General features: G+C 59.4%; 225 protein-coding genes and 2 pseudogenes (2 of these 227 only partly in view). 110 read left to right on the top strand and 117 right to left on the bottom strand.

All coding sequences use genetic code 11. The features are described from left to right. The 5 genes from LUU92_RS08720 to kdpF form a co-directional block, all read right to left on the bottom strand. A protein-coding gene (locus LUU92_RS08720; protein ID WP_257103469.1) for a DUF4118 domain-containing protein crosses the window boundary here: on the bottom strand, positions 1 to 2618 show its 5' portion. The gene continues 34 nt to the left of window position 1, outside the view; 2618 of the gene's 2652 nt are visible here — the first part of the coding sequence; its start codon is at positions 2616 to 2618; its stop codon lies beyond the left edge, outside the window. A 124-nt stretch (positions 2619 to 2742) separates the two neighbouring features. After that, positions 2743 to 3288, bottom strand: a complete 546-nt coding sequence (gene kdpC, locus LUU92_RS08715) for a potassium-transporting ATPase subunit KdpC (protein WP_071490039.1) — start codon at positions 3286 to 3288, stop codon at positions 2743 to 2745. 64 nt (positions 3289 to 3352) lie between these two features. After that, positions 3353 to 5416: a potassium-transporting ATPase subunit KdpB gene (gene kdpB / locus LUU92_RS08710; protein WP_371322036.1), complete on the bottom strand. Its 2064-nt coding sequence runs from the start codon at positions 5414 to 5416 to the stop codon at positions 3353 to 3355. 8 nt (positions 5417 to 5424) lie between these two features. Continuing rightward, entirely contained in the window at positions 5425 to 7119 is a 1695-nt protein-coding gene (kdpA, locus tag LUU92_RS08705) for a potassium-transporting ATPase subunit KdpA (protein ID WP_093126555.1), read from the bottom strand. 9 nt (positions 7120 to 7128) lie between these two features. Next, entirely contained in the window at positions 7129 to 7218 is a 90-nt protein-coding gene (gene kdpF / locus LUU92_RS08700; RefSeq protein ID WP_003218754.1) for a K(+)-transporting ATPase subunit F, read from the bottom strand. A gap of 402 nt (positions 7219 to 7620) precedes the next feature. Here kdpF and eat point away from each other — a divergent pair, with 402 nt between their 5' ends. After that, positions 7621 to 8985, top strand: coding sequence for an ethanolamine permease (gene eat, locus LUU92_RS08695; protein ID WP_058424481.1), 1365 nt, complete (start codon positions 7621 to 7623; stop codon positions 8983 to 8985). A gap of 112 nt (positions 8986 to 9097) precedes the next feature. Further along, the gene (locus tag LUU92_RS08690) at positions 9098 to 9265 is read left to right on the top strand and encodes a DUF2897 family protein (RefSeq protein ID WP_003172675.1); all 168 of its coding nucleotides are present in this window, start codon (positions 9098 to 9100) and stop codon (positions 9263 to 9265) included. 7 nt (positions 9266 to 9272) lie between these two features. Here the strand turns inward: LUU92_RS08690 and LUU92_RS08685 are convergent, their stop codons facing one another. After that, complete coding sequence (locus tag LUU92_RS08685) at positions 9273 to 10121, bottom strand: urea carboxylase-associated family protein (RefSeq protein WP_071489092.1); 849 nt, start codon at positions 10119 to 10121, stop codon at positions 9273 to 9275. 15 nt (positions 10122 to 10136) lie between these two features. After that, a complete protein-coding gene (locus LUU92_RS08680) occupies positions 10137 to 10781 on the bottom strand; it encodes a GntR family transcriptional regulator (protein ID WP_071489110.1) in 645 nt (214 codons plus the stop codon). A gap of 121 nt (positions 10782 to 10902) precedes the next feature. Here LUU92_RS08680 and LUU92_RS08675 point away from each other — a divergent pair. Next, positions 10903 to 11088, top strand: a pseudogene (locus LUU92_RS08675) (TetR/AcrR family transcriptional regulator); the annotation flags it as partial. 129 nt (positions 11089 to 11217) lie between these two features. Here the strand turns inward: LUU92_RS08675 and LUU92_RS08670 are convergent. After that, entirely contained in the window at positions 11218 to 11550 is a 333-nt protein-coding gene (locus LUU92_RS08670) for a ComEA family DNA-binding protein (RefSeq protein WP_257103468.1), read from the bottom strand. Between the two features lie 238 nt (positions 11551 to 11788). Between LUU92_RS08670 and LUU92_RS08665 the strand changes: the two genes are divergently transcribed. The 3 genes from LUU92_RS08665 (at position 11789) to LUU92_RS08655 (ending at position 14077) form a co-directional block, all read left to right on the top strand. Then, on the top strand, positions 11789 to 12271 hold the full coding sequence (locus LUU92_RS08665; RefSeq protein WP_257103467.1) for an acyltransferase: 483 nt from the start codon (positions 11789 to 11791) through the stop codon (positions 12269 to 12271). Between the two features lie 279 nt (positions 12272 to 12550). Beyond that, entirely contained in the window at positions 12551 to 13207 is a 657-nt protein-coding gene (locus LUU92_RS08660) for an acetyltransferase (protein WP_257103466.1), read from the top strand. Between the two features lie 27 nt (positions 13208 to 13234). Then, positions 13235 to 14077, top strand: coding sequence for a 3-hydroxyacyl-CoA dehydrogenase family protein (locus LUU92_RS08655; RefSeq protein WP_257103465.1), 843 nt, complete (start codon positions 13235 to 13237; stop codon positions 14075 to 14077). A 67-nt stretch (positions 14078 to 14144) separates the two neighbouring features. Here the strand turns inward: LUU92_RS08655 and LUU92_RS08650 are convergent, their stop codons facing one another. The 25 genes from LUU92_RS08650 to mtnA form a co-directional block, all read right to left on the bottom strand. After that, positions 14145 to 16139, bottom strand: a complete 1995-nt coding sequence (locus LUU92_RS08650) for a polysaccharide biosynthesis protein (protein ID WP_371322048.1) — start codon at positions 16137 to 16139, stop codon at positions 14145 to 14147. A gap of 72 nt (positions 16140 to 16211) precedes the next feature. Further along, positions 16212 to 17390: a DegT/DnrJ/EryC1/StrS family aminotransferase gene (locus tag LUU92_RS08645; RefSeq protein ID WP_257103463.1), complete on the bottom strand. Its 1179-nt coding sequence runs from the start codon at positions 17388 to 17390 to the stop codon at positions 16212 to 16214. Between the two features lie 85 nt (positions 17391 to 17475). Beyond that, on the bottom strand, positions 17476 to 18069 hold the full coding sequence (locus LUU92_RS08640; RefSeq protein ID WP_257103462.1) for a sugar transferase: 594 nt from the start codon (positions 18067 to 18069) through the stop codon (positions 17476 to 17478). Positions 18070 to 18174: 105 nt separating this feature from the next. Next, positions 18175 to 19302 carry a glycosyltransferase family 4 protein gene (locus LUU92_RS08635; protein WP_257103461.1) on the bottom strand — a complete coding sequence of 376 codons (1128 nt, stop codon included), beginning with the start codon at positions 19300 to 19302 and terminating at the stop codon, positions 18175 to 18177. 1 nt (position 19303) lies between these two features. Further along, entirely contained in the window at positions 19304 to 21256 is a 1953-nt protein-coding gene (gene asnB / locus LUU92_RS08630; protein ID WP_257103460.1) for an asparagine synthase (glutamine-hydrolyzing), read from the bottom strand. Between the two features lie 89 nt (positions 21257 to 21345). Further along, the gene (locus tag LUU92_RS08625; protein ID WP_257103459.1) at positions 21346 to 22323 is read right to left on the bottom strand and encodes a glycosyltransferase family 4 protein; all 978 of its coding nucleotides are present in this window, start codon (positions 22321 to 22323) and stop codon (positions 21346 to 21348) included. 176 nt (positions 22324 to 22499) lie between these two features. Continuing rightward, entirely contained in the window at positions 22500 to 23618 is a 1119-nt protein-coding gene (locus tag LUU92_RS08620; protein WP_257103458.1) for an oligosaccharide repeat unit polymerase, read from the bottom strand. Between the two features lie 62 nt (positions 23619 to 23680). After that, a complete protein-coding gene (locus LUU92_RS08615; RefSeq protein WP_257103457.1) occupies positions 23681 to 24592 on the bottom strand; it encodes a glycosyltransferase family A protein in 912 nt (303 codons plus the stop codon). Positions 24593 to 24610: 18 nt separating this feature from the next. After that, positions 24611 to 25864 carry an O-antigen translocase gene (locus LUU92_RS08610; protein WP_257103456.1) on the bottom strand — a complete coding sequence of 418 codons (1254 nt, stop codon included), beginning with the start codon at positions 25862 to 25864 and terminating at the stop codon, positions 24611 to 24613. Positions 25865 to 25866: 2 nt separating this feature from the next. Continuing rightward, on the bottom strand, positions 25867 to 26991 hold the full coding sequence (locus tag LUU92_RS08605) for a DegT/DnrJ/EryC1/StrS family aminotransferase (RefSeq protein WP_257103455.1): 1125 nt from the start codon (positions 26989 to 26991) through the stop codon (positions 25867 to 25869). 147 nt (positions 26992 to 27138) lie between these two features. Next, the gene (locus LUU92_RS08600; RefSeq protein ID WP_257103454.1) at positions 27139 to 27543 is read right to left on the bottom strand and encodes a sugar 3,4-ketoisomerase; all 405 of its coding nucleotides are present in this window, start codon (positions 27541 to 27543) and stop codon (positions 27139 to 27141) included. Positions 27544 to 27591: 48 nt separating this feature from the next. After that, positions 27592 to 28617: an NAD-dependent epimerase/dehydratase family protein gene (locus tag LUU92_RS08595; protein WP_257103453.1), complete on the bottom strand. Its 1026-nt coding sequence runs from the start codon at positions 28615 to 28617 to the stop codon at positions 27592 to 27594. Positions 28618 to 28681: 64 nt separating this feature from the next. Next, positions 28682 to 29959: a Vi polysaccharide biosynthesis UDP-N-acetylglucosamine C-6 dehydrogenase TviB gene (gene tviB, locus LUU92_RS08590; RefSeq protein ID WP_257103452.1), complete on the bottom strand. Its 1278-nt coding sequence runs from the start codon at positions 29957 to 29959 to the stop codon at positions 28682 to 28684. 1017 nt (positions 29960 to 30976) lie between these two features. Beyond that, positions 30977 to 32335, bottom strand: a complete 1359-nt coding sequence (locus LUU92_RS08585) for a GNVR domain-containing protein (protein WP_257103451.1) — start codon at positions 32333 to 32335, stop codon at positions 30977 to 30979. Positions 32336 to 32761: 426 nt separating this feature from the next. Beyond that, on the bottom strand, positions 32762 to 33004 hold the full coding sequence (locus LUU92_RS08580) for a lipopolysaccharide assembly protein LapA domain-containing protein (RefSeq protein WP_257103450.1): 243 nt from the start codon (positions 33002 to 33004) through the stop codon (positions 32762 to 32764). 24 nt (positions 33005 to 33028) lie between these two features. Beyond that, positions 33029 to 33325: an integration host factor subunit beta gene (gene ihfB / locus LUU92_RS08575; RefSeq protein ID WP_003189779.1), complete on the bottom strand. Its 297-nt coding sequence runs from the start codon at positions 33323 to 33325 to the stop codon at positions 33029 to 33031. Between the two features lie 132 nt (positions 33326 to 33457). Continuing rightward, positions 33458 to 33742 (bottom strand): hypothetical protein, encoded by a 285-nt coding sequence (locus LUU92_RS08570; RefSeq protein ID WP_257103449.1) that lies wholly within the window; start codon positions 33740 to 33742, stop codon positions 33458 to 33460. A 162-nt stretch (positions 33743 to 33904) separates the two neighbouring features. Then, the gene (rpsA, locus tag LUU92_RS08565; protein WP_071489067.1) at positions 33905 to 35596 is read right to left on the bottom strand and encodes a 30S ribosomal protein S1; all 1692 of its coding nucleotides are present in this window, start codon (positions 35594 to 35596) and stop codon (positions 33905 to 33907) included. 119 nt (positions 35597 to 35715) lie between these two features. Then, positions 35716 to 36405: a (d)CMP kinase gene (cmk, locus tag LUU92_RS08560; protein ID WP_003172653.1), complete on the bottom strand. Its 690-nt coding sequence runs from the start codon at positions 36403 to 36405 to the stop codon at positions 35716 to 35718. Next, a complete protein-coding gene (locus LUU92_RS08555; RefSeq protein ID WP_071489066.1) occupies positions 36402 to 38612 on the bottom strand; it encodes a bifunctional prephenate dehydrogenase/3-phosphoshikimate 1-carboxyvinyltransferase in 2211 nt (736 codons plus the stop codon). The genes cmk and LUU92_RS08555 overlap by 4 nt, the downstream gene beginning before the upstream one ends. 28 nt (positions 38613 to 38640) lie before the next feature. After that, on the bottom strand, positions 38641 to 39753 hold the full coding sequence (hisC, locus tag LUU92_RS08550; protein WP_071489065.1) for a histidinol-phosphate transaminase: 1113 nt from the start codon (positions 39751 to 39753) through the stop codon (positions 38641 to 38643). Between the two features lie 9 nt (positions 39754 to 39762). Continuing rightward, positions 39763 to 40857, bottom strand: coding sequence for a prephenate dehydratase (gene pheA, locus LUU92_RS08545; RefSeq protein ID WP_003172650.1), 1095 nt, complete (start codon positions 40855 to 40857; stop codon positions 39763 to 39765). Then, a complete protein-coding gene (serC, locus tag LUU92_RS08540) occupies positions 40857 to 41942 on the bottom strand; it encodes a 3-phosphoserine/phosphohydroxythreonine transaminase (protein WP_071489064.1) in 1086 nt (361 codons plus the stop codon). Before serC ends, pheA begins: the two co-directional genes overlap by 1 nt. 216 nt (positions 41943 to 42158) lie before the next feature. Further along, positions 42159 to 44813: a DNA gyrase subunit A gene (gyrA, locus tag LUU92_RS08535; RefSeq protein ID WP_010211963.1), complete on the bottom strand. Its 2655-nt coding sequence runs from the start codon at positions 44811 to 44813 to the stop codon at positions 42159 to 42161. A 303-nt stretch (positions 44814 to 45116) separates the two neighbouring features. Beyond that, positions 45117 to 46193, bottom strand: coding sequence for an S-methyl-5-thioribose-1-phosphate isomerase (mtnA, locus tag LUU92_RS08530; protein WP_071489063.1), 1077 nt, complete (start codon positions 46191 to 46193; stop codon positions 45117 to 45119). Positions 46194 to 46301: 108 nt separating this feature from the next. Here mtnA and LUU92_RS08525 point away from each other — a divergent pair, with 108 nt between their 5' ends. From LUU92_RS08525 to LUU92_RS08510, 4 genes are all read left to right on the top strand, one after another. Beyond that, a complete protein-coding gene (locus tag LUU92_RS08525) occupies positions 46302 to 47633 on the top strand; it encodes a TRZ/ATZ family hydrolase (protein ID WP_071489062.1) in 1332 nt (443 codons plus the stop codon). Positions 47634 to 47697: 64 nt separating this feature from the next. Further along, on the top strand, positions 47698 to 48396 hold the full coding sequence (gene ubiG, locus LUU92_RS08520; protein WP_071489061.1) for a bifunctional 2-polyprenyl-6-hydroxyphenol methylase/3-demethylubiquinol 3-O-methyltransferase UbiG: 699 nt from the start codon (positions 47698 to 47700) through the stop codon (positions 48394 to 48396). Between the two features lie 4 nt (positions 48397 to 48400). Then, positions 48401 to 49072 (top strand): N-acetylmuramic acid 6-phosphate phosphatase MupP, encoded by a 672-nt coding sequence (gene mupP / locus LUU92_RS08515; RefSeq protein ID WP_071489060.1) that lies wholly within the window; start codon positions 48401 to 48403, stop codon positions 49070 to 49072. A gap of 184 nt (positions 49073 to 49256) precedes the next feature. Continuing rightward, a complete protein-coding gene (locus LUU92_RS08510) occupies positions 49257 to 49997 on the top strand; it encodes a YciK family oxidoreductase (RefSeq protein WP_071489059.1) in 741 nt (246 codons plus the stop codon). A 128-nt stretch (positions 49998 to 50125) separates the two neighbouring features. Here the strand turns inward: LUU92_RS08510 and LUU92_RS08505 are convergent, their stop codons facing one another. From LUU92_RS08505 to LUU92_RS08480, 6 genes are read right to left on the bottom strand one after another with little or no spacing between them, the layout of a single operon-like run. Further along, a complete protein-coding gene (locus LUU92_RS08505) occupies positions 50126 to 51640 on the bottom strand; it encodes an ABC transporter substrate-binding protein (RefSeq protein ID WP_257103448.1) in 1515 nt (504 codons plus the stop codon). Positions 51641 to 51675: 35 nt separating this feature from the next. Beyond that, on the bottom strand, positions 51676 to 52647 hold the full coding sequence (locus tag LUU92_RS08500; protein ID WP_257103447.1) for an ABC transporter ATP-binding protein: 972 nt from the start codon (positions 52645 to 52647) through the stop codon (positions 51676 to 51678). Beyond that, positions 52644 to 53600 (bottom strand): ABC transporter ATP-binding protein, encoded by a 957-nt coding sequence (locus LUU92_RS08495; protein ID WP_257103446.1) that lies wholly within the window; start codon positions 53598 to 53600, stop codon positions 52644 to 52646. Before LUU92_RS08495 ends, LUU92_RS08500 begins: the two co-directional genes overlap by 4 nt. After that, positions 53597 to 54454 carry an ABC transporter permease gene (locus tag LUU92_RS08490; RefSeq protein ID WP_257103445.1) on the bottom strand — a complete coding sequence of 286 codons (858 nt, stop codon included), beginning with the start codon at positions 54452 to 54454 and terminating at the stop codon, positions 53597 to 53599. The genes LUU92_RS08495 and LUU92_RS08490 overlap by 4 nt, the downstream gene beginning before the upstream one ends. Beyond that, entirely contained in the window at positions 54451 to 55398 is a 948-nt protein-coding gene (locus LUU92_RS08485) for an ABC transporter permease (protein WP_092247532.1), read from the bottom strand. The genes LUU92_RS08490 and LUU92_RS08485 overlap by 4 nt, the downstream gene beginning before the upstream one ends. A 3-nt stretch (positions 55399 to 55401) precedes the next feature. After that, complete coding sequence (locus tag LUU92_RS08480) at positions 55402 to 56289, bottom strand: proline iminopeptidase-family hydrolase (protein WP_071489053.1); 888 nt, start codon at positions 56287 to 56289, stop codon at positions 55402 to 55404. 182 nt (positions 56290 to 56471) lie between these two features. Between LUU92_RS08480 and LUU92_RS08475 the strand changes: the two genes are divergently transcribed. After that, positions 56472 to 57236 carry a LuxR family transcriptional regulator gene (locus LUU92_RS08475; RefSeq protein ID WP_071489052.1) on the top strand — a complete coding sequence of 255 codons (765 nt, stop codon included), beginning with the start codon at positions 56472 to 56474 and terminating at the stop codon, positions 57234 to 57236. A 92-nt stretch (positions 57237 to 57328) separates the two neighbouring features. Continuing rightward, positions 57329 to 58261 carry a proline iminopeptidase-family hydrolase gene (locus LUU92_RS08470; protein ID WP_071489051.1) on the top strand — a complete coding sequence of 311 codons (933 nt, stop codon included), beginning with the start codon at positions 57329 to 57331 and terminating at the stop codon, positions 58259 to 58261. Positions 58262 to 58376: 115 nt separating this feature from the next. Here the strand turns inward: LUU92_RS08470 and LUU92_RS08465 are convergent, their stop codons facing one another. After that, positions 58377 to 59879 carry a nucleobase:cation symporter-2 family protein gene (locus LUU92_RS08465; RefSeq protein ID WP_257103444.1) on the bottom strand — a complete coding sequence of 501 codons (1503 nt, stop codon included), beginning with the start codon at positions 59877 to 59879 and terminating at the stop codon, positions 58377 to 58379. A gap of 158 nt (positions 59880 to 60037) precedes the next feature. Between LUU92_RS08465 and LUU92_RS08460 the strand changes: the two genes are divergently transcribed. After that, the gene (locus LUU92_RS08460; protein WP_071489050.1) at positions 60038 to 60871 is read left to right on the top strand and encodes a nucleoside-binding protein; all 834 of its coding nucleotides are present in this window, start codon (positions 60038 to 60040) and stop codon (positions 60869 to 60871) included. On the opposite strand, the gene punC is transcribed toward LUU92_RS08460, so the two are convergent. Further along, complete coding sequence (punC, locus tag LUU92_RS08455) at positions 60868 to 62052, bottom strand: purine nucleoside transporter PunC (protein ID WP_257103443.1); 1185 nt, start codon at positions 62050 to 62052, stop codon at positions 60868 to 60870. The two genes, LUU92_RS08460 and punC, sit on opposite strands and share 4 nt — an antisense overlap. Positions 62053 to 62174: 122 nt before the next feature. Here punC and punR point away from each other — a divergent pair, with 122 nt between their 5' ends. Continuing rightward, positions 62175 to 63098, top strand: coding sequence for a DNA-binding transcriptional activator PunR (gene punR, locus LUU92_RS08450; protein ID WP_071489048.1), 924 nt, complete (start codon positions 62175 to 62177; stop codon positions 63096 to 63098). Here punR and LUU92_RS08445 read toward each other — a convergent pair. Continuing rightward, entirely contained in the window at positions 63070 to 64248 is a 1179-nt protein-coding gene (locus LUU92_RS08445; RefSeq protein ID WP_071489047.1) for an aspartate aminotransferase family protein, read from the bottom strand. The two genes, punR and LUU92_RS08445, sit on opposite strands and share 29 nt — an antisense overlap. A 101-nt stretch (positions 64249 to 64349) precedes the next feature. Between LUU92_RS08445 and LUU92_RS08440 the strand changes: the two genes are divergently transcribed. Continuing rightward, positions 64350 to 65255, top strand: coding sequence for a LysR family transcriptional regulator (locus tag LUU92_RS08440; RefSeq protein WP_071489046.1), 906 nt, complete (start codon positions 64350 to 64352; stop codon positions 65253 to 65255). On the opposite strand, the gene LUU92_RS08435 is transcribed toward LUU92_RS08440, so the two are convergent. Beyond that, positions 65252 to 65875 carry an HAD family hydrolase gene (locus LUU92_RS08435; protein ID WP_071489045.1) on the bottom strand — a complete coding sequence of 208 codons (624 nt, stop codon included), beginning with the start codon at positions 65873 to 65875 and terminating at the stop codon, positions 65252 to 65254. The two genes, LUU92_RS08440 and LUU92_RS08435, sit on opposite strands and share 4 nt — an antisense overlap. Positions 65876 to 66170: 295 nt before the next feature. Between LUU92_RS08435 and LUU92_RS08430 the strand changes: the two genes are divergently transcribed. Next, positions 66171 to 67394 (top strand): anthrax toxin-like adenylyl cyclase domain-containing protein, encoded by a 1224-nt coding sequence (locus LUU92_RS08430; RefSeq protein WP_257103442.1) that lies wholly within the window; start codon positions 66171 to 66173, stop codon positions 67392 to 67394. Positions 67395 to 67463: 69 nt separating this feature from the next. Here LUU92_RS08430 and fabV read toward each other — a convergent pair whose 3' ends face one another. Next, the gene (gene fabV / locus LUU92_RS08425; protein ID WP_257103441.1) at positions 67464 to 68657 is read right to left on the bottom strand and encodes an enoyl-ACP reductase FabV; all 1194 of its coding nucleotides are present in this window, start codon (positions 68655 to 68657) and stop codon (positions 67464 to 67466) included. A gap of 310 nt (positions 68658 to 68967) precedes the next feature. Here fabV and LUU92_RS08420 point away from each other — a divergent pair, with 310 nt between their 5' ends. Then, the gene (locus tag LUU92_RS08420; protein ID WP_257103440.1) at positions 68968 to 69792 is read left to right on the top strand and encodes an aspartyl/asparaginyl beta-hydroxylase domain-containing protein; all 825 of its coding nucleotides are present in this window, start codon (positions 68968 to 68970) and stop codon (positions 69790 to 69792) included. A gap of 150 nt (positions 69793 to 69942) precedes the next feature. Further along, positions 69943 to 71316 (top strand): nucleotide 5'-monophosphate nucleosidase PpnN, encoded by a 1374-nt coding sequence (gene ppnN, locus LUU92_RS08415; RefSeq protein ID WP_257103439.1) that lies wholly within the window; start codon positions 69943 to 69945, stop codon positions 71314 to 71316. Position 71317: 1 nt separating this feature from the next. On the opposite strand, the gene LUU92_RS08410 is transcribed toward ppnN, so the two are convergent. Beyond that, positions 71318 to 71710 (bottom strand): RidA family protein, encoded by a 393-nt coding sequence (locus LUU92_RS08410; protein ID WP_071489042.1) that lies wholly within the window; start codon positions 71708 to 71710, stop codon positions 71318 to 71320. A 145-nt stretch (positions 71711 to 71855) separates the two neighbouring features. Between LUU92_RS08410 and LUU92_RS08405 the strand changes: the two genes are divergently transcribed. The 3 genes from LUU92_RS08405 (at position 71856) to LUU92_RS08395 (ending at position 72951) form a co-directional block, all read left to right on the top strand. Further along, positions 71856 to 72113: an AbrB/MazE/SpoVT family DNA-binding domain-containing protein gene (locus LUU92_RS08405; RefSeq protein ID WP_071489041.1), complete on the top strand. Its 258-nt coding sequence runs from the start codon at positions 71856 to 71858 to the stop codon at positions 72111 to 72113. Continuing rightward, positions 72110 to 72505, top strand: coding sequence for a type II toxin-antitoxin system VapC family toxin (locus LUU92_RS08400; protein WP_257103438.1), 396 nt, complete (start codon positions 72110 to 72112; stop codon positions 72503 to 72505). The genes LUU92_RS08405 and LUU92_RS08400 overlap by 4 nt, the downstream gene beginning before the upstream one ends. A gap of 71 nt (positions 72506 to 72576) precedes the next feature. Continuing rightward, entirely contained in the window at positions 72577 to 72951 is a 375-nt protein-coding gene (locus LUU92_RS08395; protein WP_231999483.1) for a hypothetical protein, read from the top strand. A 25-nt stretch (positions 72952 to 72976) separates the two neighbouring features. Here LUU92_RS08395 and LUU92_RS08390 read toward each other — a convergent pair whose 3' ends face one another. Then, on the bottom strand, positions 72977 to 73306 hold the full coding sequence (locus tag LUU92_RS08390) for a YXWGXW repeat-containing protein (RefSeq protein ID WP_071489038.1): 330 nt from the start codon (positions 73304 to 73306) through the stop codon (positions 72977 to 72979). Between the two features lie 177 nt (positions 73307 to 73483). Next, positions 73484 to 74380 carry a LysR family transcriptional regulator gene (locus LUU92_RS08385; protein ID WP_257103437.1) on the bottom strand — a complete coding sequence of 299 codons (897 nt, stop codon included), beginning with the start codon at positions 74378 to 74380 and terminating at the stop codon, positions 73484 to 73486. Positions 74381 to 74479: 99 nt separating this feature from the next. Here LUU92_RS08385 and LUU92_RS08380 point away from each other — a divergent pair, with 99 nt between their 5' ends. Beyond that, the gene (locus LUU92_RS08380) at positions 74480 to 75151 is read left to right on the top strand and encodes an NADPH-dependent F420 reductase (protein ID WP_028619443.1); all 672 of its coding nucleotides are present in this window, start codon (positions 74480 to 74482) and stop codon (positions 75149 to 75151) included. 65 nt (positions 75152 to 75216) lie between these two features. On the opposite strand, the gene mqo is transcribed toward LUU92_RS08380, so the two are convergent. Next, complete coding sequence (gene mqo, locus LUU92_RS08375) at positions 75217 to 76863, bottom strand: malate dehydrogenase (quinone) (protein ID WP_071489036.1); 1647 nt, start codon at positions 76861 to 76863, stop codon at positions 75217 to 75219. Positions 76864 to 77346: 483 nt separating this feature from the next. Here mqo and LUU92_RS08370 point away from each other — a divergent pair, with 483 nt between their 5' ends. Then, the gene (locus LUU92_RS08370) at positions 77347 to 78534 is read left to right on the top strand and encodes an MFS transporter (RefSeq protein WP_071489035.1); all 1188 of its coding nucleotides are present in this window, start codon (positions 77347 to 77349) and stop codon (positions 78532 to 78534) included. Between the two features lie 99 nt (positions 78535 to 78633). Here LUU92_RS08370 and LUU92_RS08365 read toward each other — a convergent pair whose 3' ends face one another. Next, on the bottom strand, positions 78634 to 78855 hold the full coding sequence (locus LUU92_RS08365) for a hypothetical protein (protein WP_257103436.1): 222 nt from the start codon (positions 78853 to 78855) through the stop codon (positions 78634 to 78636). 370 nt (positions 78856 to 79225) lie between these two features. Between LUU92_RS08365 and LUU92_RS08360 the strand changes: the two genes are divergently transcribed. Then, positions 79226 to 79468, top strand: coding sequence for a CopG family ribbon-helix-helix protein (locus LUU92_RS08360; protein ID WP_071489033.1), 243 nt, complete (start codon positions 79226 to 79228; stop codon positions 79466 to 79468). Continuing rightward, complete coding sequence (locus tag LUU92_RS08355) at positions 79458 to 79742, top strand: type II toxin-antitoxin system RelE/ParE family toxin (protein WP_071489032.1); 285 nt, start codon at positions 79458 to 79460, stop codon at positions 79740 to 79742. Before LUU92_RS08360 ends, LUU92_RS08355 begins: the two co-directional genes overlap by 11 nt. A 313-nt stretch (positions 79743 to 80055) precedes the next feature. Here the strand turns inward: LUU92_RS08355 and LUU92_RS08350 are convergent, their stop codons facing one another. Further along, positions 80056 to 80529, bottom strand: coding sequence for a DMT family transporter (locus LUU92_RS08350; RefSeq protein ID WP_257103435.1), 474 nt, complete (start codon positions 80527 to 80529; stop codon positions 80056 to 80058). An 11-nt stretch (positions 80530 to 80540) separates the two neighbouring features. Further along, positions 80541 to 81941 (bottom strand): amidohydrolase family protein, encoded by a 1401-nt coding sequence (locus tag LUU92_RS08345; RefSeq protein ID WP_257103434.1) that lies wholly within the window; start codon positions 81939 to 81941, stop codon positions 80541 to 80543. 143 nt (positions 81942 to 82084) lie between these two features. On the opposite strand from LUU92_RS08345, the gene LUU92_RS08340 reads away from it, so the two are divergent. Further along, complete coding sequence (locus LUU92_RS08340; protein ID WP_257103433.1) at positions 82085 to 82978, top strand: LysR family transcriptional regulator; 894 nt, start codon at positions 82085 to 82087, stop codon at positions 82976 to 82978. 234 nt (positions 82979 to 83212) lie between these two features. On the opposite strand, the gene LUU92_RS08335 is transcribed toward LUU92_RS08340, so the two are convergent. Continuing rightward, positions 83213 to 83701 (bottom strand): GNAT family N-acetyltransferase, encoded by a 489-nt coding sequence (locus LUU92_RS08335; RefSeq protein ID WP_257103432.1) that lies wholly within the window; start codon positions 83699 to 83701, stop codon positions 83213 to 83215. A gap of 1358 nt (positions 83702 to 85059) precedes the next feature. On the opposite strand from LUU92_RS08335, the gene LUU92_RS08330 reads away from it, so the two are divergent. Continuing rightward, positions 85060 to 85293: a hypothetical protein gene (locus LUU92_RS08330; protein ID WP_257103431.1), complete on the top strand. Its 234-nt coding sequence runs from the start codon at positions 85060 to 85062 to the stop codon at positions 85291 to 85293. Between the two features lie 26 nt (positions 85294 to 85319). After that, entirely contained in the window at positions 85320 to 85496 is a 177-nt protein-coding gene (locus LUU92_RS08325) for a hypothetical protein (RefSeq protein ID WP_257103430.1), read from the top strand. A gap of 361 nt (positions 85497 to 85857) precedes the next feature. On the opposite strand, the gene LUU92_RS08320 is transcribed toward LUU92_RS08325, so the two are convergent. From LUU92_RS08320 to LUU92_RS08310, 3 genes are all read right to left on the bottom strand, one after another. Then, entirely contained in the window at positions 85858 to 86349 is a 492-nt protein-coding gene (locus tag LUU92_RS08320) for a hypothetical protein (RefSeq protein WP_257103429.1), read from the bottom strand. A 67-nt stretch (positions 86350 to 86416) separates the two neighbouring features. Further along, positions 86417 to 87466 (bottom strand): phage portal protein, encoded by a 1050-nt coding sequence (locus LUU92_RS08315; RefSeq protein ID WP_257103428.1) that lies wholly within the window; start codon positions 87464 to 87466, stop codon positions 86417 to 86419. Then, positions 87466 to 89223, bottom strand: coding sequence for a terminase ATPase subunit family protein (locus tag LUU92_RS08310; RefSeq protein ID WP_257103427.1), 1758 nt, complete (start codon positions 89221 to 89223; stop codon positions 87466 to 87468). The genes LUU92_RS08315 and LUU92_RS08310 overlap by 1 nt, the downstream gene beginning before the upstream one ends. 151 nt (positions 89224 to 89374) lie before the next feature. Between LUU92_RS08310 and LUU92_RS08305 the strand changes: the two genes are divergently transcribed. From LUU92_RS08305 to LUU92_RS08170, 28 genes and pseudogenes are all read left to right on the top strand, one after another. After that, entirely contained in the window at positions 89375 to 90253 is an 879-nt protein-coding gene (locus LUU92_RS08305; RefSeq protein WP_257103426.1) for a GPO family capsid scaffolding protein, read from the top strand. Between the two features lie 45 nt (positions 90254 to 90298). Beyond that, the gene (locus LUU92_RS08300; protein WP_257103425.1) at positions 90299 to 91306 is read left to right on the top strand and encodes a phage major capsid protein, P2 family; all 1008 of its coding nucleotides are present in this window, start codon (positions 90299 to 90301) and stop codon (positions 91304 to 91306) included. Positions 91307 to 91317: 11 nt separating this feature from the next. Beyond that, complete coding sequence (locus LUU92_RS08295) at positions 91318 to 92025, top strand: phage terminase small subunit (RefSeq protein WP_257103424.1); 708 nt, start codon at positions 91318 to 91320, stop codon at positions 92023 to 92025. A 104-nt stretch (positions 92026 to 92129) separates the two neighbouring features. Then, positions 92130 to 92591 (top strand): head completion/stabilization protein, encoded by a 462-nt coding sequence (locus tag LUU92_RS08290; protein WP_257103423.1) that lies wholly within the window; start codon positions 92130 to 92132, stop codon positions 92589 to 92591. Further along, positions 92591 to 92803 carry a tail protein X gene (locus LUU92_RS08285; protein WP_257103422.1) on the top strand — a complete coding sequence of 71 codons (213 nt, stop codon included), beginning with the start codon at positions 92591 to 92593 and terminating at the stop codon, positions 92801 to 92803. Before LUU92_RS08290 ends, LUU92_RS08285 begins: the two co-directional genes overlap by 1 nt. Positions 92804 to 92830: 27 nt before the next feature. Beyond that, entirely contained in the window at positions 92831 to 93184 is a 354-nt protein-coding gene (locus LUU92_RS08280) for a putative holin (protein WP_257103421.1), read from the top strand. Position 93185: 1 nt separating this feature from the next. After that, positions 93186 to 93464 carry a phage holin family protein gene (locus LUU92_RS08275; RefSeq protein WP_257103420.1) on the top strand — a complete coding sequence of 93 codons (279 nt, stop codon included), beginning with the start codon at positions 93186 to 93188 and terminating at the stop codon, positions 93462 to 93464. Continuing rightward, positions 93461 to 94306: an N-acetylmuramidase domain-containing protein gene (locus LUU92_RS08270; protein ID WP_257103419.1), complete on the top strand. Its 846-nt coding sequence runs from the start codon at positions 93461 to 93463 to the stop codon at positions 94304 to 94306. The genes LUU92_RS08275 and LUU92_RS08270 overlap by 4 nt, the downstream gene beginning before the upstream one ends. Continuing rightward, entirely contained in the window at positions 94303 to 94506 is a 204-nt protein-coding gene (locus LUU92_RS08265; protein WP_154845348.1) for a hypothetical protein, read from the top strand. The genes LUU92_RS08270 and LUU92_RS08265 overlap by 4 nt, the downstream gene beginning before the upstream one ends. Beyond that, positions 94503 to 94946, top strand: a complete 444-nt coding sequence (lysB, locus tag LUU92_RS08260; RefSeq protein WP_257103418.1) for an Rz-like lysis system protein LysB — start codon at positions 94503 to 94505, stop codon at positions 94944 to 94946. The genes LUU92_RS08265 and lysB overlap by 4 nt, the downstream gene beginning before the upstream one ends. Further along, a pseudogene (lysC, locus tag LUU92_RS08255) lies at positions 94861 to 95046 on the top strand (Rz1-like lysis system protein LysC); the annotation flags it as partial. The gene lysB and the pseudogene lysC, both read left to right, overlap by 86 nt. Continuing rightward, on the top strand, positions 95043 to 95525 hold the full coding sequence (locus LUU92_RS08250) for a phage tail protein (RefSeq protein WP_257103417.1): 483 nt from the start codon (positions 95043 to 95045) through the stop codon (positions 95523 to 95525). The pseudogene lysC and the gene LUU92_RS08250, both read left to right, overlap by 4 nt. Further along, positions 95515 to 95973 (top strand): phage virion morphogenesis protein, encoded by a 459-nt coding sequence (locus tag LUU92_RS08245; protein ID WP_257103416.1) that lies wholly within the window; start codon positions 95515 to 95517, stop codon positions 95971 to 95973. The genes LUU92_RS08250 and LUU92_RS08245 overlap by 11 nt, the downstream gene beginning before the upstream one ends. A gap of 85 nt (positions 95974 to 96058) precedes the next feature. Then, positions 96059 to 96778, top strand: a complete 720-nt coding sequence (locus tag LUU92_RS08240) for a DUF4145 domain-containing protein (protein ID WP_257103415.1) — start codon at positions 96059 to 96061, stop codon at positions 96776 to 96778. 68 nt (positions 96779 to 96846) lie between these two features. After that, entirely contained in the window at positions 96847 to 97419 is a 573-nt protein-coding gene (locus LUU92_RS08235; protein WP_257103414.1) for a phage baseplate assembly protein V, read from the top strand. Next, the gene (locus LUU92_RS08230; protein WP_257103413.1) at positions 97416 to 97760 is read left to right on the top strand and encodes a GPW/gp25 family protein; all 345 of its coding nucleotides are present in this window, start codon (positions 97416 to 97418) and stop codon (positions 97758 to 97760) included. Before LUU92_RS08235 ends, LUU92_RS08230 begins: the two co-directional genes overlap by 4 nt. Beyond that, the gene (locus tag LUU92_RS08225; RefSeq protein ID WP_257103412.1) at positions 97757 to 98668 is read left to right on the top strand and encodes a baseplate assembly protein; all 912 of its coding nucleotides are present in this window, start codon (positions 97757 to 97759) and stop codon (positions 98666 to 98668) included. The genes LUU92_RS08230 and LUU92_RS08225 overlap by 4 nt, the downstream gene beginning before the upstream one ends. Further along, entirely contained in the window at positions 98661 to 99326 is a 666-nt protein-coding gene (locus LUU92_RS08220; RefSeq protein ID WP_257103411.1) for a phage tail protein I, read from the top strand. The genes LUU92_RS08225 and LUU92_RS08220 overlap by 8 nt, the downstream gene beginning before the upstream one ends. A 3-nt stretch (positions 99327 to 99329) precedes the next feature. Continuing rightward, positions 99330 to 101519, top strand: coding sequence for an SGNH/GDSL hydrolase family protein (locus tag LUU92_RS08215; protein WP_257103410.1), 2190 nt, complete (start codon positions 99330 to 99332; stop codon positions 101517 to 101519). Between the two features lie 21 nt (positions 101520 to 101540). After that, entirely contained in the window at positions 101541 to 103010 is a 1470-nt protein-coding gene (locus LUU92_RS08210; RefSeq protein WP_257103409.1) for a phage tail-collar fiber domain-containing protein, read from the top strand. A gap of 11 nt (positions 103011 to 103021) precedes the next feature. Then, positions 103022 to 103303 carry a phage tail protein gene (locus LUU92_RS08205; protein WP_213553647.1) on the top strand — a complete coding sequence of 94 codons (282 nt, stop codon included), beginning with the start codon at positions 103022 to 103024 and terminating at the stop codon, positions 103301 to 103303. A 132-nt stretch (positions 103304 to 103435) separates the two neighbouring features. Further along, on the top strand, positions 103436 to 104611 hold the full coding sequence (locus tag LUU92_RS08200; RefSeq protein WP_257103408.1) for a phage tail sheath protein: 1176 nt from the start codon (positions 103436 to 103438) through the stop codon (positions 104609 to 104611). Between the two features lie 57 nt (positions 104612 to 104668). Beyond that, entirely contained in the window at positions 104669 to 105184 is a 516-nt protein-coding gene (locus LUU92_RS08195; RefSeq protein WP_257103407.1) for a phage major tail tube protein, read from the top strand. Positions 105185 to 105235: 51 nt separating this feature from the next. Next, entirely contained in the window at positions 105236 to 105571 is a 336-nt protein-coding gene (locus LUU92_RS08190) for a phage tail assembly protein (protein WP_257103406.1), read from the top strand. Positions 105572 to 105579: 8 nt separating this feature from the next. Then, positions 105580 to 105699 carry a GpE family phage tail protein gene (locus LUU92_RS08185; protein ID WP_083207100.1) on the top strand — a complete coding sequence of 40 codons (120 nt, stop codon included), beginning with the start codon at positions 105580 to 105582 and terminating at the stop codon, positions 105697 to 105699. Further along, positions 105689 to 108364, top strand: coding sequence for a phage tail tape measure protein (locus LUU92_RS08180; RefSeq protein WP_257103405.1), 2676 nt, complete (start codon positions 105689 to 105691; stop codon positions 108362 to 108364). Before LUU92_RS08185 ends, LUU92_RS08180 begins: the two co-directional genes overlap by 11 nt. A gap of 5 nt (positions 108365 to 108369) precedes the next feature. Continuing rightward, a complete protein-coding gene (locus tag LUU92_RS08175) occupies positions 108370 to 108810 on the top strand; it encodes a phage tail protein (RefSeq protein ID WP_257103404.1) in 441 nt (146 codons plus the stop codon). Beyond that, on the top strand, positions 108807 to 110066 hold the full coding sequence (locus LUU92_RS08170) for a phage late control D family tail protein (protein WP_257103403.1): 1260 nt from the start codon (positions 108807 to 108809) through the stop codon (positions 110064 to 110066). The genes LUU92_RS08175 and LUU92_RS08170 overlap by 4 nt, the downstream gene beginning before the upstream one ends. A 31-nt stretch (positions 110067 to 110097) precedes the next feature. On the opposite strand, the gene LUU92_RS08165 is transcribed toward LUU92_RS08170, so the two are convergent. The 3 genes from LUU92_RS08165 to LUU92_RS08155 form a co-directional block, all read right to left on the bottom strand. Then, the gene (locus tag LUU92_RS08165; RefSeq protein WP_257103402.1) at positions 110098 to 111282 is read right to left on the bottom strand and encodes a hypothetical protein; all 1185 of its coding nucleotides are present in this window, start codon (positions 111280 to 111282) and stop codon (positions 110098 to 110100) included. Continuing rightward, positions 111266 to 112339: a nucleoid-associated protein gene (locus LUU92_RS08160; RefSeq protein WP_257103401.1), complete on the bottom strand. Its 1074-nt coding sequence runs from the start codon at positions 112337 to 112339 to the stop codon at positions 111266 to 111268. Before LUU92_RS08160 ends, LUU92_RS08165 begins: the two co-directional genes overlap by 17 nt. Before the next feature lie 317 nt (positions 112340 to 112656). Then, on the bottom strand, positions 112657 to 113073 hold the full coding sequence (locus LUU92_RS08155) for a helix-turn-helix domain-containing protein (RefSeq protein WP_257103400.1): 417 nt from the start codon (positions 113071 to 113073) through the stop codon (positions 112657 to 112659). A gap of 101 nt (positions 113074 to 113174) precedes the next feature. Here LUU92_RS08155 and LUU92_RS08150 point away from each other — a divergent pair, with 101 nt between their 5' ends. From LUU92_RS08150 to LUU92_RS08110, 9 genes are all read left to right on the top strand, one after another. Then, positions 113175 to 113423 carry a helix-turn-helix domain-containing protein gene (locus LUU92_RS08150; RefSeq protein ID WP_257103839.1) on the top strand — a complete coding sequence of 83 codons (249 nt, stop codon included), beginning with the start codon at positions 113175 to 113177 and terminating at the stop codon, positions 113421 to 113423. 40 nt (positions 113424 to 113463) lie between these two features. Then, complete coding sequence (locus LUU92_RS08145; RefSeq protein ID WP_257103399.1) at positions 113464 to 113934, top strand: YmfL family putative regulatory protein; 471 nt, start codon at positions 113464 to 113466, stop codon at positions 113932 to 113934. Further along, the gene (locus tag LUU92_RS08140) at positions 113934 to 114227 is read left to right on the top strand and encodes an Ogr/Delta-like zinc finger protein (RefSeq protein ID WP_257103398.1); all 294 of its coding nucleotides are present in this window, start codon (positions 113934 to 113936) and stop codon (positions 114225 to 114227) included. The genes LUU92_RS08145 and LUU92_RS08140 overlap by 1 nt, the downstream gene beginning before the upstream one ends. Then, positions 114224 to 114598, top strand: coding sequence for a hypothetical protein (locus LUU92_RS08135; RefSeq protein WP_257103397.1), 375 nt, complete (start codon positions 114224 to 114226; stop codon positions 114596 to 114598). Before LUU92_RS08140 ends, LUU92_RS08135 begins: the two co-directional genes overlap by 4 nt. 71 nt (positions 114599 to 114669) lie before the next feature. Further along, a complete protein-coding gene (locus LUU92_RS08130) occupies positions 114670 to 114915 on the top strand; it encodes a hypothetical protein (RefSeq protein ID WP_257103396.1) in 246 nt (81 codons plus the stop codon). Positions 114916 to 114926: 11 nt separating this feature from the next. After that, on the top strand, positions 114927 to 117725 hold the full coding sequence (locus LUU92_RS08125; protein ID WP_257103395.1) for a toprim domain-containing protein: 2799 nt from the start codon (positions 114927 to 114929) through the stop codon (positions 117723 to 117725). A 49-nt stretch (positions 117726 to 117774) separates the two neighbouring features. Then, positions 117775 to 118086, top strand: coding sequence for a hypothetical protein (locus LUU92_RS08120; protein WP_257103394.1), 312 nt, complete (start codon positions 117775 to 117777; stop codon positions 118084 to 118086). Positions 118087 to 118144: 58 nt separating this feature from the next. Continuing rightward, the gene (locus tag LUU92_RS08115) at positions 118145 to 118405 is read left to right on the top strand and encodes a hypothetical protein (RefSeq protein WP_257103393.1); all 261 of its coding nucleotides are present in this window, start codon (positions 118145 to 118147) and stop codon (positions 118403 to 118405) included. 264 nt (positions 118406 to 118669) lie between these two features. Further along, positions 118670 to 118945 (top strand): pyocin activator PrtN family protein, encoded by a 276-nt coding sequence (locus LUU92_RS08110; protein WP_257103392.1) that lies wholly within the window; start codon positions 118670 to 118672, stop codon positions 118943 to 118945. Here the strand turns inward: LUU92_RS08110 and LUU92_RS08105 are convergent. Next, positions 118920 to 120071 carry a site-specific integrase gene (locus LUU92_RS08105; RefSeq protein ID WP_257103391.1) on the bottom strand — a complete coding sequence of 384 codons (1152 nt, stop codon included), beginning with the start codon at positions 120069 to 120071 and terminating at the stop codon, positions 118920 to 118922. The genes LUU92_RS08110 and LUU92_RS08105 overlap by 26 nt on opposite strands. A 103-nt stretch (positions 120072 to 120174) precedes the next feature. On the opposite strand from LUU92_RS08105, the gene dusA reads away from it, so the two are divergent. Both dusA and tal read left to right on the top strand, forming a co-directional pair. Further along, entirely contained in the window at positions 120175 to 121185 is a 1011-nt protein-coding gene (gene dusA / locus LUU92_RS08100) for a tRNA dihydrouridine(20/20a) synthase DusA (RefSeq protein ID WP_257103390.1), read from the top strand. Positions 121186 to 121435: 250 nt separating this feature from the next. Continuing rightward, on the top strand, positions 121436 to 122362 hold the full coding sequence (tal, locus tag LUU92_RS08095; RefSeq protein ID WP_222541221.1) for a transaldolase: 927 nt from the start codon (positions 121436 to 121438) through the stop codon (positions 122360 to 122362). 137 nt (positions 122363 to 122499) lie between these two features. Here tal and rssC read toward each other — a convergent pair whose 3' ends face one another. Then, complete coding sequence (gene rssC / locus LUU92_RS08090) at positions 122500 to 122982, bottom strand: anti-sigma factor antagonist RssC (RefSeq protein ID WP_003218919.1); 483 nt, start codon at positions 122980 to 122982, stop codon at positions 122500 to 122502. Further along, positions 122982 to 124163 (bottom strand): two-component system response regulator RssB, encoded by a 1182-nt coding sequence (gene rssB, locus LUU92_RS08085; protein ID WP_071489029.1) that lies wholly within the window; start codon positions 124161 to 124163, stop codon positions 122982 to 122984. The genes rssC and rssB overlap by 1 nt, the downstream gene beginning before the upstream one ends. Before the next feature lie 276 nt (positions 124164 to 124439). On the opposite strand from rssB, the gene LUU92_RS08080 reads away from it, so the two are divergent. After that, entirely contained in the window at positions 124440 to 124736 is a 297-nt protein-coding gene (locus LUU92_RS08080; RefSeq protein ID WP_092247417.1) for a PilZ domain-containing protein, read from the top strand. A 60-nt stretch (positions 124737 to 124796) separates the two neighbouring features. Here LUU92_RS08080 and LUU92_RS08075 read toward each other — a convergent pair whose 3' ends face one another. Next, on the bottom strand, positions 124797 to 125486 hold the full coding sequence (locus tag LUU92_RS08075; RefSeq protein ID WP_071489026.1) for an MlaA family lipoprotein: 690 nt from the start codon (positions 125484 to 125486) through the stop codon (positions 124797 to 124799). A 195-nt stretch (positions 125487 to 125681) separates the two neighbouring features. Here LUU92_RS08075 and pcrP point away from each other — a divergent pair, with 195 nt between their 5' ends. Both pcrP and LUU92_RS08065 read left to right on the top strand, forming a co-directional pair. Then, entirely contained in the window at positions 125682 to 126290 is a 609-nt protein-coding gene (gene pcrP, locus LUU92_RS08070; protein ID WP_071489025.1) for an HAD superfamily inactivated hydrolase PcrP, read from the top strand. A 110-nt stretch (positions 126291 to 126400) separates the two neighbouring features. Further along, a complete protein-coding gene (locus tag LUU92_RS08065; RefSeq protein ID WP_071489024.1) occupies positions 126401 to 126667 on the top strand; it encodes a DUF4404 family protein in 267 nt (88 codons plus the stop codon). Between the two features lie 117 nt (positions 126668 to 126784). Here the strand turns inward: LUU92_RS08065 and queF are convergent, their stop codons facing one another. After that, positions 126785 to 127615 (bottom strand): NADPH-dependent 7-cyano-7-deazaguanine reductase QueF, encoded by an 831-nt coding sequence (gene queF, locus LUU92_RS08060; RefSeq protein ID WP_257103389.1) that lies wholly within the window; start codon positions 127613 to 127615, stop codon positions 126785 to 126787. A 69-nt stretch (positions 127616 to 127684) separates the two neighbouring features. Continuing rightward, on the bottom strand, positions 127685 to 128197 hold the full coding sequence (copI, locus tag LUU92_RS08055) for a copper-resistant cuproprotein CopI (protein WP_071489022.1): 513 nt from the start codon (positions 128195 to 128197) through the stop codon (positions 127685 to 127687). A 154-nt stretch (positions 128198 to 128351) separates the two neighbouring features. On the opposite strand from copI, the gene LUU92_RS08050 reads away from it, so the two are divergent. Next, positions 128352 to 129032: a heavy metal response regulator transcription factor gene (locus tag LUU92_RS08050; RefSeq protein ID WP_222541219.1), complete on the top strand. Its 681-nt coding sequence runs from the start codon at positions 128352 to 128354 to the stop codon at positions 129030 to 129032. Beyond that, positions 129029 to 130375: a heavy metal sensor histidine kinase gene (locus LUU92_RS08045; protein ID WP_222541218.1), complete on the top strand. Its 1347-nt coding sequence runs from the start codon at positions 129029 to 129031 to the stop codon at positions 130373 to 130375. The genes LUU92_RS08050 and LUU92_RS08045 overlap by 4 nt, the downstream gene beginning before the upstream one ends. A 105-nt stretch (positions 130376 to 130480) precedes the next feature. Here the strand turns inward: LUU92_RS08045 and LUU92_RS08040 are convergent, their stop codons facing one another. The 3 genes from LUU92_RS08040 to LUU92_RS08030 all read right to left on the bottom strand — a co-directional run bounded on the left by LUU92_RS08040 (position 130481) and on the right by LUU92_RS08030 (position 133729). After that, positions 130481 to 131725: a lipoprotein-releasing ABC transporter permease subunit gene (locus tag LUU92_RS08040; protein WP_093527520.1), complete on the bottom strand. Its 1245-nt coding sequence runs from the start codon at positions 131723 to 131725 to the stop codon at positions 130481 to 130483. Between the two features lie 62 nt (positions 131726 to 131787). Continuing rightward, positions 131788 to 132471 carry a lipoprotein-releasing ABC transporter ATP-binding protein LolD gene (gene lolD / locus LUU92_RS08035; protein WP_017477213.1) on the bottom strand — a complete coding sequence of 228 codons (684 nt, stop codon included), beginning with the start codon at positions 132469 to 132471 and terminating at the stop codon, positions 131788 to 131790. Positions 132472 to 132478: 7 nt separating this feature from the next. Beyond that, positions 132479 to 133729 carry a lipoprotein-releasing ABC transporter permease subunit gene (locus LUU92_RS08030; RefSeq protein ID WP_071489019.1) on the bottom strand — a complete coding sequence of 417 codons (1251 nt, stop codon included), beginning with the start codon at positions 133727 to 133729 and terminating at the stop codon, positions 132479 to 132481. A 94-nt stretch (positions 133730 to 133823) separates the two neighbouring features. Between LUU92_RS08030 and LUU92_RS08025 the strand changes: the two genes are divergently transcribed. After that, positions 133824 to 134408: a PilZ domain-containing protein gene (locus LUU92_RS08025; protein ID WP_071489018.1), complete on the top strand. Its 585-nt coding sequence runs from the start codon at positions 133824 to 133826 to the stop codon at positions 134406 to 134408. Positions 134409 to 134451: 43 nt separating this feature from the next. Further along, entirely contained in the window at positions 134452 to 135174 is a 723-nt protein-coding gene (locus LUU92_RS08020; protein WP_016975274.1) for a glycerophosphodiester phosphodiesterase, read from the top strand. 42 nt (positions 135175 to 135216) lie between these two features. Here LUU92_RS08020 and sthA read toward each other — a convergent pair whose 3' ends face one another. Then, positions 135217 to 136611, bottom strand: coding sequence for a Si-specific NAD(P)(+) transhydrogenase (gene sthA / locus LUU92_RS08015; RefSeq protein ID WP_010212052.1), 1395 nt, complete (start codon positions 136609 to 136611; stop codon positions 135217 to 135219). A 260-nt stretch (positions 136612 to 136871) separates the two neighbouring features. Between sthA and LUU92_RS08010 the strand changes: the two genes are divergently transcribed. Next, on the top strand, positions 136872 to 137393 hold the full coding sequence (locus LUU92_RS08010; protein ID WP_257103388.1) for a chalcone isomerase family protein: 522 nt from the start codon (positions 136872 to 136874) through the stop codon (positions 137391 to 137393). A 189-nt stretch (positions 137394 to 137582) separates the two neighbouring features. Here the strand turns inward: LUU92_RS08010 and LUU92_RS08005 are convergent, their stop codons facing one another. Then, positions 137583 to 139046 carry a glyceraldehyde-3-phosphate dehydrogenase gene (locus LUU92_RS08005; protein ID WP_071489016.1) on the bottom strand — a complete coding sequence of 488 codons (1464 nt, stop codon included), beginning with the start codon at positions 139044 to 139046 and terminating at the stop codon, positions 137583 to 137585. Positions 139047 to 139386: 340 nt separating this feature from the next. Between LUU92_RS08005 and mfd the strand changes: the two genes are divergently transcribed. Genes mfd through LUU92_RS07990 form a run of 3 tightly spaced genes read left to right on the top strand, consistent with a single transcriptional unit; the run spans position 139387 to position 146114 of the window. After that, positions 139387 to 142836, top strand: coding sequence for a transcription-repair coupling factor (gene mfd, locus LUU92_RS08000; protein ID WP_071489015.1), 3450 nt, complete (start codon positions 139387 to 139389; stop codon positions 142834 to 142836). 11 nt (positions 142837 to 142847) lie between these two features. Next, positions 142848 to 143414, top strand: a complete 567-nt coding sequence (locus LUU92_RS07995; RefSeq protein WP_093512002.1) for a CsiV family protein — start codon at positions 142848 to 142850, stop codon at positions 143412 to 143414. Between the two features lie 9 nt (positions 143415 to 143423). Further along, entirely contained in the window at positions 143424 to 146114 is a 2691-nt protein-coding gene (locus LUU92_RS07990) for a DEAD/DEAH box helicase (RefSeq protein WP_257103387.1), read from the top strand. Positions 146115 to 146208: 94 nt separating this feature from the next. Here the strand turns inward: LUU92_RS07990 and nagZ are convergent, their stop codons facing one another. After that, complete coding sequence (gene nagZ / locus LUU92_RS07985) at positions 146209 to 147219, bottom strand: beta-N-acetylhexosaminidase (RefSeq protein WP_257103386.1); 1011 nt, start codon at positions 147217 to 147219, stop codon at positions 146209 to 146211. Between the two features lie 136 nt (positions 147220 to 147355). Then, positions 147356 to 148063, bottom strand: a complete 708-nt coding sequence (locus LUU92_RS07980; protein ID WP_071489011.1) for a TetR/AcrR family transcriptional regulator — start codon at positions 148061 to 148063, stop codon at positions 147356 to 147358. 263 nt (positions 148064 to 148326) lie between these two features. Between LUU92_RS07980 and lexA the strand changes: the two genes are divergently transcribed. Next, positions 148327 to 148935, top strand: a complete 609-nt coding sequence (gene lexA / locus LUU92_RS07975) for a transcriptional repressor LexA (protein WP_003172575.1) — start codon at positions 148327 to 148329, stop codon at positions 148933 to 148935. A 10-nt stretch (positions 148936 to 148945) separates the two neighbouring features. Beyond that, a complete protein-coding gene (sulA, locus tag LUU92_RS07970) occupies positions 148946 to 149419 on the top strand; it encodes an SOS-induced cell division inhibitor SulA (RefSeq protein WP_071489010.1) in 474 nt (157 codons plus the stop codon). A 129-nt stretch (positions 149420 to 149548) separates the two neighbouring features. Here the strand turns inward: sulA and LUU92_RS07965 are convergent, their stop codons facing one another. The 7 genes from LUU92_RS07965 to LUU92_RS07935 all read right to left on the bottom strand — a co-directional run bounded on the left by LUU92_RS07965 (position 149549) and on the right by LUU92_RS07935 (position 157921). Continuing rightward, positions 149549 to 149782 carry a hypothetical protein gene (locus LUU92_RS07965; protein WP_010212068.1) on the bottom strand — a complete coding sequence of 78 codons (234 nt, stop codon included), beginning with the start codon at positions 149780 to 149782 and terminating at the stop codon, positions 149549 to 149551. A 120-nt stretch (positions 149783 to 149902) separates the two neighbouring features. Next, positions 149903 to 150424: a DUF6586 family protein gene (locus LUU92_RS07960; RefSeq protein WP_071489009.1), complete on the bottom strand. Its 522-nt coding sequence runs from the start codon at positions 150422 to 150424 to the stop codon at positions 149903 to 149905. A gap of 187 nt (positions 150425 to 150611) precedes the next feature. Continuing rightward, positions 150612 to 153233: a type I DNA topoisomerase gene (gene topA / locus LUU92_RS07955; RefSeq protein ID WP_257103385.1), complete on the bottom strand. Its 2622-nt coding sequence runs from the start codon at positions 153231 to 153233 to the stop codon at positions 150612 to 150614. 114 nt (positions 153234 to 153347) lie between these two features. Next, entirely contained in the window at positions 153348 to 153584 is a 237-nt protein-coding gene (locus tag LUU92_RS07950) for a DUF1653 domain-containing protein (RefSeq protein ID WP_071489007.1), read from the bottom strand. 98 nt (positions 153585 to 153682) lie between these two features. After that, positions 153683 to 154858, bottom strand: coding sequence for an acetyl-CoA C-acyltransferase FadA (fadA, locus tag LUU92_RS07945; protein WP_257103384.1), 1176 nt, complete (start codon positions 154856 to 154858; stop codon positions 153683 to 153685). A 29-nt stretch (positions 154859 to 154887) separates the two neighbouring features. After that, the gene (gene fadB / locus LUU92_RS07940; protein WP_034102543.1) at positions 154888 to 157035 is read right to left on the bottom strand and encodes a fatty acid oxidation complex subunit alpha FadB; all 2148 of its coding nucleotides are present in this window, start codon (positions 157033 to 157035) and stop codon (positions 154888 to 154890) included. 448 nt (positions 157036 to 157483) lie between these two features. Further along, complete coding sequence (locus LUU92_RS07935; protein ID WP_071489006.1) at positions 157484 to 157921, bottom strand: hypothetical protein; 438 nt, start codon at positions 157919 to 157921, stop codon at positions 157484 to 157486. Between the two features lie 106 nt (positions 157922 to 158027). On the opposite strand from LUU92_RS07935, the gene LUU92_RS07930 reads away from it, so the two are divergent. After that, on the top strand, positions 158028 to 158468 hold the full coding sequence (locus LUU92_RS07930; protein WP_092247369.1) for a universal stress protein: 441 nt from the start codon (positions 158028 to 158030) through the stop codon (positions 158466 to 158468). Between the two features lie 105 nt (positions 158469 to 158573). Here the strand turns inward: LUU92_RS07930 and LUU92_RS07925 are convergent, their stop codons facing one another. Next, positions 158574 to 160496 carry an ATP-binding cassette domain-containing protein gene (locus LUU92_RS07925; RefSeq protein ID WP_071489004.1) on the bottom strand — a complete coding sequence of 641 codons (1923 nt, stop codon included), beginning with the start codon at positions 160494 to 160496 and terminating at the stop codon, positions 158574 to 158576. A 212-nt stretch (positions 160497 to 160708) separates the two neighbouring features. On the opposite strand from LUU92_RS07925, the gene LUU92_RS07920 reads away from it, so the two are divergent. Next, positions 160709 to 162637, top strand: coding sequence for a transglycosylase SLT domain-containing protein (locus LUU92_RS07920; protein ID WP_071489003.1), 1929 nt, complete (start codon positions 160709 to 160711; stop codon positions 162635 to 162637). A gap of 179 nt (positions 162638 to 162816) precedes the next feature. Here LUU92_RS07920 and LUU92_RS07915 read toward each other — a convergent pair whose 3' ends face one another. Then, positions 162817 to 164598: an ABC transporter transmembrane domain-containing protein gene (locus LUU92_RS07915; protein WP_222541210.1), complete on the bottom strand. Its 1782-nt coding sequence runs from the start codon at positions 164596 to 164598 to the stop codon at positions 162817 to 162819. A 236-nt stretch (positions 164599 to 164834) separates the two neighbouring features. Here LUU92_RS07915 and LUU92_RS07910 point away from each other — a divergent pair, with 236 nt between their 5' ends. Beyond that, positions 164835 to 165008 carry a PA1571 family protein gene (locus tag LUU92_RS07910; protein ID WP_165447908.1) on the top strand — a complete coding sequence of 58 codons (174 nt, stop codon included), beginning with the start codon at positions 164835 to 164837 and terminating at the stop codon, positions 165006 to 165008. Between the two features lie 54 nt (positions 165009 to 165062). Here LUU92_RS07910 and pdxB read toward each other — a convergent pair whose 3' ends face one another. Then, a complete protein-coding gene (gene pdxB / locus LUU92_RS07905; protein ID WP_092247357.1) occupies positions 165063 to 166205 on the bottom strand; it encodes a 4-phosphoerythronate dehydrogenase PdxB in 1143 nt (380 codons plus the stop codon). Positions 166206 to 166344: 139 nt separating this feature from the next. On the opposite strand from pdxB, the gene LUU92_RS07900 reads away from it, so the two are divergent. Continuing rightward, complete coding sequence (locus tag LUU92_RS07900; protein ID WP_071489000.1) at positions 166345 to 167739, top strand: MATE family efflux transporter; 1395 nt, start codon at positions 166345 to 166347, stop codon at positions 167737 to 167739. Here the strand turns inward: LUU92_RS07900 and tusA are convergent. Further along, positions 167736 to 167981 (bottom strand): sulfurtransferase TusA, encoded by a 246-nt coding sequence (tusA, locus tag LUU92_RS07895; protein WP_058425075.1) that lies wholly within the window; start codon positions 167979 to 167981, stop codon positions 167736 to 167738. The two genes, LUU92_RS07900 and tusA, sit on opposite strands and share 4 nt — an antisense overlap. 146 nt (positions 167982 to 168127) lie before the next feature. After that, positions 168128 to 169204 carry a 23S rRNA (cytidine(2498)-2'-O)-methyltransferase RlmM gene (rlmM, locus tag LUU92_RS07890; RefSeq protein WP_257103383.1) on the bottom strand — a complete coding sequence of 359 codons (1077 nt, stop codon included), beginning with the start codon at positions 169202 to 169204 and terminating at the stop codon, positions 168128 to 168130. Positions 169205 to 169394: 190 nt separating this feature from the next. On the opposite strand from rlmM, the gene acnA reads away from it, so the two are divergent. Further along, a complete protein-coding gene (acnA, locus tag LUU92_RS07885; RefSeq protein WP_071488998.1) occupies positions 169395 to 172136 on the top strand; it encodes an aconitate hydratase AcnA in 2742 nt (913 codons plus the stop codon). Positions 172137 to 172220: 84 nt separating this feature from the next. Here acnA and LUU92_RS07880 read toward each other — a convergent pair whose 3' ends face one another. Then, the gene (locus tag LUU92_RS07880) at positions 172221 to 173159 is read right to left on the bottom strand and encodes an aspartyl/asparaginyl beta-hydroxylase domain-containing protein (protein ID WP_071488997.1); all 939 of its coding nucleotides are present in this window, start codon (positions 173157 to 173159) and stop codon (positions 172221 to 172223) included. A gap of 109 nt (positions 173160 to 173268) precedes the next feature. Further along, entirely contained in the window at positions 173269 to 174243 is a 975-nt protein-coding gene (gene cysK / locus LUU92_RS07875) for a cysteine synthase A (protein WP_071488996.1), read from the bottom strand. Positions 174244 to 174369: 126 nt separating this feature from the next. On the opposite strand from cysK, the gene LUU92_RS07870 reads away from it, so the two are divergent. The 3 genes from LUU92_RS07870 to LUU92_RS07860 all read left to right on the top strand — a co-directional run bounded on the left by LUU92_RS07870 (position 174370) and on the right by LUU92_RS07860 (position 177569). Beyond that, the gene (locus LUU92_RS07870) at positions 174370 to 175446 is read left to right on the top strand and encodes a DUF748 domain-containing protein (protein WP_257103382.1); all 1077 of its coding nucleotides are present in this window, start codon (positions 174370 to 174372) and stop codon (positions 175444 to 175446) included. Between the two features lie 99 nt (positions 175447 to 175545). Then, entirely contained in the window at positions 175546 to 176391 is an 846-nt protein-coding gene (locus LUU92_RS07865) for an AAA family ATPase (protein ID WP_003189627.1), read from the top strand. After that, a complete protein-coding gene (locus LUU92_RS07860; protein WP_071488994.1) occupies positions 176391 to 177569 on the top strand; it encodes a vWA domain-containing protein in 1179 nt (392 codons plus the stop codon). Before LUU92_RS07865 ends, LUU92_RS07860 begins: the two co-directional genes overlap by 1 nt. 76 nt (positions 177570 to 177645) lie before the next feature. Here LUU92_RS07860 and LUU92_RS07855 read toward each other — a convergent pair whose 3' ends face one another. Genes LUU92_RS07855 through LUU92_RS07845 form a run of 3 tightly spaced genes read right to left on the bottom strand, consistent with a single transcriptional unit; the run spans position 177646 to position 179998 of the window. Next, complete coding sequence (locus tag LUU92_RS07855) at positions 177646 to 178560, bottom strand: 5-oxoprolinase subunit C family protein (protein WP_257103381.1); 915 nt, start codon at positions 178558 to 178560, stop codon at positions 177646 to 177648. After that, a complete protein-coding gene (locus LUU92_RS07850; protein WP_222541206.1) occupies positions 178557 to 179261 on the bottom strand; it encodes a 5-oxoprolinase subunit B family protein in 705 nt (234 codons plus the stop codon). The genes LUU92_RS07855 and LUU92_RS07850 overlap by 4 nt, the downstream gene beginning before the upstream one ends. Beyond that, the gene (locus LUU92_RS07845) at positions 179258 to 179998 is read right to left on the bottom strand and encodes a 5-oxoprolinase subunit PxpA (RefSeq protein WP_222541205.1); all 741 of its coding nucleotides are present in this window, start codon (positions 179996 to 179998) and stop codon (positions 179258 to 179260) included. Before LUU92_RS07845 ends, LUU92_RS07850 begins: the two co-directional genes overlap by 4 nt. A gap of 176 nt (positions 179999 to 180174) precedes the next feature. Between LUU92_RS07845 and LUU92_RS07840 the strand changes: the two genes are divergently transcribed. Then, complete coding sequence (locus tag LUU92_RS07840) at positions 180175 to 181098, top strand: LysR family transcriptional regulator (RefSeq protein WP_257103380.1); 924 nt, start codon at positions 180175 to 180177, stop codon at positions 181096 to 181098. Positions 181099 to 181147: 49 nt separating this feature from the next. On the opposite strand, the gene LUU92_RS07835 is transcribed toward LUU92_RS07840, so the two are convergent. From LUU92_RS07835 to LUU92_RS07825, 3 genes are read right to left on the bottom strand one after another with little or no spacing between them, the layout of a single operon-like run. Continuing rightward, entirely contained in the window at positions 181148 to 181690 is a 543-nt protein-coding gene (locus tag LUU92_RS07835; protein WP_071488989.1) for a DUF2937 family protein, read from the bottom strand. A gap of 11 nt (positions 181691 to 181701) precedes the next feature. Then, the gene (locus tag LUU92_RS07830; protein ID WP_071488988.1) at positions 181702 to 182478 is read right to left on the bottom strand and encodes a class II glutamine amidotransferase; all 777 of its coding nucleotides are present in this window, start codon (positions 182476 to 182478) and stop codon (positions 181702 to 181704) included. Positions 182479 to 182508: 30 nt separating this feature from the next. Further along, on the bottom strand, positions 182509 to 183045 hold the full coding sequence (locus LUU92_RS07825; RefSeq protein ID WP_058425328.1) for a hypothetical protein: 537 nt from the start codon (positions 183043 to 183045) through the stop codon (positions 182509 to 182511). 25 nt (positions 183046 to 183070) lie between these two features. Here LUU92_RS07825 and LUU92_RS07820 point away from each other — a divergent pair, with 25 nt between their 5' ends. Then, on the top strand, positions 183071 to 185113 hold the full coding sequence (locus LUU92_RS07820; RefSeq protein WP_071488987.1) for a S9 family peptidase: 2043 nt from the start codon (positions 183071 to 183073) through the stop codon (positions 185111 to 185113). Between the two features lie 68 nt (positions 185114 to 185181). After that, positions 185182 to 185655, top strand: a complete 474-nt coding sequence (locus LUU92_RS07815) for a cyclic nucleotide-binding domain-containing protein (RefSeq protein ID WP_071488986.1) — start codon at positions 185182 to 185184, stop codon at positions 185653 to 185655. On the opposite strand, the gene LUU92_RS07810 is transcribed toward LUU92_RS07815, so the two are convergent. Continuing rightward, the gene (locus LUU92_RS07810) at positions 185652 to 185930 is read right to left on the bottom strand and encodes a hypothetical protein (protein WP_071488985.1); all 279 of its coding nucleotides are present in this window, start codon (positions 185928 to 185930) and stop codon (positions 185652 to 185654) included. The two genes, LUU92_RS07815 and LUU92_RS07810, sit on opposite strands and share 4 nt — an antisense overlap. 78 nt (positions 185931 to 186008) lie before the next feature. On the opposite strand from LUU92_RS07810, the gene LUU92_RS07805 reads away from it, so the two are divergent. Continuing rightward, on the top strand, positions 186009 to 186689 hold the full coding sequence (locus LUU92_RS07805) for a spermidine synthase (RefSeq protein ID WP_071488984.1): 681 nt from the start codon (positions 186009 to 186011) through the stop codon (positions 186687 to 186689). 4 nt (positions 186690 to 186693) lie between these two features. Here the strand turns inward: LUU92_RS07805 and LUU92_RS07800 are convergent, their stop codons facing one another. Then, complete coding sequence (locus LUU92_RS07800; protein WP_071488983.1) at positions 186694 to 187614, bottom strand: ParB/Srx family N-terminal domain-containing protein; 921 nt, start codon at positions 187612 to 187614, stop codon at positions 186694 to 186696. Positions 187615 to 187712: 98 nt separating this feature from the next. Between LUU92_RS07800 and LUU92_RS07795 the strand changes: the two genes are divergently transcribed. From LUU92_RS07795 to LUU92_RS07785, 3 genes are all read left to right on the top strand, one after another. Next, positions 187713 to 188087, top strand: a complete 375-nt coding sequence (locus LUU92_RS07795; protein ID WP_025858458.1) for a YajD family HNH nuclease — start codon at positions 187713 to 187715, stop codon at positions 188085 to 188087. Positions 188088 to 188257: 170 nt separating this feature from the next. Continuing rightward, the gene (locus tag LUU92_RS07790) at positions 188258 to 188725 is read left to right on the top strand and encodes an RNA methyltransferase (protein ID WP_003189607.1); all 468 of its coding nucleotides are present in this window, start codon (positions 188258 to 188260) and stop codon (positions 188723 to 188725) included. A 68-nt stretch (positions 188726 to 188793) separates the two neighbouring features. After that, positions 188794 to 189144 (top strand): YgaP family membrane protein, encoded by a 351-nt coding sequence (locus LUU92_RS07785; RefSeq protein ID WP_092247328.1) that lies wholly within the window; start codon positions 188794 to 188796, stop codon positions 189142 to 189144. Here LUU92_RS07785 and LUU92_RS07780 read toward each other — a convergent pair. Further along, positions 189141 to 190361, bottom strand: a complete 1221-nt coding sequence (locus tag LUU92_RS07780; protein ID WP_257103379.1) for a hypothetical protein — start codon at positions 190359 to 190361, stop codon at positions 189141 to 189143. The two genes, LUU92_RS07785 and LUU92_RS07780, sit on opposite strands and share 4 nt — an antisense overlap. 13 nt (positions 190362 to 190374) lie before the next feature. Continuing rightward, a complete protein-coding gene (locus LUU92_RS07775) occupies positions 190375 to 190824 on the bottom strand; it encodes a YcgN family cysteine cluster protein (protein WP_003172524.1) in 450 nt (149 codons plus the stop codon). A 154-nt stretch (positions 190825 to 190978) separates the two neighbouring features. On the opposite strand from LUU92_RS07775, the gene LUU92_RS07770 reads away from it, so the two are divergent. Beyond that, positions 190979 to 191563, top strand: coding sequence for a nitroreductase family protein (locus LUU92_RS07770; protein ID WP_071488980.1), 585 nt, complete (start codon positions 190979 to 190981; stop codon positions 191561 to 191563). A 40-nt stretch (positions 191564 to 191603) separates the two neighbouring features. Here LUU92_RS07770 and LUU92_RS07765 read toward each other — a convergent pair whose 3' ends face one another. From LUU92_RS07765 to LUU92_RS07740, 6 genes are all read right to left on the bottom strand, one after another. Further along, positions 191604 to 194624: an OspG family effector kinase gene (locus LUU92_RS07765; protein WP_257103378.1), complete on the bottom strand. Its 3021-nt coding sequence runs from the start codon at positions 194622 to 194624 to the stop codon at positions 191604 to 191606. A gap of 139 nt (positions 194625 to 194763) precedes the next feature. Continuing rightward, positions 194764 to 195696: a D-2-hydroxyacid dehydrogenase gene (locus tag LUU92_RS07760; protein WP_071488978.1), complete on the bottom strand. Its 933-nt coding sequence runs from the start codon at positions 195694 to 195696 to the stop codon at positions 194764 to 194766. A gap of 108 nt (positions 195697 to 195804) precedes the next feature. Next, positions 195805 to 196098 (bottom strand): YcgL domain-containing protein, encoded by a 294-nt coding sequence (locus LUU92_RS07755; RefSeq protein WP_071488977.1) that lies wholly within the window; start codon positions 196096 to 196098, stop codon positions 195805 to 195807. Continuing rightward, the gene (rnd, locus tag LUU92_RS07750) at positions 196095 to 197228 is read right to left on the bottom strand and encodes a ribonuclease D (protein WP_071488976.1); all 1134 of its coding nucleotides are present in this window, start codon (positions 197226 to 197228) and stop codon (positions 196095 to 196097) included. Before rnd ends, LUU92_RS07755 begins: the two co-directional genes overlap by 4 nt. Positions 197229 to 197350: 122 nt before the next feature. Continuing rightward, positions 197351 to 197950, bottom strand: coding sequence for a class I SAM-dependent methyltransferase (locus LUU92_RS07745; protein ID WP_071488975.1), 600 nt, complete (start codon positions 197948 to 197950; stop codon positions 197351 to 197353). Positions 197951 to 198051: 101 nt separating this feature from the next. Beyond that, a complete protein-coding gene (locus LUU92_RS07740; protein WP_257103377.1) occupies positions 198052 to 199422 on the bottom strand; it encodes a glutamine synthetase family protein in 1371 nt (456 codons plus the stop codon). A gap of 345 nt (positions 199423 to 199767) precedes the next feature. Between LUU92_RS07740 and LUU92_RS07735 the strand changes: the two genes are divergently transcribed. Beyond that, positions 199768 to 200538, top strand: a complete 771-nt coding sequence (locus LUU92_RS07735; RefSeq protein ID WP_071488973.1) for a transporter substrate-binding domain-containing protein — start codon at positions 199768 to 199770, stop codon at positions 200536 to 200538. Here the strand turns inward: LUU92_RS07735 and cynR are convergent. After that, positions 200513 to 201379, bottom strand: coding sequence for a transcriptional regulator CynR (gene cynR, locus LUU92_RS07730; RefSeq protein ID WP_257103376.1), 867 nt, complete (start codon positions 201377 to 201379; stop codon positions 200513 to 200515). The genes LUU92_RS07735 and cynR overlap by 26 nt on opposite strands. 111 nt (positions 201380 to 201490) lie before the next feature. On the opposite strand from cynR, the gene LUU92_RS07725 reads away from it, so the two are divergent. The 3 genes from LUU92_RS07725 to LUU92_RS07715 are packed head-to-tail and all read left to right on the top strand — an operon-like array spanning position 201491 to position 203512. Beyond that, positions 201491 to 202120 (top strand): carbonic anhydrase, encoded by a 630-nt coding sequence (locus LUU92_RS07725; protein WP_071488971.1) that lies wholly within the window; start codon positions 201491 to 201493, stop codon positions 202118 to 202120. A gap of 27 nt (positions 202121 to 202147) precedes the next feature. Continuing rightward, entirely contained in the window at positions 202148 to 202618 is a 471-nt protein-coding gene (gene cynS / locus LUU92_RS07720; RefSeq protein WP_071488970.1) for a cyanase, read from the top strand. 54 nt (positions 202619 to 202672) lie between these two features. After that, positions 202673 to 203512: a cache domain-containing protein gene (locus tag LUU92_RS07715; protein ID WP_257103375.1), complete on the top strand. Its 840-nt coding sequence runs from the start codon at positions 202673 to 202675 to the stop codon at positions 203510 to 203512. Between the two features lie 15 nt (positions 203513 to 203527). Here the strand turns inward: LUU92_RS07715 and LUU92_RS07710 are convergent, their stop codons facing one another. Beyond that, complete coding sequence (locus LUU92_RS07710; protein ID WP_222541199.1) at positions 203528 to 205045, bottom strand: MDR family MFS transporter; 1518 nt, start codon at positions 205043 to 205045, stop codon at positions 203528 to 203530. Between the two features lie 66 nt (positions 205046 to 205111). Next, positions 205112 to 206296, bottom strand: coding sequence for a 4-hydroxybenzoate 3-monooxygenase (pobA, locus tag LUU92_RS07705; RefSeq protein ID WP_222541686.1), 1185 nt, complete (start codon positions 206294 to 206296; stop codon positions 205112 to 205114). A 189-nt stretch (positions 206297 to 206485) separates the two neighbouring features. On the opposite strand from pobA, the gene LUU92_RS07700 reads away from it, so the two are divergent. Next, the gene (locus LUU92_RS07700; RefSeq protein ID WP_071488966.1) at positions 206486 to 207364 is read left to right on the top strand and encodes a helix-turn-helix domain-containing protein; all 879 of its coding nucleotides are present in this window, start codon (positions 206486 to 206488) and stop codon (positions 207362 to 207364) included. Here LUU92_RS07700 and LUU92_RS07695 read toward each other — a convergent pair. Both LUU92_RS07695 and LUU92_RS07690 read right to left on the bottom strand, forming a co-directional pair. Next, positions 207357 to 207533: a hypothetical protein gene (locus LUU92_RS07695; protein ID WP_165447907.1), complete on the bottom strand. Its 177-nt coding sequence runs from the start codon at positions 207531 to 207533 to the stop codon at positions 207357 to 207359. The two genes, LUU92_RS07700 and LUU92_RS07695, sit on opposite strands and share 8 nt — an antisense overlap. Positions 207534 to 207631: 98 nt before the next feature. After that, positions 207632 to 208537 carry a LysR family transcriptional regulator gene (locus LUU92_RS07690; protein ID WP_093126098.1) on the bottom strand — a complete coding sequence of 302 codons (906 nt, stop codon included), beginning with the start codon at positions 208535 to 208537 and terminating at the stop codon, positions 207632 to 207634. A 104-nt stretch (positions 208538 to 208641) separates the two neighbouring features. Between LUU92_RS07690 and LUU92_RS07685 the strand changes: the two genes are divergently transcribed. Together LUU92_RS07685 and LUU92_RS07680 are read left to right on the top strand one after the other, a co-directional pair. After that, positions 208642 to 209508 (top strand): MBL fold metallo-hydrolase, encoded by an 867-nt coding sequence (locus LUU92_RS07685; protein WP_071488964.1) that lies wholly within the window; start codon positions 208642 to 208644, stop codon positions 209506 to 209508. A gap of 34 nt (positions 209509 to 209542) precedes the next feature. Beyond that, positions 209543 to 210157, top strand: coding sequence for an NAD(P)-dependent oxidoreductase (locus LUU92_RS07680; protein ID WP_257103374.1), 615 nt, complete (start codon positions 209543 to 209545; stop codon positions 210155 to 210157). Positions 210158 to 210167: 10 nt separating this feature from the next. On the opposite strand, the gene LUU92_RS07675 is transcribed toward LUU92_RS07680, so the two are convergent. After that, on the bottom strand, positions 210168 to 211040 hold the full coding sequence (locus LUU92_RS07675; RefSeq protein ID WP_257103373.1) for a LysR substrate-binding domain-containing protein: 873 nt from the start codon (positions 211038 to 211040) through the stop codon (positions 210168 to 210170). A 111-nt stretch (positions 211041 to 211151) separates the two neighbouring features. Here LUU92_RS07675 and LUU92_RS07670 point away from each other — a divergent pair, with 111 nt between their 5' ends. The 4 genes from LUU92_RS07670 (at position 211152) to LUU92_RS07655 (ending at position 216605) form a co-directional block, all read left to right on the top strand. Continuing rightward, positions 211152 to 212777, top strand: coding sequence for a 5-guanidino-2-oxopentanoate decarboxylase (locus LUU92_RS07670; protein WP_257103372.1), 1626 nt, complete (start codon positions 211152 to 211154; stop codon positions 212775 to 212777). After that, entirely contained in the window at positions 212774 to 214216 is a 1443-nt protein-coding gene (locus tag LUU92_RS07665; protein WP_257103371.1) for an aldehyde dehydrogenase family protein, read from the top strand. The genes LUU92_RS07670 and LUU92_RS07665 overlap by 4 nt, the downstream gene beginning before the upstream one ends. A 128-nt stretch (positions 214217 to 214344) precedes the next feature. Next, positions 214345 to 215532, top strand: a complete 1188-nt coding sequence (locus LUU92_RS07660; protein WP_071488959.1) for a cyanate transporter — start codon at positions 214345 to 214347, stop codon at positions 215530 to 215532. Between the two features lie 137 nt (positions 215533 to 215669). After that, the gene (locus LUU92_RS07655; protein WP_071488958.1) at positions 215670 to 216605 is read left to right on the top strand and encodes a LysR family transcriptional regulator; all 936 of its coding nucleotides are present in this window, start codon (positions 215670 to 215672) and stop codon (positions 216603 to 216605) included. Between the two features lie 3 nt (positions 216606 to 216608). Here the strand turns inward: LUU92_RS07655 and LUU92_RS07650 are convergent, their stop codons facing one another. The 9 genes from LUU92_RS07650 to LUU92_RS07610 form a co-directional block, all read right to left on the bottom strand. Further along, the gene (locus LUU92_RS07650; RefSeq protein ID WP_071488957.1) at positions 216609 to 216971 is read right to left on the bottom strand and encodes a 5-carboxymethyl-2-hydroxymuconate Delta-isomerase; all 363 of its coding nucleotides are present in this window, start codon (positions 216969 to 216971) and stop codon (positions 216609 to 216611) included. Positions 216972 to 217026: 55 nt separating this feature from the next. Continuing rightward, a complete protein-coding gene (locus tag LUU92_RS07645; RefSeq protein WP_071488956.1) occupies positions 217027 to 217950 on the bottom strand; it encodes a LysR substrate-binding domain-containing protein in 924 nt (307 codons plus the stop codon). Between the two features lie 57 nt (positions 217951 to 218007). After that, positions 218008 to 219324: an MFS transporter gene (locus LUU92_RS07640; protein WP_071489106.1), complete on the bottom strand. Its 1317-nt coding sequence runs from the start codon at positions 219322 to 219324 to the stop codon at positions 218008 to 218010. A 55-nt stretch (positions 219325 to 219379) separates the two neighbouring features. Continuing rightward, on the bottom strand, positions 219380 to 220702 hold the full coding sequence (locus LUU92_RS07635; protein WP_071488955.1) for an MFS transporter: 1323 nt from the start codon (positions 220700 to 220702) through the stop codon (positions 219380 to 219382). A 73-nt stretch (positions 220703 to 220775) separates the two neighbouring features. Further along, positions 220776 to 221654: an SMP-30/gluconolactonase/LRE family protein gene (locus LUU92_RS07630; protein ID WP_257103370.1), complete on the bottom strand. Its 879-nt coding sequence runs from the start codon at positions 221652 to 221654 to the stop codon at positions 220776 to 220778. Positions 221655 to 221719: 65 nt separating this feature from the next. Beyond that, positions 221720 to 222652, bottom strand: a complete 933-nt coding sequence (kce, locus tag LUU92_RS07625; RefSeq protein WP_071488953.1) for a 3,5-dioxohexanoate:acetyl-CoA acetone transferase — start codon at positions 222650 to 222652, stop codon at positions 221720 to 221722. Between the two features lie 67 nt (positions 222653 to 222719). After that, entirely contained in the window at positions 222720 to 223508 is a 789-nt protein-coding gene (locus tag LUU92_RS07620; protein ID WP_071488952.1) for an SDR family oxidoreductase, read from the bottom strand. Next, complete coding sequence (locus LUU92_RS07615) at positions 223505 to 224227, bottom strand: GntR family transcriptional regulator (RefSeq protein ID WP_058425125.1); 723 nt, start codon at positions 224225 to 224227, stop codon at positions 223505 to 223507. The genes LUU92_RS07620 and LUU92_RS07615 overlap by 4 nt, the downstream gene beginning before the upstream one ends. A gap of 148 nt (positions 224228 to 224375) precedes the next feature. Beyond that, on the bottom strand, positions 224376 to 224519 hold the full coding sequence (locus LUU92_RS07610; protein ID WP_165447906.1) for a hypothetical protein: 144 nt from the start codon (positions 224517 to 224519) through the stop codon (positions 224376 to 224378). 197 nt (positions 224520 to 224716) lie between these two features. Between LUU92_RS07610 and LUU92_RS07605 the strand changes: the two genes are divergently transcribed. Together LUU92_RS07605 and LUU92_RS07600 are read left to right on the top strand one after the other, a co-directional pair. After that, complete coding sequence (locus tag LUU92_RS07605; RefSeq protein ID WP_071488951.1) at positions 224717 to 226024, top strand: MFS transporter; 1308 nt, start codon at positions 224717 to 224719, stop codon at positions 226022 to 226024. After that, on the top strand, positions 226021 to 226779 hold the full coding sequence (locus LUU92_RS07600; RefSeq protein ID WP_092247250.1) for a substrate-binding domain-containing protein: 759 nt from the start codon (positions 226021 to 226023) through the stop codon (positions 226777 to 226779). Before LUU92_RS07605 ends, LUU92_RS07600 begins: the two co-directional genes overlap by 4 nt. Here the strand turns inward: LUU92_RS07600 and LUU92_RS07595 are convergent. Then, a complete protein-coding gene (locus LUU92_RS07595; protein ID WP_071489105.1) occupies positions 226771 to 227673 on the bottom strand; it encodes a LysR family transcriptional regulator in 903 nt (300 codons plus the stop codon). The genes LUU92_RS07600 and LUU92_RS07595 overlap by 9 nt on opposite strands. A 246-nt stretch (positions 227674 to 227919) precedes the next feature. On the opposite strand from LUU92_RS07595, the gene LUU92_RS07590 reads away from it, so the two are divergent. Beyond that, a protein-coding gene (locus tag LUU92_RS07590) for an STAS domain-containing protein (protein ID WP_257103369.1) crosses the window boundary here: on the top strand, positions 227920 to 227929 show its 5' portion. 842 nt of this gene lie beyond the right edge of the window; the window shows 10 of its 852 coding nt (coding positions 1-10); its start codon is at positions 227920 to 227922; the stop codon falls past the right edge of the window.

Raw genomic sequence — 227929 nt, 5'->3', positions numbered from 1 at the left:
AAAGGCAGGAACAAGGTGATGCAGGTGCCACGCCCGTCAATGCCGTCGGCCACGCTGATATGCCCACCGTGGGCGCCGACCATGCCCTGGCAGATTGCGAGGCCCAGGCCCGTGCCCTGCCCGCCTCGATCACCGCGCGCTGCGGTGTAGAACATATCGAAGATCTTTGCGCGCTCATCCTCGGGAATGCCGGGGCCTTCGTCGGCCACGGCGAAGAACAGCTGGTTATCGGCAACGCCGGCGCTCAGTTGCAAACGCCCTTGCGGCGGCGAAAAACGCGCGGCGTTTTCCAGCACATTCACCAACGCCTGCTCGATCAACGCGGCATGCACATACAACAATGGCAACTCGGGCGGTACGTCGGTACTCACCTGCAACGGCGCCAGCACTGCACGCAGACGGCCGAGGGCGCTGCCGACGATATCACCCGGCGACACCCAATCCCGCGCCAGCTTCAACGCACCGTGGCCGAGGCGGGTCATGTCCAGCAGGTTCTGAATGTAACGGTCAAGACGCTCAGCCTCATCGCGAGTGCCTTCAAGCAATTCGCGACGATCCTCCAGCGGGATCGCTTCACCGAGTGCCAGCAAGCTGTCGATGCTGCCACGCATGGAGGTCAGCGGCGTGCGCAAATCATGGGACACCGACGCCAGCAAGGCGCTGCGCAGTTGCTCGGTTTCGCCGTGCAACCTTGCAGACTCCAACTCCTGGGCCAGTTGCGCCCGCGCCAGCGCCTGGGCCAATGGCTGGCTCAAGGCGGTGAGCAGGCGACGGCGTTGGCCACTCAATTCCAGGCCCGGTTTGGGGCTGACCCCCAGCAAACCCAGCGGGCCTTCTTCGCCCGACAACGGCCACCACCACCAACGCCCGAACGGCAGGGTCCCGGTGCCCATGCCCGCTGGTTGGTCATGTTGCCAAGCCCAATCGGCGGCGGCACGCTCGGCTTCGGTAAGCGTCAGCGGGCCGCCGGTCTCGATTGTCCAACCGCCTTGGCCATCACGATTGACCAGGCACAGGTCCAGGTCGCTCCAGCCTTCCAGGTGATGTGCGGCAGCACTGATCACCGCCTGGCGATCGGTGGCGGCCGTGAGTTTGCGCGACAGGTCGAGCAGCTCGCTGGTTTCTTCCTGGGTGTCGCGCAACGCCTGCAACTGGCGGCGCTGGCGCGCAGCCAGGTTGCCGGTCAGCGCCGCCATCAACAGGAAGAACAACAGGGTCAGTACGTCTTCTTCACGCTGGATGGCGAAGGAAAAATTCGGCGGGATAAACAGGAAATCATAGGTCAGGAACGACAACGCCGCACACACCAGCGACGGCCCCAGGCTGCTACGCACTGCCACCAGCAATACCGCCGCCAGGAACACCAGAGAGATGTTCGGCAGCGGCAAGGCGCTGGACACCGCCCAGGCCACCGCCGCCGCGACCACCGTGGCCAAAACCGCCAGTGCGTAGTCGAACCACACTAGCCCGCGTACATCCGGCAAGCGCGGCGGCGCCGGAATATCATCGCTGTCGAGGACGTTGATTTCCAAACCTCGCGCATTACGCAACAAACGCGCCGCCAGGCCGCCGCCGAACAAGCGACGGCGCCAACGCATCCGCGACTGCCCCACCAGCAGCAGGCTGGCACGGCGTTCGGCGGCGTGCTGGATCAGCGTCTTGGCCACCTCCCCTGCGCGCAGCAACACCACCTCGCCGCCCAATCGCTCGGCCAACTGCTGGGCATTTTGCAGGCGCAGCCGCGACTGCTCATCCCGCGCACGACCGTTATCGATATGCACCAGGCTCCACGGCAAATGGCGGCGCTGGGCAACCCGACTGGCATGGCGCACCAGGCGCTCGGCCTGGGCATCGCCATCCACGCCGACCAGCAAGCGCCCACGCACCGCCGGCGCGGCTTGGCCGAGCTGGCGATAGCCTTGGGCCAAATCGTCATCGACGTGGGCGGCGGCGGTTTGCATGGCCAACTCGCGCAAGGCCATCAGGTTGGTCTGGCTGAAGAACGCATCGATGGCCGCCCGCGCCTGCTCAGGCACATAGACCTTGCCGTCGCGCAGGCGCTCCAGCAGCTCGCGGGACGGCAGGTCGATCAGCAGCAGTTCGTCGGCCTCTTGCAGCACCCAGTCCGGCAGGGTTTCACGCACTTGCACGCCGGTGATGCCGCGTACCTGGTCGTTGAGGCTTTCCAGGTGCTGGACGTTGACCGTGGTAAACACGTTGATGCCGGCAGCGAGCAGTTCCTGGATGTCTTGCCAGCGCTTTTCGTGACGGCTGCCGGGGGCGTTGCTGTGGGCCAATTCGTCGACCAGCACCAGCTTGGGCTTGGCGGCGAGCAGGCCGTCGAGGTCCATTTCTTCGAGCATCACGCCACGGTATTCGCTGCGCAGCAACGGTTGCTGCGGCAGGCCGCTGAGCAAGGCTTCGGTCTCGGCACGGCCGTGGGTTTCGACCACACCGGCGATCAGCTTCACGCCCTGTCGCAGTTGCGTGTGCGCGGCCTGGAGCATGGCGTAGGTCTTGCCCACACCCGGCGCGGCGCCAAGGAAGACTTTGAGCCGGCCACGGCCGTCCCGGGGCAGATCGGCTAACAGGGCATCGGCGCGGCCGGAGTCGCTCATGCTCGGGGTTCCTTCAGATGTTTATGGGTTGCGCCGCAGGACGTCATCGCGGGCAAGCCCACTCCCACATTTGGAATGCATTCCCCTGTGGAAGCCGGCTTGCCTGCGATGGCGGCGCCACTGCCTACAACTTTTCCAGGGCCATATTCAGCGCCAGCACATTCACCACCGGCGGGCCTACCAGCGGGCTTTCGATGTGTTCATCGAGCAAACGCTGCAAAGTCGACACCGGCACATTCCGCGCCGCCGCCACCCTTGCCAGTTGATAGGCAATCGCCTGGGGTGGCAAGTGTGGATCAAGACCGCTGCCAGAGGTAGTCAGCGATGCCAGAGGCACCGGCCCTTGGCTCGGCACCAGCTGTTTACTCGCGTCATCGAAGATACGCGTCGCCAGCGCCGGGTTGCTGGGGCCGAGGTTACTGGCGCTGCTGGAGACCGTCGCAAACGCGCCGGCCGATGGGCGCGGATGGAACCAGCTGGCACCGGTAAAGTCCTGGGCAATCAGGCTGGAGCCACGCACCTTGCCGCTGTCGTCGCGCACCAGGCTGCCATTGGCCTGGTTCGGGAAAGCCACTTGGGCGACACCAGTCACCACCAGTGGGTAAGCGACGCCGGTGATCAGGGTCATGAGCACCAGCAGGCTCAGGGCCGGGCGGATCATGTTGGACATTTCGGATTCCTCAAGTCGGTCATTGCAACCTGTGGGCACCCGTCGGGCGCCCACAGGAATCGGGTCAAACCAGGTGCAACGCAGTCAGCAGCATGTCGATCGCCTTGATGCCCACGAACGGCACCAGAATCCCGCCCAGCCCATAGATCAGCAGGTTGCGCCGCAGCAATGCCGCCGCGCTCGCTGCCTGTACGCGCACACCGCGCAGCGCCAGGGGGATCAGCACCACGATGATCAGCGCGTTGAACACGATGGCCGAAAGGATCGCGCTCTGCGGGCTCTGCAAGTGCATCACGTTGAGCACGCCCAGTTGCGGATAGATCGAGGCGAACAGCGCCGGCAGGATCGCGAAGTACTTGGCCACGTCGTTGGCGATGGAAAAGGTGGTCAATGCGCCACGGGTCACCAGCAATTCCTTGCCGATCTGCACCACGTCCAACAGCTTGGTCGGGTCGCTGTCGAGGTCGACCATGTTGGCGGCCTCGCGCGCAGCCTGGGTGCCATCGTTCATCGCCATGCCGACGTCCGCCTGGGCCAGCGCCGGGGCGTCGTTGGCGCCGTCGCCGCACATCGCCACCAGGCGACCATCATTTTGCTCATGACGGATGCGGGCGAGTTTTTTCTCCGGGGTGGCTTCGGCCAGTACGTCGTCCACGCCCGCTTCAGCGGCAATCGCGGCGGCGGTCAACGGGTTGTCGCCGGTGACCATCACGGTACGGATTCCCAGTTTGCGCAGCTCGGCGAAACGCTCACGGATGCCCGGCTTGACCACGTCCTTCAGGTGGATCGCGCCGAGCAACTTGCCGTCGGCACACACCAGCAACGGGGTGCCGCCGCTCTGGGCGATCTTGTCGATTTCCCGCGACAGCGCAGGCTGCAAATCGCGACGTTGTTGACCGATGAAGGCCAGCAGCGAATCCACCGCGCCTTTGCGGAACACACGGCCCTGGTAGTCGACACCGGACAAGCGGGTTTCAGCACTGAACGGCACGGCCGTCAGTTCGTCTGCGGTCGGCTCGGCTTGAGGGTGCAAGGCGCGCAGGTATTCAACGATGGATTTACCTTCCGCCGTGTCATCGGCCAGGGAGGCAAACAATGCGCCTTCGGCCACTTCCTTGCCACTGACGCCAGGCGCCGCGACCACCGCCGCACAGCGACGGTTACCGAAGGTGATGGTGCCGGTCTTGTCCAGCAGCAACACATGCACGTCGCCCGCTGCTTCCACGGCACGCCCGGACTTGGCGATCACGTTGAGGCGCACCAGGCGGTCCATGCCGGCGATGCCGATCGCCGACAGCAAGCCGCCAATAGTTGTAGGAATCAGCGTCACCAGCAGTGCGACCAGGAACACCAACGGCAAGCTGCCGCTGGCGAAATGGGCGAACGGCTGCAGGGTTACCACCACCAACAGGAAGATCAGGGTCAGGCCGATCAGCAGGATATCCAACGCGACTTCGTTGGGGGTTTTCTGGCGCTTGGCGCCTTCCACCAGGGCGATCATGCGGTCCAGGGTCGACTCACCGGGGTTGGCGGTGATACGAATCAGCAGCCAGTCAGACACCAGGCGGGTATTGCCGGTGACGGCTGAACGGTCACCACCGGACTCACGGATCACCGGTGCCGATTCACCGGTAATGGCCGCTTCGTTGACAGCCGCAATGCCTTCGATGACCTCGCCGTCACCGGGGATCATTTCCCCGGCGGCAACGCGCACCACATCGCCTTTGCGCAGGCTGGTGGCCGGCACGACCTTGAAGCTGCCATCGGCCTCCTTGCGGCGTGCGCTGAGGCCTTCGCTGCCGGCCTTGAGGCTGTCGGCGCGGGCCTTGCCACGCCCTTCGGCCAGGGCTTCGGCGAAGTTGGCGAACAGCACGGTGAACCACAGCCACACGGCGATTTGTACGGCGACAAACGTGGGCACGGTGGTGTCGGGCACGAAGCACAGCACAGTGGTGAGGATAGCGGTCAGTTCGACCACCAGCATCACCGGCGAGCGTTGCAGTTGGCGCGGGTCCAGCTTGACGAACGCCTGGACCAGCGCCGGGCGCCACAGAGCCGAGATGGCGGTTTTGGCAGGCTCCTGGGTTTTGACCGGGGCCGCATTTTTTGCAGGCATATTCATGTTCATATCGCCTCTTAGAAGCCCATGCTCAAGTGTTCAGCAATGGGACCCAGCGCCAGCGTTGGCAGGAAAGTCAGGCCGCCCACCAGCAGAATGGTCACGGTCAACAGGGTCACGAACAGCGGGCCATGGGTCGGGAAGCTGTTCTGGCCGATCGGTGCGGTCTTCTTCATCGCCAGGCTGCCGGCCAGGGCCAGGACCGGGAGGATGTAGCCGAAGCGGCCGATCAACATGCCCAGGCCCAGCATCAGGTTATGGAACGGCGTGTTGGCGCTGAAGCCACCGAACGCCGAGCCGTTGTTGGCACTCGCCGAGGTGTAGGCGTAGAGCAACTGGCTGAAGCCGTGGGGGCCAGGGTTGCTGATGGCACTGGCCGGGCCAGGCAGGCTGGCGGCAATGGCGCCGAGCACGAGCACGCCCACCGGCATCACCAGCAGGGTCACCACCAGCAATTGCACTTCCTTGGCCTGCAGCTTCTTGCCCAGGTATTCCGGGGTGCGGCCGATCATCAGGCCGGCGAGAAACACCGCGATCAACACGTTGAGCAACATGCCGTACATGCCGGCGCCGACGCCGCCGAAGATCACTTCGCCGACCATCATGTTGACCAGCGCGACCATGCCGCTGAGTGGATTGAGGCTGTCCTGCATGCCGTTGACCGAGCCATTGGATGCCGCTGTCGTCGTCACCGACCACAGCACCGTACCGGCGGTGCCGAAGCGTGCCTCCTTGCCTTCCAGTGGCGCAGTCTGCTCCACGGCCGGATTGTTCAGGGTCGGGTTGGGCTGGTATTCGGCCCACAGCGAGGTCGCGCCGCCGATGATGAACAACGCAAGCATGCAGCCGAGGATCGCGCGGCTCTGACGCAGGTCTTTCACGTAATGGCCGAAGGTGAACACCAGCGCCACGGGGATCAGGATGATTGACGCCACTTCGAACAAGTTTGCCCAAGCGGTAGGGTCTTCAAACGGATGCGCCGAGTTGACACCGAAGAAGCCACCGCCGTTGGTGCCCAACTGCTTGATCGCAATCTGACTGGCGGCCGGGCCCAGGGGGATCACTTGATCCACACCCTGCAGGGTCACGGCATCCACGTAATGGGCGAAGGTCTGCGGTACGCCCTGCCACACCAGGAACAACGCCAGCACCAGGCATAACGGCAGCAGGCCGTAGAGGGTGGCGCGGGTCATGTCGACCCAGAAGTTGCCCAGGGTCTTGGTGGATTTGCGACCGATCCCACGGCAAAGCGCGACCAGCACTGCCAGACCCGTCGCCGCGCTGACAAAGTTCTGCACGGTCAGGCCGGCCATCTGGCTGAGGTAGCTCAGGGACGCCTCGCCACTGTAGGACTGCCAGTTGGTGTTGGTCATGAAACTGACCGCGGTGTTGAAGGCCAGGGTCCATTCCTGCCCCGGCAATTTCTGCGGGTTCAGTGGGAGGTAGTCCTGGAACAACAGGATCGCGAACAGCAGCAAAAAGCCCGCGAGGTTGAAGGCAAGCAAGGCGAGCATGTACTTCTGCCAGCTTTGCTCCTGATGCTCGTCCACGCCCGACAGGCGATAACAGGCGCGCTCAACGGGACCGAACACCGGCGTAAGCCAGGTGCGCTGCCCTTCCATTACTTTGTAATAGAACCGCCCCAGGAACGGGGCCGGCACCAGCACCACGGCAAAGAAGGCAATGATCAGCCAATAGTCATAACTGTGCATGGCCAGCTCCTAGTTCCGATCCGCGCGTAACAGCGCAACCAGCAGATAAATGAACAGCGCCACGGCCAATAGCAGTGACACCCCGTCCAGAACGCTCATGGAAGTCTCTCCGTTTAGCGGCGAGTGCCGCGTGTGGGGCAATTGTCGGCAGGAGTGGCGTAAAGGAACGAGAGCGAGGGGATGGGCGGGGCGTAAAGACGGCGTAAAGAGTGGGTTTATGCGGGGTTTACAGGGAGGTTTGTGCTGGATTGGAGGGCCTCATCGGGGGCAAGCCCCCTCCCACACTTGGCCTGCGTACACCGGTCAACATGTGGGAGGGGGCTTGCCCCCGATGAGGCCCTGCCAGCCCCCCCCGCACTTATCTGGTGCGACACCGGAAAATTTCAAACGCCAAACCATCCCCCAGACGACAGTTGCGCCGCTTTACGACACGGTTGTAAGGCATGGCATGTCCGCTGCAACACCTTGAATCATTCCAAACCGTTCAGGGAGCGCGTCACGATGAACACACAACTCAAACCCACCTTAGGCACTCTGCACTTATGGGGCATCGCCGTCGGGCTGGTGATATCCGGGGAGTACTTCGGCTGGAGCTATGGCTGGGGCGTCGCCGGGACCCTGGGCTTCCTGGTGACCTCATTGATGGTCGCCGCGATGTACACCTGTTTCATTTTCAGCTTCACCGAACTGACCACCGCGATTCCCCATGCGGGTGGTCCGTTTGCCTACAGCCGTCGCGCCTTTGGTGAGAAAGGCGGCTTGATCGCGGGGCTCGCGACCTTGATCGAATTCGTTTTCGCACCGCCCGCCATCGCCTTGGCCATCGGCGCCTACCTGAATGTGCAGTTCCCGGCGCTGGACCCCAAACACGCCGCCGTTGGTGCCTACATCGTGTTCATGGGCCTGAACATCCTCGGCGTCAAGCTCGCCGCCACCTTCGAACTGGTGGTGTGCGTGCTCGCCGTCGCTGAGTTGCTGGTGTTCATGGGCGTAGTGGCGCCCGCCTTCAGCTTCAGTAACTTTGCCCTCAATGGCTGGGCCGGTTCCGACACGTTCGGCGCACCGGCGATTGCCGGCATGTTTGCCGCAATTCCCTTCGCCATCTGGTTCTTCCTTGCCATCGAAGGCGCCGCCATGGCCGCCGAAGAAGCCAAAGATCCGAAGCGCACCATTCCAAAGGCCTACATCAGCGGCATCCTGACCCTGGTGATCCTGGCCATGGGCGTGATGTTCTTTGCCGGCGGCGTGGGTGACTGGCGCACCCTGTCCAACATCAACGACCCACTGCCACAAGCCATGAAAACCGTGGTCGGCGACAGCTCCGGCTGGTTGCACATGCTGGTGTGGATTGGCTTGTTCGGCCTGGTGGCCAGTTTCCACGGCATCATCCTCGGCTACTCGCGCCAGTTCTTCGCCCTGGCCCGAGCCGGTTACCTGCCGTCTTTCCTCGCCAAACTGTCGCGTTTTCAGACACCCCATCGCGCAATCATCGCTGGCGGCGTGGTCGGCATCGCGGCGATCTACAGCGACGGCCTGATCAACCTCGGCGGTATGACACTGACCGCAGCGATGATCACCATGGCGGTATTCGGCGCCATCGTGATGTACATCATGAGCATGCTCAGCCTGTTCAAACTGCGCAGGACCGAACCGCTGCTGGAACGCACCTTCCGCGCGCCGGGTTACCCCATCGTGCCGGGCATTGCCCTGGTGCTGGCGGTGGTGTGCCTGGTGGCCATGGCTTGGTTCAACGCGCTGATCGGGCTTATCTTCCTGGGCTTTATGGTGGTGGGGTTCGCCTACTTCCAGATGACTGCGCAAGACCGTGCCGATGCACCGGCGGATGCGATGTTGACCGGGCTCTGATCTACTGCGAGGCAGAACGGGCCTACACTGAACTAGTAAGAAAGCCCGTCACTCAAAGCAGTTATTACCGTGGGAAAACTCTCCCGCGGCAATCTGCCTCAAGGAGAGCCTTATGCCGTGGTATGCGTGGTTGATTATGGTAGTTGCGATCGGGTCGATCGTCGGTGGACTGATGATGCTGCGTGACAGCGCCAACAAAGTGGAACTCACCGACGAACAACGCAAGCGCGTGGCCGAGCGCAACGCCCAGGCGGATGCCAAGGATGCGCAGGACCGCTGAGCCTTGGCTACTCCCAATCCGCCTTGGCAATATGCAACCCGTGCTGCCCCTTGTAGGCAGCACGTTCCGGCTGGCTCCAGCCATTGAGCAACGCATCCTCCAACGTGTAGATCTCAACCCCCAACGGACGGCATACCGTCAGCGGGTCCTGCGCCTCCGGCCCCCACATCGGCAGCGACAAATCCCCACCGGGGCACGTCGACAGCGCGCATAGCAAATCAATCTCGGCAAAGAACTCCAGGTAGTCGCCCTTCTGCGCGGGGCAGGCCTTCATGAAGTACATGTCGTCGTGATTTAGACCGGTGCACTGGAAAATATTCAGCACGTCATGCACGTCGAATTCCGTCAGACCGTGAGGCAACACCGCGCGTGTCAGGTTGGAGTGGCAATGGTGATGGAAATCCTCACCGGTCAGCATCCGATTCACATAGGGATCACAACGTGTGCCAAGCAAATCATGCAGCCGCCCGCCGTGCTCATCAATGCCGTAGCTGGCCAGGCTGTCATCGGTGATCGTCACCAAAGGCCGCAGGAATGGCAGGTTCGACCACAAGCGGTCATGGGTGCTGACATGGGCGCCCTGCAACTGCCGGGTGCGAGCCGCCCACAGGCGCTCACGGGGGTCATTGGCATTCCATACGTTGAAATCACCCACCTGCGGGCCGACCGGCGTGGTCACACGGAACACATGCCCGGCGGGCACCTTCCACGCCCTGCCCGTACGAATCGGCACCTCAAACTGCTCGATGAGCGTGCGCTGGTCTTTTCGATCACGGATGCGCTCGTAAAACGCTGTGTCGACCTGCAACGCCGAACCTTTACTGACCTGATAAGCGGCCGGATAGTCTTTGTACATGGGGCGGATCCTCGATCAGGGGTGGTTAAACAAGGCCAGGGACAAGCGTTCCGAATCATCCAGGTAGAGGCTCATCGCCTCCCCCGCCGCCGGTTTATCCTGCCGGACCAATAACGTGTAGATCTCACGATCACGCTCCAGCCACGGCGACTGGAAGCGCCGCTCATCGGGCGCGGCGCAGAACACCAGCCGCAGCTGGGCGATGACCTGGGCAAAAAACTCATCGAACAACGGGCTGCGCATCAACCCGACGATGTGCTGGTGAAACACCAGGCTGTGGGTGGCGACCGCACGCCAGTCTTCGCGCTCGCGGGCCAGGGTGGTGGCATCGATGGCGTTCTGCATGCGCCTGGATTGATCCTCTGTCAGACGGCCGCTCTGGGCGATGGCCTGCAGCTCCAGGGTGCGGCGCACGACAAATAAATCCCGCACTTCCTCGCGCGCGACCCGCCGGACCATCACGCCTTTATTGCGCACATAACGGGTCAACCCTTCTTGCCCAAGGCGGTGCAACGCTTCACGGATCGTATTGCGCGATGCGTTGTAGGCGTTGACCAGTTCCACTTCGACTAATGGCATGCCTGGCAGCAATCGCCCGCCGATGATGTCGGCGCGGAGCTCCAGGGCGATCTGGTCGGCTAGAGACAAACTGAGTGTCATGGTTACCTTCACGATTGTTGAACAATCCTTAGTGGGCAGGTAATCACTTTTCATGCCAACGTGTCAGCGTGTAAAAAGATTCAAGTCGGTTAAAATGCCAGCCTGTCATTGAGGCCCACCTATGCGTTACTCATCCGACCACAAAGCCAAGACCCACCAACGCATCATCAAGGAAGCCTCGGTACGCTTTCGTCGCGACGGGATCGGCGCGACCGGTCTGCAGCCGTTGATGAAAGCCCTGGACTTGACCCATGGCGGTTTCTACGCGCACTTCAAATCCAAGGACGAACTGGTGGAAAGGAACCTTGGTCCTGGCCCAGAGCGTCCAAGACTACGGATTGGCGCTGCGCATCATTGACGTGGTGCGGAACAGTTTGAAGACCTAAGATTCCGGCAAATAAAAAAGCCGGTCAATGACCGGCCTCCCCTTAATAGCTTAGTTGATCACAAGCCTATCGCGGTTCTTCTCCAGCAGAGCCTTGCCTATCCCCTTCACCTCCAACAACTCATCCACTGCCTTGAACGGACCGTTGCTTTCTCGGTAGGCGACGATCGCCTTGGCTTTCGCGGCGCCGATGCCGAACATATCGCGCCGCAAAGTCTCTGCGTCGGCGGCGTTCAGGTTGACCGTGATGGACTGTTCGGCTCTTAACACCTGTGCAGTAACTGGGATTGGCGCCTCCGGTTTGGTGAACGGCGCTGCGATAGTTGCAACAGAGAGGCTAGTGAGAAAGGCGAATATGAGGGAAGATACATACACGTTTTGCATAGGTGGCGCTCCATGGCATCAGTAGGAAAAAAGCAGCTTTCCGAAGCTGCATGTCAAAATTAGATGACGCTGACGGAGAGTCAAAAACAAGTAGGTTACAGAGTATGTTTGTACCCACTCCGTGTACACTGACAGTTTCGTCAAGCATAAACGTTTCGAATAAAGGGAAGGTTGTCTTCTTGACGAAACCAAGACTGCCTATTTAAGTAGAACACCTGGAGAGCAAATGAGAGAACCCATGAACTACTTTGTGCATTCCCACGCATTGTGCGAGTCTTCGAACATAGGTAAAGGCTCCAGAATCTGGGCATTCACCCATATATTGCCTGATGCAAAAATTGGTAACGACTGCAATGTCTGCGACCACGTTTTTATCGAAAATGATGTGACTATCGGAGATCGCGTAACTATAAAATGCGGCGTTCAAGTGTGGGATGGCATCACTATCGGCGATGACGTATTCATAGGCCCGAATGTCACATTTACTAACGATATCTATCCGCGAAGCAAAGTCTATCCTGAGCGTTTTGATCGAACTCATGTAGGCAATGGTGCATCTTTAGGCGCTAATTGCACCATCCTTCCGGGACTGACCATTGGGGAAAATGCCATGGTTGGCGCAGGCGCCGTGGTAACCAGGTCCGTTCCTGCCAATGCAACAGTTGTAGGAAACCCTGCAAAAATTATCAGTTCTCATACTAAAAAAAACGTTCGAGAATAGCTATGAAAGCTTAAGCAAATCTAATGGCCAGATCAATAGTAGCGACAGTCAGATCAATTCAAAGCGCTAAGAAGCTGTACCATTGACACATGAACGGCATCTCTCATCGGAGCACCTGAATCAAAACCCTGCAGTGGCGCTGTCTATTGACATAAGGTTCGGCTTTGAGCGATCCCCGGAGCTCAGTCAGCCCGACGAATAGACGCCTGACACTGCCAGATTTCATCTGTAGAATTACCTCACCCACGAATATTTTCAGATCAATTATAAGGAGCGAAAATGAAAGTTTACGCAGTTGTAGGAGCAGGAGGCTTCGGACGCGAGGTTATACCTCTGGTCAACCAAGCAGTAGGTATAATATCCCAAGATAATCCCAACATTATTTTCGTGGACGATAACGTTCAAGACGATACCATCAATGGCTACCCCGTAGTGAATCTTGAGTCTTTTTTAAAGATGCCAGGTGAGAAATTCTTCAATATTACCATCGCCAATAGCAGGGTTAGACAAACCCTCTCCGAACGTCTGATATCAGAAGGCGTAGCCCCCTTTTCGATTTCGGCGCCCAACGCGGTGAATATCAGCCATAATACAATCGGTGAAGGAGCCGTTTTTTGTGCTTTTACTACCGTTACTGCAAATGCGAGAGTCGGCAAGTTTTTCCATGCCAATATCTACTCTTACATTGCACATGACTGCATTATTGGCGACTTCGTGACCTTTGCACCTAATGTTCAATGCAACGGTAGTGTCGTCATTGAAGACCATGCCTATATCGGCACTGGCGCAATGATTCGTCAAGGCACTCCAGAACGGCCAATTGTTATTGGCGAAGGTGCAATTGTCGGAATGGGCGCTGTCGTCACTAAAAGTGTTGCCCCCTATACCACTGTGTTTGGCAATCCCGCAAAGCCACTTCGACCAGCCACGCGATAAAGGACTAAAAAGCGCATGAGAGAAATAATGGTTGCCGTGATCGGCTCAGGAACGATGGGAAAAGGGATCGTCCAAGTCCTTGCACAGAGCGACGTAACTTCTTCAATAATCTGGATTGGCCGCTCAGAAGCAGGTTGCAAGACCGCATTTGAAGCGCTGCAATCCAGTTGGGACCGGATGGTTAACAAGAAAAGACTATCTGCAGAAGAGGCGGCGTTTTTTACACAGAAAGTCTGTGTAGCTGACCATTATAAAGCTGCTGAAAATGCTGATTTGATTATTGAAGCTGTGTCTGAAGACATGGCTGTCAAGCATGAAATTTTTCGCGGTATCGCTGCTTATGCAGATGCCTCTTCCGTGATTGCATCGAACACATCATCCCTGTCTATCACTGAGTTGGCAAGCCTGACAAAAAACCCGGAAAACGTAATAGGCTTGCACTTTTTCAATCCCGCCCCTGTGATGAAGCTCGTGGAAGTTATTGTGGGCCTCTCTACGTCTAAAACGACTGCCTCATGGGCATTCGACTTCGCCAAGGCTCTGCACAAAGAACCTGTGTTGGTCAATGAAGCTCCCGGCTTCATCGTCAACCGAATGTTGATTCCAATGATCAACGAAGCAATAGGTATTTTGGCTGAAGGTGTCGCGAGCGCTGAAGAAATAGATAAAGCGATGAAGTTTGGCGCCAATCATCCAATCGGGCCACTGGCCCTAGCGGACCTAATTGGCAACGACGTCAACCTTTCGATTATGGAGACACTTCATAATGAGACAGGCGACCCTAAATATAGGGCTCATCCTTTGCTTAGAAAGATGGTGAGGGCCAACAAACTTGGCAGGAAATCCGGTTCCGGATTTTACAAATATTAAAAAACCGGACCCTAGGATCCGGCGGTTTCTTTACATTTTCAAACAAAACGCTTCGTGGACTGTAAATTTAAAGCTCCAACCGCCGTTGCTGATAGATCCAATCTACGATCTCCCCGTCCGGCGTATAACCATTTACAGTATCACGTAGCAGTTGGCGCACGCGGGCATAATCGTCTTTACCGACGGCATCAAGCAGCTCAGTTAGCTTCGCCTTCAGTGCCTCCCACTCAATATGATCCTCGTTGGCGCTCATGATCATCGGGTGTTGCGTAGCGACTACATTGTCACCGATCAGAAGCTCTTCATAGAGCTTTTCTCCAGGTCGAAGCCCAGTATATTCAATAGCAATATCGCCATGAGGATTCTTTTCGGAACGCAAACTCAAGCCCGAGAGATGGATCATCTTCTCGGCTAACTCAACAATCTTGACAGGTTCCCCCATGTCTAGGACAAAAACATCTCCTCCCTGCCCCATCGAGCCAGCTTGGATCACTAACTGGGCCGCCTCAGGGATGGTCATGAAATAGCGGGTGATCTTGGGGTGAGTGACTGTTAAAGGGCCGCCCGACTTGATTTGTTTATGGAATAAAGGGATAACTGAACCTGATGAGCCCAGCACATTGCCAAACCGGACCATGGTGAATCGTGTCTTGTTTACTCGGGACACGTTAGATTTATCCCCAAACAATACCGGTGCCAACTCACGGCTCAGCGCTTGTAGTGTCAACTCGGCCAATCGCTTTGTACTACCCATGACATTGGTCGGGCGCACCGCTTTGTCAGTGGAAATCAATACGAAATTAGATACGCCAGCCTGCAACGCAGCTTGCGCTGTATTCAGGGTGCCAATCACATTATTTAACACACCTTCTGCAATGTTATGCTCTACCATCGGAACATGTTTATAGGCAGCAGCATGATAGACCGTATCGACGTGCCAGCTTTTCATAACATTAAGTAACTTCTCTTGATCCCGAACTGAGCCTAGGATCGGCAATATACGAACAGGAAGAGATTCACGCGCAATACGCTGTTCGAGCTCTGACAAGATACAGTAGAGATTGAACTCACTATGCTCGAACAACAGAAGCGTCACCGGCCCAAGGGTCAGTATCTGCCGACATAGCTCTGAACCAATGGACCCGCCTGCGCCTGTCACCAGAACACTCTGTCCCTTGATGCAAAGTTCCAGCAGTTCACCCTGAGCTGGCACGGGGTCGCGCCCCAGTAAATCAGCGATATCCACCTCCTGAATATCGTCGACCTTAACACGGCCACTGGCCAAGTCCATGAACCCTGGAACACTACGAACATGTAACGGGTAGTCTTCAAGAAAAGTCAGAATTTCTCTTCGCCGTGCGCGATTGGATGATGGAATGGCTAACAGAATTTCTTGGGTGCCTGTTGCGTCAATCATTCGCTGGATATGCTTGGGTTTGTAAACCTGCAACCCGGAAATCACCCGATTAGAAATACTATCGTCGTCGTCGATGAAAGCAACGGGACGCATAACGCGCCCCATCCGTAATGCAGCGACCAATTGGTTACCGGCAGCCCCGGCACCATAAATGGCAACACGGGGCAAACTATCCTCACGGTTGGTGAACGGTACGTGTTGAGCCGCAGCGAACCAATCGCCCAGAAAATATTGCCGCATCGCGAGGCGCAAGCCGCCCACCATGATGAGACTCAGCCACCAATAGTTAAAAACAATAGAACGGGGAACTACGTTCTGATGATTGCTGTACCAATAAACTACGAAGCCAAGAATCAATGAAGAAAGACTGACCGCTTTAACAATTGCAATCAGAGCATCGTTTCCGAAATACCGCATCACGGCTCTGTACATACCGAAACGAATAAACAGGGGCACAGCGACAACAGGCGCGCAAATGAACAACCACAGGTGCAGTTTGACGGGATTGATCATTTCGTCAACGCCCAGACGAACGACGAAAGCCAACCATAACGCTGCCCAGACTAAGACAACATCGGTGATCACCTGCAGGATACGTTTCTGTCGACGCGGAAGGCTCAACAAATACGTTCGAATACGACCTATAAGTCCCTTGTACACTTTTTTGCTCCCAGCCAAGCTTTAATTCACAAACAACGCACTACCGTGGCGATAGAGCTATTGAACAGATGCAAGCCGCATCACATCACTCAATACCTTACACGTCAGATCGATCTCACTGGCCGTCAGGGTTGGATGCACGAGAAACATCATACTCGAGTCACCCAACTCCTTAGCGTTCGAGAGGCGTTGAGCGGGTCGCAGCCCGGTATTATCGAACGCTTTTTCGAGATAGACTTCGGAACAAGAACCCGAAAACGCAGGTACACCGCGAGAAGCAATTTCATTAAGAATACGATCACGGGACCATCCGTCCTTCAAGCATTCTTGCCGAACGAATACATAGCATTTATAGGCTGCGTGTACATTGTCTTTGGGAAAGTCCGGCACTCTAAGTGCAAGCAAGCAACGAGCGGCATCCCATATGGATTGAAGATTGCGACTACGACTGGCTTGCCATTCCTGCATTCTACGCAATTGAATACGACCAATGGCAGCCTGAACCTCCATCATCCGCCAATTGGTACCAAAACTTTCGTGTAACCAACGAAAGCCAGGTGCGTGAGAGCGCTCGTAGACAGCCTCCCAACTCTTACCGTGGTCTTTATAAGCCCACATGCGGGACCAGAGTTCACGATCATTAGTAGTGACCATTCCGCCTTCACCACCCGTGGTCATGATTTTATCCTGACAAAAAGACCACGCTCCGATATGACCGATAGACCCAACAGGTCGCCCCTTGTAATAAGCTCCATGAGCTTGTGCGCAGTCCTCAATGACCTTCAAATCATGCTGCGCAGCAATTTGCATGATTGGGTCCATGTCGCACGGCCAACCGGCCAAATGCACGCAAATCAAGGCGCGGGTACGAGGCGTCAATACCGCCTCTATGGACTTAGCGGTGAAGTTCTGCGAGTCGAGGTCTACGTCCGCGAAGACCGGTGTCGCGCCTGAATTAATGATACTGGAAACTGAAGCAAGGAAAGTTCGAGACGTTACGATCACTTCGTCGCCTTTTCCGATTCCCAGCGCTACGAGCGCAAGATCCAAAGCGACAGTGCCATTTGTGAGCGCTACCGCGTAATCAGTACCCGCCCATGTCGCAAACTCACGTTCAAATTCGCGAGCTTCCTGACCGGTCCAATAGTTGACCTTATTGGACAGGATCACATTGCGAACGGCGTCAGCCTCTTCATCAGTGAACGAAGGCCAAGGAGAAAATGTTGTACCCAACATAAGTAATATCCTGTTTATTATGTTGAAAAGGACTAACAGCTACAAAGCTATTTATAGGTAAACCACTTGCAGCCGGTTATCAGCTTCATTTTGAGCCCGTAAACCTTTTCATCGTCGCTTCACCAACTGCATTAATGCCTTCTCGAACCACTACCTTCTTCAGCGTCAACAGGATAATTTTAAGGTCAAGCCAGAAGCTTCTGTTGTCAACATACCAGACATCAAGGTCGAATTTTTCTTCCCAACTCACTGAATTTCTACCATTTACCTGGGCCCAGCCCGTCACGCCTGGCCGGACCTGATGCCGACGATACTGTTCAGCATTGTACAAAGGCAGGTACTCCATCAGAAGCGGCCTTGGCCCAACCAGGCTCATATCACCCTTAAGAACATTGAACAGACCAGGAAGTTCATCCAAGCTACTGGAACGCAAAAAACTGCCAAATCGAGTCATACGCATTGAATCGGGCAGAGGATTCCCGTCATTGTCAACCGCATCACGCATGGTTCGAAACTTTATCATCGTGAAAGGCTTGGCATTCAACCCGGGTCTGACTTGGCTGAACAGGACAGGAGCCCCCAGCTTTCGCCTGACCATCCATGCAACTACGATCATAACAGGGGCCAGCAAAAGCAAACCAAACAAGGATGCTGAAATATCAATAGAACGCTTTAACATTATCCACCTAACACCCTATATAGGGCTCTCACATCCCACACTTTTGACAGATGGGCGTATGTTAAGAACGAAATAGCCAGTCGCATCTTCGGGTGTCATCTACCGCTAGATCCCCATACCTTCTAACATCGCCGCATTGACTTTTTTAACATCATATTTAATCTCCGCCAACTCTCGGGATTTTTCGCCCAAGAGCGCAACAAGTTCTGGACTCTCGACAAATTTCAACATGGCAGCCGCAAGCGTGTTGACATCTTTGACAGGGATCAGAAAACCATTCACCCCTTCAATCACCGTTTCCCGACAGCCTGGCGCGTCCGTAGTAATGACCGCCCGCCCCATCGCCATGGCCTCCAGAACAGTCCGGGGTGTTCCTTCACGATAAGAGGGCAAAACATAGACACTTGAGTCCGCAATGGCAGGTCGGACGTCCTTCAACCGCCCCAGATACTCGATCGTTCCATCCGCGATCCAAGCCTCTAGCTCCGCAGGAGCAATGGCATTAGGATTCTCGTCGATCCACCCGACGATCTTGAATCCCACGTTGGAGTACTCAGATCTTACCTCGCGCGCCGCGCAGACAAACTCACGAACGCCCTTGTCGCCTAGAAGCCTGGCGATCAGCAGAAAACTGACAGTTTCTGGAAAAGGGGCAACATTGAAATCATTCACATCAACTCCCGACCCATTTACCACCGTTGATGGTGTGTCAGCAGAGATTAACTTCAACTGCTTAAAAAGCGCTTCATCGTCCGGGTTTTGGAAAAAAACCCGGGTGGTGGAGCTCAATGCCAATGCGTATAAACGCTGCACAAGCGCCTTAAGCATGCCTCGGCTACTACCTGCCTGGGTGCCCGCAGATTGAAACGCATAGCCCAAACCTGTAATCAGCGCGAAGCGACTCTTTACCCTCATGATCTTCGCGGCCAACAACCCATATATGACAGGTTTGGCTGTATAGGCCAATACCGAATCTGGTTTGACCTCAAGCATCAGCTTACAAAGCGCCGCAAGACACCACAGATCGGCAAAAGGGTTCATTCCTACTCGCCTTAACGGCACCTCGTGCACCTTCACGCCTTTTTGCTCTAGAAGCATGCGAGTGGGCGTGCCCAGAGGCAGATCGGGAGCAGCTACGTGGACCGTCAGGCCCTTTGCAAGCATCGCGTCCAGCAACGGACCGCGAAAATTGATCAGTGAATCAGCGTAGCTTGCGATTAAGAGAAATTTCATTTTATTGCTCGGCCAGCCATGCTTGAAACATCAGAATATCCCAGAGGTGGTGCTGCCAGTTTTTTTTGCCACTCAAGTGTTCCGCCCACTTTCGCCTGATAGGCTGAGAGTAAAAATAACCCTCGCGACGCAACCGATCTTCGCTCAGAAGATCCTCCGCCCACTCTCTTAAAGGCCCTCGAAGCCAACTGTCCAGCGGAATACCAAATCCTTGCTTCGGGCGCTCGATAAGCTCTTTTGGGACATACCGATAGAGTACCTCCCGCAACAGCCATTTCCCTTGCCCCCCCTTGATCTTCAGCGATAACGGCATTCGCCAGGCTAGCTCGATTACTCGGTGATCAAGCATCGGCACCCGCGACTCCAAGCTAACAGCCATAGACGCCCGGTCAACCTTAACCAGAATGTCATCTGTCATATAGGTTTGCGCGTCCATAGCCATCATCCAATGCTCGAAACCATCTGCAACCGGCCATGCATTCTTATCTGTGAACACCGTGGTAGGCTCCCCCGCACCGATTACGACACTGGCAGGGTCATCCCAATGGCTATTGAGTTGATGGTAGAAAGCCTCGCCACTTGAAAGCCCGAGAACTGAAGCCAATTTATGAGCTTTATCTCCAGGGGTGGCAAGATGAAAGCGCTGAGGTAGAAGGGGCTTACTTAATGTAAACAAGTAATCCCAGGCGCTTGGCGACAAAGACCGTAGCACCTTGGCCGTGGCAGTACGTGCAAAACCCGGCAAAAGATTCATACGTTCCCAGACCTTACGGGCGGACAGGTATCTATTATAACCGCCAAACAACTCATCACCTCCATCACCGCTTAGTGCGACAGTGACGTGTTGCTTTGCCATCTGGCTTACAAGAAATGTTGGGATTTGAGAGCTATCGCTAAAGGGTTCGCTGTACAGTGTGCCGATCCTCGGAATGACTTCGAGTGCATCCTGTGAGCGAACATATAGCTCTGAATGTTGCGTTCCAAGATGCTTAGCAACCGCCTTGGCATGTGTCGCTTCGTCATAACCACTCTCATCGAATCCAATGGTGAAGGTCCGAACCGGTTGCATGCTTTGTGCCTGCATTAGCGCTACAACAGCACTACTATCAACTCCCCCACTCAGGAATGCACCCAGCGGCACGTCAGCCAACATCTGCTGACCGACGCTCAAACTAAGTTGCGCTTCCACAGCATCTATAGCCTCGGACGCCGCCCCTAGGAATGGGTCTTTCAAACCCGCAGCGACTACACCGTTGACGGACCAGTAAGCTTGAGACTGGGCGCCTTTGGCAACACTGATATCACTTAACTCAAGTGAAATATAATGCCCTGCGCGTAACTTATATATCCCCTTATATATACTGTAAGGTGCGGGGATGCAGTTATGCCGCAATAGCAGGGTTAGCGCATTACGATCAATGTCCGCTTTGAAATCGGGAAAGGCTTTCAAAGCGCTCAATTCAGAACCGAAAAGCAAAACATTGTCTTGCCAGCCCCAATAAAGCGGTTTTTCACCAACCCGATCACGGGCTAGCGTCAACAATCGCTCCTTCCGATCCCATAGCGCAAATGCAAACATGCCTACGAACGAAGCGAGCGCCTTTTCAATACCCCATCGAACAATGCACTCGAGAAGTACCTCTGTGTCCGAATGTCCCTTCCACGCCGGGCCGTCACCCTCAGCGATAAGTTGCTGACGTAATTGTAGATGATTGTAAATTTCGCCATTAAATACAAGGACATAACGCTGATTATGAGAATGCATCGGCTGATAGCCAGCACTCGTCAGGTCAACGATGGCCAACCGGCGATGACCAAGCGCAAGGCCGCAGTCATCAATCCAAATGCCCGCGTCATCGGGGCCTCGATAAGAAATGGCGTCATTCATTTTAGATAGACGCGAATGAAGCTCAGAGCGCCTATCTTGATCGAAAAGACCACTTATTCCACACATTCTAGCAGTCCTAAACTTTAGATTCGAAAAATGAATACGAGGGCTAAAAGACTCAACTGATAGAAGAAAATACAGCGGGGTAGGAACCCTTAGTCCGCAGTACCCTTCACTCGATTTTGAGCGCGCAAAAGAGCATCCCTCATGCGAGGTGCTTGAACCTGCAGAGAGAAAGTATTTTCGACCGCGCGGCGGCCATTCGCACCGTAAAATAACCGTAATGCCTGATCACTTAACAAGTGATCAAGGCAGCACTGCCAGTCATCAAGGCTCACTGCAAGCATCCCGCAGTGATTGCCGTCAACAATATCAACGTTAACACCCACTGGTGAGGCCACAACAGCGACGCCACATGCCATATACTGAATCAACTTATAACCACATTTTCCTTTTTCCCAAGGGCCATCGATCAATGGCATGATTCCGATGTCCAGCTGATTAATGAAGGTTGCTTCAGCCTCCTCATTCCAAGGGACAACTTCGACATTCAACCCATTGAGTTCTGCCAGTACGCTGGGGCTGGCCCCCATCAACATGACGCGGGCACTGTAGGCATCGCAGACCTTCTTGAGAGCTGTCTTGATTTGAACTACATATTTCTGAGTTGATGGAGATCCGATCCATCCAATCACCAACTGTCCATGCTCCTGAAAACCATCAGCCGCATATCGAGAATGATCAACCACCGTTGGAATGATCTCTACTCTCGACGCACCTGACTTAACGGCATACTCAGCTAGATAGGCATTCCCCACCACCACCAGTTCAGAGTGACGCATGACAACGTCGATTTTCGAGCCCAAAAACCTTCTAACCAAGGAACTGCTTGAAAGATCATAGCTGTGAAAAATAGCATCATCATAATCGACAACATAAGGAATTTTAAATAACTTCAGCGTTCGTTCAGCAAAGGCAGGTAAAAAAGGAAAAATCTCCTTCTCAATCCATACCACGTCGTAGCTACCGACCTTAAACAACACCAAGAGCCTTGAAAAATAGCATCTCAACGCTGAAAACAAAGAACGCCCATCCTTTGTATACAATCGCTCAAGATAGTGATCATCAAACAATGTGTTTACCTCGACGTGTAGTCCCTCCTTTTCAAGAAACGGTACAAACTGAAGTGCACGCAGCCGACTACTAGCCCCCATGCGAGAGTACTTTGACAATAGTAGTATTTTCATATTAATTACAAAACCTTATGTCAGACCATTAGCAACCACGTACACTAGCAAACACATGACTCTCACATTTTCGATGCCACGCCATATCGGCTTGCATTAAGAAAACGGCCAGCAAACAGTGGAAAAAGGATTATCATCAAATACAAATACGTAGTTAACGAAAACTGCCAAGCATAAAACATCATGATCAGCGCGTACATATAGCAACTCAGCAGTGCTAAATAATAACCTTTTCGTTTTATCGCCAATACCCTCATGAAGGCAAAAAAAGCCCCCATCAAAATCATCGATACAACCACCGCTGGCAGCCCGCCGAATAGGTAAGGGGAGGCCGCGTATGTCAACACGTTAAAATCTTTGTTCGTAAGACCCAGATCCAGTGGGCTGCACGAGTAAAGTCCAAAAGACATTAAGTCCGTAATCTTCCCGAATACAAGGTCCGCACATCCAAGATATTCCTTGCCCTCAGTCCATTGTGAAAACGCTGATACCGCATACCCGAGATACAGAAGAATAAAGTCGTACCCATTATCCCCCCCTGTCTTTCCTGTGCCAACAGCAACAATTATAAACAACGAGATCAGGACACTCAGCGCGACTAACAATCCTTTAAGTTTAACCCAACCTTCGTTGATAGCCGTATATCCAACTGCAACGAACAGAAACATCATACTTGTCCGCTCAGCCATGCTAAAAGCTGACACTAAATAAATTACCGAAACAACGAGGCACGGGATGGCTTGTTTTTTCTGAGCATAATAAAGTGCCAAGCACAGCGCGAACAAGGCAAAGTGCTGCGCACCGTAAGAAGGTTGGTGCTCCCAGGTATTGGCGATCCGCAACGCGAGCAATACGCTCCCATAAGGATTACCCACCCCCACCGAGTAAATCTTGTATAGAGAGAGAAACAGCCCCAAAAACGATAATACCCAATAACACCTTACAATCAATCGGTAAGGCGTACTGACTGTAAACTTAGGAGACACTAGGCCCGTCAATGTTAATAATACATAAACGAGCACATACCCAATCACAAAGGATAAGACTCCCATTAAATAGACGCTATGACCCCACTCCCAAGGTTGATCAAGGGCAACGACATTAGCCAAAAACATCAGCAGGGTGACGAATAGCATTACAAAAACAGGAGACAATAAGGACTGTTTGAAAAAAAATCTCACATGATCACCATATCCCAAGGCTCAGATAAGACGCTATTCATCACATGAGACACCTGAAAAATTCAACTCATTTTCCTCAGGGCTTTACGCCCCACCATCCCAAGCATTTCTGGCAGAGCCCACAAAATATGCTTTAGTTCCGAAGCTTTGAGCATCGATAGTATCGCTTTGGGATTCCTCACTTTAATCGCTGAAATAATATACGACGCCAGCGCACGGGAGATAGCCTTCAGTTTAATATCGGTAGGCGCCAATGCATCCATCAACGCTTTCACCATTAAATATTGTCTGCAGATATTTTTGTAGCTATTCGAATCATGCTGCCGATACCCAACAACACAGTTACTTGGCAAATACATGAAGTCAACATTCCGGATAGAAAATCGAGAAAGTAACTTAACAAACGTTGGATAGTCATCAAGTACCAGCGCCGGATCCCAACCACCAATATCACGTAATGCTTTCGATCTAAAAACAGTCGATTGTAATAACAATGGTGAGGGATAGTTGAGAAACATATCACGCGCCCTTGCGGCAGAGGTCGAGTTGAAGAACCTCTCCTGGGCCTCCCCATAAATTCCCAGCCTCTTTTCAGGCTGATGCTCATAAAATGCGTACCCTCCCCCGATAACAAACTTCACACCTGGGTTTTCAAGAAGCACTTTCACACAGCTAGTAATACCCGCCGCTTCAGGGATATCGTCCGACGCGACCAAATAGAAAAATTCGGTATCGGCCATTGTCAAGCCTATGTTCAACGAAGATACCAATCCCCCGTTTGGCTTTAATACCAGTTCGATTGAACTATCATTCAAATCAGATAGGTATTTTTTTATAATTTGAACGGATTCATCGGTAGAACCATCGTCTATGATCAATATCCGTCGACCAGCAAACGCGACAGCCGCGGCCGCCTCTATACACCCAATCACATACTTCGCGTGATTGTATGAAGGTATTAATATAGTGATCATATCATCGTCCAACGCAAGTCATTTAATGGCATCAAGTTTGCGGGACATACAAACCCCCATCACGACCCAATAGATAGCGTAATTAACCGCATAAGCAATGGTTACACCCTGCAGACCGAACATATCCGTGAAAAACCAAGACAACACCACAAACATTACAGCAAAGACTATCTCAGAGGCCATGAAAAGTTTAAACATCGCTTTCCCCAGCATTAAATAAGCCAATACCCAACTACCAATTTTCAACGTATCACCGACCATCTGCCAAGCAAACAAATCAGTCATCGGCAAGAAATCTGGAGTAAAAAGCAATTTTACAACAAGGTCTCGAAACACATATATAATCAACGCACCTAAGATCGTAAGTGGCAAGATGACTTTATATCCATTTTTAATTTCGGCACGAATTTCTGCCGGACTTTTCAGCTCGGAAAACCTCGGTAAATAATACACACTCAGAGTAGTCGTAATCAGCATGAGGTAGGCGCCACTCAGCCTGGTCAATGCCTCCCAATATCCAGCAGCCTCCCAACCAAAACTCTGGCCCAGATGATTTCGAACTAGAATCTGGCTGAGCGGGATGCAGGCCGCGGAAGTCAAAGACATTGCCGTATACTTTGCGAGGTTATTAGCCATTTTTGGATCAATACGACCGATGAAATGCTTTACCTTAAACCAAGGGGCTCGACAACAGAGTACTAACGTGACAAAAAAACTAATGGACTGGTAAACTGCCAACGCTATCAAAGCACCGTAAATACCCCATTTGATAGCCATATAGCTAGTTACCGCCAGTGCAAACAGGCTTCCCGCAATATTTGATATGACATAACGAACGATTTCTTTCTTACCGTTCAATACTGCTAGCAACAGTGTATTCAGCACAAACAACACTAACGTTGCTGCAAACCAAATAAATACACCACCGAACTTAATATCCCCCAGAAACAACAGCGACAATTGCTCATTGAACACGGCAACGATAGCGCCGGTGACTATCGCGCCGAAAACAGAAATACTGCCTGCAGTTCGCCAAACGGTATGCTGCTTCTGCTCATCCTCATGATACTCAGCAGTATACTTTGTAACACCTGCGTTGATCGCACCGCTGGCAAACGTAGTAATCATCTGCACGGCATTTTGAAACTGTCCAAGTGCTGCATAGCCAGTTGGCCCCACATAAATTGCAAGTATCTTGTTTATGCACAACAAGGTCAGCATGCGTACAACTACGGCAATCCCGTTAAGCAGACTGGTTTTAATAAATGTCATTCTTAGCTTTCACACTGAAAGCTGTTACATGCATGGACCACCAATTCAATCTCTTCATTGGTCATCGTCTGGCTGATTGGCAAACTAATAACTTCAGCATGGATGCGCTCGGTGATTGCGAGTTGTAGATCGCCCCATTCTGCATATGCCTGTTGCTTGTGTGGAGGAATCGGGTAATGAATCAATGTCTCAACACCCCGTTCCTTTAAGTGCTGTATCAAGGCCTGGCGTTTTTTAGAGCGGATGACAAACAGGTGCCAAACATGCTCTGAACAAACCTTCGCATCAGTTCCACTAACAAGTGGCAACTGCAATGCTTCGTTTTTTATACCTGAAATATATGCAGAAGCCACCGCACGACGTATTGCCGTGTCATCATCCAAGTGCCGTAACTTAACACGCAACATAGCCGCTTGCATCTCATCCAGTCGGCTATTGACCCCTTTGTAGAGGTTGTTGTATTTAACCTTGGAGCCGTAATTCCCCAACGCTCTGATAGTGTCCGCAAGCGTTTCGTTATCAGTTGTCACGGCACCCGCATCCCCCAGCGCACCGAGATTTTTGCCTGGATAAAAACTAAAGGCTGAAGCATGCCCCCAATTTCCTGCTTTTTTTCCAGCAATCATTGCACCATGGGACTGAGCAGAATCTTCCAATACCAGCAGACCATACTTATTCGCTACATCCATTATTGCTGGCATGTTACAAATTCTGCCATATAGATGGACTGGCAGGATCATCTTTGTTCGATCGGTTACAGCATTTGCAATTCCTTCTGCGCCCAGGTTGAAAGAAAACTCCTCCGGTTCAACTAGCACAGGAACGAGATTATTTTCCGTAACGGCCAGAATGCTCGCAATGTAGGTATTAGCAGGAACGATAACCTCATCCCCCTCCTTCAACAAACCTAAAACCTTCCAAGCTCTGATCGTGAGCGTAAGGGCATCTAAGCCGTTTGCCACGCCAACACAATGGCGCACACCACAATAACTAGCAAACTCCGACTCAAAAGCTGCTACCTCTTTTCCTGATATATACCAACCAGAATCTATAACCTTAGAGCAAGCTTCAATCAGTTCGGACCGGTATCTAGCATTAATATCTTTCAAGTTGAGGAAGTTTATCATGTTTATATATCCAATTGACTTTCTGAAACTTAATAAATGCGGCAACTAAGCGCCAGCACCCAAACACCCTGCTCGCTTGCTTATCTTAAAAGGCATAATGAAAGGGCATTTGGAGCAACACATACCCTGCCTCAAAACTCTAACACCTCAGAGCTCACACCCGGTCGCCAAAAACTCGTCATAATTACGAATATAATCACTTTCATCATACGGTGCACTCGCAAGCACCAACAAAATGCACTGTTCGCTGAAATCGTGCATTTCTCGCCACATTCCCCCCTCGATCAAAATCCCTTTTGTTGCGCAATCCAACCAAACATCTTCACGCACCACACCATTATCCAGCACCATGCGGCATTTGCCCGCCAGACATATCGCAACTTGCTGTAGATTTCGGTGAGCGTGGAATCCGCGACTTACCCCTTCCGCTGTTCGATAAATATAATAAACACGCTTGATTTCAAAGGGCACGACCTTACCTTGCTCAATAGAAACAAGACTTCCGCGCTCATCACCCAATGTCTGGAAGTTGATCCATTTAATAAGACTCATCGCACACCCCTCTGATACCGTCACACTATCGAGTTGAAAAGACTACAGTCATTTTAAAAATGTGATATACCACGGTACGGCTTTAGCCACGCCTTCGTCTATAAAATAGAGTGGATCATAACCGAGGCGGCCCTTGATTTTCCCAATATCAGCTTGTGAATGCCTGACATCGCCCTCACGGAAGTCCCGATAAATCGGATCTTTTGTATAGAGTACACCGTTGACACCAAGCTCTTTCTTCAGCGCTACAAACAATGAGTTCAACGTTGTTCGCCCACTGACTGCCACATTATAAACCTGGTTTCGTGCAGATGGATCCTCCGTCGTCGCCGCCAGTAAATTTGCCTGAACGGTGTTTTCAATAAAACAAAAATCCCTGCTGGTTTCCCCGTCGCCATTTATAAAAATGTCATCATCCTTGATCATCGAAGCCGCCCACTTCGGAATGACGGCCGCATACGCACCCTCAGGATCCTGACGTTTACCGAAGACGTTAAAATAGCGCAACCCTATCGTGTTGAAGTTATAGCTACGCGCAAACACTTCTGCGTATAATTCATTAACGTACTTTGTCACCGCGTAGGGAGATAGAGGCTTGCCAATGACCCCTTCTACTTTGGGCAATCCAGGATGATCACCATAAGTGGAGCTACTGGCCGCATAGGTGAAGCTGCTGACATTGGCATCACGTGCAGCAACCAGCATGTTAAGGAAACCGTCAATATTGGTTTGATTCGTAGCAATAGGATCTTTGAGAGAGCGCGGAACGGAGCCTAACGCCGCTTGGTGAAGAACATAGTCAATGCCAGTGCAAGCCTCGCGGCAACGCTCTAGACTCCGAATATCACCCTCAATGAAGCTGAAGCGGCACCATTGATCATAAGTGACACTACTACGAACCTCATCCAGATTACGCCGGTGGCCCGTAGCAAAGTTATCAAGGCCGACAACCTTTTGGTCAAGTTTCAACAACGTTTCCAATAGATTTGAGCCGATAAAGCCGGCAACCCCGGTTACGAGCCAGGTCTTAGGCTCAACTGGAAGCCGATTCAAGAGTTGTTCATAACGAGTCATAGATTATCCATTTAGCTTAAAGTAGAGCATGGCCACGAACCGTACTTTATGGCATTGATTTCTCTTACAGCCGAATGTCAGACTGATCAGAATCCAGAAGGTACTTCAAGTCGTACAACACGTGCTTCGGCTTCCCAAGCGCGCGAATGTTCTCTGCCCCCATGGATCTGAACTCGTCATGAGCGACAGCAAGCACTATCGCATCATAAGTACCTGGCTCTGGAGTGTCCGTGAGATCAATGTCGTATTCGTGCCTTGCTTCTTGACCATCTACCCATGGATCACATATATCGACAGCAATATTATAATCTGCCAATTCATGCACGATATCGACAATCCGAGTATTGCGCAGGTCCGGGCAATTTTCTTTGAACGCAAGCCCCATTATCAACACTTTTGCACTGTCAACATGGATACGCTTCTTCAGCATTTCTTTTACCAACTGAGAAACTACATAGGCGCCCATGCTGTCGTTTAAGCGGCGTCCCGCCAGAATGATTTCAGGATGATATCCGATTGATTGTGCTTTATGAGTAAGATAATAAGGATCTACACCTATGCAGTGTCCACCCACAAGCCCTGGACGAAAAGGTAAAAAGTTCCACTTGGTGCCCGCAGCTTCAAGCACCGCTTGAGTATCAATTCCCATCTTGTTGAAAATTATCGCCAATTCATTAATCAAGGCAATATTCAAATCACGCTGAGTATTTTCAATAACTTTCGCCGCTTCTGCGACTTTTATGCTACTTGCCTTGTGCGTGCCCGCCGTAATAATCTGGTTATACAAAGCATCGACCAAGTCTGCCACTTCCGGAGTTGAACCCGATGTAACTTTTTTAATTGTGGTTACGCGATGCTCCTTATCTCCTGGATTAATGCGTTCCGGGCTGTATCCAGCAAAAAAATCGATATTAAACGCAAGCCCCGAATTTTTTTCCAAGACGGGAACGCAATCCTCTTCAGTAGCTCCGGGATATACCGTGGATTCGTAAATAACCAGATCGCCTTTCTTCAGAATACTGCCTATACTTTCGGAGGCTTTAATCAGCGGCATCAAATCCGGCTGCTTATACTCATCAATCGGCGTAGGAACGGTGACGATAAAGACATTACAATCCTTGAGCTCCTCTAGGCTGGAGCTGTAGGAAATATATTTTGACTCAGAGAGCTCTTCTTCACTCACTTCTAATGTGGCATCATGCCCGGTTTTTAACGCTTTTATACGTAACTCATTGATATCAAAACCGACAACACTACGATGTTTGCCAAATTCGATGGCCAATGGCAAGCCAACATAACCGAGACCTATGACGGCGAGTTTTATATCTTCAAGTAAAAGCATATTTTTTCCGTAAAGTACTAAAAAGGCAGAAATATTCGACTCAGACTGATTCAGCCCGAGCCCAGACAGATAGGACGCGGATGGTGGGAGGCGTCGCCACTCTGGTCCACATTCGTCACTGGAAGGTCATTCAGCGGGGCACCGACACCATGTAAGCGACATCTGTAACCCCAACCCCCTCGGCAGAAAAGCAATCTGCTATTCCCGGATATGCCGCTCTGTTTCGTCCGGCATGCAGCTATTCTCTTGAGCACCGGATCAAAACGCGAAAAAATTAGCACCTGAGGGCATTTTGCAACACCTCTCTCGGTTATAGCTTTGATAGGCCAATCTCGAAAACCACCGTGAATTACCAGGTTGACAGACAAGACATCAGGCAAAAGCGTTAGCGTCATTCTCATGCTGTAGTGACTTCCACCATCAGTAACGGGCACGCGCATTACTGGACGAGCGGTCACTCGCAAAAATGCTCAAACTATCTTGCTCAAAGCTCATCACTGCGTCACTCCTTGCCAAAATATTCCCGCCAGTTTAATCATGGGCACCGGCTTAATCATGGGCACCGGCAGAAATTCATATCTCTATTCTGCCCCTAAAACCGCACTGCTGAAACAGCCACCTTTTGAATTTCTTTACGGATGATACAGCGCTGGCCCTCCAATTCAACCGGGCACACCATCATCTTCAGCGCTTTATACCTTATACACAGACAGCACGTCGGCCATGTAGTTGTGAAACAGGAAAGAAAAAATGATCTCAAAAAGCCATCACCCTTTAACCCAGCTTACACGCTCTTGACGGGTCGAAACATGCATTGACGCATGATTTCTGTTGAGAGATACGACCTTAAAAATAGGGGGGCGTCGGGTCTGTTTCCGACTTGAAGCTTCAGGTTGGACAGCAATTCTTGTCAACAAATAACCTCACACCAGCAGGTTGATACGGGAGCACCAAGTGCAGGCAACACTGCAGTTACTGGTTTCGTTCGCGCCCCGGCGTGCACCTGACTATAAGATATCAATATTTGGGAGAGACGAGCGGTGCCGCTTTGCCACTTACGACTCGTGCACTTTTCTCGGCAGACAAGCGCAACTCATCATTCCGAGTGATGCGTGATGTGAAGAAAAACATATGTCGGAAGACTGCAACCAACACACCCAGCAACAGACCCAGCATGATACCCAACACCACTATAAGAGATTTTTTTGGCTTGATAGGTTTCAGAGGATCTAACGCCTGCCGATCAATAGCAACCAGCTTAAGGTGACTCATGTCAAGATTCAGGTTGCGCAAACGAGCAGACTCCGCCCTTATAGGCTCTACACCACTGAGAAAAAGGTCCTCGTTCTGCCGGAGTTTAAGCACTTCGATCTGTCTGTTTGCCTGAAGCAATTGCAATTCTTTGGCAATCTGAGCAATTCGTGACTCTACGAAATCATCTGACCTGCGCCTCATCAGCGCCACTCTCTCTGCCTCCAGCGCATCGACCCCCATGAAGTATAAGGGTACCTGCTGGTTGTTGATTTCTGTGCGCATGACGTTGGCAGAGCCTACCTGATCGCCTCCCCCGAAGGAGGATGGGGTAGCCGGCCTTTTGATGCCCAAGGACCTGGCGATTTCTATAGCCTCGTTAAGTTGAGCCACACGATCCAACCGTGTGTTTTTCAACTGCGCGCGAAGTGCCTTGAGCTCATCTTCCAGTTGCATTCGTTTCAACGAATCCATTTCTGAAAGCATAGCAATTTTTGCTTCTTTCTCGGTATCGTAATTAGCACGAGCAGCATCGAGCTTGCCTTTAAGTTCGCTCAGCCGGTTTCTCACAATTACTTTCAAATCAGCTGCAATCTGCTTTTGCTCGCTCGAGATAGTATATTCCACCAAGCGATTCAGAATCGTGACGCCATCGACTCCTTCCGGATAATTCATCTCCAGTTTGATATAAAAATTTCGGGAGTCGCTTTTTTTATCAGGCATTGTGAGCTTTATAGAGTCTCGATTAAATGCCTCAAAACTTTGTTCCAAGGTACGCCCTGGCTGCTCGAACGCTTTAAACAACCGCTGGTTTTCCCTGAAAAAGCCAAGGCGGACGTCATATGACTCGAGCGCAGCCCCAACCTTGGTCAAAGCTTCCGCAGGAGGAAGCTTGTAGATTTCTGAGCGATTCAACTCATCAAGCTCATTGATGGCGGCAGCTCGAAGCACACTGGTGACCTGATACTCAGGGGTGGCAAGCATGGCATATGCAAATGAGATGATGCTCAACAGCATAGTCATCGCCAGAATGAGCTTCTTCTGCTGCCAGATGGCGCGACAAAGGATGACGAGATTCATGTCTTCAGGGGACGGCGCCGGAGGCGCACGAAAACTACTACTCACAACAAAAACCTGCCTTCAAAGAGAAACTGCGGGCTCGTTATGCAGACTATTTCATGTGTTTTTTATTTTAGTTATATGACCGCCAAAACCCAGCGTCTCTGCCAAATTTTGAGCGCACAAAATGCCCGTTATCGAGAACAGATTTCATTTTGCCATCTCTCTGACATATTACAAGTCTTGACAGAGCCGTCAGATTTTTCCCAAACAGGCACGTCAACCCGCCAGAGGCCATGTCTGAAAAATCTGAAAGCGCAAAGGAAATTCCGAATTGTCGAGTTAAACTCAATGAATCCGGGGATGGGAACTACTCGAGGATGACCGCATCATTACAGGACAAAGGCGAAACCGATGCGCCATGTCAAGGCAGTTTTCGGACGAACGGCTGCTAAGCGTGCGCTCACGCGACCTACTAAATAGAGAGCGCCCCTAGGCACGCCCTGCTGGAACCGACCTATGACGCCTAGTGCGCACCAACACACCTAACAACGGCCCTATCAGCATACCGAGAATCAACGCCACGATCACAAATACCGACACCGGCACCGGCCCAGTCGCCATCCCTAGGAATGAGAGAGACACGCCCTGCTGATTCTCCAGCACAAACGCCAACACCACTAGCGAAACCACCAGCACCGTCAGCACCACAACAACGCGTTTAACTCCGCGCATAACCTTCTCCTACCCCAAAAACACTCAGACGCCTTCTTCCTCTTCTTCGTTCACCCGATCGCGCAATTCCTTACCCGGCTTGAAGTGAGGTACAAACTTACCGTCCAGGCTGACGGACTGGCCGGTTTTAGGATTACGGCCTACACGAGGCGCACGATAGTGCAAAGAGAAACTGCCAAACCCACGGATCTCAATCCGATCCCCGGTCGCCAGGCACTGGGACATTTGCTCAAGCATGGTCTTGATAGCCAGCTCCACATCCTTGGATGAAAGCAGCCCTTGATGGGTGACAATTCGTTCGATCAACTCCGACTTCGTCATATTTTTCCCTTCTTTTTCAAGCAGCTAGGAAAAGCGCTTCGAAGGTTTTAGCACGACTTGATGAATTTGAACAGCCCACTCGTTCACTTATCTGCGGGATGGGTGACAGGCAATTGACGGCGCTTTCGCTCTTCAATTACAGATCACCAACATGGTGCGCGTTACAGCACCAGCCGGGTTCCAACCGAACAGATAGTCACCCTCTTCGTCCTTGGCGTCGCTGGACCTGGTGATCACCTTATAGCCCTGCATTTTGCACTCACGGGCAGCGCGCCTCTCGCACTTCTCCCAGCGATTGCCAAGGCCCGAGCAATCGATCTCAGTGCCGCTGACGCCGCGCTTGACGTGGGTTTTAGCGCTGGTGGAGGAGCAACCGGCGAGCACTATCATTGCAAGTATTACGATAAGCCTGTTCATTCAAATCCTTACTGAAACAACAACACAAGAACCGCATTTTTCTTAAGACTATAGTGAGTTCTGACACTGAGCTGTATGCCTTGGTTCTAGGTTGTTGATTCAACGAATTTCAGGCACAAAAAAGGGCGACCGAAGTCACCCTTTTTTATGGTCTGACAGAACTTAGTTCTGTTTTTCCATTTGTGCACGCAACAGGTCGCCCAGAGTGGTAGGACCAGCAGCGATGCTATCCGAAGGCTTGTCTTTCAAGCTCTGGATGGCTTCTTTCTCTTCAGCATCGTCTTTCGACTTGATGGAGAGCTGGATTACACGGCTCTTGCGGTCAACGCTGATGATCTTGGCTTCTACTTCCTGGCCTTCTTTCAGAACGTTACGCGCGTCTTCAACGCGGTCACGGCTGATTTCGGAGGCTTTCAGAGTCGCTTCGATATCGTCGGCCAGAGTGATGATGGCGCCTTTAGCGTCAACTTCCTTCACGATGCCTTTAACGATTGCGCCTTTGTCGTTGTCCTGAACGTATTCAGAGAACGGGTCGCTTTCCAGTTGCTTGATACCCAGGGAGATACGCTCGCGCTCTGGGTCAACCGACAGGATAACGGTGTCCAGCTCGTCGCCCTTCTTGAAACGACGAACAGCTTCTTCGCCCACTTCGTTCCAGGAGATGTCGGACAGGTGAACCAGGCCGTCGATGCCGCCGTCCAGACCAATGAAGATACCGAAATCGGTGATCGACTTGATGGTGCCGGAGATTTTATCGCCCTTGTTGAACTGGCCAGAGAAATCTTCCCATGGGTTAGATTTGCACTGCTTGATGCCCAGGGAGATACGACGACGCTCTTCGTCGATGTCCAGAACCATAACTTCCACTTCGTCGCCGACTTGTACGACTTTCGAAGGGTGAATGTTCTTGTTGGTCCAGTCCATTTCGGAAACGTGTACCAGGCCTTCCACACCTTCTTCCAGCTCAGCGAAGCAGCCGTAGTCGGTCAGGTTGGTAACACGCGCGGTTACGCGAGTGCCTTCTGGGTAACGGGCTTTGATAGCAACCCATGGATCTTCGCCCAGTTGCTTCAGGCCCAGGGAAACACGGTTGCGCTCGCGATCGTATTTCAGAACCTTGACATCGATCTCGTCGCCAACGTTGACGATTTCGGAAGGATGCTTGATACGCTTCCAAGCCATGTCGGTAATGTGCAGCAGGCCATCCACGCCACCCAGGTCGACGAATGCGCCGTAGTCGGTGAGGTTTTTGACGATACCTTTGACTTGTTGGCCTTCCTGCAGGGATTCCAGCAGAGCTTCACGCTCGGCGGAGTTCTCTGCTTCCAGGACGCTGCGACGGGAAACGACAACGTTGTTGCGCTTCTGGTCGAGCTTGATGACCTTGAATTCGAGTTCTTTGCCTTCCAGGTGCGTGGTGTCGCGCACTGGACGAACGTCGACCAAAGAACCTGGCAGGAACGCACGGATGCCGTTAACGTCGACAGTGAAGCCGCCTTTAACCTTACCGTTGATAACGCCCTTGACCACTTCTTCAGCTGCGAAGGCTGCTTCGAGAACAATCCAGCATTCAGCGCGCTTGGCTTTTTCACGGGACAGCTTGGTTTCACCGAAACCGTCTTCAACCGAGTCCAGAGCAACGTGAACTTCGTCACCGACATTGATTGTCAGATCACCAGCATCGTTGTAGAACTGTTCCAGCGGGATCAGAGCTTCAGACTTCAGACCAGCGTGAACGGTTACCCAGCGAGCTTGGTAATCGATATCAACGATAACACCGGTGATGATGGAGCCTGCCTGAAGGTTCAGGGTTTTTAGGCTTTCTTCAAAGAGTTCCGCAAAGCTTTCGCTCATTTTAATTCCTGTTGATAAGGGCGAAGAATACGCCCATCTCCACACCCCAGACGATGTGGGTCAGTTTCAATTAAAAGAAGCACCACAGGACTATGACTGGTCCCCTGCGGCCTTCTTGGTCACCCGGCGATATCGCGAATGGCGATCTCACTCAAGATGCGTTCCAGCACCTGCTCGATGGACAGCTCCGTGGAATCCAGCTGTATGGCATCAGCCGCCGGCTTGAGCGGGGCTACTGCGCGCTGGGTATCACGCTCATCGCGTGCACGGATCTCATCTAGCAGACTCGACAGACTAACACCATCGACTTTGCCCTTCAACTGCAAGTAGCGGCGGCGAGCCCGCTCCTCGGCGCTGGCGGTCAGGAAAATCTTCAATGGCGCCTCGGGAAACACCACGGTTCCCATATCGCGGCCATCGGCCACCAGGCCCGGCGGCTCCTGGAAAGCCCGCTGGCGCTGCAACAATGCGTCCCGCACCGCTGGCAGCGCGGCAACCTGGGAGGCCCAGGAGCCAACTTGCTCATTGCGCAGGTCATCGGTCACATCGTCCCCTTCAAGGATGATGCGCTGGGGATGCCCTTCCGTCGCGCCGACGAACTGTACATCGAGGTGCGCCGCCAGCAGCTTCAGGGATTCTTCGTTGGTCAGGTCGACGCCATGGTTGCGTGCGGCGAATGCCAGCAGACGGTACAGCGCGCCGGAATCCAGCAGGCACCAGCCCAGGCGCTTGGCCAGGATGCCGGCGATCGTGCCTTTGCCCGAGCCGCTTGGCCCGTCGATGGTAATCACCGGTGCTTTGATATTCACAATTGAGCCTCTTGGGCAACACGGATGCCGACTTGGGCACACAGTGTAAGAAAGTTCGGAAAAGACGTAGCAACATTGGCGCAGTCACGGATACGAATCGGCGCCGCCGCCCGCAGGGAAGCCACGCTGAATGCCATGGCAATCCGGTGATCGCCATGGGCATGTACGTCACCGCCACCCATCGGGCCACCGTCAATGATAATCCCATCAGGGGTCGGTTCACACGTCACGCCCAGTGCCAGCAGACCATCGGCCATGACCTGAATACGGTCGGACTCCTTCACGCGCAGCTCTTCAGCGCCGCGCAACACGGTCCGCCCTTCGGCACAGGCCGCCGCAACGAACAGCACCGGGAACTCGTCGATCGCCAAAGGCACCAGCGCCTCGGGAATTTCAATACCTTTCAACGCCGCGGCACGTACACGCAGGTCAGCCACCGGCTCGCCACCCACCTCACGCGGATTTTCCAAGGTAATGTCCGCCCCCATCAGCCGCAGAATGTCGATCACGCCGGTGCGGGTCGGGTTGACACCCACGTGCTCCAGCAACAACTCGGAGCCTTCGGCAATCGAAGCCGCCACCAGGAAAAACGCCGAAGAGGAAATATCCCCCGGCACTTCAATATGTGTTGCAGCCAACGCATGGCCCGACTCAACCGACGCCTTGCCCCCTACCACATCAACCGGATATCCAAAACCGCGCAACATGCGCTCGGTATGATCACGGGTCGGCGCAGGCTCGGTCACCGAGGTCTTGCCCTCGGCGTAAAGCCCGGCCAGCAACAGGCAGGATTTAACCTGCGCACTGGCCATCGGCATCGAATAATCGAAACCTTTGAGCACCTGCCCCCCCCGGATAGTCAGGGGCGGACGCCCTTCCGGGCCGGTCTCGATCACCGCGCCCATTTCCCGCAACGGCTTGGCCACGCGGTTCATCGGACGCTTGGACAGGGAAGCGTCGCCCGTCAGCACGCTGTCGAAGCTCTGCGCAGCCAGCAAACCGGACAGCAGGCGCATGGAGGTGCCCGAGTTGCCGAGGTAAATCGGCCCCGGTGCGGGCTTCAAACCATGCAGCCCCACGCCGTGGATGGTCACGCGCCCATGGTGCGGCCCTTCAATCACCACGCCCATGTCGCGAAACGCCTGCAGAGTCGCCAGGGCGTCCTCGCCTTCGAGGAAACCTTCGACTTCCGTCACACCCTCAGCCAACGAACCGAGCATGATCGACCGATGAGAAATCGACTTGTCGCCCGGCACCCGAATGCTTCCGCTCAAGCGGCCGCCCGGGTTGGCGAGGAAGGTCAGGTCATCAGCGTTCACAGCGGTTTCCATATACGCCCGGCGTGCCAGGATCTTGCTGAAATGCTCACGCGCCACCCGCGCACGGGTGAACACACCCAATAATTGATGGCCATCCCCGGCGTCGACCGCATCGCGCAAGGCGTCGAGGTCGCTGCGGAAGGTGTCCAGGGTGCGCAACACCGCTTCGCGATTGGCGAGGAAGATGTCGTGCCACATCACCGGGTCGCTGCCGGCAATCCGCGTGAAGTCGCGGAAGCCACCGGCGGCGTAACGGAAAATCTCGAGGTTTTCGTTGCGCTTGGCCAAAGAATCCACCAGGCCAAACGCCAGCAAATGCGGCAGATGGCTGGTCGCGGCCAGCACTTCGTCGTGACGCTCGACCTGCATATGCTCGACATCCGCACCCAACTCGCGCCACAGGCGATCGACCACCGCCAGCGCCGCCGGATCGGTTTGCGCAAGCGGCGTCAGGATCACTTTGTGTCGACGGAACAGCTGCGCATTCGACGCCTCCACCCCGCTTTGCTCCGAACCGGCAATCGGATGACCCGGCACGAAGCGCGTCGGCATGCCACCAAACGCCTGCTGCGCCGCGCGCACCACATTACCTTTGGCACTGCCGACGTCCGTCAGGATCGCCTGGCCCAGGTCCATGCCCGCCAACACGGCGAGCAATTTCTCCATGGCCAGGATCGGCACGGCCAGCTGGATCACATCCGCGCCCCGGCAGGCGAGCGCCAGGTCCGCTTCACAGCGATCCACCACGCCCAACTCGACCGCCAACTGGCGCGATTGCGGGTCCAGGTCCACACCGACCACTTCGCCACACAGCCCGCTTTCACGCAGGCCTTTGGCGAAGGAGCCGCCGATCAACCCCAGGCCGACCACCACCAGGCGACCGATCATAGGCACAGCAGGTTGCAATGCAGTGACATCAACCACGAGCCAGAACCTTGGCCAGCGCCTCCAGGAAGCGACTGTTTTCAGCCGGCAGACCGATGGTGATGCGCAGGTGGTTCGGCATGCCGTAGTTGGCCACCGGACGCACGATCACACCTTCACGCAACAAGCCCTGGAATACCGGAGCGGCCACCTGACCGAGGTCGACGCAGATGAAATTACCCTTGGACGGAACCCAGCCCAGGCCCAGCTCGCGGAAGCCTTCCTGCAACTGCAGCATGCCGCTTTCGTTGATACGACGACTTTGCTCGAGGTACTCGGTATCCTTCACCGCCGCACAGGCCGCTGCCAGAGCCAGGCTGTTGACGTTGAACGGCTGGCGCACGCGGTTCAGCACATCGGCAACCACCGCAGTGGACAGGCCGTAGCCCACGCGCAGCGATGCCAGGCCGTAAGCCTTGGAGAAGGTGCGCGACACCAGCAGGTTCGGGTACGCGGCCAGGAAATCGAGGCCGTTCGGCAGGTCGCTGCCTTCGGCGTACTCGATGTAGGCCTCGTCCAGCACCACCAGCACGTGCTCGGGCACGTCTTGCAGGAAGTCGTTCAGCGCCTGGGCGTCGAACCAGGTGCCGGTCGGGTTGTTCGGGTTGGCGATGAACACCACGCGGGTCCGGGCATCGATGGCTGCCAGCATGGCCGGCAGGTCATGGCCCCAATCCTTCGCCGGAATGATGCGCGCATCGGCACCGACGGCCTGGGTCACGATCGGATAGACCGCGAAGGCGTGCTCACTGAACACCGCGTTCAAGCCCGGCGCCAGGTAGGCACGGCCGACCAGCTCGAGAATGTCGTTGGAACCGTTGCCCAGGGTCACCTGGTTCAGCTCGACGCGGCATTTTTCCGCCAGCAGCGACTTGAGCGCGAAGCCGTTGCCGTCCGGATACCGGGTCAGCTCAGCCAGCTCTTCACGGATCGCCGCCAGGACTTTGGGGCTAGGGCCCAGCGGGTTCTCGTTGCTCGCCAGCTTGACGATTTTCGAAGGATCCAGGTTCAACTCACGCGCCAGCTCGTCCACAGGCTTGCCCGGAACGTAAGGCGACAGTTGTTGCACGCCCGGCTGCGCCAGGGCGAGGAAGTTGCCACTCATGTTAAAGCCTCACAAAACCGCTTTCGGGTAAGAGCCCAGCACCTTGAGTGCCACGGCTTCCTGACTGATTTTCTCGAGCACGCCCTTGACCAGTGGGTCGCGGTGATGGCCGATGAAGTCGATAAAGAACACATAAGTCCATTTACCGCTGCGCGAAGGACGAGTCTCGATGCGCGTCAGGTCAATCCCGTTGTCGTGGAACGGCACCAGCAGCTCATGCAGTGCGCCGGGCTTGTTGCTCATGGACACGATGATGGAGGTCTTGTCGTCACCGGTCGGCGGTACTTCCTGGCTGCCGATCATCAGGAAGCGCGTGGAGTTGTCCGGGCGGTCCTCGATTTTCTCGGCCAGGCGCGTCAGGCCGTACAGGCCTGCCGCCATATCGCCAGCGATGGCTGCCGAATTCCACTCACCCTTGACCCGCTTGGCGGCTTCGGCGTTGCTGGAGACCGCCACGCGCTCGACATTCGGGTAATGCGCATCCAGCCACTTGCGGCACTGGGCCAGCGACTGGGCGTGGGAGTAGATGCGACTGATGCTGTCGGTCTTGGTGTTCTCACCCACCAGCAGGTGGTGGTGGATGCGCAGCTCGACTTCGCCACAGATCACCATGTCGTGCTCGAGGAAGCTGTCCAGCGTATGGTTGACCGCGCCTTCGGTGGAGTTTTCCACCGGCACCACGCCAAAGTTCACCGCACCGGCCGCCACTTCACGGAACACTTCGTCGATCGCCGCCATTGGCTTGCTGATCACCGCGTGGCCGAAGTGCTTCATGGCCGCCGCCTGGGTGAAGGTGCCTTCCGGGCCGAGGTAGGCCACTTTCAGCGGCTGCTCCAGCGCCAGGCACGAGGACATGATTTCACGGAACAACCGCGCCATCTCTTCGTTGCCCAGCGGGCCCTTGTTGCGCTCCATCACACGCTTGAGCACCTGGGCTTCACGCTCGGGCCGGTAGAACACCGGCACTTCGCCTTCGGCCAGGGACGCCATCTTCACCCTTGCCACTTCCTGGGCGCACCGCGCGCGCTCACTGATCAGCTCCAGGACTTTCTCGTCCAGGCTGTCGATGCGTACGCGCAGGGCCTTGAGTTCTTGCTCAGACATTAGCCGTGTTCCTTTTCGAACTCTGCCATGTAGGCAACCAGCGCGTTGATCGCGTGGATGTCGACGGCGTTGTAGATGGAGGCGCGCATGCCACCCACCGAGCGGTGCCCCTTGAGGTTCAGCAGGCCGCGCGCGTCGGCACCGGCCAGGAACGGCTTGTCCAGGCGGTCGTCAGCCAGGCGGAACGGCACGTTCATCCACGAGCGGTCAGTCAGGTTGATCGGGTTGCTGTACAGGCCGCTGGCGTCGATGAAGTCGTACAAGACGCGCTTCTTCTCTTCGTTCAGCTTGCCCATCGCAGCGACACCGCCCTGCTCTTTCAGCCACTCGAAGACCAGGCCGGACAGGTACCAGGCGAACGCCGGCGGGGTGTTGTACATCGAGCCGTTATCCGCCGCGACCTTATAGTTGAGCATGGTCGGGCACAGCGAACGGGCACGGCCCAGCAGGTCTTCGCGGATGATGTTGACCAGGATGCCGCTCGGGCCGATGTTCTTCTGGGCACCGGCATAGATCATGCCGTACCGGGACACGTCGATAGGACGCGAGAGGATGTCCGAGGACATGTCGCACACCAGCGGCACGTCGCCCACTTCCGGCACCCAATCGAACTCCAGGCCGCCAATGGTTTCGTTGGCCACGTAGTGCACGTAGGCAGCGTCCTTCGACAACTTCCACTCGTTCTGACCCGGAATGGCGAAATAGTCGTAAGGCTTGGCGGTGCCCGCCACATTGACGTGACCGTAACGGGAAGCCTCTTCAATGGCCTTCTGGCCCCAGATACCAGTGTCGATATAGTCGGCAGTGCCGTCTTCCGGCAGCAGGTTCAGCGGGATCTGGGCGAATTGCTGGCTGGCGCCGCCCTGCAGGAACAGCACTTTGTAGTTGGAAGGGATGTCCAGCAAGTCGCGCAGATCCTGCTCGGCCTTGGTGGCGATGGACACGAACTCATCGCTGCGATGGCTCATTTCCATCACGGAGAGGCCTTTTCCATGCCAGTCGAGGAGTTCACCCTGCGCACGCTGCAGGACTGCTTCAGGAAGCGCCGCGGGACCGGCACAGAAGTTATAGGCTCTCTTGCTCACATCCAATCTCACTCTGATCTGGTGGGGCTGCAATCATGTTCGGCAACGCTCTGCTTCCGGAGCGGACCGTTGTGGAAGCTGGCTTGCCTGCGATACAGGCGCCTCGGTACGTCAGTGATACCGTGGTGATGCCATCGCAGGCAAGCCAGCTCCCACATGTTTCAAAGGGGACAAACAACAAGGGGGCGAATCTTCATCCGCCCCCTGTGTGTCCGCTTATTCCTGCGGTTCTTCTTCGTCTGCGGCAGCGTCGAGGGTTGGCTCGTCGACGTTGTCATCGCCTGCTGCGATCACCTCGCCTTCAAACTCCTCGCCTTCCAGCTCTTCGCCTTCGACTTCCGATGGCTCCTGGACACGCTCCAGGCCGACCAGTTTTTCGTCCTTGGCCAGCTTGATCAGGGTCACGCCCTGGGTGTTACGGCCCAGGCTCGACACTTCAGCCACACGGGTACGTACCAGGGTGCCCTGGTCGGAGATCAGCATGATTTCCTCGCCGTCGAGCACCTGCACCGCACCGACCAGACGGCCGTTGCGGTCGTTGCTGACCATGGCGATCACGCCCTGGCCGCCACGCTTGTACTCCGGGAACTCGCTGATGGCGGTGCGCTTGCCATAACCACGCTCGGAAGCGGTGAGGATCTGGCTGCCTTCTTCCGGGATCAGCATCGAAATCAGCTTCTGCCCTTCCGGCAGGCGCATGCCGCGCACACCGCGGGCGGTACGGCCCATGGCACGAACGTCGGATTCCTTGAAGCGCGTTACTTTACCGCCGTCGGAGAACAGCATGACTTCACGCTCGCCGTCGGTGATGGCAGCGGAGATCAGCACGTCGCCTTCGTCCAGCTCCAGGGCGATCAGGCCCACGCTGCGCTGGCGGCTGAAGGATTCCAGCGGGGTCTTCTTCACGGTGCCTTTAGCGGTGGCCATGAAGATGAAGTGACCTTCGGTGTATTCCTCGACCGGCAGCATGGTGGTGATGTATTCATCACTGTCCAGCGGTAGCAGGTTGACCAGTGGGCGACCACGGGCGGCACGGGACGCTTCCGGGATTTCGTAGGTCTTGAGCCAGTACACCTTGCCCTTGCTGGAGAACAGCAGCAGCGTGGTGTGGCTGTTGGCAACCAGCAGGTGAGCGATGTAGTCCTCATCCTTCACGCCGGTAGCCGATTTACCTTTACCACCACGACGCTGAGCCTGGTACGCAGCCAGCGGCTGGGTCTTGGCGTAGCCACCGTGGGAGATGGTCACCACGCGCTCCTCTTCCGGGATCATGTCACCCAGGGTCAGGTCGAGGCGTGCATCGAGAATCTCGGTGCGACGCACATCGCCATATTCGGCGCGGATCACTTCCAGTTCTTCGCGGATCACTTCCATCAGGCGCACGGCGCTGCTGAGGATGCGGATCAACTCGCCGATCTGGTTGAGGATCTCCTGGTACTCGGCCAGCAGCTTCTCGTGCTCCAGGCCAGTCAGGCGGTGCAGGCGCAGTTCCAGGATGGCCTGGGCCTGTTCCGGCGACAGGAAGTACTTGCCTTCACGCAGACCGTATTGCGGGTCCAGGGTCTCCGGACGGCACGAGTCGGCGCCGGCACGTTCAACCATCGCCACCACGGCGCTGGATTCCCAAGGGGTGCTGATCAACGCTTCCTTGGCTTCCGACGGGGTTGGCGAGGCCTTGATCAGAGCGATCACCGGGTCGATGTTCGACAGCGCAACTGCCTGGCCTTCCAGGATGTGGCCGCGCTCGCGGGCCTTGCGCAGTTCGAACACGGTACGGCGGGTGACCACTTCGCGACGGTGACGCACGAAGGCTTCCAGCAGGTCCTTGAGGTTCAGGATGCGCGGGCGGCCATCGATCAGTGCAACCACGTTGATACCGAACACGCTTTGCAGCTGGGTCTGGGCGTAGAGGTTGTTGAGGATCACCTCAGGCACTTCGCCACGACGCAGCTCGATCACCACGCGCATACCGTCTTTGTCGGACTCGTCGCGCAGCTCGGTGATGCCTTCGAGCTTCTTCTCTTTGACCAGCTCGGCGATCTTCTCGATCAGACGTGCCTTGTTCAGCTGGTAAGGCAGCTCGGTGATGACGATCTGCTGGCGGCCACCGACCTTGTCGATGTCTTCGATGATCGAGCGGGCACGCATGTAAATGCGGCCGCGACCGGTGCGATAGGCTTCGATGATGCCGGCGCGACCATTGATGATCGCGGCGGTCGGGAAGTCCGGGCCGGGGATGTATTGCATCAGCTCATCGACGGTCAGCTCGGGGTTGTCGATGAGGGCCAGGCAACCGTCGATGACTTCACCGAGGTTGTGCGGCGGGATGTTGGTCGCCATGCCCACGGCGATACCGCTGGAACCGTTGACCAGCAGGTTGGGGATCTTGGTCGGCATGACGGCCGGGATCATTTCGGTGCCGTCGTAGTTCGGCACCCAGTCCACGGTTTCTTTATGCAGGTCGGCCAGCAGCTCGTGCGCCAGCTTGGTCATGCGCACTTCGGTGTATCGCATGGCCGCGGCGTTGTCGCCGTCGACCGAACCGAAGTTGCCCTGGCCGTCTACCAGCAGGTAGCGCAGGGAAAACGGCTGGGCCATCCGAACGATGGTGTCGTACACCGCAGTGTCGCCGTGAGGGTGATACTTACCGATCACGTCACCGACAACACGGGCAGATTTCTTGTACGGCTTGTTCCAGTCGTTACCCAGCTCGCTCATCGCGAACAGCACACGCCGGTGCACGGGCTTCAAGCCATCGCGCGCATCAGGCAGTGCCCGACCGACAATTACGCTCATCGCGTAGTCGAGGTAGGACTGTTTCAGCTCGTCTTCGATATTGACCGGGAGGATTTCTTTGGCCAGTTCGCCCATGAGAAGCCTGATTCCTTTTTCGGGTGAAACCTCGTCACATCCATATGGGACGAACGAAGCTCGCCGCTGCCGGCAGAGTGCCTGACAACGACTTACGACAAATCAACGAGTTATGACACGGATCTGCACGTTATAGGCCACCCCTCGGGGCAGCCCTGGAAACCGCCGGATGTTATCACAATCGCCGCCACGCACCTATCCCCCTGATGCGCATGGAGCATAGTAAGTTGACGGATGACAGGCTTGAGGGCGACGAGAGGGGCTCAGAGCTGGAACCAAGCCCGATTTCGGGGGCAAATTGGCTTAATGCAAGCGCTTACGACACATCAACCTGGCCAGCTTGGCGGTATCCGGCCGTTCAACCACGCCTTTTTCGGTCACGATCACATCGATCAGGTCGGCCGGGGTCACGTCGAACACCGGATTGAAGGCCGCCACATCTGCCGCGAAGCGCTGGCCGGCGACTTCCAGCAACTCACCGGCATCGCGCTCTTCCAGGGCAACGTCATCGCCAGTGGCCATCATCAGGTCCAGGGTGGAACTCGGCGCCACCACCATGAAACGCACGCCGTGGTGCATCGCACACACAGCCAACTGGTAAGTGCCGATCTTGCTGATCACATCGCCGTTGGCGGCAATGCAGTCGGCGCCGACAATCACCCAGGTCACGCCTTTGGTCTTGAGGATATGCGCACCGGCCGAGTCGGCATTCACCGTCACCGGAATGCCCTCGCCCGCCAGCTCCCAGGCGGTCAGCCGCGAGCCTTGCAGCCAGGGCCGGGTTTCATTGGCGTAGACCTGCTCGACCATGCCTTCGAGGTAGGCCGCGCGAATCACCCCGAGCGCCGTACCGACACCGCCGGTCGCCAGTGCGCCAGCGTTGCCGTGGGTGAGGATGGCCTGAGCGTTGCCCTGGTGCTTGCGGATCAGCTCGACGCCCAGCTGGGCCATGGTCAGGTTGGCTTCGCGGTCACTTTCATGGATGGCGATGGCTTCCGCTTCCAGCACCGCCACAGGGTCGGCGTGCTTTTTGACGCGGTCGAGCCGGTCACGCATGCGCTTCAAGGCCCAGAACAGGTTCGACGCGGTGGGGCGGGCATCGGCTAACAATGCGTAGTCTTCTTCCCACGCTGCCTGCCAGTCACCGCCCTCGGCGATCCGCTCGCGGGCGGCCAGCACCAGGCCATATGCGGCGCTGATGCCGATGGCCGGCGCACCGCGCACTACCATCGAGCGAATGGCTGCAGCCACTGCATCGACCGTCACGCAGGCCACCCAGCTTTCGCGGGACGGCAAGGCACGCTGATCGAGCAGGTACAGTGCGCCATCACGCCATTCGATGGCCTTCACTTTCTCCGCTGCCAACAGTCGATCGCGCATCCCTTACTCCGCACTCATAAACAAAGCCGCCGATTATAGCGATCCGCCAGCCAGGACGCTCGGGTATACTTCGCCCTTCTTTTATAGCTGCCTGGGAAGAAGCCCGCGATGACTGCCACTGCCGCCCCGCTCGACTTACTGTTGCTGCCGACCTGGCTGGTACCTGTCGAACCCGCCGGCGTGGTGCTCAAGGAACACGGCCTGGGCATCCGCGATGGGCGCATTGCGTTTATCGGGCCTCGCCAGGCGGCGTTGAAGCTGACCGCCAAGGAGACCTGCGAACTGCCGGGCATGTTGCTCAGCCCCGGCCTGGTCAACGCCCACGGGCACGCGGCGATGAGCCTGTTTCGCGGCCTGGCCGATGACCTGCCGCTGATGACCTGGCTGGAAAAACACATCTGGCCCGCCGAAGCCAAGTGGGTCGATGAAGCGTTCGTGCGTGACGGCACCGACCTGGCCATCGCCGAACAGCTCAAGGGCGGCATCACCTGCTTCTCCGACATGTACTTCTACCCCAAGGTCGCCAGCGACTGCGTGCACAACAGCGGCATGCGCGCACAGATTGCGATTCCGATCCTCGACTTTCCGATCCCCGGTGCCGGCAGTGCCGACGAGGCGATTCGCCAGGGTGTCGAGCTGTTCGGCGACCTCAAGCACCACCCGCGCATCAAGATCACCTTCGGCCCCCACGCGCCCTACACCGTGTGCGATGACAACCTGGAAAAAATCCGGGTGATCGCCGAAGAGCTGGACGCCGCGATCCATATGCATGTTCACGAAACCGCCTTCGAAGTGCAGCAAGCGGTCGAGCAGACCGGCGAGCGCCCGCTGGCGCGCCTGGGTCGCCTGGGGCTGCTGGGCCCGCGCTTCCAGGCCGTTCATATGACCCAAATCAGCGAGGACGACCTGGCTTTGCTGGTAGAAAGCAACACCAGCGTCATCCATTGCCCGGAATCCAATCTGAAACTGGCCAGCGGCTTTTGCCCGGTGGAGCGTCTGTGGCAGGCTGGCGTGAATGTGGCCATCGGCACCGATGGCGCCGCCAGCAACAATGACCTTGACCTGTTGGGCGAAACGCGTACGGCGGCGATGCTGGCAAAGGCCGTCGCCGGTTCGGCCACCGCACTCGATGCCCATCGCGCCCTGCGCATGGCCACCCTCAATGGCGCGCGAGCAATGGGCCTGGAAAGCGAGATCGGCTCGCTGGAAGTCGGCAAGGCGGCGGATATCGTTGCTTTCGATCTGTCGGGGCTGGCGCAACAACCGATCTATGATCCGGTCTCACAGCTTATATATGCCACCGGACGCGATTGCGTGAAACACCTTTGGGTCGCTGGCAAGCAATTGCTCGACGACCGGCAATTGACCCGCATGGATGAACAACAGTTGACCGCCACGGCCATCGCCTGGGGCCAACGCATCAGCGGGCACAGCGAATAACGACGGCCTTGAACCCTGGCGTTCAAGACCGACAAACCGATTTATCAGATTCAGAGGATTCACCATGAGCAACGTCGACCACGCCGAAATCGCCAAATTCGAAGCCCTGGCTCATCGCTGGTGGGACCGCGAAAGCGAGTTCAAGCCTTTGCACGACATCAACCCGCTGCGGGTCAACTGGATTGACGAACGCGTCAACCTGGCCGGCAAAAAAGTACTGGACGTCGGTTGCGGCGGCGGCATCCTCAGCGAAGCCATGGCCCAACGCGGCGCGACCGTGATGGGTATCGACATGGGCGAAGCGCCCTTGGCCGTTGCCCAATTGCATCAACTGGAGTCCGGGGTGAGCGTGGAATACCGCCAGATCACCGCCGAAGCCCTGGCCGAAGAGATGCCCGAGCAGTTCGACGTGGTCACCTGCCTGGAAATGCTGGAACACGTGCCCGACCCGTCCTCGGTGATCAGCGCCTGCTTCCGCATGGTCAAGCCCGGCGGCCAGGTGTTCTTCTCCACCATCAACCGCAACCCCAAGGCTTACCTGTTCGCGATCATCGGCGCCGAATACATCATGAAGCTGCTGCCGCGCGGCACCCATGACTTCAAGAAATTCATCCGTCCGTCCGAGCTGGGTGCGTGGAGCCGCCAGGCCGGGCTGACCGTCAAGGACATCATCGGCCTGACCTACAACCCGCTGACCAAGCACTACAAGCTGGCCAACGATGTAGACGTCAACTACATGATCCAGACCCTGCGCGAGGAGTGAGCCTGTGAAGTTGCGAGCGGTTCTCTTCGATATGGACGGTACCCTGCTGGATACCGCGCCGGACTTCATCGCGATCTGCCAGGCGATGCGCGCCGATCGCGACCTGCCGCCGATCAACCCCCAGCACATCCGCGATGAAATCTCCGGCGGTGCGCGGGCAATGGTTGCGGTGACCTTCTCGATGGACCCGGAATCCCCAGGCTTCGAAGAACTGCGCCAGGAATTCCTCGAGCGCTACCTCAAGGGCTGCGCGGTCCACAGCAAGTTGTTCGACGGCATGGCGGAGCTGCTCGAAGACATCGAGAAGGCCAAGCTGATCTGGGGCGTGGTCACCAACAAACCCCTGCGTTTTGCCGAGCCGATCATGCAGCAACTCGGCCTGGCCGAACGCTCGGCACTGCTGATCTGCCCGGACCACGTGAAAAACAGCAAGCCGGACCCGGAGCCGATGATCCTGGCCTGCAAGATGCTCGGCCTGGACCCGGCCAGCGTGCTGTTCGTGGGCGATGACCTGCGCGACATCGAGTCCGGCCGCGACGCCGGCACCCGCACGGCGGCGGTCACTTATGGCTACATCCACCCGGACGACAACCCACGCCATTGGGGTGCCGATGTGGTGGTGGATCACCCGCTGGAACTGCGCAAGGTGCTGGATAACGCACTGTGCAGTTGCTGATTACTCAACGCCCCCACCCTCTATGAAGATCCAATGTGGGAGGGGCTTGCGCCCGATAGCGGTGTGCCAGCCCGCACCTCTATGACTGATAGGCCCTCATCGGGGGCAAGCCCCCTCCCACAGGGGATCTTCAGTGTTTTCAGAGTTGGGGTTCATAAGCTGCTGAATTTTATCGAGGCTATTTATGTTTGATTACTCCGCGCGTCCAGACCTGCTCAAAGGCCGAATCATCCTGGTGACCGGCGCCGGTCGCGGGATTGGCGCGGCGGCGGCGAAAACCTACGCCGCCCACGGCGCTACCGTGCTGTTGTTGGGCAAGACCGAAGCCAACCTTGCCCAGGTATATGACGAAATCGAAGCCGCAGGCCAACCACAGCCGGTGGTGATCCCCTTCAACCTGGAGACCGCCCTGCCCCATCAATACGATGAGCTGGCGGCGATGATCGAGAAAGAATTCGGCCACCTCGACGGCCTGCTGCACAACGCCTCGATCATCGGCCCGCGTACGCCGCTCGAACAGTTGTCCGGCGAGAACTTCATGCGGGTGATGCACGTGAACGTCAACGCGATGTTCATGCTGACCAGTACCTTGTTGCCGCTGCTCAAGCTGTCGAAGGATGCCTCGGTGGTGTTCACCTCCAGCAGCGTCGGCCGCAAGGGTCGGGCTTACTGGGGCGCTTATGGCGTGTCGAAGTTTGCGACCGAAGGCTTGATGCAAACCTTGGCCGATGAGCTTGAGGATGTGGCAGCAGTACGCTCCAACAGCATCAACCCAGGTGGCACGCGCACCAGCATGCGCGCCCAGGCGTATCCAGGGGAAAACCCGATGGAACGGCCTGCTCCGGAAGAAATCATGCCGGTGTACCTGTACCTGATGGGGCCGGACAGTGCCGGCATCAACGGCCAGGCGTTCGACGCGCAATAACCGGCACATTGTAAAACCAAATGTGGGAGGGGGCTTGCCCCCGATTGCAGTGGATCAGTCAACAGATACAGTGACTGTCCCACCGCTATCGGGGGCAAGCCCCCTCCCACATTTTTCAGCAGTGTGGTTTAGTTTTTCACCACTTCTTCAAGGGTGAAGCGGCCCAATGGGTTCTGCAGGAAGTTGCTCACATTCTTGCGTGAGATGTTGATGTACGGGCTGTAGTACAAGTCGATCCAGTTCACATCCTGTTTCGCCAGTTTCTGCAACTCCACATACATCTGCTCACGCTTGACCGGGTCGGCCTCGATCCGTGCCTGGGCCACCAGGTCCTTGACCTTGTCGTTCCTGTAGCGGGTCATGTAGTTCTGGTTGGTGTCGTGGCCCAGCACGAAGGTGGTCTTCTGGTCCGGGTCGAGGATGTCGTTGGTCCAGTACATCACCGAAATATCGTACTCACCGTCCACCAGCATCTGCCAGCTCTGGGTCGGATCGACCTTTTGCAGGTTGGCGGTTACGCCGACCTTGGCTAACTGGTCCTTGATGATCACCGCAATCTGCTCGTCGGCTTCGTTGCCGGCGTTGACCACGTAGTTGAGCTTCAAGTCCTTCGCACCGGCCTGCTCCAGCAGCTTCCTGGCGGCGGCGGGGTCATACGGGCGCTGCAGGTTGTTGGCGTAGTGGTACAGCGAGCCCTTTGGAATGTAGGAATAGGCCACAGTGCCCTGACCGTAGGTGGCGGTCTTCACCAGCGATTGTTTGTCGATGGCCATGTCCAGCGCCTGGCGCACTTCCGGCTTGGCCAGCAACCCGTGGGCGTGGTTGATCAGCAGGTGATCTTCACGGGTGGACGGGTCGGCGTGGATCACCACGTTCTTGTCTTTCTTCAGCTCTTCAACCCGCGAGAACGGTACGAAGATCGCCGTGTCCAGCTCATTGTTCTGCACCATGCGCATGCGCGTGTTGTCGTCGGTAACGGAGACCCACTCCACGCCATCCAGGCTCACGTTCCTGGCCTGCCAGAAGTTCGGGTTCTTCTTCAGGATCACCCGATCGCCCTTGCGCCACTCGTCTACGGTAAACGCGCCGGACGTCACCGGGTTTTCCGAGTAGGCGTCTTCGCCCATCTTGGTCATGGCTTTTTCCGACAGGATCGACACCGTCGGCGACGCCAGTTGCGAGAGGAAGGCGACGGCCGGGGTTTTCAGCGTGACCACCAGGGTTTTCGGGTCCGATGCCTTGGCCGTGTTGATCAAGTTGAACGGATCAGCCCACAGCGAAGCCTTGTTGTCGCGGATACGCAGCAGGCTGAATGCCGCATCGTCGGCGGTAATGGTCGAGCCATCGGAGAACTTCGCGTCACGCAGTTTGAAGGTGTAAGTCAGGCCGTCCTTGGAGATATCCCAGCTTTCGGCCAGGCCCGGCTCCATCTTGGTGCCCAGGTTGTCCACGCGTACCAGGGTGTCGTAGACGTTGGCGAAGACCCAGGTGTCGCGGTTTTGCGCGCTTTTGATCGGGTCGAACGTGGTGCTGTCTTCACGGCAGCCGATGGTCAGGACACCGGCGGCCTGGGCGAAACCGGCGGTCAGCGACCAGGCGGTCAGTGTGGCGGCGGCGAGCAACTTCAAGTGGCGCGATTGCATGTCATAACTCCTTGTTCATGAATGGCAGGGATGGGTCAAAGCAAAGGTTCTTCAAGCACGCAACTGTATCGATGCTCGTGCAGGAAATGGGTCGGCGGCAACACCACGGAACATAGGGTGCGGGCATGCCGGCAACGCGGGTGAAAGGCGCAGCCTGTGGGCAGATTCAGTGGGCTCGGTGGTTCACCCGGCAAGGGTTCTGTCGGCAATGGCCGATGCGGATCGATCTCGGGAATCGCCTGGATCAACGCCGCCGTGTACGGATGACGTGGCGCCGTGAAGACCGCCTCCACCGGTCCTTCCTCGACGATCTTGCCCAGGTACATCACCGCCACGCGGTCACACAATCGGCGCACGATGGCCAGGTCATGGGCGATAAACAGGATCGCCAGGTTCATGCGCTGTTGCAGTTCCAGCAGCAGGTTGATGATCTGGCCCTGGATCGACACATCCAGCGCCGCCACGCACTCGTCGGCGATGATCAGGCGTGGCTCAACCGCCAGCGCCCGGGCAATGCCGACGCGCTGGCACTGGCCACCGCTGAGGGCGGCGGGTTTGCGGCTGGCGAGTTCGGGGCGCAGGCCGACCAGGTCGAGCAGTTCATTCACACGAGCTGCAACCTGCTCTGGCGCGACTTTGCGCTGCACGCACAGCACTTCGGCAATGGTTTCGCCGATGGTGTGGCGCGGGTTCAACGCAGCGTACGGGTCCTGGAAGATCATTGCGGTTTCATGCCGCAGACGAGTGATGTCGATGGCGCTGCCATGGGCCATGTCGATGCCGTCAAACAACACCTGGCCGGCGCTGATCGGGTTGAGGTGCAGGATGGCGCGGCCCAGGGTGCTTTTGCCGCTGCCCGACTCACCCACCAGCCCCAGGGTTTCACCCGCCGCCAAGTTCAGCGACACGCCGTTCACTGCCCTCACCCACTGCTTGTTCAACCCGAACACGCCGGTGCCGGACGCGGCAAACTTCACCTCAAGGTCCTTGATCTGCAACAGGCTCATGGCTGCGCTCCCAACGGGTAATGACAGGCGACCCGAGCACCTTCCGGCAACACCTCGGTGCACAACGCGCCAACCTGCGGGCAACGCGGGTTGAACCGGCAACCGGCGGGTAATGCATCCAGCAACGGCGGCTGCCCGGGGATCGTGCGCAGCAAGGCGTGACCGCTGCTGTGGGCGGGCTGGCAATCGATCAGGCCGGCGGTGTAGGGATGCTGCGGTCGATCCAGCAAGTCGTATTTGCTGCCGTGCTCGCACAGCCGCCCGGCGTACATCACGGCGATGGAATCACAGGTTTGCGCCACCACGCCGAGATCATGGGTAATCATGATGATCGACAGGCCGCGCTGGTCGCGCAATTCCAGCAACAACCGCAGGATTTGCGCCTGCACCGTCACATCCAGGGCGGTGGTGGGTTCGTCGGCGATCAACACTTTAGGGTTGCAGCCCAGCGCCACGGCGATCATTGCACGCTGGCGCATGCCGCCGGAAAACTCGTGGGGGTAGTTGTCGACCCGCGCCTGGGGATCGGGGATGCCAACCTGGCGCAACACGTCGATGGCCTGCAATCGCGCGTCTTTTTTCGACGCGCCTTGATGCAGGCGGATGCCCTCAGCAATCTGCTCGCCGATACGCATCAGCGGATCAAGGTGGCTGCTGGGGTTCTGGAAAATCATGCCCAGTTGGCCGCCACGCACGGCGCGCATGCCAGCGTCATCCAATGCCAACAGGTCCTGGCCGGCCAGCCGCACCGAGCCGCCTTGCACGCGCAGGCTGGGCGATGGCAGCAGGCGCATCAGGCCACGGCAGGCCATGGTCTTGCCTGAGCCGCTTTCCCCTACCAGGCCGAGGATTTCGCCTTCGGCCAGATCGAACGACACCCGATCGACCAGGGTTACATCGCGCCCCGCATTGTTGGCGATGACACTGAGGTCGCGCACTTGCAGCAGACTCATGAGCGGTCCCCCAACACTTGCGCCACGCCATCGGCCAGCAGGCTGAAGCCCATGGCCAGGGTCACGATGGCCAGCCCCGGAAAGGTGCAGATCCACCAGGCCGTGGTGATAAAGGCCTGCCCCTCGGCCACCATGGTGCCCCACTCGGCGGTCGGCGGTTGCACGCCCAGGCCCAGATAGCTCACGGCGGCGCCATTGAGCAGCACCAGCACCGCGTCAGACATGGAAAACACAATCGAGCCGAACATCGCATTGGGCAGCAGATGCCGGAACAGAATGCGCCCGTGGCCAAAGCCCAGGCTCTTGGCGGCCAGGGCAAACTCGCTTTCCTTGAGCACCAGGATCTGCGAGCGGATCAGCCGCGCATACGACACCCAGCCCACCAGCGCCATGGCGATGTAGAAACTCTTCAGGCCCGGCCCGAGGATGGCCATGATCGCGAGCATCAGCACCAGGAAGGGAAACGCCAGGATCACGTCGATCACGCGCATGCAAACGCTGTCGAAGCGCCCGCCGATATAGCCCGAGACCGCACCGATGAAGGTGCCGATCATGAAAGGGAAGATCACCCCGACAATGGCCAGTTGCAGGTCGATGCGAGCGCCCCAGATCACCCTCGAAAGAATGTCTCTTCCGTAGTTATCCGTGCCAAACGGATGTATAAGGCTTGGAGCGAGTAAACTGAAATCAGTGTTCTGCGCAATCGGGTCATACGGTGCAATCCACGGCGCAAACAGCGCAAGCGCCAGCCACACCAGCAGGATCGCCAGGCCCCACGCCGCCGTCAGCCGACCATTGCGCAAACCGAAACGCAGGCGCAAGCGCCACGGGGCAATCAACGGGCGGCTGCTCATTGCATCTTCACCCGTGGGTCGAGGGCCACCGTCACCACGTCAGCGATGAAGTTGACCACCACCGTCGCACAGGCCAGCACCATGGCCACGCCCTGCACCACCATGTAATCGCGGGTGAAAATGCCACGCACCAGCAATTGGCCGATACCGGGAATGGCGAACAGGCTTTCGATCACCACCGTGCCGCTGATCAGCCAGCCGATGTTCACCGCCAGCAGGTTGACCGCCGGCACCAGGGAATTTGGCAACACATGCCGACGAAAAACGGCGGTTTCCGACAGCCCACGGGCGCGGGCCGCGGTCACGTGATCGGCCTGCAACTCCATCAGCATGCTCGCCCGCAGGTTGCGCACCAGCACCGCCGATAACGCCAGGGCAATCGTCAGGCACGGCAGCACCATGTGATGCGCCTTGTCCAGCCAGGTGCGGCCGTAGCCGGACACCGGAAACAAGCCCCACTGCACACTCAGCAACAGGATCAACATCAAGCCCAGCCAGAACGCCGGCATGCCCAGGCCAACCGTGGTGAACACGCGGATCAGGTTGTCCGCCCAGCCGCCCTTGTTGCGTGCGGCCCAGGTCGCCAGCGGCACCGCGATCAGCAGCGCCAGCACCACGCTGCCCAGTACCAGCACCAGGGTGGGCTCGATGCGCGTGACAATCAGCTTGAGGGCGTCGACCTTGTACAGCAGCGATTGGCCGAGGTCGCCCTTGAGCAGGTTTTTCAGGAAGTAGAAGTATTGCTGCCACAACGGCTGGTCGAGGCCGTACTGGGCGCGAATCTTCAGCAAGGCATCCGGCGTGCTGCGCGAGCCCAGCAAGGCGCGCGCCGGGTCGCCAGGGATCGAGCGCACCAGCACAAAGGTGATCAGGCTGATGCCAAACAGCACCGGCAGCAACTGCAGCGGCCGGGACAGCACAAAACGGTAGCGCGCCAAGTTCATCCGTCAGCCTCGGTGACGCGAGAGGAAGTCCAGCAGCACCGGGAAATATGCCTGGGGCTCTTCATAAAACGGCATATGGCTGCTGTTGGGGAACACATGCAATTCGGCGTGCCGGGCCGCCATTTTCATGCGCATGGCGCAGGCCGGGGTGAGTTCGTCGTGCTGGCCGGTGGTGATCAGGATCGGCATCTTGAACGCGGCCATCTCGGGGAGGCGGTTCCAGTCCTTGAGGTTGCCGATGTAGAGGAATTCGTTGGGACCCTGCATGGTTTCGTAAGGGCCCATGTTCCAATCGTCGAGAGAGCGTCTGACCGGTGCAGGCCACTCGTCCAGCCGGCACACGTGGCGGTAGTTGAGCAAGGTAATCGCGGCCTGGTACTGCGGGTGGTCGAGGGTACCCATGGCTTCGTGACGTTGCATCATGGCCACGGTTTCGCTGCCGAGGGCGCCGCGCAGGCGCTCCAGTTCCTGGGACAGGTGCGGAATGTCGCCCACGGTGTTTTCGAGGATCAGGCTTTTCAGCGCGTCGGGGTAATGGATCGCGTATTCGATGCCGAGCCAGCCGCCCCAGGAATGCCCGAGCAAATGCACGCGGCCCAGGCCCAGGGCCTGGCGCACGGTTTCGACTTCTTCGACATAACGGCGGATTTCCCACAGCGAAACATCGGTGGGTCTGGCTGATGCGCCCGTGCCAAGCTGGTCGAATGCAACCACTCGCAGGTTATGCTCCTTGAGCCAGCCATGGGCGTCGCGCAAGTAGTCACACGGCAGGCCCGGCCCGCCGTTGAGGCACAGCAGCACCTCATCGCCTTCGCCGAAGCTGTAGACCACGAGGTTATGGCCATCGACTTGCACGTTGTACTGCTGGTCGGGGGCAATTTCACGCCACATGCATACATTCCTTGTGTTGTATCGGCCTGGCAGGTAGCGGCCGTTGATCGGCCAACACTACCGAGGATGCCGCGCGTCCATAACCTAGTATTTCTTATAGGTTTGGCCTGGCAGTCCTTCGCCGGGGCGTGGCATTCTACTTGCCGCAAGTCGAGATTCAAATGAAATCGGGAGCAGAACGGATGCTGGCCAAGCTGACTGCCTTAAATCACCGTCTGATGCCGGGCAGGAGCCTGGACGAGCAGATGGACAACACCTTTATCCTTGCCCAACAGTTGGGCTTCGACGCCTTGGTGTACGACTACACCCCGGTGCCGATCGACCAGGATGGCGCATTGATCACCCCCTCGGTGCTGCAACTGCGCAACACCCCGGCCGACTGGCATGCCTTGTGGTGCAGCGAAGGGTTCTACCAGATCGATCCGGTGCAACACCTGGCTCTGAGCCGGGTGTCGCCGTTCGTGTGGTCCTACGACGTCAAGGCCGACACCCCCCTGCAAAAGATCATCGATCCCTGCCACGCGCCGGTTTCATCCTACCTGCATGACCAGCAATTGACCTGCGGCGTCAGCGTGCCGATCCACCTGCCCCGTGGCGGCTTCGCCTCGCTGACCGGCCTGCGCACCGGCAACGCCCGCAGCGTGTTGAAGGATGCGCAGCAGACCTTGTCGGACTTCAGCCTGATTTCCCATGCCTTGCAGGAAGCGGCCTACCCATTGTTCAGCAAAGAGCTGCGCACTTACCCGCATATCCACCTGACCAAACGCGAACGTGAGTGCCTCAAATGGGCCGCCGAAGGCCTGACTGCGGCCGAAATTGCCACGCAATTGAGCCGTTCGCTGGCGGTAGTCACCCTGCACCTGGCCTCGGCCATGCACAAACTGGGGGCCAAGAACCGCGTGCAGGCGGTAGTGCGCGCCACCCATTACCGGCTGCTGGAAGACTGACACCCCGGCAAAACCTAGCTGTTTTGCTAGTTACCTAAATTTCTGCCACGCATTATCGTGTCCCTGATCCTTTTTTCAGAGCAGGGTACGAAATGGAATTCATCGAAAAAATCCGCGAAGGGTATGCGGCGTTTGGCGCCTACCAAACCTGGTACCGCGTCACCGGTGACTTGTCGAGCGGTCGCACGCCCCTGGTGGTTATCCACGGCGGCCCCGGATGCACCCATGATTATGTTGACGCGTTCAAGGACGTCGCCGCCAGTGGTCACGCGGTGATCCACTACGACCAGTTGGGCAACGGCCGCTCCACCCATCTGCCCGACAAAGACCCGTCCTTCTGGACCGTGGGCCTGTTCCTCGAAGAACTCAACAACCTGCTGGACCACCTGCAGATCAGCGATAACTACGCGATCCTCGGCCAGTCCTGGGGCGGCATGCTCGGCAGTGAGCACGCGATCCTGCAACCCAAGGGCCTGCGCGCGTTCATCCCGGCCAACTCGCCGACCTGCATGCGCACCTGGGTCAGCGAAGCCAACCGCCTGCGCAAATTGTTGCCTGAAGGCGTGCATGAAACCCTGCTCAAGCACGAAGCCGTCGGCAACTACCAGGACCCGGAATACCTCGCCGCGTCGCGGGTGTTCTATGACCATCACGTATGCCGGGTCATCCCGTGGCCCGAGGAAGTGGCGCGCACCTTCGCCGCGGTCGATGCAGACCCGACGGTGTACCACGCCATGAGCGGCCCGACCGAATTTCATGTGATCGGCAGCTTGAAAGACTGGAAATCCACTGGCCGCCTGTCGGCGATCAACGTACCGACGCTGGTGATCTCGGGGCGCCACGACGAGGCCACGCCGCTGGTGGTCAAGCCGTTCCTGGACGAAATTGCGGATGTGCGCTGGGCACTGTTTGAAGACTCCAGCCACATGCCCCATGTGGAAGAACGCCAGGCGTGCATGGGGACTGTGGTGAAGTTTCTGGATGAGGTGTGTTCGGCACAATACAAAGTGCTCAAGGCCGGCTGAATGCTCAAGCTGGATGCATTCCAATTGTGGGAGGGGGCTTGCCCCCGATAGCGGTGTGTCAGGCGCCAATCACTCAGTTGATCCATCGTCATCGGGGGCAAGCCCCCTCCCACATTCAGGCCTCGCTAGCCTCGGGTTTGGTGACCTTCCCAGGCACGTCCGCCACCAACGGGATCTCCCTGCCCTCGGCATCAAACAACTTGCCGCCCTTGAAGTAATCCCCATCGCGCAGTTCCGACACATCGCGAAAGCACAAGCTGCGTTCGGTCCCCGCCACGAATACCGACTGCTGGTCCGAATTGCCGGCGGTGAAATGGTTGAACGCCAGGTTCAGCAGGATCGCCATGATTGCCGACGAGCTGATCCCCGAGTGGAAAATGGTCGCGAACCAGCTCGGGAAGTGGTCGTAGAAGCTCGGTGCCGCAATCGGGATCATGCCAAAACCGATGGACGTGGCCACGATGATCAGGTTCATGTTGTTGCGGTAATCCACCTTGGACAAGGTGCGGATACCACTGGCTGCCACGGTGCCGAACAGCACAATCCCGGCCCCGCCCAGCACTGAAGTGGGCACCGCCGCGATGACCCGGCCCATGAAGGGCAACAAGCCGAGGATCACCAGGAACAGCCCGCCCGTGGCCACCACGAAGCGGCTCTTGACCCCGGTCACCGCCACCAGCCCGACGTTCTGGGCGAAGGCGCTCTGGGTGAACGAACCGAAGATCGGCGCGAACATACTCGACAGCATATCGGCACGCAGGCCGTTGCCCAGACGCTTGGAATCGACTTTGGTGTCGATGATTTCACCCACCGCCAGAATATCCGCCGAGGTCTCGACCAGGGTCACCATCACCACGATGCACATGGAAATGATCGCGGCCACATGGAAGGTGGGCATGCCGAAATGGAAGGGTGTGGGGAAACCGAACATCGGCCCCTGGGTCACGCCGGAGAAGTCGGCCATGCCGAGGAACACCGCAATCACGGTGCCGATCACCATCGCCAGCAGGATCGACAAGCGCGAGATGGTCGCGCTGCCTATCTTGCTCAACAGCAACACCAGCACCAGGGTCAACGCCGCCAGGCCGATATTGGACATGCTGCCGAAATCGGCGGCGCGGCTGTTGCCGCCCATGGCCCAGCGCGCGGCAACGGGCATCAGGGTCAAGCCGATGGTGGTGATCACAATGCCCGTTACCAACGGCGGGAAAAACTTGGTGATCCGCGAGAACACCGGGGTTATCAATAATCCGATAAACGACGCGGCCATTACCGCGCCAAGAATCGCCGGCACACCACCGGCGCCATCACTGCCGACAATCGCCACCATGGTTGCCACACCGGCGAACGACACGCCCTGCACCAGCGGCAACTGACAACCAAAAAACGGCAGGCCCAGGGTCTGCAACAGCGTGGCCAGGCCACCGGCGAACAACGACGCGGCGATCAGCAGGCCGATATCCGCCGGCGACAAACCCGCCGCCTGGCCGACGATCAACGGTACCGCGACGATACCGCCGTACATGGTGAGCACATGTTGCAGGCCGTAAGCCATGTTGGCGGCGACGCCGAGATTCTCATCTTCTGGCCGCTGCGGTGACGCCTTCGGGATAGTCATGGTGAGGGGTTCTCTGTTTTTGTTGTGCGGCCACTGTATGCAATGTTTGGACTGGATGTCCATAGAGTTGTATACAATCAATCGAACAAGTTACCCTCCGTCGGCGTTACAAAAACAATCCGGCCGTGATGAGCCAGAACGCCAAAGGACCCATAACAATGAAAAAGGCACTACAGGGCGCAACCGTCGCACTCACCCTCCTCGGCGGCGGGGAGGCCGTCGCGGTGGAATGGATGAACAACAGCGTAGGGTTTCGCTACGGCCAGCAGTTCACCAACCCGAACAACCCCGACGAATTCAGCAAGCGCATCTACAGTTTTACCCACGCCAGCGGCTACCGGTACGGCAGCAATTTCCTCAACCTCGATGTGTTCCTGTCCGACAGCCGCGACCCGCGCAAGGGTACGGATCATGGCGGGAGCGAGGTGTATGCGGTGTACCGTCACCAGTTGTATGCATCGCGGGTGTTCGATGTGCCGCTGGGCACTGGCCTGGTCAAGGATTACGCGCTGACGTTGGGGTTCGATGCCAACCGCAACAACAACTTCGCCTCAGCCAGGAAGCGCGCCCTGGTGATCGGCCCGACCTTGAAGTTCAACACCGTCGGCGTGCTGGACCTGAGCCTGCTGTACTACAAGGAAAAGAACCACACCGGTATCCCCGGCGCGCAGGAGTCGAACCACACGTTCGACGATACCTACATGCTCAACCTGACGTGGATGCGCCCGTTCGAGATTGCCAATCATGCGGCGAAATTCCAGGGTTTCATCAATTATGTCGGGGAAAAAGGCGAGGACTATCACGGTCGCGACACCGCGCCGGAAGCCCTGATGCGCACCGCGCTGATGGTGGCGGTGCGACCGGGCAAAAGCGTCAAGCCGAACCTGTACCTGGGGGTGGGTTACGAGTATTGGCATAACAAATTCGGCGTGGATGGCGGCCGGGGTAGCCGCACATCGACGCCGACAGTGAACCTGGAAGTGACGTTCTAGGCGGCTGCCAGTTCCGAATCCTCGGCCTTGGGCCGCGCCAGCCAGTACCCCAGCACGGCCAGCGACGCGGTCGCCAGCATCACAATCACGGTAATCAGCAGTGGCTGGTCAATCATTGACGACACCAGCAGGCTGCTGAGAAAGCACAGGCCCAATTGCAGCGTATTTTGCAGCGCCGCCGCCTTGCCGGAGTTTTGCGCAAACGGCATCAGCGCGTTCGCCACGACGATGGGGTAACTGGCACCGTTGCACAGCGCCATCAGGCAGAACGGAATCAGCAAGGTGGTAAGGCTCGGCACGGTCAAGGTCGCGACCAGGTACAACGCCACCATGCTGATGCAATACGCCAGCAGCAGCCACGGCAACAGCGTCTTGCCCTGGAAGTGTTGCAAGGCGCTGCGGCAGCTGTAGCCGCCGACCAGAAACGCCAAGGTCGGCAGCACGTAGCTCAGGCCGATGTCATTCGGACTGTAGCCCATGCCGCCCAGGATGAAGGGCGACGCCGTCAGCCAGGCGAAGAAACTGGCCGAGCACGCGGCAAAAATCATGACATTGCCGGTAAACACGCGAGACGTCAGTAACTGTCCATAACCCAGGCGCGAAGGTTCGCCCTTCGCGGCCTGACGTTTCTGCGCAGTACGCAGGAACAACGTCGGCAACAACAGCAACAACGACACACCCAGCAATACGCCGAAGATCGCCTGCCAGCCGAAGTGACTCAGCACCATCGCGCCCAACAGCGGCGCTAAAGCCGGTGACAACGACATCAGCGGCATGATGCTGGCGAACACGCGATGGGCCTTGTCGGCCGGGTAGCGGTCGATCACCAGGGCTTGCCAACTGACGGCGGCGGCGCATACGCCAATGGCTTGGATAAAACGCAATGCCAGCAACTGAGGCGCCGTTTCGACCCAGAACATGCCCGCACAACCGAGCACAAACAGGCTCAGCCCGGCGAGCAGGATCGGCTTGCGCCCCAGGCGGTCGGACAACGGCCCCCATAACAACTGCCCGACCGCAAAGCCGGCGAGGAAAATGCTCAAGCTGGCGCCTACTGCACCGGCGCCAATCTGCAAGTGCTCGCCCATGGCGCCGAACGCCGGTAAATACATGTCCATGGCGAGGTAACCGAGCATGCTCAGCCCCGCCAGATACCCAGTGAAACCAAAAGAATTTTTCATTGAAGCCTTGTTGATCCTGCCATCAAACTATTTGCTGACTGGCGCCCATTATGAAGCTGACAGTTTTGGTGTGAAGCGATAATAATTGGATACTCTTATCAATAAATTTGAAGGCAATCGCCATGTGGTCCGAATATTCGCTGGACGTTGTCGATGCAGTCGCGCGTCATGGCAGCTTCAGCGCAGCTGCCCAGGAACTGCACCGGGTGCCGTCGGCCATCAGCTATACGGTGCGTCAGATCGAGGAATGGCTGGCAGTGCCGTTGTTTGTGCGGCGCCACCGGGACGTCGAGCTGACGCCGGCCGGCCGGCTGTTTATCGACGAAGCCCGTGGCGTGATGAAAAAAATGCTCGGCACCCGACGCCTTTGCCAGCAAGTGGCCAACGGCTGGAGTGGCCAGTTGAAGGTGGCGGTGGATTCCATCGTCAAACCCCAGCGCTGCCGGCAGTTGGTCATTGATTTCTACCGGCAGTTTCCCGAGGTCGAGCTGTTGCTGGAATACGAGGTGTACAACGGCGTGTGGGATGCCCTGGCGGATGAGCGCACCGACATTGTGATCGGCGCCACCAGCGCGGTGCCGGTGGCCAGCCGCTTTACCTTTCGCGACATGGGGTTGTTGAATTGGCTGTGTGTGGTCAGTGCGCGCCACCCGTTGGCCAGCGTCGAAGGCTTGCTGAGTGACGATCAACTGCGCCCCTTCGCCTCGTTGTGCATGACCGATACATCGCGCAACCTGCCCAAACGCGACACCTGGACCCTGGATAACCAGCGTCGGCTGGTGGTGCCGAACTGGTCATCGGCCCTCGATTGCTTGCGTGATGGCCTGTGCGTCGGCATGGCGCCGGCGCATCAGGTGCTGCCGTGGATCGAGCGCGGGGAATTAGTGGCGCTGCAATTGAGCCGGCCGTTTCCTGCCAGCCCGTCGTGTGTGGCCTGGGCACAGGACAGGCTGTCCCCGGCCATGGCCTGGCTGCTGGAATATCTGGGCGATACCGAAACCCTGAACCAGGAATGGCTCAACGGGCCTGATCCAGTAGCCGGGTAATGGCCCGCACGATCATCTCGACCTCCTTGGCAGCCAGGGTCAGCGGCGGCAGCAGCCGAATGACCTTGCCCCGCGTCACGTTGATCAGCAGGCCGTGTTCCTGGGCCGCGCGCTGGGCCAGGTCACGATAAGGGCTCGCCAGTTCGATCCCGATCATCAACCCCTGCCCACGAATCGCCAGGACGTGCGGGTGCTCACCCAGTTCCACCCGCAACCGCGCCAGCAAGCGCTCGCCCTGTAGCGCCGCGTTCTGCAGCAAACCTTGTTCTTCGATAATGTCCAGCACGGTGCACCCCACGCGACACGCCAACGGGTTGCCGCCGAAGGTGCTGCCATGGCTGCCCGGCGTAAACAACTGGGCCACACCGGCCCGCGCCAGGCAGGCGCCGATGGGTACGCCGTTGCCGAGGCCCTTGGCCAGGGTCATCACGTCCGGGACGATGCCTTCATGCTGGAAGGCAAACCAGGCGCCGGTGCGCCCAATGCCGGTCTGGATTTCATCGAGCATCATCAACCAGCCATGGCGGGTGCAGTGATCACGCAGGGCTTTCAGGTAGCCCGGTGGTGCCGGCAGTACGCCGCTTTCACCCTGGATCGGTTCCAGCAGGACCGCTGCGATCCGCGCGCCAAACGTCTGGGTGATGGCTTCAAGCGCAGCCAGATCGCCAAAGCCCACCTTGAGAAAGTCCCCCGGCAAGCGCTGGAAACCCAGGCGTACCGACGGCCCGTCACTGGCAGCCATGGTGCCGAGCGTACGGCCGTGAAAAGCATTTTCCATCACCACCACCAACGGTTCTTCAATGCCTTTTTTCCAGCCATGCAGCCGCGCCAGTTTCAGCGCTGTTTCGTTGGCTTCGGCACCGGAGTTGTTGAAGAAGGCCCGGTCGAGGCCAGACAGTTGAGTCAGGCGTTGGGCCAGCCGTTGTTGCCAGTCGATGCTGTAGAGGTTGGAGGTATGCAACAACAAGCCAGCCTGCTCGCTGATGGCCGTCACCAACCTGGGGTGCGAATGGCCGACATTGGTCACCGCCACACCGGCCACCGCATCCAGGTATTCACGGCCCTGCTGGTCCCACAGGCGCGTGCCCAGGCCGCGGGTAAAGCTCAGCGCCAGGGGTTGGTAAGTGGTCATCAAGCAGGCGGCGGTCATGGTGCGGCTCCAGTGCATCGTTGTGATGGCTTCAGTATCGTTAGCCACCTGAGCTGGATAAACTGCACATTCCTGCAATGACTTTAAACCAGGGCTTTATAATGGATCTGTTCCAGGCAATGTCGGTGTACGTGAAGGTGGTCGAGACTGGCAGCATGACCGCCGCAGCCCAAGCCTGCGGGATGTCGACCACCATGGTCGGCAACCACTTGCGCGCGCTGGAACAACGCCTTGGCGTCAGCCTGCTCAAGCGCACCACGCGCAAACAGAGCCTCACGGAATTCGGCGGGCAGTATTACCAGCGCTGCCTGGAAGTGCTGGGCTTGGTGGCCGACTCCGAGCAACTGGCCGAACAAGCCCATAGCGATGTCCCCAAGGGCACCCTGCGCATCACCGCGCCCCCCGTATTCGGCACCGAACGCCTTACACCGGCCTTGAGCGAATTTTCCCGGCGCTATCCGCTGATCAACCTGTACGTGGTGTTGAGCAATGAGCGGATGGACTTGGTTGACAGCGGCTTCGACGTGGCGATACGTCTTGGCGAACTGGAAACATCGAGCCTGATCGCACGGCCCATGCAGGACTACACCCTCACCCTCTGCGCGTCACCTGCTTACCTGGCGCGACGCGGCACGCCTTCGACACCCGAGGACCTCAGGCAGCATGACTGCCTGGCGTTCGCCTACCCGGCAAATGACAATTGGCGCGACACCGAAAAACTCTGGCGCATGACCGACGATAGCGGCGAGGTGGAAGTGCCGGTGTCCGGCTCATTGACCATCAACAGCTCGCAAGGCTTGCGCCAGGCAGCCGTCAACGGCATGGGCATCATCATGCTGGCCGATGCCCTGGTACAACCGGACCTGGAGAGCGGCAAACTGGTGGCCCTGTTGACTACCTATCGACTGCCCAGCCGCCCCATGCATCTGCTCTACGGCCAGGACCGTTATCGCCTGCCCAAGCTGCGCGCCTTCGTGGATTTCGCCATGGAAAAGTGGGCGCGCTAGAAGCCCACGCCCAACTCACGCAACTGCGCTGCCGTGCGCGCGGCAGACACATGGTGAATCCCCTGCCAGCCCAGAGCGATGGCCGCTTCGATATTGCCGGCAACGTCATCGATAAACACCACTTCAGAGGGCTGGATATCCGGCAACTGGGCCCGTACCTGACTGAGGCTGGCGTGGTAGATCGCCGCGTCCGGCTTGATCAGTTTCAACTCGCCGGACACCACGATGTCGCGAAAATACTGCAGGAACGGGTAGTTGGCCCGCGCATAGGGAAACGTCTCGGCAGACCAGTTGGTAAGCCCGAACAACGGTATATCGGCTCGGTGCAACGCTTCGAGGATCGCCACGCCTTCCGGCAACGGCCCTCGCAGCATCTCGTGCCAACGGTCGTAATAGGCTTGAATCAAGCGCTCATGATGCGGGTACTGCTCGATCAGGCTGCGGGTGCCTTCGGCCAGGGAGCGACCGGCGTCCTGCTCGGTGTTCCAGGCCTGGGTGCAGATGTGGTCGAGAAACCATTGTCGCTCGTGATCATCGGCAATCAGCTTGCGGTACAGGTGCTGCGGGCTCCAATCAAACAGGACACCGCCGAAATCAAAAACCACTGCACGAATTGTCATACGCTCCTCCCAATTAATGTGCTGCATCAGTCTCATACCGGTGACCTGCGTCGGCAAGTAAGCAGGCGTAGGACCGCTCCGATAATTTTCCGGCTCACGCATAACAGGTATCGCTGCAACGCCCATGCATTCAGGCCTGAACCTTCCGTTGCAGATCGGCTTCATACAGCCTGTAGTACTTCTTTCACCCCCCGCGCACAAAATGTCTCTAGTGTCGCGCTGTGTAATCGAGGGAATGCTCTGTTCCGGAAGGAATCATCCAACATGCCGATAAAACATGACTTGGAGCAACTCAATGAGCGACATCATCTCCCCTGTCATTTCACCTTCCGCGCTAAGCCTGCACACACTGCTGGGCGCTCAAGCCACTCAGTCGACCGGCACCGTCCAAGCGGCGAACAGCTCGATCATCGACGCATTTGAACGTGCCAAGGAGCGGACGGGAATAGTACCGAGCCACCTTGTTCCCCTGCAGAACATCGCAGCGGCCACCAATTCCATCATTGGCGTACGCCCTGTAGAAACCGTGGCTACCGGGATGATAGCGGCCGGTCACCCCACCAAGGACTTTCACATCAAAGGAAAAAGTGCCGACTGGGGACCGCAAGCTGGCCTGATCTGTACGAACCAGGCGTTCAGCAAGCTTGAAAAATTCAAGGAGGACGCCCCCGCCAAAGTGACCAGCGCCAATGAGCAAATCCAGGCATGCATTCGCGACGGGCACGCTGTCGCGGTCCCCTTGGAGATCTCGGGCGAGCGTATCGGCGAACTGATAAAACTCGGACACATTGCCCAGTTGGCAACAAGGCCCCACGAAGAAGCACTGCGTTTCAATGCCCAAGGGCCCAGTCGACAGCAGTATGCATTTGAAGGTAGACGCACATCTGCGTCAGAAGACAGCTACCTCATCACCCATGAGGGAGTACCGGTTGAAGTCCTGGCGAAACACGCCGGTGGCAAGGCGTTGACCGCCGATTATGACCTGCACATGGTGGCGCCTCACATCAGCGACTTTGGCCCCCAGGATAAAATCCCGGTGCCCGATGTGGCGCACAGTGTTTTCACACAACGGATCGACAGCTACAGGCATCGACACTCAATCACTGGCTGTTTTCAGGTGCCCGAAGCGCTGCGTGCAGACTATGAAAGCGCCGCCCGTTTCTATCAAAAGGAAGACCCCGACTTGGGTAACGCCACGTCACGGATAAAGCAGATGATAGCGTTGATCAATCATCGATTGGTCGGTAACGGAGAGCGGGTGGTACACCACAATGCGGACTCCGGCAGCCCGGCGACGGACGTCGACGCCAACTACCCGGCAACCTTCTTTCTGCCAGTCAAACTGGGACGGTTCGATGAAATCTGCATGATCAACGACAGCCAAGACATGGCGGAGCTGGTCAAAACAGCCAAGGACAGCGGCTATCACGTTCCGGTGAATCCGCTTTGGGAGAAAGAAATAGTGAGCATCAGGCGTTCTGACTTCGTCAAAGCCCAACAGCGGTTCAACCAAGGCTGAACACGCCAGGGCGTCAACAAAACAGCAGCCTCATAACAGGGTTATGGAGACTGCTGTCGGCCCAGATCGTTACGCCGAGATCAGACCGTTAATCTTCACGGTAGGATTCACGTCAGCCTCGTAGTCCACGCCGTCGACTTCAAAGCCGAACAAACGCAGAAACTCAGCCTTGTAGCCGGCGAAATCGCTGATCTCGTTGACGTTTTCGTCGGTGACCTGGTTCCAAAGGGCCGCCACGGCGTCCTGGACTTTCGGTTCCAGTTCGGCCAGGTCGGCACGCAGGCGGCCGTCGGCGTCGAGCTTCGGCTCTTTGCCGTACAGGCTGTCCTTGAACAGGCCATAGACCTGCTCGATGCAACCTTCGTGGGTGCCCTGTTCTTTCATCACTTTGAACAGCAGCGACAGGTACAGCGGCATGATCGGGATAGCGGAGCTGGCCTGGGTGACCACGGCCTTGAGCACCGACACACGGGCGTCGCCCTTGAGCGCGGCGAGGTTGTCGCGCAGGGTCAGGACTTTCTTGTCGAGGTCTTTCTTGGCTTCGCCGATGGAGCCGTTCCAGTAGATGTCCTGGGTCAGCTTCTCGCCAAGGTAGGTAAACGCAGTGGTCTTGGCGCCTTCGGACAGGACGTCGGCGTCACGCAGGGCGTCGATCCACAGTTGCCAGTCTTCGCCACCCATGACTTTCACGGTGCCGTCGATTTCTTCCTGGGTCGCTGGCTCCAGGGTGGTGTCGACCACAACGCCTTTGTCGGTGTTGATGCCGCGCAGGGTCACGGCCTTGCCGATCGGCTTGAGGGTGGAGTTGTGCACCACGCCTTGCGGGTCGGTACGGCGAGGCGCGGCCAGGCTGTAGACAACCAGGTCGATCTTGCCCAAGTCTTTCTTGATGGTTTCGATGGTCAGGCGCTTGATCTCGTCGGAAAACGCGTCGCCGTTGATGCTCTTGGCGTACAGGCCTTTTTCGACGGCAAACTTCTCGAACGCGGCGCTGTTGTACCAGCCGGCGGAGCTCAGCTTGCCTTCTTCGCCTTCTTTCTCAAAAAACACGCCCAGGGTGTCGGCGCCACAACCAAACGCGGCACTGATGCGCGCGGCCAGGCCGTAGCCGGTGGAAGCACCGAGGACCAGCACCTTTTTCGGGCCGCCTTCGATGACGCCGTGTTGGGTCACGTAGTCGATCTGTTCCTTGACGTTCGCTTCACAGCCAACAGGGTGAGCGGTCACACAGATGAAGCCACGAACCCGCGGTTTGATGATCATAAAATTTCTGCCTCTTCCAAGGTGCCGAAGGCCAGTGGTGGCCATTCAACTTCAATCGTACCGGTCTATGACGTCCAAAAAACCGAAGCGTCACGATAGTCGCAAATCTTCCGTTTACAAAATCCAATCCGCTCAACACTACCAGGGTTAAAAACCCTAGTGAGCCTTCACAATTTTGCAATATTTAAAACGCCTACGCGTCGTGGAACGGCTTATGATGGCGCAGTTGTTTCAATATGTTTCAAAACCCCCACCACTCGCGGCCACGGATCCGGACCTGTCGAATGGCGTCCTGCTGGAGCTGAGTTTCATGAAAAAGCCTGCTTTGCGTAAAAAAGCGGTATCGGTCGCCTGGGTATTCGGCGTGCTGCTGATTATGGATATTTTCCCGGAAACCACTTTGGTATTTCTCGGGCTGGTGGTGGTCTGCGGCATTTACGACTTCCTGCGCAATGGCCTGTATGACGCGCCCACCGCCAAGAAGTACTTTATTGGCAGTGGCCGTAACACGTGGCTGCTGGCGCCGTTCAACACCCTGTTCGACCTGTTGAGCTGGCGTAACCGATACGTTTACCGGATGGACGATCTGCCGCCGGCCTGGCGTGAAGACCTGCAACGGGTGATCGAAAACGCCATGGCTCATAAGGATGAAATCATCGGTTACCTAAACGAACGCATGGCCGAGAAAAAGCGCGGCATGTTGTTTTTCCAGTGGTACGGCCAGCCCATTGAAACGACCCTCGACATTCCGGAACTGCGCAAAAAACTGCCGTTCGTGAAGACCATCGGCGTGTCCGTGTTCAACGAAAACCGCTCGACCTCCTTCCACTTCGGCCCCCTGCGCATGATGTTCCGCGTGCTCTACAACATGGCCCCGGCACCGCATCACGAGGGCGTCTACATCCAGGTCGGCCAGCACAAACACTACTGGCATGACGACCCGCTGTTTATTTTCGATGACACGCTGATGCACGCGTCTTTCAACAAAAACGATGCCAAGCGTTACTGCCTGTTTATCGATATCGTGCGGCCGACCCCGGTGCCCCGGGTGCTCAACGCCGTGATCGCTGGGTTTGCCGGGATGGCCTTTACCCTGCGTCGGGTTTTCTACAAAAACTGGAAGCTGATTCAGTGAGTTCTGCGGCATGATGGTGCTGGACGGTATTTGCGCTGGGCCTTGCGCCTGAGGTAAATAACCGTCTCGTGCGACCGAATTCGGCGCCCATCATTCTCAAGCCATCGCGGCCCCTTGCGGGTGCGGTGGCTGCGCTTTCAAGGAATCAGAATGCCCCAACGTCAAGTCATCAATGCCTCCGTCAGCCCCAAGGGCAGCCTCGAAACCCTGTCTCAACGTGAAGTCCAGCAACTGAGCGAAGCCGGTACCGGCAGCATCTACACCCTGTTCCGCCAATGCGCCCTGGCGATCCTCAACACCGGCGCGCACATCGACAACGCCAAGACCATCCTCGACGCCTACAAAGATTTTGAAGTGCGCATCCACCAACAGGACCGCGGCGTGCGCCTTGAACTGCTGAACGCTCCGGCAGACGCCTTTGTCGATGGCGAAATGATCGCAAGCACCCGCGAGATGCTGTTCAGCGCCCTGCGCGATATCGTCTATACCGAGAACGAGTTGGACAGCCAGCGCATCGACCTGAGCAACTCCCAGGGCATCACCGACTACGTGTTCCACCTGCTGCGCAACGCCCGTACGCTGCGCCCGGGTGTCGAACCGAAGATCGTGGTGTGCTGGGGCGGGCACTCGATCAATACCGAAGAATACAAATACACCAAGAAGGTCGGCCACGAACTGGGCCTGCGCAGCCTTGACGTGTGCACCGGTTGCGGCCCTGGCGTGATGAAAGGTCCGATGAAAGGCGCGACCATTTCCCACGCCAAGCAGCGGATTACCGGCGGGCGCTACCTGGGTCTCACCGAGCCAGGCATCATCGCGGCCGAGGCGCCAAACCCAATCGTCAACGAGCTGGTGATTTTGCCGGATATCGAGAAGCGCCTGGAAGCGTTCGTGCGCGTTGGCCACGGCATCATCATCTTCCCGGGCGGTGCCGGTACAGCAGAGGAATTCCTCTACCTGCTGGGCATACTGATGCACCCGGACAACCGTGACCTGCCGTTCCCGGTCATCCTCACCGGGCCGAAACACGCCGCGCCGTACCTGCAACAACTGCACGCATTCGTCGGCGCCACCCTGGGCGAAGCAGCCCAGGCGCGCTACCAGATCATCATTGATGATCCGGCGGAAGTGGCACGCCAGATGACTGCCGGCCTCAAGGCGGTGAAGCAGTTCCGCCGCGAGCGCAACGACGCGTTCCATTTCAACTGGCTGTTGAAGATCGACGAAGGCTTCCAGCGCCCGTTCGACCCCACCCACGAAAACATGGCCAGCCTGCAATTGAGCCACGCCCTGCCGCCCCACGAACTCGCCGCCAACCTGCGCCGCGCGTTCTCGGGGATCGTAGCGGGTAACGTGAAGGACAAAGGCATCCGCCTGATCGAACAGAACGGCCCGTATGAGATCCACGGCGACCCGGCCATCATGAAACCGCTGGATGAGTTGCTACAGGCCTTCGTGGCCCAGCACCGCATGAAGTTGCCGGGCGGCGCGGCGTATGTGCCGTGCTACCGCGTGGTGCAATAAGCTAGCGCTGTACCGCCACACATTTGATTTCCACCAGCAGGCCGGGGTGCGCCAGTTCGGACACCCCGATAGTGGTCCAGGCGCAATGCCCACGTGGAAACAGGCGGTTTTTCACCTCACGGAAAACCGCCATGTGCTGGCTCATGTCGACGTGATAAGTGGTCATGTCCACCACATCGTCGAAGGTGCAACCGCCCTCTTCCAGCACCTGCCGCAGATTCTCCCAGGCCGCGACGAATTGCGCCTCGGGGTCCTCGATCACCGCCAATGCAGCCGTACGCCCGACCTGACCGGCGCAGTACAACGTCTTGCCCACTTTGATCGCTGGCACGTAGCCGGCGCGCTCGACGATTGAGTGCATGGAGGGAGGGATGATGAGCTGGCGGTCGGTCATGGCTTGTATCTCTTTAAGCCCGGCAGGCGAGCACAGTTGGGACTAGTGTTTTACCTGTTCCGACTCACCCACACCAGATGAGCACCCTATGGACCGACGGATATTGTCCTCTGTCATTCCTTACCCTAAGGTAAGGAATATCACGATGGAGATCTTCAACATGGCTATCGCTACACTCACCTCAAAAGGCCAAATCACCATTCCTGTCCAGGTCAGGACAGCCCTCGGCCTGGAAACAGGGGATCGGGTTGAATTCGTAGAAATGGAAGATGGGCAGTTTTCCATCATTGCCGCGAGCAAAACGGTGCATGACCTCAAAGGGCTGATCCGCAGCTCCGCCAGGGCCGTCTCCATCGAAGAGATGAACCAAGCCATCGCAACGCAGGGGGCAAAAGCCGGATGATCGGGCTGGATACCAATGTGCTGGTGCGCTACATCACCCAGGATGATCCCGTTCAATCCGCCAAGGCGTCCGATCTGATCGAATCACTGACCACTGCCTCGCCGGGCTTTATCAGCCTGGTTTCCATTGTGGAGTTGGTGTGGGTACTGCAAAGCTGCTACCAGTCGGCCAAAAGTGATGTGGTGATGGTACTGGAGACCCTGCTGCGCACCCGCGAATTGACCGTAGAACATGCCGAGATCATCTGGCAGGCGCTGCGCACGTTTGTGGCGAACAAGGCTGACTTTGCAGACTGCCTGATCGAGCGCTGCGCCCATGCCGCCGGTTGCGAGTACACGGCAACCTTCGACCTCAATGCGATCAAGACCACAGGCATGAAGCGACTGGGCTGAACCGCAGCATTGCGGCAGCGGGCGGGCTTTGATACAAACCGTTTTTTACCTTGATCGAGAGAAAGACCGACGTGCGCACGTTTCTACTCGCAGCCCTGGCTATGGCGCCCACTCTCGCCCTGGCCGATGCCATCACCTGGCCCGATCTGCCAAAAACCTGCTTCGTCAGCGGCCGCTCCGCCACCAGTGCGGATGTCGACAGCGGTTGCGCCGCCTTCCTGATCAATGTGAAAGGCCAGGCGGCGGGGACGCCGATCAAGCTGGATATTCCCCAATACGCGATGCATATCGACGAAACCACCGGCAAGGAAACCCCGGTGATCCTCATCCAGGCGGAGGAGAACGGCGAGGTCAAGGCCGTGGGCTATCGGGAACTGGGCACCGATCAACTCGGTGCCGCATTGTTGCGAGAGGTTCGGCTGCTGGGTACCCACAAGCCGATCTAACGCTACTGACCAATGAAACCTGGGCTCAGCGAACCCAGCCACCACCCTGCCAGTGATACCCGTCATTACGCTGCACCCAATGCGGATGCACGTAGCGATAGCCTTCGCGTACCGGCTCCCAGTGACCATGTACCGCCACATATCGCCCGCCGTCCCAGCGCCAATAACCACGCGACCATATATAGCCGTAGCGTACGGGTGGCTCGACTTCTATCACCTGCACCGGCGGCGGTTGCGGCGCGATGACTTCCACATACTCATGTTGCACCGGCCTGCGCTCATGCACGACGCGCTCTTGAACACACCCGGATGCCGCGACGACCATGGCCGCCAATGCCCCATAACGTAGCCACATAGAAAAACCCTCGGACGCTGACGCCCAGTACCTGCACCGCTAGAAAATGCCCCCTTGTTGCAGCCTCGCTCCTGCTTGGCTCTGGAGTATTTTTAACAGGTGGCGTCTGTCAGGTTGCTGAACCTGAGGGCGTTGCGTTCATGGGGTAGACGAAAGGCTCGTCGGGTACTTGAATGCTCAAACCGGACCGAAACGCGCCAGCACTGCCTCGACAAATCGCCGCAACTTGGCGGTGCGCTGCCGATTTGCGGTGTAGACCAGATGCATTGGCCGGCTCGGGGCCTCGAAGTCCGGCAGCACCTGTACCAACTCACCGCGGGCCATTGCCGTATGCAAAAAATCCTGGGGGCCGAGAACCATGCCGAAACCGTCCAGCGCCGCCGACATCAATGCCCGGCTTTCGTTGATCTGCAGACGACTGGTCACCTGTACGCTGTACAGCGTCGAGCCTTGATGAAATATCCACTCGCGGTCCGCCGGGCGTGACCAGAAGGCATAGCCCAGGCATTCGTGACGTTCCAGGTCTGCCGGCACCTGCGGCGTACCCCGCGCAGCCAGGTACGCAGGCGAAGCACAGACCACCAGGCGATAAGGCGCCAGTGGCCGGGCTGTCAGGCCGGTGGTCGCCAATGGACCGATGCGGAAGGCTGCTTCATAGCCCTCTTCCACCAAGTCGACGAAGCGATCCGTCAGGTGCAGGTCGATTTCCACGTCAGGGTTATCGCGCAGGAATGCAGTAATCAGTGGCATCAGGCTGTAGGAACCGAAGGTCACAGGCGCGGTGATCTTCAGCTTGCCACGCGGCGTGTCATTCATGATTTGCGCCAGCGAGTCCGCAGCTTCGGCCTCCGTAAGGATATGTTTGCAACGTTCGTAGTACGCGCTCCCCAACTCCGTGAGGCTTTGCCTGCGCGTGGTGCGATTAAGTAACCGCGCACCGAGACGCTGCTCCAGCGCGGCAACGTGTTTGGCCACCATTTGCGCCGACATGTGCAAACGCTCGGCGGCGCGGGCGTAGGAGCCCAATTCGGCGGCGATCACAAAGGCATTCATGCTCGATAGACGGTCCATCATTCCCTACTCCCAGTAATAACACCCGCGCCATAGTGCTTATTTATCGCCATTTGGTTGCCAATCATCATAGCGGCTTCCCCCTTTATCAGGAGCAAGACCATGAAGATTGGCGTGATTGGAGCCGGTTTTATCGGGCGCGCCGTGGCACAGCGGGCACTGGCGGCCGGGCATGAAGTGATGTTGAGCAACTCTCGCGGCCCGCAGACCATGAGCAGCGTGGTAAGTGGCATACGCGGCGTCAAAGTGGGCAGCGCAGAAGATGCCGCACAGTTTGGTGACGTGGTGCTGGTGGCGATTCCGTTTGAACACTACCGAAAAGTCCCGGCGCAGTGGCTGGCAGGCAAGACCTTGCTCGACGCCAACAACTACTACCCGGAGCGCGACGGTCATTTCCCCGCGCTGGATCGATTTGAAACCACCACCAGCCGACTGCTCGCCGAACACTTCACCCACTCAAAGGTGATCAAAGTGTTCAACGCGATTTTCGCCGCGGACATTACCGATCATGCTCGCCCCCACGGCGCACCTGACCGTCGCGCATTGCCGGTGGCCGGCGACGATGCTGTCGCCAAAGCGCAGGTAATCACCCTGCTCGACGAGCTGGGCTTTGACGCCGTCGATGCCGGCAGCCTGGATGAAAGCTGGCGGTTCGAGCGGGCCAAGCCCGCGTACTGCGTGCCGCTGGACCAGCCCGGGCTGAAGGCGGCCCTGGCCGCGGCCGAGCGTACGGTCGAACTGCCGCCGGTCGACCGCGAGCACACCCGCGCTTAAACACCGCCCCACAAAAAAGCCCGCTGACCGTTACCGGTTCAGCGGGCTTTGTGCATCAGCCTGGCTTACAGCGCCAGATCAGACGCCGGCTTGCTCGGCTCAGCCGCGGGCTTGGCAGCCTCGGTGGCCTTGGGTGCAGCCATTTGCGGAATCACAGGCGGCGTAGGCAGTTGCAGGACTTCGGCGGTGTAGGCCCATTCCTTGGCAACCGCTTCCGGACTGTCGTTCAGCTTGGTGCCGTAGCTCGGTACGATCTGGTGCAGCTTGGCCTGCCACTCAGGGGTCGCGACCTTGTCCTTGAACACTTTCTGCAGCACGGTCAGCATGATCGGGGCCGCAGTGGACGCGCCTGGCGATGCACCCAACAGGCCCGCGATGGTGTTGTCGGCGGAGCTGACCACTTCAGTGCCGAGTTTCAGGACGCCGCCTTGCTCCTCGTCACGCTTGATGATCTGCACGCGCTGACCGGCTTGCCACAGGCGCCAGTCGGATTGCTTGGCGTTCGGGAAGTACTCTTGCAGCGCCTTGAAGCGGTCGTCGTCCGACAGCATCAGTTGGCCGGCGAGGTACTCGACCAGTGGGTATTCACGAATACCGACTTTGGTCATTGGCCAGATGTTGTGGGTGGTGGTGCTGGTCAGCAGGTCCAGGTACGAGCCTTCTTTCAGGAACTTGGTCGAGAAGGTCGCGAATGGGCCAAACAGGATCACGCGCTTGCCATCCAGCACGCGGGTGTCCAGGTGCGGAACCGACATCGGTGGCGCGCCAACCGAAGCCTTGCCGTAGGCCTTGGCCAGGTGTTGCTCGGCAACGGTTGGGTTATCGGTCACCAGGAACGAACCACCTACCGGGAAGCCAGCGTATTCCTTGGCTTCAGGAATGCCCGACTTCTGCAGCAGGTGCAGCGCACCGCCGCCGGCGCCGATGAACACGAACTTGGCGTCGGTTTCGGTCTTGGTGCCGTCTTTCAGGTTTTTGTAGCTCACACGCCACGAACCGTCGGCGTTCTTGGTGATGTCCTGCACTTCGCTCGACAGCTTCAGGTCGAACTTAGGCGTGGTCTGCAGGTGAGCGACGAACTGGCGGGTGATCTCGCCGAAGTTCATGTCGGTCCCCAGCGGGCTCCAGGTGGCCGCGATTTTCTGGTTCGGGTCACGCCCTTCCATCATCAGCGGAACCCACTTGGCGATCTGCGCCGGGTCTTCGGAGTACTGCATGCCAGCGAACAGCGGGCTGGCCTTCAGGGCTTCGTAGCGTTTTTTCAGGAACTTGATGTTGTCATCGCCCCACACAAAGCTCATGTGCGGTGTGGTGTTGATGAACGAACGCGGGTCCTTCAGCACGCCTTGGCGGACCTGCCAGGACCAGAACTGACGGGAAATCTGGAACGCTTCGTTGATCTCGACCGCTTTCGGGATCTCAACGTTGCCGTTCTTGTCTTCCGGGGTGTAGTTCAGCTCAGCCAGGGCCGAGTGACCAGTACCGGCATTGTTCCAGCCGTTGGAGCTTTCTTCGGCCACGCCATCGAGGCGCTCGACCATCTCCATCGACCAGTCCGGCTCCAGCTCGTTGAGCCAGACACCCAGGGTCGCACTCATGATGCCGCCGCCAATCAGCAGCACATCGACTTTCTTTGCCTCTTCCGCCTGAGCGGAGCTGATCCCCAGCGACAAAGCCAGCCCCAGCAGGGCAGTGTTTACTTTTTTAAACATCAGTAGCACCTATGATAAAACGCCATCCGCCCTACCGCCCCTGATCATGGGCAACCCTCCATCACGATGCGCCAGGCAACGCACCGCGGGGTTTGCACATTCACGAGAGGGCCGCAGGGTGGGCACACAAGGCCGACGTATCGACCTCACTGTTTATGTCCCTTCTGCGCTGACTTTTTATCATTATTGGCTTCAGCTACCTGGGCGACAGCCAACCGCCGGGACGTATACGGATGTACGTACCCAGGAGAGACTAGACCAGGACGGCGCGCAGAATATCACGGCAAACGGCGTTTATGCGCCGTTTGGCCAATTGACAGCTCTAAATCGCGGCTTTTAACCCGTCGATGTCAAGCGTGGCAGGCGCGACCAGGGGTCACAGGCCTGGAACTCTGACGCAAACGGCTGTTCTAGACACCTTTGCCGCCGCTTGCGTAGCATCAGCGGCTCTCCTTCGTGCGCTACATCCAACCAGAGTTACCCATGACTATCCAGCAAACACCCGGGCATGTGCTGCCCGCGCGCAGCGCCGCCAAAATGGAAGCGGCCATGGCCGTGGGCGCCTTCGCGATCGGCACCGGCGAATTCGCCATCATGGGCTTGATGCCCGACATCGCCCACAATCTGAATTTGAGTGAACCGCAAGTCGGCCACGCCATCAGCGCCTACGCCCTGGGCGTAATGGTCGGCGCCCCACTGCTGGCCATCCTCGGCGCCAAGTTGCTGCGCAAACATATGCTGCTGTTACTGATGGGCCTGTATGCGCTGGGCAACCTGGCCACCGCCTTCACCCCGACCTTCGGCTCGCTGGTGGCCTTCCGCTTTATCAGCGGCCTGCCCCACGGCGCCTACTTCGGCATCGCCGCCGTGGTCGCCTCGAGCATGGTGCCCAACGACAAACGCGCCGGCGCCGTGGCCCGCGTGATGATGGGCCTGACCCTGGCCATGCTGCTCGGCAACCCCATCGCCACCTTCCTCGGCCAACACCTGGGCTGGCGCTCGGCGTTTGCACTGGTCAGCGTGATTGCCCTGTGCACCCTCTTACTGGTCTGGCAATTCGTGCCCCATCGTCACGACGAACAACGCAGCGACCCGCGCAAGGAACTGCGCGCCTTCACCAAACCGCAGGTGTGGATGGCGTTGTCGATTGGCGCGATCGGGTTTGCAGGGATGTTCTGCGTGTTCAGCTACCTGGCGCCGACCATGCTGGAAGTGACCAAAGTCTCGCCGCAGTGGATTCCCTTCGGCCTCGCCGCGTTTGGCGTCGGCGGCATCATCGGCAACATCGCCGGCGGCAAGCTGTTCGACCGCCTGCAATTTCGCGCCGTGGGTTGGATCATGGTGTGGTCGATGGCCGTGCTGATCTTCTTCACCTTCGCCGCCAGTTCGCTATGGAGCGTGCTGCTGGGCATTGGCCTGGTCGGCACCATGATCGCCATGGCCGCTCCCCTGCAAATCCGCTTGATGGACATCGCCCACGAAGCCCCGAGCCTGGCGGCGGCGTCGAACCACGCGGCGTTCAACCTGGCGAATGCGCTGGGACCGTGGTTGGGCGGGATGGCGATTACAGCCGGGTATGGCTGGACCAGCACCGGCTACATCGGCGCCGCTACAGCGTTGATCGGCCTGGGCATCTACCTCATCGCCCGCCGCATGAAGGGCGGCCACTGACGCCACACTTCCCGATCCAATGAAGATCCAACTGTGGGAGGGGGCTTGCCCCCGATGGCAGTGGGTCAGTCAACACACTCACGACTGCCCACCACCCCATCAATCATCATGCAACAACCCCGCCCCATACTCCCCATAACTACTCCCCAACCCACTGCCGCCGAAATTCATCTTGGCGGCTTTGCTGGGGCTATGGTCCCCAAACGCCTGGCATCCGCCTGAAAAACACGGGTCACTGCTCACGCCGGCCGACCCTGTCGAACACGCGCCCAACAGCAACGTACCCGCAACCATAACGACTTTAACGAGGTTCGAAATCATGGTTTCAGTTCCCTGTGGAATGGAGGCGCGGAGGTCCTCTCTTGAAGAGGATCGTAGCGCTCAAAAGCGCCGGGAATGATGAAACTTTGCTGGGTGACAGGAGGGGTTCAGGTTGCCGGTTGGGTGTTCGGAGGGAGCGCTGATTTGATCGATATAAGGATTGCGTGATTTGTTAGGCAATGTGTGGTCTGAGGGGCAAGCCGAAAGAAGAGTAGGAAGGTTTCCGCGAACGCCCTTAGACCAAATCGATAAAACCATGATGCTCTGAATTAAGGTTAGTAGCTTCTGGATACACCTCGCGACGACCTGCTGATTCAAGCCAACGATCCACAGTGTAAGATGCCCACAACCATCAACCTTCGAGGTCGCCATGACTGGAATCTCCCTAACCCTGCCGGAAGACCTGTCCAACTCTCTTGCCGACTTGGCCAAAAGCAACGGCCAGACTGCGACCTACCTGGCGATGGACGTTCTTCGCGACTACATCGAGCATGAAAAAACGCTGACCGCTCAGATCGAGTTGGCCGTGAAAGAAGCTGACCAAGGCAAATTCGCCACCGACGATCAAGTGGCGGCCATGCGCGCTAGGCGCTGGAGTCGGAATGCGGGTTGAGTGGCTTGAAAAAGCGCTCAAAAATCTAGAAGACGAAGCGAACTATATCGCTCTCGAAAATCCAACGGCTGCTGACGACTTCTCCGATGCCATTTTCGCCAGCGTCGACAAACTGGCTCAATTTCCCTCCATGGGTCGTGAAGGCCGGGTCAAAAACACCCGTGAATGGGCAGTCCCCAATTGGTCATATCTGATTCCGTATCGGATACGCAGTGATCGCCTGCAAATCCTCGGTGTATTCCATACACGGCAGCGTCCACGTTCGAAATGGTAGTGGACGCAAATCTCGGCTCCCCGACACCCAACATACATCCCTGATAAACTGCGCGCCATTCACCCCGCTGACTCAGACGCCCCAATGCCCCTACAAATCGCCCCACTCTCCCGCCGCTTCTCCGTCGCCCCGATGATGGATTGGAATTACTAATCCTGTAGGCCACGTATTCCTTGCTCTACAGAGCTGGCCTGAAAGCTGCGTACCACTTTCGTACCAACACTACTTCCAAGCACTGACGCCATGCTCCTCACGACAGGCGGCAATCGGCCAAAAGCGGACCTTCGGGATTGCAATTTTCATCCGCACCTCACTAGGCGGAGAAAAGCGCTGACCACCTGTCACCGAGCAAAGCGAGAGCCAGGCCTGCGAGCATCACCATCGCCCCTGCCAACTTGATGGGAGACACCGGTCTTTCCAATGCCCCCATCAATCCGAAGTGATCGATAACCAGTGACGAAATGATCTGCCCAGCGATAGCGAGGCCAAGCAGTGCTGACAAACCGATTTTGGGCGCAAGCACCACATAACTGAGCAACGCACCGGCACCCAGCAGACCGCCTAGCAGGCTCCACAAGGGCTGGGCAGGGATAGCCGCCAGTGAGGCCACTATTCCACCACGCATCAATGAAAAGATGCCCAGGCATACCGCACCGGCAGTGAAAGAGAACAGTGCCGCCGCTACGGGATCTCCACCCACACCTTTAGCGAGTCGACCATTCAGCGTGGTCTGCAGGGTGATGCCAAGCCCTGCGGCAGTGGCCAGCAGGTAGTAGACTGCGTTCATCTCGCGCCTCCTTACTTGGCTGACTCAAGCGGCAGGAATGTCTCGGCAAAGATGTCCGGCTGGTAGCCTGCAGCAGCAAACAGATGCTCACGGGACTCGTCGATTGCCGCACGCAGCCTTTCGCCGTCCACGCCCAGCACCTTGCCGCCGTGCTTGACGATGCGTCCGCCAATCATGACCGTGTCGACGTTGCTGCGTTCGGCCGCGTGTACCACTGTGCCGAAGGCGTTACCTGACGGGTAAAGGTTAATGTCCTGCACGTTGATAAGAATCAGATCCGCCTGCTTACCGGGGGCCAGGCTGCCGACTTTGTCCTGCAAGCCGGCACAGGCGGCGCCGTCGACCGTGGCGGCTTTGAGCAGGTCATGAGCGGGCAGGGTCAATACCGGATGATGTTCTGCGCCGCAGCAGCGCTGCTGGTGCATGCCCATAACGCGCTGCAGATAGAACGCCACCCGCATCTCCATGAACATGTCGCCACTGTAGGAGGTTTCGTTATCGACACTCAGTCCCGGGCTGATGCCGTGACGCTGGGCCGACTGCATGGCAAACATTCCATCTTCAATGCCGTAGTGGGCATCTGAACGGGGGCATACGTTAACCCGCACGCCAGCCTCGCGAAGGATTTTCCAGCCGGCGTCCGGCAGCGCGGTGCAGTGGTTAAAGATGTTGTCGGAGCGCAGCAGCCCCTCGCGATGCAATCCTTCCAACTCAGCCGCCATGTCCCCGCCAAAAAACTCGGTGATGATAGGCAGCCCTAGGCGCCGGGCCTCAGCCCACAGCTCAGGCTCCAGCTGCGCCATCACCGCCAGTGAGAGCAGCGGGTTGTCGCCGTTCTTGATGTATTTTTCCTGCAGGCGCTCCAGATTGCCCGGCCAGTGGGCTTTGTCCCACTCACCAGCAACCGGCGCCCCCGAGGCGTGTACGGCGCGTATGCCTGCATCGAGCAGGGCTTCGACAGCGGCATCGGAGTGCTCACCGGTGCGGCTGTTATGCGAGTTGTCTACCAGGGTCGTTATACCGGCATCGATGCAGCCCAATGCACTCAGGAGGTTGCCGATATACATGTCCGCCGGGCGATAGTATTTGGCGAACGAGAAGTGGGTTGCGTTGCAGTAGTCCTCCAGGGTTGCGGCGTTCGGATTGATTCGCCGTAGTTGCCCTTCCCAAGAGTGGCGGTGCGTGTCGACCATGCCGGGCATGGCAATCATGCCGGGCGCCTCGATCACAACGGCATCGCAGGCCTCGAGGTTTTCACCAATGGCCGTGATGGTACTGCCCTCGATAAGGATATCGCCGCGCGCCAGATTGCCGATATCGCCATCCATGCTCAGCACGGTTGCGCCGCGAATAAGTGTACGGGGGGCCGGAGCGGCCGGGGCCTGCATGATGCTGCGGTTGTATTCAGTCATTGCGCTACACCTCTTCAAATTTCGTTGGAAGAAATGTACGCAAGGCGATACTGCGGGAAAAAGATGGTTAAACTGTTTTTATTATTCAAGAATGACGAATAATAATGCTTTCCCCGATCACCGCTTTGAGGCTGCTAACAGTCATGGATCGTATTCAAACGATGCAGGTATTCGTCCGTGTGGCTGAGGCAGGAAGCTTTATCCAGGCGGCGCAGACGCTCTCTTTGCCGGCCTCGACGGTTACCAGCAGCGTCAAGAATCTTGAAAAGTACCTGCAGGTGCGCTTGTTGAACAGAACAACACGTCGGGTCAGCCTAACGCCTGAGGGCGCGCAGTACCTGGGGCAGTGCCGAGAAATACTTGAGCTGATTGAACACACCGAAACCAGCCTGACGGACTCCGTAAAACGGCCGCAGGGGCGTTTGCGGGTCGATATGCCAGGCGGCATTGCACACTTCATCGTCATGCCAAACCTGCACGACTTTTACAGGCGCTACCCGGATATCTACCTGATGATCGGCGTCAACGATCGGCAGGTTGATCTGATTCAGGAGGGCGTCGATTGCGTTATCCGCACAGGTGAGCTCGATGACTCAACGCTTGTTGCGCGCCCACTCGGCCGGTTTCGTTGGGTGACCTGTGCGTCTGTTGCCTATCTCGAAGAAAACGGTACTCCGCAAACACCACTGGATTTGTCACACCACCGGGCCATCCATTACTTTTCGGGCCGCGCAAGGCACGCGGGCGAAATGCGCTTCGCACGCGGTACTGAAAAGATCTCAGTCCCGGTAAACGGTACAGCCGCCGTCAACGAGACTGGGCTCTACATCAAAATGTGCCTTGATGGTTTCGGGTTGATTCAGCTTGCTGAGAACGTCGTCAGCGAACACCTGCAAGAGGGTCGGTTGGTCGAAGTGCTTGCTGACTGGCAGCCTGCCTCGGTTCCTGTGCACCTGCTATATCCGCATCAGCGCTTTCTGTCGCCGGCTGTGAGCGCATTCGCTGATTGGATAGCGGGGCTTATCCGAGACGAGTAATCGAGAAACCGCGAGTCCCCCGATCTTCTTCGCAGCTCATTACCGAAGGCTTGCTAAGCGTCCGCTTTTGGCCGACTGCTGCCGGTCACGAGCGAAAAACATCGTAAGCGTCCGCTAATCCCCCCCTAGATCCCTAGGCTGCACAGCGCTGCCCATTCAGCACTGACGCACCTGAACCTAAGCAACCAACTGAATACCTGAAAGCAGCTGCATTAAGCGGGCTTTCAATGTGAGTTATGGTCGGGCCGCTCTGCTGCGGGCCATATGGATGAGTGCTGATCTACGACTATCTTGGGAAATTCGCTCTTCGACGGCAAATGGTAAGAAGCCCAGTTTTGGATAAAGCAGCAAGCCTGCTGTATTTTCGTTGAAGCACGAGATCTGCACCTCTGTGGCGTCATAGCGGTCGAACGCCAGAGCTGTCATCGTCTCCACGATGAAGGTCGCCACCCCCTTTCCTCGTGCCTCTTGGGCAACGATGACATTGCCGATACAGCACACCCCACCCGTTTCAGCCCGATAAAAGTTAGCAAAGCCGACGACGCTGTTCTCGGTCTCGACAACCGTCGAGTCGAATCGTTGAGCAATAGCGTTAGACAGCTGAGCTTCAGTCAGAGGGTATTGAGCTTTCGGGAACATATAAAACAGTTCCCGAGCGTTCAGGGGAAAGCTACAGATAGTTTTGATGTCATCAGCCTTCACTGGCCTGTGTTGCAATATCATCGCGCGTCCTTAAGGTCTATTCATCCGGAATTCTAGCTCGCCTGGATTTACTCAAACACTTTGCCTGGTTACCTGGGCACCCATTGGTGGGGTAGTAGGTTTGCAATATCCCACGCCCGCTGTGTCGGCACCATCGCCCTAAGCGATGGCGTCAGGAAGGCGTGTTAGCCGGACGCTTACTTCTGTACCACCTGCCTCCCCAAATAGCTCCCACCTGGCACCAAACCCATGCGCCCTGTCGCGCTGCAATGCCGTTCGATAGTGCCTGTCGCTCCAATCCCAGCAACCTCGACAACTGACTGCATCTAACGCTTTGCGGGAGAGAGGGAGCGCGCGCGAATTTGAGACGGATGAAGATTGCGCAATCATGCATGCGGCGTCAGTAGATCTCCCGGCCTAGGTGCATTTAGGATTTTCATGTTGACCCACGGGAAACAGGTTAGGAGGGTTAGTTTTTTGCTGAATGCTATGAAAGCCGCGTCTGGTGTGGCTTTGCGGAGGATTGGAAAAGTTAGCTTTTGGTTAGCGATGGTAATTACCTAACCTTTATTGATGTTAAATATTCATTATATTTATTCCTTTAAAAACAGATAGTTACATACTCCTAACTTTTAACCTAACCCAACCTAACCCATCAAAGTTAGGTCTCAAGCCCAGCAAATTCGGGGCCTCCAGCCGAGCACACCCCACTCAAAAAAAAACTAACCCTTTTCCCGAGGCACCAACTGGATTCGGCTGCCCATGCGCATTTGTGGGCTTTGCGAAAACTACCCACCTTCGCAGGGTTTCGCAGGTTTTTAACCTCTCCACAACGCCGCGCAGAGCCCCAGCCTGAGCCGCCGGGAGTGGTCCGCAGGGACGCAGAAAAAACGACCCATTTAGCCCGCAGGCGAGGTGGGGGGACGACGGCGCGCGCCGGGTGGTGAAGCACGTCACTGCCCCTTTTGTGGCACGTCTGAACCCCGAAATGTGGCACGCCAACTCCCCGATTTGTTGGCAGCTCCCTGAGTGGCAACAGAGCAGCCCCGGAGCCCCGTGTTTATTGAGCCGCGCGGCCGCGCGGACTTGCCGTGACACCATGCTAGTGTTATGTTGAAATGGGATTTTTGATGCTGCTGAAGGGCAAACTTTCATCTATCCCAGCTGATTTTTTCTGACCCAAAGCCCCCCTCCGCCCTACAGTTCGTCGCCTCAAATCGCGTCCTGGGCAAACCTCTATTACTGTATGCGCATACAGTATTGGATTCGCCCCCATGAATAACGATGAAGACACCCTCGGCTGGCTTGGCCTCCCAACTGCATCGCAAATGTACCGGCAGCACTGCCGCCTCCTGGAGAACGAGATCTAGGAGTTGAACGTGCAACTGCGCAAAGCGCGGGAGGATGTTTTCGGAATCAGCCAGATGCTGCTGGCTACCCAGGCGAAGAACGCCGAGTTCGCTGGATACCTCCGTCAGAGAGGTGGTGAAGCGGCTGAGATGCGGAAGCAAATCGACACCCTGACGACGTCACTGCGCGTAAGCCAGCGTGAAGCCGAAGGCCTGAAGCGAATCGTCAACGAGATGAGACCTCGACCGACTACGATTGTCTGAGATCAAACGTGGAGGGAGGTTTAGCTATGAACGGACGACTGTCTCAGTACCGGGTCATGCAAGGTTTTGTGGCGATGCTAATGTATGTCCAGCGCCCGGAAAAAAATCGCTTAGTGATCAGCCAATTAGCGATACAATTTCACCCAACGGCCCGCGTCGCCTTACTGCGCGTGCAAGGCGAGCTGCCGGCGAAGATACTCTAGAAAGCGTTGGACAAAAGACCGTGCTACCCAGATCAGTGCACGCGTGTAGAGAAGGTCGCCCAGGGGGGGTTCTTCGCGCAGCTTTCGGGGCTCCCCCCGGTCAACCAAGTCAACTAACGGTTTACAAGGTTGACACCAGCGTCAACTTGATCAAAAATGATCAACGAGGACTGCAAACGCGCATTTCTGGGCTTGGCTTTCCAGTATTGGCCCCCCAGACTTTCGGCAGCAGTGAAACTGGTACTCACTGACGTAGGGACAACCGAGCTATTCGGTTGGATTCTGAACCAAGAGATAAGGAAACGAATCTCGAAGCTAAAGAATCGCTGCGACTACCCTCAAGTTTTACACAAAGGCGACCTTAGGGTCGCCTTTTTTGTTGCGCCCAATCTACATCAATTTGCCCTACCTGGATTCCCTTGGGGTGTGGACGAGGAGTCCAAGTGATTACTTGGTAGTGAAAGCCAAGGTTGCGATCCCCACTCCGAGGTTCGAGCAGCAGAGTCCCATCAGTCGTACGAAGCAGCGTGATTCTCTTCATATCTGCCCTAGGATGAGCTGGATCGTGATAAATCTCGGTCCCGATGACGATCAACTGACTCACAAACACGGGAACATCGTCAGCAGATGAGCATCCCCTTTTTTTCAGTTCCTGCTGCTTCCCTTCCCAAATGTGCCTAACACCGAAGCCACTAGGGGGTTGCCCTACAGCCATGCGGTGAACGCCCGCACGTAAGTAAATATTCGCTTGGCCCAATCCCAACCGTTGAATCTCCGGAATGATGCCGAAAATATTGCCACCGGTAGGATGGTCAATCAGCCGATTCGGCTTAAACGTAAAGATGACTGACACACTCGCTCCTTTCTTATGGAGGAGATATTAACTTGCGGTACTGGTGAAACTAAACATTGCCTGAAATTTATTGTTTCGCCCCCAATTCAAACTCCTTGAAACTGACAACATCCTCCCCCAGCCACTCATTAACTTGGGCCAGCCGCGCCTGCAACGGCTCCAGTTCGTTGACCGCCCAAACCTCAGCAGCCTCCCGTAACGACCCAAAACCACCAGCGTTCTGCGGCACGATGCCCATCAACTGCGGTGGAATGCGCAAAGCCGCGAGCAAGTCGTCACGGCTGATGTTCTTGATCGAGCTGAATTCGTCCTTGGCCGCAACCTCGCTCACCGGAATGAGCTGAATGCCATCCTTCTTCCCGGCCGGCGCGTACACGAACAGGTTGCGAAAGTTGCCAGGCCCTTTGGAGTTCTTCAGCGCGGTCCGCAGTGAGTCGATGTCCTCTTCCTTCTGCGCCGCGTCCGTCATGTAAAGGATGAAACCGGCATGGCTGCCGTTGTTGTAGTACTTGCGACGAAACAGCGTGGCGCTCTCGTTGAGCAGCGCACTTTGCAGCGCTGCAAGCCATTCCGGCAAGCCGTAGATCTCTTGATTGATATCGGCCTCGCGCAGGTGGCAGATCGATCCAGGGGCGAATTCGTGCTCATCCTTCCAGCCGCGCACCTGGTAATAGGTCTCCATATCCACGCCACGGCGCATGTACTTCGCCAGCGGCGGCAGCAGGCCCATGGTGTTACGGAGCATGTTGTTGCGCTTTTCGAGGTAGCAGTTGCCGCACCAGAGCCAGTCCAGGGCGAACTGCTCAAAAGCCTGTCGGCTCAACAGCCGGTGAGGAACAAATGTGCGCGCCAGCATGTTGCGCTTGAAGTTCAGCCCTGACTGAAGGTACACGCTGGCCCGCGTCGTCTTCGCCAGGCCATCCATTGACATAGGCGTTTCGAACCAACGCCCGTTGGCCCAGCACTCCAGGTAGTCGAGGATCTCCCGGCTGTCCAGAACGGGTGCAGGATCTCCAAAGGTGAACGCCTCAACCGGACCGGAATCAGGCGGCAACACCTCCCCCTCAATAGTCGGCTGAGCGGTGGCCAGTTGAGTGCCGCGCTTACGTCTGCTCATCAGTAGGACTCCATAAATCCGGTATTCGCCGTGGTCTGCCCTTCAAGGGGTTCGTTGTGCAGCGCGTGGAATAGCGCCCACGCCAAGTCGGCATGGCCCGTCTCGTCTGTGCGACCGGCCGTGTAAGTGAACATGCGCCCGGAGGCGGTGATTGTTTTGCGGATAGCCATCAATGACTGCGCCATATCCGTCCAGCCTGCATCGAACTCCAGACGGCCGTTTTTGATGACGTCATAAGCCTTCAGCACCAGGCGGGTTTTGACTTCGGGCGAGTAACTGAAGGTGGTCATGTTCGGGAAGAACTGCTTCACCAACTGCGCCACGCCGGAGCCCATGCCGGTGATATCGATCCCGATGTATGTCACCCAGTAGCGTCTGGTGACCTGGCGAATCGCTTCGGCCTGGGCCGCAAAGTCCATGCCCCGAAACTGGTGTTTTTCCAGCACCCTGAACTTGCCGCCAGGCACCATGGGCGGGCCGATCACTACCAAGCCAGCACTGTCACCATTCTCTGCTGGGTCGTAGCCAACCCAGACCTGGCGATCCCCGAACGGCCGCGTGGCAAACGGTTTGTAGTCCTCGGCCCACAGATCCCAGCTATCCACCATGCACGGCTGCAACATTGCGAGCGGAAAGATGCTCGCCCCGTCGTCGATGAACTGGCACATCAGCAGGTTCTGGAAGGCCTCCGCATCGTATTCCTGGCGCAGTTCGTCCAGGTCAAACAAGTCGCAGCCACGGTCTTCCGCGTCCAGAATGGTGACGATCTGCCGCCATACCCGGTCCTCACACAGCCGCCCCTGTTGCAGTGCGTTGTGAGAGACGTCGATTTTGACCCGCTGCGCCGCCGGTTTGCCCTTGTTGAAGCGCTCCCCCGTCCAGAACGTATAGGCTTCGTGCGCCATGCTGGACGGCGTCGAAAAGTAGGTCCGACGGTACTGTTTCTGCATCGCCATGCCACTGGCGACCTTGTTCAGTTCCTTGAACTTGAACGTCCAGAAGAATTCGTCGAAGTAGAAATTGCCGTGGTAGCCCTGAGCCGTGCGGGCGTTGGTGCCCAGGAAGTGCAGCTCGGCGCCATTGCCCAGAATGATCGGGTCACCCGTCAGCTCGACACCCACTACCTCGCGGGCAAAGGCCTGGATGTAGGCTTTGAAGATATGCGCCTGGTTTTTCGAGGCCGACAGGAAGATCTGATTGCGACCAGTCGTCAGCGCATCGATCAGTGCTTCACGGGCGAAATAGTATGTCGCGCCAATCTGCCGTGACTTGAGGATCGCCCTGGTCCGCTGATTCCCCGCCTTGTACCAATCCAGCTGATAGCCAAAGCAGCCGTCAATGAATGCCTCAGTCAGCTTTTCGATGTGTTCTTCGTCGAACTCGTTGCGCTTAGGCGCCTTCTTCGGCCCCTCGTTGCGCTTGGCCAGGTTCGGGTTCAGCTCGGTTTCGGTACCGCCATCGTTGAAGCGCTGAATACGGGCCTGGCGCTCCAGCTGGCGGTGCAGCAGGTCAATTTCCTTGTAGTCCGATCCTGACTTCGGGTCCTTGAGGATCAGTTGCACCAGGCGAGCTTCGGTCGCTGCCTGGATACGTTCCAGCGGCGTCGCCCGGTCCCATTCGTCACGGGCCTTCCAGCTGTGCAGGGTCTTTTCCTTCTCCCCGATCAGCTCGGCGATCTCGCATACGCGATAGCCCTGCCAGTACAGGTGCTTGGCGTGGCGGCGGTGATCAGTGGGCAATTCGACGATGGTATTCATGGCGCAGATGCTGCCGCCCGCGCGCGTACAGTTCCCGCGCCGGCCCTTGTAGTGCGCCGATCTACAACAGCGCCTCGTTGCCCGTCGCGCTCGCGCTCAACAACATGCGCTCATCGCCAAGGCACACAGCCACCGCACTGAGGATTCACGCATGGCCGGCAAAACCGACACCCCAGCCAAGAAACACCGCTCCAAGTTCTTCCGCGTCGCCGTTGAAGGCGCCACCACCGATGGCCGCCAAATCGAACGCCAATGGCTGGTCGATGCCGCCGAGACCTACAGCCAAAACACCTACGGCGCACGGGTCTGGATCGAGCATATGCGCAGCCTGCTGCCAGACAGCCCGTTCCGTGCTTACGGTGATGTGGTTGCGCTGAAAACTGAGGAAGTCGATATCGCCGGGGCTAAAAAGCTCGCCCTGTTCGCCCAGATCGAACCTACTGCCGACCTGATCACCATGAACAAGGCGCGGCAGAAGATGTTCACCAGCATCGAGATCCGTCCGAAGTTCGCCGACACCGGGCGGGCCTATCTGGACGGCATCGCGGTCACCGACACACCGGCAAGCCTGGGCACTGAAATGCTGACCTTCAGCGCTCAGAATCCGACCCTGAACCCGCTGGCAACCCGTAAACGCGATCCTGGCAACCTGTTTTCCGAGGCGGTCGAGATCGAACTTGAATTCGAAGAAGTTGAGGACGAAAGCGGCAAGGTCGCAGGCCTGTTCAGCCGCGTTCTCGAACTGCTCGGCAAGAGCAAGGACAAGGAAGGCAAGGACGCCGCTCTTTTCACCGAACTCGGCGAGGCCGTCGAAGCCATGGCCGAGCACGTCGCCCACCAGGGCGAAGCGTTCACGGCGGAAAAGGCTGCCCGTGAAAAGCTCCAGACCGCCCACGACAAGCTGTCCACCGACTTCACGGCGCTGGTCGCCAAACTCGAAAAAACCCCGGACACCACCGGACAAAAACCGCAGTACTCCGTTCGCCCGCCGGCTACGGGCGGTGACGGCGCTCTCGTCACCGACTGCTGATCCACACCACGGACAACACCCAGCCAAGGAACATCGGAGAACACCATGCGTAACGATACCCGCGTCCTGTACAACGCCTACCTGCAACAACTCGCGCAATTGCACGGCGTGAGCGACGTCACCACCAAGTTCACCGCCGCGCCGAGCGTTGCCCAAACGCTGGAAACCCGCATTCAGGAATCCAGCGCGTTCCTCAGCTCCATCAACGTGTACGGCGTCGGTGAGCAGTCCGGCGAAAAAATCGGCATCGGTATCGACGGCACCATTGCCAGCACCACCGACACCACCGTCAAGGACCGTGAACCTCGCGATCCAAGCGGCTTGGATAACCGTGGGTATACCTGCACCCAGACCAACTTCGACACAGGCATCCGCTACCAGAAGCTGGACCAGTGGGCCAAGTTCAAGGACTTCCAGGCGCGTATTCGCGACGCAATCATCAAAGCCCAGGCGCTTAACCGCATCATGATCGGTTGGAACGGCACCAGTCGCGCCGCGACCTCCAATCCAACCAACAACCCACTGTTGCAGGACGTGAACGTGGGCTGGTTGCAGAAAATGCGCCTGGAAAACGCGGCTCGCGTACTGCATGAAGTGGTCGGCGGTAGCGGCAAAATCCAGATCGGTGCGGGCAAGGACTTCGAAAACATCGACGCCCTGGTCGTGAGCATGGTCAACGAGTTCATTGAGCCCTGGTACCAGGAAGACACCGACCTGGTGGTGATCTGTGGCCGGCAACTGCTGGCCGACAAGTACTTCCCGATCATCAACAAGACCCACGCACCAACCGAAATGCTCGCGGCTGACATCGTCACCAGCCAAAAGCGAATCGGCAACTTGCCAGCGGTACGCGTGCCGCACTTCCCGGCAAACGGTCTGTTGGTGACCCGCCTCGACAACCTGTCGCTGTACTGGCAGGAAGGTACCCGCCGTCGCACCGTCGTCGACAACGCCAAACGCGACCGCATCGAAAACTTCGAATCGGTCAATGAAAGCTACGTGATTGAAGACCTTGGCTGCGCTGCCATGGCCGAAAACATCACACTGAGCTGAGGCAGGCAATCATGACCAACCCTTGTCGCCGCCACTTCCAGCGTGTCACAGCAGCCGTTGCAGCGGCTGCTGTGGAAGGCCCTGCCATGACCATGGAAGGCGCGTCTATTTACGAGCTGCACCTCGCGAAGCTCCAGCAGGACTATCTACGCCTGAAACAGGTGCAGTCGACCGAAGGAAAAGCCGAGCTGAAACGGCAATTGCTGCCCGAGTACGTCCCCTATGTGGAAGGCGTCCTCGCCGAGGGTAAAGGTGCACAAGACCAGGTACTCACCACGCTGATGGTCTGGCGGATGGATGCCACTGACTTTGCTGGTGCTCTGGACATCGCCGACTACGTGATCACCCATTCGCTGCTGATGCCGGATCGCTTTGAGCGCACTACCGGCACCATCGTGGCAGAAGAAATCGCCGAAGCAGCATTGAAGGCCCAGAAAGCCGGTGGTGCCTTCGACCTGGGTTTGCTGCTGCGTACCGCGAAGATTACCGCCAAGGAAGATATGCCCGATCAAGCCCGGGCCAAGCTGCACCTGGCGATCGGCAAGGCACTGTCGTCTGAGGTCGCCGACGATGCCCCGGCAAGTAGCGCGCTGGAGCCGCTGGAGTTGGCCAAGACACACCTGGCGCGTGCCATTGAGCTGCACACCAGCTGCGGCGGAAAAAAGGATCTGGAGCGCGTTGAACGCCTCCTCAAAAAACACGCTGCTCACAACAGCTAACCGAGCGTCCCCACGCACCCCGCCGGCTCGGGGCGGATCGGCCAGGCCGCTCCTCCTGAACGTGAAGCCCCGACCACCGGCGATCTATTTTTGAGAGCCGTTTCATGAGCGCATTTGTAGCCAGCGGCCCAGTCACCGGCGGCCATATCAACACCGACCCGTTCTGGCCCTCAATCGATCTTGAGCAGCTGCGCGGCACTCTGCGCATCGACAACAGCGTCACACCAGCTCGCCTGGAAACTGCCGTAATCGCCGCAGCCATCAACCTCAATCGCGAGCTGAGGTTGTGGAAAGCCAAACAACAGGCTGCCGGCTACACCACGCTGGCCGACGTACCCGACGACAAAATCAACGATGTGTCGGTCCAGGCTCACCTTTACCGCCGTGCGATCGAAGCCGGTACCGGCGCCGAAGTCTGTGAGCGGTACCGCGACTACAGCGCGACAAACACCGGCAGCGACAAAGCCGAAGAAACCACACCGACCATCGACGACTACCGCCGCGATCTGCGCTGGGCCATCCGTGACTTCCTCGGGATCAGCCGTACCACGGTGGAGCTGATCTGATGCCCACGCCCGTGCGCACCATCCAAAACGACACCCTCGACGCCCTCTGCTGGCGGTTCTACGGCCGCACTGCTGGCGTCACCGAAGCCGTGCTTGAAGCCAACCCCGGCCTGGCCGACCACGGCCCGATCCTGCCGCAAGGCCTTGTCGTCAACATGCCCGAAGCCCAAACCACCGCGCCCCAGCGGCAGATGGTGCAGCTATGGAACTGACCCCCTGCATCCAAGGAACCCACCACCATGGCTGATCCGACTTCCAGCGTTGTGACTGGTCTGCTCATTGGTTTGGGCCTGTCCACCGTAACGCCCGTTATCGACGACGGGGCGCTATTCGGGGCGATCCTCGGCGCGTGGCTGGTGACCAGTCTTAAGCGTGACCTGAAGGTCTGGCAGCGCTTGGGCTCCCTGTTTCTGTCGGCCGGGGTGGGCTATCTGTTCGCGCCTATGGCTTTACAGGCAATTCCGTTTATCACCAGCGGCGGCAGTGCATTTGTCTGTGCCCTGGTGGTCATCCCGATCAGCATCAAGCTCATGGTGTGGGTGGAAAAAGCGGACATCTGGGACATCTGGCGTCGCATCAGAGGGGGCACCTGATATGCCAAACATCGAATTGGCCGTGCAGTTGGTCGCAGCGATCGCTTACCTGCTGAGTGCCTTACGCCTGGCCTGCTACACCCGAGGCGATGCGCGGTACCGGCGCAGCATCTCGCTGTTGGCAAGCCTGTTTGGCGCCACGTTGTGCATCTGCGGTCTGGAGATCCTGCTGGAACGCCAGCCCACCAGCCTCGGACAGACCGCTGCCATCGTGTTGCTCTGCATCCTGATTTTCCGTTCACGCGGCAACGTCGCCGCCCTGTTGAGGCCCAGCGCATGACCAACACCCTTCGCCACGGCGACCGCTCGCAAGCAGTGCTGATGCTGCAAAAGAACCTCAACAAGCACGGTGCCAACCTCTACCCTGATGGTGTGTTCGGCGACGACACTGAATCGGCTGTTCGCGCTTACCAGCTGAAAGTCGGCCTGGTCGTCGATGGCGCCGCCGGCGAAAAAACCCAAACCAGCCTGGCAGGTGGCGACTGCGCTCAGTTGCTGCGCAACAATGACCTAGTGGCCGCGGCCGAACGCCTCGACGTTCCGTTGGCGAGCATCTACGCGGTCAATGAGGTGGAATCCAAGGGCAGAGGTTTCCTGGACAACGGTAAGCCGGTGATCCTATTCGAACGGCACATCATGTACCGCCAGCTCGCCACGGCACGACATGCCGGCGATGACGCGGCCGAACTCAAGCGTCATGCGGACCAGCTCGCCACAGCCAACCCTGCCCTGGTCAACCCGAAGCCCGGCGGATACGTCGGCGGTACCTCCGAACACCAGCGCCTGGCCATGGCCCGTCTAATCGACGACACAGCCGCACTGGAGTCGGCTTCCTGGGGAGCGTTCCAGATTATGGGCTTTCATTGGAAGCGCCTCGGCTACGCCAGCGTGCAGGCCTTCGTCGCGGCGATGGCTGCCGGCGAATCGCAGCAGCTCGACGCCTTCACCCGGTTCATCGAAACCGACCCGGTGCTGCACAAGGCGCTGAAGGGCCGCAAATGGGCCGAGTTCGCCAGGCTCTACAACGGGCCGGATTATCTGCGGAACCTTTACGACACCAAGCTCCAGCGCGCCTACGAGCGGCACGCGGCCTGCGAGTGTGGCAAAGGAGTGGCGGCATGATCGACTTCAAAGCGCTGCAAAAGCTGCGGGTAAGTGACGGTGACCTGCTGGTGGTACCGGAGTCGACCGAACAAAGCGATATGGAGTTGTTGGCCGAAGCCATCCAGATCATGAACGGCGCACGGGCCGTAATCGTGCGCGGCCCGATCAAACAGCTCGATACCGCCGACATGAACAAGCTCGGCTGGTACCGCGCGTGAGCATGCTGCGCCAGGCCCTATATGGCCTCGCCCTGCTCGGAGCTCTGGTGCTGCTGATCTGGGTCCAAGAAACACGCATCGACGTCGCTGAAGGCAAAACCGAACGGGCACAAGATGCGGCTAAGTCCGCCCGCGACGACGCCGACCGCAACCTGAAAACCGCCAATGCCCTCGCCGATACCCTGAAACAGGAACGCGACGCACAGAGCACCCTGCGCGGCCAGCAGGATCAGCTGCGCCAGAGCCTGGCCAAACGCGAGCGAACAATAGAGGAGCTGAAACGTGAAAACGACGAACTACGCGACTGGGCTACTCAGCTTTTGCCTGATGCTGCTCGCCGGCTGCGCGAGCGCCCCGCCCTCACCGGCGCCGCCGCTTATCGTGACTGGCTGTCCGGCCGTGGTACCGTGCCACCTGCCAGCGACAAGTCCGCTCAATAACGGTGACCTCCTGACCGACGACGACCGTGCCGAAGCCGCCTGGGCTGACTGCGCGGCGCAGGTAGACATGGTCTACAAACACCAGCAGGCCAACCCATGAATAAGCCGGAAAGCCTGCGCGCCCACCTCCTGGCCACCGTCGCCGAGTTCAAGCACAACCCCGACCGTCTGCTGATATTCATCGACAACGGCAAAGTCCGCTGCACTGCAGCCCACACCCTTTCGTTTGAATACAGCTTCGACCTGCAGATCATCCTCACCGAGTTCTCCGGCCACCCCGACAGCGTGATCTTGCCGATCCTGGGTTGGCTGAGCGTCAACCAGTCAGAGCTGCTGGAAAACTTCGACAAGGTCAAAGACGGCATACAGTTCGAAGCCGACATCCTGGACAAGAACAAGGTGGACCTCAGCATTACCCTGCCGCTGACAGAACGGGTTGTGGTCGGAGAAGATGACCAGGGCAACACCACCGTGAAGCATCCGAACGAACCGCAGTACGTCGCGGGCTACCTCGATCCGAACTGGAAGCCTGGGGCCCAGGGCAATACCAGTGAGTGGAGAGTGCCTAGTGGCGAATAACCTGGAAGCCTTGGAGACCTGGGCGGCGGTGCTGCTGGATCGGCTGCAACCGGCGGAGCGCAGCAAACTGGCTCGGAGCATTGGCCAGGAGCTGCGCCGCAGTCAGCAGAAGCGCGTGATGGCACAGGAAAACCCTGATGGGACCAAGTTTGCGCCACGCAAACAACGAAACCTTCGTGGGAAGCATGGTCGCGTTCGGCGGAAGCTGGCGATGTTCAAAAAGCTGCGGACTGCGTCATACCTGAAGGTTCGTGGTGACAGTAACGCCATTACCGTTGGTTTCACCGGGCGCATAGCCCGGATTGCTAGGGTTCACCAATACGGCCTAAAAGATCGTGCAGAGCGGGGCGCGCCCGATGTGCGGTACGAACAACGTCAGGTGCTTGGCCTTACAGATGCAGATCTTGATTTGATCCGTGATAGTTTGCTCACTCATTTAACCGTATAGACTCCAATACTTGGGCGGTGTACAAATTGTCGAATGTTCAGCTCGTGGCAGATTGAAATTAACCGAACATAATGGAGTTGTTCGCATGACAGAAGCGTTCCGGGCACACTGCCCTAGATGTGATGGAGAAAGAAAATGCCTTATTCATGGTGAGTTCGATCAGCCATGGTGTGAAGATCACGGACGAAACCAGATGCAGGGCCAGATGGACCACAAGTTGGTTCAGTGCGCAGGTTGCGAGACAGTATTTTACTATCGAAGTAGTTGGGACGATCAGGACTGGGATGGCGATTACCACCCTGTCACTGGTGAAAGCATTATCACCTACCCTAGAACAATTGTGACTTACCCAGTCCCAGAGAAAAAAGGCCACAAGCCCGACTGGGTATGGGATATTGGGCAAAAAGACCCGCAACTTTTCAAAATTCTGTATGAGGTTTATCAAGCCTACGAGGCGGAGTCTTTCATACTTGCGGCAGTTGGCTTAAGGACTGCTTTCGACCTAACAACCACATACTTAAAAATAGACCCAGGTCACACACTCGAACAAAAAGTTAAAGAGTTGCGAGAGAACGGCGTAATCGGCGAGACAGAAGCTATGACCCTCCAAACCGTTACTGAAGCAGGAAATGCTGCTGCCCACCGTGGATGGTCGCCTGATCGAGAGACTTTTCAAATACTGCTCACGACTCTGGAGCAGTTTGTGCATCGAGTGGTTGTAAGTGGCAAAGCGGCCCTAAGTTTGAACGCGAATATTCCTGCCCGCCAACCCAAACCAAAAAAGCAGCCCAAACCTAACAGCTAATTTGTAGCCCCCGTTGTTACAAGCTGTTTGAGCTGCACTCCCACGCGCGTGGCGCCACCATCGGCGCCATGAACGACTTCGCCGCCCTCTCCCGCATGCTCGAAAACCTCATCCGCTTCGGCGTCATCGCCGCCGTGCAGATGGAGCCCCCGCGCGTGCAGGTAAAAACCGGTTCACTGACCACCGCCTGGCTACCATGGCTCGCCCTGCGCGCTGGCTCTGACCGCGAGTGGGACCCGCCCACCGTCGACGAACAGGTCATCCTATTCAGCCCATCCGGCCAACTCGCCAACGGGATCGTTGTCACCGGCCTGTTCAGCGACCACATCCCCGCCAACGGCGACCGCCCCGGCCTACACCGTCGTACCTACGCCGACGGCGCGGTGATCGAGTACGACAGCGTCCAGCATCACCTGAACGCCACACTGCCCGATAGCGGGACCACAAGCCTGGTCAGCAAAGGCGGGATCAACATCATCGGTCCGATCAATCACCAGGGCGATTACAACCAAACTGGCAACCAAAACGTGGTTGGTCTGGTGACCGTCTCCGAAGATGTGGTCGCTGCCAACATCAGTTTGGTCAACCACCTGACCACTGGCGTCAAGCAGGGCGACGATCAATCAGGTAAGCCAACATGAATAGAGAAACCGGAGCCAGCATCGGCACGCTTGGCCATATCTCCCAATCCATGACCGACATCCTGACTACGCGTATCGGTGCCAGATTGACGCGCCGCGAGTACGGCAGCCTGCTGCCCGAGCTTGTGGATCACCCCTTCAACGATGCCACGCGTTTGCGCGTGTGTGCGGGCTCTGTCATGGCATTGATGCGCTGGGAGCCGCGTATCAGCCTCAGCCGCGTGCAGTTCTTGGGTGCAAGCTTACAGGGACAGTCAGTGCTGGATATTGAGGGGACCGTGATCGATAGCAATGAGGCGTTCAGCCTGAGTATTCCACTGCAGCTGGGGTCGAGCTCATGACTGAAATTGATCTGTCGCAGTTGCCCTCTCCCAAAGTGGTCGAGCTGCTCGACTTCGAAGTCATTCTTACCGCCCGTAAGGAAGCATTCCTCAGTCTTTACCCGGAAGAACAACAAGCCGAAATGACCAATCGTTTAGCGCTGGAGTCCGAGCCGCTCACCAAACTGCTGCAGGAGAGCGCTTATCGAGAGTTGCTGCTGCGTCAGCGAATTAACGACGCAGCTCGCGCAGTGATGCTTGCTCACGCTCAAGAGGCTGACCTCGACCAAATTGGCGCCAACTACAACGTCTATCGGCTCACGCTCGATGTTGGAGATTTAACCGCGAGCCCTCCCCGAGCTCCGGTTTACGAAAGTGACAATGATTTCCGTCGACGTATTCAATTGTCCCCGGAGGGATACACCACCGCCGGTAGCGAACAAAGCTACGTGTTCCATGGGCTTTCTGCCGATGCAGATGTCGCAGATATAAGCGCCGTTAGCCCTGTACCAGGTGCAGTAACGGTGTATGTGCTCTCACGTAGCGGAAATGGCGCGGCCTCGGACAGACTACTCGCGGCGGTTACTGCCAAACTGAACCAAGAAGATATACGGCCTATGACCGACAAGGTCACAGTGCAATCTGCGAGCATCGTCAACTACAGCATCAAAGCGGAGCTGGTCATCTTGCCGGGACCTGATTCAGAGGTCGTTCGCGCAGCTGCAATGACTGCAGCATTGGCCTACGCAAAGGCACAACATGCCATGCGGCGTGATATCAGTTTGTCGGGGGTCTACGCCGCGCTGCATCAGCCAGGCGTACAACGCGTGGAACTCTTGATGCCTTTGACCAATCTGGTCATCGGTAATGGTGAAGCCAGCTACTGCACAGAAATTACGCTGACCGTTGCAGGACAAACTGATGTCTAGCCTCCTGCCAATTAACAGCACCCAACTTGAGCGAGCCGTAGTATTCGCAGGGGCCCGCGTCAGCGATTTGTCTGTGATCACTCGCGAAATTTGGAATGCGGAAAGCTGCCCATCTGATCTACTGCCATGGCTCGCATGGGCATGGTCGGTCGATGCCTGGCAGAACGATTGGTCCGAACGTCAGAAGCGCGACACCATCAAGCAGGCGATAGCGGTGCAGCGTGTTAAAGGCACCATTGGCGCGGTACGCCAGGCACTGGCGGCTCTCGGCGTCCCTGCTCGTGTGCAGGAATGGTTTAACCAAAGCCCCGCAGGTGCCCCTTATACCTTCCGCTTGCTACTTGAGATCGACCAACAGCCGCTGACCCAAAGTGGTGTTTCCAAAATTCTCGAAGTCGTCGAGATCACCAAAAACCTGCGCTCTCATCTAGAGACGGTTCTGCAGTCCGTCACTAGCCGCACGACAATCAACACCGCCGTAGCAGCGAGCCTTGGGAATGAGCTGAGCATCACTTACGACGCGCCGCGTTACTCAAGTGGTAGCCCTGCCCTAGACCTGCTCACTGATGCTGCCGAGCACGGCATGACCTCCACCGTCGCAGCCATTAACAGCCTGAACACCCTTTTACATAGCCGACTGACCTCGTCTTACTGGTGACCTATGTCCGACTCCCTCAAAAGCCTTGTCACGTCGTTTGAAGCCGATCTCGACATCGCTCACAAAATCATTCATGGCTCTGCAGAAGAAACGGTCGGAACCGATAGCGGCCCAGTGCGAACTTTCGCCCGAGCGCTAGCTGAATACGATAGCCAGGTAGCCCGCAGTGAGACGGCGAAGAACGTTTTGGCCGCAGAAGCTGCCGCACGCGATTCTCATCAAGCCGTGGAGGCGCTTTCAGAGAGCGATGCCTCGAAACGCGTTGGCTACATGCCGGCAGGTAATGGCGCAGTCAAAAGCGACTTAGCATCAGCCGTGCAAAGCTTATCCGCAGGTGGGGTGGGAGATTTCAGCGTCGACAACAAACTCATGATTTTCTGCGGTGACTCGACCACCGAACAGATGGCCGGTGCAGGTTATGGTTTCGATAGGATCACAACACTGCATCGAAAGAGCGGCGGGCGATTCTCCAAAATACTCGGCACGATCAATTTTGGAGGTTCTGGTTATCCGCTAGACCTCTTCGTAAATGGCCCAGAGTTGCCACCGCCTGTCATCCAAACTCAGAGCAACGCTGGCGTTGGTGCCTGGGATTATTACGGACACAAACCGATCGGCGCCATCAGCCTCAGTACCGCCATGGCTTGGCGTGTGCAACAACCTGTCAAAGTGATCTGGGTCGTTGGTTTCGGCATCAATGACTGCATCCTAAATGCGGCTGTAGGCAACCTCGCACAGGACGAGATCACCACTTACATCGCCCAGCGCCTCCGAACCGCAGTGACACGGATAAACGCGGTGTTCCCGAGCGATGAAATTGTGCTACGGATGCCGAATCCGATGACGGCACGACCTTACAACCCTGCAGCAGGCTTCCCCTCCCAGGCTGCCTACCCCGACTTCGGCAAGAGCGTGGCCAACGACCAGGCGCTGGTAGAAAAGTGGAACCAAGCATTGCGCAGTGCTTACCTTCAGATCCGCGCCAGTTTCCCCCGAACGATTTTGTTCGACACCTGGGAAGCTGTGTTTGGTAGCTCCAACACCACCCTCATTGCGGCCACTGAACTCAAGTACATGGGGGACTTAGTTCATCCGAGCGGCCCGGGCTATGTCCGACTCGTCGATGCCTTGGTGAACCTGCTTGCACCGGAAGCCAACGGAAAACCATCGCGTCGTGTGGAAGCAGAGCAGCGAGCGATAGCAGTGGGCGGCGACGCTTGGACCCACTACCCACACTACTTCCGGGACAACCCGGCCTACAAAAAAGTGCTCCGCCTATCGACATGGGTGTCAATTGGCCAAAGTCATCTTGACCTGTCAGTTGACCCCGCCACCTTCTTCAACCTGGTGGACACTTCGAAGCCGATCTATGTTGCCATTGGCAATGCAGCCGCGCAGAGTTTCACGACCTACGCACCGGGTGCTACAGGGGCCAATACGCGGCTTACAGGCATCGCACCCTCGGCGGCCATGCAGGCCGCTATTGGTGAAATTGAAATTTTCCAATTCGCAGGGACTGGCAAGACGCTGGACAGCTACCTAGTGTCCCAACTTGCAAACCTGCGCCCACGCGAATCTTACATTGGGAAAATTTCGGGGGCTGGTTCAGGCTATATCGATGTCACACTGGATGCCGTGGAAGGCCGTCTTTCGACCAAATACATCGAAGGAGTGCTGGGCGGAAAGCTGTTGATCGGTGGAGGTACGGACACGGCCGTTTCACTTGCAGGTTTCGCCGTGGCGCGCGCAGGCACATCAACACAGCGAGTGTTTCGTCTTCTAAAAACCGGTGATTACACCACCTATAGCAACAAGACATGCGCCCTAGTATTCGACGACGCCGCACCGAGTCCACGTGCGCAGGAAGCCGTTTTCACACAGCGTGGTGTAGTGCCCCATGCCAAAAATGCCCGTGGTTTTGTGCATTGCCCAGCCCGAATGTCCGATGGTGCAACCCTCCAGATATTCCTAACAGAAATCATCGCGCAAGACGTCACGGTAGAGCTCTATCGGCCCAAGTGGCCTACGCGCACATTGGTTGGCAGCTTCACCATTTCAGCAAATGCCAGTGGCGCTTCACTCGCATCAGGTAACCCATCCGATGTGCCGGCTGGGAGCATTTTCGAGTTCGTTATTACCTCACAGACGTCACAAGAGACGGGCCTGATCGGCCTCGCTGTAGTGCCACTTTGATCAATGTCGGGAGTTTCATGTATGGCATTTAAGACCATTCATACCCAATACGGCCTAATCGCCATGGCGCGCGCTGAAGCCAGTGGCACGCCGATTAACCTCATTCATATGGCGGTAGGGGACGGCAACGGCTCACCGACGACACCCGACTGGATGCAGACGGGTCTGATCCGCGAGCGATATCGCAATACGGTCAACCGTGTCTATCAATCGCCCAATGACCCCACTCATTTCACAGTTGAGTTGGTAATTCCCGCCAGTGCAGGCGGTTGGGTCATGCGTGAGATTGGTGTGTTCGATGCATCAGGGTCCCTGTTTGCTGTGGGTAACTTGCCAGAGACCTACAAGCCGACGGCAACTGAAGGCGCTTTTGCCGATGCAGTTGTGCGTCTGGAGTTTGTGGTCAGCAACGCTAGCGTCGTAACACTTATGGTAGACCCGAATGTTGCGGTTGCCTCGCAGGCCTGGGTCATCAACAACATGACCGCAGCCCAGGTAATCCCCGGCGGAACCGTGGGGCAGTTGCTCGGCAAAGCCAGCAACGCGGACGGTGACTTCAAATGGGAAAGCCCCTCCGCGATCAACGTTACCGTCGACACAGTTGCTGAAAAGCAAATTCTGGCTCAAGACCAGACTGTCGTGGACCTCTCAATAACCACCACCTATGGCCTGGCGGTTTACATCGAAGGGCTACGAATAGACATCGGAACAAGTGCTATTGAATGGACGGCCGACCAGGATATTCCGACGCGTCTGCACCTTGGTCAGAGCTATGCGGCCGGCACCCGTATTACGCTGGTCAACAATGAACCGGCCGGTAGCGCTCCAGCACCGCTGGAACGTAGCCAAAATCTTGCTGATGTCTTCGACAAGGCCAAAGCCCGCGATAACTTGGAGATCTTCAGCAAATCCGAAACGCGGCAAATGGCACCCGTCGGAATCATCGGCCACTTTGCACGTAGCAATGCACCGGCTGGTTGGCTTAAAGCCAATGGTGCAGCCATCAGCCGCAGCGTATACGCAGAACTGTATGCCGCTGTCGGCACTACCTACGGGGGCGGTGATGGGTTCACAACTTTTAACGTACCAGACCTGCGCGGAGAGTTCGTACGCGGGTGGGATGATGGGCGTGGCGTAGATGGCGGTCGCGAACTCGGCAGTAGCCAGCTCGGTTCAAACCAGAGTCACAGCCACGGCGCTACCGCAGCTGATGCGGGTAATCACACTCACACTGGATCAACCAATAATGCAGGGGCCCACACCCACAGCGGCACACTTGCTACCGCATATGGCGGTAACCAAACAGGATTCGAAGAGGGACGCGGATGGCCGGACTGGATCACCGGCAATATGGGATCAGCCGGCGACCATAACCACACGTTGGCGATCGAAGCTGCGGGAAGCCATAACCATGCAATCACCATCAATACCAGTGGTGGTACCGAAGCACGGCCACGTAACATTGCCCTTTTGGCATGTATTAAATTTTGAGGAGCACACTCATGATCGCCTACCACTACGACCGTGCAGGCCTCTATCAAAGCAACAGTCAGGCCGACGAATCGCCATTGGAGCCAGGCGTGTATCTGCTGCCGGCCAACAGCACTTTCGTAGCGCCGCCGGTTGAAGTTCCGGACGAACGCTGGCCGCGTTGGAATGGCGTCAGTTGGGATCTCGTCAATCGACCACAACCAGCAGATAGAGACGATCCGATCGCTAAGTTGGCCGACTTTCTTGCGCAAAACCCAGATGTCGCCGCGCTGCTCAGCACTCCGCGTAAATAGTTCGCTATTGGCTGGTCGTTAACATACCTATCGAACTGTAACAGCGCTTCTTACAAGGCCCACCGCTCGCCCATCCGGCGCGCGCGCGGCAGCCTGTGCACTGTCATTTCATCACAGCGCAGGCAACCACCCATGGCCGGTTCAGACTATCTCCACGGCGTGCGGGTTCTCGAACTCAACGACGGCACCCGCCCCATTCGCACCATCGCAACCGCAGTCATCGGCTTGGTTTGTACGGCTGAAGATGCGGACCCGCTAGCGTTCCCGCTGGATACCCCTGTCCTGCTGACCAACGTGCAAAGCGCCATCGCCAAAGCCGGCGTCAAAGGCACCTTGGCGAAGAGCCTGCAGGCCATCGCCGATCAAACCAAGCCCTATACCATCGTAGTGCGTGTCAAGGAAGGCGCAGACTCGGCCGCCACCAACACAGCCCTGATCGGGACTACCACCGCTGACGGCAAGTACACCGGCATGAAAGCCCTGCTCGCCGCCAAGGCCCGTGTGGGCATGACGCCGCGCATCCTCGGTGTGCCAGGCCTCGACAGCCAGCCGGTAGCCACCGCCCTGGTATCGATCGCCAAGGACCTGCGCGCCTTCGCCTACGTCAGTGCGTGGGACTGCAAAACCAAGGAAGAAGTGGTCGCCTATCGTGAGAACTTCGGCGCACGTGAAGTCATGGTGATCTGGCCGGAGTTCCAGAACTGGAACACGGTCACCAGCGCGACCGCCACCGCGTCGGCAGTAGCCCGTGCGCTGGGCCTGCGGGCACTGATCGACAAAGACATCGGCTGGCACAAGACCCTCTCCAACGTCGCGGTCAACGGCGTGACCGGCATTAGCGCCGACGTGTTCTGGGACCTGCAAAACCCTGCCACCGACGCCAACTATCTCAACAGCAACGAGGTCACCACTCTCATCAACGAAGGCGGCTTCCGCTTCTGGGGTAGCCGTACGTGCAGTGCAGATCCGCTGTTTGCGTTTGAAAACTACACCCGTACCGCGCAGATCATTGCCGACACCATGGCCGAGGCGCACATGTGGGCCATGGACAAGCCCATGCACGCCTCCCTGGTCAAAGACATCATCAACGGGATCAACGCCAAGTTCCGCGAACTGGTCAACCAGGGCTACCTGATCGGCGGCAGCTGCTGGTACCCGGAAGACATCAACGACAAGGACACCCTCAAGGCCGGCAAGCTGACCCTGGATTACGACTACACCCCTGTGCCGCCCCTGGAAGACCTCACCTTGCGTCAGCGCATCACCGACCGCTACCTGATGCAGTTCGCAGCCGCCGTCAACGCTTAAACCGGGCCTCCCCGCGAGGGGAGTTAACCCTGTGCCATAACCCCGGAGATTCCCGCCATGGCCATGCCTCACAAACTGAAAAACATGAACCTGTTCAACGACGGCGGCAGCTACCAGGGCAAGGTCAAAACCGTCACCCTGCCCGCCCTGGGCCGCAAGATGGAAGCGTGGCGCGCCGCCGGCATGAATGGCCCGGTCAAAGCTGACCTGGGCATGTCCGACGACGGTATCCAGATGGAATGGAAGCTGGGCGGCCTGGACCTGATCGTGCTCAAGCAGTTCGGCGCGGTTAACGCCTCCGGTATTGCTCTACGCTTCGCCGGTGCCTTCCAGCAGGACGACACCGGCCAAATCAGTGCCGTAGAGGTAACTGTTCGCGGCCGTCACGAAACCATTGAGATGGGTGACGCGACACCGGGCGAAGACACCGAGCACTCCATCACCACCACTTGCAGCTACTACAAGCTGACCGTCGACAACGAAGACATCATCGAAATCGACCTGCTCAACTTCATCGAGAAGGTCGGCGGCGTCGACATGTTGGAGAAACAGCGTAGCGCCATCGGCCTCTGATAGCCGTCATCGATCACTAACCCAATCCCTTCATCTCCAGGAGCTCTACCCATGAAAGACGAAGCCACCGAACAACCCGACGTTAAATCACTGGCCGACGACAACACCGTCATCCTCGACACGCCGATTCGCCGTGGCACCACCAGCATCGACAGCATCACCCTGCGCAAACCCAACTCGGGCGAGCTGCGCGGCGTTAGCCTGGCAGAGCTGCTGAATATGGACGTCAACAGCCTGGTCAAGGTGGTGCCGCGCATCAGCACCCCTACCCTCACCGCCGTCGAAGTCACGTCAATGGACCCGGCCGACCTGTTTGCCCTTGGCACCAAGGTGTCTGGTTTTTTGCTACAGAAATCGATGAAGACGGACGCATCCCTCGTTGCGTAGAGGACGCCATGGCCGACCTGGCCGTGGTTTTTCACTGGGCGCCGGCTGACATGGATCAGTTGGGCTTGAAGGAACTGATGGACTGGCGCGAGCGCGCCAGGGTGCGGAGCTCCACCGATGGCAAATGATCTGAAACTTCAGGTGCTGCTCAGTACCATCGACAAAGCTACCCGCCCCCTGAAGCACATCAGCGAAGGGGGCATCCAGACTGCACGCGCCCTGAAGGACGCTCGCGACCGCCTGAAAGAACTCACCAGCCAACAGAAAGACGTCAGCTCCTGGAGGGCTCAGCGTGCGGCTGCTGAGCAAACCAGCGCGTCTCTCACCGCAGCACGGGACCGCGTCAAATCCCTGAGTCAGGAACTTGCCGCCACCGACACGCCGACCAGGGCAATGACCCGGAGTTTCCAGGCAGCGGTGCGCGAGGCAACGCGGCTCAAGCAGCAGCACCAGCAGCAGAGCGAGCAGTTGCAAGGCCTCCGTTCGAAACTCTACGACGCCGGCATCAGCACCAAAAACCTTGGCACCCACGAGCGCCAACTGCGCGAGAAAATCAACGCCACCAACGCCAGTATCAGTACCCAGGGCAAGCGCATGGCCGAGCTGAGCGCTCAGCATAAGCAGGCTGCGTTGGCCCGCAGTCAAATGGAGAAATCCCAGCGCGCCGCCGGCAACCTCGCCGTGAACGGCGCCGCCGGCTTAGGTGTCGGCTATGCAGCAAGCCGCCCTGTCGCTGCCGCAGTGAAGGCCTTTGCGCCCAATGAGGATTCCGCGACTCAGCTCAAAGTGTCGATGATGGACAACACCGGCAAGGTCTCCGAGGACTTCCAGAAGATCACGGATCTGGCCACCAAGCTGGGCGACCGCTTGCCAGGCACCACGGCCGACTTTCAGAACATGATGACCATGCTCAGGCGCCAGGGCATCAGCGCTCAGAGCATCCTAGGCGGTACCGGTGAGGCCGCAGCCTACCTCGGCGTCCAGTTGAATATGGGAGCCACAGACGCGGCTGAATTCGCCGCCAAGATGCAGGACGCCACGCGTACCAGCGAAAAAGACATGATGGGGCTGATGGATACCATCCAGCGTGGTTTCTATGCCGGTGTTGACCCAACAAACATGCTACAGGGCTTCAGCAAGATTGCCCCAGTGATGGACGTAATCAAGAAGTCAGGGATCGATGCTGCAAAGGAACTGGCGCCGCTGCTAATCATGATGGACCAGGCAGCTATGGACGGTGGTTCCGCAGGCAACGCCTTCCGCAAAATTTTCCAAGCGGGGCTGAATCAAGACAAAGTCGACAAAGCGAACAAAGCGCTCGCGAAATCTAAACCGGGGATGTCGTTCAAGTTTACGGATGACAAGGGCAACTTTGCTGGGCTGGAAAATTTGTATGCGCAAATTGAAAAGCTGAAGGGCCTGAACGATACCGATCGAACAGAAATAAAACAGACGTTGTTCGGGGATGATGCGGAGACGATGTCGACTCTGGACGCCATGATGAACAAAGGTCTGGCGGGATATCGGGAAGTCCAGCAGAAGCTGCAAACTCAAGCCGACCTACGCACCCGTGTGAATGAACAGTTAGGCACCCTCACCAACGTCATGGAGGCCGCAGAAGGCAGTTTCACCAACGCCATGGCTGAGTTCGGTGCAGCGGTAGCGCCGGACCTGAAGGATCTGATCAACACCCTGGGCGAAATCGCCAACAGCATCGGCACCTGGGCCCGGGAGAACCCTAAATTGGCCGGGGGCCTGGTCAAGGTCGTGGCCGCAATTGCTGCGATGGCATTTGTTTTCGGCGGCTTGGCGTTGACCATGGCAAGCATGCTTGGGCCGTTCGCAGTGCTGCGTTACGGCATGACCATGTTCGGTCTTCAGGGTGGCGGCATTACCAAAATGCTCGGCCGCCTAATGCCCACACTGACCAGACTGGCCCGCAACGCATTCCCCATGTTCGCCCAGGGCGTCCGAATGGTCGCCACCACAATGAGCGGCGCGCTACTGACCGCCCTACGCACCGTGGGTGTGGCTCTGTGGGGCCTGGCAGCAAACCCGATTGTCTTGATTATCACTGCCGTCGTCGCCGCGCTGGCCGGCGGCGCCTACCTTATCTACAAAAACTGGGACGCAGTGAAGAACTACTTCGCCAACGCCTGGACCGAGATCAAAGCGGGGTTCGATGGTGGGATCGGCGGCATCATCACCACCCTGGTCAACTTCAGCCCCCTCGGTTTGGTGTATCAAGCGTTCGCCGGCGTGATGAGTTACCTGGGCATCGAACTACCCGGCCGCTTCACCGAGTTCGGCGGCATGATCGTCAACGGCCTGATCAATGGGCTGACGGCCGGAATCGGCGCCGTCAAAGACGCCATCGGCTCGATCGGAGACGCCAGTATTGGTTGGTTCAAGGAAAAACTCGGCATCCACAGCCCGTCGCGGGTGTTTGCGGAGCTGGGCGGGTTCACCATGGCCGGGCTTACTCAGGGTCTTGAGGGAGGGCAGAAAGGCCCACTGAATGCCCTGACCAGCATGAGCAAGCAGATGACCGCCGCAGGCACGTTGGCCCTCGGCGCTAGCGCTATGCCGGCATTTGCCGTGGATAACGCGCCCCCGATCAGCGGATCGTCTGCAGCCATCGTTTACGACAGCCACGACACCTACCAAATCACCATCACCGCAGGGCCTGGTACCGACATGCAAAGTCTGGAAAAAAGCCTGCGCGCGATGCTGACCCGCATCGAAAACGAAAAGAAAGCGCGTCAGCGCAGCAAACTCTCCGACCTGGAATAACTACCATGATGATGGCACTCGGCATGTTCGTGTTCAGCCTCCACACCGCCGCCTACCAGGAGCTACAACGCCAAACCGATTGGCGCCACGCCAGCAACAGCCGCATCGGTGCAGCCCCCGCGCGGCAATTCGTTGGCCGTGGCGAAGATGCCATCACCCTCCCCGGCATCCTCTTCCCCGAACTGGCCGGCACGGCCCTCAGCCTTGACTCGCTACGCTTGATGGCAAACACCGGCAAGGCCTGGCCCATGGTCGAGGGTACCGGGCGGATCTACGGCCTGTGGGTGATCGAAAGTCTCAGCGAAACCAGGACCATATTTTTTCCCGACGGTACGGCACGACGCATTGAGTTCACCCTGAGCATCAAGCGCACCGATGATGACCGGATCGACCTGCTCGGCGCCGGTACCAGCATCGGCGTCAACATCCTGCGGGGCCTGCTGTGATAGAGCCCATCATTGCCAAGGTCACGGGCTACCTGCGTAACACCGCAGAGCGCTATGTCCGAGACGCAGCCTATCCTGTTCCGGCCTTTCGGCTCGCCGTCGACGGACTGGACATTGCCCAAATAATCAGCCCGCGGCTGATGAGCCTGGAGCTGACCGACAACCGCGGCGTCGAGGCCGACCAGCTCAACATCACCCTCAGCGACCATGACGGCTTGCTGACGATTCCGCCGAAGGGTGCGGTGGTCCGTTTGTGGCTCGGCTGGAGCGACACGGGCCTGGTGGACAAAGGTACCTACACCGTCGACGAAACCGAACACAGCGGCGCGCCCGACGTGCTAAGCATCCGCGCTCGATCGGCAGATCTGCGCAAAGGCCTGAAAACCAAGCGCGAGCGCAGCTGGAGCAACACCACCCTCGGCGACGTCCTGGGCGATATCGCCATCGGCAACGGACTCACCGCCACCATTTCCGGTGCGCTCGACAGTTTGCCCATCCTGCAGCTTGACCAGGCCAACGAGTCCGACGCCAACCTGATCAGCCGCCTGGGCGAAGAGTTCGACGCGGTGGCCAGCGTCAAAGCCGGCTGCCTACTGTGCCTGCCGGCGGGTGGCGGCAAGACCGCCAGCGGCATGGACCTGCCCCATATCACCCTCACCCGCGCCGATGGCGATCAGCACCGCTACCTGCAAGCCGACCGCGACAGCTACGACGGCGTGCGCGCCTATTACTACGACGTGAACAGCGCCAAGAAACAGGAGGCGATTGCCGGCGGCGGCGACAACCTCAAAGATCTGCGACACACGTACAGCGACCAGCAGTCAGCTCTCCGCGCGGCCCGGGCGGAGTTCCGGCGCCTGCAACGTGGCAGCGCAACTTTGAGTTACACCCTGGCCATGGGCCGGCCGGATCTGATCCCCGAGCTGACGTACACGCTCCAGGGCGTGAAAGCGGAGATCGACGAGATCATTTGGTACGGTGGCAACGTGCAACACAACCTAACTGACAGCGGTGGTTATACCGTGAGCCTGGAGCTGGAGAGCAAGCTGCCGGAGGATAACGTTGAGGACCTGGCAGAAGAGAATAGAGGCGATTACACAGGGATCATCGCGTATTTCCGAGACCAGAAGACCGGGAAGGAAAAGACGATCACGGCGGGGGATCAGGCGAGGCCGAAGCGGTTGCGGTGGTTGTATGCCAGTGAACGCACTGCAAAACGTGCCGCGCAAAGAGAATGGCAAAAAATTAAAGCTTGATAATTACAACGAAGAAAATAGCGGATCGACCTTAAAACAATAAATCATATATTGGTCGTGTATGAAGAACATAATATACAGCGGAACCACAGAACATTAGGACATCGAGAGTTGCTATTGCATAAACTGCTGCGTACTGCCAACGTAGGCGCCCAGCTATCGTAGAAAACTCTCCCTCATACGCCACCTGCTTACTTTCAAATCTTTTTGCAAAAACCTTTTTCTGTCGTAAAATTTCTTGATTAATAGTATTCAAAGTAGCGTGTTGATTAGCCAAAAACCCTATTAGAAGAAAACAAAAAACCATGACACCAAAAAAAATAACAGTATTCGCAGCAAACTGGGCATTCAGCCCCGTAGTTTTTTTGAGCTGACTAAGTGCAATAAACGTCGCGATTGGAATACCTAGAACCTGCGCCTGAATATCAGTAATAGCTTTATGAATTTTAGTTATCACATCAACTTTAAAAGCATGCACCTCAGTAACAGCTTTCTCATAGGTGTAATCTGAAGCGAAAAGATTATAACCAGCCTGCAGGCGGCTATACAAATCACCTAAATGGGAAATCAGGTAAGAAAACCTTTCACTCATTGGAACCATGGAAAGCATTTCAATCAAATTCTCGCCAAGCATCTTAATTTTCTGCTCTTTATGATACGGATCAAGCACAAACCGCTCTAAAGATTCAAAGACAGAAAAATCTAGCGCATCGACTTCTTGCACGCCATAAAATAGAGGAACAACAAACCGACCGTCCTTATAAAACACCAATTCCTCCTTTGCCGAATCCAAATAATGCGCCGACTCATTAATCAGCCCAATAAACCTCAAAACCCTACGATATCTATTTACACTGATATTTACCGGCTGATCAGAAGATGAAAAAGCCTCTTCTATTAAATAGTAATTATCTCTTTCTTTGACCCTGGCCCCGGTCGTCGATGTAATATATTTTGCAAAACTTTCAGCTAGAATACCTAACCCCAACCTTGGCTGGGAAACAGCTAGAAGAAAGACATCACCAAGGCTAATGTTTTCATAATCTCCTTGGCGCACAGCAATACCTGACTCATCGACATTAGAGTCATCAATTGCAAGCGCCAAAGCACTTTTCAAAACATCATTTGTGATTTCAAGCCTGTAAAGGGAGCCTGGAGCTTTCTCCATGGCTCTGTATATAGGCAGCAAATCTACAAACTTAATCCTCTTCGCCATCTTGACTGACTTCCACCCTTAAACGAGCAAGCAACTCTTCTGGCAATTTTTTAATCACCAATGTTTCGGCCTCAATATTAAACTCTATCTCATCATTACTCAAGGCTGCCCGATCAAACATTATCCGCCAGTTCTTTGTAGCACCGCTAAACTTTACCAGACTGCGAAGAGATCGCTTATCAGGTATAAAACCATCAGAAATATCTAGACCTGACGCCTCGAATGACTCACTAAGTTCCTGGGGTGCTTCCGGCCAAAGCTCGTTCGCAAAAGCCTCCAATTCAAATGGTGTATCTTTATCAGCATAACGCTTGCAAACAGTGTAAGCACTTTGTAAAAACTCTTCTCGCGAATCTTCGTCCATACCTTTTGAAAGAGCAAATGACTCAAGTGCGGTACTGAGCTTCTGTGTCTCCAACACCGCTGCGACTGAATTGTTACAGCCAAGAAATAGCTTAAAAAACTCAGATACCTTATCCTGACCACGACCTTTAATGAAGCTCAGGTACTTATCTCCACCATCAGCCCATGTTGTCAGATTGACACGGCCTGCCAGACGGAATCCTTTGATATCTAGATGCAGAGCATCCACAACTTCTTTGGACTTATTTAAAGCAGCACCCAACTCGTCATTAAGAATTGCAACTATAAAATAATGGGACTGATCAGCTTCTCTCTTGAAATGCGCAAAGAAAACGTGCCCACCAGTAGATGCAGTCCCTTGAGCGGACATTTTGAGATTTTCAGCCATCTGCAAGGTAGTAGCAACGAAGTCACTACTGCCTGCTTTATAATAGGATTCCAAGTACCTGGAAACAGGATAATTATCTACATCATCCTCAAATCGGCCATGCGACTTGCCCGTCTTTGCCGCGTATATTTTAGCCAACTGATCTATCAGACGCTGGATGGTTTCGCCGACCTCCAGAACTTCTTTACGATCATCAATAACAAATCCACCGTCCGCCTTGTTGAGGCTATGGACAATTACATTCATTATTTCATTTTCCAACTTAACCTCTGCTACCGCAGCGGCCTTCTCGCCCCCATCGCCCATACCCTAGCCCTCTCAAATAGTTATATGTGATTTTTATATATTTTTTCGCATTCTGGTGTGATATCCCCTGAGCACTTGACTACGAAGTGCGACAAGTTTTTTCGATACACACATACCGTCATGCGAGCGCATGCTCGTATGCTTTTTAGTTGAGAACATAGAAAATTTCTGAAGGCGAATGAATATTGCATTAGTCACATCCTTGTATCTCGGTTGTAAGCAGCACTGCCTTCGGGCTCACCGGCTTTGTGATCAAGCCTAGTGCAGGCGGATCATTGGCGTTCCTGCCTGACTGATCCGTTCTTAATGGGTACAGACTATGCTGGCCGTTTGGTATCGGCAAGGGCTTCAGTCAAATCCTTTAGTCGCTGCTCGATGTCCCTTATGCGTTTCTTTTCTTCAGCAGCGCTCTGTATCTCCCGCCTATCGGTCTCCTCCAAGGACCGGAATAGAGCCAAAATCGCGTCCTCCTGAGGAGTGGTGGCTAGCAAATCAGTGGCCGCGACCGACACACCTCGCATCATTGTTCCTTCCCCGGTGAGCAGCCAATCCAGAGAAACGCCTTCAGCCTCACTTACGTTTACGCATAACGCATAAGGTATTGATTGTCGGCTACGCCAACTCCCCAACGTCTGTCGATTCACGTCCAGCTTACGTGCCAGCTCGCTATCGCTGTCTACGGCGAAGACCGTCATCAAGCGTTCAAGCACGGCGTCGAGCGACTTTTTCTGCATTTTGAATAAATACCGCTTGATTTATTTAAATAGAATAAATAGGCTTATGCGCAATGAGTACATCTTAACCAACTAGGAACACATCAACCATGAGCCATGCCATGGAAAAGCGCCAGATCCAAGCACGATTGATCGAGCGCGGTAGCAACTTCCGTCAGTTCGCCCTCAGCCACGGCTATGAAGTGAGAACTGTGACGCAAGTGGTTCAGCGTTGGGCCGGGCACAACAAGCTGCCTCGTGGCCGGTTGACGTTCCAAATCCTTCAAGACCTGTCGCGGTTAATCGGTAAGGAAGTGCTGCCGGGAATCCTCGCGGAGAGCACCGAACAAACATCAGCACAGGCTGTATGAAACGACTGTAGGGGCGATGACTCCAGGGAGAAACCAGAAGATGAAACGCCCAGTTCTAGACAGCAGAAAGAGTGTCGTCATGGCCGTTATAGGCGCCTACCCAGGCGGAAGGGAATACGCCTCGGCAGACCTCGGGATGCCAATCAAGAAGTTCGACAACCAAGCCTACGAGAACGCCGGTAGTCGCCCGCTGACCGACGAACACATCCACCGTCTGGAGCAAGTCGCCGGCACCACGTTCTTGGCTGATTACATCGCCTCAATGTACGGCGGCATGTTCGTGCCGTTGAGCCTCCCGGAGAATCTCGACAACGTGGAGTTGTACAGCCGCTCGCTCAAAGCCTCAGCCAAGCGGGGCAAAGTCGATCAGATCATGTCTGCCGCCCTTGATGATGGAGTTATCGAAAGACGTGAAGCCGACGCGATCATCGCCGCCCTGCTCACCTACATGTCCGCCCGCTACGACGAGGTGTTCGCGACCATTCAGCTGTACAGCCAGGGAGCTGTCTAGTGAGTACTTACAAACTGGTCTGCCCCCACTGCCACGGCCGCATGCGAATCCGCACCAGCGAAGGCCAGCACATTTTCCTGCGCATCACCTATATGCAATGCACCAACGAAGCGTGCGGCTGGGCGGTGCGTGCTGAGTTTCAAATGACCCACGAACTGAGCCCCAGCGGCATGCCCAACCCGGCGGTGAAGCTGCCAGTTGCAGATGTGGTCATTCGTCGCCAGGCAATGAAAACCGCCAACGATCAACCAGATCTGCTGGATCAATTGGATATGGAGGCCACAACTGTATGAACACCATCGCTCTGACTACCAACCCCGCCAGTGACTACCGCGTCGCGATGCAACAAGCGGCGGTGGCCTACCTCTACCGCCATCGTTGCCAGCATTTGGCCGGAGACACGCAGTTGCTCGAGAACTGCACCCGCTACCTGACGCTGTCGCTTGAAGTCCCTCAGCACCTGGTGCAACGCATCGCTGAACTGGCCGTCGCCGAATTCGAAAGCATGACCTGCAAGCGCGTTGCCTGGCTTGGCGTTCACCCGAATAGCGGTCCGTTTCGACCGGTCATCTGGCTGCTCGACAACTGCACCCAACAGCGATACCCCGTTTCAGCGCGCTTGCTTCCCACACGCCTGCTGCTAACCCGCAACCTCCCGCACTAACCCGAAATCAATCCCTGATGGATGCCCGCACCGCGTGGGTAGGGGAAACTTGCAACTTACTGGTGGCCGAAATGAGCAAAATCACCATAAAACTGGAGCTGGACGAACAGCAGGCGCAGCACTACCTGCTGTGGTTGACCGCTCAGTACGAAGTCACCATGGCTGATATTTGGTACTCCGACCGCTACCGGAATGTGCCGAGCGGTCAACGGGCGCCCAGGGTGCTTGAGGACTTGCCCTACCTGGCCGGTATCTGCAAAACACGCAGCGAGCTGAAAAAACAGCTCGTTGTACCTACTGCGGAGCGTCCGCAGTGATACGTAAGCCAATGGAAGATCAGATCCGGGCTGACGTACTTCAGCGTCTGGAGTCCGATTACGGGCTTCAGCACATGACCGGCACGCATTACATGCGCAAGGGCACCTGCCCCCAGTGCAATCAGAAACGCCTGTTCTCGCGTCACGATGAACCATGGTTCATACGATGCGGCCGCGAGGAAAAATGCCGGTATATGGCTCCGACCAAAGAGCTGTACCCGGACCTGTTCGACGACTGGAGCAAGCGTGCGCCGGCAACCCGCGACGAGCCAGCCGCAAGCGCAAGGGCGTATCTGTCGTTTGCGCGGGGCTTCCAAGTCCAGTTGCTTGAGGGGTGGTACACCCAAGAGAGCTACTTCGATCGCGACCTGAATATCGGCTCCGCAACCGTCCGCTTTCCCCTGGAGCATGGCGGGTATTGGGAGCGCTTGATTGATCAGCCTTCCCGCTTCGGCAAGAAGAAAGCCCGCTTCCAGCCCCTCAAGAGTTACAGGGGATATTGGTGGTGCCCACCGTGCGTGGACCTGTTGGAGGTGAACGAGCTGTGGATCGTTGAAGGCATTTTCGACGCCATTGCGCTCATTCAAAACGGTATCTCCGCAGTCGCCGCCCTGTCATCAAACGCCTTTCCAGAAGAGTCGCTCAAGGCCCTCATCACCGCTCGCGGCGGCAAAACTCCCAAGTTGGTTTGGGCTTTGGATAACGAGCCAGGCGCTCACAAATACACCCGTACCTGGGTGAAACGAGCCCGTGAACTTGGCTTTACCTGCGAAGCCGCCCAGGTAACGCAGCCGGATGCACGCAAGGTTGACTGGAACGATTTGCACCAGCGCTGGGCATTTATCGACGACGAAAAATCCCGTGCTGATCGCATTGAAAAAGACCTGAAGGAGGCCCGTCACCAGGGCGCCCTGCTGATCGCAGATAGTGCCAGTGACAAGGCGTTGCTCATGTACCAGTGGCGCGAGCGCGAGGAGTTTCACTTCTGCTTCGACTCCCGCCTGTACTGGTGGAAGTTGGACCTTGCGAAATACAACAGCGCCAAGCAGGCATTGGAGAAAAGCGACGACCAAGAGACCCAGGTACTGAACGAAAAGCAGTTGCGGGAGAAGGCGCTGAACGTGGCCGGCTGCGTCGTAGAAATCGCCAACTGCTACCCCAAAGCCCTCTATTTCCAGCGCAACGAGATTACCGACGAGTCCTGGTACTTCTTCCGCGTCGACTTTCCCCACGACGGAGGCTCAGTGAAAAACACCTTCACCGGTGGCCAGGTCGCTGCCGCCAGCGAATTCAAAAAAAGACTTCTCGGCATGGGTGCCGGGGCCGTGTTCACCGGCAGCGGGCAACAGTTGGACAAACTCATGAAAGACCAGCTTTTCGGCATCAAGACCGTACAGACCATCGACTACGTGGGCTACAGCAAGGAGTACCACTGCTACGTGTTCAGCGACGTTGCCGTCCGCGAAGGCCAGGTGATCCACATTAACGAGGAGGAGTTTTTTGAGATGGGCAAACTCAAGCTCAAGACCCTACAAAAGGGAGTGAAGATCGATCTGGAGAAGGACGGTAAAACCTATGATCAACAGTGGCTCGGACTTCTCTGGCAGTGCTTCGGCGCCCAGGGCATCGTCGCGCTGACCTTTTGGTTTGGTTCACTTTTCGCCGAGCAGATCCGCAGCCGCTACCAGTCGTTTCCGTTCCTTGAAGCCACAGGCGAGGCCGGGGCCGGTAAAACCACGTTGCTTACCCTGCTCTGGAAACTGGCAGGCCGGGAAGGATACGAAGGGTTCGACCCATCCAAGTCCACCAAGGCCGGCCGCAGCCGCCTGATGGGCCAGGTATCGGGCATGCCCATCGTGCTGCTGGAGTCGGACCGCAGCGGGGACGACAAGGCCCACGCCAAGACCTTTGAATGGGATGAACTCAAGGACTACTACGGCGGCGGCACGCTCGCGACGAAGGGCGTCAAAACCGCCGGCAACGAAACCTACGAACCGCCGTTTCGCGGCACGATCGCCATCAGCCAGAACGCCCCTGTGGTCGCATCTGAAGCCATCATGACCCGGATTGTGAAACTGCACTTTGTGCGCCCGAACGTAACGCCAGAGAGCCGAGCGGCGGCAGATCGGCTCAATGCCCTGGAAGGCTCGACGCTCAGCAACTTTGTCTTGCAAGCCGTTCGCAAAGAGCTGGAAGTGATGGAACTGTTCGCCCAGCGCATCCCTGGCTACGAGACGAAGTTGCGCAACCTGCATTCGCATTGCTTTGCCTGCGAGACACCGTTTCAGGACGAGCAAGCCGATTGTCAGCACTGCGGCAACAAGCTGCGTGGTTACATCCGGGTCGAGCGGATCAACAAAAACCACGCCCAACTGCTCGCCCTGCTCGACTGCCTGCGCATGGTGGTGCCGCTCACCGAACCGCAGATCAGCCACACCCGCAAGCAGATCATCCGCATGGCGATTGAGCGCCAGTCCTCGATCAGCTCCGACCATCCGGTAGTGGCTGAATTCTGGGAAGTGTACGAATACCTGGAAGGCCTCGACGCCGACGGTCCCGTGGTCAACCACAGCAAGAAAGACAACATCATCGCGATCAACCTCAACGACTTTGTGAAGTGCGCGGCCGAGCATCGCCAAAAGATTGCCGACGTCAGCGAGCTGCGCGAGCGCCTGAAAGACTCCCGCTCGCGGAAGTTGATCGACACCAATAAAGCAACGGATAGCGCGGTTCGTGCCCACCAGGCCAAGACCAGCAACGCAGTCATAACTAAACAACCCATCGTGAAGTGCTGGCACTTCCAAGCCTGACCAAACATCCGCAGACGCTGCAACGCCTGCCACCCAAAGGAGAAGCACCATGCAAGTACAAGTCATCACCGGTGACGGCCGCGAGGGGGAAACCAACCGCCTTCGGCATCTGAAAGAGCTGAAGGACTGGCTTAACGAATCCGGGAATATCGTTCACGCCGAAGCCTACGACCCGGCTGGACTGGTCGCGATCCTCGAGGTTCGTGCAGTGAGCGACAAAGAAATTCTAGTGCTTGAGTGCAGCCGGGAACAGATCCAAGCAGTCCTGGAATGGCAGTCAGCAACAGATGAGGTTATTGAGTTTGAAAACCTGCTACTGCACCTGGTGCGGAAGCAAAACCCAACCGGCGAAAGCCAGTAAGAAGGTGGTGCCGAGGGGCTGCAACCCCTCGACACCGACCACCCAAAGGAGAAGCACCATGCAAGTGAATCAACCCAAAGGCGGCACCGCAGAGGCTACCACAACCGCGCTGGCTGTCGGCGACAAGGTCAGCTACGTCGAAATGAGCGGCGGTGGTCGGGAATACCGTCTCAGTGCTCATACCGGCGTGATTGAAGCGATCGGTGGCGGCGTTGCCACCTTGCGCACCGCGAGAGGTCGCACCATCACCCAACCACTCGAAAAGCTGACACCGGACGGCCAGCCCAATGCACTGACGCGCATGCTCATGGGAGGTTAGCGTATGACGGTATTCCTTCTGCTTTACCTATGTGCAAATGCAACCCGAACGGATTGCCAAGTGGTGAAGGCTGATAGCTGGAATGGCCCTCTCGCCTATGAGCAATGCACCGCCGTCGTGCCTGGCCTTACCGAGGCCCTGACTGCGCCCAACCGAAAGCGGCATCGGTTCGTTTGCGAGATCCAGGGTAATGACGCGAAACCCGCAGAACACAAAGCGCCGCCGGCGTTCATCCATCAATCGTTTCGGATGTAAGGGGCCATTATGAATACAGCCTTCATTCTCATGGCCCAATACGACTGTCAGGCGATTATCCCACTGGAGTTGGTGTGCAGGGATTACTTCACACATCTGACGCCTGACATGTTCCAGCGCAAGGTGATGAGCGGTCAGATCAAGTTGCCCATCACCCGCTTGGAACGGAGCCAGAAGTCGGCCAAGGGCATTCACCTAAACGACCTGGCCGCATACCTGGATCTGCAGCACGCAGCGGCAGTTAAGGAACATAACCAGCTCAACGGGATAAAACGCGCCTTTTGAGCCACTTCTCTGATGCGGCGCCCAGTTGGACGGGCGCCCTCAGTATCTTTTCGTGCCATTCCCAGCCCACATAGCGATCACCCTTGCCACGCAGGTGGGTGTAGCGCCGCATCGAATTCCAATCCCGGTGGCCGGACACACTTGCCACACGCGGGATATCCCAATCCATTTCAAACAGGCGGCTGACGCCTTCATGGCGAAGGTCGTGGAAGTGCAGGTCCGCAATTTCCAGAAACTTGCAGGCTTTGGCCCAGGACGTGGAGATGGATTCAGGGCTGTAGGGGAAGATGTCTTCGCCGGCCTTCGGCATGGTGTGGAGGATCTGCCACGCCTCGTCCGGCAGGTAGCACCACACGTCGTTGCCGATCTTCTGGCCGGGGTTCTTCATGTCGCGCACCAGCACTCGCTGACCAGGCTCGTCGACGTCGGCCCAGCGGATACGGGTTATTTCATCCAGCCTTCGCGTAGAGAACAGGGCAAAGCCCACGACCTTGAGCATATTGATGACGGTTGGGCGCCGCGCCTGCATGGCCTGATAGTGCGTGAGAACCTTGTCCAGCTCGTCCAACGTCGGCCGGCGGTCGCGCTCGCGGCTTTTAAGGTTGTAGCCCAACTTGCGCAGCACCCGGCGCGCACCGCCCATGGCGAGCGGATCGACCTGGTAGCCCCAGGCGTCTTTGGCGATGGCCAGGACGGCGCCGAGGTGCGCCAGGTCGTTGCCGGCGGTCTGTGGCTGGACCCCGCCACCTTCGCTGCTCATCCGAAAGAGCGCGAAGTCGACCAGGCATTGAGTGGTGACGTCGGTATCGTTCAGTTGGCCGATGTCCATCTTGCCGATGGCTTCAAGTGTGGCCTTCTTGGTTTTGCCCAGCGGTCGGGCCTTTCCCACTTCCAACAGGTACTGATCGATCATGTCTTTGACGGTGACGCCCTTCCGGCTGGCCCGCTCGATCGCACCAGGCTGGTCCAACTCAGATTCGCGCTTGCGCGTCCACGCCTGAGCGGCCTGTTTCCGGGCGAAGGTCTGGCTCTCTTGGTAGACTTGCACTCCGTCGCGTTTGATGCGGATTTGAGCCGTGTAGCTCACAGTCCCATCCGCCAGTTTTCTTGCCCTGATAGTCGCCATTTCGAAAGTGGTACGCGTCAGTTTTAAGGTGGTACATCGTACCACCGAGCTTCTAAAAACGCCTGAAAACGCCCTAAAACTCGCCAAGAACACGTTGAGTAAAATGCTAGATAAACAGAGCTTTAGCCCAGCAGAATCAAGCCCCGCACTGTCTCGGCGCTTTAGCGTTGCACCTATGATGGATTGGACCGACCGCCACTGCCGGTTCTTCCTGCGCCTACTCTCCAAGCACGCCCTGCTCTACACCGAGATGGTCACCACTGGCGCGATCCTCCACGGCGACCACGACCGTTTCCTGCGCCACAATGAAGCCGAGCACCCGCTGGCCCTTCAGTTGGGCGGTAGTGTTCCGGCTGATCTGGCGGCTTGCGCGCGTATGGCCGAGGCCGCTGGCTACGACGAGGTGAACCTGAACGTCGGTTGCCCCAGCGACCGGGTGCAAAACAACATGATCGGCGCGATCCTGATGGCGCATCCTGCCCTGGTTGCCGATTGTGTGAAGGCGATGCGCGACGCGGTGTCGATTCCGGTGACGGTGAAGCACCGCATCGGCATCAATGGCCGGGACAGCTACGCCGAGCTGTGTGATTTCGTCGGGACGGTGAAGGACGCGGGCTGCACCAGTTTTACCGTGCATGCGCGGATTGCGATTCTGGAAGGGCTGTCGCCGAAGGAGAACCGTGACATTCCGCCGTTGCGTTATGACGTGGCGGCGCAGTTGAAGCGGGATTTCCCTGAGTTGGAGTTTATTCTCAACGGCGGGATCAAGACGCTGGAGCAGTGCCATGAGCATTTGCAGACGTTTGATGGGGTGATGCTGGGGCGGGAGGCTTATCACAATCCGTATTTGCTGGCGGAGGTGGATCAGCAGTTGTTTGGCAGTGAGGCGCCGGTGATCAGTCGGGCTGAGGCGCTGGTGCAGTTGCGGCCGTATATTGCGCAGCATTTGGCGAGCGGTGGTTCGATGCACCATATCACTCGGCATATTCTGGGGTTGGGTACCGGTTTTCCGGGGGCGCGCAAGTTCAGGCAGTTGTTGTCGGTGGATATTCACAAGGCGAGTGATCCGCTGGCGTTGCTGGATCAGGCTGGGGCTTTGCTGGAAGGGCGGTAAGTCCGTTCAAGTCTGGGGGACTGGTCTGCCGCTATCGGGGCAAGCCCCCTTCCACCTTTGAATTGTGGTGATCATGCGGGAATTGGGTTGAACCTGTCGGCAGTTTTGGCCTCCTATTTAGCACCAAGACAAGGCATTCAAACGGCCGTTTTCAGGTTGTTGCCCTCGCAAACGATCGAACGCATTTGCGCCCTTGAGCGCCTGCCGGTGCTCGGGTAATGTCATCAGACCCACAGGACAGAGCACGCCCATGACTTCCAAGCTGGAACAACTCAAGCAATTCACCACTGTCGTAGCCGATACCGGCGATTTCTCCACCCTCGCCAAGCTCAAGCCGCAAGACGCCACCACCAACCCTTCCCTGCTGCTCAAGGCCGCTTCGATCCCAGGCTACGCCAAGCTGCTGGATGAGTGCGTGCAGGACTGCAACGGCGATGTGGGCCTGGCCAGCGACCGGTTTGCGGTGGCGGTGGGTCAAGAGATTCTCAAAGTGGTGCCGGGCCGTATTTCCACTGAAGTGGACGCCCGCCTGTCGTTCGACGAAGACGCGATTCTCAAGCGTGCGCATCGCCTGATCGACCTGTATGACAAAGCCGGCGTTGGCCGTGACCGCGTGCTGATCAAGATCGCCTCCACCTGGGAAGGCATCCGCGCGGCGGAGAAGCTGGAAAAAGAAGGCATCCAGACCAACCTGACGCTGCTGTTCTCCTTCGCCCAGGCCGTGGCCTGTGCCGAAGCCGGTGTGTTCCTGATCTCGCCGTTCGTGGGCCGTATCTATGATTGGTACAAGAAGGCCAACGGCAACGATTACACCGGTGCCGAAGACCCGGGCGTGCAGTCGGTGACGCGCATTTACAACTACTACAAGGCCAATGGCTACAAAACCGTGGTGATGGGGGCGAGCTTCCGTAATCTGAGCCAGATCGAGGAGTTGGCCGGTTGTGATCGCCTGACCATCAGCCCGGACCTGCTGGAGAAACTGGCGGCGGATAAGGGCAAGCTGGAGCGTAAGCTGTCGCCGGGGCATGCCGGTGAAGCACGCGTGCATCTGACTGAAGCGCAGTTCCGTTGGGAGTCCAACGAGGATGCGATGGCGACTGAGAAGCTGGCGGAAGGGATTCGTCAGTTTGCTCGGGACCAGGAGAAGCTGGAGGCGTTGCTGACTGCCAAGTTGTAAGGCAGGCAGTGGCAAAAAGGGCGGTTCCCTCGCGGGTACCGCCCTTTTTTGTGCTCAGCCGATCTGAAGCCTGTCTTACTTCAATGTGGGAGGGGGCTTGCCGCCTCCCACATTTGGAATGCATTCAACCCAGGAGGTCAGTGGCGCTCAAGGGCGTTGACGAGGTCGTGGAAGGCTTCGCGGTTGGAATCATTCAAGCCCATCAGGATCTTGTGCGCTTCCAGCACCTTGACCCGCACCACTTCCTCGGACTGGTCCTGGGACGGCAGGTCGGTGAGGCATTCCGGGCATGGGATCGGGCGGTCAACGATGTTGAACACCTGGTCGAAGCCCATGGACTGCAACAGGCGGGTGATGTCTTCGTGGGTGGTGACGACGGTCGGCAACAGGCCGACCTTCTGCCGAGACAGAATGGACAACTTGGCCAACAGGCCCAAGGTGGTGCTATCGATGCTGCGGGTTTCGGTCAGATCGATCACGATCGCCGAGAAGTTCAGCGCTGTGAAGATCCGCTCAATCGTCGCATCCAGCGCCGAACACAAGGTCAGGCGCACTTCACCGACAAACTTCAGGACGAAGGTCCCGTCTTGCTCGGCGAATTGGATTCTTCCGGTACTCATCAAAGATTCCTGCTCAACACCAATAGGGCGATATCATCCGGCATCTCCCCCAGCGTGGCCAATCCAAAAACCTGCCGCAGGCCATCCAGGCTGCCGCCCGCCGACTTGACCTTTTGGGGCAAGGCGGCTTCTTTCTCTTTGAGTGTAGGCTCTGGAAGCAGGTCCAGGATGCCATCAGACATCAGCGTCAGGCTGAACGTCGGCGGCAGTTCCAGGATGTGGTCTTCGTAGGTCGCTTCATTGAACAAGCCTACGGGCAGGCCACGCCCTTCCAGGTAACGCACACTGTCAGGAGTGTATAAAACAGGCATCGGCAGGTGACCGCCGATGCTGTAGGTCAAAAGACCGGTTTCTTCATCGATCACGCCGCCGACCATCGTCACGTGCTTGCCCAGCTTGCAACTGATCAGGCCTCGGTTGATGTGACCCAGCACCTCGGAGGGGGTGAACTCCGGCAAGGTGCCGTTGCGCTTGGATTCGAACAGCAACCGTGTGGTCATGAACTTCAACAATACGGTGACAAAAGCCGAGGAAGCACCGTGGCCGGACACATCGGCCAGGTAGAACGCGACACGCCGCTCGTCGACGCGAAAGTAGTCGACAAAATCACCCGACAGGTACAGCGACGGGATGATCTGGTGGGCGAACTGGAATTCGTCGATGGTCCACGGGCTGACCGGCAGCATGTTCATCTGCACCTGGCGCCCGGCATTCTGGTCTTCCTGGAGCAGGTTGAGGCTGGCTTCGAGTTCGCGGTTGGCGGTTTCGAGCTTTTCGCGGTAGCGCTGGTTTTCCACCAGCAGGCGCGCCCGGTCCAGCGCACGGCGCACTGAGTGCTCCAGCACTGCCAGGTCTTCCAGGGGCTTGATCAGGTAATCGGCAGCGCCCAGGCGCAACGCTTCGACGGCATCGTTCATCACGCCGGCACCGGACACGACAATCATGGGCGTCTGCGGGGCGAGCTCGGTCACCTGGCGAATCAGCTCGAGGCCGCCCATCTGGGGCATGCGCAAGTCGCAGATCACGAGGTCGGGCTGGTCGCGCTCGAACACCTGGAGACCCTGTTGGCCATTGCTGGCCTGCAGGACGCTGAAGCCACTGTCTTCCAAATAGGCCGCAAGGCTCGCGCGCACTACTTCGTCGTCATCGATTATCAGCAGCGTGGCACTGGTTTTTTGCATGTGGGCAAACGGCGCCAGAATTAGGTTGGCGTAGGTGGCGCGACAATGGCCGGGCTCACGTACTGGATTCGCTTTCTAGCCTCTCTGTCCTACAAAGCATTGGGATTTTTCCCATGCACAATGGTAAAGCAGAGGTGCCCTTCTAAGGCGCAGACGGTACTCCCATCCGTCAGGGGTTTCAAGCTCATGCCGATGGTCGCCGAGCGTCTTTACACCGCAAATCACCGGGAGTTATAAGAACAGGCACGACCACAACACAAAGAAAGGATGGAACCCATGAGCGAACACGAGCGCGACTACGCCGAAAAACGCGATTTCATCCGCATGCGTGTGGATGCCGATGTGTCTCTGATCCACGCAGGGCAAGAGATTGCCGGGGTTTGCGTGGACCTTTCCAGCTCCGGCATGCAGGTGCAGGCGCCGCGCCAGTTCAACACGGGCGACCTGTTGACCGTGCGCATCGACTCGGAGCACGCCGCGCTGAAGGGCCTGGAGGCGGACACCGAGGTGGTGTGGACCAAAACCACCGGCGAAGACCAGCACCTGGGCCTCAGGATCCTGAAAATGCGCTGAAAACCGCGCACAAAAAAGGCGACCGCCGGGGTCGCCTTTTTCATGTCAAAACATAACGGTTTAGAAGTCGTCGACGACCTTGCCATCCTTGACCTTGAACTCGCGGTTCTGCAGGTACGCGTTACGGATAAAGGTGTATTTGTCACCGGTGATCAGCTTCTCGCTGTCAAGCAGGCTGGCACGGGTATCGACGATGTTCAGGCCGAAGGTGCTGTTGCGCCAGCCGATATCGTTCATGTAGCGATACGGCTGGGTGTAGCTGTCCACGTACTTGGACGGCGCGTCACGCAAGGTGCTTGGGCCCAGCAGCGGCAGCATTACGTAAGGGCCGCTGCCGACACCCCAGTAGCCGAGGGTCTGGCCGAAGTCTTCATCACTGCGTTGCAGCCCCATTTTGGTGCCTACATCGATGAAGCCCAACACGCCGAAGGTGGTGTTTACCAGTAAACGGGCCGTATCTACACCGGCCTTTTGGGGCTTGAGCTGCAGCACGTTATTGGCCAGGTTGCCGACATCGCCGATGTTGCGGAAGAAGTTGTGAACGCCATCCTGGACGAATTGCGGGGTCACGAACTGGTAACCCTGGGCCAATGGCTTCAGTGCGTAGGTATCAACGGTGTCGTTGAAGGTGAAGATCGGGCGGTTGACGCTTTCCCATGGATCGTCTTCCGAAGCTGCCTGTGCGGCGAACGGCGCCAGAAAGATAGTGGCACACACCGACAGCTGAGCGAAATAGTGGCTCCAGCGCATAGCTTTTGCTCCTTGAATGGTCTGTCATGGGCGCTATGCCCTGAATAAGGCGGTCAGTATATGCCGGAAGTCGCCAATTAGGCAGCTGCTAGGAAACGTCTGATTCAAAATGCACAAAATTCCTACAATCAACCCGACTGTCATCGGCCTGTCATGGTGCCTGGATAGCGTTAGCGCTATTTCAGGGATGTCGACATGCCCCACGCCGAGATAGCCATCGCCAGCGCCCCCGCCCTGACCGCCGTTCTGTTTGGCCTGAGTGGCTGTCTGGTGGACTTCGGTTCCCGGGCCCGTACCGACTCCCAGGCCCCCGACTCCCAAGCCACACCGGGTGCGCTGAAAATCTTGCGCAGCCTCAAGGAACAAGGCGTGCCCTGCGCCTGGCTGGATGAACTCCCCCCCGCCGTCACCACGCCGTTGGCCGCCACGCTGCCCAACTGGGTCAAGGCGGCATCGCCCTCCTCCATTCGCTGGCCGGCCCCCCATGCCTGCTGGCAAGCCTTGATGGAGCTGAACATCGAACGCCTGGAAGGCTGCGTACTGGTCAGCGGCGAGCCGCGCCTGCTGCAATCGGGCCTTAACGCCGGGTTGTGGACCATCGGCCTGGCCTCCTGCGGCTCGCTGTGCGGCATGGCACCCGAGCAATGGCAGGCCCTGAGCGAGCCGGAACGCGAGCTCAAGCGCGGCAAGGCCACCCTCGCGCTGTACGGGCTGGGCGTACACTCGGTGATCGATCACCTGGGCGAGCTCGGCACCTGCCTGGCGGACATCAGCCTGCGCCAGCTCAAAGGCGAGAAGCCCTGACACGGATCATGCACAGTCGACGCCAGTGGATTAATCTACAGGCTAGCCCGTAGACCTTTCTCGGCGTGCCGCGGTCTATGCCAGTGCCTATCGATAAAAGGAAACACATCATGCCTGATCGCAAAAAACTGGAAGACCAGGTCGAAATCCTGCGCGGGCAGTTGGAACAGCAACCGCCGCTGTCGGAAGAAAAACGTGAAGCACTGGAGGCCTTGATTGCCAAGTTCGAGTTGCAACTTGAGCTGGAACCGGCCACCCAGACACCCAGTATTTCCGACGATGTGAATAAAGCGGCCATAGAGTTCGATGCTGAACACCCGGCCATTTCCGGGGCACTGCGCAATATCATGAACACGCTGGGCAGCATGGGAATCTAATCTGCCCGACATGTGGGAGGGGGCTTGCCCCCGATAGCAGAGGTTCAGACACAGGTTCTGTGACTGACACTCCGCCATCGGGGGCAAGCCCCCTCCCACATTTATCTTGCAATAAGCCTACTGTCGGGCCAGCCGCACGTTCTGGAACGCCACATCCTCAGTACTGCGATACGGGTTGATATCCAACCCACCCCGCCGCACATAGCGCGCATACACCGTCAATCTTTCCGGCTTCAGCAAGCGCTGCAGGTCCAGGAAGATGCGCTCTACGCACTGTTCATGGAAGTCCGAGTGCTGGCGAAAGCTCACGATGTACTCCAGCAGGCTCGCGTGATCCAGCGCGTGGCCACGGTATTGCACCACCACGCTGCCCCAGTCGGGCTGGCTGGTTACCGGGCAGTTGGATTTGAGCAGGTGGCTATGCACGCTCTCCTCGACAACGCGCGAGTCATCGCAACGCAGCAGCTCCGGGCGCGGGTGCTCGTAGTTGCTGACGCTGATATCCAAATCATCGATGCAAACGCCCGGCAGCGCCATCACGCCTTCGGCCTCGATCTCGGCCAGGCTGCGGATGCGCACGTTCACCGGTTTACCGGCTGCGGTGCTGAGGTCTGTGCGCAGGGTGGCTTCCAGGCTGGCCGTATCGGCAAACGCGGTCTGGTTCAGCGAGTTGAGGTACAGCTTGAACGACTTGGACTCGATGATGTTCGGCGAGTCGGCCGGGATGCTGAATTCGCCGATGGCCACCACCGGCTTGCCCGACGGCAGCAACCAGGACAGTTCGAAGCAGTTCCAGAAATCCACGCCCTTGTACGGCAGGGTCTCGGCGCTCAGGCCCAGTTCGGCCCATTTGGCGGCGCGTGGAATCGGGAACAGCAACGACGGGGTGTAGGTGGAGATGTATTCACTGGACTTGCCCAGCGGCGAATGTTCGGCTGCGGGATGCATGGCGGAAACCTGGCTAAATAAACCGCGCCAGTCTACCAGCCTTTGCCCCCGCGCCTAAGCGCCAGCGGATCAATCGACGTTGAGTTTGCCGACCATGCCCGCCTGGTAATGCCCCGGCAGGTTGCAGGCAAACTCAAGGCCCGTGGCCTTGGTGAACGTCCAGGTCAGCTCGGCGGTTTTGCCAGGCTCGACCAATACGCTATTGGGATCGTCGTGTTTCATCGCACCATGGCCCATGGCGCCGTGGTCCATGTTGCCCATGCCGGTGGACGTGAGCATACCGCTGGCCTGCATCTGTAACATTTCCTTCTGGTGCTCGGCATGCATCGCCGCGTCACCCAGGTTGAATTCGTGGAGCAACTGCCCTTTGTTGACCAATACAAAGCGCACCGTCTCACCGGCTTTTACATCCAGGGACTTGGGCGAAAAGGAAATATCCTGCAGGGTCACTTCCACGGTACGCGTGGCCTTACTCGCCGGTGCAGCTTCACCGAACGCATAGGTATGGGCGCCATCGGCCATCGCCTCAACACTCAACGCCAACAGGCAACCCGCCAACAACAAGGGTGTACGCAACGCCATCTGTTTTCTCCAAAATGTGTGACCAGGCAGGGGAACACTCTAAGAATGCGCCGCTGCCAGTCAGCTGACTGCTAGATTACAACTTTGTCAGGTTGCCCTCCTGCCCTGGCACCCAAGGTATAAAGCCGTCGTCCATCGCTGCCAAGAGTCGCCCATGAAACTGCTGATCGTCGAAGACCAACCCAAAACCGGCCACTACCTGCGCCAGGGCCTGGCCGAGGCAGGGTTTACCACCGAATTGGTGGCCGACGGCAGCAGCGGCCAGCACCTGGCATTGACCGGTGACTACGACCTGTTGATCCTCGATGTGATGCTGCCGGGCCGGGATGGCTGGCAGATCCTCCAAGCCGTGCGCAGCGCCGGCCTGGATATCCCGGTGCTGTTCCTCACCGCCCGCGATGCCGTGGAAGACCGCGTGCACGGCCTGGAACTGGGCGCCGACGACTATCTGGTCAAGCCTTTCGCCTTTTCCGAGCTGCTGGCCCGCGTGCGCAGCCTGTTGCGCCGGGGCGGCAGCACACCGCAGGAAACTGCGCTGCAACTGGCCGACCTGCGCCTGGACCTGATCCGCCGCCGCGTCGAGCGGGACGGCCAGCGCATCGACTTGACCGCCAAGGAATTCTCACTGCTGGAACTGCTGCTGCGGCGCCAGGGCGAAGTGCTGCCCAAATCGCTGATCGCCTCCCAAGTGTGGGACATGAACTTCGACAGCGACACCAACATCATCGAAGTCGCCATCCGCCGCCTGCGCCTGAAAGTCGACGATAACTTCCCCAACAAACTGATCCACACCGTACGCGGCATGGGTTATGTGCTGGAGGAGCGGGTCAATTGATCAAGCGCCTGTCCCTGGCCAGCCGCCTGGCGTTGCTGTTTGCCGCCTGCACAGCGGTGGTGTCGTTGATTGCCGGCGTGCTGTTCAACCGTGCCAGCGAAGCGCACTTCATTGAGCTGGACCAGCAACAGCTCGACAGCAAGCTGATCGCGCTGCGCAGTACGTTGCAGGGGGTCGACTCACGGGAAGCGCTGGCCCAGCGTGAAGCGCAATTGCGCGCCGAACTCAGTCGCCAGCCCGACCTGACCCTGCGTATCACCGCGGCCGGCCAACGCTGGCTGGACGATGCACCCAGCATCGACTTGCCCGCAGCGCCCGGCCTGCACAGCCTGCAAAACGCCGACACCGACTACCGTGTCTACAACGCGCCGCTGAGGGCCGACCAACCGGATTCGCCGCAACTGACGCTGATGCTCGATATCACCCACCATCAACATTTCCTGCAACGCATGCAGCATCTGATCTGGCTCACCGTCGGCCTGTCAGCCCTGGCCACTGCCCTGCTCGGCGCATGGGCCGCTCGCAGCGGGTTGCGACCGTTGCGGCGCATGGGCGAAGTGGCCGCCAGTGTGTCCGCCCATTCCCTGACCCAGCGCCTGCCCCAGCAACATATGCCGGTGGAACTGGCCGAACTGGCCCAGGCCTTCAACGCCATGCTCGGCCGCCTGGACGATGCATTCCAGCGCCTCTCGGCGTTCTCCGCCGACATCGCCCACGAACTGCGCACGCCGCTGTCGAACCTGCTGACCCAGACCCAGGTCATCCTCACCCAGCCGCGGCCGCTGGAGGATTACCGCGAGGCGCTGCACAGCAACCTGGAAGAACTGCAATGGATGGCGCAACTGGTCAACGACATGTTGTACCTGGCCAAGGCGGATCATGGCTTGCTGATGCCCAAGCGCGAGCCGTTGGCGCTGGCTGATGAAGTGGACGCGTTACTGGAGTTTTTCACGCTGCTGGCGGAGGACAGGCAAATCAGCCTGGTTCGCGAGGGCACGGCCCATACGACGGGCGACCGTGGGATGTTGCGGCGGGCACTGTCGAATCTGCTGGATAATGCGCTGCGGTTCACCCCGCAAAGTGGCCAAGTGCGTGTGCGTATGGAAGATGGGGTGAGGCTTTCAGTCGAAAACACCGGGGACGGTATTCCAACCGAGTTGCTGCCAAGATTGTTTGACCGATTCTATCGGGCCGACCCGGCGCGGCATGAAGGCAGCAGCGAGCATGCGGGGCTGGGGTTGGCGATTACCCAATCGATTGTGCGGGCGCATGGGGGGAGGATTTATTGTGAATCCGGGGCGGGATGGACACGGTTTGTGATCGAGTTGCCTGCTGGAGATTGATGCAAGCTGTACCGGCCCTATCGGGGGCAAGCCCCCTCCCACATTTGAATGTACTCACAGATCAAAGTGTGGGAGGGGGCTTGCCCCCGATGGCGGTCTTGAATATTACGAATATCTCAGCGCATGCGCCGGCTCAATCTTCGCCGCCCGATACGCCGGGTACAGCGTCGCCAAAAAGCTCAGCACAAACCCCGCCGTGCAAATCAGCACCACATCCCCACCCTGCAGCTCCGAAGGCAGGTTGCTGACGAAATACACGTCCGAACTGAAGATATGCTGCCCGGTGACCCGCTCCATCCAGCCCACCAGTTCACTCACATTCAACGCCGCAATCACGCCCAATACGCCACCGATCAAGGTGCCGACGATGCCGATCACCGTGCCCTGCACCATGAAGATCGCCATGATCTGCCGTGGCGTGGCGCCAATGGTGCGCAGGATCGCAATGTCCGCGCCCTTGTCGTTCACCACCATGATCAAGGTCGCGATGATGTTGAATGCCGCCACGGCGACGATCATCAGCAACAGCAGACCGATCATGGTCTTTTCCATCTTCATCGCGCTGAACAGACTGCCCTGGGTGTGAGTCCAGTCATCGGGCTTGTAGCCGTTGCCCAGGCTGGCGGCGATATCCGCCGAGACCTTGGGTGCCGCGTACAGGTCTTTCACCGCCAGGCGCACGCTTTGCACCTGGTTTGGCTGCCAGTGCTGGATCTCGGCAGCGTCGGCCATGTGGATCATGGCCATGGAGCCATCCAGTTCGGCACCGACCTTGAAGATCCCCACCACGTTCAAGCGCTGCATGCGTGGGGTGATGCCACCCGGCGCAGTGCTGATTTCCGGCACGATCAGGGTCAGCTTGTCGCCCACATTCAGGCGGAAACGCCGGGCAGTGATTTCGCCGACCACGACGCCGAATTCGCCGGGTTTGAGGTCATCCAGTTTGCCCTGCACGATATGCTGGGCCACGATCGACACCTTGCCTTCCTGCGCCGGGTCGATGCCGCTGATCTCGATCGGCTGCATCGCGCCTTTGTAGGAGAACATGCCGTCCATCTGTGTGAATGGTACCGCTGCGGTGACTTCCGGGTTCTTCATCGCGGCGGCGGCCACGGGCTGCCAATTATCGATCGGGTTCACACCGACGATGGTGGCATGGGGCACCATGCCGAGGATGCGTGAGCTCATTTCGCGTTGGAAGCCGTTCATCACCGACAACACCACGATCATCGCCAACACGCCCAGGGCGAGGCCGATCATTGAGGTCATCGAGATAAACGAGACAAAACGGTTGCGGCGCTTGGCGCGGGTATAGCGCGTGCCGATGAAAATCGATAACGGTCTGAACATTCGCTTGCACCGCCTGAAAAAATGAAAAAGCCCGGCGCATGAAGCACCGGGCTTGAAACGGGTCAGATGGCGACCAGGTGACCTTCCTGCAGGTGCAGCACGCGGTCCATCTGGCGGGCCATGCTCATGTCATGGGTCACCACCAGGAACGCAGTGCGCATCTGGGTGCTCAGTTCCAGCATCAAGTCCTTGATGCCCTGGGCCGTGTGGGAGTCAAGGTTGCCGGTAGGCTCGTCGAGCATCACCAGGCCCGGGTTGTTCACCAGGGCACGGGCGATTGCCACACGCTGGCGCTCGCCGCCGGACAGTTCGGCCGGCTTGTGCTCCAGGCGATGACCGAGGCCGACGCGCTCCAGCAGGGCCTTGGCGCGCTGGCGGGCTTCCGGGATCGCGGTCTTGCCGATCAGCAGCGGCATGCACACGTTTTCCAGGGCGGTGAATTCCGGCAACAGGTGGTGGAACTGGTACACAAAACCGAGCGAACGGTTGCGCAGTTGGCCACGGGCCTTTTCGCCAAGGGCCGAGAGTTCTTCACCGGCCAGCCATACGCTGCCCTGGGACGGCGTATCCAGGCCGCCCAGCAGGTTCAGCAAGGTACTTTTGCCGGAACCGGAACTGCCGACGATCGCCACGCGCTCGCCCGGGTGCAGCTCAAGTTGCAGGTTGGACAGCACCACCACCGACTCCGGACCTTCCTCATAGGATTTGCCCAGGTTGCGGCAGCTCAGGATTGCTTTTTCACTCATGCCCGATTCACTCATAACGTAAGGCCTGTGCTGGCTGGGTACGCGCCGCGCGCCAGGCTGGATACAGGGTGGCAAGGAAACTCAGGACCAACGCCGCGCCGCCTACCATCAACACGTCCTGGGCCTGCACCTGGGACGGCAAGTAGTCGATGAAGTAGACGTCGGCATTGAGAAACTTGTGGCCGATCAGGGTTTCGAGGCCGGCGATGGCGGCACTCACGTTCAGCGCGGCCAGAATGCCGACCGCCGTGCCGATCAAGGTGCCGACCACGCCGATCACGGTGCCCTGCACCATGAAGATCGCCATGATCTGCCCCGGCGTGGCACCGAGTGTGCGCAGGATGGCGATATCGCCCTTCTTGTCGTTCACCACCATTACCAGCGTGGAGATGATATTGAAGGCGGCCACGGCGACGATCAGCAGCAACAGCAGGCCGATCATGGCTTTTTCCATGCGGATGGCCTGATAGAGGTTGCCGTGGGTACGCGTCCAGTCGCGAGCGTAGTACTGGCTGTCGCCCAAATGCTGGGCGATTTCCCACGAGGTGCGCGGTGCGTCGAACAGGTCGTTGAACTTCAGGCGCAGGCCCTGCACCTGGTCCGGCTGCCAGCGGTGCAGGCGGGCCAGGTCGGTAAGGTTGGTCAGGCCGAGGTAACCGTCGATCTCGCCGGCGCCGACGTGGAAGGTGCCGACCACGGTAAAGCGCTTCATGCGCGGGAACATGCCGGCCGGGGTCACGGTGACTTCCGGCGCGACGAAGGTCAGTTTGTCGCCCAGGCCCACGCCCAGCTTGGCCGCCGCCTTGTCGCCGATCACGATGCCGAACTCGCCGGGCGCCAGGTCATCGAGTTTGCCCGACAACATGAACTTGTCGATGATCGACACATTACGTTCCTGGGCCGGGTCGATGCCATTGAGCAGGATCTTCTGCACCTTGCCGTCGTTGGTCAGCAACCCTTGCATCTGGGTAAACGGCGCAACGGCCAGTACCTTGGGGTTCTGCTTGACCTTGGCGGCCAGGCTTTGCCAGTCGCTGATGGGCGCATCGCCCTCGATGGTCGCGTGGGGCACCATGCCCAGCACGCGGGTGCGCATCTCATGATCGAAGCCATTCATCACCGACAGCACCACGATCATCACGACCACGCCCAAGGCGAGCCCGATCATCGAGGTCAAGGAAATGAACGACACAAAATGATTGCGACGCTTTGCACGGGTATAACGCGTGCCGATAAATACGAAGAGAGGTCTGAACATGTCGGGGCTTGTTCGGAGGAAAAGAAGACGTCCCGGTGGCGGGGTCTGGTAAGCAGCTTTACACTCAGACCATTAACGCTACTTGGGGTTCGCCATGTCGACATTAGATGAAGAAGAGCGCCGCGAATACTACCGTATCGCCGACATGATCGCACTCCAAATCAAAAGCCTGTCTGCCCCCGAGGCGGCGAGCAAGGAAGTGTTGCTGGATGATTCGCCGCTGTTCAATCTGCTCAGCGAACTGCACCTGAGCGAATTCGAGGCCCAGCACCTGTTGCGCCAGATCAATGAGAAAGATCGCAGCCTGGCCGCCTTCCTCAAAGTACAGAACAAACGCCTGGACCTGCTCAGCCAGATCATGGCGCGCGGCCTGCTGGATGAAGTCGGCGCGCCGCAGCCGGTGATCATTTCCGAAGGCGGTATCGACTTCCAACACCCCACGCCCCTGTCGCCCGGTGCCCACCTGGCGGTCAAGCTGGTGCTGATGCCCCAGGCGCTTGGCCTGCTGCTGCGCGCCCGCGTCACCCATTGCGATCCCAAGGGCACAGGTTTTGACGTGGGCACGGAATTCGAAGCCATGACCGACGCCCAACGCCAATTGCTGGCGCGCTATATCCTGCAGAAACAGGCGCAGGAACGGCGCCTGGCACGGGAACAGAGCGACGCCCAAGACACCTGAATTCGTATTACCCCGCCAGCAGACCTGGCGCATAGGAGCAACTGTGACCCTGATTTACGGCCACCGCGGTGCCAAAGGCGAAGCACCGGAAAACACCCTGACCAGCTTCCAGGAATGCCTCAAGCACGGCGTACGCCGCTGCGAACTGGACTTGCACCTGTCCATGGACGGCGAGTTGATGGTCATCCACGACCCGACCCTCAAGCGCACCGCCGACCGGCGCGGCAAAGTCGTCGAGTATTCGGCGGCCGACCTGGTGAAGATGGATGCGCGCAAAGGTGGCCCGGGCTGGGTCAAGCCCTGCCCGATCCCACGCCTGGAAGAACTGTTCGAGAAGTGCGACTTCGATCACTGGCAACTGGAAGTCAAAAGCGCCTCGCGCACCCGCGCCGCCACCACCGTGCTGGCGATTCGGGAGATGGCCGTGCGCTTTGGCCTGATGGACAAAGTCACCGTCACCTCAAGTTCGCGGGAAGTGTTGAAAGCTGCGGTTGAGCTCACCCCGGACCTGTCACGCGGCCTGGTTGCCGAATACGCCTGGCTCGACCCGCTGAAAGTCGCGCAGAACTATGGCTGTGAGATTCTGGCGTTGAACTGGACGTTGTGCACCCCTGAGCGACTGGAAAAAGCCCAGCGCCAGGGCTTGCACGTGTCCGTGTGGACGGTCAACGAACCCGCGCTGATGCGCAGGCTCGCCGACTTCGGCGTAGATAGCCTGATTACAGACTTTCCCGGTTTGGCCACTGCCACCCTCGGGAATTACTGAAATCGGTCTCCCCGGCCGGCTCAGGCCACCGGCCGGAGCCGCTCAAAAAAGCCGGTTGAGGCCGTCGTAGGCGGCTACCCGATAGGCTTCGGCCATGGTCGGGTAGTTGAACGTGGTGTTGACGAAGTACTTGAGGGTATTGAGCTCGCCCGGCTGGTTCATGATCGCCTGGCCGATGTGCACGATCTCCGACGCCTGGTAGCCGAAGCAATGCACGCCGAGTACCTCAAGGGTTTCACGGTGGAACAGGATCTTCAGCATGCCTTGCGGCTCGCCGGCGATCTGCGCACGCGCCATGCTCTTGAAGAACGCCTTGCCCACTTCGTAAGGCACTTTGGCCTTGGTCAGTTCGTGTTCGTTCTTGCCGATCGAGCTGATCTCGGGAATGGTGTAGATCCCGGTCGGCACGTCGTTCACGTAGCGCCAGCTGCCATTGTCGACGATGCTGCCAGCGGCTGAACGGCCCTGGTCATGAGCGGCACTGGCCAGGCTCGGCCAGCCGATCACGTCACCGGCACCGTAGATGTTGGTCACGCAGGTGCGGTAGTTCTCGTCCACCTCGATCTGGCCACGGCTGTTGACCTTGACCCCGATGTTTTCCATGCCCAGCTTGTCGGTGTTGCCGGTACGGCCGTTGCACCATAGCAAGGCGTCGGCCTTGATCTTCTTGCCGGACTTGAGGTGCAGGATCACGCCGTTGTCCAGGCCTTCGACGCGCTCGTACTCTTCGTTGTGGCGCACAGTGATGTTGTTGTTGCTGAAGTGGTAGCTCAACGCCTGGGAGATTTCCGAGTCGAGGAAGCTCAGCAACTGGTCGCGGTTGTCCACCAGTTCCACCAGTACGCCCAGGCCGCTGAAGATCGACGCGTATTCACAGCCGATCACGCCGGCGCCGTAGATGATCAGTTTGCGCGGGGTGTGGCCCAGGCTCAGGATGGTGTCGCTATCGTAGATACGCGGGTGGTGGAAATCGATGTCCGCCGGGCGATACGGGCGCGAACCGGTGGCGATGATGATGTGCTTGGCCACCAGCTTTTCGACCACGCCGTTGGGGCAGACCACTTCGATGGTTTGCTCGTCGGCAAAGCTGCCGGTGCCGAAGAACAGGTCGACGCGGTTACGGGCGTAGTAGCCGGTACGCGACGCGACTTGCTTGGAGATGACTTTCTCGGCGCTTTTGAGCACGTCCGGGAACGAGAACCAGCGTGGCTCACCAATGGCCCGGAACATCGGGTTGGTGTTGAATTGCATGATCTGGCGCACGGAGTGACGCAACGCCTTGGACGGGATGGTACCCAGGTGGGTGCAGTTACCGCCGACCTGGCGACGGCTATCGACCATCGCCACCTTGCGCCCAGCTTTGGCAGCGTTCATCGCCGCACCTTCTCCAGCCGGGCCGGAACCCAGTACCACCACGTCGTAGTTGTAGACAGCCATGCGTACTCCTCAGAACAGGCCAGGCGTACGGTTGGACGCCTGGCTAAATCATGCCGCGGCCAGCGGTCATGAAGGACAATTTGGCTCAAGTGTGTGAACCGGGGCACAGTCTATATAAGGCTCAACGCCGCGAACATTAACCCTTGGTCGCGTCGTAGGCCAGCAATGCCTTTACTACACAGCGCAGATTATCCCTGAACCCTGTCGCTGCCGGAAAATGAATTAACCTGTAGCCACGGATCTTTTCGGGACGCGCCATTATGCGGCATCTGGTTTTCGGTTTAATGCTGATGTTGTCGATCACCGCACAGGCCAATGAGCCGAATCGACTCAGGCAGGCCAACTTTCCGACACACTCCCAGACATTGGTGCTGAAAAACCAGACGGTGCTCACGTACCTCTGGGCGGATGTGTATGCGGCCGCGCTGTACGCCCCGCCGGATTTGAACGCCAAGCAGGCCTGGGACCAACAGGCAGCACTGCGCCTGACGCTGTATTACTTTCGCGACATCGACCGCAACGACGTGATCAAGGCCGCCAACACCACACTGGCGCGCCAGCACATCAGCAACCGCTTGAAATCCGAAGTGGACAAACTGCATGCCGTCTTTCGCAACATCCATAGCGGTGATCGCTACGCACTGGATTTTCGACCCGGACGCGGCTTGGACCTGGAAATCAATGGCGAAGTGTTATTCAGCAGCAGCGACAATGAGCTGGCGAAGGCTTACCTGGGGATCTGGTTAGCGCCCAAGGGCTTGTCGGAGAGGTTGCTGGAATGAAGGCGTGTATTGTCTGGACTGACGTCATCGGGGCAAGCCCCCTCCCACACTGGACCGCATTCACCCTGCAGGAATGCGGTTTAAATGTGGGAGGGGGCTTGCCCCCGATGAGGCCCTTCCAGCCCGCACAAAATCCCCAGCCACAAAAAAGCCCCGAACCAGTCGGGGCTTTTCATTCAACGCAAATGCTTAACGCGGGAACGCCGGCGGGTTGACCCCAGCCATGTCTTCCATCACGCGAACCACCTGGCAGCTGTAGCCGAACTCGTTGTCGTACCACACGTACAGGACAACGCGGTTGTCCTGGGTAATGGTCGCTTCGGCGTCCACCACACCGGCGTGGCGCGAGCCTACGAAGTCGGTGGAGACCACTTCCTGCGAGTTGACGAAGTCGATCTGCTTGTGCAGGTCCGAGTGCAGCGCCATGTAGCGCAGGTACTCGTTCATCTCTTCACGGGTGGCGGCTTTCTCAAGGTTCAGGTTGAGGATGGCCATGGACACGTTCGGCGTCGGCACGCGGATCGCGTTACCGGTCAGCTTGCCGGCCAGCTCAGGCAGGGCCTTGGCTGCAGCGGTGGCAGCACCGGTCTCGGTGATCACCATGTTCAACGCGGCGCTACGGCCACGGCGATCGCCCTTGTGGAAGTTGTCGATCAGGTTCTGGTCGTTGGTGTACGAGTGAACCGTCTCGACGTGGCCGTTGACGATGCCGAACTTGTCATTCACCGCCTTCAGCACCGGCACGATGGCGTTGGTGGTGCAGGACGCGGCGGACACGATCTTGTCGTCAGCGGTGATGTCAGCGTGGTTGATGCCGTGAACGATGTTCTTCAGCTTGCCCTTGCCAGGCGCGGTCAGCACAACGCGGTCGATACCCGGGCAGGCCAGGTGTTGGCCCAGGCCCTCGGCGTCACGCCATACACCGGTGTTGTCCACCAGCAAGGCGTCCTTGATGCCGTACTGGGTGTAATCCACCTCGGACGGGTTCTTCGCGTAGATCACCTGGATCAGGTTACCGTTGGCGGTGATGGTGTTGTTTTCTTCGTCGATGACGATGGTGCCGTTGAACGGACCGTGTACCGAATCGCGACGCAGCAGGCTTGCACGCTTGGTCAGGTCGTTCTCGGCGCCTTTGCGCACCACGATGGCACGCAGGCGCAGGCCGTCGCCGCCACCGGTTTTTTCGATCAGGATGCGTGCCAGCAGGCGGCCGATACGACCGAAGCCGTACAGCACCACGTCGGTGCCTTTGCGGGCCGCGGCATTTTGCTGGCCAACCACATCGGCCATTTCTTCACGCACGAACTGCTCGGCGGTACGGCCGGCGCCTTCCTTGCGGAATTTGTAGGCCAGCTTGCCCAGGTCTACCGAGGCCGCGCCGAGCTTGAGCTCGCTCATGGCTTTAAGCAGTGGGAATGTTTCGTGGACGGAGAGTTCGCTGTCGTCCGCAGAGCGATGGCGTGCAAAGCGGTGCGCTTTGAGAATCGCGATGACGGACTGGTTGATCAGGCTGCGGCCATAGATCGAGCTCACCACATTGTTATTGCGGTACAGCTGACCGATAAGCGGGATCATCGCTTCTGCGAGTGCTTCACGGTCGATCCATTCACCAAGACACTGGTCGGGCTTCTGAGTCACGGGAACCTTCCACATGTAGGGGCTGAAAAAAGGGGCTACATTATGCCGCCCGACCGCCCTCGGAGCAATGCGCGCGCCATAACAAAAACCCCTTGCCAAAAAATACCGCCCCGCTACAGCCCAGTAAATACGCGGGTTCCAGAAGGCCACCAGTTGGGGAGGCAGGCCAACTTGTCCGTAACCCTCCTAAACAATCGCGTATTTCGGCACTACATATTGAGTCAAAACGCGCCATTGTTTGTCTTAGCCACTACATTTCCCGCAAACCGTAATAGGCTCAGTCAGAAACTGACAGGCGGCACCTTGGGCCGTTACAATTACCGACTTTGTCGCAACGCTTGGAGCTCAACCTTCCGTGCCCGTTCTGCGTCTACCGCTACTCCCTGCCGAGGCAGGTAAACAGCATTGGGGCAACCTGCCCGGTGCCGCCCTGAGCCTGGCCATCGCCGAGGCTGCCAGCGCAGCCAAGCGCTTTACCCTGCTGCTCACCGCCGACAGCCAAAGCGCCGAACGGTTGGAGCAGGAGCTGAGCTTCTTCGCCCCCGATTTGCCGGTGCTGCATTTCCCCGACTGGGAAACCTTGCCCTACGACCTGTTCTCGCCGCACCAGGACATCATCTCCCAGCGCATCGCCAGCCTGTACCGCCTGCCGGAACTGGCCCACGGCGTGCTGGTGGTGCCGATCACCACGGCACTGCATCGCCTGGCGCCGACCAAGTTCCTGCTGGGCAGCAGCCTGGTGCTGGATGTCGGCCAGAAGCTCGATGTGGAGCAGATGCGCACGCGCCTGGAAGCCAGCGGCTACCGTTGCGTCGATACGGTATACGAGCACGGTGAGTTCGCGGTGCGCGGTGCGTTGATCGACCTGTTCCCGATGGGCAGCAAACTGCCCTATCGCATCGACCTGTTCGATGACGAAATCGAAACCCTGCGCACCTTCGACCCGGAGAACCAGCGCTCCATCGACAAAGTAGACTCGATCAAGCTGCTGCCGGCACGGGAATTCCCGCTGCAAAAAGACGCGGTCACCCGCTTCAAGGCGCGCTTTCGTGAACGCTTCGACGTGGACTTCCGCCGCTGCCCGATCTTCCAGGACCTGAGCAGCGGGATTACCCCGGCCGGTATCGAGTACTACCTGCCGCTGTTCTTCGACGAAACCTCCACCCTGTTCGACTACCTGCCACAAGACACCCAGGTGTTCTCGCTGCCCGGTATCGAACAAGCGGCGGAAAACTTCTGGAACGATGTGCGCAACCGCTATGAAGAGCGCCGCGTCGATCCATCGCGTCCTTTATTGCCGCCCGCCGAGTTGTTCCTGCCGGTAGAAGACTGCTTCGCCCGCCTGAAAAACTGGCCACGCGTGGTCGCCAGCCAGCAGGATGTGGAAAAAGGCGCCGGCCGCGAGCGCTTCCCGGCAGGAATGCTGCCGGACCTGGCGATCCAGGCCAAAGCCACGCAACCGTTGGAAGCGCTGTCCAACTTCCTCGGTGACTTCCCGGGCCGTGTGCTGTTCACCGCCGAATCCGCGGGTCGCCGAGAGGTGCTGCTGGAGCTGCTGGAACGCCTGAAGCTGCGCCCGAAAACCGTCGACAGCTGGCCGGATTTTGTGGCGAGCAAAGACCGCCTGGCGATCACCATCGCGCCACTGGACGAAGGCCTGCTGCTGGACGATCCAGCCTTGGCATTGATTGCCGAGAGCCCGCTGTTCGGCCAACGCGTGATGCAGCGCCGCCGCCGTGAAAAACGCGCCGACGCCAACAACGACGCGGTGATCAAGAACCTGACCGAGCTGCGCGAAGGCGCGCCGGTGGTGCATATCGACCATGGCGTCGGCCGTTACCTGGGCCTGCAGACCCTGGAGATCGACAACCAGGCCGCCGAATTCCTCACCATGGAATACGCCGAGGGCGCCAAGCTCTACGTGCCGGTGGCCAACCTGCACCTGATCGCCCGCTACACCGGCAGCGACGACGCCCTGGCGCCGTTGCACCGCCTGGGCTCCGAGACCTGGCAGAAAGCCAAGCGCAAGGCCGCCGAACAGGTGCGCGACGTCGCCGCCGAGCTGCTCGACATCTACGCCCGCCGCGCTGCCCGCGAGGGTTATGCGTTCGCCGACCCGAAAGCTGACTACGCCACTTTCAGCGCCGGCTTCGCCTTTGAAGAAACCCCAGACCAGCAAACCACCATCGAAGCGGTGCGCGCCGACATGCTCGCGCCCAAGCCGATGGACCGCCTGGTCTGCGGCGACGTGGGCTTCGGCAAGACCGAAGTGGCGATGCGCGCCGCCTTCATCGCAGTGCATGGCGGCAAACAAGTGGCGATCCTGGTGCCCACCACCCTGCTCGCCCAACAGCACTACAACAGCTTCCGCGACCGCTTTGCCGATTGGCCGGTGACCGTCGAAGTGATGAGCCGCTTCAAATCAGCCAAGGAAGTGAATGCTGCCGTCGCCGACCTCGCCGAAGGCAAGATCGACATCGTGATCGGCACGCACAAGCTGCTGTCGGATGACGTGAAGATCAAGAACCTGGGGCTGGTGATCATCGACGAAGAACACCGCTTTGGTGTGCGCCAGAAAGAACAGCTCAAGGCCCTGCGCAGCGAAGTCGACATCCTCACCCTCACCGCCACGCCGATTCCGCGTACGCTGAACATGGCGGTGTCCGGCATGCGCGACCTGTCGATCATCGCCACGCCGCCGGCACGTCGCCTGTCGGTGCGCACCTTCGTGATGGAGCAGAACAAAAGCACGGTCAAGGAAGCGCTGCTGCGCGAACTGCTGCGCGGCGGGCAGGTTTATTACCTGCACAACGATGTGAAAACCATCGAGAAATGCGCCGCCGACCTGGCCGAGCTGGTGCCGGAGGCGCGTATCGCCATCGGCCATGGGCAGATGCGCGAGCGCGAACTCGAACAAGTGATGAGCGACTTCTACCACAAGCGCTTCAACGTGCTGATCGCCTCGACCATCATCGAGACCGGCATCGACGTGCCGAGCGCCAACACCATCATCATCGAGCGCGCCGACAAGTTCGGCCTGGCACAGCTTCACCAGTTACGCGGCCGCGTCGGACGCAGCCACCACCAGGCCTATGCCTATCTGCTGACGCCACCGCGCCAGCAAATCACCGGCGATGCGGAAAAACGCCTGGAAGCGATCGCCAACACCCAGGACCTGGGCGCCGGTTTTGTGCTGGCCACCAACGACCTGGAAATCCGTGGCGCCGGCGAACTGCTGGGCGATGGCCAGAGCGGGCAGATCCAGGCGGTGGGTTTCACCCTGTATATGGAAATGCTTGAGCGTGCGGTGAAAGCCATCCGCAAGGGTGAGCAACCGAACCTCGATCAACCATTGGGCGGCGGTCCGGAGATCAACCTGCGCTTGCCTGCGTTGATTCCCGAAGACTACCTGCCGGATGTGCACGCACGGCTGATCCTGTACAAACGCATCGCCTCGGCCACCGACGAAGAAGGCCTCAAGGACCTGCAGGTGGAGATGATCGACCGCTTCGGCCTGTTGCCCGAGCCGACCAAGAACCTGGTGCGCCTGACCCTGCTCAAATTGCAGGCCGAGCAACTGGGGATCAAGAAGGTCGACGCCGGGCCGCAGGGCGGGCGCATCGAATTCGAGGCGCAGACCCCCGTGGACCCATTGGTGCTGATCAAGCTGATCCAGGGCCAGCCCAACCGCTACAAGTTCGAAGGGGCTACGCTGTTCAAGTTCATGGTGCCGATGGAACGCGCCGAAGAACGCTTTAACACCCTGGAGGCGCTGTTCGAGCGCCTCATCCCGAAACCTGCTTGAAGGACGCCCGAATGCGCCTGTTCCGCATGTTGAGCCTGTTGTTGGTGGTCGCGGCACCTGCGGCGTTCGCCGACAGCCCGTACCAGGTGGAAATGATCCTGGTGCGCCAGAACGCCGAACCGGTGATCAACAGCCGCGCCGCCCCGGAAAACTGGGATGCTGGCGCCGCGCGCCTGGGCGACCGGCTGAGCCCGCCGCGCCTGTCCAACATTGTCGATAAGCTGCGCGCCGACTCCACCTACACGGTGCTGCTGCATAAGGCCTGGGAGCAGAACCTGGGCGAGCAGCCGGTCAAGGTCGCCATCACCGACGGCCAGGAGCAGTTCGGCCAGTTCCCCATCGAGGGCGTGCTGAGCCTGCAACTGGGGCGTTTTACCGACATCGATGCGAACTTCTGGATCAACCAGTTCGACGCCAACGGCAGCGTGATCGCCAGCGAACACCTGAGCCAGACCGACGTGCGCACCAAGAACAACCAGCTCAACTACCTGGACGGCGGCCACCTGGCGTTGCTGATCAAGATCACCTCGCTGACCGCCAAGCCCCCCAGCGCACCACCGCCCGACCTGCAGGACTGATCCATCGCCATGCCCCTGACGTCGTCGCTGACCAAACCCCTGGCCCCTTCGTGGGCCAATCGCTTTAAAGAGCAGAGCCTTGAGCGCGGGCGGCGTTATGCCCTGGAGAACCGGGTGCGCATCGTCGAATCCGGCGACAGCACCATCATCGCCAGTTGCGAAGGCTCAGGCGGCAACGTCTACCGGCAGACCATTTCGCTGCGCGAATCGGCCAAAGGCACGTTGATCCTGGTGGACAGCCGCTGCACTTGCCCGGTGCGCACCAACTGCAAACACATCGCGGCGGTATTGCTCAAGGTCCAGGAAACCCTGGCCTTCCCCGCTGCCGCCCAGGACCCAGAACTGCTGGAAAAACTCCAGGCAGTCCTGGAAAACCGCGCGGTGTTGCCGCAGGTGGTCATGGAGGATGTGGTGCCGGTGCCGCGCCTGTGGATGGCCAGCGTGGAGTTCAGCGCGTTCGAACCACGCAACGGCAAGATGCAGCGCTATATCCAGCACCGGGCGGCGCTGTCGTTCAACTATTTGGGCAACTATGTCAGCGGGCAGAAAAACACTGACATCATCGTGCGCCAGGACACCCAGAGCCTGCGCATCAAGCGCCATCCCGAGCTGGAACAGCCGTACCGCGAGCGACTGCGCCTGCTGGGCTTCAAGATCGCTACGCGCCAGAGCAAGGCCCTGCCTGAGAGCGCCGGGGAACTGTTTGAGATGGTCAATGACAGTGCCTGGCTGACCTTCACCCTCAATGCCACGCCGACCTTGCGGGCCGAAGGCTGGGAGCTGCTGATCGATGATGATTTCGGCTTCGACCTGAGCGCTGTCGATGACTGGTACGCCACGGTAGATGAAGGGCCGGAGCGTGATTGGTTCGATCTGGAGCTGGGGATCATCGTCAACGGCGAGCGACTGAGCCTGTTGCCGATCCTGCTGAACCTGATGCGCTCCCACACCGAGATCCTCAACCCGGAGAAGCTGGCGCGGCGTCGCGATGATGAGCTGATCCTGGTGAATATCCCTGGCCTGCCCAATGGCCACGGCCCCATACAAGTGGCGCTGCCCTATGGCCGACTGAAACCGGTGCTGGCCACCCTTGGTGAGTTTTATCTACAGGAAGCCGGCACCACCACACTGCGCCTGGCCAAGGCTGATGCAATCCGCCTTAACCCGCTGGAAGACCTGCCGCTGCAATGGGAAGGTGGCGAGAAGATCCGCAACTTCGCCCAACGCCTGCGGGACATCAAGGACTTCACCTGCGTGGCGCCCGAAGGGCTGAACGCGACCCTGCGTCCGTACCAACTGGAAGGCTTGAGCTGGATGCAGTCGCTGCGCCAGCTTGATGTGGGCGGGATACTTGCGGATGACATGGGCCTGGGCAAGACCCTCCAGACCCTGGCGCATATTCTCAGTGAAAAGAACGCCGGGCGCCTGGATCGCCCCTGCATGGTGGTGATGCCCACCAGCCTGATTCCCAACTGGCTGGACGAAGCGGCGCACTTCACGCCGCAACTCAAAGTGGTGGCGTTGTATGGCGCAGCCCGCAAGAAACATTTCGCGAACCTGCAGGACTATGACCTGCTGCTGACCACCTATGCACTGCTACCCAAGGACATCGACCAGCTCAAGGCCCTGCCCCTGCATGTACTGATCCTCGATGAAGCCCAGTACATCAAGAACCCTTCCAGCAAGGCGGCCCAGGCGGCACGCGAACTGAATGCGCGGCAGCGCCTGTGCCTGAGCGGTACGCCACTGGAAAACCACCTGGGTGAGCTGTGGTCGTTGTTCCACTTCCTGCTGCCGGGCTGGCTGGGTGACGTAAAAAGCTTCAACCGCGATTACCGCGTGCCCATCGAAAAGCGCGCCAGCGACGTACGACTGCAGCACCTCAACGGTCGGATCAAACCCTTCCTGTTGCGCCGCACCAAAGAACAAGTGGCCACGGAGCTGCCGCCCAAGACCGAGATCATCCACTGGGTCGACCTCAACGAGGCCCAGCGTGACGTGTACGAAACCATGCGCCTGGCCATGGACAAGAAGGTCCGCGACGAGATCACCCGCAAGGGCGTGGCACGCAGCCAGATCATCATTCTTGAGGCGCTGCTCAAGCTGCGCCAGGTGTGCTGCGACCTGCGCCTGGTCAACGACGCCACCCTGCCCGCCCGCGGCAGCAGCTCGGGCAAGCTCGATAGCTTGATGGAAATGCTTGAGGAGTTGTTTGAGGAAGGTCGGCGGATCCTGCTGTTTTCCCAGTTCACCTCAATGTTGAGCCTGATCGAAGTCGAGCTGAAAAAGCGCGGTGTTGCCTACGCCTTGTTGACCGGCCAGACGCGGGACCGGCGCACGCCGGTGAAGGATTTCCAGAGCGGCAAACTACAGATTTTCCTGATCAGCCTGAAGGCCGGCGGTGTGGGCTTGAACCTGACCGAAGCCGACACGGTGATCCATTACGACCCCTGGTGGAACCCGGCGACGGAGAACCAGGCGACTGACCGTGCGTATCGCATCGGCCAGGAGAAGCCGGTGTTCGTCTACAAGATGATTGCCCGGGGCACGGTGGAGGAAAAAATCCAGCACCTGCAAAAGGAAAAGTCCGACCTGGCGGCAGGTGTGCTGGATGGCCGTACGACCGGGGATTGGCAGTTGGGCAACGAGGATATAGAAGCGCTGTTTGCGCCGTTGCCCAACAAACAGGAAAAGCGCTGACAGCTCGATCGCCATCGGGGGCAAGCCCCCTCCCACATGACAACTGCGGTCAAATGTGGGAGGGGGCTTGCCCCCGATGGGCTCGACGCAGTGTTCAGCCGATCAGCTGAGCATCCCGCAACGCAGTCAGCGCCGCCAACCAACGCGGATCCTGCTTGTAATCGGTCGAAGCAACCGCCTGCCCACGCATGCGCGCAATGCGCACCGATGGCGTGACCTTCATGCGCTGCGCCGCACTCAGTGCCAACTCAGCCGCCGCGCGATCGTTGCACACCAGTCCCATGTCGCAACCGGCCGTCAACGCGGCCTCGATGCGGCTGGCAGCATCACCGACCACATGCGCCCCCGCCATGGACAGGTCATCGCTGAAAATCACCCCATCGAACTGCAACTCGCCGCGCAGGATGTCCTGCAACCAGCGGCGCGAGAAGCCGGCTGGCTGGGTGTCGACTTGCGGGTAGATGACGTGCGCGGGCATCACAGCCGCCAGTTGCTTACTCAGGCGTGCGAAAGGCACCAAGTCATTGGCGCGAATCTGTTCCAGGCTACGCTCATCATTGGGAATGGCGACGTGGGAATCGGCCTCGGCCCAACCGTGACCGGGGAAGTGCTTACCGGTGGCGGCCATGCCGGCGCTGTTCATCCCACGGATGAATGCACCCGCCAGCACGGCGGCCCGCTCGGGGTCGCCTTCGAAGGAACGGGTGCCGACCACCGCGCTGCGCTGATAATCCAGGTCCAGCACCGGGGCGAAGCTCAGGTCCAGGCCCACGGCCAGTACTTCGGTGGCCATGATCCAGCCGCACTGCTCGGCCAGGTACTCTGCATTCGGGTTATCCGCCAAGGCACGCATGGCCGGCAGGCGCACAAAGCCCTGACGCAGGCGCTGTACGCGACCGCCTTCCTGGTCGACCGCCAGTAGCAGGTCTGGGCGCACGGCACGAATCGCCGCACTCAACTCGCGTACCTGGCGTGGGTGCTCGATATTGCGCGCAAAAATGATCAGGCCACCCACCTCAGGCTGGCGCAGCAGGTGGCGATCCTCGGCCGTGAGCCAAGTGCCGGCAACGTCGACCATCAAAGAACCTTGCAGGGCAGCAGTCATAAACCTTCCTTATAAAACGCACACAACCCGTTGCCCCCACCAGGCACAGTGAGCACAACAGGTTGCGAGTAAATAGCTGAATTCGGCATGGGCCGCTAGCTTAGCGGATGCAGGCGGCTGCGCACACCCGGGTGGCTCAAACCTTGGCGGGGCTTGGCGCGGATTTGCTGCGCGGGCGTAATTGGGCGGCAGCCATCGTCGGGTCGGTCACACCGGTTTCAGCACGCATACCGGCGGCCAGGAACGGCACCATCAGGCGCATGACCTGTTCAATAGAGGTGTTGACGCCGAAATCAGTCTCGGCAATCGCCCGCAGCGCCTTGATCCCCGACATGCTGAACGCCGCAGCTCCGAGCATGAAGTGCACGCGCCAGAACAGTTCAATCGGTGGAATACGCGGAGCGGCCTCGTTGACCAGCAACATATAGCGACGAAATACCTTGCCGTACATGTCCTCCAGATAGCGCCGCAAGTGACCCTGGCTCTGGCTGAACGCCAGGCCGAGCAGGCGCATGAAGATCGACAGGTCGTTGCCGCTGCGCGGTTGAACCACCAATGCTTGTTCAACGAGGATTTCCAGCAGCTCTTCGAGTGTCGGCTTGTGGTCGGTCTTGCCCTGGCGACGCTCGAGTTCACGGTCGAGACTGGCGCAGAACGGCCCCAGGAAGCGCGAGAACACCGCCTGGATCAGGGCTTTTTTCGAGCCGAAATGATAGTTCACTGCAGCGAGGTTGACGCCAGCCTTGCTGGTGATCAGCCGCAATGAAGTTTCAGCAAATCCTTTTTCCGCGAACAATTGCTCGGCAGCATCGAGAATGCGTTCAACGGTTTCCGACTGGGCCATGGCTACTCCGCCTGACAAACACTTGTTTGAAACATACGTTTCAGGGTGTGTCTTGTCAAGCCTGCGAGTTCGCTTTCCGGCCGGGCAGTCATGTATTTCATCGCTATTTAATCACATCTCTATTGATCTGTAGGCAGCGCTATCTCGGGCCTGTGGGAAGGATCGGGGATGACCGTCCAGCGGAGGGCTGGAAAAGGATGATTGCCAAGCGCAGTTCACTGTATATAATCCCAGTCACTGTATAAAAAGACAGAGCGATCAACATGCTAAAACTGACGCCACGCCAAGCTGAGATTCTGGCTTTTATCAAGCGCTGCCTCGATGACAACGGCTACCCGCCGACACGAGCAGAGATTGCGCTGGAACTGGGTTTCAAGTCCCCCAACGCCGCCGAGGAACACCTCAAGGCCCTCGCTCGCAAAGGCGCGATCGAGATGACCCCCGGTGCCTCACGCGGTATTCGCATCCCTGGCTTCGAGGCCAAGGCCGACGAATCGACCCTGCCGATCATCGGCCGCGTCGCCGCCGGTGCGCCGATCCTGGCGCAGCAGCACGTCGAGGAGTCCTGCAACATCAACCCTACCTTCTTCCATCCGCGCGCCGACTACCTGTTGCGGGTCCATGGCATGAGCATGAAGGACGTGGGCATCTTCGACGGCGACCTGTTGGCCGTCCACACCACCCGCGAAGCCCGTAATGGCCAGATCGTCGTTGCCCGTATCGGCGACGAAGTCACCGTCAAACGCTTCAAGCGCGAAGGCAGCAAGGTCTGGCTCCTGGCCGAGAACCCCGAGTTCGCCCCGATTGAAGTGAACCTGAAAGATCAGGACCTGGTGATCGAAGGCTTGAGCGTCGGCGTCATTCGCCGCTAAAGGAGGCATCATGCAGCTCGTCCACACCCCACAACACACACAACTGTCGCTGTTCGAGGCCTTCATGGCCCAACCCCTTGCGCCCATCCTCAAGGAAACGATCGAAGCGCCCTGGAGCGCGGAGCCTGAGGCGTTCAGTGAATTGTCGTTGCGCGGTGCAGCGGGGAGCTGCCTGAGCCTGCTGGCGCCGATCCTTCGCGAATTGAGCGAAGAGCAGGACGCCCGCTGGCTGACGCTGATCGCCCCGCCCGCTAGCCTGACCCAGGCCTGGCTACGGGACGCCGGCCTCAACCGCGAGCGCATCCTGCTGCTGCAACCACGCGGTACGCAAAGTGCCCAGCAGTTGACCTGCGAAGCCTTGCGCCTGGGTCGTAGCCATACGGTAGTGAGCTGGTTGAACCCGCTGAATGCCAGCGCCAAGCAGCAACTGATCAGCGCTGCACGTACGGGCGATGCCCAGAGTTTGAATATTCGATTGGGCTGAAATCACAGGCCTTGCCTGTGATATGCGAGCTTCTGTTGTGAGCGGGCTTCTGTGGCGAGCCCGCTCACTGCAGAAGCCAACTCACCACAACAAACTCGGTCATTGTAAAAACCGACCTGTCATCTGGGCTCAATGAAGAACCCGCGGCCCGTCTTCTTTCTCCGGTTCGCCTTCTGCCAGGCGACCTGCCATCTGCACACCCACGCTCAACATGGCTTTAGCCACTTCCACGTGCTGGCCCTGCAAGAACACCTTGGCATCCTCGGAAAAATCCAGAATGACCAGAGAACCTTCGTCCTCTGCCCGGCGCAGCTCGATTCGGCCGTCAGGCAATTCAACAATTTCCAGAAAGGACGTCGGCATAAAAGTCTGTTCTCCACGAAAGGCCGGGATTATATCAGTCATCCACCCAGCCTCGCAGAGGATCTGAACAGGTTTCTTGACAGCTTGATGAATGGTCGCCGCCCAATTCCTACAGGATGATCAACATTCGTTAAGGCCTTCACGAAAGCGCAGCGCCATCTTTTTCAATTCCTGGCGCCAGCCTTCCAGCTCTTCCCGGCTCAACGGCTTGGGCTCTTCCTCTTCCACTGCAACCGCCACGATCAGCGGCTGGGTCACATCCCCCTTGGGCACATGGGGAATGCGCGGCGGCTGGAACATATCGGCATGCGCCTTGAGCAGGCGGGCAACCCAACTGTCGGGGCTTTGCGCCATTTCCACCAGCTCAGCCAGCTCAGGAATCGCCATGGAGTCCAGCACTTCGCGATTCATGATCATTTCCGCACGGGGCGAACCGGCCTGGGGCAGGCGGTAAAACCCGGCGATTTCATGACACAGGCCCAGCAAGGCGCCATACAGGTGGAACAACGCCGCTTCACGCCCCGCCTGGACCAGCGCAATGGCATTCATCTCTTTCCCTTCCTCGGCACGGCCAAGGGCTTCCAGGGACAAACCCGCGAAGTAAATTTTCTGATTGGTACGGGTATAGAGTTCGTAGGCCATGACGGCAATCTCCACAACGAATAAACGTGATGCTGGCTGAACAGTGTCACGGATCAGCCGAGCCTACTGCAAGTGCAATAAACCGCCGCTTATGCGGGTCAAAAGTCGACTTTCAGAACCAAACAGACCCAAATGAGGGAGGGGGCAAGCACCCTCCCTCATTTGGGTCTTCAGCACATCCGCCGGATCAAGCGCCCTGGCGCTTATCCTCGACCTTCCACTTGCCGCCGTCATAGAACGCTTTCCAGCCAGTCGGCTTGCCGTCCACTTCGGACTGCACGTACTGCTCCTTGGTCTTGCGGCTGTAGCGGATCACGGCTGGACGACCATCCGGGTCCTTCTTCGGCGCTTCGCACAGGAAGTGGTACTTCGGATCGATCTCATCCTTGTGCGGCACGATTTCCAGCACCAGCGGCGCACGGGTCTCGCGGTTCTTAGGGAACTGACTGGCGGCCAGGAACAACCCCGAAGCACCGTCACGCAGGATGTAGGTGTCGTTGACCTTCTCGCACTTGAGCTCCGGCATCTTCACCGGGTCCATCTTCGGCGGCGCCGCATCACCGCTTTTCAGCAGCTTGCGGGTGTTCTTGCAGGTCGGATTGGTACAGCCGAAGAACTTGCCGAAACGGCCGGTCTTGAGCTGCATCTCGCTGCCGCACTTGTCACATTCCAGGCTCGGACCTTCATAGCCCTTGATGCGATAGGTGCCCTCTTCAATCTCGTAGCCATTGCAATCCGGGTTGTTACCGCAGATGTGCAGCTTGTGTTTCTCGTCAAGCAGGTAGGCGTCCATCGCCGTACTGCAGATCGGGCAGCGGTGCTTGCCACGCAGTACCAACGACTCGGACTCGCCCTCGTCATCGGCCGCGATTTCGTCACCCGGCACCAGGTTGACGGTGGCCTTGCAGCGCTCTTTCGGCGGCAGGCTGTAGCCCGAGCAACCGAGGAACACGCCAGTGGACGCAGTACGAATCTGCATCGGCCGACCACAGGTCTGGCACGGAATGTCGGTCATCACCGGCTGGTTGGCACGCATGCCACTCTCAGGGCTTTCGGCCACTTCGAGTTTCTTCTTGAAGTCGCCGTAGAACTCGTCCAGCACGTTTTTCCAGTCACGCTCGCCCTGGGCCACGTCATCGAGGTTCTCTTCCATGCCGGCGGTGAAGCCGTAGTCCATCAGGTTGGAGAAGCTCTCGGACAGGCGCTCGGTGACGATGTCGCCCATCTTTTCCGAATAGAAACGACGGTTGTGCAGCGCCACGTAGCCGCGGTCCTGGATGGTGGAGATGATCGCCGCGTAGGTCGAAGGCCGACCGATGCCGCGTTTTTCCATCTCTTTGACCAGGCTGGCCTCGGAGTAGCGCGCCGGCGGCTTGGTAAAGTGCTGGGACGGGTCGAGCTTGATCAGCTTCAGCGTATCGCCCTGGGCCATGTCCGGCAGCACGTCATCATCGCCCGGCTTGGCGATCTGCGGCATCACACGGGTATAGCCGTCGAACTTGAGGATACGGCCCTTGGCACGCAGCTCGAAGTCGCCAGCGCCCACACTCACGGTGGTGGACAGGTATTGCGCCGGCAGCATCTGGCAGGCCAGGAACTGGCGCCAGATCAGCTCGTAGAGGCGCTCGGCGTCGCGCTCCATGCCGCTCAGCTTGGCGGGCGTGGTGTTGGCGTCGGAAGGACGAATCGCTTCGTGAGCCTCCTGTGCGCCTTCCTTGCTGCTGTAGACGTTCGGCTTCTCCGGCAGGTACTTCTTGCCGAATTCGCTTTCGATATACGTACGCGCCATGGCGACCGCGTCCACCGACAGGTTGGTGGAGTCGGTACGCATATACGTGATGTAGCCGGCTTCGTACAAGCGCTGGGCCATCATCATGGTCTTCTTCACACCGAAGCCCAGGCGGTTGCTCGCGGCCTGTTGCAGGGTGGAAGTAATAAACGGCGCCGACGGCTTGCTGCTGGTCGGTTTGTCTTCACGCTTGACGATGCTGTAGCTGGACGCCTTGAGCTTTTCCAGCGCGGCCATGGCCTGGGCTTCGTTCAGCGGCTTGAAAGCCTCGCCTTTCTCACGGGCCACTTCAAAGCGCACGTTGGCGCCCTTGGCGGTGCCGAGGTCTGCGTGGACTTCCCAATATTCTTCGGGGATGAACGCACGGATCTCGCGCTCACGCTCCACCACCAGCTTCACCGCAACCGATTGCACACGACCGGCAGACAGGCCACGAGCAATCTTCGCCCACAGCAGCGGCGAGACCATGTAACCCACCACGCGATCGAGGAAGCGACGCGCCTGCTGGGCGTTGACCCGGTCGATGTCCAGTTCGCCCGGCTTGGAGAAGGCTTCCTGGATAGCTTTCTTGGTGATTTCGTTGAACACCACGCGCTTGTAGCGGCTGTCATCACCGCCGATGGCTTCCCGCAGGTGCCAGGCAATGGCTTCCCCTTCGCGGTCCAAGTCCGTCGCGAGATAGATGGTGTCGGCATCCTTGGCGAGCCGGCGCAGCTCTTCGATGACCTTTTCCTTGCCGGGAAGGATTTCGTACTTGGCCTTCCAGCCATGTTCCGGGTCCACCCCCATACGCGAGACCAGCTGCTTGCGCGCTTTCTCTTTAGGGCTGAGCACCGGACCTTCGCCCGCAGCCGCCTTGCCGCGCTTGGCGGCTGGCTCCTTGCTGGCGCTAGCCGAACCGCTGGTGGGCAGGTCTCGGATATGGCCGATACTCGACTTCACCACGTACTCGTTGCCCAAGTACTTGTTGATGGTCTTGGCCTTAGCCGGGGATTCCACAATGACCAGCGATTTGCCCATGGATCGGAAAATTCCTGAATTCGAGAAGTGAAAGGCAGTTGGCGCCTGTCGCGGCAACGCTATATATAGTGGCAACAAGGTGAGGTCAAGCGCAGCAGTCTGCGCGACCTGCCGTTATTGCCCTGAAAAAAGACTGGGTTCGGCCTGGACCAAAGCAAAGCGCGGGACCTGCTCGCCGTCAACTTCGACGGTCTCCATGAACATGCTCAACGGGCGCACCCAAAAGCCGTAATCGCCATACAGAGCTTGATAGAACACCACTTCTTCTGCGGTCTCGGAGTGGCGCGCCACACTGAAAACACGGTACTGCGGACCTTTATAATGTTGATAGAGCCCTGGTTCGACTTTCATGCTCTGGCCCTCTTACAAAATTTGTTGAAAAAAAATATTAAAAATTCCAAAAAACAAAAAACCGGGGCACTGGGCCCCGGCTTCCGTCACCCCAACGCTTAGACGCGTTCGAAGACGGTGGAAATGCCTTGGCCGAGGCCAATGCACATGGTTGCAACCCCGAGGTTGCCGCCATTTTGCTTCATCACGTTAAGCAAAGTGCCAGAAATCCGCGCACCGGAGCAACCAAATGGGTGGCCCAGGGCAATCGCGCCGCCGTGCAGGTTAACCTTCTCATTCATCTTGTCGAGTACTTTCAAATCTTTCAGCACCGGCAGGGCCTGTGCGGCGAAAGCTTCGTTGAGCTCGAAGAAGTCGATGTCGTTGATGGTCAGGCCCGCGCGCTGCAAGGCTTTTTGTGTGGCCGGTACTGGACCATAGCCCATGATTGCCGGGTCCACACCCGCCACCGCCATCGAACGGATCACGGCCAGCGGCTGGATACCCAGGTCCTGGGCACGCTGCGCCGACATCACGATCATGCATGAGGCACCGTCCGTGATTTGCGACGAGGTACCGGCTGTCACGGTACCGCCCTTTGGATTGAAGGCCGGCTTGAGCGCCGCCAGGCTTTCCAGGGTGGTGTCCGGACGAATGGTTTCGTCGTAGTCGAACAGTTTGAGGAAACCGTTCTCGTCGTAGCCGTTCATCGGGATGATTTCATCCTTGAACTTGCCTTCCACGGTCGCCTTGTGGGCCAACTGGTGGGAGCGCAGGCCGAACGCGTCCTGGGCTTCGCGGGTAATGCCGTGCATTTTGCCGAGCATTTCCGCGGTCAGGCCCATCATGCCCGAGGCTTTTGCCGCGTACAGCGACATGTGCGGGTTAGGGTCGACGCCGTGCATCATGCTGACGTGGCCCATGTGCTCCACGCCACCGACTACGAACACATCACCGTTGCCGGTCATGATCGCCTGGGCGGCGGTGTGCAGCGCGCTCATCGACGAACCGCACAGGCGGCTGACGGTCTGGCCGGCAGCAGTATGCGGGATCTGGGTCATCAACGACGCCATGCGCGCGATGTTCCAGCCCTGCTCCAGGGTCTGGTTGACGCAGCCCCAGATCACGTCCTCGACTTCGTTCGGGTCGACCTTGACGTTGCGTTCCAGCAATTTGCTGATCAGGTGCGCCGACATGTCTTCGGCACGGGTGTTGCGGTGCATGCCGCCCTTGGAGCGGCCCATCGGTGTGCGACCGAAGTCGACAATCACCACGTCTCTTGGATTCAAGCTCATAAATATTCTCGCTCTAGTCGTCTGGGCGCTTAACCGAAGAAGCTCTGGCCGTTCTTGGCCATTTCACGCAGCTTCGCGGTCGGGTGGTACAGCGGGCCCAGATCAGCGTATTTGTCAGCCAGGGCAACGAACTCGGCCACACCGATGGAATCGATGTAGCGCAGTGCACCACCACGGAATGGAGGGAAACCAATACCGTACACCAGGCCCATATCGGCTTCGGCGGCGGTTTCTACGATACCGTCTTCCAGGCAACGCACGGTTTCCAGGCACAGGGCGATCATCATCCAATTGATGATGTCTTCGTCGGACACCTCACGCTGCTCGTAGATGACCGGTGCCAGCACTTCGTGCACGGACGGGTCGGCCACTTTCTTCTGCTTGCCCTTCTTGTCCGCCTCGTAGGCGTAGAAGCCCTTGCCGTTCTTCTGGCCCAGGCGCTTGGCCTCGTACAGCGCGTCGATCGCCGAGCGGCGGTCGTCTTTCATGCGGTCCGGGAAGCCTTCAGCCATCACGTCGCGGCCGTGGTGGCCGGTGTCGATGCCGACCACGTCCATCAGGTACGCCGGGCCCATCGGCCAACCGAATTTTTCCATGACCTTGTCAATGCGCACGAAGTCCACGCCAGCGCTGACCAACTTGGCGAAACCACCGAAGTACGGGAACAGCACGCGGTTGACCAGGAAGCCCGGGCAGTCATTGACTACGATCGGGTTCTTGCCCATTTTCTTGGCGTAGGCAACGGTAGTGGCCACGGCCAGCTCGCTGGACTTCTCGCCACGGATCACTTCCACCAGCGGCATCATGTGCACCGGGTTGAAGAAGTGCATGCCGACGAAGTTTTCCGGACGCTTGAGGGCCTTGGCCAGCAGCGAGATGGAAATGGTCGAAGTGTTGGACGCCAGGATAGTGTCGTCCTTGACCTGGGCTTCCACTTCAGCCAGTACGGCTTGCTTGACCTTCGGGTTCTCGACCACCGCTTCGACCACCAGGTCGACATGGCCGAAATCACCGTAGGACAGCGTAGGACGAATGCCGTTGAGCACTTCAGCCATCTTCGCTGCGGTCATGCGACCTTTGTCCACACGACCGACCAGCAGCTTGGCGGCTTCCGCCAGACCTTGTTCGATGCCGTGCTCGTTGATGTCTTTCATCAGGATCGGCGTGCCTTTGGACGCCGACTGATAGGCGATACCGCCGCCCATGATACCGGCGCCGAGTACGGCAGCCTGTTTCACGTCGCGGGCGATTTCGTCGTAGGCCTTGGCCTTTTTCTTCAGTTCCTGATCGTTCAGGAACAGGCCGATCAGGCTCTGGGCCGCCGAGGTTTTCGCCAGTTTGACGAAGCCCGCCGCTTCCACTTCCAGGGCCTTGTCGCGCCCGAAGTTCGCGGCTTTCTGGATGGTCTTGATCGCTTCAACCGGCGCTGGGTAGTTCGGGCCGGCCTGGCCAGCCACGAAACCCTTGGCGGTTTCGAACGACATCATCTGTTCGATGGCGTTGAGCTTGAGTTTTTCCAGTTTCGGCTGACGCTTGGCCTTGTAGTCAAACTCGCCGCTGATGGCGCCCTTGATCAGGTTCAGTGCGGCTTCGGCCAGCTTGTCCGGAGCGACAACTGCGTCGACGGCACCGACTTTCAGGGCGTCTTCAGCCTTGTTTTCCTTACCGGCGGCGATCCACTCGATGGCATTGTCGGCACCGATCAGGCGCGGCAAACGTACGGTGCCGCCAAAACCTGGGTAGATGCCCAGCTTGACTTCGGGCAGGCCGATCTTGGCAGTGGCGGACATGACGCGGAAGTCTGCCGCCAGGCACATTTCCAGGCCGCCGCCCAACGCGATGCCGTTGATGGCAGCGACGGTCGGTACGTTGAGGTCTTCGAAATCGCTGAAAATCTTGTTGGCTTCGAGGTTGCCAGCCACCAGCTCGGCATCGGGCAGCTTGAAGTTGTCGACGAATTCGGTGATGTCAGCGCCGACGATGAACACGTCCTTGCCGCTGGAAACGATCACGCCCTTGACCGAAGCATCTGCTTTGATGGTGTCTACGGCCTGACGCAATTCATTCAGGGTTAGACGGTTGAACTTGTTGACGGACTCACCCTTGAGGTCGAATTTCAGTTCGACGATGCCACTTTCAAGAGCCTTAACCGTGATGGCTTTACCTTCGTAAATCATCAACTGATCTCCACGATATGGAAGCTGAACAGTACACATTGGACGCTGGCCTATGGGTTGGACATTGATGAAATCGTCAATGTTCACGCCAATCCGCCAGGCACACCCGCCAATGCGATAGTCGGGATTCTGTATGAGTCGTCTGACAGACAAACGCTCAATTCATACGCCCGTTTGATTTGGGTACGCCACCTTCATCCAATTCCGGGCAATTGTCAATCGCTCCAAAGGCTAGGAAAAACGCGACTTTCCAGTCAGTTCAGAACCTCACGCCCACGCCCGCGCATTATCAATATTTGAATATTCACGAAATCAATAATAGAAAAGATGTGGGAAAAGGCTGTACAGAATGAGATATGCGACTAGGCTAGCCGCAACCAACGATTTACCGGCCTGCCTGGCCAACTCCAGCCCGATGATGACTGTCGGGCTTTTTATTGCCTGCGATTCAGGCCAACGCCTTGAGCAGCGCATCGATATCCTTCAACACGCTCGCCTCGCCCTTCTCGCCCCAATACAAGGCGATCATCTGCTTGTCTGCCTCGACCTTGTAGACGTTGGCCGGCAGCGTCGCAAAATGCGGCAACAACTTTTCATCGACGCACACTTCGCGCCATTGATTGACCCACACACCTGGATCCAACTGCCAATAACACCATATCGCCGGCGTGCTGCCGCGTCGTGGCCGACAGTACTGCGCGCAAGGGCTCGGCGGCTCCTGCTTGAGCCAGTGCGGCCACTCCTGGGGCGCCAATTGCATGGCCAGGCCGATACGGCGCGCCTCCATGCGCAGGGCCATGCGCCCGCTCTGGTGGCGCGACGGGCGCAACCATGCCAGGGGGCTCAGCAGCACCACAAGGATTGACACCACTATCCAGACCGTCATATGTGTACTCCCGAATTTACAGATGAGCGGATTTGATCTGACGCAACCCCATCCGCTTGAAAGCAGCCATACTGAATCTATTGCAGTCCCCCTGGAGGAACGCCTCATGCCCTACCAACATATTCTGGTCGCTGTCGATCTGACCGAAGAGTGCGATCCAGTGATCAAGCGCGCGCAGGAATCTGCGTTGGCCAATGGTGCGGTGCTGTCGCTGGTGCATATCGTCGAGCCCATGGCCATGGCCTTTGGCGGTGACGTTCCGATGGACCTCTCCCAGTTGCAGCAACAACAATTCGACCAGGCCAAGGAGCGTCTGGACCGCTTGATTCTCAAGTACCCGCACCTGAAAAAGGAAGACTGCCACCTGACCTACGGCCAACCGCGCCAGGAAATCCACCACCTGGCCAAGGAAAAAGGTTGTGATCTGATCGTGGTCGGCAGCCATGGCCGTCATGGGCTCGCATTGCTGCTAGGCTCCACGGCCAACGATGTACTGCATGGTGCGCCATGCGATGTGCTGGCGGTGAAGCTGCTCAAAAGCTCGTAAGACCAGGAGGGGGCTTGCCCCCTCCCACATTTTGAATCGCATTTCATATGAAAAACCCGGTGTTCATCCAAATGAACACCGGGTTTTTCAATGCATTTGAATCAATCAGGCATCCAACTCAGCCCAACGCTCGACCAACACTTCCAGCTCCTGGTTCAGTTTCTCCAGGGAAGCGATGACCTCGGCGGTTTCCGCCGCCGGACGCAGGTAGAACCCCGCGTCAGCCATTTGCGCTTCTACCGCGGCAATCTGCTGTTCCTTGGCGTCGATATCACCCGGCAAGGCTTCCAGCTCACGCTGCAGCTTGTAGCTGAGTTTCTTCTTGGCCGCCGGCGCAGCGTCCTGGGCCGGTGCAGCAGCAGCGACCACCGGGGTCACGACGGCGGAGGTCAAGTCGGCTTTGCCGGACTTGCTCTCGGTCACGCCCAGCAATCGCGGGGAACCGCCCTGGCGCAGCCAGTCCTGGTAACCACCGACGTATTCACGCACCTTGCCCTCACCTTCGAAGACCAGGGTGCTGGTGACCACGTTGTCGAGGAATGCCCGGTCGTGGCTCACCATCAGCACGGTGCCGTTGAAGGTCAGCAGCACTTCTTCCAACAGCTCGAGGGTTTCCACGTCGAGGTCGTTGGTCGGTTCGTCGAGGACCAGCAGGTTGGCCGGCTTGCTGAACAGCTTGGCCAGCAGCAGGCGCGCACGCTCACCACCGGACAAGGCTTTCACCGGGGTACGCGCACGCTGCGGGCTGAACAGGAAGTCGCCCAGGTAGCTGAGCACGTGACGGCTCTGGCCGTCGATATCGATAAAGTCGCGGCCTTCGGCGACGTTGTCGATCACGGTCTTTTCCAGGTCCAACTGATGGCGCAACTGGTCGAAGTAGGCCACGTCGATCCGCGTGCCCTCCTCCACTTTACCGCTGGTCGGCTGCAGGCCGTTGAGCATCAGCTTGAGCAAGGTGGTCTTGCCGGTGCCGTTGGCACCCAGCAGGCCGATACGGTCACCGCGCTGCAGGACCATGGAAAAGTCCTTGATCAGGAACGGGCCGTCCGGGTGATGGAAGCTGACGTTCTCCAGCACCATCACCTGCTTGCCCGACTTGTCGGCGGTGTCCAGCTGGATATTGGCCTTGCCGGTACGCTCGCGACGCTCGCTGCGCTCAACACGCAGGGCTTTAAGGGCGCGTACGCGGCCTTCGTTACGGGTGCGGCGGGCCTTGATGCCCTGGCGGATCCAGACTTCTTCCTGGGCCAGTTTCTTGTCGAACAGCGCGTTGGCGGTTTCTTCGGCGGCCAGCGCGGCTTCCTTGTGCACCAGGAAGCTGGCGTAGTCGCCGTTCCAGTCGATCAGGCCGCCACGGTCCAGTTCCAGGATGCGCGTTGCCAGGTTCTGCAGGAAGGAACGGTCGTGCGTGATGAACAGCACGGCGCCCTGGAATTCCTTGAGGGCTTCTTCCAGCCAGGCAATCGCGCCGATGTCCAAGTGGTTGGTCGGTTCGTCGAGCAGCAGCAGGTCCGGCTCGGACACCAACGCCTGGGCCAGCAGCACGCGACGACGCCAGCCGCCGGACAACTCGGCGAGGGTCTTGTCCGCCGGCAGTTGCAGGCGACTCAGGGTACTGTCGACCAACTGCTGCAAGCGCCAGCCATCACGAGCTTCCAGATCTTGCTGGACGTGCATCAGCTTGTTCAGGTCATCTTCGGTGACACAGTTCTGTGCCAGGTGATGGTATTCGGCGAGCAGTGCGCCAACGCCGTCGAGGCCTTCGGCAACCACGTCGAACACTGTCCGTCCGTCGGCCACCGGCAATTCTTGCGGCAATTCGCCGATCTTGAGGCCCGGCGCGCGCCATACGGAGCCGTCATCGGGCTTCTGATCGCCCTTGACCAGCTTCATCATGCTGGATTTGCCTGTGCCGTTGCGGCCGATGATGCACACCCGCTCACCACGGGCGATCTGCCAGGACACCTTGTCCAACAACGGCATGGCGCCGAAAGCAAGGGACACATCGCTGAATTTGAGCAGGGTCATACGCTTCTCCAAAAACTGGGCGCGCATTCTACCTGAGTTAGGGGCTGAGGCGGCCGGGATTTTCTCAGTCGACATACTCTGAGAGACATTTCCGAGGAACTTGAACGAAGCGGCGGTGAAAGCTTTCATCGGCGTCAGGCAAAAGGCTAAGCTAGGGGCAATCAGTGTCGGCGGCGCCGGCACTTGTCCAGATTCCTCTGCACGGACGTCTCATGCGCAGTCGCCTTTTCAACTTTTTATCTTGTCTGCTTCTTTCCGCCACCGCCGTCCAATCCGCCCAGGCCGTGGACCTCACCACCCAACGTCAATATTACGATGAAGCCAAACGCGCCCTGGCCAAGGGCGATACCGGCCCGTACATGCAATACAGCCAGGCCTTGGCCGACTACCCGCTGACGCCCTACCTGGCCTACGACGAACTGACCGCCCGCCTGAAAACCGCGAGCAACCAGGAAATCGAGCAATTCCTCGCCAAAAACGGCGACCTGCCCCAGGCCAACTGGATGAAACTGCGCTGGTTGCGCTGGTTGGCCGAGCGCGGCGACTGGCAGACCTTTGAAAAGTACTACGACTCCAAGCTCAATTTCGTCGAACTGGACTGCCTGCACGGCCAGTACCAGCTCACCCATAATCTGAAGGCCGAAGGCTACAAGACCGCCGAAAAACTCTGGATGACCGGCAAGTCTCAACCGGCTGCCTGCGATGTCACCTTTGGCCAATGGGCGGCTGACGGCCAACTCACCGAACAGAAGATCTGGGACCGCGCCAAGCTCGCCGCCGAAGCACGCAACTACGCGCTGGCCAACAGCCTGGTAAAAACCCTGCGCACGCTGGGCCCTCAAGGCCGCCTGATGGTCGACGTGGCGCAAAAGCCGGACATGCTCAGTGACCCATCGCGCTTCTTGCCGGCCACCGAGGCCATGTCTGACGCCGTGGGCCTGGGCCTGCGTCGCCTGGCACGCCAGGATCCGGACAAGGCCATGGCCCTGCTCGATGGCTACGCCAGCAGCATGCACTTCTCCCGTGACGAAAAAGTGTCGATCGCCCGGGAAATCGGTCTCACCCTGGCCAAGCGCTATGACCCGCGCGCGCTGGAGGTGATGACCAAGTACGATCCCGAGTTGCGCGACAACACTGTGTCCGAGTGGCGCCTGCGCCTGCTGCTGCGCCTGGCCCGCTGGGAAGACGCCTACCAGTTGACCCGCAAACTGCCACAAGACCTGGCCACCACCAACCGCTGGCGCTACTGGCAGGCCCGCAGCCTGGAACTGGCCGAGCCGAAGAACCCGCAAGCGCTGGTCCTGTACAAGCACCTGGCGCAGGAGCGTGACTTCTATGGGTTCCTGGCCGCTGATCGCTCCAAGGCGCCGTACCAGTTGAAGAACAAACCGTTGCTGATGAGCCAGGCGCTGGTCAACAAGGTGCGCAATACCCCGGGCGTGCGCCGTGCACTGGAGTTCTACGCACGTGGCCAGGTGGTGGATGGCCGCCGTGAGTGGTACCACGTCAGCCGTCACTTCAACCGTGACGAAATGGTCGCCCAGGCCAAGCTGGCCTACGACATGAAGTGGTACTTCCCGGCCATCCGCACCATCAGCCAGGCGCAGTACTGGGACGACCTGGACATCCGCTTCCCGATGGCCCACCGCGATACCCTGGTGCGTGAAGCCAAGGTGCGCGGCCTGCATTCCAGCTGGGTGTTCGCAATCACTCGCCAGGAAAGCGCCTTCATGGACGACGCCCGCTCCGGCGTCGGCGCCAGCGGCCTGATGCAACTGATGCCCGGCACCGCCAAGGAAACCGCACGCAAGTTCAGCATCCCCCTGGCCTCCCCGGCCCAGGTGCTGGACCCGGATAAAAACATCCAGCTCGGCGCCGCCTACCTGAGCCAGGTGCACAGCCAGTTCAACGGCAACCGCGTGCTCGCCTCCGCCGCCTACAACGCCGGACCGGGTCGCGTACGCCAGTGGCTGCGCGGCGCCGATCACCTGAGTTTCGATGTGTGGGTGGAGAGCATCCCGTTCGACGAAACCCGTCAGTATGTGCAGAACGTGCTGTCTTATTCGGTGATCTACGGGCAGAAGCTCAACTCACCGCAACCGCTGGTGGATTGGCATGAGCGGTATTTCGATGATCAGTGACACCATCGCCTGAGGAGTGAGCGGGCATTTGTGGCGAGCGGGCTTGCCCCGCGTTGGAGTGCGCAGCGCTCCCAATCCAGGCGACGTTTGGGGGCTGCTACGCAGCCCAACGCGGGGCAAGCCCGCTCGCCACAACAAGCCTGTTCATCACAATAAGCCCGTTCACCACATAGGCCGCGCTAGCTGTCGCTTTTCGCGACCTCATCATTGAACTGCAACGCCGCCAACCTTGCATACAACGCATTGCTCGCAATCAACTGCTGATGCGTCCCCACTGCCACCAGCTTGCCCTGGTCCATCACGGCAATGCGGTCGGCGTTCTTCACCGTGGCCAGTCGATGGGCGATCACGAGGGTGGTGCGCCCTTGCATCAGTTGCGGCAGCGCTTGCTGGATCAGGTGTTCACTCTGGGCATCGAGGGCGCTGGTGGCTTCGTCCAGCAGCAGGATCGGTGCGTCCACCAGCAAGGCGCGGGCGATGGCCAGGCGCTGGCGTTGACCGCCGGAGAGGCCCATGCCGCCGTCGCCCAGGTGGGTCTGGTAGCCGTCGGGCATTTGCAGGATGAAATCGTGGGCGTGGGCAATGCGCGCCGCCGCTTCGACCAGTTCCTGGGTGGCCGTCGGGTTGCCATAGCGGATGTTCTCTTCGACGCTGCCAAAGAACAGCGCCGGGCTCTGGGACACCAGGGCGAAGTGGCGGCGCAGGTCCATGGGGTCGAGTTCGGTCAGAGAGTGGCCTTCAATCAGGATTCGGCCTTGCTGGGGGTCGTAGAAGCGCAACAGCAGGTCGAAGATCGTCGATTTGCCCGCACCGGATGGGCCGACCAACGCCAGGGTTTCACCAGGATTGATGGTCAGGTTCAGGCCGTCGATGGCGTAGCTGTCCGGCCGTGAAGGGTAGGAAAAGCGCAGGTCCTGCAGTTCCATGCGCCCGCTGACCCGGGCCGGCAGTTGGACAGTACCGGCGACCGGCGCCTGGATGTCGTTGCTCGACTGCAGCAACTCGCCAATGCGCTCGGCGGCTCCGGCGGCACGTTGCAGTTCGCCCAGCACCTCGCTGAGGGTGCCGACCGCGCTGCCGACGATCAGGCTGTAGAACACAAACGCCGCCAGTTCACCGCCGGAAATGCGCCCGCTGATCACGTCCATGCCGCCGACCCACAACATCACGCCCACGGCACCGAGTACCAGCATGATCACCAGGGTAATCAGCCAGGCCCGCTGGGTGATGCGCTTGCGTGCGGTGGTGAAGGCGTCTTCCACGGTGACGGCGAAGCGCTGTTCGTCCTGCACCTGGTGGTTGTACGCCTGCACGGTCTTGATCTGGCCGAGGGTCTCGGACACATAGCTGCCCACATCGGCGATGCGGTCCTGGCTCTGACGCGACAGACTGCGCACGCGACGGCCGAAGATCAGGATCGGCGCCAGCACCAGCGGCAGCGCCACCACCACGATGCTGGTGAGCTTGGGATTGGTGACAAACAGCAGCACGATACCGCCGATGACCATCAAGGCATTGCGCAGGAACAACGACAGTGAGGAACCGATCACCGATTGCAGCAGCGTGGTATCAGTGGTCAGCCGCGACTGGATTTCCGAACTGCGGTTGTTCTCATAGAAGCCCGGATGCAGGTAGATCAGGTGGTTGAACACCTGCCGGCGGATATCCGCGACCACCCGTTCGCCGATCCACGACACCAGGTAGAACCGCGCAAAGGTGCCGACCGCCAGGCCCAGCACCAGGATCATGAACAGCCCGATGGACTGGTTGAGCAGGTGCGGTGACTGCGTCATGAACCCCTGGTCCACCAGCAGGCGGATGCCCTGCCCCATGGACAAGGTGATACCAGCCGTGACGATCAGCGCCAACAGGGCGCCAAGCGCCTGCCAGCGGTAGGGCGCGATGAAGCGACTGGCCAGGCGAATGGCACGGCGTTGGCGAACAGAGAACATGGAGGGCATCACCGATAAGGAGTCTGTATATGCACATGGGGGGAACTTGGGCGAATAGCAATGAGTCAGGTTAATTATGCCCGCCGATGCTGATCCCTAGAGGCTATCGGTCTAACCCCCGGCTGGAAATATGTATCGGTTTCTGGTGGACTGGGAGTGCGTACCGCTGACCTGGCAGGGAGTTGTAACAGCCTGGTCACGCGCGGGTTTTAGAATAGGTACACAACCTGATGAGGAGACAGGCCATGACCTTGCAGAACAGCAGCGATGCCAAGATTGAAGTGATCCGCCAGCCGCAGCAGTTGCCTTGCTCGTACATCGATGCCCAGGGCCGCGAAGTGCAGATCACCGAAAAGATGATCCAGCAAGCGTGCAGCGAACTGGAACAGCGACTGGTCAAGCCTGCACAGCAAGGCTGAAGCGCCCACGCTCGTTAAAACCCGGCCCTGGTGGCCGGGTTTTTTATCGGGTATCTAAACCGCTACTGCGCCCAACGCGGACACGATGTTGGACAACACCGCCGACTCACCCTGGATGCGCACCTTCAAACCATCGATCTCGCGTCGCTCGGGGTAGTGCTTGCGCAGCAGGTCAAACGCCTTGCGCTGCTCGTCCACCGTTCCTACGAGGCTGCGGCGGAAATCCGCATCATCCCGGCGTGGGTCGTACACGCTGCGGCACAGGGTCGCCAGTGCCCACGCGGGGTCGGTGGAAGCATTCAACTGCACCTCGGCCAACCACGGTGGCGGCAGCAGGTCACTCAAGTGAATGCTCGGTTCCTGGCCCAGGTGCGCGCAGAACGCCTGATAGATCTGCGCCGTGCCGCGCTGCTTGCCGTCCAGGCTGTAGCCGGCGATATGAGGCGTGGCCAATACGCACAGGTCAGCCAGGTCGACGTCCACCTGCGGCTCGCCCTCCCACACATCCAGCACCGCTTGCAGGTCTTCGCGGTCCAGCAGCACCTCGCGCAGGGCGGCATTGTCGACCACCGGGCCACGGCTGGCGTTGATCAGCCAGGTGCCAGGCTTGAGCTGCTCAAGACGCTGGCGGTCGAACAGGTGCCAGGTGGAGCCGTTGCCGGACTTGGTCAGCGGGGTGTGCAGGCTGATCACGTCGCATTGCTCGATGATCTGCGCCAGGCTGACGTAATCGCCGTCTTCGGCGATTTGCCGGGGCGGGTCGCAGACCAGCACGTTCCAGCCCAGGGCCTTGAGTACCTTGACCAGTCGCCCGCCGACTTCACCGGCACCCACTACGCCATAGGTGCGCTGGTTGAGGTCAGCGCCCTCGATCTCGGCCAGGGTCTGCAGGCTGCCCAGCACATAGTCCACCACACCGCGGGCGTTACAGCCGGGGGCGCTGGACCATTGGATGCCGGCCTGCTGGAAGTAGTCGAGGTCCAGGTGATCGGTGCCGATGGTGCAAGTGCCGACAAAGCGCACGTTCGTGCCATCGAGCAAGGCACGGTTGACGTTGGTCACCGAGCGCACCAACAACACGTCGGCCTGCTCGACCGTCGCACGGTCGATGGAACGGCCAGGCACACGGCGAATCTCGCCGAAACCCTGGAAGAAGGCATCGAGCAGCGGAATATTTTCGTCGGCAACAATCAGCATGGCAGGCTCCTTAGGCGGACCCGCAGTGTACAGGGATCGCAGCCCTCGCTTACAAATCGCTAACACAGGTTTTTTCCTGACCGATGCGTCAGCGCGTAGAATCCGCCGTCCTGCGCTTCCTTCGACTGGACACCTGCACGTGAACACTGCCGCCGCCCCCCTTACCCGCCCCGCCCGCATCCGCCGGGAAGTGCGCGGCTTGCTGACGCTCGCCCTGCCGATCATGATCGGCCAACTGGCCACCACGGCGATGAGCTTTGTCGATGCGGTGATGGCCGGACGCGTCAGCCCCCAAGACCTGGCGGCGGTGGGCCTGGGCAACTCGATCTGGATTCCGGTGTACCTCTTGATGACCGGCACACTGCTGGCCACCACGCCCAAAGTTGCCCAGCGCTACGGTGCCGGGCAGTTCAGCGAGATCGGCCCGCTGGTGCGTCAATCACTGTGGCTGGCGCTGGTGGTGGGTATCACGGCAGCGCTGTTGCTGCTCTGCGCCGAGCCTATCCTGCATGCCATGAAGGTCGAACCCGACCTGATCAAACCGTCCATGGGCTACCTGCATGGCATCGCCGCGGGCATGCCGGCCATCGCGTTCTACTACGTATTGCGCTGCTTCAGTGATGGCCTGGGCCGCACCCGGCCCAGCATGGTCATGGGCCTGTGTGGTTTGGCGCTGAACATTCCACTGAACTACATCTTCATCTACGGCCACCTGGGCGTACCGGCCATGGGCGGCGTGGGCTGCGGCTGGGCCACGGCCATTGCGATGTGGGTGATGATGCTCGGCCTGGCCGGCTGGACCCGCTGGGGACCGGCCTACCAGAGCAGCGAACTGTTCAAGCGTTTCGACTGGCCGCAGTGGGCGGTGATCCAGCGCGTGCTCGGGATTGGCTTGCCGATTGGCGTCGCGATCTTTGCCGAATCGAGCATTTTTGCGGTCATCGCCCTGCTGATCGGCAGCCTCGGTGCTACGGTGGTCTCGGGCCATCAGATCGCGCTGAACGTCAGCTCGCTGGTGTTCATGATTCCCTACTCCCTGAGCATGGCCGTGACAGTGCGTGTCGGCCAGGCCCTGGGCCGTGGGGAACCGCGTGAAGCGCGTTTTGCCGCAGGGGTCGGCATGGGCACGGCGCTGGCCTACGCCTGCCTGTCCTGCAGCCTGATGTTGCTGCTTCGCGAACAGATTGCCACGATCTACACCCCGGACCCGATCGTCATCCACCTGGCATCCACGCTGATCGTGTTTTCAGCGCTGTTCCAATTCAGTGATTCGATCCAGGTCACTGCTGCTGGTGCCTTGCGTGGCTACCAGGACACCCGTGTCACCATGGTGCTGACCTTGTTCGCCTACTGGGGGGTGGGCCTGCCGGTGGGTTACGCCCTGGGCCTGACTGACTGGCTCGGCGAACCGAGCGGCCCGAGCGGCTTGTGGCAGGGGCTGATCGTGGGCCTGAGCTGCGCCGCGGGGATGCTGCTGGTGCGTCTGGCGCGCAGTGCACGCCGGCGCATCCGCGCAGAAAAAGCGCAGGGTTAAGCAGACTTCTTGCGGATCCAGTACAGGTACGTACCCGCCTGTTCCTGCTGATCCACCAGTTCGTGGTCCAGGAACACGCAGAACTTGGGGATATCGCGACGCGTGGACGGGTCGGTCGCGATCACCTTGAGCAGGCCGCCGGGCGGCAGGTCGCGGATGTGCTGGTGCAGCATCATCACCGGCTCCGGGCAGTTGAGGCCGGTGGCGTCGAGGGTGGCGTCGACGGGCAAATCGAGGTTCATACATCACTCCTGAAACGGATGCCGCTCCAAAGGTGGGAGCGGGCTTGCCCGCGAAGACACGGGCACATTCAACATTAGTTTCGACTGTTATACCGCTTTCGCGGGCAAGCCCGCTCCCACAGGGGTCCTGTGGTGATTTCAACTGTTCAGCGAGCCTTGGGTTTCTTCGCTGTTTCCAATCGACGCAAATGGCAGGTCACTTCCTCACGGTCGTGGTACAGCTGCTTGCAGCCGATCTCCACGCGAATGCCACGCGCCTTGAAGCCGTCCTCGATGCGCTCCAGCAAACGCTTCACTTCGGCGTAGCGCTGCTTCATCGGCAACTTCAGGTTGACCACCGCCTCGCGGCAATGCCCTTCGCCGATCCAGGTTTCCAGCAGCGCGGCGTTACGCGCCGGCTTCTCGACGATGTCGCAGACCATCCAGTCCACCGGCTGTTTGGGCACGAAGGTGAAGCCGTCGGCCATCAGGTGCTGGACCAGGCCGGTGTCCATCAGGCTTTCGGCCATGGGGCCGTTGTCGATGGCGGTCACCAGCATGCCGCGGTTGACCAGTTGCCAGGTCCAGCCGCCTGGCGCCGCGCCGAGGTCGACACCGGTCATGTCGCCGTGCAGGCGCTCGTCCCACTGGTCGCGGGGGATGAAATGGTGCCAGGCTTCTTCCAGCTTCAGGGTCGAGCGGCTGGGCGCCTCGCGGGGGAACTTGAGGCGCGGGATGCCCATCGGCCACATCGCCGAGTTATTCGACTCGGCCAGGCCCATGAACACTTCGCGGCCGCTCTTGAAGGTCAGTAGCAGGCGCGGTTTGCTCGGGTCGTCCACCAGCTTGCCAGCGTTGAGCAGCGCCTTGCGCAAGTGCACTTCGAATTTCTTGCAGAAGTTCGACAGCTCCTTGCCGTCGTTGGTATCGACCATCTCCAGCCACAGGCTGCCGCACACCGGGAAGTCGTGCAGGTGGGCGAGGATCACGCTGATGCGGTCGGTTTCCGGCAGGTCGATGAATACCCCGCGCGCCCACTGCCTGGGGAAGATCAGCTCGGCAAAGCGCTGGCCGTGCATCAAGCGCTGGGCGCCGTCTTCTTCGGTGCAGACGAATTCGGCGCAGGCGCTGCCGGTCTTGGCCTTGGCGTAGCCGGAAACGTTCAGGCGCGCGGCGTGTTCCGCGATCTCGGAACAGACTTCGCCTTCAAAACCCGGGCGGCAGTGCATAAAAAGGGTGTTCATTGAATCTCCTGGCAACTGGCTTGCGCTATCGCAATACCTGTCATGAAAACCCGCGCATGATAACGGAGTTCGGAACCTTGGACTTAACGATAGAGTCCAGTTATTAGCCTGCTAATGAAAACAGGGCTAAGTTGATAGCTCTGTTCGTCCCGTCGGGTCCGTAGCCGTGCGGACCATAAGGAGTTGTGTCATGTCATCGCTTGATAGCCTGAGAACCCTTAAAACACTGCAAATCGACAACAAGACCTATCACTACTTCAGTTTGCCCGAGGCCGCCAAGAGCCTGGGTGACCTCGACAAGCTGCCGATGTCGCTCAAGGTGCTGCTGGAAAACCTGCTGCGCTGGGAAGACGACAAGACCGTCACCGGCGCCGACCTCAAGGCCATTGCCGCGTGGCTCAAGGAACGTCAGTCCGACCGCGAGATCCAGTACCGCCCGGCCCGGGTATTGATGCAAGACTTCACCGGCGTACCCGCCGTGGTCGACCTGGCCGCCATGCGCGCCGCCGTGGCCAAGGCCGGGGGCGACCCGCAGCGCATCAACCCGCTCTCCCCCGTGGACCTGGTGATCGACCACTCGGTGATGGTCGACAAGTTCGGCAGCACCAGTGCCTTTGAGCAGAACGTCGACATCGAGATGCAGCGCAACGGCGAACGCTACGCCTTCCTGCGCTGGGGCCAGAGCGCCTTCGACAACTTCAGCGTGGTGCCGCCGGGCACCGGCATCTGCCACCAGGTCAACCTCGAATACCTGGGCCGCACGGTGTGGACCAAAGACGAAGACGGCCGCACCTATGCCTTCCCGGACACCCTGGTCGGCACCGACTCCCACACCACCATGATCAACGGCCTTGGCGTACTCGGCTGGGGCGTGGGCGGGATCGAGGCGGAAGCGGCGATGCTCGGCCAACCGGTGTCGATGCTGATCCCGGAAGTGATCGGCTTCAAGCTCACCGGCAAATTGAAGGAAGGCATCACCGCCACCGACCTGGTGCTGACGGTGACCCAGATGCTGCGCAAAAAGGGCGTGGTGGGCAAGTTCGTCGAGTTCTACGGCGACGGCCTGGCCGACCTGCCGTTGGCCGACCGCGCCACCATCGCCAACATGGCCCCGGAATACGGCGCCACCTGCGGCTTTTTCCCGGTGGATGAGGTGACGTTGGACTACCTGCGCCTGTCCGGGCGCCCGGCAGAAACCGTGAAGTTGGTCGAGGCGTACACCAAAGCCCAGGGCCTGTGGCGCAACGCCGGCCAGGAACCGGTGTTCACCGACAGCCTGGCCCTCGACATGGGCAGCGTCGAAGCCAGCCTGGCCGGGCCGAAGCGCCCACAGGACCGCGTAGCCCTGCCGAATGTGGGCCAGGCCTTCAGCGATTTCCTCGACCTGCAATTCAAACCCACTACCAAGGAAGAAGGTCGCCTGGAAAGCGAAGGCGGCGGCGGCGTGGCCGTGGGCAATGCCGACCTGGTGGGCGAAGCCGACTACGAATACGACGGCCAGACCTATCGCCTGAAAAACGGCGCGGTGGTGATCGCCGCGATCACCTCCTGCACCAACACCTCCAACCCTAGCGTGATGATGGCCGCCGGGCTGGTGGCGAAAAAGGCCGTGGAAAAGGGCCTGACCCGCAAGCCCTGGGTGAAAACCTCGCTGGCCCCCGGCTCCAAGGTGGTCACCGACTACTACAAGGCCGCCGGCCTGACCCAGTACCTGGACACGCTCGGCTTCGACCTGGTCGGCTATGGCTGCACCACCTGCATCGGCAACTCCGGACCATTACCGGAGCCGATTGAAAAAGCCATCCAGAAGGCGGACCTCGCGGTGGCATCGGTGCTGTCCGGCAACCGCAACTTCGAGGGCCGTGTGCACCCACTGGTGAAAACCAACTGGTTGGCGTCACCACCACTGGTCGTCGCTTATGCCCTGGCCGGCACCGTGCGCATCGATATCAGCAGCGAACCGCTGGGTAACGACCAGCAAGGCAACCCGGTGTACCTCAAGGACATCTGGCCGAGCAGCAAAGAAATCGCCGACGCCGTGGCGCAGGTCAGCACCGGCATGTTCCACAAGGAATACGCCGAAGTGTTTGCCGGTGACGCGCAATGGCAAGCGATTGAAGTGCCACAGGCCGCCACTTACGTGTGGCAGAAGGACTCCACCTACATCCAGCACCCGCCGTTCTTCGATGATATTGCCGGCCCCCTGCCGGTGATCAAAGACGTCAAGGGCGCCAATGTGCTGGCCCTGTTGGGCGATTCGGTGACCACCGACCACATCTCCCCCGCCGGCAATATCAAGACCGACAGCCCCGCCGGCCGTTACCTGCGCGAACAAGGCGTGGAGCCTCGCGACTTCAACTCCTACGGCTCACGCCGTGGCAACCATGAAGTGATGATGCGCGGCACCTTTGCCAACATCCGTATCCGCAATGAAATGCTCGGCGGTGAGGAAGGCGGCAATACGCTGTACATCCCAACCGGCGAGAAAATGCCGATCTACGACGCCTCGATGAAATACCAGGCGTCGGGCACGCCGCTGGTGGTGATCGCCGGCCAGGAATACGGCACCGGCTCCAGCCGCGACTGGGCGGCCAAGGGCACCAACCTGCTGGGGGTCAAGGCGGTGATCGCCGAAAGTTTCGAGCGTATCCACCGCTCCAACCTGGTGGGCATGGGCGTGTTGCCATTGCAGTTCAAGCTGGACCAGAACCGCAAGTCGCTCAAGCTGACCGGCAAGGAGAAAATCGACATTCTCGGGCTGAGCGATGTGGAGATCGTGCCGCGCATGAACCTGACGCTGGTGATTACGCGGGAGGATGGCAGTACGGAGAAGGTTGAAGTGTTGTGCCGGATCGATACGTTGAATGAAGTGGAGTACTTCAAGTCGGGTGGCATCCTGCACTATGTGCTGCGCCAGTTGATCGCCAGCTAAAGATCAAAGGTGATCAAATGTGGGAGGGGCAAGTCGAACCGTCGCACCGCCCCTCCCACATTTTGACCGCGTTAACGTTTCAAATCAGCCGAACAACCACTTCCACAGCAGCACCAGCACGACTACAGCCAACACCGGCCGCGCAATGCGGTAAGCCTTCGGATGCTTGCGCTTCCACTGCTTGACCACGCCGCTGAACTTGTCGCTGAAGGTCTTGCTCCAGGCATACGCCTGGTTGATCCCACCCACGCGCTCGTCATCCAGGTTCTGCGGCGCAGTCGCGCGGCCCAACTGCTTGCTGACCCAGCGATTGACCCGGGTCATCAGGCGGTTACTCAGCGGTCGCTCGATGTCGCAGAACAGGATCACGCGGGTCTGTTCGGTTTCGTTCTTGACCCAGTGCACGTAGGTTTCGTCGAACATCACGTCTTCACCGTCGCGCCAGGCATAGACCTGGCCGTCGACGAAGATGCGGCAGTCGTCGGAGTTCGGCGTGGAAAGGCCCAGGTGGTAACGCAGGGAACCGGCAAACGGGTCGCGGTGCGGGTTGAGGTGGCTGCCGCCCGGCAACAGCGCGAACATCGCGCCTTTCACATTGGGAATGCTGCTCACCAAGGCCACGGTTCTGGGGCACAGCGCCTCGGCCGATGGCAGCGGTTTGTCGTACCACTTGAGGTAGAAACGCTTCCAGCCCTTCTTGAAAAACGAGCCAAAACCGGCGTCGTTGTTCTTTTCGGCGGCGCGGATGTAGCCCTCGTCGAACAGGTGCATGGCCTCTTCGCGAATCACTTCCCAGTTGTCCTTGAGCACGTCCAGTTCCGGGAACTTGCTGCGATCCAGGTATGGCTTGGACGGCACGGCCGAGAACAGGTACATCAAGGCGTTATACGGGGCGAACAGCGCCGAATGGTTGACGAACTGGCGCAACATCGGCAAACGCGCCTTGCCGCGCAGGTGCACATACAGCGTGCTGCCGATAAACAACGCCAGCACCGACAGCTTGGCGGCCAAAGAAAAGGTCATGCAGCAACTCCTGGAAATAAGCGCCTGGCCAACAGCAGACGTAGCAGCCGGCCATGATAAACAGTTGGGCCAGTATGCAGAAGGCCTAAGGTGTTGGCGCTGACATACATCAAGCCTGGTTTTCCTGCTCGGTAAACAAATCGCTGAACAGCATGCTCGACAGGTAACGCTCACCGGAGTCCGGCAGGATCACCACGATGGTCTTGCCCTGCATTTCCGGCTTCTCGGCCAGGCGCACGGCCACGGCCATCGCCGCGCCGCAGGAGATACCGCACAGAATCCCCTCCTCCTGCATCAGGCGCAGGGCCATGGCCTTGGATTCGTCGTCGGTCACCAGTTCCACACGGTCAACCATCGACAGGTCAAGGTTCTTCGGCACAAACCCGGCGCCGATGCCCTGGATCTTGTGCGGGCTGGGCTTGATCTCTTCACCGGCCAGGGCCTGGGTGATCACCGGGGAGACCATCGGCTCGACCGCCACCGACAGGATCGGCTTGCCCGCGATGTTCTTGATATAGCGCGACACGCCGGTGATGGTGCCACCGGTGCCCACGCCCGCCACCAGCACGTCCACGGCGCCATCGGTGTCATTCCAGATTTCCGGACCGGTGGTTTTCTCGTGGATCGCCGGATTCGCCGGGTTTTCGAACTGAGCCGGCATAAAGTAGGTGGCCGGATCGCTGGCGACGATTTCGCCGGCCTTTTCGATTGCACCCTTCATGCCCTTGGCCGGCTCGGTCAGCACCAATTCAGCGCCGAGGGCCTTGAGTACCTTGCGACGCTCGATGCTCATGGATGCCGGCATGGTCAGCAGCAACTTGTAGCCACGGGCAGCGGCGACAAATGCCAGGCCGATGCCGGTGTTGCCGGAGGTAGGTTCGACGATGGTCATGCCCGGCTTGAGTTTGCCGGTGCTTTCGGCGTCCCAGATCATGTTGGCGCCAATGCGGCACTTCACCGAGTAGCCCGGGTTACGTCCTTCGATCTTGGCCAGGATGGTCACGCCACGCGGTGCGATCCGGTTGATCTGCACCAGGGGCGTATTACCGATGGAGTGCGCGTTGTCTGCAAAGATGCGGCTCATGACGGGTCCTATTGGCGGTATTCAGGAAGGCAACAAGGGTATGCCTCGTGCTGCAAAGCGTCCAGTCGGAGGAACGTTGCGCCCATCGCAAGAGTCCATCCCCTATACGGACAGAGGATCCCTCCCATGAAACGTCGCTACAGCTGGCCACTATGGACCGTTGCCGGAGTACTGGTGGTACTGGTCGCCTTGAGCATTGCCCTGCCCTATCTGGTGCGCAACTACCTGAATGACAAGCTCGCTGAGATGGGGGACTATCGCGGCCACGTCACCGACGTCGACCTGGCCCTGTGGCGTGGCGCCTACAAGATCAACGGTTTGGAGATCATCAAGGTCGACGGCAAGGTGCCAGTACCGTTCGTCAAGGCGCCGCTGATCGACCTGGCAGTGAGCTGGCACTCGTTGTGGTACGACCATGCGGTAGTGGCCAAGGTGCTGTTCATCAACCCTGAGGTGAACTTCGTCGACGGCGGCGCCAACAAGCAGGCCTCCCAGACCGGTAAAGGCACTGACTGGCGCGAGCAGTTGAGCAAGCTGGCGCCCATCACCCTCGATGAAGTGCGCATCGAAGAGGGCAAGATTGCCTTCCACAACTTCAGCTCCAAACCACCGGTCAATCTCAATGCAACGTCAGTCAACGCCAGCTTCTATAACCTGACCAACGTGGTCGACGTCAAGGGCAAGCGCGATGCCCGCTTCGACGGCAAGGCCCTGCTCCAGGGCCAGGCGCCGCTGGAAGCCAGCGCCACTTTCGACCCGCTGAGCAACTTTGAAAACTTCGAATTCCGCTTCCGCGCCAAGGACCTGCAGCTCAAGCGCATGAATGACTTCGCTTCGGCCTATGGCAAGTTCGACTTCAAGGCCGGCACCGGTGATGTGGTGATCGAAGCCCAGGCGGATAACGGCCAGTTGACCGGCTATATCAAGCCGCTGCTGCGCGATGTCGAAGTGTTCGACTGGCAGCAGGACGTGGAAAACAAAGACAAGAACATCTTCCGCTCGATCTGGGAAGCCGTGGTCGGCGCCAGCGAAACCGTGCTGAAAAACCAGCACAAAAACCAGTTTGCCACCCGTGTCGAACTCAGTGGCAGCGTGCACCAGCAGAATGTCAGCGCGTTCTCGGCGTTTTTGGCGATTTTGCGCAATGGGTTTATCCAGGCGTTCAATGCGCGGTATGAACAGCCCAAACCTTCGGCGGATTGAATGTGACCGGTCATTCAGAGACTGAATATTCCCCCTGCGTTCACAGTCGCCGGGGCTGCGCGGTATAGTCCCGGCATTGATGAATGCGAGGAAGCACCGATGAAGTTCGAAGGCACCCAGGCCTATGTGGCTACCGATGACCTGAAACTGGCCGTCAACGCCGCCATCACCCTGGAACGGCCGCTGCTGGTCAAGGGCGAACCGGGCACCGGCAAGACCATGCTCGCCGAGCAACTGGCCGAGTCCTTCGGTGCCAGGCTGATTACCTGGCACATCAAGTCCACCACCAAGGCCCATCAGGGCCTGTACGAGTACGACGCGGTAAGCCGTCTGCGCGACTCGCAACTGGGCGTGGACAAGGTGCACGACGTGCGCAACTACCTGAAGAAGGGCAAGCTCTGGGAGGCCTTCGAATCCGAAGAGCGGGTGATCCTGCTGATCGACGAAATCGACAAGGCCGACATCGAGTTCCCCAACGACTTGCTGCAAGAACTCGACAAGATGGAGTTCTACGTCTACGAAATCGACGAGACCATCAAGGCCAAGAAACGCCCGATCATCATCATTACCTCCAACAACGAAAAAGAACTGCCGGACGCGTTCCTGCGCCGCTGCTTCTTCCACTACATCGCTTTCCCCGACCGCACCACCCTGCAGAAGATCGTGGATGTGCACTACCCGGACATCAAGAAAGACCTGGTCAGCGAAGCGCTCGACGTGTTCTTCGACGTGCGCAAAGTGCCCGGCCTGAAGAAAAAGCCCTCCACCTCCGAACTGGTCGACTGGCTCAAGCTGCTGATGGCCGACAACATCGGCGAAGCGGTGCTGCGCGAGCGCGACCCGACCAAGGCCATCCCGCCGCTGGCCGGTGCGTTGGTGAAGAACGAGCAAGACGTGCAGTTGCTGGAACGTCTGGCGTTCATGAGCCGTCGCGGTAATCGCTGATGTTGCTCAACCTGTTCAACGAGATGCGCGCAGCCAAGGTGCCGGTGTCGGTGCGCGAGCTGCTTGACCTTATCAATGCGCTGAAGCAGCGCGTGACCTTTGCCGACATGGACGAGTTCTACTACCTGGCCCGGGCGATCCTGGTCAAGGATGAACGGCATTTCGACAAGTTCGACCGGGCCTTCGGTGCCTATTTCAACGGCCTGGAAAAGCTCGACGACCACCTGCAGGCGTTGATCCCCGAAGAGTGGCTGCGCAAGGAGTTCGAACGCTCGCTGACCGATGAGGAACGTGCGCAGATCCAGTCCCTCGGCGGCCTCGACAAGCTGATCGAGGAATTCAAGAAGCGCCTGGAAGAACAGAAAGAGCGCCATGCCGGCGGCAACAAGTGGATCGGCACCGGTGGCACCAGCCCGTTTGGTTCCGGCGGCTATAACCCCGAAGGCATTCGCGTCGGCGATGCCGGCAAGCGCCAGGGCAAGGCCGTCAAGGTGTGGGACCAGCGCGAGTACAAGAACCTCGATGACCAAGTGGAACTGGGCACGCGCAACATCAAGGTCGCCCTGCGCCGCCTGCGCAAATTTGCGCGCCAGGGCGCGGCGGAAGAGCTGGATATCGACGGCACCATCGACCACACCGCCCGCGACGCCGGCTTGCTGAATATCCAGATGCGCCCGGAGCGGCGCAACACCATCAAGCTGCTGTTGCTGTTCGATATCGGCGGTTCGATGGACGCCCATGTGAAGATCTGCGAAGAACTGTTCTCTGCGTGCAAGACCGAGTTCAAGCACCTGGAGTACTTCTACTTCCACAACTTCGTGTACGAATCAGTGTGGAAGAACAACCAGCGCCGCACCTCGGAACGCACCTCGACCCAGGACCTGCTGCACAAATACGGCGCGGATTACAAAGTGATCTTTATCGGCGATGCCTCGATGGCACCGTATGAGATCACCCAGGCCGGCGGCAGCGTCGAGCATTGGAACGAGGAGCCTGGGTATGTGTGGATGCAGCGCTTCATGGCCAAGTACAAGAAGCTGATCTGGATCAACCCGTATCCCAAGGACACTTGGGGGTATACGGCGTCAACGGGGATTGTGCGGGAGTTGGTGGAAGATCAGATGTATCCGCTGACCTTGCGCGGGCTTGAAGAAGGGATGCGCTTCCTCTCCAAATAAACGCCTCCCCTAATACTGTAGGAGATCCAATGTGGGAGGGGGCTTGCCCCCTCCCACATTTTGACCTCAGTGTTTTTCAGGTCGTGGTGAACCGCTTCATAAAGTCGATGTGCTGCTGGTGGGCTGTCTGTTGTACGACCGGCGCCAACCGCACCGTCTCCCCCGGCAAGCGTTGCGCCAGCCGCGCCAGCGACAACGGCGTCAATGCACCCAGGCGCGGATAGCCACCGATGGTCTGTCGATCATTGAGTAACACGATCGGCTGCCCATCCGGCGGAACCTGGATCGCGCCCAGCGGAATGCCTTCGGAAATCAGCGACGGTCCCTGGTATTGCAACGGCGCGCCCAGCAGGCGCATACCCATGCGGTCGGCGCGGCTGTCGAGGGCCCATGCGGTGTTGAAGGCGTCGAATAGGCTCTGGCCGCTGAATTGGCCAATCTGTGCACCAACGATCACATCCAACGGTTTACCGGGTTGCAAATCCGGTGCACTCAGCACCTTCATTGCACCACCTGTACCGGAGTAGACCAAGCGCCCTCCTTCGGCCAACGCCTTGCCGAAACCGTCCACCCCGCCCAACTCTTCACGCACAACCGTGGCGCAACTGCCAAGCACAGCCGGCGCATCAAAGCCGCCCGGAGCCGCAAGATAGACCCGCGCACCGCTGAACGGCTGGGTGAAGCGCAAACGCTGGCCCTTTTGCAGGATAAAACTGCGGCCCGGGCTGATGGCACGTTCATCGATGTACGCGCCCAGGTCTGCACCGGCCAGGGCCAGCAGGCAATAATCCTCGGCCTGCACGGTGAAACCGCCCAGGGTGATTTCCACCACCGGCGCGTCCAGTGCATTGCCCAGCAGCCAGTTCGCCCAGGACATCGACACCCAGTCCAGCGCCCCGCCCTGGGTCACGCCCAGGTGGCGTACGCCAAAGCGACCAGCGTCCTGCAACAGGCACAACGGCGTGCTGGCCTCGATCAGTAAGCGACTCATGCCAGCGCCTCCAACGGCGTATCATCGCCACCCAACTTGATGAATTCAGCACGCTCGACCGCTTCGAAGCGCACCGTGTCGCCGGGCTGCATCAGGCTGTAGCCGTCGCGCCCGCGGTCGAAGAGCCTGGCCGGCGTGCGGCCGATCAGGTTCCAGCCGCCCGGCGACACCACCGGGTAGGCGGCGGTTTGTCGTTCGGCGATGCCGACGCTACCGGCCGCCACGCGTTTGCGTGGGGTATTCAGACGCGGCGTGGCAAGAACTTCATCCACCAACCCCATAAAGGCGAAGCCGGGCGCGAAACCGAGGGCAAACACCTGGTACTCGTGGGCACTGTGGCGGCGGATCACTTCGTCGATAGCCAAACCGCTGCGCTGGCTGAGCAAGGTCAATTCCGGGCCGACGCTCAAGTCGTACCACACCGGCAGCACATGGCACTGGCCGCCGCCCTGGGCTTGCGGTTGCAGGCCGGCAAGGGCCTGCTCGATCAGTGCCCGCGCCTGGGCCGGGTTCACGGCGCCGAGGTCGTAATGCACCATCAAAGTGGTATAGGACGGCACCAGGTCCACCAGCGCGGCGCCGAAGCCACTGCGCAGGCGCTGGGTAGCGGCGAGCATCCACGGCATGTTGGTTTCGGCGATAGCATCAAACAGGCGCACCATCAGGCAGTCGATGGCGACCACTTCAATCCGTGGCTTCATGCTGGCTTCAATGCCTCGCGGATGCGCTGTACGGCCGCGACCGAGCTCGCGTTGTCGCCGTGCACGCACAGGGTATTGGCTTGCAGGAGCAGCGGGCTGCCGTCGCTGGCAATCAGCGCCTCACCACGGGCAAGGGTCAGGGCCTGCTGCACGATGGTGTCGGAATCATGGTGCACGGCGCCCGGCAACTGCCGCGACACCAGGTGCCCTTTGTTGTCATAGGCGCGGTCGGCGAAGGCTTCGAACCACAGGGTGACACCGTATTCGGCGCCCAAGGCCTGGGCCGCGCTGTTGTCACGGGTGGCGAGCAGCATCAGCGGCAGTTCGCCGTACGCCGCCACGGCCTGGATCACCGCGCGCAATTGCACGGGGTTGGCCATCATGTCGTTGTACATCGCACCATGGGGCTTGACGTAGCTGACCCGCCCGCCCTGGGCACGGCAGAGACCATCGAGCGCACCGATCTGGTAGTGCAACAGGTCCTGGATTTCCTGCGGGGTATAAGCCATGGAGCGACGGCCAAAGCCTTGCAGGTCCTGGTACGCCGGGTGTGCACCGATTTGCACGCCATGCTTGAGCGCCAGGCTGACGGTCTTGCGCATGATGCTCGGGTCACCGGCATGGAAACCGCAGGCCACGTTGGCGCAATCGATGAACGGCATGACCTCGGCGTCCAGCCCCATGGTCCAGTTGCCAAAGCTTTCGCCGATGTCGCAATTGAGTAAAAGACGGCTCACGGACTGTCGCTCCTGTAGGCGTTGTTTTCTTGTAGTGTGGGATTTTTTACGCAGAACTCGCAACTTGTCCTGATACCCCAACGGCGCTTATGGTGGAATGGCTCGATTTTTGGCGCTGGCCCGGTGCGGCGTCCAACTAATAAAAACCGATCCATGCATAAGAAAAAGTTGATCCCATGAATTTGAAGTTCCTCGAAACCTTCGTCTGGGTGGCCAAGCTCAAGAGTTTTCGCCTGACCGCCGAGAAGCTGTTCACTACCCAGGCCTCGATCTCCAGCCGCATCGCGGTGCTGGAAAGCGAGTTGGGGGTGAAGTTGTTTCTGCGTGACTCACGGGGCGTGAGCCTGACCCCGGAAGGCTTGAAGGTGCTGGATTACGCCGAGCAGATGATGTTGACCATGCAGGGCCTGAAGCAGTCCCTGGAGACCACCAGCAGCAAGGTCGGGCGCATCCGCATCGGTGCGATGGACACGGTGATCCATACTTGGCTCAGCCCCTTGGTGGCGGAATTGATGGACCACTCCCCCCTCGTGGAAATCGAATTGGTCGCCGATACTGCACTGAACCTCAGCGATCAGTTGCAAAAAGGCTTCCTCGACCTGATCCTGCAAACCGACCTGCTGCGCCTGGAAACCGTGCGCAGCCTGGAACTGGCCAGCCACCCCATGGCCTGGATCGTCGCCAGCCAGTCGATCTACAACCGCGACTACGCTTCCCTCGCCGAACTGGCCCAGGAGCGCATCATCACCTACTCGAAAAACTCCCACCCGCACCAGGACGTGATCAGCCTGATGCAAGCCAACGGCGTGGCCGCGCCACGCATGAACTGTGTGAACTCGGTGTCGGCCATCACCCGCCTGCTGCGCGATGGCTTCGGCATCGGCGCCCTGCCGCCGGTGCTGGTCAGCGAGGAACTGGCGCGTGGGGAGTTGGTGATGTTGCCGATGGCGCAGAAGCTGCCGAACTTGCAGGTGGTGGTGTCGTGGCGCGTGGGGGTGGAGTTGGTGGAAGAGATTGTGGGGCTGTGCCAGAAGGTGGTGGCACGGTATGCCGAAGAGGTTGGCGTAGAGCGGATGCTACTGAGCACACAACCTCACTGAAGACACAGGATTAAAACTGTGGGAGGGGGCAAGCCCCCCACATTTTGTCTCAGAGGCCCTTGAGGTCGCGCTCTTCGATCGGCCGGCTCTGGCGCAGGCGCTTGCCGCCCAGCACCACCCAGTCGATCAGGCGGAACAGGCATTCCAGGCCAAACGACAGCAGCATCGCCCCGCCCAGCCCCCAGCCCATGGCCTCGGGCGTCAGCAGGATCTGGTAGCTGTAGCCGTTCCAGGTTTCCAGGCGGATATCCGGGTCGGCCGCCACCGCCACCTGCAGGGCGCGGATGTACCACGGGCCTTGCATGGCCTGGAATTGCTTGTCCAACGCCACCTGGCGGTCAAGCATGGCGCCCAGGCTGTTGGCATCGCTCTGGAACACCGGGTCATCACTGGCGCGGTAATGCGCCACCAACGCTTTCAAATCGCCGTTGAAGAACTGGCGTGCGGTGTTTTCAAACCCGCTGAGGCCGGTCTGGGCCTCGATCAGGTGCGCTTCGACGCGCTTGGCATAGTCGTTGATAAACCCCGGGACTTGCACGCCGATCAGCAGGCCAATCGCAAACAGCACCAACCGCAGATAACTGAGCAACATGGGCGATATCCTTACTCGGTAATGCCCTGGCTGACGCATTCACCGCGTCGCCACAGGCTCCATTGGCCCGGTTCATAGCGGGTCCAGTTTTCGTTGTCGGTCAAAGGTTCGGTGGCAATCACCGTCACCACATCGTTAGGTGTGGTTTCGGCCTGAAAGTCGACGATCACGTCGACATCTTTCAGGCGCGCCGGGCCGAACGGTGCACGCCTTGTGATCTGTGCCAATTTGGTCGAACAGTAGCAGAACAGCCAGTCGCCATCGCTGAGCAGGCAGTTGAACACGCCCTTGCTGCGGTATTCGGCACAGGCGGCGATGAGGTCCGGCAGCACTTTTTCGATGTCCACCGGCTCGGGGAAGGCTTCACGCACGCGGTTGAGCAGGTCGCAGAAGGCCGCTTCACTGTCGGTGTCGCCCACCGGGCGGTAGAACGTGGCGCGGGGATTGAAGTCCGCCAACTGGCCGTTATGGGCGAAGCACCAGTTGCGGCCCCACAGTTCGCGCACGAACGGGTGGGTATTGGCCAGGCTGACCTTGCCGACATTGGCCTGGCGGATATGGCCGATGACCACTTCGCTTTTGATGGGATAACGCTGCACCAGCAGCGCGACTTCCGACTCACTGCTGGCGGCCGGGTCCTGGAACAGACGCAGGCCACGGCCTTCGTAGAACGCGATGCCCCAACCGTCACGGTGGGGGCCGGTGCGCCCACCGCGCTGCATCAGCCCGGTAAAGCTGAACACGATGTCGGTGGGGACGTTGGCACTCATGCCCAATAATTCACACATGCCAGGGCTCTCGCTGCAGGGCGGACGACGTTAAAGGCGCGGTTCGACGCGCATACCGCTCACGGGTGCAGGACGGCGGAAGGGCACGTCGTCTTCATCTTGATCCGGCTCGGCGGCCAGGGCCGCATCGGCGGCGGCCTTGCGCTCGCGACGGGCCTTGGCGGCACGCTCGATGGGCCAGCGGATCAACACGAACACCAGGTACACGCCAAAGGCGATCATGGTGTACATGAACAGATCGGAGATGGCCCGCCAGGCGTTATTGCCGACCTTGAGCACCAGATCGAGGGCGGTGATGGCCACCGCCGGCGCGAACTGGGTCTTGACCGGGTCGACGATGGTCGGGCTCAACAGCAGCACCGCCATCAGCAATTGCAGCGGCTCGCGCAACCAGCGCCAGATCCAGCGGGTCATGCGCCACCACACCAACAGGCAGCCCAAAGCGGCGAAGGCGTAAAGGCCCCAAGCGGTCAGATAGTCGTTCTCGGTCATGGTGTCCATGGCAAGGTTGGCAAACAGGCGGCTATGATAACGGCTTTTGCGTGTCGCGGCTGCAATGCCTGCCACCGTCTGCCAGATAGAGATCAATCCTATGCCTGTATCGACTGCTCCGATTGCCCGCAAGGCCCAAGGCCCCGATCCGTACGCCTGGCTGCAAGAGCGTGACAGCGCCGAGGTGCTCGATTACCTCAAGGCCGAGAATGCCTGGCAGGAAGCGCAACTCGCCGACCAGAAGGCGCTGCGCGACAGCCTGTTCGAAGAGATCAAGGGCCGCATCCTCGAAACCGACCTGTCCCTGCCCTCGCCGTGGGGGCCGTACTTGTATTACACCCGCACCACCGCCGGTGACGAGTACGCCCGCCACTACCGCTGCCGCCGCCCGGCGGATGACAGCAACCAGGTGGATGACAGCAGCGAAGAGCTGTTGCTGGACCCGAACGTACTGGCCAATGGCGGTTTCTTCTCCCTCGGCGCGTTCAGCATCAGCCCCGACCACCAGCGCCTGGCCTACAGCCTCGATACCAGTGGCGAAGAGATCTACACCCTGTACGTGAAGGAACTGGCCACCGGCAAGGTCAGCGAGCTGGAGTTTGAAGACTGCGACGGCAGCATGACCTGGGCCAATGACAGCCTGACGCTGTTCTTCGGCGAACTGGACGACACGCACCGCCCGCACAAACTCTATCGCTATCGCCTGGATGGCACGGCGGCGCAGGAAGTGTTCCACGAGCCCGACGGGCGTTTCTTCCTGCATTGCTACCGTTCCAGCTCCGAACGTCAGTTGCTGCTGTCGCTGGGCAGCAAGACCACCAGCGAAGTCTGGGCGCTGGACGCCGACCAACCGCACCTGGCGTTCACCTGCCTGGCACCACGGGTCGAGGACCATGAGTACGATGTCGATCACGGTCAGCTGAATGGCGCGTGGACCTGGTTTATCCGCAGCAACCGGGATGGCATCAACTACGCGCTGTTCGTGGCCACCGACATTGGCGACGTGCCGACCGAAGGCGAATGGCAGAACCTGATCCCTCATCGTGATGACGTGATGCTCGACGGCGTCAGTCTGAACACCAGCGCCATGACCCTGAGCCTGCGCATCGGCGGCCTGCCGGTGATCGAGGTGCACCCGGAAGGTTTGCCGGTGTATCGCGTGGAATTGCCCGACGCAGCCTATAGCCTCTACGTACAGAACAGCCTGGAGTTTGTCAGCGACAAAATCCGCCTGCGCTACGAAGCCCTGAACCGCCCGGCCCAGGTCCGCCAGTTGGAACTGGCCAACGGTGCACAACAGGTGCTCAAGGAAACCCCGGTACTGGGCGTGTTCAACGCCGACGACTACGTGAGCCAGCGCCTGTGGGCCACCTCCGCGGACGGCACCCGGGTGCCGATCAGCCTGGTGGTCAAGCGCGACCAGCTCGGCAAGCCCACACCGCTGTACCTGTACGGCTACGGCGCCTACGGTTCGAGCCTCGACCCTTGGTTCTCCCACGCCCGCCTGAGCCTGCTGGACCGGGGCGTAGCGTTTGCCATCGCCCACGTGCGCGGTGGTGGCGAGCTGGGCGAGGCCTGGTATCGCAACGGCAAGCAGGAACACAAGCAAAACACCTTCAGCGACTTTATCGCCTGTGCCGAACACTTGATCGCCGAGGGCCTGACAACGTCCAGGCAACTGGTGATCAGCGGCGGCAGCGCCGGCGGCCTGTTGATCGGCGCCGTGCTCAACCAGCGCCCGGCGCTGTTCCAGGCGGCGATTGCCGAAGTGCCGTTCGTCGACGTGCTCAACACCATGCTCGACCCCGAGCTGCCGCTGACCATCACCGAGTACGACGAGTGGGGCAATCCGCAAGAGCCCGAAGTATATGAGCGCATCAAGGCCTACGCGCCTTACGAAAACGTCAGCGCCCAGGCCTACCCGCACCTGCTGGTGATCGCCGGCTACAACGACAGCCGCGTGCAATACTGGGAGGCCGCCAAATGGGTTGCCAAGTTGCGCGACACCAAGACCGACGACAACCTGCTGCTGCTCAAGACCGAACTGGGCGCCGGCCACGGTGGCATGAGCGGTCGTTACCAGGGATTACGTGACGTAGCGCTCGAATATGGATTTGTGTTCAAGGCGCTGGGGCTGGTTTAAGGAACTTAGCCGGGCGGTCCTGTCTGACCACAGGACCGCCTACTGATTGATGGATCAAGATTGCAGCCATGGCACTACCGACATTAATGAATACCGAAATCCGCGACATGCTCATGGATTGCGGCCTGTTCGACCCGCTGTTGCCGGAAGACTTTTACGTCGCTGCCGGCTACTTCAACATCAGCAGCATTGCCCGTGACGAAGCGATCTTCCTCGAAGGGGACGCCGGCACCTTCATGTGCATCATCCACAGTGGCCAGGTGGCGGTGCAGAAAACCAATCATGACGGCCAGCGCCTGACCATCGCTACCCTGCGCAGCGGCCGGGCCTTTGGTGAAATGGCGGTACTTGACGGCGAGCGGCGTTCCGCCAGTTGCGTGGCGGCCAGTGACTGCGTGCTGCTGAACCTGGGCCGGGATTCCCTGGAAAAGATGCTCAACGAAGCGCCCAGGATCGCCGCCAAGATCATCCGCGCGATAGCCATCGCCTTGTCCAAGCGCCTGCGCATGGCCGACGGGCAGTTACTGTCCCAGCAGTTCTAACCGCCCGGCGACTTCGGCTTGCTGTCGTTCTGCAACAGGCCGGGCACCGTCTGGTCCTTCGGCGGCGTGGGCAGCACGATAGGCACCAGTGGTGGCGAACCGTTGGTCTTGGGCACGGCAGGCGGGGTGACTTGCGGGTACAACGTCGGTGTCGGCGTGCCCGGCGCGCCTGGCGTCGGGGCGGGCGCGACCGGTACGGTTTGCAACTCCTGAGCCTGCGTCGCACCACAGGCGAGCGCGCTCAACACAATGACCGTTAGAATGCTGCACTTCATCGATGGCTCCATGGCCTGACCGGAATGTCACAAGGCTACTCCCAACCGCGCAAGAATGCCCTTCCCAATGAGATTTCCATGAAACGTTTCGTTCTGCTCGACACCACCCCGATCCCCGACAACGGCGGTGCCTTGTGCCTGTTCGAATACGGTGAAGATTTTGTCATCAAGATCCAGGGCGGTGACGGCGGCCAATTGATGAACACGCGCATGCACGGTTCCGAAGATGCGCTGGCGGAAATTCCCTGCCGCAAAGTTGCCGGGCGTCCGGATTCGCGGGTGCTGATCGGTGGCCTGGGCATGGGGTTCACCCTGGCTTCGGCGCTCAAACACCTGGGCAAGACCGCCGAGGTGGTCGTGGCAGAACTGGTGCCGGGAGTCGTGGAATGGAACCGTGGGCCGCTGGGAGAAAAATCCGGCCGGCCGCTGCTGGACCCACGCACGGTGATCCGCCTGGAGGATGTCGCCAAGGTGCTGCAGGCCGAGCCCCAGGGTTTTGACGCGATCATGCTGGACGTGGACAACGGCCCCGAAGGCCTTACGCAAAAGGCCAACAGCTGGCTTTACTCCGCCGGTGGCCTGGCCGCCTGCGCCAAGGCCCTGCGCCCCAAGGGCGTGCTGGCCGTGTGGTCGGCGAGCGCCGACAAGCTGTTCAGCGACAAACTGCGCAAGGCCGGTTTCAAGGCCGAGGAAGTCCAGGTGTTTGCCCATGGCAACAAGGGCACGCGGCACACCATCTGGATTGCACAGAAGGTGTGATCGGCTAGCGCAGGGAATTGCGGTAATCGATCACGTACGGCACTTTTTTGTCGAAGGTCTTTTCCAGTTCGTTACGGTCGAGCCTGGTCATGCCGCCCAGTTGATGGGCGGTAAAACCGCTGTCGCCGACCTGTGAGCCGGGCGCCAGGCTGACCATGCGCTTGGCGACGGCTTCGATGGCGTCCTTGTAACCGCCCTTCTTGTTCAGGTTGTACTTGCCCAAGTCAATTTGAGTGCGCAGCCAATTGCCCCAGTAGAACTCCAGGAACTCCGGTGCGACCTCGCCAGCCTCAGGTTTGCCATAGGCGGCCTTGCGGGTGAAATACACCAGGCTGCGGAACGTGTCGTCCTGCAGGTTCTTGAAACCCAGATGTGCCGGCAACTGCTCGGGCGGCAGGGTCTGGCCCTGGTTGTCCTTGAGCCAGACCTTGCGCGCCGCTTGCATGCGCAGCCAGAAGCTCTTCATGTCCGGGCTGTTGCTGAAGTCATCCGTGACCTTGACCCACATGTTCAAGCGAGGGCCGCCACCAGGGACTTCCCACAAGGTGGTGAAGCTATGGTGACCATCGGTCAGGTACAACTGGCCGCCGGGGCCGACTACCACGGTTTTCATGTCGTCGGGATGGGTGCCGACCGGGTCCTGGCAGGTAAAACTCGACGGCTGGTGCAAGTCCGCGCCCTTGGGCACCTTGTCGGCTTCGCCCTGGCCGTTGGTCTCGCAGTATTCATCGAAGACCTTGGCGGGTTTGTCCGCAAACAGCCCCAGGCTGTAGTAAATCTGGTCGAAGCCCACCACGGCCTGGGTCGGGTGCAGTTGTTCGAGGGCCACCTCGATCACTTGTCCGGGTTTTGGCGTGGAGAACGCTTGGGCGTGGGCAACTGCCCCACACAACAACAGTGCAACAGTCCATGAATGCAGACGCATGAGTTTCAGATCCTTATGAGCAAAGTGAAGCGGTTATTTACGTCGCGAGCGGCTAGAATCAACCCTATCCGTGAACCACCAAATAGCCAGGAGCCATGATGAGCTCGACCAACCCGCCCTCCCACACCGCCAAGCTGGACCGCATCCTTGCCGATGCCCAGCGCGATCGGGAAATGGGCTACCGCGACAAAGCGTTGAAGATGTACCCCCACGTGTGCGGCCGCTGCGCCCGTGAGTTCTCGGGCAAACGCCTGAGCGAACTGACGGTACACCACCGCAACCACAATCATGATGACAATCCCCAGGACGGTTCCAACTGGGAATTGCTGTGCCTGTACTGCCACGACAACGAACACTCGCGCTACACCGACCAGCAGTACTTCGGCGAAGGCTCCACCAGCAGCCCGACGATTGCCAAGGCCACGCATAACCCGTTTGCGGCGTTGGCGGGGTTGATGAAGAAAGACGACTGATAGTCCATTGTTGTTAGCACCGGCCTCATCGGGGGCAAGCCCCCTCCCACATTCTGACCGGCGTACGCAGGCCTAGTGTGGGAGGGGGCGTGCCCCCGATGGCGATCGTCCAAGCAACACATCCCCCCAAGGCCGTATAATCGCCGTTTTTCTCCAAGGCACCCTTCCCCGTGGGCAATAAACGCTACAGCTGCATCGGTCTGTACAACCCCAAATCCCCCGAAAACGTCGGCTCGGTCATGCGCGCCGCCGGTTGCTACGGCGTGGCCTCGGTGTTCTACACCGGCGTGCGCTACGAGCGCGCCCGGGACTTCATCACCGACACCAAGAAGGTCCATCACGACATTCCGCTGATCGGCATCGATGACCTGAAAAAGATCCTGCCCCTGGGTTGCATCCCCGTCGCCGTGGAGCTGGTGGAAGGCGCCCGCCCGCTGCCTGAGTACACCCACCCCGACCGTGCGCTGTACATTTTCGGCCCCGAAGACGGCTCGCTGGATAAAGAGATCCGCGACTGGTGCGAAGATGTGGTCTACATCCCGACCACCGGTTGCATGAACCTCGCCGCCACGGTCAACGTGGTCCTTTACGACCGCCTGGCCAAGGGCAACAACACCCGTTCAGGCCCCAAGTACTGATATTTCGGGAACATCCGGCGTCTGCGGGCAGTCAGCTAATTATCAATAGCCCTTGTTGGAGACAGATCATGAGCGACAGCAAAACCTTGCGACCTATCATCGAACACACCCCCTTCGAGACTCAGCCAAGGCAGAACGTGCACGGTTGGGAGCGCATCGGCTCGGTGGCCGGTGGTGTGATGATGGTGGGCAAAGGCCTGCGCCGGGGCGGGATTTTCGGCCTGATCCAGGTGGCGATTGGCGGCGTGGCGCTGGCCCGTGGTTTCACCGGGCACAGTTCGCTCAAGGACAAGCTGGAGCAGGGCCGCCAGGAAATGAACAGCGTGCGTACGAAGATCGAGCGCGCCGGCGCAGAGTTGAAGAACTTGAAGACCAAGGCCGAAGTGGCGGCCGAGAAGGCCACCAAAACCAGCGTCTAACGTAGCAGCTTACTGTCCAGCACCACCGACGACTCGCCGATGATGCTTTCAGCCAACTGCACAAACTCCGCCGTGGTGATGCGGCTGGCCCGCATCACCGCTTGCGTCAGGTCATCCAGCGACCGCTTGTTATGAGTCTTCACGCGGATCTCGCGATCCAGCTCCTGCAGCACCACCACCGCCCGTGACACTGTCGCGCCGCTGACGTGCTCGCCACGCAGGCTGGTCACGTCCTTGCCTTCCTTCGCCAAGCGCGCCTGTATCGCCTGGTAACGCTCATCGGTGATGCCGCCGGCGCGGCGCAGCAGCTCGATGGCGTAATACTCGCCCAAGCCCTCGCTGATCCAATCACTGGTGTCGTGATCGTTGAAACGCCCTACCGCCTGCACCACTTCACGAATCAGCGGGCTGCCGCCGTTTTCGCTGACCAGCGGCGTGCGGCTGTTGAGGTAGATCGAGTCATGCGCCGAAAACGCACCACGACGCATCGGGTCGCTGGCGCCGACCACCAGCAGCTTGGCCGGGTGACGCGGGAACGCCGTTTCCACCTGCGGCCAGACGAAGGTCAGCAACGTCAGCACATCCATACGGCGCATGGCCTGGCCCTTGGGCGAAGCCACGGTGACGTCGGTTTCGCCCAGGCGTACGCGACGACTGCCAAGGTTGCCGGCAAGCATCCAGCCGGTGGGCCGGTCGAACAGGCGCGACACATTGTCGATGCGGAACTTGTTCTTGCCGATTCGGGGCCAGGCGGTTTCGACGCTTTTCCAGCCGGCCGGCAGTTCAAACACCAGGCGCGAGACCAACTCGACGCCGTCCTGCTGGTCGAGCCGCGCCGTCGGCACCAGGTCATCGCCGCGAAACAGCGCCCAGCCTGGTGTCATCCGCGCTTCATAGATACCCGGCTTGCGCGCGTGGGTGAGGCGCACGCGGTAGGTCAGGCTGGCCTTGTCGGCGCTGGGTTGCCACAGGCCACGGTGTTCCTTGACGCTCCACTGGCCGTCGGCCTTGAAGTCGCTGTAGTCGCCGTCGCGACCCAGATCGAAGTTCAGGCTGCGCACCGCCGAGCCCTGGGACAGGCTCAGGCGTACCTCGGCCTGATCGCTCTGGGGCAGCAGTTTGACGTGATAATCCAGGTCGACTTTTTTCGCGCACCATCCAGGCTGACTCAGTACCAACAACACCAGGCTCGCCGCCAGCTTGGTTCGCACCCTCATACACACTCCCCTTTCAGCCCGCGCGGAAAATCAGGTAATCCTCCCAGTCGTCCTCGGGCACGCTGCCTTCGCTGAGCATGCGCCCGGACTGGGAAATGCGTTCATGGTGCACGGCATCACGGTCGCCGCACACCAAGTGGTGCCACAACGGCAAGTCCTTGCGCTCGCTGACCAGGCGGTAACCGCAGGTGGGTGGCAGCCATTTGAACTGGTCGGCCTGGCCCGGGGTGAGCTGGATGCAATCGGGCACCGATGCACGACGGTTGGGGTAGTCGGTGCACTGGCAGGTCTTGAGATCGAGCAGTTTGCAGGCGATACGCGTGTAATAGACGCTGTTGTCGTCTTCATCTTCAAGCTTTTGCAGGCAGCACAGGCCACAGCCGTCGCACAACGACTCCCACTCCTCCTGGTCGAGGTGTTCGAGGGTTTTGCGTATCCAGAAAGGTTCGACTTTGGCGGCCATGGCTCTACATCAGTATCGGTAGGTGAAAAGGCCGCCAGTCTAGTGCCCACGGCTGCGGGATCCAAGCGCTTACGACTGGCGGTGTTACAACACTTGTCAGTCTAGTGGCTGCGCAGTAGCTTTGAGGGCCGAATTGACGATCAGGAACTGCTCCATGACACGTGTTGCCGACTATCCGATCCACACCCAGTTCACCGACCGCTGGTCGCCTCGCGCCTTCACCGGCGAGAGCATCTCCAAGGAAACCCTGCTGAGCTTCTTCGAAGCCGCACGCTGGGCCCCTTCCGCCTACAACTCGCAACCCTGGCGTTTTCTCTATGCGCGCCGCGACACGCCGGACTGGGAGCGCTTCCTGGGTTTGCTGAATGAATTCAACCGTGGCTGGGCGCAACATGCGTCGGCCCTGGTGATCATCGCCTCGAAAACCGACTTCACCGCCCCCGGCGCCACGGAGGAAACCCCGGCGCTGTGGCACACCTTCGACACCGGTTCCGCCTGGGGCCACCTGGCGCTGCAGGCCAGCCTCAGCGGTTGGCACACCCACGGCATGGCCGGCTTCGATCAGGAACTGACCCGCAAAGAGCTGAAGATCCCGGAGGGCTATGCGCTGCATGCCGCCGTGGCGGTTGGCAAGCTGGGGGACAAATCGACTTTGCCCGAGTACCTGCAAAGCCGTGAAGCGCCAAGCCCACGCAAGCCACTGAGCGAGTTGGTGTCCGAAGGTGACTTCAGCCTGTAGCGCCCGGTGAACACTGCCCCCGAGGGGGCAGTTGTGCGATCTACGCGATCAGCTGACGGAACTGCGCCCTGAGCTTGTCGGCGTCACGCAGGAAGTCATCCCGGTGTATCGCAAACGTCGACTCATCAAAGTGCAGGACATCCTTGGGCGGAAAGTCGAAATCCACCGGGTAGACTTTGTTTTCCTTCGCCGAATACATGAAGTTGGACAACTGCACATCGTTGGGAAACATCTCTTTCTTCTGCAGGTCCGCCAACATCTGATCGAGTGCCTGCTGTGCTTTTTTCGGCAAACTGCGCGGCGCAATGGCATCCAGCGCGACTCCGTTGATCTTTTTCATTTTTATATAGCCGCGGCCGTTTTCGAACAGCGTCATGGCAAACCCTTCGCCGTGATACTCATTCAGGCAAGCCGCTTGCCGCTCGAAGTAATCAGGCACTTTTACATGACCCGGCTCCCGGGTTTCCTTATAGACATGAATGCCGTCGAGACTTTCATAAAGACGGCTCTCGGAGCCCCCGCCCATCATCCGCCCCAGGTCTGATGCAACGCTGGGCGGGTTCCCACCCCTTGCCCCCAAGCGCATCCACTGGTCGCCCTGCACATGCTGCACCAGCAGCGGGGTCTGCCGATTGGCACTGTAGATGCGCGCCTGGACCACGCCTTCAGGCGTGCGGGTGACTTCACGCACTTCATAGACCGCCGCCTGGCCACTGCTGTCGATATGCCGGATATGCGCGGTGTGCCCATCCGCCGCCCTATACACGCCCTGGCTATTGCGCGTGCGCCCGGCAAGGTTGGATTCAGACACCCTGTACTCGCGAAACAGCGTGTTGCTCAGCTCACGGCCAGGCGCAACTTCAACGGTGGCAATAGCACCGTCCACAGCGCGCGCTTTGGCGGCGAAGTCTTCCAGCGGGCTGCCATAGGCCTGCATCCGGTCCGCATCAAAGCTATACCACTTGCCGTCCTTGAGCACCGCGCCGCCTTCCACTGTCTGGCTGGCCACCTTGAATGTCCCGGTGGCGGCCACGCCATGCTGTTGGCTCGCGGCCTTCAGCACGTCATAGCTTGCGCTGCGCCCCGTAAGCTTATTGAGGCCCCGTAATCCCAGGCGGCCGCCCTTGTACAACAGCCAGCCGCTTCCCACCACCAGATCCCCAAGCCCCGCCGCCGGGTTAAAGGTTTCAATGGCTGTCAGGCCAACAAAACGCAGCGCTTTCGACAGTCCGCGAATGCTGGTCACCCCCTTGGAAAAGGCTTTGCCGGCCTGCGCGGCCTTGCCGGCCCCCAAGGTCAACAGACCGACCACATCCAGCGCCAGATCAAAGGCTCCCTCACCATAGTTACCCTTGATGAAGTTGACGATGGCCGACCTGAACGGGATCAGGTTCAAGAAGAACTCCCCGACAGCCTGGTTGGTGGCGCGGTTTTCATCGTAGGAGGTGACACCTCTGGCATACGCCAACACGTCTTCGTTTTTCAAGTCCAGGGACCTGGCGAACACTTCGCCGATGGCATCGAATCGGCTGCCACTGGTCCCTTGTGCCGGACTCAAGGTGTCAAAGAGCACGGTTTTACTGACGACGTTCGCGGTCCTGGACTCCATGTTCCTGGCGGTGTAAGGCTCTGTATAGCGCCCCCTCAAGTAATTCTGTTTTTGTATCGTGCCGCTGCGCGTATCAATCTCATAGACGTTGACCTCCCCACCCCGCGTTGTCTTGACATGCAGGGTATGCCCGCGCGTCTTGAGGGCCAGCGGGGTAAGGAAATCCATGGTCATGGTGTATTCGTTGGTATGGAAGAACTCGAGCTTGCCGTGCTTGAAGTTGTTCCTGTCTTCCTGCGGCAAGGTGGAAACGAGGTAACTGGCCAGGCCCTTGTGCCCGTCTTCATGGTCTTGGATAGCCAGGTCATACTGGCGCTTGAAATCCTCGGCCACCTTGAAGGTACCGCCTTCATACAGGTGGCAGAACCGTTTGACCGGGATGCGGGGATTCTTGGAGATCCAATGCTCTTCGTGGCCCAGCGGCGCACCCTCCATCACGATATCGAGCATGGAATGCATGCCCGGAAAGAGCCCAGGACGTCCCGGCCTCAGCCAGGCTTTCTGGATATCACGGATCTCGAACACACTCGGGTCCACACCGGGGAAGCATTCCTGGAGTCGGGCCAGGGCCATCGCCCGGCGACTGGGAATCTCGGTCTGCACGGCGGCGCTGGCTTTCATCAGCGTGCTCAATTGGCTGTTGTAGGCGATGCGCGCGCGTTCCAGGTCACTGTCGGTCAACGTCGATGAGCCATCGAGCACGCCACTGGCCACTGCCCAGTCGGTCAACGCCTTACGCTGCACATGCTGGCTATCCAAACGGTCAGAACCGGTCTGTCCGGCCTTCGCCAGGACTTCGGTATAACTCATAGTGCGCGTGGCCCCAGGCGAATCGGCTTCGACCCTGGCGACCGCCATCGCCAGTTGCACCCAGATGAGGCTGCCGTAAGTCACATTGGCGGGGATGCCCTTGACCAGAAACTCGGGAGCCCTCAAGGCAAGGAGCAAGCGCGCCGCAAATGTCGCGGTTTGAGGCGTTGCCCGTCCTTGTTCGACCAGATGGGCACCCACGCCTTCGATCACCACTGAAGCTGGCTGCCCCCGGTAGCCGCTTTGCCCCTGGATAAATCCGTGGATCGAGTTCAGCGGATCCAGCCCTAGCTGGAGAGCGGCGATCACGTAATCCTGGTTGCTCGCGTCTGTCGGCAAACCGCCGAGTTCACTCTGGATGACCTGCTTCAGTGCCTGAGCTTTGGGCGAAGCCAGCAGTTTTTGCAGGGCAAGTGCCAGGGTTTTCAAGTCGGTGTTGGTCACCGCGCTACCGCTGAGCAAATCCCCCAGCACGCCTATGCGACTGTCCGGCATCAGGTCGAGGATGGCTTGCCGCTGCGATTCAGTCAGCGGAACCGGCCAGGAGAGCGCTCCGCCGAAATTACCCAGTACGGGAGCAGGTGCCGGTGCGGCCGCAGCTGTTTCACTTGGACCGGTGACGGCCGGGAGGGGAGTATTCACATTGCCCGCTTGAACAAGCGGGGCAGAAACGCGGTGAGCAGCGTCGATAGCGGTCATGATGTTCAGCTGTCCGTGGCCAAGAAGTCACTCTTGGTGCTGGAACCTGGCAAAACGGTTCCAGCGGGACGGTGAAGCGTGATCAGTAACCGCGGTCGAAATCCACTTCCCCACGCAATGCGTTCTTGGCCTGGTACGCCCGCAGGTTTTGCACAAACAGTTCCACCATCAATTCCGGCGAGGTCGGCGCGGAACTGTGCCCGGTCAGCAACAGCCCCCAGGCGGTCCAGAACGGATGACGCTGCGGCAACGGCTCCTGGCGGCACACATCGATCACCGCACCGGCCAGGTGCCCTTCCTTCAAGGCTTCGACCAGGTCGGCATCCACCACCGCCACCCCGCGTCCGACGTTGATAAACAGCCCGGTCGGCTTGAATTGCTTGAACAGCGACGCGTCGTACAGGTCGTGGGTGCTCGGCGTGTTGGGCAGCAGGTTGATCACGTAGTCCACCTCGCCCACCAGACGACCCAACTGGTCGAGCCCGGCCACCTCGATAAACGGCGCCTGCTCACGTGCAGTACTGGCGATACCGTACAGTTTCACGCCAAACGGCACGAGAAACTCGGCAACACTCTGGCCGATATCGCCGGTGCCGACAATCAACGCCTTGCGCCCGGCCAGACTCTGGCCCATGCGGTTGTCCCATTTGCGCTCGACCTGGCTCACCAGGCGCGCCAGTACTTCGCGCTCGTGGCCGAGCATGTAGGTGAGCACGAATTCAGCCATGACCTGGCCAAAGATACCCACGGCACGGGTCAGTCGATAATCCCGCGGCAGGCCCTCGGCCAGCAGCGGGGTGATACCGGCCCAGGTCGATTGCAGCCATTGCGGGTGATGGCCCTGGCGCAGCAGCGTCGCCAGCAGGTCCGGCTGGCCCAGCCATACCGGGCAATCGGCGGCCAGGCGCGACAACTCGGCCGAGTCGCCGCTGGTCAGCACTTCAAGGTCCGGTGCCGCTTCGCCGAGCAATTGGGCGTAGAGCGGGTGATCCTGTTCAGCAATCAGAACACGCATGCATAAAACCTTTCAAAAACAGTACGGACGGCCGCCCGCATCCTTACGGCCACCGCCCACTTATACGATTCCATTGAAGCGAGTGCCCCGGATGGGGGCACCGGTCGATCACATCGGGTCGTTGCGGCGCAGCAGCTCTTCGGGCAAGTGTTCGATGTACTCGTCCTCGGCCGGTGGCATTTGCAGGTGGTAGCCCTGTTTGTCGAGGTTTTCCAGGACTTGCACGATGTCTTCCTGTTGCAGCTTGCGCTCGGGCGTCAGCACCAGGTCAAACGCGTGGGCCGGCTTGCCGAAAATCGTGATCAGCGCTTCAGGCACACGTTCAAGGGCATCGCTCTTGAGCACATAGAGGTACATACCGGTGCGTTTGGAGCTGCGGTAGATGGAGCAAATACGTTTCAAGGCTGTTCTCCGGCGGTGGCCAGGCTGTCGAGCAGCGCCTGGCCCATCAACTCGCGGCGCCAGCCACGCAGCGAGTCTGGCAATTGGTAAGGCCCATCGGGGTAGCCACTCTTGACCAGGGCTTCGAGGGTTTTCTTGCGCAGCATCAGTTCCGGCGCCATGTCCAGGCGTTCGGCCTCAGCCTGGCCAAGGGCGCGCAGTTGCTTGATCAGTGCGGCGGCATCCACCGGCAAAGGCTCGGCAACGGCGGGCGGCCATTGGTCCATGGGCACGCTGCCGGCACGCTTGATCAGGTCCAGCAGGAACTGGCCGTCCTGACGCACGGTACGCGGGTGCATGTCTTCGATCTTGCCCAGGGCGGCGAGGTTATCCGGCTGGGATTTGGCCAGGGGCCACAGCGAGTGTTCGCGAATGATGCGGTTGCGCGGCAAGTCACGCGCGCGGGCTTGCTGCTCGCGCCAGGCGCACAGTTCACGCAGCACGGCGAGCTGGGCGCGGGACAGTTTCCACGCCAGCTTGGCGTCGCGGTACACCTCGTACGGGTCGACTTCGCGGCGCAGGTTGGCGACCAGCTCGGCACCGTCTTCCAGGACCCAGGCGTACTTGTCGTCGGACAGTTGCGGACGCAGCCGCGTATAGACCTCAGCCAAATGCACCGCGTCTTCGGCGGCGTAGCTGATCTGGGTCTCGGACAACGGCCGCTGCAGCCAGTCCGAACGGGTCTCGCCCTTGGGCAGCTCGATGTCCAGCACGGCTTGCACCAGGCGCGAGTAGCCCATGGAGAAACCGAGGTTCAGGTAAGCCGCCGCCAATTGGGTGTCGAACAACGGCGCGGGCAGGCTGCCGGTCAGGCGCAGCAACACTTCGAGGTCTTCGCTGCAGGCATGCAGCACCTTGATCACCGCCGGGTTCTCCAGCAGCGCAGCCAGGGGTTGCCAGTTGTCGATGGTCAGGGGATCGATCAGGTAAGCGCGCACGCCATCACCGATCTGGATCAGCCCGGCAATGGGGTAAAAGGTGTCGACCCGCATGAATTCGGTGTCGAGGGCGACGAATGGCAACTGCTGCCATTCGGCGCAATGCTGGCCGAGGCTATCGTTGTCGCAGATCCAGTGAATATCGATGGCCACACGGCTCTCCCTTGAAGAATGGCGCGCAGTATATATCGCGAAAGGGGCTAGCGAGCATCCGCAGTGCACAGCCGACCATGAAAACTCAGACAGGAGATGAAGAATAGTCCGACAGGCGGGAGTTATCCTCTCTTACGAAGAACGTAGACCCGCCACAGGTTGGAGCCCGGCATGAACTCGTGATGGCTCAGGACCTTGAAACCGGCCTGGCGGAACTCGTCCTCAACGCTGGTACGAGAAGGCACAGAGACAATCACCGAGTCGCGGCTGACCCGATGAAACTCGCGCAGCAACGCCTGGCGCCCTTCACTGCCGGGCACATGGCGAAACAATTCCAGGCAGAAAATGCAGTCCACCGCATTCGCCGACAAACCGATGGAAAACGCCGACCCCTGGAATGTCTTGACCCGCTTGAGCAATGCCGCCGGATGGTGGGTAAGCGCGTGGTCGAGCATGTCCTGGGAGTTGTCCGACGCCAGGATAACCCGGTTGACGTGTTCGGCCAGCACCGGCCAGAAGCGCCCCGACCCGCAGGCCAGGTCGAGGATCAGGCCCGGCTCACCCGCAACTTTCAAGGCCTGACGCACCAACCACTCACTGCGCCAGGCCGCCAGGCGCTGCGTCAGCCCGGGCGGGCGCGTGTCGCCGCAGACCCTGGCGTGCTCACGGCCGCAGCGCTCGGCGTATTCAATCTCGATGGAGGAAGGCGTGTGTGGCGACATCGCGGGCTCATATGGGTGAAACGGCTGTGAACGACCTTGATTCGCAGCTTAACCAGCGCAACGTGAAAAAAAGGTCGAAACCGTGATTGCCACCCAATCGATCATGCCTGATGCAAATACCACCGCCAGTCTTGCTCCCCGACCTCGCCCATGAACTGGCGGTATTCGGCGCGTTTTACCGCCAGGTACACGCCAAGGAACTCACTGCCAAACGCTTCCCGTGCCCAACTGGAAGCCTCCAGTGCGCGCAGGGTGGTGAGCCAGTCGGTGGGCAGCAGCGCCTTGGCCTGGGCATAGCCGTTGCCTTCCACCGGGGCGCCGGGGTCACGTTGCTCACGGATGCCGCGATGGATCCCGGCCAGGATCGCGGCGGCAGCCAGGTAGGGATTGGCGTCGGCACCGCAGATACGGTGTTCGATATGCCGCGAATTGGCCGGCCCGCCCGGCACCCGCAGGCTGACGGTGCGGTTGTCCACCCCCCAGGTGGCGGCCAGCGGCGCGTAGCTGTTGGTCTGGAAACGCCGGTAGGAGTTGGCGTTGGGACAGAACATCAGCAATGAGTCGAGCAAGGTACTGAGCATGCCGCCCACTGCCTGGCGCAACAGCGGCGTGCCATCAGCGGCCTCGCTGGCGAACAGGTTATGGCCCTCGGCGTCCGCCAGGCTCACGTGCATGTGCATACCGGTGCCAGCCAGACCGTCGAACGGCTTGGCCATGAAGCACGCGGTCATCCCGTGTCTATGCGCCACGCCCTTGACCAGGCGTTTGTAGCGCACCGCTTCGTCCATGGCTTGCAGGGCATCGGTGCGATGTTCCAGGGTGATCTCCACCTGGCCCGGCGCGTATTCGGAAATGGCGGTGCGCGCCGGAATACCTTGCAGCTTGCAGGCGCTGTAGAGGTCGGCCAGGAATGGCTCGATCTGCTCCAGTTCGCGCAGGCCATAGACCTGGGTCGAGCGCGGTCGCCCGCCGTCCACATCGCGTGCCGGTTGCGGATGGCCATTGGCGTCAGGCTTCTGGTCAAGCAGGTAGAACTCCAACTCGGCCGCCATCACCGGGTAGTAACCGTCGGCCTTGAGCCCGTCGATCACCTTGGCCAGCAGGTGCCGTGGGTCGGCCACGGTGGCAGGCAGGCCTTCGGTGGGGTGCATGCTGACTTGCACCGCCGCAGTGGGGATCAGCCGCCACGGCATGCGCTGCAGACTGCCGCTGATCGGGTAGGCGCGGCAGTCGATATCGCCCACCTCCCAGACCAGCCCGGAGTTTTCCACGTCGTCGCCGTTGATGGTCAGGCCGAGGATGGTGCTGGGCAAAGGCCGCCCGCTCTCGTACACCGCCAACAGTTCGTCGCGGTGCAGCCACTTGCCGCGTGGCACGCCATTGTTGTCGAGGATAAACAGCTCGAACATCTCGATGTCCGGGTGTTGTTCAAGGAAAGACTGGGCTTCCTGCAGGCAGGCAAAAACACTCATGGGCATTCTCATACGTAGGGGTCGGGCAGGCGCGCAGGTGCACGCCATCGAACGGGATGGATCAACGTAGGAATGCGGTATCTGGTGGGCGGGCGTGCCGGCAGTGGAACAGGGCCCAGAACGCGAGGGCGGACGGCAGTTTCGCGGAGTGAGTGTCGGAGGAGCCGTCCATGCGGGGATCACAGTGCAAGAGATAACTACCAGCGTCACACGCCGGCACAGGGCAATTAAATTCAGGGTTGACGGAGTTTGGTTGCAACTTGGCTAAACATTCAGCGTGCCTTGCCACCCTGCCCCACGCTGGAAATAATGGCCGCCCCGACCATGCCCCAAGGACTCGACCGCATGAAAGCTCTTTTCGCCCTGTGTGTACTCGGCCTGGCCACCAGCGCCGTGGCCGACACCGCGCCCTCGCGCCTTGACCAGGTGCTCGAGCGCGGCACACTCACCGTCTGCACCACCGGTGACTACAAGCCCTACACCTCGCTGCGCGCCGACGGCACCTATGAAGGCATCGACATTGCCATGGCCGAATCCCTGGCCAAGAGCCTCAACGCCAAGATCCACTGGGTACCCACCACCTGGAAAAGCCTGATGCCGGACTTCCTCGCCCAGCGCTGCGACATCGCCGTGGGCGGCATTTCGGTGTCCCTGGAGCGCCAGAAAAAAGCCTTCTTCAGCCAGGCCCTCGGCGTCGACGGCAAGATCCCCCTGGTGCGCTGTGCCGACGTGCAGCGTTACCAGAGTGTCGAGCAGATCAACCAGCCGAATGTGCGCGTGATCGAACCGGCGGGCGGCACCAACGAAGTGTTTGCCCGTGCCCATCTGGGCCAGGCGCAAATCCGTTTGCACGACAACGTGACCATCTTTGACGAACTGCTGGCCGGCAAGGCCGACGTGATGATCACCGACGCCAGCGAAGCGCGTTACCAGCAAAAGCTCAAGCCCGGGCTGTGCGCGGTCAACCCGGAACGGCAGATGCAATACAGCGAGAAAGCCTTCCTGCTGCCCCGCGATGACGTGGCGTGGAAGAGCTACGTCGACCAGTGGCTGCACCTGAGCGTCGCCACCGGTGTGTACGACGGCATCGTCAACCAGTGGCTGGCGGCGCCTTGATCAACGCGACAAAGGCCCGGCACGCGGCGCTGCGATAGGCGCCCCGGCGACTGAGCAGTGCCACATTGCGTTGCGGTAACGCAGGTTCAAGGGCGACCGCGCGCAACTCCGGCTGGGCCTGGGCAATCGCGCTGGGCAGGATGGTTGCCAGGTGGGTGTTGCGCACGATTTCGATGATCGCACTGATGGAGTTGGCCTCCATCGCAATCAACGGCTTTACCCCTTGCTCGCGGCAATAGCCATCGATGTAGCGCCGCGTCGCAAAGCCTGAGTTGAGCAATACCATCGGCTGCTCCAGCCACTGCCGGTCTTCCCCCCCTGGATGGCCGGCCCCCACCACCACGCTCAACGCTTCGGCAAACAGCCCTTCGCACTCGATGTCCGGCAGATGCTCGCCGGTAAAACCGATGCCGATATCCAGCAGGTCCTCGGTGAGCGCGGTTTCCATGCGATCCTGGGTCAATTCTTCGATGCTCAGGGTGATTCCCGGATACAGGGCGTTGAACCGCGCCAACAAAGGGCCGATCAGGTACGCGGTGAAGGTCGGCGTCATCGCCAGGCGCAGGCTGCCCCGGCTCAAGTCCTGCACGTCATGCATGGCCCGCGTGCCAGCCTGCAGGTCCTGCAGGGCCAGGCGCGCAAAGCGTGCATAGGCGGCGCCGGCATCGGTGAGGCTGACACTGCGCCCGGAGCGGTCCAGCAACGGCGCGCCGAGGGTGTCTTCCAGCTGTTTGATCTGTTGCGACAAGGTCGGCTGCGACACGTGCAGCGCCTCGGCAGCGCGGGTGAAATTACGGTGCTCGGCAACGGCCAGCAGGTAACGGATATGGCGCAACAGCATCGGCGGCCCTCCAGCTATAGGCATGACTTATGGAAACCATAATAAGCCGGTCTTGGACGCTATAGCTGAAAACTTCCATCCTTGCCCCATCAGCGACGCAAGGAGAACCCCATGCAAGACCTCATCAACGGCTTTCGCAAGTTCCAGTCAGAAGCCTTTGGCCAACGCAGCGACCTGTTCAAACACCTGGCCACCACCCAGAACCCCGGCACGTTGTTCGTGTCCTGTTCCGACAGCCGGGTGGTCCCGGAACTGCTGACCCAGCAGGAACCCGGCGATCTGTTCGTGATCCGCAACGCCGGCAACATCGTGCCGTCCTACGGCCCGGAGCCGGGCGGTGTGTCGGCCACGGTCGAATACGCAGTGGCGGTGCTGGGGGTGCGCGACATCGTGATCTGCGGCCATTCCGACTGCGGCGCCATGACCGCGATCTCCACCTGCAAATGCCTGGACCACCTGCCGGCCGTGGCCAACTGGCTGCGCCACGCCGAGTCGGCCAGGCTGATCAACGCCGCCCGCGAGCATGCCTCGGACGCCGCCCGCCTGAGTTCATTGGTGCGCGAAAACGTGATCGCGCAACTGGCCAACCTCAAGACCCACCCTTCGGTCGCCCTGGCGCTCGGGCAAGGCCGGCTGAACCTGCATGGCTGGGTGTACGACATCGAGACCGGTGCCATCGACGCCCTGGACGAACGCAGCGGTGGCTTTGTGTCGCTGCTGGATCAGATTCACGCTGCCTGACCTATTCCAACCAAAGAGGACACCACCATGTTGCAATCCCACTTCGCCCAAACCCCACGCCTGGCCCTGGCCGATACCGTGATCGAACTCAAGGCGCGCAAGAACCTGTCCTGGCAGGACCTGACCGACGGCACCGGGCTGAGCCTGGCATTTGTCACCGCCGCCCTGCTCGGCCAGCACCCGTTGCCCAAGGAGGCCGCTGATGTAGTGTGCGACAAACTCGGCCTGGACCAGGACGCCAGCCGCCTGCTGCAAAGCGTGCCCCTGCGCGGCAGCTTCCCCGGCGGTGTGCCGACGGACCCGACAATGTATCGCTTCTACGAAATGCTCCAGGTCTACGGCTCGACCCTCAAGGCGCTGGTCCACGAGCAATTCGGTGACGGCATCATCAGTGCGATCAATTTCAAGCTGGACATCAAGAAGGTCGAGGACCCGGACGGCGGCTCGCGCGCTGTGATCACCCTGGATGGCAAGTACCTGCCGACCAAACCCTTCTGAGTGGCCCGCGACCGTCTACGCTCTTGTCACACCAACAAGATCGAGGGACGGGTAATGAAGGCACTGCTTCGAACCACCTGGCTGCTGCTGTTGTGTTTCAGCCAGGTGCACGCCGCAACGGCTCAGGATGAGGACGCCCAGGCCGCCAAGGCGCTGCTGGAAAAAGCCTTGGCTTACTACCAGGGCAATGGCGACAAGGCGTTTGCCGCCTTCAGCCGCCAGGGCGAGTTTGTCGACCATGACCGCTATGTGTTCGTGGTCGACACCCGGGGCGTGCTGCTGGCCAGTGGCGGGCCCTCTTCCGCCTTGATCGGCCGCGACGTGTCCGAGGTGCTCGGGCCGGAGTTGCGCCAGTCATTCAAGGATGCGCTCAAGGTGCCGGACGGCCAGGGCATCCAACAGGCCGATTACCGCTGGCAGAACTGGAACGACGGCAAGGTCGAGCACAAGCACGTGTTTTATCAACGCGTGGGCGAACGCATCCTGGCGGTGGGTTACTACCTGCCCCGGGCCACTCCGGAACAGGCCCGGGCCCTGCGCAACAAGGCGGTGAACGCACTGCTCAAGGATGAAGCCGGCACGCTCAAGGCCATCAATTCCTTGCAGGGCGGTTTCCTGCAGGATGACCTCTACGTGTTCGTGGTCGACCTCGATACCCAGCGCTATGTGGCCCATGGCACCAACCTGCGCCTGATCAACACCGACTTCAGCAAGATCAAGGACCCCGACGGCAAGCCGGTGGGCGAGCCGATCCTGAAGCTGATGACCGAGCAGGACCAGGGCGAATACAAGTACCGCTGGAAAAACCCGGTGACCGACAAGGTCGAGAACAAGCATGCGTATGTGCGCAAGGCCGGGCATTTCATGGTGGCGGTGGGTTACTACAGCCCGTGAATGGTGTCCTGCCGGTTATTTAGCGTTGTCTTCACGGCCGCGCAGTACCCGGTTGGGCATTGCGATTGCGGCCGCGAGCCCCAGCAGCGACACCGCTGCGCTCACCATCAACAAATGCCGGAAGGTCACCGCCAGTTCCCCGCGCAGGGCGTCCTGCGCCGGGCCGGGGGCGGCGTTGAGGCCGTCGAGCAGCACGTTGCCGGAACTGCCCTCGGCCACCAGCGCACCGCTGGCCAGGTGGGCGAAGCTGGAGTCCTGCAGCAGCGCCAGCAACAGCGCCGACATGCACGCCACCCCTACCGCCCCGCCCAGGGAACGGAACAGGTTGGTGGTGCTGGTGGCGACGCCGATGTCGCGTTGTTCCACCGAGTTCTGCGTGCCCACCAGCGAAGTGGGGAATTGCATGCCGGCCGCGATCCCGCACAGCAACATGAACATCGCCGTCAGCCCCACCGCCTGGGGCGCGCTCAAGGCCATGCCAAGAATCGCAAAGGGGCTCAGCAAGGCGCCACTGAGGATCATCGGTTTATAACGACCGGTCACCGAGGTCATGCGCCCGGCAAAATAGGCGCCCATCGGCAAGCCCATCGCCAGGGGCAGCAGGTGCAGGGCCGCGCTGTCAGCGCCTGAGCCGGTCACCGTCTGATAGCGCAGCGGCATCAGCACCGTCAGGGAAATCGCCTGGAAGCTGGTGAAGAAAATCGTGCACCAGCACAACACCGCGCTGCGGTTGGCGAACAGATGCATCGGCAACAACGGCTCCCGGGCGCGCCGCTCATGCCAGACAAACACGGTTAACGCCACTAGCGCACACGCCAGCAAGCCGAGCACCTGATCGTCGCGCCAATGATGGCCCTGGCCGATTTCGGTAATGCCCAGCAACAAAGCGGTCAGGCCGATGATCATCAGCAACGTGCCGAGGTAATCGATGATCGGCTTGCGCTGCGGCACCGGCAGCCCCACCAGCGTGCGATGGGCCACGTACCAGGCGCCGGCGCCCAATGGCAGGTTGATCAGGAAGACCCAGCGCCACGACAGGTACTCGGTCATGTAGCCGCCGAGCACCGGCCCGGCGACGCTGGCCACCGCGTACATGCTGCTGAAATAGCCCTGGTAGCGCCCGCGTTCGCGGGGCGGGATGATGTCACCGATGATCGCCTGGCTCACCGAGATCATGCCGCCCGCGCCGATGCCCTGGAGGATCCGCGCCAGCACCAGTTGCTCCATGCTTTGCGCCATGCCGCAGAACAGCGAGGCCAGGGTAAACAGGCCCATGCCGATCAGCATCATTGGCCGCCGCCCGTACAGGTCGCCCAGCTTGCCGTAGATCGGCACCGCCACGGTCATCGCCACCATGTAGCCGGAGATGACCCAGGCCAGCAGGTTGACGTCATGGAATCGAGCGGAGATCGCGGGCATGGACACGGCGACAATCGTCTGGTCCAAGGCCCCCAGGAAGATCGCCATCATCAGTGAGGCGAGGATGCTGCGCACGGCGGGCAGCGGCGGAACGGGCTGATTGAGGTGCGTCACGGCAAGACCTTCGAGCAGGGCCCGCGGGGAAAGGCGGCCCGCGGGAATGCTCGATACGATAGCAGGCTATTCGATAGCTTCGTAAGGAAGCCCGACGTAATTTTCGGCGATGGTCTTGCGCCCGGCCTCGGAGTGGATGAAGTAATCGAGTTCACTCTCGGCGATGCGCTGGCTGAAGCCATCCGCCTCGGGAAACTGATGCAGCATCGAGGTCATCCACCAGGAAAACCGCTCGGCCTTCCACACCCGCCGCAGGCAGATGGCCGAATAGCGCTCCAGCAAATCCACCCGGCCTTCACCGTAGACCTTGAGCAGAATCCGATAGAGGGTGCTCACGTCACTGGCCGCCAGGTTCAAGCCCTTGGCCCCGGTGGGCGGCACGATATGCGCGGCATCGCCGAGCAGGAACAGACGCCCGTACTGCATCGGCTCCACCACAAAGCTGCGCAGCGGCGCGATGCTCTTCTCGATCGACGGACCGCTCACCAGGTCGGCTGCGAGGTGGCTGGGCAGACGGGTTTTCAGTTCGTCCCAGAAGCGCGCATCGGACCATTCATCAAGCGGCTCTTCCACCGGCACTTGCAGGTAATAACGGCTGCGCGTCGGCGATCGCATGCTGCACAAGGCGAAGCCACGCGGATGTTTGGCGTACACCAGTTCAGGGTGAACCGGCGGCGTATCGGCGAGGATACCGAGCCAGCCGAAAGGGTAGACCCGTTCGAAGACGTTCAGTGATTCAGCCGGGATCGATTGGCGCGCAACACCGTGGTAACCATCGCAACCGGCGATATAGTCGCACTCCAGGCGAAAGGCTTCGCCCTGATGTTCGAAAGTCAGCCAGGGTCGATCACTTTTGAGGTCGTGCGGTTGCACGTCATGGGCTTCATACAGGGTGATGGCGCCCGCGGCAGCACGGGCGGCCATCAGGTCGCGGGTGACTTCGGTCTGGCCGTAGATCATGACCGTCTGGCCGCCGGTCAGCGCCTTGAGGTCGATGTGGGTCAGCTGCCCATTGAGCGCCAGCTCGAAGCCCTCATGCACCAGGCCTTCGTTGTCCATGCGCTGGCTGACGCCCGCCTGCCGCAGCAGGTCGACCATGCCTTGTTCCAGCACCCCGGCACGGATGCGGCCTTGTACGTAATCAGCGCTCTGGCGCTCCAGGATCAGAGTCTGGATACCGGCGTTGTGCAGCAGTTGGCCGAGCAACAGTCCGGAGGGACCGGCGCCAATAATGGCGACTTGGGTTTTCAGCGTTTTCATTATTTTTATGGCCCGCAAGTTCCACTCGAACGGATTGAGTGAAAGAGTTGTCATTGGTCTTGTTGCTGACATTTTTCACTTGAGTGGCCGGCATAAGAAGGTGAAAACTGAGCCAAAGCCTGCGCTTTTTGCCAATCGGGGCGATTACCGCACCACTCTCCTGAGTATCGGATTGAAACCATGACCAAAACCGCGATTCCGGTCTTCAAGCTTTACGGGGAACACCAGCAATGGCCGACGCCCGATTTGTTGCACTGCGAAACCATTTCCCGGCGCAGTCGGGAATACCAGTGGGAAATCCAGCCCCACCGGCACGCGGATCTGTGCCAGTTGCTGTATGTGCACAAAGGTCAGGCACAATTGGAAATCGAAGGGCAGCGCACCACGCTGAACGAAGCGACGCTGCAAGTCCTGCCGCCGCTGTGCGTGCACGGTTTTCGGTTTCCCGAGGATGTCGAAGGCTACGTGGTAACCCTCGCGGCGCCGCTGGTCAGCCACCTGCAGACACAACTGGGGGCGACGGTGGACGGTCTGCAGTCCCTGGGCAGTTACCCGGCGGGCAAGGACAGTGATTACCTGAACAGCCAGTTCGCCCGTTTGCAGGATGAATACGCCGACGCACAACCGGCCAGGGACATGATGATGCACGCGCTGGTCAGCGTGCTGCTGGTGTGGATCAGCCGCCAGGCCATCCAGAAGCGCCACCCACGGGCGCCGAGGGGGCGTGAATACTTCCGCCGCTTCACCCAACTGGTCGAGCAGCATTACCGCGAACACCCGAAGATCGAGGATCTGGCCCACAAGCTGGGCATCTCGGTGTCACACCTCAACGGCACATGCCGGGAACTGGGTGGGCAGCCTGCGCTGCAGATCATGCACGACCGCCAATTGCTGGAGGCCAAGCGCCTGCTGACCTACACCAGCATGACCATCAATGAAATGTCGGAAGTGCTGGGTTTTTCCGACCCGACCAACTTCTCGCGGCTGTTCCGCCGACGGGTCGGGTTCTCACCCAAGGCGTTTCGCGAGCAACTCAAGGCTCAACAGCCGATTACCTGAGCGCACTGAAACTGCCGGTATGCGGCACGCATTGGTCCTGATGGCAGCTGATCGCAAAAGTCGGCTGCATGCGGGTCAGTTCAACACGGTAGGCAGCGGTCCCGTAAAGCGCGCTGGCGATGGCGCACAGGGTGACAATCATCAGGTACTTTCTGGTTTTAATGCTCATGGCACAGACCTCTGCGGATCTAAACGGTGCTGTTTAAAGCATAGGTCAACCAGGGCGAGTTGCCATTATCGGGCGACATTCAACAGGTTTATGTCGCCCTACAGACCGACGTCCCACGCAGGCTCCTCCGGGAACCTCAGCACCAGAAAATCCAACAGGCTGCGCAGTGCCGATGGCATGTGCTTGCGCGACGCATACACCGCGTAGATGTTCATCTGCCGGGGCTCGGCGTCGGGCAGCAGGCGCACCAGTTCGCCACGGCGGATGTAATCGCCGGCCTGGTAAGTAGGCAGCATCGACACGCCGGCCCCGGCCAGCGTCACGCGCAACAAGGTGCTGGCCTCGTTGGACGTGATGTTGCCGGTGATGGGCACCGAGACGTGCTCGCCCCGCTCTTCGAAATGCCACAGGCTCTTGCCGAAATAGGAATGGGTGAGGCAGTTGTGCCCAGCCAGGTCTTCGACTTTCTGCGGGGCTGGATGCTCCAGCAGATACGCCGGCGAGGCGCACACCACCGAGCGACACAGGGTCAGGCGGCGCGCAATGAGATTGGGGTCCAGGTCGTTACTGGTGCGGATGGCCAGGTCGATGCGCTCATCCACCAGGTTCACCGTGCGGTCGAGCATTTGCAGATCGACGGTTACCAACGGGTAACGCTTGACGTACTCGGCGATGGCTGCGGCCAATTGCGCCTGGCCGAACGAGGTGCTGACGCTCAGGCGCAGCAGGCCACGGGGCGCGTCATCCGGCTCGCTGACGGCGGCTTGCATATCGCAGCACAGGTCCAGCAATTGTCGGCAGCGCGGCAGGGTTTCGCCGCCGGCCGCCGTAAGGCTGAGCTTGCGCGTGGTGCGGTGCAGCAGGCGTGCGCCGACCCAGTCTTCCAGCTCGGCCAGGTAGCGCGACACCACCGGGCGCGACAGGTCCAGATGATCGGCGGCGGCGGACTGACTGCCCAGGTCCACCACGGTGACAAACACGCGCATTGCTTGGAGACGGTCCATGATTTGCCCGATTTCAGAAACAAACTATGTCCCAGCATCGCATTTTTAGTCTGGTTTTGTGCAACTAAGCTCTGTGCATCCTTTACCGATGCTGGAGCTGCCCGATGTTCCCAACCCTCAAGCGCCTGACCCTGGCCACCGCCGCCCTGGCCTTCGCCGCCCACGCGGCCGCCGCCGAGCTGAAGCTGGACGTGTACAACCCTGGCGACGCCGCGATCTTCCCGGTCACCTCGGTGCTGGTCAGCGGCGCCAGGGATGCGATCCTGGTCGACGCCCAGTTCGGCAAAGGCCAGGCCGAACAACTGGTGCAGAAGATCCGCGCCAGCGGCAAACACCTGACCACCATCTACATCAGCCACGGCGACCCGGACTACTACTTCGGCCTCGACACCCTCACCACCGCCTTCCCCGACGCCAAGGTGCTGGCGCCGCAACCGGTGGTCGATCACATCAAGGCCACCGTCGCCGGCAAGCTTGAGTTCTGGGGCCCGAAAATGGCTGCGGACAAGCCAGCCAAAACTATCGTGCCGCAGGTCCTCGAAGGCCACAGCTTGAGCCTGGAAGGCCAGCAACTGGAGGTAATCGGCCTGGACGGCCCACAGCCGGATCGCAGTTTTGTGTGGATCCCTTCGATCAAGGCCGTGGTCGGTGGCGTGGTCGTCGCCGAAAACATTCATGTGTGGATGGCCGACACCCAGAGCGCGCAGTCCCACAAAGACTGGCTGGCCACCCTGCAACGCATTGAAGACCTGCAACCGCGCACCGTGATCCCGGGCCATTACCTGGGTACGCCGTCTGTTCAATCCGTGAAATTTACCGCCGACTACATCAAGGCCTTCGACGCCGAAACCGCCAAGGCCAAGGATTCCGCGGCCCTGATCGCGGCCATGAAACAGCGTTACCCGACCCTCGCCGACGAAAGCTCGCTGGAACTCAGCGCCAAAGTCGCCAAGGGCGAAATGAAGTGGTGAACCGTTTCAAACCTTAACCGTACTGGAGAACGTCATGAGCAAGATCGCAATCATTGGGGCCACCGGCCGTGCCGGTAGCCAACTGCTGGAAGAAGCCCTGCGTCGCGGGCATAGCGTTGTGGCCATTGCACGTAACACCGACACACTGGCGGCGCGCCCTGGCGTCACCGTCAAGCAGGTTGATGCCCTGGACGCAGAGGCCCTGCAACAGGCCATCAGCGGCAGTGACGTGGTGATCAGCGCCGCGCACTTCGCCACCCTACCGGCCAGCGCCGTGATCGGGCCGGTAAAGAAAGCCGGGGTGAAACGCCTGCTGGTGGTGGGCGGTGCCGGTTCGCTGTTGTTGCCGGATGGCGGTCGGGTGATCGACAGCGCAGGTTTCCCGGCTGAGTACAAAGCCGAAGCCAGTGCAGGTGCCGCGTTTCTCGAAACGCTGCGTCAGGAAAAGGAACTGGACTGGACGTTCCTGTCGCCTTCGGCGGAGTTCGTCGAGACCGAGCGCACCGGTCAATTCCGCGTGGGCCAGGACGATCTGCTGGTGAGCAGTGAAGGTCGCAGCTGGATCAGCTTTGCCGACTACGCCATCGCCTTGATCGACGAAGTCGAATCGCCGAAGCACTCGCGTCAGCGTTTCACCGTCGGCTACTGAAATGTGAGCGTCAGGAGATTCTGGCGTTGATGACCAGCCAGTTCATCAACGCCTCAAGCCCCGCCGAAGGCTCGCTGCCCGGTGGATACACCAGGTAATAGCCCATCCCCGTCGGCACCCGCAGCTCAAACGGCGTCGCCAACCGCCCGGCCTTCAAATCGTCGCCAATCAACGCGCGGTCGCCTATCGCCACACCGGAGCCTTGCGACGCCACCGTCATCGCCAAATCCAGCGTCTCAAAATGATGCCCCTGGCTCAGGTTACTCAGTCGCGTCTTCGCCGCTTTCAGCCACAACGCCCAGTCCCGTTCATCCCGCGTGGGGTGCAGCAGCACCTGTTGCTGCAAGTCTGCCGGGCTGTGCAGCACACCGAGCAGCGCGGGCGTGCAGACCGGGGTGAGTTGTTCATCGAACAGATGCCGCGCCTCGGCCGACTGCTCGGCGATGGGCGCATAGATCACCGCCGCATCGAATTGCTCGCGGCGAAAGTCCACGGTGTAGGCCACGGTGGTAGTGAGCGCTACCGGCACATCCGGACGCTCCTTCTGCCACTGCATCAAGCGCGGCAACAGCCAGCGCATCACACAGGTGGAGGCCTTGAGCTGCAGGACCTGGCGGCGACTGCCGATCTGCTCCACCGCCTCGCCGATCAGACCAAACACCTGCTGCGCGCGCAACGACCATTCGCGGCCTTCCTCAGTCAGGCTCAAGCCCCGCGCCTGGCGTTGGAACAGCGCGTAGCCCAGGTGGCTTTCCAGCCCGGCAACCTGCCGACTCACGGCACCCTGGGTGATGTGCAGTTGCTCGGCGGCGCGGGTGAAGTTGCAGCATTGGGCCGTGACCCAGAAGGTGTGCAACGCGGGCAGCGGCGGGAGGCGTTTCATCGGGGCGCAGCCATGACGTGAGGACATGGCTAGTATGACTTTTTATCGATTGTTGCCGCTACCGGCCAGCCGGTCCAATAACGCCTTATCTCAACAACAAGAGCGACGTTTATGGCGACCTGCGGCGAAGTATTGGTCAACCTCCTGGAAGGCTATGGCGTGGACCAGGTGTTTGGCATCCCCGGCGTGCATACCGTGGAGTTGTATCGCGGCCTGGCCCGTTCCAGCATCCGTCACGTCACCCCGCGCCACGAACAGGGCGCCGGCTTCATGGCCGACGGTTATGCGCGCACCAGCGGCAAGCCCGGCGTGTGCTTCATCATCACCGGCCCCGGCATGACCAATATCACCACCGCCATGGGCCAGGCCTACGCTGACTCGATCCCGATGCTGGTGATCTCCAGCGTACAGTCGCGCAGCCAATTGGGCGGCGGGCGCGGCAAGCTGCATGAGCTGCCGAACCAGGGCGCGATGATCGCCGGCGTGGCGGCATTCTCCCATACGCTGATGTCGGCGGCCGAGTTGCCCGGCGTGTTGGCGCGTGCCTTTGCGTTGTTCCAGGCCGGACGACCACGCCCGGTGCATATCGAAATCCCGTTGGATGTACTGGTAGAAAACGCCGACGCACTGCTGGGCAGTCAACCGGTCAGCGTGGCGCGCGCCGGTGCCGCGCCATCGGCGATCAAGCAGATGAGCCAGTTGCTCGCAGCCGCCAGGCAGCCTTTGATCCTGGCCGGTGGCGGCGCCATCGATGCAGCCGCAGAACTCACGCAACTGGCCGAGGCCCTCGGCGCGCCGGTGGCCCTGACGATCAATGCCAAGGGCATGCTGCCTGCCAACCATCCGCTGTTGATCGGCTCGACCCAGACCCTGGTCGCCACCCGCGCCTTGGTCGCCGAAGCGGACGTGGTGTTGGCCATCGGCACCGAGCTGGCGGAAACCGACTACGACGTCACCTTCGCCGGCGGCTTCGGGATTCCCGGTGCGTTGCTGCGAATCGACATCGACCCGGACCAGACCGTGCGCAACTATCCGCCGCAGGTTGCCTTGGTGGCCGATGCACAAATCGCCGCCGAAGCGCTGCTGCTCGAGTTGAACAGCAAACCCTTGCCGCCCCGCAATTGCGCGTGGGGCGCGGCGCGTGTTGCACGCTTGTGGGCCGAACTGAACCCCGGCTGGGACGCCGCCACCCGCGCACAAACCCGGTTCCTCGACACCGTCCTGGAGGAGTTGCCCAACGCCGTGCTGGTCGGCGACTCGACCCAACCGGTGTACAGCGGCAACCTGACCCTGAACCTCGACCACCCGCGCCGCTGGTTCAACTCGTCCACCGGCTACGGCACCCTGGGCTACGCCCTGCCCGCCGCTATCGGGGCGTGGCTGGGGCGTGGCGACGGGCAACCGGTGGTGTGCCTGATCGGTGACGGCGGCCTGCAATTCAGCCTGCCGGAACTGGCCAGCGCCGTGGAGGCGCGCACGCCGATCATCGTGCTGCTGTGGAATAACCAGGGCTATGAAGAGATCAAGAAATACATGGTCAACCGCGCCATCGAGCCGGTGGGTGTGGACATCTATACGCCGGACTTTATCGGCGTAGCCAAGGCGTTGGGCTGTGCCGCTGAAAGCATCCAGGGCATCGCGCATCTGCGGACGGCACTGCGCAGCGCCGCTGATCGCCAAGGGCCGACGCTGATCGAAATCCACCAGGGCCTGTGGATGAAAGAGGTGGCGGTATGAGCGCGGTGTCGAACGGGATCTACATCGACGGCGCGTGGCGAGCCGGCCGAGCCGTACTCGAGGTGATCAACCCGGCCACCGAGGCGGTATTGGCCCGGGTCAGCGTCGGCGATGCGACGGCGGTGACCCAGGCGGTCGACGCCGCCAGCGCGGCCTTCAGCGAGTGGTCGAACAGCACCGGCCGTGATCGCGCCGCCCTGCTGCGCACGATCGCCCAGGGCGTGAGCGAGCAGCGCGAACAGCTGATGCACCTGCAATCGAGCAACAACGGCAAGCCACTGTTTGAAGCCGCAATTGATGTGGACGATGTGATCGCCACGTTCGAGTACTACGCCAGCGTGGCCGAAGAAATGGACGCCGCTCAGGATCAGCCGGTGGCGTTGCCCGGCGATGACTTCAGCGCACGCCTGCGTCGTGAGCCCTGCGGCGTGGTGGGGCTGATCGTGCCGTGGAATTTCCCGATGGTGACCACCGCCTGGAAACTCGCCCCGGCCCTGGCGGCCGGTTGCTGCGTGGTGCTCAAGCCCTCGGAAGTCACGCCGTTGGCCGAGTTGCAGTTGGCGCGGATTATCGCCGAGGCAGGCTTGCCCGCTGGCGTGTTCAACCTGGTGTGCGGCACAGGCCTGGATGTCGGCGCGCCGTTGGCGGCGGACCGTCGAGTAGCGAAGATTTCCTTTACCGGCAGCAACGCCGTTGGCGTGCAGGTGATGCAGCGCGCGGCCGAAACCATCAAGGGCGTGAGCCTGGAACTGGGCGGCAAGTCTTCGCTGCTGGTAATGGCGGATGCCGACCTGGACCTGGCGGTGGAACTGGCCTGTGGTGGCGGTTTTTTCAACGCCGGGCAGATGTGTTCAGCCACCAGTCGCGTGTTGGTGGCTGACACGCTCGCCGATGAATTCCTGGTGCGTGTGCAGGCGCGGGCCGAAGCGATTCGCGTGGCGGACCCGTTTGCCGATGACGTGGAAATGGGTGCGCTGATCAACCGTACCCAGTATCAGCGAGTGCTGGGGCATATCCAGCGCGCAATCGCGGACGGCGCCCGTTTGCTGTGCGGCGGTGAACGCCCGGCGGACTTGCCCAAGGGCTTTTTCATTCGCCCCACGGTGTTCACCGACGTGCCGCTGGACAGTGCGTTGTGGAACGCAGAGATCTTCGGCCCGGTGCTCTGTGTCCGGCGTTTTACCTCTGAGGCAGAAGCCATCGCCCTGGCCAACGACAGCGACTTCGGCCTGGTGGCGAGTGTGGTCAGCGGCCATGCCGAAACCGCCGAGCGTGTGGCGAATGCCTTGCAGGCCGGGCTGGTGTGGATCAACGCGCCGCAAGTGATCTTCCCGCAGACCGCGTGGGGCGGTTACAAGCAGAGCAGCATCGGCCGCGAGCTGGGACCGTGGGGGTTGGCGGCTTTCCAGGAGATCAAGCATGTGATCCGGTCTATCTAATGTGGGAGGGGGCTTGCCACCTCTCACATTTTGACCAGCGCAATTTTTAGATAGACCTAGCGACTTTCTCATTTGCCCCCTGCTCCCACCCATGGCCTGATTCGCCCTTGATCACTCAAGGGCCTCCCATGGAAACCGTTCACGCAAAACCCACCACCGCCCTCTGGCTGATGACCAGCGTCGTGCTGGTCGCCCTCAACCTGCGTCCGTCGATGGCGGCGGTCGGCCCGTTGTTGTCATCGATTCGCGGCGATGTGTCGCTGAGTTTCAGCAGCGCCGCGTTGCTGACCATGTTGCCGGTGATGGCCATGGGCTTGGCGATGTTCTTCGGCATGGGCCTGGCCAAACGCTTTGGCGAGCACCGCAGCATCGTGGTGTCCCTGCTGGTGATCGGCGTGGCCACGCTGTCGCGGTTGTTCCTCGATTCGGCGCTGGAGTTGATCGTCAGCGCCATCGCGGCCGGCGTGGGGATCGCGATGATCCAGGCGTTGATGCCGGCGCTGATCAAGTCGCGGTTCAGTGACAATGTTGCGCTGTTCATGGGTGTGTACGTCACCGCGATCATGGGCGGCGCAGCACTGGCGGCGTCGTTCTCGCCGTTCGTGCAAGTGCAGACCGGCAGTTGGCGCATCGGCCTGTCAATCTGGGCGGTGTTGGCAGTGCTGGCGTTGGTGTTCTGGTACGCGCAACGCTCGGTACTGCCACCGTTGCCGCAAGCCGGCACAGCTCAACAGGCGTCGTTTTTCGGCAATGGCCGGGCCTGGTTGCTGGCGGTGTTTTTCGGCCTGGGTACCGCGTCCTACACCTGCGTACTGGCGTGGCTCGCGCCGTACTACGTGGAGCAAGGCTGGAGCGAGCAGAATGCCGGCCTGCTGCTGGGCTTCTTGACGGCCATGGAAGTGGTGTCCGGCCTGGTCACTCCCGCCATCGCTAACCGCCGCCAGGATAAACGCGGTGTGGTGGCGGTGCTGCTGGTGCTGATCATCCTCGGTTTCTGCGGCCTGATTCTCAGCCCGCACCACCTGAGCCTGTTGTGGCCGTGCCTACTGGGCCTGGGCATTGGCGGCCTGTTCCCGATGAGCCTGATCCTGTCCCTCGACCATTTGGACAACCCGCGCCGCGCCGGTGGTCTCACCGCCTTTGTGCAGGGTATCGGCTACCTGATCGCCGGGCTGTCGCCGCTGATCGCCGGGATGATCCGCGATCAACTGGGCAGCTTCGAATGGGCCTGGTGGTCGCTGACAGCGGTGATCGGGGTGATGCTGCTGATCGTCACGCGCTTCAACCCCAGGCATTACGCACGACATATCCGCTGACGTCGTATTGCAAACAGTATTTGTCTCACGCCAAACATAGAAACGCCCTACAGAGCTTTCTAATGGCACGTTCGTTCCGTTAAGCTTTTGTGCTGTCTTGTACTGAGTTCGGTACAAAGGGTTTACGGACGAAACCGATGCTAAACAGTAACTTGCTCAGAAAGCTCGATATGCAGGACTTGATGGTGTTTATCGCCGTCTACGACCAGAGCAGTGTTACCGAGGTGTCCGAAACGCTGTTTGTCAGCCAGTCCACCGTGAGCTACAGCCTGAAGAAGCTGCGCACCAGCTTTGAAGACGAGTTGTTCATCAACACCCGGGCGGGCATGCGCCCAACGTACAAGGCCACCACCATGTACGGGCATGTGCAGAAGATCCTCGAAAGCATCAACCTGTGCCACGCCGGTGGCCAGGCCTTCGACCCGACCCAGAAGGCCGTGACCTTCAACGTGTGCGCGCCGGAATACTTCGAACAGTTGATCCTGCCGCGCCTGTTGAAGCACTTCGACCGTGCCGACCTGCCGGTGATCGTCAACGTGCAAAAGCTGGAAACCGACATCCCCGCCGACGACCTGCGCGAAGGTCGCCTCGACCTGGTGATCTGTTTCGGCCCCAACTTCCACCGCGCCCACAAGGACTTGCGTACCCAGATGCTGCTCGAAGACGACCTGGTGTGCGTGTTCGATAAGCGCTCGGCGCCACGGGAACCGGCGTTCAGCCTGCAGTCCTTCGTCGAACGGCGCCACGTGTTCCCCACGCCGTGGACCTCCGACACCAACATGATCGACGGCTGGCTGGCGCGCCAGGCCCACAAGCGCCAGGTGATCGCCCGCGCCAACAGCTACAGCGCAGCGTTGAAGATGATCACCGGCACCGACTTCATCGTCACCCTGCCGCGTCGCGTACAAAAGTTGCTGGCCCCCGCCACGACGTTCGGCCACTGCGAAGTGCCCAATGGGTTGCCGGGATTCACCCTGGAGATGCAGTGGAACGAAACCAGCGAACAGGACAGCGCCAATACCTGGTTTCGTGAGCAGGTGGTGAAGGTGTGCGCGGATCAGGGTTTGTTGTAAACCTCAGCCGATGGCGACTTTGCTGTAACAGTCGCGATCCATGTCGACCAGTTGGACGCTGAGTTGAACCTGGATACCCTCCGGCCAATCACCCATGTCCTGCAGGGCTGCCAGCAGGCTGTCCGACAGCTGCTTCTTGACCTGGGGTGGGCGCCCGCTGAGCAGCGACAGCTTCACCGCGATAAACCCGCGTGCGTCGAGGGAGGTGCCCACCTGGAACGTCTCGACCTTGACCGCACGACTTTTGATGTCGAACTCGGAACCGAACTGCCCGGACGCCATCAGCACGTTGTTGAGCCGCAACAGGGTCTTCTCGACAGCAAGGCCCGTCAGGTTGGCGGTGTATTCCAGGTGCAGGTGTGGCATGGATGGCTCCGAGTCTTTGGTAGGAAGATTCCTAGATATACCACGGATAAAAGCATCAGGCTTTGCTGGCCAGCCCTCTGTCGCTCATAAACGCTTCGAGCCGCGAACGTACCCAGCGTTCAGCCGGGTCGGTGTCCACGTGGCTGAGCCACACCATCGACAAATCCAGGGTTGGCGTTTCGAACGGGAACGGCTCACAGAACAGGTGGCCCGACACTGCCATGGCCTCGGCGGTGTAGTCCGGCAGGCTGGCGATCAGGTCAGTGCCGGCGAGCAAGGCCGGCAGCGCGCTGTATTGCGGCACCGACAGCACCACATGGCGTTTGCGTCCGATCTCCGCCAGCCACTCATCGGCAAACCCCGACACGTTGGCGGTGTGGGACACCAGCACGTGGGGCCGTGAGCAATATTCATCGAGGGTCAGCGGCGTTTCAGACGCATCGGCGCGCAGGATACGCGGACGGATATGGCGCAGCAGCTTGCGCTTGGCATTCGCCGGCAGGCCACGGGTCTGGGTGATGCCGACGGTGATATCGCCGGAGGCCAGCAGGTCGGGAATGCGCCAGTAGTCCACATGCTGCACCACGAATACCACTTGCGGCGCTTCCTGGCGCAAGGCGCGCAGCAAGGGCGGCAACAGGCCGAACTCCACGTCATCGGAGAGGCCGATGCGAAAGGTCATGGTGCTGATCGACGGGTCGAAATCGTGGGTCAGGCTCAAGGCCGATGACAACGAATCCAGGGCCGGCGACAGGTGCTGGATGATCTCCTCGGCCCGCGCGGTGGGCTCCATGCGGTGGCCGACGCGGATGAACAGCGGGTCGTTGAACAAGGTACGCAAGCGGTTGAGGGCCGAGCTGATGGTCGGCTGGCCGAGAAACAGCTTCTCCGCCACCCGCGTCACGTTGCGCTCCAGCATCAACGCTTCGAACACCACCATCAGGTTGATGTCGGCTTTGCGTAGTTCATTGCGATTCATCGGCGCCTGCCCTTTTCCCAAGACAAGCCGCAGTTTAGAAAGCCCCGTAGCCGGCGTCTACGTGTAGGACGCTTCGCTGGCCTGCGCACCACGCTCAGGTTCGTGCCCCATGCGCAAGCGCAGGGCCGCCACGGCCGCCACCACCAGCACCAGCGCAATGACTTTCAAGCCGTTCATTGCATTGCCGGTGCTCATCTCGATCGCACCCATCGCCGACGGCCCGACAAAACCGCCCAACAGCCCGCAGGCGTTGACAAATCCCAGCCCGCCGGCCAGCGCAACGCCCTTGAGACGGGAAGCCGGGTACAGAAAAATGATCGACTGCACCACGAAGAACATCACCGCCGACAGGCAAAAACCGAGCAGGCTGAACACCGGCCCCGATATCGACGCGATGCCCAGGCCCAGCGCCATGGTCAGCAGCCCTGTGACCAGCAACCGCCGGCAGCGTCCGGGCGTCGTGGCGAAACGCGGAATCAGCAAGGCACCGAGTGCCGCCGCGATCCACGGTAATGAAGTCAGCAGGCCGACGTTCATGGTGCTCAGTTCGCCATACTTGCTGATGATGCTCGGCAGGAAAAAGATCACGGTGTAGAGGGTGATCTGGTGACAGAAGTACACGAAAATCGCCAGCAGGATTTGCGGGGTCAGCCAGTTTTTCAACGAGTGACCGCCCTCGCCCGCGCCCTCTTCGGTTTCCCGGGCAATGCGCTGTTCGATACCGCGCGCCTCCTCGGCCGACAACCACGACGCCTTGCTCGGGCGATCCGGCAGTTTGCGCCATACCACCCAGGCAAACGCCACGGCTGGCAAGCCTTCGAGCAGGAACATCCACTGCCAGCCGTGCCAGCCGAGCAGGCCGTCCATGCGCATCAGGGCCGCACCCACCGGGCCACCGATGATGTTGGCAAAGCACACGCCGAGCAGGAAATACCCGGTGGCCCGCGCCCGTTGCTCACGGTTGAACCAGTAGGTCAGGTACAGCATGACCCCAGGAAACAGCCCCGCTTCGGCGATGCCCAGCAACAGGCGCAACACGTAGAACGAGGTTTCGCCCTGCACAAAGGCCATGGCCGCCGAGATCAGGCCCCAGGTCACCATGATCCGCGCGATCCAGAATCGCGCGCCGACCTTGTGCATGATCAGGTTGCTGGGGATTTCCGACAGCGCATACGTCAGGAAAAACAGCCCCGCGCCCAAGCCATAGGCGGCGGCGGAAATGCCCAGGTCGACGTCCAGGTGATGCTTGGCCAGGGCGATGTTGGTGCGGTCCAGGAAGCTCAGGATGTAGGCGATGATCAGCAAGGGCATCAGTTTGACGAACATCAGTTTGTTCAACGCCTGCGGGGTGCGGGCGGCGGTGGCGGTAGTCATCGGCAGTTCCTCTTGGCGCCCCGCCAGGCGGGCTGGGGGGCGCATCGGTGTTGTTCTAGGAGTCGAGTTGCAGGGCCAACGCCTGGGGGCGATGGGAAAACAGTTGCAGCAGCGCGCCGCCGAGGGCACAGCCGGCCATCACGAAGAAACACACGGTGTAGCCGTGCAGCGTGGTCCAGCCGCCGCCCATGGCGATCAGGCTGCCCATCAGCACCGGCGCCACGCCGCCGCCGATAAACATCGCGGTGGTGATGATGCCGTTGGCGGTGGACGTCGCCGACGGCTCGGCCGAGTCGCAGGCCACCGCGTAGTAGATCGGCCACACCGCGTTGGCCACCAGGCCGAACAACAGTTGCACGACGATGATCAGGGTCAGGGTGTTGGCGAAGTAGAACGCGCCGACACTCGCCGCCATCCACACCCCGCAGATGATCAGGGTGGTGCGTCGGCCGATGATGTCCGACAGCGACGGCCACACCAGTTGCCCGAGAATGCCGGTGAGGGTGAACACCACGCTCATCCCCGCCGACTCGGCCAGTGACAGTCCGGCGATGTTGTAGAGGTAGGCCGGCAACACGATGTTGACGCCCATGTACACCACTTGGGTGAGCATCGTATTGCCCGCCGTGAGGGCGATATTGCGGTTGCGCAAGGTGGCGACGAAAGTGCGCCAGGCCTCGCCCTTCACCGAACTGGCCGGCGCGTTGTCCGGTGGCGTCATGCCCTTGGCGGCGATGTCGACGTACAACGCGGTGATGCGTTCGGCGGTGGAATAACGCGCCCAGAAAATCATCAGTGGCAACGCCACCACGAAGGCGAAGAAGAACACGTAGCGCCAGTTGTCCTCGCCAAACACGGTGATGACGAAACTGGCGACGATACCGCTGAGCATCGCACCAATCGGATAGCCCGTATGGTGCGCACCCAGGGCGAAGCCGCGTCGCTCCACCGGCCACCATTCGGCGGTGTTGCTCACCCCCACCGGCTCACCCCAGCCGGCGCCGAGGTTGACCCCGACGCGCAAGGCAATGAAGGTGGCGAGGTTGCCGCTCAGGGCCTTGAAGCCGGACAGAAACGAGATCGCCGTGTAGCCCAGCACCAGCGGCACCTGGAAACGTGCACGTTTCCAGCCGCCGCCGTAGCGGTCGCTCCACATGGAGCCGGGTATATCCAGCAACGCCAGGGCCAGCATGACCACCGTGGCCACGGTGCCCCATTGGTCGGCGGATAAATCGAAGTGCTTGGAGATGGTCGGCCCCAGGCGCAACACGATCTCACGGTCGTAGGCGTTGAGAATCCAGATCATCCAACAGACCAGCAGCGACACCCAGGAATGCCGGTGAATGCTGCGCAGCGACGCTTTTTTGATAGTTGCCATGGGCCTCTCCAGGCGCGCGAGGGCGCGCACTGACACAAGGTTGCGAAGGAATATGCCTTGTCACACACACGCGCTAGCTGGCGAACCGTCGCTCGGCTATTCCTTGCACGCCCAACCCGGTAATGGCGAACAGCGCTCCGCGCTGCTGGCCGTCCGCCGGAAAACGCGGCAGCGGCGGCTTGGCCATGGAAGTCACAAACAGGGTGTCCAGGTTCGGCCCGCCAAAGGTCAGGCTGGTGACCTTTTTCACCGGCATCGGGATGATGCGGTCGACGTGGCCGTCGGGGGTGTAACGCACCAGGTTTCCGGCATAGACCAAGGCTTGCCACAGGCAGCCCTCGGCATCCACCGTGCAGCCGTCGGCAGCGCCGCCGCCCGAGGTGTCGACCCTGGCGAAGGTGCGGCGGTTGCTCACATTGCCGGTGGCCAGGTCATAGTCGTAGGCCCAGATCTCGCCGGACCAGGTGTCGCAGAAATAGAAAGTGTCACCGGACGGGCTCCAGCACGGGCCGTTGGACACGATGATGCCTTCGTCCAGGCTGTGCAGGCTCAGGTCGGCGTCCAGGCGGTAAAGCCTGGCGCTGGCGTTGTCCTCCAAGGTGTCCATGGAGCCGAAGATGAAGCGGCCCTGACGGTCGACCTTGCCGTCGTTAAGGCGGTTATCCGGCAGGTGCGGTTCCGGGTCGATGACCAGGTTGAGCTCACCGCTGTTGAGGTCGAGGGTGTGTACGCCGTTTTGCAGGGCGACAATCGCCGACTCACCGTTATGGCGCAGGGCCATGGAGCCGATTTTCTGGCCGACCTCCCAGGCACGCAGTTCGCGGCCGTCGTCGGTGCAGCGCAGGATGCGGCCGTCGGCGCTGTCGATCCAATACAGGCGTTGTTGTTCGACGTCCCACACCGGGCCTTCGCCCAGGGTGGTCTTGACGTCGACGAGCACTTCGATACGCATGGTGTGATCCCCTTATTGTTGTTGTGCGGGATGCAGGCCGCGCCGTGACGCGGCAGTTGGTCGGGTTAGAAATTGACCTGATCGCGCCCCTTGAGCCCGAGGATTTCCCGCGCTTCATCCGGCGTGGCGACGCGATGGCCGAGCGCCTCGATCACCGTACGGATACGTCGCACCTGGTCGGCGTTGGACGCGGCCAATTTGCCCGGGCCGTCCCACAGCGAATCCTCCAGACCGACACGCGCATTGCTGCCCATGGACAGGCCCATGGTCGCCAGCGGAATCTGCCCACGCCCGGCGCCGAGGATCGACCACACATAGTCGTCGCCAAACAAGCGGTCGGCAGTACGCCGCATGTGCGCCAGGTCTTCGGGGTGCCCGCCGATGCCACCACGCAAGCCGAACACTGACTGGATAAACAACGGCGGCTTGAGCAGGCCGCGTTCCAGGAAATGCGCGGCGGTGTACAGGTGGCCGATGTCGTAGCACTCGATCTCGAACCGCGTGCGGTTCTCGGCACAGGAATTGAGGATATGGGTGATGTCACGGAAGGTGTTGCGGAAGATCCGGTCGTCACTTTCTTCCAGGTACGGCCGCTCCCAGTCGTGCTTGAAGTCGGTGAAGCGGTTGAGCATTTCATACAGGCCGAAGTTCATCGAGCCCATGTTCAGCGAGGCCAGTTCCGGCTTGAACTGCATCACCGGTTGCAGGCGTTCTTCCACGCCCATGGTCGGCGCGCCGCCGGTGGTGATGTTGATTACCACGTCGCTGGCGGCCTTGATCTGCGGCAGGAATTCAGCGAACAACGCCGGGTCCTGGCTTGGGCGGCCATCGTTGGGATCGCGGGCATGTAGGTGGACAATCGCGGCGCCGGCTTCGGCGGCACCGATGGCGGCATCGGCGATTTCCTGTGCAGTGATCGGCAAATGCGGCGACATCGACGGCGTATGAATCGCACCGGTAACGGCGCAGGTGATGATGACAGGACGATTTTTGGGCATGACGACTCTCCGACTTTTATTCTTATGAAAAAAATCCTGGGTGCAGCGCGCTGTGTTCTTGCGTGGCTTACAGGTACTCGACGTTACCGTCGACGCTGATCGCCTGGCCGGTCACGTTGCGTGCGGCGGGCGAACAGAGGAACAACGCCATGGCGGCCACGTCTTCGGCGGTGACCATGCGTTTGAGGGAAATTTTGTTGAGGTATTCCTGGCGCATCTCGGCTTCGGGCACGCCGACCTGCTCGGCACGGGCACGGATCACGCCGTCCATGCGCGGGCCTTCGACAATGCCGGGCAGCAAGGCGTTGACGCGGATATCGCTCTCGCCCAGCTCCGAGGCCAGGGATTTCATCAGGCCGACAATCGCCCATTTGGTCGCCGCGTACGGCGTGCGCCACGCGTAGCCCAGGCGCCCCGCCACCGAGGCGATATGCAGCAGGTGGCCGTGGGACGACGCCTTGAGCATCGGCACCGCATGGTGGGCAAAGCGGTATTGCGCGGTGAGATTGATGTTGATGGTGGCCTGCCACTCGGCGTCGCTGATCGCATCGATGCCGCCGGTAGGCCCGGCGATCCCGGCGTTGTTGACCAGCACATCGAGACCGCCGAAGTGCTCGCGCTGCACCTTGAATACCGCCTCGATCTGCACGGCATCGCTGACGTCGGCGCGGGTGGCGACGGTGCCCGGGTACTTGTCGCGAAACGCGGCCAGGGCCGGCTCGCTGACGTCACACACATGCACCTGGGCACCGGCTTCCAGATACGCCGCCGCCAGCACTTCACCAATGCCGGCAGCCCCGCCGGAAATCAACACACGTAACCCAGGATAGGGCTGCAGCCGCTGTAAGACACTCATGCACGTTTACCTCCTGAAGCAGACGACCGCGAACGGTCGTTCTTGACGAGCAGGCGCGCGAGGGAATCGGCGGCCTGCATGATGTCATCGGTCACCGCTGCGCGTGCACCGGCGCCATCGCGGGCCGCCAGGGCTTCGACAATGCGCGTGTGCGCCTCCATCGAGCGTTGCAGGTGAGCTTTATCCGGGGCGACCAGCGCAAAACACGGGCCCATGTGCAGCCAGAAGTTTTCCACGGCGGCCATGGTCAACTCGGCCTGGGCCACGGCGTAGATGCGCCGGTGAAACGCAAAGTTGGTCCACAGGTAGCGCGACACGTCGACTTCGTCGGCGGCGTGCTGCATTTGCTGGCAGAGGTCGGTGATTTCGTCGAGGTCGGCCTTTTGCAGGCGCAGCACGGCTTTTTCCGCCAGCAGCCCTTCGAGGGCGACCCGTGCATCACGAATTTCACGCAGGCGTTCGACCGTCATCAAGCGCACGCGCAGACGAGAGGTCTCGGTGACTTCAAAGGCGTTTTCGGCACTGAGGCGTTGCAGGGCTTCGCGCACCGGCATCGGGCTGGAACCGAGGGCTTCGGCAAGGCCGCGGATGGTGAGTTTCTGGCCAGGCTGGAAACGGCCACTCATCAGCGCTTCGCGGATCTGGCGGTAGACCTGGTCTTGCAAGGTATCGCGGGACACCTGGCGCAGGGTGGGCAGGAGGAGCGGACCATCTGTCATGAGGCAAAACCTGTGTTGTCGTTCTTATGGCCTCAATATGTGATCACAAATCAAATATGTCAAATAGTTTCCCGATTTTGGGAGTTGCACATACAAATGTGGGAGTTGGCTTGTCCACTCCCACATTTGCAGCGCATTTAACCTGATATCAGGGTTTTAGCGGACGCTCCTGATCCCGCTCTGAAAGCTCGGTGCCATCATCGGGATGTTTCCAGGTCTGCGGTTTTTCTTCCTCCCGCCGCTGGGGCTGCTCACGTTCCGGCTCGTCCCGCCGTTTCTGTTGATCCGTCATTGCCACCTTCTATCCGTAAGAATTGGTCACATCTTCAGGATAGACAGCGAACGCATTTCCGACTGCATTACCGATTGATAGCCAATGAACATCAATCTATCCAAAATTGTCACTTAACATTTCTAAATGTGTCAGCCACTATTCCAGGTCTTAAGCGAAACAAGCACATTCAAAAAGAACGCTGGAGACATAAAACCATGACTAGCCCTACCCGGCCCGACTCTACCCGTTCGAAAGTGGGGGCGGTATTTCGCGTTACTTCGGGCAACTTCCTCGAACAGTTCGACTTTTTTCTGTTCGGTTTCTACGCCACCTACATCGCTGCCGCCTTCTTCCCTGCCGCTAATGAGTTTGCGTCATTAATGATGACCTTCGCCGTATTCGGCGCAGGGTTTCTGATGCGTCCTTTGGGCGCGGTCATCTTGGGTGCCTATATCGATGACGTCGGTCGCCGCAAAGGGCTGATCGTGACCTTGTCGATCATGGCCAGCGGCACCCTGCTGATCGTGCTGGTGCCCGGTTATCACACCATTGGCTTGTGGGCACCGCTGCTGGTGCTGCTCGGTCGTTTACTGCAAGGCTTCTCGGCCGGTGCGGAACTGGGCGGTGTGTCGGTGTACCTGTCCGAAATGGCCACGCCAGGCCGCAAAGGCTTCTACACCAGCTGGCAATCCGGCAGCCAGCAGATCTCCATCGTGGTCGCCGCCGCACTGGGTTATGGCCTGAACGTGTGGATGGAGCCGGCCGTGGTGGCCGATTGGGGCTGGCGCATTCCGTTCGCCCTCGGCTGTGTGATCATCCCGTTCATTTTCATCCTGCGCCGCAACCTGCAGGAAACCGAAGAGTTCGCCAACCGCAAACATCGCCCGACCATGCGTGAAGTGATGGCGACCCTGGTGAAAAACTGGACCGTGGTCATCGGCGGCATGCTGATGGTGGCCATGACCACTACCGCGTTCTACCTGATCACCGTGTATGCGCCGACTTTCGGCAAGACCGTGCTGCAATTGAGCACGTCCGATGCGCTGCTGGTGACCTTGCTGGTAGCCGTTTCGAACTTTGTCTGGCTGCCGATCGGCGGCACCTTGAGCGATCGTTTCGGTCGCAAGCCTGTGCTGATCGCGATGACCGTACTGACCGTTCTCACGGCTTACCCAGCGCTGTCCTACGTGGTGAACGCGCCAAGCTTCGCCCATATGCTGGAAACCCTGCTGTGGTTCTCCTTCCTCTATGGCATGTACAACGGCGCGATGATCCCGGCCCTCACCGAAATCATGCCGGTGGAAGTGCGCGTGGCGGGCTTCTCCCTGGCCTATAGCCTGGCCACCGCGATCTTCGGCGGTTTCACCCCGGCGATCTCCACCTGGTTCATCCACATCACCGAAGACAAGGCCTCGCCGGCCTACTGGATGATGTTCGCCGCAGCATGCGCGCTGTGCTCGACCCTCGCGCTGTATCGTCGTGCCAACGCCCGTGGGCAAGTGATGCAGGGGGCCGCACAATGAAGGCTCTGCTCAAGACCCTGACGGCCCTGGCCCTGGGCGCACTGGCATTGTCGGCCCAGGCCGAGCAGTTGAAGGTAATGACATCGGGTGGCTTCACTGCCGCCTATAAACTGCTTGGCCCGCAATATGCCAAGCAAAGCGGCGATACCCTCGACACTATCCTCGGCCCGTCGATGGGCAAGGCACCGGAAGCGATTCCCAACCGCCTGGCCCGAGGCGAACCCGCTGACGTGGTGATCATGGTCGGCTACGCCCTGGATGATTTGATCAAGCAGGGCAAGGTCGACCCGGCCTCCCGCGTGGAACTGGCAGACTCGCGCATCGGCCTGGTGGTAAAAGCCGGCGCCGTCAAACCGGCCATCGGCACCGATGCCGAATTGAAAGCCACCCTGAGCAAAGCCAAGTCGGTCGCCTATTCGGACAGCGCCAGCGGTGTATACGTCGAGAAAGAGTTGTTCAAGAAGCTCGGCATGCCCGCCAAAGGCACCATGATCGAACGCCAGCCGGTGGCCGAACAGGTGGCCAAGGGTGACTACGAAGTCGGCCTGCAACAGGTGGCGGAATTGTTGCCGGTGCCAGGTGTGACCTTCGTCGGCAAGATCCCGGAAGATGTGCAATCGGTGACGCGCTTTGCCGCCGGCATTCCAGTCAACGCGCAACACCCGGAGCAGGCCAAGGCGTTGTTGCAATTCCTGGCCTCACCCCAGGCGCAACCGGTGGTGCAATCCACCGGCCTGGACTCGGTGTCACGCTGAGCGAAACGGCATCTCCCGCAATAACCGCTCCAACTCCAGCGCCGCTGGCGGCAATGTCCGCCCGCGGCGTTTTATCAAGCCCACGTTGCGCATCACCTGCGGCTCCACCAGGGGCACGCTGACCAGGACCGTGTGCTCCAGGGCCGGCATCGCAATCGATGGCACCATCGCCACGCCCAATCCCGCCTCCACCAGGCCGATCATGGTAGTCACGTGGTGCGTCTCGCAGACACTCGGCTTTTTCACCCGTATGCCGCGCAAGGCCTGGTCAAGCAGGAGGCGATTGCCGGAGGTCTTGTCCAGGGTGATGTAATCATGTTCGCAGGCTTCGGCCCAGCTCACGCTGTCGCGCTGGGCCAGCGGGTGATCGCGGCGACAGGCCAGCACGTAGCGCTCCTGCAACAACAGTTCGAATTCCACTTCCTCGGCCAGGCTGCCGCTGAAACTCAAGCCGAAATCCGCTTCGCCACTCTCCACCGCACTGCACACCTCGCCGGCACTGGTATCCAGCACCCGCAAGCGGATCTTCGGGTACAGCTTGCGGAATTCAGAGATCACGTGGGGCATGAAGTAGTACGCGGTGGACGGCACGCAGGCGACAGTGACATTGCCCATGCGCGTGGACGCGACGTTGCTGATGCCCATCAGCGCCACGTCGAGGTCGTCAAGCATGCGTTCGACTTGTGGCAAAAACGTACGGCCAACCATGGTCAGGCTGACCCGCCGGGTGGTGCGTTCGAACAGCTTCACATCAAGGGCGGTTTCGAGCTTTTCGATGCGCCGGCTGAGGGCCGGTTGCGAGATGCGGATGGCCTCGGCGGCGCCACGGAAACTGCCCTTGTCTACCACGGCGCGGAAGGCCTGGAGGTCATTGAGGTCGAAGTTGATGATCACGGGAGGGCCAATGTGGTCGAAGTGGCGGGCATTATCGTACGCGAGTCGCAGCGTCGCCATATGTGGGTGACCGGCAGGCCGTTAAATGACCCGCGTCACTGGCCAAACAGGAGGCCCAAACTATAGTCCCCCAGGGCACTTTTTAATGTGACGGCACCCCTGAACGAATCCGCTTGAAACAATTCCAAACAGCTCAATTTAGTATAGATTGCGCGCACCGCATCAATGGCATTCAAGGAGGTTACCGTGGCAACTC

It is taken from the genome of Pseudomonas extremorientalis (genome assembly GCF_024584605.1).
GTDB lineage: Bacteria > Pseudomonadota > Gammaproteobacteria > Pseudomonadales > Pseudomonadaceae > Aquipseudomonas > Aquipseudomonas extremorientalis.
Note: the sequence above shows the minus strand (reverse complement) of the source record. Positions and strands in the feature narration are given on the sequence as shown.

Bases quoted from the DNA above. Each gene is read 5' to 3' on its own strand.
- kdpC (WP_071490039.1), bottom strand. From the start codon at position 3,288: ATGTCCAACATGATCCGCCCGGCCCTGAGCCTGCTGGTGCTCATGACC.
- kdpB (WP_371322036.1), bottom strand. From the start codon at position 5,416: ATGAACATGAATATGCCTGCAAAAAATGCGGCCCCGGTCAAAACCCAG.
- kdpA (WP_093126555.1), bottom strand. From the start codon at position 7,119: ATGCACAGTTATGACTATTGGCTGATCATTGCCTTCTTTGCCGTGGTG.
- kdpF (WP_003218754.1), bottom strand. From the start codon at position 7,218: ATGAGCGTTCTGGACGGGGTGTCACTGCTATTGGCCGTGGCGCTGTTC.
- eat (WP_058424481.1), top strand. From the start codon at position 7,621: ATGAACACACAACTCAAACCCACCTTAGGCACTCTGCACTTATGGGGC.
- LUU92_RS08690 (WP_003172675.1), top strand. From the start codon at position 9,098: ATGCCGTGGTATGCGTGGTTGATTATGGTAGTTGCGATCGGGTCGATC.
- LUU92_RS08685 (WP_071489092.1), bottom strand. From the start codon at position 10,121: ATGTACAAAGACTATCCGGCCGCTTATCAGGTCAGTAAAGGTTCGGCG.
- LUU92_RS08680 (WP_071489110.1), bottom strand. From the start codon at position 10,781: ATGACACTCAGTTTGTCTCTAGCCGACCAGATCGCCCTGGAGCTCCGC.
- LUU92_RS08670 (WP_257103468.1), bottom strand. From the start codon at position 11,550: ATGCAAAACGTGTATGTATCTTCCCTCATATTCGCCTTTCTCACTAGC.
- LUU92_RS08665 (WP_257103467.1), top strand. From the start codon at position 11,789: ATGAACTACTTTGTGCATTCCCACGCATTGTGCGAGTCTTCGAACATA.
- LUU92_RS08660 (WP_257103466.1), top strand. From the start codon at position 12,551: ATGAAAGTTTACGCAGTTGTAGGAGCAGGAGGCTTCGGACGCGAGGTT.
- LUU92_RS08655 (WP_257103465.1), top strand. From the start codon at position 13,235: ATGGTTGCCGTGATCGGCTCAGGAACGATGGGAAAAGGGATCGTCCAA.
- LUU92_RS08645 (WP_257103463.1), bottom strand. From the start codon at position 17,390: ATGTTGGGTACAACATTTTCTCCTTGGCCTTCGTTCACTGATGAAGAG.
- LUU92_RS08640 (WP_257103462.1), bottom strand. From the start codon at position 18,069: ATGTTAAAGCGTTCTATTGATATTTCAGCATCCTTGTTTGGTTTGCTT.
- LUU92_RS08635 (WP_257103461.1), bottom strand. From the start codon at position 19,302: ATGAAATTTCTCTTAATCGCAAGCTACGCTGATTCACTGATCAATTTT.
- asnB (WP_257103460.1), bottom strand. From the start codon at position 21,256: ATGTGTGGAATAAGTGGTCTTTTCGATCAAGATAGGCGCTCTGAGCTT.
- LUU92_RS08615 (WP_257103457.1), bottom strand. From the start codon at position 24,592: ATGATCACTATATTAATACCTTCATACAATCACGCGAAGTATGTGATT.
- LUU92_RS08610 (WP_257103456.1), bottom strand. From the start codon at position 25,864: ATGACATTTATTAAAACCAGTCTGCTTAACGGGATTGCCGTAGTTGTA.
- LUU92_RS08605 (WP_257103455.1), bottom strand. From the start codon at position 26,991: ATGATAAACTTCCTCAACTTGAAAGATATTAATGCTAGATACCGGTCC.
- LUU92_RS08600 (WP_257103454.1), bottom strand. From the start codon at position 27,543: ATGAGTCTTATTAAATGGATCAACTTCCAGACATTGGGTGATGAGCGC.
- LUU92_RS08595 (WP_257103453.1), bottom strand. From the start codon at position 28,617: ATGACTCGTTATGAACAACTCTTGAATCGGCTTCCAGTTGAGCCTAAG.
- tviB (WP_257103452.1), bottom strand. From the start codon at position 29,959: ATGCTTTTACTTGAAGATATAAAACTCGCCGTCATAGGTCTCGGTTAT.
- LUU92_RS08580 (WP_257103450.1), bottom strand. From the start codon at position 33,004: ATGCGCGGAGTTAAACGCGTTGTTGTGGTGCTGACGGTGCTGGTGGTT.
- ihfB (WP_003189779.1), bottom strand. From the start codon at position 33,325: ATGACGAAGTCGGAGTTGATCGAACGAATTGTCACCCATCAAGGGCTG.
- LUU92_RS08570 (WP_257103449.1), bottom strand. From the start codon at position 33,742: ATGAACAGGCTTATCGTAATACTTGCAATGATAGTGCTCGCCGGTTGC.
- rpsA (WP_071489067.1), bottom strand. From the start codon at position 35,596: ATGAGCGAAAGCTTTGCGGAACTCTTTGAAGAAAGCCTAAAAACCCTG.
- LUU92_RS08555 (WP_071489066.1), bottom strand. From the start codon at position 38,612: ATGATCGGTCGCCTGGTGGTGGTCGGCCTGGGGTTGATCGGCGGCTCC.
- hisC (WP_071489065.1), bottom strand. From the start codon at position 39,753: ATGAGTGGCAACTTCCTCGCCCTGGCGCAGCCGGGCGTGCAACAACTG.
- pheA (WP_003172650.1), bottom strand. From the start codon at position 40,857: ATGTCTGAGCAAGAACTCAAGGCCCTGCGCGTACGCATCGACAGCCTG.
- gyrA (WP_010211963.1), bottom strand. From the start codon at position 44,813: ATGGGCGAACTGGCCAAAGAAATCCTCCCGGTCAATATCGAAGACGAG.
- mtnA (WP_071489063.1), bottom strand. From the start codon at position 46,193: ATGCGCGATCGACTGTTGGCAGCGGAGAAAGTGAAGGCCATCGAATGG.
- LUU92_RS08525 (WP_071489062.1), top strand. From the start codon at position 46,302: ATGACTGCCACTGCCGCCCCGCTCGACTTACTGTTGCTGCCGACCTGG.
- ubiG (WP_071489061.1), top strand. From the start codon at position 47,698: ATGAGCAACGTCGACCACGCCGAAATCGCCAAATTCGAAGCCCTGGCT.
- LUU92_RS08510 (WP_071489059.1), top strand. From the start codon at position 49,257: ATGTTTGATTACTCCGCGCGTCCAGACCTGCTCAAAGGCCGAATCATC.
- LUU92_RS08505 (WP_257103448.1), bottom strand. From the start codon at position 51,640: ATGCAATCGCGCCACTTGAAGTTGCTCGCCGCCGCCACACTGACCGCC.
- LUU92_RS08500 (WP_257103447.1), bottom strand. From the start codon at position 52,647: ATGAGCCTGTTGCAGATCAAGGACCTTGAGGTGAAGTTTGCCGCGTCC.
- LUU92_RS08495 (WP_257103446.1), bottom strand. From the start codon at position 53,600: ATGAGTCTGCTGCAAGTGCGCGACCTCAGTGTCATCGCCAACAATGCG.
- LUU92_RS08490 (WP_257103445.1), bottom strand. From the start codon at position 54,454: ATGAGCAGCCGCCCGTTGATTGCCCCGTGGCGCTTGCGCCTGCGTTTC.
- LUU92_RS08485 (WP_092247532.1), bottom strand. From the start codon at position 55,398: ATGAACTTGGCGCGCTACCGTTTTGTGCTGTCCCGGCCGCTGCAGTTG.
- LUU92_RS08480 (WP_071489053.1), bottom strand. From the start codon at position 56,289: ATGTGGCGTGAAATTGCCCCCGACCAGCAGTACAACGTGCAAGTCGAT.
- LUU92_RS08475 (WP_071489052.1), top strand. From the start codon at position 56,472: ATGCTGGCCAAGCTGACTGCCTTAAATCACCGTCTGATGCCGGGCAGG.
- LUU92_RS08470 (WP_071489051.1), top strand. From the start codon at position 57,329: ATGGAATTCATCGAAAAAATCCGCGAAGGGTATGCGGCGTTTGGCGCC.
- LUU92_RS08465 (WP_257103444.1), bottom strand. From the start codon at position 59,879: ATGACTATCCCGAAGGCGTCACCGCAGCGGCCAGAAGATGAGAATCTC.
- LUU92_RS08460 (WP_071489050.1), top strand. From the start codon at position 60,038: ATGAAAAAGGCACTACAGGGCGCAACCGTCGCACTCACCCTCCTCGGC.
- punC (WP_257103443.1), bottom strand. From the start codon at position 62,052: ATGAAAAATTCTTTTGGTTTCACTGGGTATCTGGCGGGGCTGAGCATG.
- punR (WP_071489048.1), top strand. From the start codon at position 62,175: ATGTGGTCCGAATATTCGCTGGACGTTGTCGATGCAGTCGCGCGTCAT.
- LUU92_RS08445 (WP_071489047.1), bottom strand. From the start codon at position 64,248: ATGACCGCCGCCTGCTTGATGACCACTTACCAACCCCTGGCGCTGAGC.
- LUU92_RS08440 (WP_071489046.1), top strand. From the start codon at position 64,350: ATGGATCTGTTCCAGGCAATGTCGGTGTACGTGAAGGTGGTCGAGACT.
- LUU92_RS08435 (WP_071489045.1), bottom strand. From the start codon at position 65,875: ATGACAATTCGTGCAGTGGTTTTTGATTTCGGCGGTGTCCTGTTTGAT.
- LUU92_RS08430 (WP_257103442.1), top strand. From the start codon at position 66,171: ATGAGCGACATCATCTCCCCTGTCATTTCACCTTCCGCGCTAAGCCTG.
- fabV (WP_257103441.1), bottom strand. From the start codon at position 68,657: ATGATCATCAAACCGCGGGTTCGTGGCTTCATCTGTGTGACCGCTCAC.
- LUU92_RS08420 (WP_257103440.1), top strand. From the start codon at position 68,968: ATGAAAAAGCCTGCTTTGCGTAAAAAAGCGGTATCGGTCGCCTGGGTA.
- ppnN (WP_257103439.1), top strand. From the start codon at position 69,943: ATGCCCCAACGTCAAGTCATCAATGCCTCCGTCAGCCCCAAGGGCAGC.
- LUU92_RS08410 (WP_071489042.1), bottom strand. From the start codon at position 71,710: ATGACCGACCGCCAGCTCATCATCCCTCCCTCCATGCACTCAATCGTC.
- LUU92_RS08405 (WP_071489041.1), top strand. From the start codon at position 71,856: ATGGAGATCTTCAACATGGCTATCGCTACACTCACCTCAAAAGGCCAA.
- LUU92_RS08400 (WP_257103438.1), top strand. From the start codon at position 72,110: ATGATCGGGCTGGATACCAATGTGCTGGTGCGCTACATCACCCAGGAT.
- LUU92_RS08390 (WP_071489038.1), bottom strand. From the start codon at position 73,306: ATGTGGCTACGTTATGGGGCATTGGCGGCCATGGTCGTCGCGGCATCC.
- LUU92_RS08385 (WP_257103437.1), bottom strand. From the start codon at position 74,380: ATGATGGACCGTCTATCGAGCATGAATGCCTTTGTGATCGCCGCCGAA.
- LUU92_RS08380 (WP_028619443.1), top strand. From the start codon at position 74,480: ATGAAGATTGGCGTGATTGGAGCCGGTTTTATCGGGCGCGCCGTGGCA.
- mqo (WP_071489036.1), bottom strand. From the start codon at position 76,863: ATGTTTAAAAAAGTAAACACTGCCCTGCTGGGGCTGGCTTTGTCGCTG.
- LUU92_RS08370 (WP_071489035.1), top strand. From the start codon at position 77,347: ATGACTATCCAGCAAACACCCGGGCATGTGCTGCCCGCGCGCAGCGCC.
- LUU92_RS08365 (WP_257103436.1), bottom strand. From the start codon at position 78,855: ATGATTTCGAACCTCGTTAAAGTCGTTATGGTTGCGGGTACGTTGCTG.
- LUU92_RS08360 (WP_071489033.1), top strand. From the start codon at position 79,226: ATGACTGGAATCTCCCTAACCCTGCCGGAAGACCTGTCCAACTCTCTT.
- LUU92_RS08355 (WP_071489032.1), top strand. From the start codon at position 79,458: ATGCGGGTTGAGTGGCTTGAAAAAGCGCTCAAAAATCTAGAAGACGAA.
- LUU92_RS08350 (WP_257103435.1), bottom strand. From the start codon at position 80,529: ATGAACGCAGTCTACTACCTGCTGGCCACTGCCGCAGGGCTTGGCATC.
- LUU92_RS08345 (WP_257103434.1), bottom strand. From the start codon at position 81,941: ATGACTGAATACAACCGCAGCATCATGCAGGCCCCGGCCGCTCCGGCC.
- LUU92_RS08340 (WP_257103433.1), top strand. From the start codon at position 82,085: ATGGATCGTATTCAAACGATGCAGGTATTCGTCCGTGTGGCTGAGGCA.
- LUU92_RS08335 (WP_257103432.1), bottom strand. From the start codon at position 83,701: ATGATATTGCAACACAGGCCAGTGAAGGCTGATGACATCAAAACTATC.
- LUU92_RS08325 (WP_257103430.1), top strand. From the start codon at position 85,320: ATGAACGGACGACTGTCTCAGTACCGGGTCATGCAAGGTTTTGTGGCG.
- LUU92_RS08315 (WP_257103428.1), bottom strand. From the start codon at position 87,466: ATGAGCAGACGTAAGCGCGGCACTCAACTGGCCACCGCTCAGCCGACT.
- LUU92_RS08310 (WP_257103427.1), bottom strand. From the start codon at position 89,223: ATGAATACCATCGTCGAATTGCCCACTGATCACCGCCGCCACGCCAAG.
- LUU92_RS08305 (WP_257103426.1), top strand. From the start codon at position 89,375: ATGGCCGGCAAAACCGACACCCCAGCCAAGAAACACCGCTCCAAGTTC.
- LUU92_RS08300 (WP_257103425.1), top strand. From the start codon at position 90,299: ATGCGTAACGATACCCGCGTCCTGTACAACGCCTACCTGCAACAACTC.
- LUU92_RS08295 (WP_257103424.1), top strand. From the start codon at position 91,318: ATGACCAACCCTTGTCGCCGCCACTTCCAGCGTGTCACAGCAGCCGTT.
- LUU92_RS08290 (WP_257103423.1), top strand. From the start codon at position 92,130: ATGAGCGCATTTGTAGCCAGCGGCCCAGTCACCGGCGGCCATATCAAC.
- LUU92_RS08285 (WP_257103422.1), top strand. From the start codon at position 92,591: ATGCCCACGCCCGTGCGCACCATCCAAAACGACACCCTCGACGCCCTC.
- LUU92_RS08280 (WP_257103421.1), top strand. From the start codon at position 92,831: ATGGCTGATCCGACTTCCAGCGTTGTGACTGGTCTGCTCATTGGTTTG.
- LUU92_RS08275 (WP_257103420.1), top strand. From the start codon at position 93,186: ATGCCAAACATCGAATTGGCCGTGCAGTTGGTCGCAGCGATCGCTTAC.
- LUU92_RS08270 (WP_257103419.1), top strand. From the start codon at position 93,461: ATGACCAACACCCTTCGCCACGGCGACCGCTCGCAAGCAGTGCTGATG.
- LUU92_RS08265 (WP_154845348.1), top strand. From the start codon at position 94,303: ATGATCGACTTCAAAGCGCTGCAAAAGCTGCGGGTAAGTGACGGTGAC.
- LUU92_RS08250 (WP_257103417.1), top strand. From the start codon at position 95,043: ATGAATAAGCCGGAAAGCCTGCGCGCCCACCTCCTGGCCACCGTCGCC.
- LUU92_RS08240 (WP_257103415.1), top strand. From the start codon at position 96,059: ATGACAGAAGCGTTCCGGGCACACTGCCCTAGATGTGATGGAGAAAGA.
- LUU92_RS08235 (WP_257103414.1), top strand. From the start codon at position 96,847: ATGAACGACTTCGCCGCCCTCTCCCGCATGCTCGAAAACCTCATCCGC.
- LUU92_RS08230 (WP_257103413.1), top strand. From the start codon at position 97,416: ATGAATAGAGAAACCGGAGCCAGCATCGGCACGCTTGGCCATATCTCC.
- LUU92_RS08225 (WP_257103412.1), top strand. From the start codon at position 97,757: ATGACTGAAATTGATCTGTCGCAGTTGCCCTCTCCCAAAGTGGTCGAG.
- LUU92_RS08220 (WP_257103411.1), top strand. From the start codon at position 98,661: ATGTCTAGCCTCCTGCCAATTAACAGCACCCAACTTGAGCGAGCCGTA.
- LUU92_RS08215 (WP_257103410.1), top strand. From the start codon at position 99,330: ATGTCCGACTCCCTCAAAAGCCTTGTCACGTCGTTTGAAGCCGATCTC.
- LUU92_RS08210 (WP_257103409.1), top strand. From the start codon at position 101,541: ATGGCATTTAAGACCATTCATACCCAATACGGCCTAATCGCCATGGCG.
- LUU92_RS08205 (WP_213553647.1), top strand. From the start codon at position 103,022: ATGATCGCCTACCACTACGACCGTGCAGGCCTCTATCAAAGCAACAGT.
- LUU92_RS08200 (WP_257103408.1), top strand. From the start codon at position 103,436: ATGGCCGGTTCAGACTATCTCCACGGCGTGCGGGTTCTCGAACTCAAC.
- LUU92_RS08195 (WP_257103407.1), top strand. From the start codon at position 104,669: ATGGCCATGCCTCACAAACTGAAAAACATGAACCTGTTCAACGACGGC.
- LUU92_RS08190 (WP_257103406.1), top strand. From the start codon at position 105,236: ATGAAAGACGAAGCCACCGAACAACCCGACGTTAAATCACTGGCCGAC.
- LUU92_RS08185 (WP_083207100.1), top strand. From the start codon at position 105,580: ATGGCCGACCTGGCCGTGGTTTTTCACTGGGCGCCGGCTGACATGGAT.
- LUU92_RS08180 (WP_257103405.1), top strand. From the start codon at position 105,689: ATGGCAAATGATCTGAAACTTCAGGTGCTGCTCAGTACCATCGACAAA.
- LUU92_RS08175 (WP_257103404.1), top strand. From the start codon at position 108,370: ATGATGATGGCACTCGGCATGTTCGTGTTCAGCCTCCACACCGCCGCC.
- LUU92_RS08165 (WP_257103402.1), bottom strand. From the start codon at position 111,282: ATGGCGAAGAGGATTAAGTTTGTAGATTTGCTGCCTATATACAGAGCC.
- LUU92_RS08160 (WP_257103401.1), bottom strand. From the start codon at position 112,339: ATGGGCGATGGGGGCGAGAAGGCCGCTGCGGTAGCAGAGGTTAAGTTG.
- LUU92_RS08155 (WP_257103400.1), bottom strand. From the start codon at position 113,073: ATGCAGAAAAAGTCGCTCGACGCCGTGCTTGAACGCTTGATGACGGTC.
- LUU92_RS08150 (WP_257103839.1), top strand. From the start codon at position 113,175: ATGGAAAAGCGCCAGATCCAAGCACGATTGATCGAGCGCGGTAGCAAC.
- LUU92_RS08145 (WP_257103399.1), top strand. From the start codon at position 113,464: ATGAAACGCCCAGTTCTAGACAGCAGAAAGAGTGTCGTCATGGCCGTT.
- LUU92_RS08135 (WP_257103397.1), top strand. From the start codon at position 114,224: ATGAACACCATCGCTCTGACTACCAACCCCGCCAGTGACTACCGCGTC.
- LUU92_RS08130 (WP_257103396.1), top strand. From the start codon at position 114,670: ATGAGCAAAATCACCATAAAACTGGAGCTGGACGAACAGCAGGCGCAG.
- LUU92_RS08125 (WP_257103395.1), top strand. From the start codon at position 114,927: ATGGAAGATCAGATCCGGGCTGACGTACTTCAGCGTCTGGAGTCCGAT.
- LUU92_RS08120 (WP_257103394.1), top strand. From the start codon at position 117,775: ATGCAAGTACAAGTCATCACCGGTGACGGCCGCGAGGGGGAAACCAAC.
- LUU92_RS08115 (WP_257103393.1), top strand. From the start codon at position 118,145: ATGCAAGTGAATCAACCCAAAGGCGGCACCGCAGAGGCTACCACAACC.
- LUU92_RS08110 (WP_257103392.1), top strand. From the start codon at position 118,670: ATGAATACAGCCTTCATTCTCATGGCCCAATACGACTGTCAGGCGATT.
- LUU92_RS08105 (WP_257103391.1), bottom strand. From the start codon at position 120,071: ATGGCGACTATCAGGGCAAGAAAACTGGCGGATGGGACTGTGAGCTAC.
- dusA (WP_257103390.1), top strand. From the start codon at position 120,175: ATGCTAGATAAACAGAGCTTTAGCCCAGCAGAATCAAGCCCCGCACTG.
- tal (WP_222541221.1), top strand. From the start codon at position 121,436: ATGACTTCCAAGCTGGAACAACTCAAGCAATTCACCACTGTCGTAGCC.
- rssC (WP_003218919.1), bottom strand. From the start codon at position 122,982: ATGAGTACCGGAAGAATCCAATTCGCCGAGCAAGACGGGACCTTCGTC.
- rssB (WP_071489029.1), bottom strand. From the start codon at position 124,163: ATGCAAAAAACCAGTGCCACGCTGCTGATAATCGATGACGACGAAGTA.
- LUU92_RS08080 (WP_092247417.1), top strand. From the start codon at position 124,440: ATGAGCGAACACGAGCGCGACTACGCCGAAAAACGCGATTTCATCCGC.
- LUU92_RS08075 (WP_071489026.1), bottom strand. From the start codon at position 125,486: ATGCGCTGGAGCCACTATTTCGCTCAGCTGTCGGTGTGTGCCACTATC.
- pcrP (WP_071489025.1), top strand. From the start codon at position 125,682: ATGCCCCACGCCGAGATAGCCATCGCCAGCGCCCCCGCCCTGACCGCC.
- LUU92_RS08065 (WP_071489024.1), top strand. From the start codon at position 126,401: ATGCCTGATCGCAAAAAACTGGAAGACCAGGTCGAAATCCTGCGCGGG.
- queF (WP_257103389.1), bottom strand. From the start codon at position 127,615: ATGCATCCCGCAGCCGAACATTCGCCGCTGGGCAAGTCCAGTGAATAC.
- copI (WP_071489022.1), bottom strand. From the start codon at position 128,197: ATGGCGTTGCGTACACCCTTGTTGTTGGCGGGTTGCCTGTTGGCGTTG.
- LUU92_RS08050 (WP_222541219.1), top strand. From the start codon at position 128,352: ATGAAACTGCTGATCGTCGAAGACCAACCCAAAACCGGCCACTACCTG.
- LUU92_RS08040 (WP_093527520.1), bottom strand. From the start codon at position 131,725: ATGTTCAGACCGTTATCGATTTTCATCGGCACGCGCTATACCCGCGCC.
- lolD (WP_017477213.1), bottom strand. From the start codon at position 132,471: ATGAGTGAAAAAGCAATCCTGAGCTGCCGCAACCTGGGCAAATCCTAT.
- LUU92_RS08030 (WP_071489019.1), bottom strand. From the start codon at position 133,729: ATGTTCAGACCTCTCTTCGTATTTATCGGCACGCGTTATACCCGTGCA.
- LUU92_RS08025 (WP_071489018.1), top strand. From the start codon at position 133,824: ATGTCGACATTAGATGAAGAAGAGCGCCGCGAATACTACCGTATCGCC.
- sthA (WP_010212052.1), bottom strand. From the start codon at position 136,611: ATGGCTGTCTACAACTACGACGTGGTGGTACTGGGTTCCGGCCCGGCT.
- LUU92_RS08010 (WP_257103388.1), top strand. From the start codon at position 136,872: ATGCGGCATCTGGTTTTCGGTTTAATGCTGATGTTGTCGATCACCGCA.
- LUU92_RS08005 (WP_071489016.1), bottom strand. From the start codon at position 139,046: ATGTGGAAGGTTCCCGTGACTCAGAAGCCCGACCAGTGTCTTGGTGAA.
- LUU92_RS07995 (WP_093512002.1), top strand. From the start codon at position 142,848: ATGCGCCTGTTCCGCATGTTGAGCCTGTTGTTGGTGGTCGCGGCACCT.
- LUU92_RS07990 (WP_257103387.1), top strand. From the start codon at position 143,424: ATGCCCCTGACGTCGTCGCTGACCAAACCCCTGGCCCCTTCGTGGGCC.
- nagZ (WP_257103386.1), bottom strand. From the start codon at position 147,219: ATGACTGCTGCCCTGCAAGGTTCTTTGATGGTCGACGTTGCCGGCACT.
- LUU92_RS07980 (WP_071489011.1), bottom strand. From the start codon at position 148,063: ATGGCCCAGTCGGAAACCGTTGAACGCATTCTCGATGCTGCCGAGCAA.
- lexA (WP_003172575.1), top strand. From the start codon at position 148,327: ATGCTAAAACTGACGCCACGCCAAGCTGAGATTCTGGCTTTTATCAAG.
- sulA (WP_071489010.1), top strand. From the start codon at position 148,946: ATGCAGCTCGTCCACACCCCACAACACACACAACTGTCGCTGTTCGAG.
- LUU92_RS07965 (WP_010212068.1), bottom strand. From the start codon at position 149,782: ATGCCGACGTCCTTTCTGGAAATTGTTGAATTGCCTGACGGCCGAATC.
- LUU92_RS07960 (WP_071489009.1), bottom strand. From the start codon at position 150,424: ATGGCCTACGAACTCTATACCCGTACCAATCAGAAAATTTACTTCGCG.
- topA (WP_257103385.1), bottom strand. From the start codon at position 153,233: ATGGGCAAATCGCTGGTCATTGTGGAATCCCCGGCTAAGGCCAAGACC.
- LUU92_RS07950 (WP_071489007.1), bottom strand. From the start codon at position 153,584: ATGAAAGTCGAACCAGGGCTCTATCAACATTATAAAGGTCCGCAGTAC.
- fadA (WP_257103384.1), bottom strand. From the start codon at position 154,858: ATGAGCTTGAATCCAAGAGACGTGGTGATTGTCGACTTCGGTCGCACA.
- fadB (WP_034102543.1), bottom strand. From the start codon at position 157,035: ATGATTTACGAAGGTAAAGCCATCACGGTTAAGGCTCTTGAAAGTGGC.
- LUU92_RS07935 (WP_071489006.1), bottom strand. From the start codon at position 157,921: ATGACGGTCTGGATAGTGGTGTCAATCCTTGTGGTGCTGCTGAGCCCC.
- LUU92_RS07930 (WP_092247369.1), top strand. From the start codon at position 158,028: ATGCCCTACCAACATATTCTGGTCGCTGTCGATCTGACCGAAGAGTGC.
- LUU92_RS07925 (WP_071489004.1), bottom strand. From the start codon at position 160,496: ATGACCCTGCTCAAATTCAGCGATGTGTCCCTTGCTTTCGGCGCCATG.
- LUU92_RS07920 (WP_071489003.1), top strand. From the start codon at position 160,709: ATGCGCAGTCGCCTTTTCAACTTTTTATCTTGTCTGCTTCTTTCCGCC.
- LUU92_RS07915 (WP_222541210.1), bottom strand. From the start codon at position 164,598: ATGCCCTCCATGTTCTCTGTTCGCCAACGCCGTGCCATTCGCCTGGCC.
- LUU92_RS07910 (WP_165447908.1), top strand. From the start codon at position 164,835: ATGACCTTGCAGAACAGCAGCGATGCCAAGATTGAAGTGATCCGCCAG.
- pdxB (WP_092247357.1), bottom strand. From the start codon at position 166,205: ATGCTGATTGTTGCCGACGAAAATATTCCGCTGCTCGATGCCTTCTTC.
- tusA (WP_058425075.1), bottom strand. From the start codon at position 167,981: ATGAACCTCGATTTGCCCGTCGACGCCACCCTCGACGCCACCGGCCTC.
- rlmM (WP_257103383.1), bottom strand. From the start codon at position 169,204: ATGAACACCCTTTTTATGCACTGCCGCCCGGGTTTTGAAGGCGAAGTC.
- acnA (WP_071488998.1), top strand. From the start codon at position 169,395: ATGTCATCGCTTGATAGCCTGAGAACCCTTAAAACACTGCAAATCGAC.
- LUU92_RS07880 (WP_071488997.1), bottom strand. From the start codon at position 173,159: ATGACCTTTTCTTTGGCCGCCAAGCTGTCGGTGCTGGCGTTGTTTATC.
- cysK (WP_071488996.1), bottom strand. From the start codon at position 174,243: ATGAGCCGCATCTTTGCAGACAACGCGCACTCCATCGGTAATACGCCC.
- LUU92_RS07870 (WP_257103382.1), top strand. From the start codon at position 174,370: ATGAAACGTCGCTACAGCTGGCCACTATGGACCGTTGCCGGAGTACTG.
- LUU92_RS07865 (WP_003189627.1), top strand. From the start codon at position 175,546: ATGAAGTTCGAAGGCACCCAGGCCTATGTGGCTACCGATGACCTGAAA.
- LUU92_RS07860 (WP_071488994.1), top strand. From the start codon at position 176,391: ATGTTGCTCAACCTGTTCAACGAGATGCGCGCAGCCAAGGTGCCGGTG.
- LUU92_RS07855 (WP_257103381.1), bottom strand. From the start codon at position 178,560: ATGAGTCGCTTACTGATCGAGGCCAGCACGCCGTTGTGCCTGTTGCAG.
- LUU92_RS07850 (WP_222541206.1), bottom strand. From the start codon at position 179,261: ATGAAGCCACGGATTGAAGTGGTCGCCATCGACTGCCTGATGGTGCGC.
- LUU92_RS07840 (WP_257103380.1), top strand. From the start codon at position 180,175: ATGAATTTGAAGTTCCTCGAAACCTTCGTCTGGGTGGCCAAGCTCAAG.
- LUU92_RS07835 (WP_071488989.1), bottom strand. From the start codon at position 181,690: ATGTTGCTCAGTTATCTGCGGTTGGTGCTGTTTGCGATTGGCCTGCTG.
- LUU92_RS07830 (WP_071488988.1), bottom strand. From the start codon at position 182,478: ATGTGTGAATTATTGGGCATGAGTGCCAACGTCCCCACCGACATCGTG.
- LUU92_RS07820 (WP_071488987.1), top strand. From the start codon at position 183,071: ATGCCTGTATCGACTGCTCCGATTGCCCGCAAGGCCCAAGGCCCCGAT.
- LUU92_RS07815 (WP_071488986.1), top strand. From the start codon at position 185,182: ATGGCACTACCGACATTAATGAATACCGAAATCCGCGACATGCTCATG.
- LUU92_RS07810 (WP_071488985.1), bottom strand. From the start codon at position 185,930: ATGAAGTGCAGCATTCTAACGGTCATTGTGTTGAGCGCGCTCGCCTGT.
- LUU92_RS07805 (WP_071488984.1), top strand. From the start codon at position 186,009: ATGAAACGTTTCGTTCTGCTCGACACCACCCCGATCCCCGACAACGGC.
- LUU92_RS07800 (WP_071488983.1), bottom strand. From the start codon at position 187,614: ATGCGTCTGCATTCATGGACTGTTGCACTGTTGTTGTGTGGGGCAGTT.
- LUU92_RS07795 (WP_025858458.1), top strand. From the start codon at position 187,713: ATGAGCTCGACCAACCCGCCCTCCCACACCGCCAAGCTGGACCGCATC.
- LUU92_RS07785 (WP_092247328.1), top strand. From the start codon at position 188,794: ATGAGCGACAGCAAAACCTTGCGACCTATCATCGAACACACCCCCTTC.
- LUU92_RS07780 (WP_257103379.1), bottom strand. From the start codon at position 190,361: ATGAGGGTGCGAACCAAGCTGGCGGCGAGCCTGGTGTTGTTGGTACTG.
- LUU92_RS07775 (WP_003172524.1), bottom strand. From the start codon at position 190,824: ATGGCCGCCAAAGTCGAACCTTTCTGGATACGCAAAACCCTCGAACAC.
- LUU92_RS07770 (WP_071488980.1), top strand. From the start codon at position 190,979: ATGACACGTGTTGCCGACTATCCGATCCACACCCAGTTCACCGACCGC.
- LUU92_RS07760 (WP_071488978.1), bottom strand. From the start codon at position 195,696: ATGCGTGTTCTGATTGCTGAACAGGATCACCCGCTCTACGCCCAATTG.
- LUU92_RS07745 (WP_071488975.1), bottom strand. From the start codon at position 197,950: ATGTCGCCACACACGCCTTCCTCCATCGAGATTGAATACGCCGAGCGC.
- LUU92_RS07740 (WP_257103377.1), bottom strand. From the start codon at position 199,422: ATGAGTGTTTTTGCCTGCCTGCAGGAAGCCCAGTCTTTCCTTGAACAA.
- LUU92_RS07735 (WP_071488973.1), top strand. From the start codon at position 199,768: ATGAAAGCTCTTTTCGCCCTGTGTGTACTCGGCCTGGCCACCAGCGCC.
- cynR (WP_257103376.1), bottom strand. From the start codon at position 201,379: ATGCTGTTGCGCCATATCCGTTACCTGCTGGCCGTTGCCGAGCACCGT.
- LUU92_RS07725 (WP_071488971.1), top strand. From the start codon at position 201,491: ATGCAAGACCTCATCAACGGCTTTCGCAAGTTCCAGTCAGAAGCCTTT.
- cynS (WP_071488970.1), top strand. From the start codon at position 202,148: ATGTTGCAATCCCACTTCGCCCAAACCCCACGCCTGGCCCTGGCCGAT.
- LUU92_RS07715 (WP_257103375.1), top strand. From the start codon at position 202,673: ATGAAGGCACTGCTTCGAACCACCTGGCTGCTGCTGTTGTGTTTCAGC.
- LUU92_RS07700 (WP_071488966.1), top strand. From the start codon at position 206,486: ATGACCAAAACCGCGATTCCGGTCTTCAAGCTTTACGGGGAACACCAG.
- LUU92_RS07695 (WP_165447907.1), bottom strand. From the start codon at position 207,533: ATGAGCATTAAAACCAGAAAGTACCTGATGATTGTCACCCTGTGCGCC.
- LUU92_RS07690 (WP_093126098.1), bottom strand. From the start codon at position 208,537: ATGGACCGTCTCCAAGCAATGCGCGTGTTTGTCACCGTGGTGGACCTG.
- LUU92_RS07685 (WP_071488964.1), top strand. From the start codon at position 208,642: ATGTTCCCAACCCTCAAGCGCCTGACCCTGGCCACCGCCGCCCTGGCC.
- LUU92_RS07680 (WP_257103374.1), top strand. From the start codon at position 209,543: ATGAGCAAGATCGCAATCATTGGGGCCACCGGCCGTGCCGGTAGCCAA.
- LUU92_RS07675 (WP_257103373.1), bottom strand. From the start codon at position 211,040: ATGAAACGCCTCCCGCCGCTGCCCGCGTTGCACACCTTCTGGGTCACG.
- LUU92_RS07670 (WP_257103372.1), top strand. From the start codon at position 211,152: ATGGCGACCTGCGGCGAAGTATTGGTCAACCTCCTGGAAGGCTATGGC.
- LUU92_RS07665 (WP_257103371.1), top strand. From the start codon at position 212,774: ATGAGCGCGGTGTCGAACGGGATCTACATCGACGGCGCGTGGCGAGCC.
- LUU92_RS07660 (WP_071488959.1), top strand. From the start codon at position 214,345: ATGGAAACCGTTCACGCAAAACCCACCACCGCCCTCTGGCTGATGACC.
- LUU92_RS07655 (WP_071488958.1), top strand. From the start codon at position 215,670: ATGCTAAACAGTAACTTGCTCAGAAAGCTCGATATGCAGGACTTGATG.
- LUU92_RS07650 (WP_071488957.1), bottom strand. From the start codon at position 216,971: ATGCCACACCTGCACCTGGAATACACCGCCAACCTGACGGGCCTTGCT.
- LUU92_RS07645 (WP_071488956.1), bottom strand. From the start codon at position 217,950: ATGAATCGCAATGAACTACGCAAAGCCGACATCAACCTGATGGTGGTG.
- LUU92_RS07640 (WP_071489106.1), bottom strand. From the start codon at position 219,324: ATGACTACCGCCACCGCCGCCCGCACCCCGCAGGCGTTGAACAAACTG.
- LUU92_RS07635 (WP_071488955.1), bottom strand. From the start codon at position 220,702: ATGGCAACTATCAAAAAAGCGTCGCTGCGCAGCATTCACCGGCATTCC.
- LUU92_RS07630 (WP_257103370.1), bottom strand. From the start codon at position 221,654: ATGCGTATCGAAGTGCTCGTCGACGTCAAGACCACCCTGGGCGAAGGC.
- kce (WP_071488953.1), bottom strand. From the start codon at position 222,652: ATGCCCAAAAATCGTCCTGTCATCATCACCTGCGCCGTTACCGGTGCG.
- LUU92_RS07620 (WP_071488952.1), bottom strand. From the start codon at position 223,508: ATGAGTGTCTTACAGCGGCTGCAGCCCTATCCTGGGTTACGTGTGTTG.
- LUU92_RS07615 (WP_058425125.1), bottom strand. From the start codon at position 224,227: ATGACAGATGGTCCGCTCCTCCTGCCCACCCTGCGCCAGGTGTCCCGC.
- LUU92_RS07610 (WP_165447906.1), bottom strand. From the start codon at position 224,519: ATGACGGATCAACAGAAACGGCGGGACGAGCCGGAACGTGAGCAGCCC.
- LUU92_RS07605 (WP_071488951.1), top strand. From the start codon at position 224,717: ATGACTAGCCCTACCCGGCCCGACTCTACCCGTTCGAAAGTGGGGGCG.
- LUU92_RS07600 (WP_092247250.1), top strand. From the start codon at position 226,021: ATGAAGGCTCTGCTCAAGACCCTGACGGCCCTGGCCCTGGGCGCACTG.